Origin of the sequence: Sphingobium sp. V4 (genome assembly GCF_029590555.1) — a bacterium.
Lineage (GTDB): Bacteria > Pseudomonadota > Alphaproteobacteria > Sphingomonadales > Sphingomonadaceae > Sphingobium.
Genome location: NZ_CP081001.1, coordinates 442296 through 663346 on the forward strand (window position 1 = coordinate 442296; position 221051 = coordinate 663346).

At 64.8% G+C, this 221051-nt stretch carries 224 protein-coding genes, 1 tRNA gene and 4 pseudogenes (2 of these 229 cut by a window edge); 97 read left to right on the forward strand and 132 right to left on the reverse strand.

The genetic code is table 11. The annotated features are described in order from the left end of the window. The 5 genes in view from K3M67_RS02290 to K3M67_RS02310 are tightly spaced (at most 22 nt apart) and all read left to right on the forward strand, a layout consistent with a single transcriptional unit that may run on beyond the window. Positions 1-281, forward strand: the 3' portion of a protein-coding gene (locus tag K3M67_RS02290) for a VOC family protein (RefSeq protein ID WP_066860112.1). The gene continues 160 nt to the left of window position 1, outside the view; the window shows 281 of its 441 coding nt (coding positions 161-441); the start codon falls outside the window, past its left edge; the stop codon is at positions 279-281. A 22-nt stretch (positions 282-303) separates the two neighbouring features. Further along, the gene (locus K3M67_RS02295) at positions 304-666 is read left to right on the forward strand and encodes a DUF1428 domain-containing protein (protein WP_066860110.1); all 363 of its coding nucleotides are present in this window, start codon (positions 304-306) and stop codon (positions 664-666) included. A 22-nt stretch (positions 667-688) separates the two neighbouring features. After that, the gene (locus K3M67_RS02300) at positions 689-1495 is read left to right on the forward strand and encodes a VOC family protein (RefSeq protein ID WP_285832145.1); all 807 of its coding nucleotides are present in this window, start codon (positions 689-691) and stop codon (positions 1493-1495) included. Then, on the forward strand, positions 1495-1986 hold the full coding sequence (locus tag K3M67_RS02305; protein ID WP_285832146.1) for a VOC family protein: 492 nt from the start codon (positions 1495-1497) through the stop codon (positions 1984-1986). The genes K3M67_RS02300 and K3M67_RS02305 overlap by 1 nt, the downstream gene beginning before the upstream one ends. Further along, positions 1983-2450: an SRPBCC domain-containing protein gene (locus K3M67_RS02310; RefSeq protein WP_285832147.1), complete on the forward strand. Its 468-nt coding sequence runs from the start codon at positions 1983-1985 to the stop codon at positions 2448-2450. Before K3M67_RS02305 ends, K3M67_RS02310 begins: the two co-directional genes overlap by 4 nt. 94 nt (positions 2451-2544) lie before the next feature. Here the strand turns inward: K3M67_RS02310 and K3M67_RS02315 are convergent, their stop codons facing one another. After that, positions 2545-3828, reverse strand: coding sequence for an oligogalacturonate lyase family protein (locus K3M67_RS02315; RefSeq protein WP_285832148.1), 1284 nt, complete (start codon positions 3826-3828; stop codon positions 2545-2547). Between the two features lie 375 nt (positions 3829-4203). On the opposite strand from K3M67_RS02315, the gene K3M67_RS02320 reads away from it, so the two are divergent. After that, positions 4204-4725, forward strand: coding sequence for an energy transducer TonB family protein (locus K3M67_RS02320; RefSeq protein WP_285832149.1), 522 nt, complete (start codon positions 4204-4206; stop codon positions 4723-4725). 79 nt (positions 4726-4804) lie between these two features. Here K3M67_RS02320 and K3M67_RS02325 read toward each other — a convergent pair whose 3' ends face one another. Together K3M67_RS02325 and K3M67_RS02330 are read right to left on the reverse strand one after the other, a co-directional pair. Beyond that, the gene (locus tag K3M67_RS02325) at positions 4805-5971 is read right to left on the reverse strand and encodes a pyridoxal phosphate-dependent aminotransferase (RefSeq protein WP_066860543.1); all 1167 of its coding nucleotides are present in this window, start codon (positions 5969-5971) and stop codon (positions 4805-4807) included. A 154-nt stretch (positions 5972-6125) separates the two neighbouring features. After that, complete coding sequence (locus tag K3M67_RS02330; protein WP_285832150.1) at positions 6126-7283, reverse strand: pyridoxal phosphate-dependent aminotransferase; 1158 nt, start codon at positions 7281-7283, stop codon at positions 6126-6128. Positions 7284-7454: 171 nt separating this feature from the next. On the opposite strand from K3M67_RS02330, the gene ptsP reads away from it, so the two are divergent. From ptsP to K3M67_RS02375, 9 genes are all read left to right on the forward strand, one after another. Continuing rightward, on the forward strand, positions 7455-9731 hold the full coding sequence (gene ptsP, locus K3M67_RS02335) for a phosphoenolpyruvate--protein phosphotransferase (RefSeq protein WP_066860094.1): 2277 nt from the start codon (positions 7455-7457) through the stop codon (positions 9729-9731). A 73-nt stretch (positions 9732-9804) separates the two neighbouring features. Then, the gene (locus K3M67_RS02340; RefSeq protein ID WP_285832151.1) at positions 9805-10707 is read left to right on the forward strand and encodes a helix-turn-helix domain-containing protein; all 903 of its coding nucleotides are present in this window, start codon (positions 9805-9807) and stop codon (positions 10705-10707) included. Between the two features lie 100 nt (positions 10708-10807). Then, positions 10808-11728, forward strand: coding sequence for a tol-pal system YbgF family protein (locus K3M67_RS02345; protein ID WP_285832152.1), 921 nt, complete (start codon positions 10808-10810; stop codon positions 11726-11728). Further along, positions 11725-12675, forward strand: coding sequence for a tRNA lysidine(34) synthetase TilS (tilS, locus tag K3M67_RS02350; RefSeq protein ID WP_502958899.1), 951 nt, complete (start codon positions 11725-11727; stop codon positions 12673-12675). The genes K3M67_RS02345 and tilS overlap by 4 nt, the downstream gene beginning before the upstream one ends. 130 nt (positions 12676-12805) lie before the next feature. Next, the gene (locus tag K3M67_RS02355) at positions 12806-12997 is read left to right on the forward strand and encodes a hypothetical protein (protein ID WP_066860085.1); all 192 of its coding nucleotides are present in this window, start codon (positions 12806-12808) and stop codon (positions 12995-12997) included. A gap of 66 nt (positions 12998-13063) precedes the next feature. After that, entirely contained in the window at positions 13064-15010 is a 1947-nt protein-coding gene (ftsH, locus tag K3M67_RS02360) for an ATP-dependent zinc metalloprotease FtsH (protein ID WP_066860538.1), read from the forward strand. Between the two features lie 206 nt (positions 15011-15216). After that, complete coding sequence (gene guaB / locus K3M67_RS02365) at positions 15217-16674, forward strand: IMP dehydrogenase (protein ID WP_066860082.1); 1458 nt, start codon at positions 15217-15219, stop codon at positions 16672-16674. Positions 16675-16720: 46 nt separating this feature from the next. Next, positions 16721-17896 (forward strand): RsmB/NOP family class I SAM-dependent RNA methyltransferase, encoded by a 1176-nt coding sequence (locus K3M67_RS02370; RefSeq protein WP_285832154.1) that lies wholly within the window; start codon positions 16721-16723, stop codon positions 17894-17896. 78 nt (positions 17897-17974) lie between these two features. Beyond that, entirely contained in the window at positions 17975-18493 is a 519-nt protein-coding gene (locus K3M67_RS02375; protein WP_066860535.1) for a tetratricopeptide repeat protein, read from the forward strand. A gap of 143 nt (positions 18494-18636) precedes the next feature. On the opposite strand, the gene hemW is transcribed toward K3M67_RS02375, so the two are convergent. Beyond that, positions 18637-19812, reverse strand: a complete 1176-nt coding sequence (gene hemW, locus K3M67_RS02380; protein ID WP_084439111.1) for a radical SAM family heme chaperone HemW — start codon at positions 19810-19812, stop codon at positions 18637-18639. Positions 19813-19873: 61 nt separating this feature from the next. Between hemW and K3M67_RS02385 the strand changes: the two genes are divergently transcribed. Continuing rightward, positions 19874-20437, forward strand: a complete 564-nt coding sequence (locus K3M67_RS02385; RefSeq protein ID WP_232313788.1) for a CAP domain-containing protein — start codon at positions 19874-19876, stop codon at positions 20435-20437. Between the two features lie 11 nt (positions 20438-20448). On the opposite strand, the gene rdgB is transcribed toward K3M67_RS02385, so the two are convergent. Both rdgB and rph read right to left on the reverse strand, forming a co-directional pair. Further along, positions 20449-21078 carry an RdgB/HAM1 family non-canonical purine NTP pyrophosphatase gene (gene rdgB / locus K3M67_RS02390; RefSeq protein ID WP_066860073.1) on the reverse strand — a complete coding sequence of 210 codons (630 nt, stop codon included), beginning with the start codon at positions 21076-21078 and terminating at the stop codon, positions 20449-20451. Positions 21079-21210: 132 nt separating this feature from the next. Continuing rightward, positions 21211-21927 (reverse strand): ribonuclease PH, encoded by a 717-nt coding sequence (gene rph / locus K3M67_RS02395; protein ID WP_066860070.1) that lies wholly within the window; start codon positions 21925-21927, stop codon positions 21211-21213. Positions 21928-22021: 94 nt separating this feature from the next. Here rph and K3M67_RS02400 point away from each other — a divergent pair, with 94 nt between their 5' ends. The 6 genes from K3M67_RS02400 to K3M67_RS02425 all read left to right on the forward strand — a co-directional run bounded on the left by K3M67_RS02400 (position 22022) and on the right by K3M67_RS02425 (position 26593). Next, positions 22022-22531, forward strand: a complete 510-nt coding sequence (locus K3M67_RS02400; RefSeq protein WP_066860067.1) for a DUF6438 domain-containing protein — start codon at positions 22022-22024, stop codon at positions 22529-22531. A gap of 31 nt (positions 22532-22562) precedes the next feature. Beyond that, positions 22563-23606 carry a heat-inducible transcriptional repressor HrcA gene (hrcA, locus tag K3M67_RS02405; RefSeq protein ID WP_285832155.1) on the forward strand — a complete coding sequence of 348 codons (1044 nt, stop codon included), beginning with the start codon at positions 22563-22565 and terminating at the stop codon, positions 23604-23606. Next, on the forward strand, positions 23603-24157 hold the full coding sequence (grpE, locus tag K3M67_RS02410; RefSeq protein WP_066860060.1) for a nucleotide exchange factor GrpE: 555 nt from the start codon (positions 23603-23605) through the stop codon (positions 24155-24157). Before hrcA ends, grpE begins: the two co-directional genes overlap by 4 nt. A 171-nt stretch (positions 24158-24328) precedes the next feature. Further along, positions 24329-25570: a threonine synthase gene (locus tag K3M67_RS02415; protein WP_285832156.1), complete on the forward strand. Its 1242-nt coding sequence runs from the start codon at positions 24329-24331 to the stop codon at positions 25568-25570. Positions 25571-25663: 93 nt separating this feature from the next. Then, positions 25664-26311, forward strand: coding sequence for a PadR family transcriptional regulator (locus K3M67_RS02420; protein WP_285832157.1), 648 nt, complete (start codon positions 25664-25666; stop codon positions 26309-26311). Between the two features lie 3 nt (positions 26312-26314). Beyond that, positions 26315-26593: a DUF2218 domain-containing protein gene (locus tag K3M67_RS02425; RefSeq protein WP_066860054.1), complete on the forward strand. Its 279-nt coding sequence runs from the start codon at positions 26315-26317 to the stop codon at positions 26591-26593. A 48-nt stretch (positions 26594-26641) separates the two neighbouring features. Here K3M67_RS02425 and ruvC read toward each other — a convergent pair whose 3' ends face one another. The 5 genes from ruvC to K3M67_RS02450 form a co-directional block, all read right to left on the reverse strand. Beyond that, the gene (ruvC, locus tag K3M67_RS02430) at positions 26642-27133 is read right to left on the reverse strand and encodes a crossover junction endodeoxyribonuclease RuvC (RefSeq protein WP_066860527.1); all 492 of its coding nucleotides are present in this window, start codon (positions 27131-27133) and stop codon (positions 26642-26644) included. 106 nt (positions 27134-27239) lie between these two features. Beyond that, entirely contained in the window at positions 27240-27983 is a 744-nt protein-coding gene (locus K3M67_RS02435; RefSeq protein ID WP_066860051.1) for a YebC/PmpR family DNA-binding transcriptional regulator, read from the reverse strand. A gap of 74 nt (positions 27984-28057) precedes the next feature. After that, positions 28058-28384, reverse strand: a complete 327-nt coding sequence (locus tag K3M67_RS02440) for a heavy metal-binding domain-containing protein (RefSeq protein ID WP_285832158.1) — start codon at positions 28382-28384, stop codon at positions 28058-28060. 24 nt (positions 28385-28408) lie between these two features. Next, the gene (locus K3M67_RS02445) at positions 28409-28651 is read right to left on the reverse strand and encodes a DUF2312 domain-containing protein (protein WP_066860048.1); all 243 of its coding nucleotides are present in this window, start codon (positions 28649-28651) and stop codon (positions 28409-28411) included. A gap of 49 nt (positions 28652-28700) precedes the next feature. Next, positions 28701-29000, reverse strand: coding sequence for a DUF1244 domain-containing protein (locus K3M67_RS02450; protein ID WP_066860045.1), 300 nt, complete (start codon positions 28998-29000; stop codon positions 28701-28703). Positions 29001-29104: 104 nt separating this feature from the next. Between K3M67_RS02450 and pyk the strand changes: the two genes are divergently transcribed. Further along, on the forward strand, positions 29105-30562 hold the full coding sequence (gene pyk, locus K3M67_RS02455) for a pyruvate kinase (protein WP_084439109.1): 1458 nt from the start codon (positions 29105-29107) through the stop codon (positions 30560-30562). Positions 30563-30758: 196 nt separating this feature from the next. On the opposite strand, the gene ykgO is transcribed toward pyk, so the two are convergent. After that, positions 30759-30884, reverse strand: coding sequence for a type B 50S ribosomal protein L36 (ykgO, locus tag K3M67_RS02460; RefSeq protein ID WP_004210176.1), 126 nt, complete (start codon positions 30882-30884; stop codon positions 30759-30761). A gap of 211 nt (positions 30885-31095) precedes the next feature. On the opposite strand from ykgO, the gene K3M67_RS02465 reads away from it, so the two are divergent. Both K3M67_RS02465 and K3M67_RS02470 read left to right on the forward strand, forming a co-directional pair. Continuing rightward, on the forward strand, positions 31096-31692 hold the full coding sequence (locus K3M67_RS02465; RefSeq protein ID WP_285832159.1) for a hypothetical protein: 597 nt from the start codon (positions 31096-31098) through the stop codon (positions 31690-31692). Beyond that, on the forward strand, positions 31689-32819 hold the full coding sequence (locus tag K3M67_RS02470; protein WP_066860039.1) for a M14 family metallopeptidase: 1131 nt from the start codon (positions 31689-31691) through the stop codon (positions 32817-32819). Before K3M67_RS02465 ends, K3M67_RS02470 begins: the two co-directional genes overlap by 4 nt. A 33-nt stretch (positions 32820-32852) precedes the next feature. Here the strand turns inward: K3M67_RS02470 and K3M67_RS02475 are convergent, their stop codons facing one another. The 3 genes from K3M67_RS02475 to K3M67_RS02485 form a co-directional block, all read right to left on the reverse strand. Then, a complete protein-coding gene (locus K3M67_RS02475; protein ID WP_285832160.1) occupies positions 32853-33572 on the reverse strand; it encodes a dienelactone hydrolase family protein in 720 nt (239 codons plus the stop codon). Positions 33573-33590: 18 nt separating this feature from the next. After that, on the reverse strand, positions 33591-34586 hold the full coding sequence (locus K3M67_RS02480; RefSeq protein WP_066860033.1) for a 50S ribosomal protein L11 methyltransferase: 996 nt from the start codon (positions 34584-34586) through the stop codon (positions 33591-33593). Positions 34587-34690: 104 nt separating this feature from the next. Then, positions 34691-36025 carry a methyl-accepting chemotaxis protein gene (locus K3M67_RS02485; RefSeq protein WP_066860030.1) on the reverse strand — a complete coding sequence of 445 codons (1335 nt, stop codon included), beginning with the start codon at positions 36023-36025 and terminating at the stop codon, positions 34691-34693. 187 nt (positions 36026-36212) lie between these two features. Between K3M67_RS02485 and sdhC the strand changes: the two genes are divergently transcribed. From sdhC to sdhA, 3 genes are read left to right on the forward strand one after another with little or no spacing between them, the layout of a single operon-like run. Further along, positions 36213-36608: a succinate dehydrogenase, cytochrome b556 subunit gene (sdhC, locus tag K3M67_RS02490; protein ID WP_066860027.1), complete on the forward strand. Its 396-nt coding sequence runs from the start codon at positions 36213-36215 to the stop codon at positions 36606-36608. Then, positions 36608-36997 (forward strand): succinate dehydrogenase, hydrophobic membrane anchor protein, encoded by a 390-nt coding sequence (gene sdhD, locus K3M67_RS02495; RefSeq protein ID WP_066860024.1) that lies wholly within the window; start codon positions 36608-36610, stop codon positions 36995-36997. Before sdhC ends, sdhD begins: the two co-directional genes overlap by 1 nt. Then, positions 36997-38799 (forward strand): succinate dehydrogenase flavoprotein subunit, encoded by a 1803-nt coding sequence (gene sdhA, locus K3M67_RS02500; RefSeq protein ID WP_066860021.1) that lies wholly within the window; start codon positions 36997-36999, stop codon positions 38797-38799. The genes sdhD and sdhA overlap by 1 nt, the downstream gene beginning before the upstream one ends. Positions 38800-39228: 429 nt before the next feature. On the opposite strand, the gene K3M67_RS02505 is transcribed toward sdhA, so the two are convergent. Then, entirely contained in the window at positions 39229-39690 is a 462-nt protein-coding gene (locus tag K3M67_RS02505) for a vgr related protein (RefSeq protein WP_066860018.1), read from the reverse strand. Then, entirely contained in the window at positions 39687-40172 is a 486-nt protein-coding gene (locus K3M67_RS02510; protein ID WP_066860015.1) for a copper chaperone PCu(A)C, read from the reverse strand. The genes K3M67_RS02505 and K3M67_RS02510 overlap by 4 nt, the downstream gene beginning before the upstream one ends. A 271-nt stretch (positions 40173-40443) precedes the next feature. Between K3M67_RS02510 and dnaK the strand changes: the two genes are divergently transcribed. After that, positions 40444-42342, forward strand: coding sequence for a molecular chaperone DnaK (gene dnaK, locus K3M67_RS02515; RefSeq protein ID WP_066860012.1), 1899 nt, complete (start codon positions 40444-40446; stop codon positions 42340-42342). Positions 42343-42445: 103 nt separating this feature from the next. After that, on the forward strand, positions 42446-43588 hold the full coding sequence (gene dnaJ / locus K3M67_RS02520; protein WP_066860010.1) for a molecular chaperone DnaJ: 1143 nt from the start codon (positions 42446-42448) through the stop codon (positions 43586-43588). Positions 43589-43740: 152 nt separating this feature from the next. On the opposite strand, the gene K3M67_RS02525 is transcribed toward dnaJ, so the two are convergent. Beyond that, positions 43741-45033, reverse strand: coding sequence for an amino acid permease (locus tag K3M67_RS02525; protein ID WP_285832161.1), 1293 nt, complete (start codon positions 45031-45033; stop codon positions 43741-43743). A 177-nt stretch (positions 45034-45210) separates the two neighbouring features. Between K3M67_RS02525 and K3M67_RS02530 the strand changes: the two genes are divergently transcribed. Both K3M67_RS02530 and K3M67_RS02535 read left to right on the forward strand, forming a co-directional pair. Then, positions 45211-45360 (forward strand): hypothetical protein, encoded by a 150-nt coding sequence (locus K3M67_RS02530; protein ID WP_198162933.1) that lies wholly within the window; start codon positions 45211-45213, stop codon positions 45358-45360. 138 nt (positions 45361-45498) lie between these two features. Beyond that, positions 45499-45789, forward strand: coding sequence for a hypothetical protein (locus K3M67_RS02535; RefSeq protein ID WP_066860004.1), 291 nt, complete (start codon positions 45499-45501; stop codon positions 45787-45789). A 179-nt stretch (positions 45790-45968) separates the two neighbouring features. Here K3M67_RS02535 and K3M67_RS02540 read toward each other — a convergent pair whose 3' ends face one another. Further along, positions 45969-47771 (reverse strand): acyl-CoA dehydrogenase C-terminal domain-containing protein, encoded by a 1803-nt coding sequence (locus K3M67_RS02540; protein WP_285832162.1) that lies wholly within the window; start codon positions 47769-47771, stop codon positions 45969-45971. A 47-nt stretch (positions 47772-47818) separates the two neighbouring features. Further along, positions 47819-48229: a MerR family transcriptional regulator gene (locus K3M67_RS02545; RefSeq protein WP_066859999.1), complete on the reverse strand. Its 411-nt coding sequence runs from the start codon at positions 48227-48229 to the stop codon at positions 47819-47821. Positions 48230-48348: 119 nt separating this feature from the next. On the opposite strand from K3M67_RS02545, the gene K3M67_RS02550 reads away from it, so the two are divergent. The 8 genes from K3M67_RS02550 (at position 48349) to K3M67_RS02585 (ending at position 57941) form a co-directional block, all read left to right on the forward strand. Then, on the forward strand, positions 48349-48756 hold the full coding sequence (locus K3M67_RS02550; protein WP_285832163.1) for a DUF2946 family protein: 408 nt from the start codon (positions 48349-48351) through the stop codon (positions 48754-48756). Between the two features lie 70 nt (positions 48757-48826). Continuing rightward, positions 48827-50857, forward strand: coding sequence for a TonB-dependent receptor family protein (locus tag K3M67_RS02555; protein ID WP_285832164.1), 2031 nt, complete (start codon positions 48827-48829; stop codon positions 50855-50857). Positions 50858-50869: 12 nt separating this feature from the next. After that, complete coding sequence (locus K3M67_RS02560) at positions 50870-52168, forward strand: PepSY-associated TM helix domain-containing protein (RefSeq protein WP_285832165.1); 1299 nt, start codon at positions 50870-50872, stop codon at positions 52166-52168. Continuing rightward, a complete protein-coding gene (locus K3M67_RS02565) occupies positions 52165-53787 on the forward strand; it encodes an NAD(P)/FAD-dependent oxidoreductase (protein WP_285832166.1) in 1623 nt (540 codons plus the stop codon). The genes K3M67_RS02560 and K3M67_RS02565 overlap by 4 nt, the downstream gene beginning before the upstream one ends. 103 nt (positions 53788-53890) lie before the next feature. Continuing rightward, entirely contained in the window at positions 53891-54922 is a 1032-nt protein-coding gene (locus K3M67_RS02570; RefSeq protein ID WP_285832167.1) for a D-alanine--D-alanine ligase family protein, read from the forward strand. Continuing rightward, on the forward strand, positions 54922-55743 hold the full coding sequence (locus tag K3M67_RS02575; protein ID WP_285832168.1) for a nucleotidyltransferase family protein: 822 nt from the start codon (positions 54922-54924) through the stop codon (positions 55741-55743). Before K3M67_RS02570 ends, K3M67_RS02575 begins: the two co-directional genes overlap by 1 nt. Positions 55744-55746: 3 nt before the next feature. Then, positions 55747-56832 (forward strand): sugar-transfer associated ATP-grasp domain-containing protein, encoded by a 1086-nt coding sequence (locus K3M67_RS02580; RefSeq protein ID WP_285832169.1) that lies wholly within the window; start codon positions 55747-55749, stop codon positions 56830-56832. Further along, entirely contained in the window at positions 56811-57941 is a 1131-nt protein-coding gene (locus K3M67_RS02585) for a glycosyltransferase (RefSeq protein ID WP_285832170.1), read from the forward strand. The genes K3M67_RS02580 and K3M67_RS02585 overlap by 22 nt, the downstream gene beginning before the upstream one ends. 25 nt (positions 57942-57966) lie before the next feature. Here K3M67_RS02585 and K3M67_RS02590 read toward each other — a convergent pair whose 3' ends face one another. From K3M67_RS02590 to K3M67_RS02620, 7 genes are all read right to left on the reverse strand, one after another. Next, positions 57967-58716 (reverse strand): 3'(2'),5'-bisphosphate nucleotidase CysQ, encoded by a 750-nt coding sequence (locus K3M67_RS02590; protein ID WP_066860516.1) that lies wholly within the window; start codon positions 58714-58716, stop codon positions 57967-57969. A 26-nt stretch (positions 58717-58742) separates the two neighbouring features. Beyond that, positions 58743-60653 carry a sulfate adenylyltransferase subunit CysN gene (gene cysN / locus K3M67_RS02595; RefSeq protein ID WP_285832171.1) on the reverse strand — a complete coding sequence of 637 codons (1911 nt, stop codon included), beginning with the start codon at positions 60651-60653 and terminating at the stop codon, positions 58743-58745. A 133-nt stretch (positions 60654-60786) separates the two neighbouring features. Further along, positions 60787-61728, reverse strand: coding sequence for a sulfate adenylyltransferase subunit CysD (gene cysD, locus K3M67_RS02600; RefSeq protein WP_066859976.1), 942 nt, complete (start codon positions 61726-61728; stop codon positions 60787-60789). Between the two features lie 86 nt (positions 61729-61814). Then, a complete protein-coding gene (locus tag K3M67_RS02605) occupies positions 61815-62606 on the reverse strand; it encodes a sulfite exporter TauE/SafE family protein (RefSeq protein WP_066859973.1) in 792 nt (263 codons plus the stop codon). A 315-nt stretch (positions 62607-62921) separates the two neighbouring features. Beyond that, positions 62922-67178: a DNA-directed RNA polymerase subunit beta' gene (gene rpoC, locus K3M67_RS02610; RefSeq protein WP_066859970.1), complete on the reverse strand. Its 4257-nt coding sequence runs from the start codon at positions 67176-67178 to the stop codon at positions 62922-62924. Positions 67179-67259: 81 nt separating this feature from the next. After that, positions 67260-71420, reverse strand: coding sequence for a DNA-directed RNA polymerase subunit beta (rpoB, locus tag K3M67_RS02615; protein ID WP_285832172.1), 4161 nt, complete (start codon positions 71418-71420; stop codon positions 67260-67262). A gap of 473 nt (positions 71421-71893) precedes the next feature. Next, on the reverse strand, positions 71894-72346 hold the full coding sequence (locus K3M67_RS02620; protein WP_285832173.1) for a monooxygenase family protein: 453 nt from the start codon (positions 72344-72346) through the stop codon (positions 71894-71896). 62 nt (positions 72347-72408) lie between these two features. Between K3M67_RS02620 and K3M67_RS02625 the strand changes: the two genes are divergently transcribed. Next, complete coding sequence (locus tag K3M67_RS02625) at positions 72409-72957, forward strand: TetR/AcrR family transcriptional regulator (protein ID WP_285832174.1); 549 nt, start codon at positions 72409-72411, stop codon at positions 72955-72957. Here the strand turns inward: K3M67_RS02625 and K3M67_RS02630 are convergent, their stop codons facing one another. Beyond that, complete coding sequence (locus K3M67_RS02630; RefSeq protein ID WP_066859956.1) at positions 72958-73638, reverse strand: YiaD family glycine zipper/OmpA-like lipoprotein; 681 nt, start codon at positions 73636-73638, stop codon at positions 72958-72960. 150 nt (positions 73639-73788) lie between these two features. Between K3M67_RS02630 and K3M67_RS02635 the strand changes: the two genes are divergently transcribed. Both K3M67_RS02635 and K3M67_RS02640 read left to right on the forward strand, forming a co-directional pair. Then, positions 73789-75105 carry a hemolysin family protein gene (locus K3M67_RS02635; protein ID WP_066859952.1) on the forward strand — a complete coding sequence of 439 codons (1317 nt, stop codon included), beginning with the start codon at positions 73789-73791 and terminating at the stop codon, positions 75103-75105. A 38-nt stretch (positions 75106-75143) separates the two neighbouring features. Then, positions 75144-75924: pseudogene (locus K3M67_RS02640) on the forward strand (kinase). Positions 75925-75962: 38 nt separating this feature from the next. Here the strand turns inward: K3M67_RS02640 and K3M67_RS02645 are convergent. From K3M67_RS02645 to K3M67_RS02660, 4 genes are all read right to left on the reverse strand, one after another. Continuing rightward, a complete protein-coding gene (locus K3M67_RS02645) occupies positions 75963-76829 on the reverse strand; it encodes an FAD:protein FMN transferase (RefSeq protein ID WP_285832175.1) in 867 nt (288 codons plus the stop codon). Between the two features lie 110 nt (positions 76830-76939). Further along, positions 76940-77830: a DUF4198 domain-containing protein gene (locus K3M67_RS02650; RefSeq protein WP_285832176.1), complete on the reverse strand. Its 891-nt coding sequence runs from the start codon at positions 77828-77830 to the stop codon at positions 76940-76942. Between the two features lie 13 nt (positions 77831-77843). Then, on the reverse strand, positions 77844-78368 hold the full coding sequence (locus K3M67_RS02655) for a DUF2271 domain-containing protein (protein WP_285832177.1): 525 nt from the start codon (positions 78366-78368) through the stop codon (positions 77844-77846). A 12-nt stretch (positions 78369-78380) separates the two neighbouring features. After that, positions 78381-79025 carry a PepSY-associated TM helix domain-containing protein gene (locus K3M67_RS02660; protein WP_285832178.1) on the reverse strand — a complete coding sequence of 215 codons (645 nt, stop codon included), beginning with the start codon at positions 79023-79025 and terminating at the stop codon, positions 78381-78383. A gap of 294 nt (positions 79026-79319) precedes the next feature. Here K3M67_RS02660 and K3M67_RS02665 point away from each other — a divergent pair, with 294 nt between their 5' ends. Next, the gene (locus K3M67_RS02665) at positions 79320-80297 is read left to right on the forward strand and encodes an MlaA family lipoprotein (RefSeq protein WP_285832179.1); all 978 of its coding nucleotides are present in this window, start codon (positions 79320-79322) and stop codon (positions 80295-80297) included. 101 nt (positions 80298-80398) lie between these two features. Here K3M67_RS02665 and K3M67_RS02670 read toward each other — a convergent pair whose 3' ends face one another. Both K3M67_RS02670 and K3M67_RS02675 read right to left on the reverse strand, forming a co-directional pair. Continuing rightward, the gene (locus tag K3M67_RS02670; protein WP_285832180.1) at positions 80399-85063 is read right to left on the reverse strand and encodes an NAD-glutamate dehydrogenase; all 4665 of its coding nucleotides are present in this window, start codon (positions 85061-85063) and stop codon (positions 80399-80401) included. Between the two features lie 323 nt (positions 85064-85386). Further along, a complete protein-coding gene (locus K3M67_RS02675) occupies positions 85387-86688 on the reverse strand; it encodes a PAS domain-containing protein (RefSeq protein WP_285832181.1) in 1302 nt (433 codons plus the stop codon). 160 nt (positions 86689-86848) lie between these two features. On the opposite strand from K3M67_RS02675, the gene K3M67_RS02680 reads away from it, so the two are divergent. The 6 genes and pseudogenes from K3M67_RS02680 to K3M67_RS02700 all read left to right on the forward strand — a co-directional run bounded on the left by K3M67_RS02680 (position 86849) and on the right by K3M67_RS02700 (position 93982). Next, a tRNA-Thr gene (locus tag K3M67_RS02680) sits at positions 86849-86924 on the forward strand. 164 nt (positions 86925-87088) lie between these two features. Further along, a complete protein-coding gene (locus K3M67_RS21920) occupies positions 87089-87268 on the forward strand; it encodes an Arm DNA-binding domain-containing protein (protein WP_353051162.1) in 180 nt (59 codons plus the stop codon). Between the two features lie 72 nt (positions 87269-87340). Further along, positions 87341-88856, forward strand: a pseudogene (gene istA / locus K3M67_RS02685) (IS21 family transposase). Beyond that, the gene (gene istB / locus K3M67_RS02690; protein WP_062734565.1) at positions 88843-89571 is read left to right on the forward strand and encodes an IS21-like element helper ATPase IstB; all 729 of its coding nucleotides are present in this window, start codon (positions 88843-88845) and stop codon (positions 89569-89571) included. The pseudogene istA and the gene istB overlap by 14 nt, the downstream one beginning before the upstream one ends. Positions 89572-90161: 590 nt before the next feature. Continuing rightward, positions 90162-91427 carry a family 43 glycosylhydrolase gene (locus K3M67_RS02695; RefSeq protein ID WP_285832182.1) on the forward strand — a complete coding sequence of 422 codons (1266 nt, stop codon included), beginning with the start codon at positions 90162-90164 and terminating at the stop codon, positions 91425-91427. A gap of 194 nt (positions 91428-91621) precedes the next feature. Next, positions 91622-93982, forward strand: a complete 2361-nt coding sequence (locus K3M67_RS02700; protein ID WP_285832183.1) for a glycoside hydrolase family 2 TIM barrel-domain containing protein — start codon at positions 91622-91624, stop codon at positions 93980-93982. A gap of 581 nt (positions 93983-94563) precedes the next feature. On the opposite strand, the gene K3M67_RS02705 is transcribed toward K3M67_RS02700, so the two are convergent. Both K3M67_RS02705 and K3M67_RS02710 read right to left on the reverse strand, forming a co-directional pair. Next, positions 94564-95808, reverse strand: a complete 1245-nt coding sequence (locus K3M67_RS02705) for an MgtC/SapB family protein (RefSeq protein WP_285832184.1) — start codon at positions 95806-95808, stop codon at positions 94564-94566. A 71-nt stretch (positions 95809-95879) separates the two neighbouring features. Further along, positions 95880-96752 carry an MBL fold metallo-hydrolase gene (locus K3M67_RS02710; RefSeq protein ID WP_066861709.1) on the reverse strand — a complete coding sequence of 291 codons (873 nt, stop codon included), beginning with the start codon at positions 96750-96752 and terminating at the stop codon, positions 95880-95882. Between the two features lie 70 nt (positions 96753-96822). Between K3M67_RS02710 and K3M67_RS02715 the strand changes: the two genes are divergently transcribed. The 3 genes from K3M67_RS02715 to K3M67_RS02725 are packed head-to-tail and all read left to right on the forward strand — an operon-like array spanning position 96823 to position 98451. Then, positions 96823-97137, forward strand: coding sequence for an ArsR/SmtB family transcription factor (locus tag K3M67_RS02715; RefSeq protein WP_066861706.1), 315 nt, complete (start codon positions 96823-96825; stop codon positions 97135-97137). A gap of 5 nt (positions 97138-97142) precedes the next feature. Then, complete coding sequence (locus K3M67_RS02720; protein WP_285832185.1) at positions 97143-97664, forward strand: rhodanese family protein; 522 nt, start codon at positions 97143-97145, stop codon at positions 97662-97664. A 7-nt stretch (positions 97665-97671) separates the two neighbouring features. Then, positions 97672-98451 (forward strand): sulfite exporter TauE/SafE family protein, encoded by a 780-nt coding sequence (locus tag K3M67_RS02725; RefSeq protein ID WP_285832880.1) that lies wholly within the window; start codon positions 97672-97674, stop codon positions 98449-98451. A gap of 9 nt (positions 98452-98460) precedes the next feature. On the opposite strand, the gene K3M67_RS02730 is transcribed toward K3M67_RS02725, so the two are convergent. From K3M67_RS02730 to K3M67_RS02740, 3 genes are read right to left on the reverse strand one after another with little or no spacing between them, the layout of a single operon-like run. Next, the gene (locus K3M67_RS02730; RefSeq protein WP_285832186.1) at positions 98461-99153 is read right to left on the reverse strand and encodes an ABC transporter ATP-binding protein; all 693 of its coding nucleotides are present in this window, start codon (positions 99151-99153) and stop codon (positions 98461-98463) included. Further along, positions 99150-100400 (reverse strand): ABC transporter permease, encoded by a 1251-nt coding sequence (locus K3M67_RS02735; RefSeq protein WP_285832187.1) that lies wholly within the window; start codon positions 100398-100400, stop codon positions 99150-99152. The genes K3M67_RS02730 and K3M67_RS02735 overlap by 4 nt, the downstream gene beginning before the upstream one ends. Then, positions 100397-101395, reverse strand: coding sequence for an efflux RND transporter periplasmic adaptor subunit (locus K3M67_RS02740; RefSeq protein WP_285832188.1), 999 nt, complete (start codon positions 101393-101395; stop codon positions 100397-100399). Before K3M67_RS02740 ends, K3M67_RS02735 begins: the two co-directional genes overlap by 4 nt. Positions 101396-101666: 271 nt before the next feature. On the opposite strand from K3M67_RS02740, the gene K3M67_RS02745 reads away from it, so the two are divergent. Further along, complete coding sequence (locus K3M67_RS02745; protein ID WP_285832189.1) at positions 101667-102656, forward strand: threonine ammonia-lyase; 990 nt, start codon at positions 101667-101669, stop codon at positions 102654-102656. A gap of 40 nt (positions 102657-102696) precedes the next feature. On the opposite strand, the gene K3M67_RS02750 is transcribed toward K3M67_RS02745, so the two are convergent. The 10 genes from K3M67_RS02750 to K3M67_RS02795 form a co-directional block, all read right to left on the reverse strand. Continuing rightward, complete coding sequence (locus K3M67_RS02750) at positions 102697-103617, reverse strand: DNA-binding response regulator (RefSeq protein WP_285832190.1); 921 nt, start codon at positions 103615-103617, stop codon at positions 102697-102699. Continuing rightward, positions 103614-106982 carry a hybrid sensor histidine kinase/response regulator gene (locus K3M67_RS02755; RefSeq protein WP_285832191.1) on the reverse strand — a complete coding sequence of 1123 codons (3369 nt, stop codon included), beginning with the start codon at positions 106980-106982 and terminating at the stop codon, positions 103614-103616. Before K3M67_RS02755 ends, K3M67_RS02750 begins: the two co-directional genes overlap by 4 nt. Then, positions 106982-107623, reverse strand: coding sequence for an urease accessory protein UreG (ureG, locus tag K3M67_RS02760; RefSeq protein WP_285832192.1), 642 nt, complete (start codon positions 107621-107623; stop codon positions 106982-106984). Before ureG ends, K3M67_RS02755 begins: the two co-directional genes overlap by 1 nt. Then, complete coding sequence (locus tag K3M67_RS02765; RefSeq protein ID WP_285832193.1) at positions 107620-108333, reverse strand: urease accessory protein UreF; 714 nt, start codon at positions 108331-108333, stop codon at positions 107620-107622. The genes ureG and K3M67_RS02765 overlap by 4 nt, the downstream gene beginning before the upstream one ends. Continuing rightward, positions 108290-108784, reverse strand: a complete 495-nt coding sequence (gene ureE / locus K3M67_RS02770) for an urease accessory protein UreE (RefSeq protein ID WP_285832194.1) — start codon at positions 108782-108784, stop codon at positions 108290-108292. The genes K3M67_RS02765 and ureE overlap by 44 nt, the downstream gene beginning before the upstream one ends. A gap of 217 nt (positions 108785-109001) precedes the next feature. Continuing rightward, entirely contained in the window at positions 109002-110714 is a 1713-nt protein-coding gene (gene ureC, locus K3M67_RS02775) for an urease subunit alpha (RefSeq protein WP_285832195.1), read from the reverse strand. A 1-nt stretch (position 110715) separates the two neighbouring features. Continuing rightward, positions 110716-111021, reverse strand: a complete 306-nt coding sequence (locus K3M67_RS02780; RefSeq protein ID WP_066861735.1) for an urease subunit beta — start codon at positions 111019-111021, stop codon at positions 110716-110718. Between the two features lie 115 nt (positions 111022-111136). Further along, a complete protein-coding gene (locus K3M67_RS02785; protein ID WP_066861669.1) occupies positions 111137-111439 on the reverse strand; it encodes an urease subunit gamma in 303 nt (100 codons plus the stop codon). 7 nt (positions 111440-111446) lie between these two features. Then, the gene (locus tag K3M67_RS02790) at positions 111447-112295 is read right to left on the reverse strand and encodes an urease accessory protein UreD (protein WP_285832196.1); all 849 of its coding nucleotides are present in this window, start codon (positions 112293-112295) and stop codon (positions 111447-111449) included. Between the two features lie 119 nt (positions 112296-112414). After that, positions 112415-113908 (reverse strand): agmatinase family protein, encoded by a 1494-nt coding sequence (locus tag K3M67_RS02795; RefSeq protein WP_285832197.1) that lies wholly within the window; start codon positions 113906-113908, stop codon positions 112415-112417. 327 nt (positions 113909-114235) lie between these two features. Between K3M67_RS02795 and K3M67_RS02800 the strand changes: the two genes are divergently transcribed. The 6 genes from K3M67_RS02800 to K3M67_RS02825 all read left to right on the forward strand — a co-directional run bounded on the left by K3M67_RS02800 (position 114236) and on the right by K3M67_RS02825 (position 121841). Continuing rightward, positions 114236-114808 (forward strand): thioredoxin domain-containing protein, encoded by a 573-nt coding sequence (locus K3M67_RS02800; protein WP_285832198.1) that lies wholly within the window; start codon positions 114236-114238, stop codon positions 114806-114808. Between the two features lie 62 nt (positions 114809-114870). Then, positions 114871-115341 carry a (2Fe-2S)-binding protein gene (locus K3M67_RS02805; RefSeq protein ID WP_066861658.1) on the forward strand — a complete coding sequence of 157 codons (471 nt, stop codon included), beginning with the start codon at positions 114871-114873 and terminating at the stop codon, positions 115339-115341. Continuing rightward, positions 115338-117521 (forward strand): xanthine dehydrogenase family protein molybdopterin-binding subunit, encoded by a 2184-nt coding sequence (locus K3M67_RS02810; protein ID WP_285832199.1) that lies wholly within the window; start codon positions 115338-115340, stop codon positions 117519-117521. Before K3M67_RS02805 ends, K3M67_RS02810 begins: the two co-directional genes overlap by 4 nt. Positions 117522-118472: 951 nt before the next feature. Further along, entirely contained in the window at positions 118473-119264 is a 792-nt protein-coding gene (locus K3M67_RS02815) for a peptidylprolyl isomerase (protein WP_157102578.1), read from the forward strand. A gap of 1 nt (position 119265) precedes the next feature. Next, positions 119266-120279 (forward strand): HupE/UreJ family protein, encoded by a 1014-nt coding sequence (locus K3M67_RS02820; RefSeq protein WP_066861648.1) that lies wholly within the window; start codon positions 119266-119268, stop codon positions 120277-120279. Further along, complete coding sequence (locus K3M67_RS02825) at positions 120276-121841, forward strand: tetratricopeptide repeat-containing sulfotransferase family protein (protein ID WP_285832200.1); 1566 nt, start codon at positions 120276-120278, stop codon at positions 121839-121841. Before K3M67_RS02820 ends, K3M67_RS02825 begins: the two co-directional genes overlap by 4 nt. Here the strand turns inward: K3M67_RS02825 and K3M67_RS02830 are convergent. From K3M67_RS02830 to K3M67_RS02845, 4 genes and pseudogenes are all read right to left on the reverse strand, one after another. Beyond that, positions 121838-122593, reverse strand: coding sequence for a TIGR02186 family protein (locus tag K3M67_RS02830; RefSeq protein ID WP_066861640.1), 756 nt, complete (start codon positions 122591-122593; stop codon positions 121838-121840). The two genes, K3M67_RS02825 and K3M67_RS02830, sit on opposite strands and share 4 nt — an antisense overlap. Positions 122594-122595: 2 nt before the next feature. Continuing rightward, positions 122596-123510 (reverse strand): sulfite exporter TauE/SafE family protein, encoded by a 915-nt coding sequence (locus tag K3M67_RS02835; protein WP_285832201.1) that lies wholly within the window; start codon positions 123508-123510, stop codon positions 122596-122598. Between the two features lie 59 nt (positions 123511-123569). Beyond that, positions 123570-124646, reverse strand: coding sequence for a hypothetical protein (locus K3M67_RS02840; protein ID WP_285832202.1), 1077 nt, complete (start codon positions 124644-124646; stop codon positions 123570-123572). Continuing rightward, positions 124643-125359: pseudogene (locus K3M67_RS02845) on the reverse strand (glycosyltransferase family 2 protein); the annotation flags it as partial. The pseudogene K3M67_RS02845 and the gene K3M67_RS02840, both read right to left, overlap by 4 nt. Positions 125360-125436: 77 nt before the next feature. On the opposite strand from K3M67_RS02845, the gene tnpA reads away from it, so the two are divergent. From tnpA to tnpC, 3 genes are all read left to right on the forward strand, one after another. Further along, a complete protein-coding gene (tnpA, locus tag K3M67_RS02850; protein ID WP_285832881.1) occupies positions 125437-125898 on the forward strand; it encodes an IS66-like element accessory protein TnpA in 462 nt (153 codons plus the stop codon). Continuing rightward, on the forward strand, positions 125895-126248 hold the full coding sequence (gene tnpB / locus K3M67_RS02855; protein WP_285832203.1) for an IS66 family insertion sequence element accessory protein TnpB: 354 nt from the start codon (positions 125895-125897) through the stop codon (positions 126246-126248). The genes tnpA and tnpB overlap by 4 nt, the downstream gene beginning before the upstream one ends. A 154-nt stretch (positions 126249-126402) precedes the next feature. After that, positions 126403-127929, forward strand: a complete 1527-nt coding sequence (tnpC, locus tag K3M67_RS02860) for an IS66 family transposase (protein WP_285832882.1) — start codon at positions 126403-126405, stop codon at positions 127927-127929. Positions 127930-128581: 652 nt separating this feature from the next. Here the strand turns inward: tnpC and K3M67_RS02865 are convergent. Together K3M67_RS02865 and K3M67_RS02870 are read right to left on the reverse strand one after the other, a co-directional pair. Beyond that, positions 128582-128992: a hypothetical protein gene (locus K3M67_RS02865; protein WP_285832204.1), complete on the reverse strand. Its 411-nt coding sequence runs from the start codon at positions 128990-128992 to the stop codon at positions 128582-128584. Between the two features lie 116 nt (positions 128993-129108). Continuing rightward, positions 129109-129924, reverse strand: coding sequence for a TIGR04255 family protein (locus K3M67_RS02870; protein WP_285832205.1), 816 nt, complete (start codon positions 129922-129924; stop codon positions 129109-129111). A gap of 263 nt (positions 129925-130187) precedes the next feature. Between K3M67_RS02870 and K3M67_RS02875 the strand changes: the two genes are divergently transcribed. From K3M67_RS02875 to K3M67_RS02885, 3 genes are all read left to right on the forward strand, one after another. Continuing rightward, positions 130188-130721, forward strand: a complete 534-nt coding sequence (locus K3M67_RS02875) for an HNH endonuclease (RefSeq protein WP_285832206.1) — start codon at positions 130188-130190, stop codon at positions 130719-130721. Positions 130722-130897: 176 nt separating this feature from the next. Next, entirely contained in the window at positions 130898-131404 is a 507-nt protein-coding gene (locus tag K3M67_RS02880; protein WP_285832207.1) for a thermonuclease family protein, read from the forward strand. A 168-nt stretch (positions 131405-131572) separates the two neighbouring features. After that, the gene (locus K3M67_RS02885; RefSeq protein ID WP_285832208.1) at positions 131573-131725 is read left to right on the forward strand and encodes a hypothetical protein; all 153 of its coding nucleotides are present in this window, start codon (positions 131573-131575) and stop codon (positions 131723-131725) included. Here the strand turns inward: K3M67_RS02885 and K3M67_RS02890 are convergent. Then, complete coding sequence (locus K3M67_RS02890; protein WP_285832209.1) at positions 131722-132375, reverse strand: SOS response-associated peptidase; 654 nt, start codon at positions 132373-132375, stop codon at positions 131722-131724. The genes K3M67_RS02885 and K3M67_RS02890 overlap by 4 nt on opposite strands. Before the next feature lie 75 nt (positions 132376-132450). Here K3M67_RS02890 and K3M67_RS02895 point away from each other — a divergent pair, with 75 nt between their 5' ends. After that, positions 132451-132627 (forward strand): hypothetical protein, encoded by a 177-nt coding sequence (locus K3M67_RS02895; RefSeq protein WP_285832210.1) that lies wholly within the window; start codon positions 132451-132453, stop codon positions 132625-132627. Positions 132628-132636: 9 nt separating this feature from the next. On the opposite strand, the gene K3M67_RS02900 is transcribed toward K3M67_RS02895, so the two are convergent. Genes K3M67_RS02900 through K3M67_RS02930 form a run of 7 tightly spaced genes read right to left on the reverse strand, consistent with a single transcriptional unit; the run spans position 132637 to position 134951 of the window. Then, positions 132637-132777: a hypothetical protein gene (locus K3M67_RS02900; protein ID WP_285832211.1), complete on the reverse strand. Its 141-nt coding sequence runs from the start codon at positions 132775-132777 to the stop codon at positions 132637-132639. Then, positions 132774-133460: an N-acetylmuramidase domain-containing protein gene (locus K3M67_RS02905; RefSeq protein WP_285832212.1), complete on the reverse strand. Its 687-nt coding sequence runs from the start codon at positions 133458-133460 to the stop codon at positions 132774-132776. Before K3M67_RS02905 ends, K3M67_RS02900 begins: the two co-directional genes overlap by 4 nt. A gap of 29 nt (positions 133461-133489) precedes the next feature. Further along, positions 133490-133858, reverse strand: coding sequence for a hypothetical protein (locus tag K3M67_RS02910; RefSeq protein ID WP_285832213.1), 369 nt, complete (start codon positions 133856-133858; stop codon positions 133490-133492). After that, entirely contained in the window at positions 133855-134166 is a 312-nt protein-coding gene (locus K3M67_RS02915; RefSeq protein WP_285832214.1) for a hypothetical protein, read from the reverse strand. The genes K3M67_RS02910 and K3M67_RS02915 overlap by 4 nt, the downstream gene beginning before the upstream one ends. Before the next feature lie 53 nt (positions 134167-134219). Next, positions 134220-134507 carry a hypothetical protein gene (locus K3M67_RS02920; RefSeq protein WP_285832215.1) on the reverse strand — a complete coding sequence of 96 codons (288 nt, stop codon included), beginning with the start codon at positions 134505-134507 and terminating at the stop codon, positions 134220-134222. Beyond that, a complete protein-coding gene (locus K3M67_RS02925) occupies positions 134470-134685 on the reverse strand; it encodes a hypothetical protein (RefSeq protein ID WP_285832216.1) in 216 nt (71 codons plus the stop codon). The genes K3M67_RS02920 and K3M67_RS02925 overlap by 38 nt, the downstream gene beginning before the upstream one ends. A gap of 2 nt (positions 134686-134687) precedes the next feature. After that, positions 134688-134951 (reverse strand): hypothetical protein, encoded by a 264-nt coding sequence (locus K3M67_RS02930; RefSeq protein ID WP_285832217.1) that lies wholly within the window; start codon positions 134949-134951, stop codon positions 134688-134690. 121 nt (positions 134952-135072) lie between these two features. Here K3M67_RS02930 and K3M67_RS02935 point away from each other — a divergent pair, with 121 nt between their 5' ends. Next, positions 135073-136023 carry a class I SAM-dependent methyltransferase gene (locus K3M67_RS02935; protein ID WP_285832218.1) on the forward strand — a complete coding sequence of 317 codons (951 nt, stop codon included), beginning with the start codon at positions 135073-135075 and terminating at the stop codon, positions 136021-136023. 1445 nt (positions 136024-137468) lie between these two features. Here K3M67_RS02935 and K3M67_RS02940 read toward each other — a convergent pair. Genes K3M67_RS02940 through K3M67_RS02965 form a run of 6 tightly spaced genes read right to left on the reverse strand, consistent with a single transcriptional unit; the run spans position 137469 to position 143966 of the window. Continuing rightward, positions 137469-137876, reverse strand: a complete 408-nt coding sequence (locus K3M67_RS02940; protein ID WP_285832219.1) for a hypothetical protein — start codon at positions 137874-137876, stop codon at positions 137469-137471. Between the two features lie 22 nt (positions 137877-137898). Then, a complete protein-coding gene (locus tag K3M67_RS02945; RefSeq protein WP_285832220.1) occupies positions 137899-140193 on the reverse strand; it encodes a phage tail protein in 2295 nt (764 codons plus the stop codon). Between the two features lie 3 nt (positions 140194-140196). Further along, positions 140197-140604: a DUF6950 family protein gene (locus K3M67_RS02950; RefSeq protein ID WP_502958890.1), complete on the reverse strand. Its 408-nt coding sequence runs from the start codon at positions 140602-140604 to the stop codon at positions 140197-140199. Next, positions 140591-141241 carry a hypothetical protein gene (locus tag K3M67_RS02955; protein WP_285832222.1) on the reverse strand — a complete coding sequence of 217 codons (651 nt, stop codon included), beginning with the start codon at positions 141239-141241 and terminating at the stop codon, positions 140591-140593. The genes K3M67_RS02950 and K3M67_RS02955 overlap by 14 nt, the downstream gene beginning before the upstream one ends. Then, positions 141238-141837 carry a hypothetical protein gene (locus K3M67_RS02960; RefSeq protein ID WP_285832223.1) on the reverse strand — a complete coding sequence of 200 codons (600 nt, stop codon included), beginning with the start codon at positions 141835-141837 and terminating at the stop codon, positions 141238-141240. The genes K3M67_RS02955 and K3M67_RS02960 overlap by 4 nt, the downstream gene beginning before the upstream one ends. Further along, positions 141837-143966: a phage tail length tape measure family protein gene (locus K3M67_RS02965; protein WP_285832224.1), complete on the reverse strand. Its 2130-nt coding sequence runs from the start codon at positions 143964-143966 to the stop codon at positions 141837-141839. The genes K3M67_RS02960 and K3M67_RS02965 overlap by 1 nt, the downstream gene beginning before the upstream one ends. A gap of 94 nt (positions 143967-144060) precedes the next feature. Here K3M67_RS02965 and K3M67_RS02970 point away from each other — a divergent pair, with 94 nt between their 5' ends. Further along, entirely contained in the window at positions 144061-144396 is a 336-nt protein-coding gene (locus K3M67_RS02970; protein ID WP_285832225.1) for a hypothetical protein, read from the forward strand. 15 nt (positions 144397-144411) lie between these two features. On the opposite strand, the gene K3M67_RS02975 is transcribed toward K3M67_RS02970, so the two are convergent. Genes K3M67_RS02975 through K3M67_RS02995 form a run of 5 tightly spaced genes read right to left on the reverse strand, consistent with a single transcriptional unit; the run spans position 144412 to position 146341 of the window. Further along, entirely contained in the window at positions 144412-144609 is a 198-nt protein-coding gene (locus tag K3M67_RS02975; protein ID WP_285832226.1) for a hypothetical protein, read from the reverse strand. 47 nt (positions 144610-144656) lie between these two features. Continuing rightward, positions 144657-145067 carry a hypothetical protein gene (locus K3M67_RS02980; RefSeq protein ID WP_285832227.1) on the reverse strand — a complete coding sequence of 137 codons (411 nt, stop codon included), beginning with the start codon at positions 145065-145067 and terminating at the stop codon, positions 144657-144659. After that, positions 145067-145522 carry a phage tail protein gene (locus K3M67_RS02985; protein ID WP_285832228.1) on the reverse strand — a complete coding sequence of 152 codons (456 nt, stop codon included), beginning with the start codon at positions 145520-145522 and terminating at the stop codon, positions 145067-145069. Before K3M67_RS02985 ends, K3M67_RS02980 begins: the two co-directional genes overlap by 1 nt. A gap of 1 nt (position 145523) precedes the next feature. Continuing rightward, entirely contained in the window at positions 145524-145922 is a 399-nt protein-coding gene (gene gp17 / locus K3M67_RS02990) for a tail completion protein gp17 (RefSeq protein WP_285832229.1), read from the reverse strand. 2 nt (positions 145923-145924) lie between these two features. Further along, positions 145925-146341, reverse strand: a complete 417-nt coding sequence (locus K3M67_RS02995; protein WP_285832230.1) for an HK97-gp10 family putative phage morphogenesis protein — start codon at positions 146339-146341, stop codon at positions 145925-145927. Between the two features lie 29 nt (positions 146342-146370). On the opposite strand from K3M67_RS02995, the gene K3M67_RS03000 reads away from it, so the two are divergent. Then, positions 146371-146538, forward strand: coding sequence for a hypothetical protein (locus tag K3M67_RS03000; RefSeq protein ID WP_285832231.1), 168 nt, complete (start codon positions 146371-146373; stop codon positions 146536-146538). Between the two features lie 47 nt (positions 146539-146585). Here K3M67_RS03000 and K3M67_RS03005 read toward each other — a convergent pair whose 3' ends face one another. The 22 genes from K3M67_RS03005 to K3M67_RS03110 form a co-directional block, all read right to left on the reverse strand. Then, a complete protein-coding gene (locus K3M67_RS03005; protein WP_285832232.1) occupies positions 146586-146921 on the reverse strand; it encodes a head-tail adaptor protein in 336 nt (111 codons plus the stop codon). Then, positions 146921-147517, reverse strand: a complete 597-nt coding sequence (locus K3M67_RS03010) for a head-tail connector protein (protein WP_285832233.1) — start codon at positions 147515-147517, stop codon at positions 146921-146923. Before K3M67_RS03010 ends, K3M67_RS03005 begins: the two co-directional genes overlap by 1 nt. Before the next feature lie 3 nt (positions 147518-147520). Next, the gene (locus K3M67_RS03015) at positions 147521-149095 is read right to left on the reverse strand and encodes an SGNH/GDSL hydrolase family protein (protein WP_285832234.1); all 1575 of its coding nucleotides are present in this window, start codon (positions 149093-149095) and stop codon (positions 147521-147523) included. 1 nt (position 149096) lies between these two features. Continuing rightward, positions 149097-149363, reverse strand: a complete 267-nt coding sequence (locus K3M67_RS03020; protein WP_285832235.1) for a hypothetical protein — start codon at positions 149361-149363, stop codon at positions 149097-149099. A gap of 46 nt (positions 149364-149409) precedes the next feature. Next, complete coding sequence (locus K3M67_RS03025; protein ID WP_285832236.1) at positions 149410-150702, reverse strand: phage major capsid protein; 1293 nt, start codon at positions 150700-150702, stop codon at positions 149410-149412. Between the two features lie 22 nt (positions 150703-150724). Further along, the gene (locus tag K3M67_RS03030; RefSeq protein WP_285832237.1) at positions 150725-151408 is read right to left on the reverse strand and encodes an HK97 family phage prohead protease; all 684 of its coding nucleotides are present in this window, start codon (positions 151406-151408) and stop codon (positions 150725-150727) included. After that, complete coding sequence (locus K3M67_RS03035; protein ID WP_285832238.1) at positions 151389-152648, reverse strand: phage portal protein; 1260 nt, start codon at positions 152646-152648, stop codon at positions 151389-151391. The genes K3M67_RS03030 and K3M67_RS03035 overlap by 20 nt, the downstream gene beginning before the upstream one ends. Continuing rightward, the gene (locus K3M67_RS03040) at positions 152645-154411 is read right to left on the reverse strand and encodes a terminase large subunit (protein ID WP_285832239.1); all 1767 of its coding nucleotides are present in this window, start codon (positions 154409-154411) and stop codon (positions 152645-152647) included. The genes K3M67_RS03035 and K3M67_RS03040 overlap by 4 nt, the downstream gene beginning before the upstream one ends. Next, a complete protein-coding gene (locus tag K3M67_RS03045; RefSeq protein WP_285832240.1) occupies positions 154387-154842 on the reverse strand; it encodes a hypothetical protein in 456 nt (151 codons plus the stop codon). The genes K3M67_RS03040 and K3M67_RS03045 overlap by 25 nt, the downstream gene beginning before the upstream one ends. Before the next feature lie 50 nt (positions 154843-154892). Next, the gene (locus tag K3M67_RS03050; RefSeq protein ID WP_285832241.1) at positions 154893-155228 is read right to left on the reverse strand and encodes an HNH endonuclease signature motif containing protein; all 336 of its coding nucleotides are present in this window, start codon (positions 155226-155228) and stop codon (positions 154893-154895) included. 167 nt (positions 155229-155395) lie between these two features. After that, on the reverse strand, positions 155396-155854 hold the full coding sequence (locus K3M67_RS03055) for a DUF6362 family protein (RefSeq protein ID WP_285832242.1): 459 nt from the start codon (positions 155852-155854) through the stop codon (positions 155396-155398). Between the two features lie 446 nt (positions 155855-156300). Continuing rightward, on the reverse strand, positions 156301-159327 hold the full coding sequence (locus tag K3M67_RS03060; protein WP_285832243.1) for a phage/plasmid primase, P4 family: 3027 nt from the start codon (positions 159325-159327) through the stop codon (positions 156301-156303). Positions 159328-159431: 104 nt separating this feature from the next. Beyond that, positions 159432-159866, reverse strand: coding sequence for a single-stranded DNA-binding protein (locus tag K3M67_RS03065; protein ID WP_285832244.1), 435 nt, complete (start codon positions 159864-159866; stop codon positions 159432-159434). Next, the gene (locus K3M67_RS03070; protein ID WP_285832245.1) at positions 159863-160600 is read right to left on the reverse strand and encodes a Rha family transcriptional regulator; all 738 of its coding nucleotides are present in this window, start codon (positions 160598-160600) and stop codon (positions 159863-159865) included. The genes K3M67_RS03065 and K3M67_RS03070 overlap by 4 nt, the downstream gene beginning before the upstream one ends. Next, positions 160594-160785: a hypothetical protein gene (locus tag K3M67_RS03075; RefSeq protein ID WP_285832246.1), complete on the reverse strand. Its 192-nt coding sequence runs from the start codon at positions 160783-160785 to the stop codon at positions 160594-160596. Before K3M67_RS03075 ends, K3M67_RS03070 begins: the two co-directional genes overlap by 7 nt. Then, a complete protein-coding gene (locus tag K3M67_RS03080; protein WP_285832247.1) occupies positions 160782-161531 on the reverse strand; it encodes a hypothetical protein in 750 nt (249 codons plus the stop codon). Before K3M67_RS03080 ends, K3M67_RS03075 begins: the two co-directional genes overlap by 4 nt. Further along, complete coding sequence (locus tag K3M67_RS03085) at positions 161528-161899, reverse strand: hypothetical protein (RefSeq protein ID WP_285832248.1); 372 nt, start codon at positions 161897-161899, stop codon at positions 161528-161530. The genes K3M67_RS03080 and K3M67_RS03085 overlap by 4 nt, the downstream gene beginning before the upstream one ends. 3 nt (positions 161900-161902) lie before the next feature. Then, positions 161903-162337: a hypothetical protein gene (locus K3M67_RS03090; RefSeq protein ID WP_285832249.1), complete on the reverse strand. Its 435-nt coding sequence runs from the start codon at positions 162335-162337 to the stop codon at positions 161903-161905. Next, a complete protein-coding gene (locus K3M67_RS03095) occupies positions 162334-162915 on the reverse strand; it encodes a hypothetical protein (RefSeq protein WP_285832250.1) in 582 nt (193 codons plus the stop codon). The genes K3M67_RS03090 and K3M67_RS03095 overlap by 4 nt, the downstream gene beginning before the upstream one ends. Then, complete coding sequence (locus K3M67_RS03100) at positions 162912-163355, reverse strand: hypothetical protein (RefSeq protein WP_285832251.1); 444 nt, start codon at positions 163353-163355, stop codon at positions 162912-162914. Before K3M67_RS03100 ends, K3M67_RS03095 begins: the two co-directional genes overlap by 4 nt. Beyond that, complete coding sequence (locus K3M67_RS03105) at positions 163352-164062, reverse strand: hypothetical protein (protein ID WP_285832252.1); 711 nt, start codon at positions 164060-164062, stop codon at positions 163352-163354. The genes K3M67_RS03100 and K3M67_RS03105 overlap by 4 nt, the downstream gene beginning before the upstream one ends. 2 nt (positions 164063-164064) lie before the next feature. Then, positions 164065-164562, reverse strand: a complete 498-nt coding sequence (locus K3M67_RS03110; protein WP_285832253.1) for a phage regulatory CII family protein — start codon at positions 164560-164562, stop codon at positions 164065-164067. A gap of 107 nt (positions 164563-164669) precedes the next feature. On the opposite strand from K3M67_RS03110, the gene K3M67_RS03115 reads away from it, so the two are divergent. Next, positions 164670-164894, forward strand: coding sequence for a hypothetical protein (locus K3M67_RS03115; RefSeq protein WP_285832254.1), 225 nt, complete (start codon positions 164670-164672; stop codon positions 164892-164894). Positions 164895-164977: 83 nt separating this feature from the next. On the opposite strand, the gene K3M67_RS03120 is transcribed toward K3M67_RS03115, so the two are convergent. Further along, the gene (locus tag K3M67_RS03120; protein WP_285832255.1) at positions 164978-165226 is read right to left on the reverse strand and encodes a hypothetical protein; all 249 of its coding nucleotides are present in this window, start codon (positions 165224-165226) and stop codon (positions 164978-164980) included. Between the two features lie 24 nt (positions 165227-165250). Here K3M67_RS03120 and K3M67_RS03125 point away from each other — a divergent pair, with 24 nt between their 5' ends. The 8 genes from K3M67_RS03125 to K3M67_RS03160 all read left to right on the forward strand — a co-directional run bounded on the left by K3M67_RS03125 (position 165251) and on the right by K3M67_RS03160 (position 171287). After that, the gene (locus K3M67_RS03125; RefSeq protein ID WP_285832256.1) at positions 165251-165880 is read left to right on the forward strand and encodes a LexA family protein; all 630 of its coding nucleotides are present in this window, start codon (positions 165251-165253) and stop codon (positions 165878-165880) included. Positions 165881-166255: 375 nt separating this feature from the next. Further along, the gene (locus K3M67_RS03130; protein ID WP_285832257.1) at positions 166256-166402 is read left to right on the forward strand and encodes a hypothetical protein; all 147 of its coding nucleotides are present in this window, start codon (positions 166256-166258) and stop codon (positions 166400-166402) included. Beyond that, positions 166399-166668 (forward strand): hypothetical protein, encoded by a 270-nt coding sequence (locus K3M67_RS03135; protein WP_285832258.1) that lies wholly within the window; start codon positions 166399-166401, stop codon positions 166666-166668. Before K3M67_RS03130 ends, K3M67_RS03135 begins: the two co-directional genes overlap by 4 nt. Next, complete coding sequence (locus K3M67_RS03140; protein ID WP_285832259.1) at positions 166665-166955, forward strand: hypothetical protein; 291 nt, start codon at positions 166665-166667, stop codon at positions 166953-166955. Before K3M67_RS03135 ends, K3M67_RS03140 begins: the two co-directional genes overlap by 4 nt. After that, positions 166952-167335, forward strand: coding sequence for a hypothetical protein (locus tag K3M67_RS03145; protein WP_285832260.1), 384 nt, complete (start codon positions 166952-166954; stop codon positions 167333-167335). The genes K3M67_RS03140 and K3M67_RS03145 overlap by 4 nt, the downstream gene beginning before the upstream one ends. Next, on the forward strand, positions 167332-169047 hold the full coding sequence (locus K3M67_RS03150; protein WP_285832261.1) for a DNA cytosine methyltransferase: 1716 nt from the start codon (positions 167332-167334) through the stop codon (positions 169045-169047). Before K3M67_RS03145 ends, K3M67_RS03150 begins: the two co-directional genes overlap by 4 nt. Then, positions 169044-169553, forward strand: coding sequence for a hypothetical protein (locus K3M67_RS03155; protein ID WP_285832262.1), 510 nt, complete (start codon positions 169044-169046; stop codon positions 169551-169553). The genes K3M67_RS03150 and K3M67_RS03155 overlap by 4 nt, the downstream gene beginning before the upstream one ends. Before the next feature lie 147 nt (positions 169554-169700). Beyond that, positions 169701-171287 (forward strand): recombinase family protein, encoded by a 1587-nt coding sequence (locus K3M67_RS03160; RefSeq protein ID WP_285832263.1) that lies wholly within the window; start codon positions 169701-169703, stop codon positions 171285-171287. Positions 171288-171290: 3 nt separating this feature from the next. On the opposite strand, the pseudogene K3M67_RS03165 reads toward K3M67_RS03160, so the two are convergent. Then, positions 171291-171932: pseudogene (locus K3M67_RS03165) on the reverse strand (glycosyltransferase); the annotation flags it as partial. A 126-nt stretch (positions 171933-172058) separates the two neighbouring features. Here K3M67_RS03165 and nhaA point away from each other — a divergent pair. Together nhaA and K3M67_RS03175 are read left to right on the forward strand one after the other, a co-directional pair. Further along, complete coding sequence (gene nhaA, locus K3M67_RS03170) at positions 172059-173276, forward strand: Na+/H+ antiporter NhaA (RefSeq protein ID WP_066861627.1); 1218 nt, start codon at positions 172059-172061, stop codon at positions 173274-173276. Between the two features lie 109 nt (positions 173277-173385). Next, on the forward strand, positions 173386-173565 hold the full coding sequence (locus K3M67_RS03175; protein WP_157102577.1) for a hypothetical protein: 180 nt from the start codon (positions 173386-173388) through the stop codon (positions 173563-173565). Positions 173566-173576: 11 nt separating this feature from the next. Here K3M67_RS03175 and K3M67_RS03180 read toward each other — a convergent pair whose 3' ends face one another. Further along, a complete protein-coding gene (locus K3M67_RS03180; protein WP_066861624.1) occupies positions 173577-173975 on the reverse strand; it encodes a low affinity iron permease family protein in 399 nt (132 codons plus the stop codon). A 63-nt stretch (positions 173976-174038) separates the two neighbouring features. Here K3M67_RS03180 and K3M67_RS03185 point away from each other — a divergent pair, with 63 nt between their 5' ends. The 4 genes from K3M67_RS03185 to K3M67_RS03200 all read left to right on the forward strand — a co-directional run bounded on the left by K3M67_RS03185 (position 174039) and on the right by K3M67_RS03200 (position 177494). After that, complete coding sequence (locus K3M67_RS03185; protein ID WP_066861621.1) at positions 174039-174365, forward strand: hypothetical protein; 327 nt, start codon at positions 174039-174041, stop codon at positions 174363-174365. Between the two features lie 144 nt (positions 174366-174509). Next, positions 174510-175709 carry an ADP-forming succinate--CoA ligase subunit beta gene (gene sucC, locus K3M67_RS03190; RefSeq protein WP_066861617.1) on the forward strand — a complete coding sequence of 400 codons (1200 nt, stop codon included), beginning with the start codon at positions 174510-174512 and terminating at the stop codon, positions 175707-175709. A gap of 109 nt (positions 175710-175818) precedes the next feature. Further along, positions 175819-176568: an electron transfer flavoprotein subunit beta/FixA family protein gene (locus K3M67_RS03195; RefSeq protein WP_285832264.1), complete on the forward strand. Its 750-nt coding sequence runs from the start codon at positions 175819-175821 to the stop codon at positions 176566-176568. Then, entirely contained in the window at positions 176565-177494 is a 930-nt protein-coding gene (locus K3M67_RS03200; protein ID WP_285832265.1) for an electron transfer flavoprotein subunit alpha/FixB family protein, read from the forward strand. Before K3M67_RS03195 ends, K3M67_RS03200 begins: the two co-directional genes overlap by 4 nt. A 117-nt stretch (positions 177495-177611) precedes the next feature. On the opposite strand, the gene K3M67_RS03205 is transcribed toward K3M67_RS03200, so the two are convergent. The 11 genes from K3M67_RS03205 to uvrA all read right to left on the reverse strand — a co-directional run bounded on the left by K3M67_RS03205 (position 177612) and on the right by uvrA (position 185356). After that, entirely contained in the window at positions 177612-177968 is a 357-nt protein-coding gene (locus K3M67_RS03205) for a glycine zipper 2TM domain-containing protein (protein WP_285832266.1), read from the reverse strand. A gap of 188 nt (positions 177969-178156) precedes the next feature. After that, positions 178157-178366, reverse strand: a complete 210-nt coding sequence (locus K3M67_RS03210) for a hypothetical protein (protein ID WP_066858122.1) — start codon at positions 178364-178366, stop codon at positions 178157-178159. 88 nt (positions 178367-178454) lie between these two features. Further along, the gene (locus K3M67_RS03215; protein ID WP_066858125.1) at positions 178455-178649 is read right to left on the reverse strand and encodes a hypothetical protein; all 195 of its coding nucleotides are present in this window, start codon (positions 178647-178649) and stop codon (positions 178455-178457) included. An 88-nt stretch (positions 178650-178737) separates the two neighbouring features. Continuing rightward, positions 178738-178950, reverse strand: coding sequence for a cold-shock protein (locus K3M67_RS03220; protein ID WP_066858127.1), 213 nt, complete (start codon positions 178948-178950; stop codon positions 178738-178740). Between the two features lie 229 nt (positions 178951-179179). Then, positions 179180-180223, reverse strand: a complete 1044-nt coding sequence (locus tag K3M67_RS03225; protein ID WP_285832267.1) for a hypothetical protein — start codon at positions 180221-180223, stop codon at positions 179180-179182. 98 nt (positions 180224-180321) lie between these two features. Next, positions 180322-180507 carry a hypothetical protein gene (locus tag K3M67_RS03230; protein WP_285832268.1) on the reverse strand — a complete coding sequence of 62 codons (186 nt, stop codon included), beginning with the start codon at positions 180505-180507 and terminating at the stop codon, positions 180322-180324. Next, on the reverse strand, positions 180482-180751 hold the full coding sequence (locus K3M67_RS21925; RefSeq protein WP_353051163.1) for a hypothetical protein: 270 nt from the start codon (positions 180749-180751) through the stop codon (positions 180482-180484). The genes K3M67_RS03230 and K3M67_RS21925 overlap by 26 nt, the downstream gene beginning before the upstream one ends. Next, the gene (locus K3M67_RS21930; RefSeq protein WP_353051164.1) at positions 180752-181027 is read right to left on the reverse strand and encodes a hypothetical protein; all 276 of its coding nucleotides are present in this window, start codon (positions 181025-181027) and stop codon (positions 180752-180754) included. It abuts the gene before it with no gap. A 9-nt stretch (positions 181028-181036) separates the two neighbouring features. Continuing rightward, positions 181037-181213 carry a type II toxin-antitoxin system RelB family antitoxin gene (gene relB / locus K3M67_RS03240; RefSeq protein WP_285832269.1) on the reverse strand — a complete coding sequence of 59 codons (177 nt, stop codon included), beginning with the start codon at positions 181211-181213 and terminating at the stop codon, positions 181037-181039. Positions 181214-181284: 71 nt separating this feature from the next. Beyond that, positions 181285-182358 carry a hypothetical protein gene (locus tag K3M67_RS03245; protein WP_285832270.1) on the reverse strand — a complete coding sequence of 358 codons (1074 nt, stop codon included), beginning with the start codon at positions 182356-182358 and terminating at the stop codon, positions 181285-181287. 79 nt (positions 182359-182437) lie between these two features. Then, entirely contained in the window at positions 182438-185356 is a 2919-nt protein-coding gene (uvrA, locus tag K3M67_RS03250) for an excinuclease ABC subunit UvrA (protein ID WP_285832271.1), read from the reverse strand. A gap of 794 nt (positions 185357-186150) precedes the next feature. Here uvrA and K3M67_RS03255 point away from each other — a divergent pair. Continuing rightward, complete coding sequence (locus tag K3M67_RS03255) at positions 186151-186495, forward strand: UrcA family protein (protein WP_285832272.1); 345 nt, start codon at positions 186151-186153, stop codon at positions 186493-186495. Positions 186496-186583: 88 nt separating this feature from the next. On the opposite strand, the gene K3M67_RS03260 is transcribed toward K3M67_RS03255, so the two are convergent. The 7 genes from K3M67_RS03260 to K3M67_RS03290 all read right to left on the reverse strand — a co-directional run bounded on the left by K3M67_RS03260 (position 186584) and on the right by K3M67_RS03290 (position 193244). After that, positions 186584-186817, reverse strand: coding sequence for a hypothetical protein (locus K3M67_RS03260; RefSeq protein ID WP_066858146.1), 234 nt, complete (start codon positions 186815-186817; stop codon positions 186584-186586). A gap of 16 nt (positions 186818-186833) precedes the next feature. Then, entirely contained in the window at positions 186834-187529 is a 696-nt protein-coding gene (gene trmB / locus K3M67_RS03265) for a tRNA (guanine(46)-N(7))-methyltransferase TrmB (protein WP_066858149.1), read from the reverse strand. A gap of 48 nt (positions 187530-187577) precedes the next feature. Beyond that, on the reverse strand, positions 187578-187973 hold the full coding sequence (locus K3M67_RS03270) for an MAPEG family protein (protein ID WP_066858152.1): 396 nt from the start codon (positions 187971-187973) through the stop codon (positions 187578-187580). 112 nt (positions 187974-188085) lie between these two features. Further along, positions 188086-188823 carry a TorF family putative porin gene (locus K3M67_RS03275; RefSeq protein WP_285832273.1) on the reverse strand — a complete coding sequence of 246 codons (738 nt, stop codon included), beginning with the start codon at positions 188821-188823 and terminating at the stop codon, positions 188086-188088. Beyond that, complete coding sequence (locus K3M67_RS03280; RefSeq protein ID WP_066858158.1) at positions 188810-189217, reverse strand: hypothetical protein; 408 nt, start codon at positions 189215-189217, stop codon at positions 188810-188812. Before K3M67_RS03280 ends, K3M67_RS03275 begins: the two co-directional genes overlap by 14 nt. A gap of 188 nt (positions 189218-189405) precedes the next feature. Next, a complete protein-coding gene (mfd, locus tag K3M67_RS03285; protein ID WP_285832274.1) occupies positions 189406-192879 on the reverse strand; it encodes a transcription-repair coupling factor in 3474 nt (1157 codons plus the stop codon). Positions 192880-192980: 101 nt separating this feature from the next. Beyond that, a complete protein-coding gene (locus K3M67_RS03290; RefSeq protein ID WP_285832275.1) occupies positions 192981-193244 on the reverse strand; it encodes an FAD assembly factor SdhE in 264 nt (87 codons plus the stop codon). A gap of 170 nt (positions 193245-193414) precedes the next feature. Here K3M67_RS03290 and recG point away from each other — a divergent pair, with 170 nt between their 5' ends. From recG to K3M67_RS03310, 4 genes are all read left to right on the forward strand, one after another. After that, the gene (recG, locus tag K3M67_RS03295) at positions 193415-195478 is read left to right on the forward strand and encodes an ATP-dependent DNA helicase RecG (protein WP_285832276.1); all 2064 of its coding nucleotides are present in this window, start codon (positions 193415-193417) and stop codon (positions 195476-195478) included. A 95-nt stretch (positions 195479-195573) separates the two neighbouring features. After that, positions 195574-195777 (forward strand): hypothetical protein, encoded by a 204-nt coding sequence (locus K3M67_RS03300; RefSeq protein WP_285832277.1) that lies wholly within the window; start codon positions 195574-195576, stop codon positions 195775-195777. Positions 195778-195871: 94 nt separating this feature from the next. Then, on the forward strand, positions 195872-196348 hold the full coding sequence (locus K3M67_RS03305) for a hypothetical protein (protein WP_285832278.1): 477 nt from the start codon (positions 195872-195874) through the stop codon (positions 196346-196348). A gap of 272 nt (positions 196349-196620) precedes the next feature. Further along, on the forward strand, positions 196621-197712 hold the full coding sequence (locus tag K3M67_RS03310; RefSeq protein WP_285832279.1) for a mechanosensitive ion channel family protein: 1092 nt from the start codon (positions 196621-196623) through the stop codon (positions 197710-197712). Here K3M67_RS03310 and K3M67_RS03315 read toward each other — a convergent pair. Then, positions 197684-198040 carry a PilZ domain-containing protein gene (locus K3M67_RS03315; RefSeq protein ID WP_066858175.1) on the reverse strand — a complete coding sequence of 119 codons (357 nt, stop codon included), beginning with the start codon at positions 198038-198040 and terminating at the stop codon, positions 197684-197686. The two genes, K3M67_RS03310 and K3M67_RS03315, sit on opposite strands and share 29 nt — an antisense overlap. A gap of 77 nt (positions 198041-198117) precedes the next feature. Further along, a complete protein-coding gene (gene tyrS / locus K3M67_RS03320; RefSeq protein WP_066858377.1) occupies positions 198118-199335 on the reverse strand; it encodes a tyrosine--tRNA ligase in 1218 nt (405 codons plus the stop codon). Between the two features lie 55 nt (positions 199336-199390). Between tyrS and K3M67_RS03325 the strand changes: the two genes are divergently transcribed. After that, positions 199391-200476 carry an anhydro-N-acetylmuramic acid kinase gene (locus K3M67_RS03325; RefSeq protein WP_285832280.1) on the forward strand — a complete coding sequence of 362 codons (1086 nt, stop codon included), beginning with the start codon at positions 199391-199393 and terminating at the stop codon, positions 200474-200476. A 1-nt stretch (position 200477) separates the two neighbouring features. Here the strand turns inward: K3M67_RS03325 and K3M67_RS03330 are convergent, their stop codons facing one another. Then, a complete protein-coding gene (locus K3M67_RS03330; RefSeq protein WP_285832281.1) occupies positions 200478-201470 on the reverse strand; it encodes a 2OG-Fe(II) oxygenase in 993 nt (330 codons plus the stop codon). Continuing rightward, positions 201470-202645, reverse strand: a complete 1176-nt coding sequence (locus K3M67_RS03335; RefSeq protein WP_285832282.1) for a vWA domain-containing protein — start codon at positions 202643-202645, stop codon at positions 201470-201472. The genes K3M67_RS03330 and K3M67_RS03335 overlap by 1 nt, the downstream gene beginning before the upstream one ends. Positions 202646-202803: 158 nt before the next feature. Here K3M67_RS03335 and K3M67_RS03340 point away from each other — a divergent pair, with 158 nt between their 5' ends. Further along, positions 202804-204168, forward strand: coding sequence for a methyl-accepting chemotaxis protein (locus K3M67_RS03340; protein WP_232313700.1), 1365 nt, complete (start codon positions 202804-202806; stop codon positions 204166-204168). Here K3M67_RS03340 and K3M67_RS03345 read toward each other — a convergent pair. From K3M67_RS03345 to K3M67_RS03385, 9 genes are all read right to left on the reverse strand, one after another. Further along, positions 204156-205013: a DUF817 domain-containing protein gene (locus tag K3M67_RS03345; RefSeq protein WP_285832283.1), complete on the reverse strand. Its 858-nt coding sequence runs from the start codon at positions 205011-205013 to the stop codon at positions 204156-204158. The two genes, K3M67_RS03340 and K3M67_RS03345, sit on opposite strands and share 13 nt — an antisense overlap. A gap of 143 nt (positions 205014-205156) precedes the next feature. Then, positions 205157-206194, reverse strand: coding sequence for a hypothetical protein (locus tag K3M67_RS03350; protein WP_066858380.1), 1038 nt, complete (start codon positions 206192-206194; stop codon positions 205157-205159). 92 nt (positions 206195-206286) lie between these two features. Further along, positions 206287-206712 carry a GFA family protein gene (locus K3M67_RS03355; protein WP_066858192.1) on the reverse strand — a complete coding sequence of 142 codons (426 nt, stop codon included), beginning with the start codon at positions 206710-206712 and terminating at the stop codon, positions 206287-206289. Positions 206713-206818: 106 nt separating this feature from the next. Next, positions 206819-207664 carry an AAA family ATPase gene (locus K3M67_RS03360; protein ID WP_066858383.1) on the reverse strand — a complete coding sequence of 282 codons (846 nt, stop codon included), beginning with the start codon at positions 207662-207664 and terminating at the stop codon, positions 206819-206821. Positions 207665-207774: 110 nt separating this feature from the next. Beyond that, positions 207775-208455, reverse strand: coding sequence for a DUF6975 family protein (locus K3M67_RS03365; RefSeq protein WP_066858194.1), 681 nt, complete (start codon positions 208453-208455; stop codon positions 207775-207777). A gap of 158 nt (positions 208456-208613) precedes the next feature. Beyond that, complete coding sequence (gene rpoD / locus K3M67_RS03370; protein WP_285832284.1) at positions 208614-210659, reverse strand: RNA polymerase sigma factor RpoD; 2046 nt, start codon at positions 210657-210659, stop codon at positions 208614-208616. A 43-nt stretch (positions 210660-210702) separates the two neighbouring features. After that, on the reverse strand, positions 210703-212613 hold the full coding sequence (dnaG, locus tag K3M67_RS03375) for a DNA primase (protein WP_285832285.1): 1911 nt from the start codon (positions 212611-212613) through the stop codon (positions 210703-210705). Beyond that, on the reverse strand, positions 212610-212993 hold the full coding sequence (locus tag K3M67_RS03380; protein WP_285832286.1) for an endonuclease domain-containing protein: 384 nt from the start codon (positions 212991-212993) through the stop codon (positions 212610-212612). The genes dnaG and K3M67_RS03380 overlap by 4 nt, the downstream gene beginning before the upstream one ends. Before the next feature lie 63 nt (positions 212994-213056). After that, positions 213057-213509: a GatB/YqeY domain-containing protein gene (locus K3M67_RS03385; protein ID WP_066858207.1), complete on the reverse strand. Its 453-nt coding sequence runs from the start codon at positions 213507-213509 to the stop codon at positions 213057-213059. A gap of 154 nt (positions 213510-213663) precedes the next feature. Between K3M67_RS03385 and carA the strand changes: the two genes are divergently transcribed. The 5 genes from carA to K3M67_RS03410 all read left to right on the forward strand — a co-directional run bounded on the left by carA (position 213664) and on the right by K3M67_RS03410 (position 220091). Beyond that, positions 213664-214842, forward strand: a complete 1179-nt coding sequence (gene carA / locus K3M67_RS03390; RefSeq protein WP_285832287.1) for a glutamine-hydrolyzing carbamoyl-phosphate synthase small subunit — start codon at positions 213664-213666, stop codon at positions 214840-214842. After that, the gene (locus K3M67_RS03395) at positions 214839-215207 is read left to right on the forward strand and encodes a ribonuclease E inhibitor RraB (RefSeq protein WP_285832288.1); all 369 of its coding nucleotides are present in this window, start codon (positions 214839-214841) and stop codon (positions 215205-215207) included. The genes carA and K3M67_RS03395 overlap by 4 nt, the downstream gene beginning before the upstream one ends. Before the next feature lie 325 nt (positions 215208-215532). Then, the gene (gene carB, locus K3M67_RS03400; protein WP_285832289.1) at positions 215533-218868 is read left to right on the forward strand and encodes a carbamoyl-phosphate synthase large subunit; all 3336 of its coding nucleotides are present in this window, start codon (positions 215533-215535) and stop codon (positions 218866-218868) included. An 81-nt stretch (positions 218869-218949) separates the two neighbouring features. Beyond that, positions 218950-219426, forward strand: coding sequence for a transcription elongation factor GreA (greA, locus tag K3M67_RS03405; protein WP_066858219.1), 477 nt, complete (start codon positions 218950-218952; stop codon positions 219424-219426). A 26-nt stretch (positions 219427-219452) separates the two neighbouring features. Then, the gene (locus K3M67_RS03410) at positions 219453-220091 is read left to right on the forward strand and encodes a rhomboid family intramembrane serine protease (RefSeq protein ID WP_066858222.1); all 639 of its coding nucleotides are present in this window, start codon (positions 219453-219455) and stop codon (positions 220089-220091) included. A gap of 126 nt (positions 220092-220217) precedes the next feature. Here K3M67_RS03410 and K3M67_RS03415 read toward each other — a convergent pair whose 3' ends face one another. Together K3M67_RS03415 and K3M67_RS03420 are read right to left on the reverse strand one after the other, a co-directional pair. Then, the gene (locus K3M67_RS03415; protein ID WP_066858225.1) at positions 220218-220439 is read right to left on the reverse strand and encodes a DUF4170 domain-containing protein; all 222 of its coding nucleotides are present in this window, start codon (positions 220437-220439) and stop codon (positions 220218-220220) included. Positions 220440-220544: 105 nt separating this feature from the next. Beyond that, positions 220545-221051, reverse strand: the 3' portion of a protein-coding gene (locus tag K3M67_RS03420) for a DUF883 family protein (RefSeq protein WP_066858386.1). The gene runs 69 nt beyond the window's last position; 507 of the gene's 576 nt are visible here — the last part of the coding sequence; its start codon lies off the right edge, out of view — the gene reads right to left on this strand; the stop codon is at positions 220545-220547.

Sequence of the window (221051 nt, forward strand, 5' to 3'; positions counted from 1 at the left end):
TGCTGCTGACGCGGGAGCGCTTCCAGGGCTTCACGCCGCGCAAGATTCCCGACGCGCATGAAACCGCACAGGTGCTGCTCGCATTGAGCGAGACGAGCCGCGAGGCGGTGGATGCGACCGTGGAAAGCGCGCTTGCGGCTGGCGGCACCGAACCGAACCCACGGCAGGATCATGGCTTCATGTACGGCCGTAGTTTCGCGGACCTGGACGGCCATATCTGGGAAGTGGCGTGGATGGACATGGCGGCGGCGCTGGCCTCGGGACGGTCCGCCGAAATGTGAAACAAGAATGAGGAGAGAGACGATGGCCTATATGGACGGTTTCGTGATTCCGGTGCCCAAGGGTAACAAGGAACGCTATCGGGAGGTGGCGGCCTACGCCGCGCCGATCTTCATCGAGCATGGCGCGACGCGCGTGGTGGAATGCTGGGCCGACGACATCAAGCCCGGCAAGGTCAATGATTTCCGCACCGCCGTGATTGCCGAGGCGGATGAGGAAGTTGTCTTTTCTTGGGTCGAATGGCCCGACAAGGCGACCCGCGACGCGGGCGCGGAAAAGGTCATGAACGATCCCCGGATGCAGCCCAAGGAGGGCGAAGACATGCCCTTTTCCGGCGCGCGGCTCATCTATGGCGGCTTCGAGGTGCTGCTCGACGCGAAAGCCTGACACCTGTTGCAGGAGAAAGACGATGACCGACTTTTCCGGCAAATTCTTCTGGTATGAGTTGATGACCAGCGACCCGCAGGCCGCGCTGGCCTTTTATGGCGATGTGCTGGGCTGGACCAGCGCGCCCTTCGGCGGCGATCTGGCCGAACCCTATCATGTCGTTTCCGGCAGCGCCGGGCAACTGGGCGGGGTGATGGCGATTCCGGCCGAAGCGAAGGACTGCGGCATGACGCCCTGGTGGGGTGGCTATGTCGGGTCTGCCGACGTGGATGGCGACGTCGCGCGGCTGAGCGCGGCGGGGGGCAGCGTGAAGAGGCCGCCTGAGGACATATCGGGCGTCGGGCGCTTCGCGGTGATGAGCGATCCCGGCGGAGCGGTGTTCATGCTGCTCAAGGGCGCCAGCCCGGATGGCATGGATGCGCCGCCGCCGATGGCGTCCGGCCATGTCGGCTGGCATGAACTCTACAGCGGCGATTTCGATGCGGACATGACCTTCTACACCGGCCAGTTCGGCTGGACGAGGGGCGAAGCCATGGATATGGGCGAAATGGGCAGCTATCAGCTCATTTCCCAGACCGGCGGCAGCGATTTCCAGAGCATGACCGGCGGCGTCATGCCCGTGCCGCCGATGATGCCCGTGCCGCTCTGGCTCTTCTATTTCGTCGTGAACGACATCGATGCGGCGGTCGAGCGGGTAACGGCGGGCGGCGGCCAGGTTCTGAACGGCCCTATGGAAGTGCCCGGCGGTGCGTGGATCATCCAGGCGACCGACCCGCAAGGCGCGATGTTCGCGCTGGTCGGGATGCGTCAGGATCAGGGAGAGGCGTGATGGACAGGATTTCTCCTTGTCTGTGGTTCGACGGCCAGGCCGAGGAGGCGGCGCGTTTCTATGTGTCCGTCTTCGGCGGGTCGGTGGACCATGTCAGCCATTATCCCGAACACAATCCCTCTCCATCGCCGTTGCCGGGCGGCAGCGTGCTGCTGGTCGAGTTCACCCTGTTCGGGCAAAGCTATCAGGCGCTGAACGGCGGGCCTCAATTCAGCTTCGACGAAGCGATATCGCTGTCGGTGGCGTGCGAGGATCAGGCGGAGCTGGACCGCTATTTCGATGCCCTGACCGCCGATGGCGGCAAGGACGGCCCGTGCGGCTGGGTGACGGACAAATATGGACTGTGCTGGCAGTTGGTGACGCGGCAGATCATGGCCAATTACCGGACGGACGACAAGGCAGGCATTGCGCGGATGATGCAGGTGATGATGACGATGCGGAAGCTGGACACCGCCGCGATGCAGGCCGCATTCGAGGGGAGGGCCGCATGAGCAGCACAGAGCATGAACTATCCGTCACCTGCCATGTCGCCGCCCCGCGCGCGATCTGCTGGAAGGTGTGGACGGACCTGAAGGACGAATGGTTCTGTCCCAAGCCGTGGCGCGCCGAGGTGATCGAGGAGGATCTGCGCCCCGGCGGGCGCAGCGCGGTGCAGATGTTCGGCCCGGATGGCGAGGAGACCGGGCCGATGGAGGGCGTCTTCCTGGAGGTCTTGCCGGGCGAAAGGGTCGTCACGACGGACGCCTATGCGGCGGGCTGGGTGCCCCAGACCCCGTTCATGACCGCGATCTGGAGCTTTGCCGACGAAGGGGAAGGAACGCGCTTCACCGCCACCGCACGCCACTGGGACGCGGAGGCCAGGGCGCGGCATGAGAAGATGGGATTCCATCCCGGCTGGGACCAGATGATGGCGCAGTTCAAGGCGCTCAGCGAGACGTCGGCGGCGAGCGCCTAGCTGGACCAGTTCCGTTCGTTTCGGGCGTAGTCGAGCAACGGCCGGCGTGGCTAATCGCTTCTCGACTGCGCTCGCTGCGGCCGGAAGCCGGCTGTCACCGCGCCTTCGCCACCTCCACCGCGTAGATGGCGGGTTTGCCCTCGATATTGCTGCGATAGACCAGCCATTTGCCGTCGGGCGTGAAATGCTGGTTGGGTTCTAGCGTGTAATCATGCCTCGACAGGTCGGCGAGGCGTTCGGTTTCCAGAGTGCCGGTTGCGATCAGTCGATCCGCCTCGAGCGTGGTGCGGGCGCGGGGGCTGTCATCGGGACGGGGATGGAAGAGGCTGATATATTTGCCATCATTGCCGCCGTCGCCGGAAAAGCTGCGGCCATCGGGCGCGGAGCTGAAATGATAGCTCCCCTGATCCGGGCGGAGCGCATACCAGCGGCGTGCGCCGCTGACCACATCATGGCCGGCGAGCCAGCGCACCCCTTGCGGCTGGATCAGGTCGTACCAGATGGTGCGGCCGTTGGGCGCCCAATATTCGTGTCCGGCAATCTCGCCCTGGAAGCTGCGCTGGTGGACCCTGGTCTTCTGGCTACCGTCTGTGCGGATGGTCCAGATGCGGTCGACCTGTTGCCACGGTCCTTCATGGCAATACATGAGCAGCGAGGGGTCGGTCGGCGAGAACTGGACATGGTTGAGCCAGTCCTTCGATCGGGTGACGCTGCGCCGCACGCCGGTGCGGATGTCGATGGTGAAGATTTCCATCGGCACGCCCGCTGCGAGGCGGGCGTCCATCCATCGCGCCTTGGCTTCAGCGAAGGAGAGGGGGCGGCCGTCCGTCCCGGTGCCGCTATAGCCGGGCGATCCGGTCCTGGGATCGCGCTTGCCCTGCGCGGCGATGGCGGGCGGGGGTGGTGCCAGTTCATAATGGCCGGCGAGCAGGTTGTCGTCCGCATTGATCGCCTCGATCCGGCCACCGGGCAGATCGGCGATGCGACGGCGCTTGCCGGTGTCGAGATCGACCGACCAGACCACCGACGGGCCTTCATTGTCGGTGCCACCGGTCGGGTTGGTGGTATAATAGGCGACCGGCGCGCGGTTGCCGACGAAGAGCAGGCGGTCGACCTTCTCCCGGAGGAGCAGCCGGGTGGTCCAGTCGCTGGTGTCCGCGACGCGGATGCCCTCCGGCGTCAGATAGACCATGCGCTTCCCGTCGGGGGTGAAGGGATTATAGTTGAAATAGAGGGCGTAATTGCCGGGGCGGTCATCGATCCGGACGATGCGGTGGCCGGTTGTGGCATCGATCCAGCGCGGCGGCGCAGCATCGGGCGATTGCGCCGCCGCCAGCATCGGGAAGATCGCCGCCAGCCAGATGCCCTTGCCCCTCAATGTCCATCCCTTCCACTTTGTAGATCGCCATTCCATATATGGGGTCGATGTCATTTACCAGCTGCCTCTCCGCCTTTGCTCCGGTTGCGCGATCGGACGATGAGGAGGGTGAGTCGGCGCATATTCATTGCGATGAAGAAACGGAAACAGTGTATTACAACTGTAAAACATTAAAATAATATTTTATAAATTATGCGTTTCAAGAATTTAAGATTATGCGAAATATTATACCTTTGTCATATTCGCTCAGTTTTGGTAGCCCAACCTCACATGGAGTGGCACCCATGCCATCGACCGCAAGCGGGCCGACTAGACGCCATTCATCGCGCCAGCCCTCACGCAACCGGCCGATCATCCTCAGGCAGGAGATCGATCATGAAACCGTTAACGCTTATGCTGATGTCACCCATATTGGCGATGGCGCCGATCCATGGGGTGGCAGGAGCCGATCCACATAGCGACATCAACGTCACCGCCCAGCAGCAGACGCTGGAAAAATGGACGCAGCGTACCGGGCATATGCTGTCCCGGAACCTGACCTATCCCGATATCGCGAGCGGTCCGCAGGAAGGGGTCGTCGCGGTGAAATTCGTGTGCAGCGACAAGGGGACGCCGGCGGGCGTCACGCTGCTCCGATCATCCGGGTCGCGCCAGCTCGACAATGCCGCGTTGAAGGGCGTCGCCAGGATCAGTTCGCTGCATCCCCTGCCGGCCGGCCTGGGCCCGAGCCAGAAATATGTCGCAACCGTCCTCTTCGCGAAGGATCAGGGCAGCTATTTCCGGCAGATCCGCAAGCTGGAGACGGCGGCGCAGGACAATAACCGGCTGTTCAACGGTCGCAACCAGACGCTGGCCCTCGGGATCGGGCTGCTTACCGAGGAGGAAGCCCTGAATTGACGATGGTGCATTCCCCTGGACATGGAAGGGGCGCCCGGTTGCCCGGACGCCCCTTCTGCCTGGGATGAGGATGCGGGATTTACGCCTTGTAGACCTTGTCCACGGCGGCGCGGAATTTGGCCATGTCGTCGGCCGAACCCACCGTCACGCGTGACACGGTGGGCCAGATGGCCCAGCTGCGGCCGATCTGCACCTTTTCCGGTGCAGCGAGCAGGGCGGCCTGCATGTCCTTTGCGGGCTTCTTCCAGTCGACCATGAACATATTGGCCTGGCTGCCGGGCTGAACCTCGATGCCCTTCTTGGCGAGATAGGCGATGGTTTCGTCGCGGTTGGCGATCATTTCCTCGCGGCGCGCCTTGATGAGCGCGGCTTCCTTGTAGACCGCGTTGCCGCAATGCATCGCGGTGATGGCGAGACCGCCGGCCGCCGGGCCGAACAGCATGATGCGCTTCTGCACTTCGGGATCGGCGAAGGTGAGGCCGAGGCGCACGCCCGCCATGCCGAACAGCTTGGAGAAGGTCCGCATGACGATAATGTCCTTGCGGTTGCCGATCAGCGTGGCGGCGCTGGGCGCTTCAGAGAAGTGGATATAGGCTTCGTCGACCAGCAGCATCGCATCGGCCGGCTTGTTGTCCAGCAACCACTTGATGTCCGCCAGCGGGGTGATGGTGCCGGTCGGGTTGTTGGGCGTGCAGATATAATAGAGGCCCGCGTTCGGATTGGCGGCCAGCATGGCCTTCACGTCGTGGCCCTTGCCGATCGCCTGGGGCGCCTTGGCGATGGGAGCCTTCATATAGTCGGCGGTGCGCCATGCGGACTCGAAGGTCGGGTCGGCGGTCACCAGCCCCTTGGTCGGCGAGCAATAGGCTGCGACGATGCTGACCAGCGGACCGCCCGAGCCGGGCCAGGGCATGACCTGCGCCTCGGGAATGCCCTCGACCGCGGCGACGGTCTTGATGAGGTCGCCCCGATAATTGTCGGGATCATACCAGTTGCCGAAAGAGGCCGCTTCGGCGGCGGCCTGCACGCCCGAGGGGAAGGGACCGGTCCAGCATTCGTTGGCGCCGATGCGTACCGCGCCCTTGATTCCGCGCCCGGCCTGCTGCTGTGCCAGCGCGGCGGCGGGGAGCAGCGTGCTGGCGGCGACGCCCGCGCCCACCAGCGCGGTGATTTCCGCAAGCTGGCGGCGGGAATAGCCGCGTTCGATCAGGTCGTCCCTGGCATCCTTGTTCAGCATCATGGTCATGTCGTCCGTCCCCTGTCCTGCGATGGCGTCAGTCATTGGGAGAAACGAAGCGGCGGCACATTTCCGCAATGCGCCGCCTGCTTTTTGGTAATTTTCCTTGGGAAAATCGCGCCGTCAAAAATGCGATCTTCCGCGCATTTTCAAAACAAGGCGATCAGGCCTTCCAGACCTTGTCCACCGCCGCGTTGAAGGCCTCCATTTCCTCCATCGAGCCGACCGAGACGCGCGAGACATTGGGCCAGATCGGCCAGCTGCGGCCGATCTGCACGTTGGCGGCGAGGATGGCTTCCAGCATCGGCTTGGCGGGCTTGCCCCAGTCGACCATGAACATATTGGCCTGGCTACCGGGGATGACCTTGATCCCCTTCGCCTTGAGGTGGCTGACGGCCTTGTCGCGCGCGGCCACCATCTCGGCGCGGCGCGCCTTGATGAGATCGGCCTGCGCGACCGACACGGTGCCGCAGGCGACGGCGGTCATCGGCAGCATTGCCGTCACCTGACCGCCATCATAGCGCATCATCTTTTCCATCAGCGTCGGCGACGCGAAGGTGAGGCCAAGGCGCATCCCGGCCATGCCGAACAGCTTGGAAAAAGTGCGCAGGATCATCACGTCATCGCGCGTCGCCGCCAGCTTCGCGGCGTTGGGGCCGTCATACCAGTGGATATAGGCTTCATCGACCACCAGGATCGAATCCTTGGGCTTGTTGTTGGCCAGCCATTCGATGTCCGCCAGCGGGGTGATGGTCCCGGTCGGGTTGTTGGGCGAGCAGATATAATAGACGCCCGCATTGGGGTCGGCCGCCAGCATCGCCTTCACGTCATGGGCGTAATCCTTGGTCAGCGGCACTTTCGTCACCTTGGCGCCGATCCAGGCGCCGGTGCGCCAGATGGCTTCGTAGGTGGGGTCGGCAGTCACGATGCCGCGCGTGGGCGAGGCGTAGGCGACGGCGACGCGGCTGAGCGGATCGGACGAGCCGGGCCAGGCGACCACGCGGTCGGCGGGAATGCCCTCGGCCGCCGAAACGGCGTCGAACAGCTTCTGATGCTCATTGTCCGGTTCGTAGCGATTGCCCTCCGTCACCAGCTTGAACGCGGCTTCGGCGGCCACGGGGAAGGGGCCGGTCCAGCATTCGTTGGCACCGATGCGGACGGCGCCGGCGACGGGCTTGGCCGCCTGCTGGGCGGCGGCGCCGCCGACCCGGATGGTGGCGGTGGCTGCGCCGATCAGCGCGGCTGCCTTCGCCAGCTGGCGGCGCGAATAGCCGCGGTCGAGAAGATCCTGTTCAAATGCGGTATCGGGTTGCGTCGCCATGGTCCCTGTCTCCCTGCGAGCCTCTGCAAAAGACTCTTCACGCTGCTGGACGAATGTACAGAATGTTTCCGCCATGGAAATGCCCGGCAAAGGCCAAATGGCGGCAATTCCGCGCAACTTTTTTGCGCCCCGACCTTGGAAAGCGACCCTTGTATCTGATAGCGCAGCGATATGCCCAGCACCCCCGCCGCCGCCGCCCGCCAGATCCTCATCCGCCTGCAGGAAGTGATGGCGTCGCGCACCAGCGCGCAGGCGAAGCTGAACAAGGTGGTGGAGATCATCGGCCAGTCGCTGTCGAGCGAGGTCTGCTCCATCTATCTTGTGCGCGAGGGCGTACTGGAGCTGTTCGCGACGCGCGGCCTCAAGCAGGAGGCGGTCCATGTCACCCGCATGGCGATGGGCGAGGGTCTGGTCGGTCTGATCGCCACCAATGTCGAGACGCTGAACCTGGACGAGGCGGCGTCGCACCCCGACTATAGCTACCGCCCCGAAACGGGCGAGGAGCTGTTCCACAGCTTCGCGGGCGTACCGATCGTTCGCCGCGAGCGCGCCATCGGCGTCCTGTGCGTGCAGCATGTCGAGCCGCGTCGTTATGAAGAGGTCGAGATCGAGGCGTTGCAGACGGTCGCCATGGTGCTGTCGGAACTGATCGCCAATGCCGAACTGGCCGATGACGGCCCGGCCGATTCTCGCGTGGCGGAAACGGGAACCACCATGCTGCACGGGTTGCAACTGGTGATGGGCATGGCGCGCGGCCATGCGGTGTTCCACCAGCCGCGCGTCCATATCGAACATACCGTGGCGGAGGATACGGAGGCGGAGCGGGCGCGGGTCATTTCCGCCTTCACCAAGATGCGCGAGCAGATCGACCGCATGACCGGCGCGGCCGAGTTCGGTACCGAGGGCGAGCATCAGGAGGTGCTCGAAACCTACAAGATGTTCGCCTATGACGAGGGGTGGATCCGGCGGATCAACGAGGCGATCGACAGCGGTCTGACCGCCGAGGCGGCGATCGAACGCGTGCAGCAGCGCACGCGGATGCGGATGCGCCAGATCGACGACCCCCTGCTGAGCGACCGGATGCACGATCTGGAGGACATGGCGAACCGCCTGCTGCGGATCGTGTCGGGCCAGCTGGGCACGGCGGCGCAGATGGGCCTGCGGCAGGACGCCATTCTCATCGCGCGTAACCTGGGGCCGGCGGAGCTGCTGGAATATGACCGGCGGCGGCTGAAGGGCGTAATCCTGGAGGAAGGATCGTTGACTGCGCATGTCACCATCGTCGCGCGCGCCATGGGCGTGCCGGTTCTGGGGCGGGTGCGCGACGTGCGCCACCAGTTGAACGAGGGCGACCTCATCCTGATGGACGTGGCGGAAAATACGCTGCTGATCCGGCCCAGCGCCGACATGGACGAGGCGTTCGAGAACAAGCTGCACGTGACGCAGAAGCGCCGTGCCGAATTTGCCGCGATGCGCGACCTGCCCTCTGTCACGACCGATGGGCAGCGGGTGGAACTCATGGTCAATGCCGGGCTGCGCGAAGATGCGCAGGCGCTGGACCTGGTCGGGGCGGACGGCATTGGCCTGTTCCGCACCGAATTCCAGTTCCTGGTGTCGGCTACCCTGCCGCAGCGGGAAAAGCAGCAGCGGCTCTACAAGGATGTGCTGGATGCGGCGGGCGACCGCCCGGTCATCTTCCGTACCGTCGACATCGGCGGCGACAAGGCGCTGCCCTACATGACGCGCGACGGCGACGAGGAACTGGAGGACAACCCGGCGATGGGCTGGCGCGCGCTGCGGCTGGCGCTCGACCGGGACGGGCTGATGAAGGCCCAGGCCCGCGCGTTGCTGGAGGCGAGCGCGGGCAAGGTGTTGAACGTCATGTTCCCGATGGTGTCGGAGCCATGGGAATATGAGGAGGCGCGCGCGCTGGTCGAGCATCAGCGCGAATGGCTGCACGCGCAGAAGAAGAAGCTGCCGATCGCGGTCCGCTATGGCGCGATGCTGGAAGTGCCGGCGCTGGCCGAGGTGCTCGACATATTGCTGCCGCGCGTCGATTTCCTTTCGATCGGCACCAACGACCTGACACAGTTCCTGTTCGCCGCCGACCGCGCCCATCCCAAGCTGGCGGAGCGCTACGACTGGCTGAGCATCGCCATATTGCGCTTCCTCGATCGGGTCGTGCGGACCTGTGTGGAATATAAGGTGCCGGTGGGCGTGTGCGGCGAGATGGGCGGGCGGACGCTCGAAGCCATGGCGCTCGTCGGTCTCGGCATCCGCCGCCTGTCGATCACCCCCGCGTCGGTCGGGCCGGTCAAGGCGATGATCCGCGCGGTCGACGCCAGCGAGGTGCAGGCGCTGATGCGCGAGCTGCTGGACAGCGGCGCACGGGACATTCGCGAAAGGCTGACCGGATGGGCGGTCGAACGGGGCATCGAACTGAACTGAGGCGGCGGGAGCGGCGTTGACAACGCACGTCCCGCAATGAGACAAGGCCGACCATCACAGGTCGCGGAGCAGCATGGCAGAAGATCCAGAAGTCGAAACCGGCGCGGTGCAGGCGCAGGATGTGCAACCCGCGACCCCGGGCGCGAAGCTGCGCGCGGCGCGCGATGTGCAGGGTCTCTCGATCCAGGATGTGGCGACGCGCACCCGGATCGCGCAGCGTCAGCTGGAGGCTGTCGAGCGGGACGATTATGCGGCGCTGCCCGGCATTCCCTATGCCGTCGGATTCGCCCGCGCCTATGCCCGCGCGGTGGGCGTGGACGAAGTGATGATCGCGGCGGAGGTCCGCAACGCCGTGCATGGATCGGATCTGGGCGCCAATCGCTATGAGGCGTTCGAGCCGCTCGATCCGGCGCGCGTTCCTTCCCGTGCGCTGGCCTGGACGGCGGCGGCCATCGTCGTCCTGCTGATCGCCGGTTTCATGATCTGGCGCACCCAGATGTTCACGCCGCCGATCAGCGAGGAAATCGCCGCGCAGGAACAGGCCAAGCCCGTCGCCGCCCGTCCGGCGGGCGCGGCGCCGGCGGCGCCGGTGGCGCAGACCGTCGTCTTCACCGCCGTCGATGACGTGTGGCTGCGCATTTATGACGAAGCGGGCGAACGCCTGAAGGACGGGCTGATGAAAAAAGGTGAGAGCTTCACCCTGCCGGCCGCTGCGCGCAACCCGATGATCCTGACAGGACGGCCGCAGGCATTGGGCGTCACGGTCGGCGGCAAGCCTGTGCCGCCGCTGGGTCAGGCGGACCGCACCATCGCCGACGTGCCGGTGAGCGCCGAGGCGCTGCTGGCGCGGGCCGCTGGCGCAGGGGCAGTGGCGGCCCAGCCCACCGCGACGCGCCCCGTCGGCGGCGCGCCGGTGCCGGCCCCGGCGCAGCCCGCGCCCGCCGTGCCGCAGCCGGGCGCCACTGCGGCCAACTGAGCCGGTCGTCGCCGGCCCACCGCCGGCCTGCCCGAATGTCGCGCTTTACGGCGCGGAATAACGGCTTATGGTTATTGCGAATTCATTGTCGGGGATCATCATGCGTCACGCCTTTTTCGCGACCTCAGCATTGCTAGGGGGCGCGCTGCTTTCGATCGCGGTGCCCGCGACCGCCCAGAGTGGCGCGGTGGAGGTGCGGGTCGATCGGCTGGAGAAGGAAATGCGGGCGGTCCAGCGCAAGGTCTTTCCCGCCGGTGCGCCGCTGGAGGCGGAAATCACCCGCCCGGCGACGCCCATGGTCACGCCGGGGACGCCGGCCAGCACGCCGATCGCCGACCTGACCGCCCGCGTGGGCGCGCTGGAATCGCAGCTTGCCGCGATCACGGGCCAGGTCGAGGAAAACAGCTTCAAGCTGCGCCAGCTGGAAGAGGCGTTCAACAAATATAAGGCCGAGACGGACAGTCGCCTGACGGCGCCGGAAGCGCCGCCCGCGATGCGTCCGACCGTGGCGGCGCCCGCACCGTCCGAGCCGGTCGCGGCAAGGCCCGCAACGCGGCCGGCGGCGGCACCCGCCGCCGCAAGCGAGGAGCGCAAGGCCGCCGTCGCGGCGATCGAGCGGCCCAATAGCGGCGATGCGGCAGGCGATGCCTATAGCTATGGCTTCCGTCTCTGGGACGCGAAATTCTATCCCGAAGCGCAGGCGCAGCTGAAGGCTACGGTGGACAAATATGGCGACACGTCGGTCGGCAGCCGCGCCGCCAACCTGCTGGGCCGCGCCTATCTGGATGACGGCAAGCCCGCGCTGGCCTCAGTTGCCTTTTACGAAAATTACCAGAAGCGTCCGCGCGGTGACCGTGCCGCCGACAGCCTGGCCTATCTGGGCGAGGCGCTGATCCAGCTCAAGAAGCCGGCCGACGCCTGCAAGGTCTATCAGGAACTGGAGCAGGTCTATGGGTCGAGCCTGTCGGCCAGCCAGCGCGGCATGATGGACAAGGGCCGCGTCAAGGCGAAGTGCAGCTGAACAGGCGCCACGGCCGGGCGGCGCTGGAAGCCCGGCTGATCGCGGCGGTCGAGGCGCTGGGCGTGGCCGATCCGGCGGCGCTATACGGCATCGCCGTATCCGGCGGGCCGGACAGCATGGCGCTGCTGTTTCTCGCCGCCTGCGCCTTTCCAGGGCGGGTCGCGGCGGTGACGCTGGACCATGGGCTGCGCGTGGACTCGGCGGCGGAGGCGGCGATGGTCGGGCGATGGTGTGCCGCCCAGGGCATCGATCACAGCATCTTGGCGCCTGATGCGCCCGTGGCGGGCAATGTGCAGGCCTGGGCGCGAGGGCAGCGTTACGCGCGCATCGAGGCGTGGCGCCAGGAGCGGGGCATCGACTGGGTCATGACCGCCCATCATGCCGACGACCAGTTGGAAACCATGGTCATGCGGCTGAATCGGGGGTCGGGGGTCGGCGGGCTGGCGGGCGTGCGGGGACGGGCCGGACGCGTGATCCGGCCGCTGCTTGGCGTGCGCAAGGCGGCGTTGCAGGCGCTGGTGGAGGCGGAGAATGTCCCCCATGTCCATGACCCGTCCAATGCAGATCCGCGTTTCGACCGGGCGGTGATCCGGTCCGCGCTGGCGGGGGCGGACTGGTTGGACGCGGAGGCCGTAGCCCGCAGTGCCGCGGCGCTGGCGGAGGCGGAGGCGGCGCTCGAATGGTCGCTTGCTGATCTCGCCCGGTGCCATGTGCGTGCCGAGGGAGCGGGTTATCGGCTGGACCGGACCGACCTGCCGCGCGAATATCTGCGGCGACTGGTGCTGCTGATGCTGGAGCGGGCCGCGCCGGACGCGCCGCCGCCGCGCGGCGACGCGCTGGACCGGGCGATCGCGGCCGCGACGGGCGGGGGGCAGGCGAGTCTCGGGGCATGGCTGCTCAAGGGCGAGAACGGCTGGATGTTGACGCCCGCGCCGCCGCGTCGCTGATCGTTACGGAAAGGTTCCACGGCCGGGCGCGCGACTCTCACGGCTGACCGCTTTGTTGCAGTGCAATGATGTTTTCTTAACGCCCGCCATGGTTAATCGGAGCCCTGTTCATGCGGGGATTTTCGGACGAATGATGGAATTTGCGGCTCTCACCTACGGTCTGCTGGCGAGTGTGATCCTTTCGGCAGCGCAACGGAACCACCGGTTGAGGCAGCCGCATCCGCCGCTGCTGCTCTACATGGGCTATCTGCTGTGCGGCCTGTCGGCCGGGGCGGCGATCGCCCTGGGCTATATTGCGACGTCCGCCATATTGGGCGGCTGACCCCCGCGCGCATCCGCTTGCGCTTTTGCGGGCGCTCCCTATCTTGGCGGGTGAAAGAGAGTGATGATGAACGACGATAAAGACCCGCAGGGCAACCCCTGGATCAAGAGCGCGATGATTTGGGCCGGCGTGATCGTCGCCCTGTTGCTGTTCGTGTCCATGTTCGACCGCCCGGTGGGCGCGGCCGGCAGCGAGATCGCCTATTCCGAATTCCGCGCCAAGGTGCAGGAAGGGCAGGTCAAGGACGTCGCTATCGCGGCGGATAAGATTTCCGGCACATTGTCGAGCGGCCAGAAGTTCACGACCCTGCCCGTCAGCGATCCGGGCCTGACCGGCCTGCTCGACGACTATAACGTCAAATATTCGGGCCAGGCCGAGCAGGGGCCGAGCTTCTGGCAGATCATCCTCTATCAATCGCTGCCGTTCCTGCTGATCCTGGGCATCGCCTTCTTCGTGCTGCGCCAGATGCAGAAGGGCGGCGGCGCGGGCGGCGCGATGGGCTTCGGCAAGTCGAAGGCCAAGCTGCTTACCGAGAAACATGGCAAGGTGACGTTCGACGACGTCGCCGGCATCGACGAGGCGCGCGAGGAATTGCAGGAAATCGTCGAGTTCCTGAAGGACCCGACCAAGTTTGCGCGGCTGGGCGGCAAGATTCCCAAGGGCGCGCTGCTGGTCGGTTCGCCCGGTACCGGCAAGACGCTGCTGGCCCGCGCGATCGCGGGGGAGGCGGGCGTTCCCTTCTTCACTATTTCGGGTTCGGATTTCGTCGAGATGTTCGTGGGCGTCGGCGCCAGCCGTGTCCGCGACATGTTCGAGCAGGCGAAGAAGAACGCGCCCTGCATCGTTTTCATCGACGAAATCGACGCGGTTGGCCGTCATCGCGGCGCTGGCCTGGGCAACGGCAATGACGAGCGCGAGCAGACGCTGAACCAGCTACTGGTCGAAATGGATGGCTTCGAGGCGAATGAGGGCATCATCATCGTCGCGGCGACCAACCGCCCCGACGTGCTGGATCCCGCGCTGCTGCGTCCGGGCCGCTTCGACCGCCAGGTGGTGGTGCCGCGCCCCGACATCGAGGGCCGCGAGAAGATCCTGGCCGTCCACATGAAGAAGGTGCCGCTGGCGCCGGACGTCAATCCGCGCACCATCGCGCGCGGTACGCCCGGCTTCTCGGGTGCCGACCTCGCCAACCTGGTCAACGAAGCCGCGCTGATGGCCGCCCGCCGCGGCAAGCGTCTGGTCGCCATGGACGAGTTCGAGGCGGCCAAGGACAAGGTGATGATGGGCAGCGAGCGTCGCTCCATGGTCATGACCGACGATGAGAAGAAGATGACCGCCTATCATGAGGCGGGCCATGCCATCGTCGCGGTCCATGAACCGGCGTCCGACCCGATCCACAAGGCTACGATCATCCCGCGTGGTCGCGCGCTGGGCATGGTAATGCGCCTGCCGGAACGGGACAGCTACAGCTATCACCGCGACAAGATGCACGCGAACATGGCCGTCGCCATGGGCGGGCGCGTCGCCGAGGAGATCATCTTCGGCTATGACAAGGTGTCGAGCGGCGCTTCGGGCGACATCCAGTATGCCACCAAGCTGGCGCGCGACATGGTCACGCAATGGGGCATGTCCGACAAGCTGGGTCCGCTGCAATATGAGGAGCAGCAGGGTGAGACGTTCCTGGGCTATTCGCAGAGCCAGCGCGTCCATATGTCGGACGAAACGGCGAAGCTGATCGACAAGGAAATTCGCGGCCTGGTGGAGCAGGGCTATGCCCGTGCGCAGGAAGTGCTGAAGGGTCATGAGGATCAGCTGCACCTGCTGGCCAATGCGATGCTGGAATATGAGACGCTGTCGGGCGAGGAGATCAAGACGCTGCTCGACAAGGGCGAGATCACCCGCGATGACGGCACGACGATCAAGCCTTCGGTGATCCCGGCGGCGGGTTCCTCCATCCCCCGCACGCGCAAGCGCAAGGGGCCGTTCGGCGATCCTTCCCCCGCCGGGGCGTAAGGAGCGCAAGAGTTGAGCGAAGAAGGGCGTGGCCGATGGCTGCGCCCTTCTTTCGTCGGGGCGAAATCGAGTTCGCGATCCAGCGCAAGAAAATCCCGCTTGGGGTCTGGCCGTTCCGACACGAAGTGGTTACATGGGCCGCCACAAATCCCCCAGCGGCCCGGTTTCCCTCAGTTCGGCCCGCGTAGCAGAAAGTGGCTTTTTCCATGGATATCCGCCTCGGCCTCACCTTTGACGACGTGCTGTTGCAGCCCGCCGAATCCGATGTGCTGCCCAGCCAGGCGGACACATCGACCCATGTGACCAAGGCGATCAAGCTGAATATCCCGATCCTGTCGTCGGCGATGGACACGGTGACGGAGGCCGACATGGCGATCGTCATGGCGCAGCTGGGCGGGATCGGCGTGCTGCATCGCAACCTGACGGTTGAGGAACAGGCGGACGCGGTACGCGCGGTCAAGCGGTTCGAGAGCGGCATGGTGGTGAACCCCATCACCATTTTGCCGAGCGCCACGCTGGCCGACGCGCAGATGCTGATGCAGCGCCACAAGATCAGCGGCATCCCGGTGGTGGAGGCGAACGGCAAGCTGGTCGGCATCCTGACCCATCGCGACACCCGCTTCGCCGAAAATCCGTCCCAGCCGGTCAGCGAGCTGATGACCAAGGATAACCTCGCCACGGTCAAGGTCGGCGTCGATCAGGAAGAGGCGCAGCGGCTGCTGCACCAGCGCCGAATCGAAAAGCTGCTGGTGGTGGACGATGCCTATCACTGCGTCGGCCTGATCACCGTCAAGGATATCGAGAAGGCCGTCACCTATCCGCAGGCGACCAAGGATGTTTCCGGCCGGCTGCGCGTCGCCGCCGCCTCCACCGTGGGCGAAAAGGGGCTGGAGCGCAGCAAGGCGTTGATCGACGCGGAATGCGACCTGATCGTCATCGACACCGCCCATGGCCACAGCAGGCAGGTGGCGGTCGCGGTCGAAGCGGTCAAGAAACTGTCCAACCATGTTCAGGTGGTCGCCGGCAATGTCGCCACCGCCGAGGCGACCAAGGCGCTGATCGACGCGGGCGCGGACTGCGTGAAGGTCGGCATCGGTCCCGGCTCCATCTGCACCACCCGCGTCGTCGCGGGCGTTGGCGTGCCGCAGCTCACCGCCGTCATGGATTCCGCCAATGAAGCCGCGAAGCATGGCGTGCCGGTGATCGCCGATGGCGGCCTGCGCACGTCGGGCGACGTGGCGAAGGCGCTGGCGGCGGGCGCAGGCTGCGTCATGGTCGGATCGTTGCTGGCGGGAACGGCCGAAGCGCCGGGCGAAACCTTCCTCTACCAGGGGCGCGCCTACAAGAGCTATCGTGGCATGGGCAGCGTCGGAGCGATGGCGCGCGGTTCGGCCGACCGCTATTTCCAGGCCGACATCAAGGACCAGATGAAGCTGGTGCCCGAAGGGATCGAAGGCCAGGTGCCGTTCAAGGGGCCGGCCAAGGATGTCATCCACCAGCTGGTGGGTGGCGTGAAGGCGGCGATGGGTTATACCGGCAGCCGCACGATCAAGGATCTCCAGGAGCGCGCCCGCTTCGTCCAGATCACCAATGCCGGCCTGTCCGAAAGCCATGTGCATGACGTGACGATCACGCGGGAAGCGCCCAACTATCCGACGCGGTAAAGCGCTTCTCCATTCCCTTCCCTTCCAGGGAGGGGGGAAGGTATAGATGACCCCATCCGCCCGCATCCAGGCCGCGATCGACCTGCTCGACGCCATCATCGCGTCGGCGCGCGATGGCGGTCCGGCGGCCGACACGCTGATCGCCCGCTATTTCAAGGAACGGCGCTATGCCGGCTCGCGCGACCGGCGGGCGGTGCGCGACCATGTCTATGATGCCATCCGCCGGGTCGCGGAACGGCCGGAGACGGGGCGCGAAGCGATGATCGGGCTGGCGCAGGAGCGGCCGCAGATCGCCGCGCTGTTCGATGGCTCCGCCCATGCGCCGCTGCCGATCGAGCCGGGCGAGGTCGGCGTGTCGGCGGGTGCGGTGCCTGGCTGGCTCCGACCGCTGCTGGCCGCGCCCGTGGAGCAGGACGCGCTGCTGGGCCGCGCCCCGGTCGATCTGCGCGTCAATCGGTTGAAGGCGGCGCCGGCCGATGCCGCGCCCATGCTGCCCGAAGCCGCGCCGATTGCGGGTCTGGCTGATGGGCTGCGCCTGCCGGAAGGCTGGCCGGTCGAGCAGAGTGCGGCGTGGAAGGACGGTCTGGTCGAGGTGCAGGACGCCGGTAGCCAGTGGATCGCGGCGGCCTGTGGCGCGCGGCCGGGTATGACGGTCGTCGACATGTGCGCGGGGGCGGGCGGCAAGACGCTGGCGCTCGCCGCCGCGATGGAGGGGCAGGGGCGGTTGCTGGCTGCTGACACCATCCGTTCGCGCCTCGCCCGGCTGGAGCCGCGTGCCGAGCGAGCGGGTGCGACCTTCATCGAGACGCTGCTGCTGGATCAGAGTCATGAGGCGCGCGGTCTGGAAACGCTGCAAGGCCGGGCGGATGTCGTGCTGGTCGATGCGCCCTGTTCGGGCACCGGCACCTGGCGGCGCAATCCCGAAGCGCGCTGGCGCCTGACACCCGCGCGCCTGAACCGGCTGGTTGCCGAGCAGGCTCGGATTCTCGATTTTGCCGCGCCCTTGCTCGCGCCGGGGGGCGTGCTAGTCTATGCCACCTGTGCGCTGACCGACCGGGAAGGGCGCGATCAGGTGAACGCCTTCCTCAGCCGCCATGCCGGTTGGGAGGCGGAACCGATAGACCTGCCGGTCGGGCGGCGCCATGGTGCGGGGCTGCTGCTGACGCCCGGACATGACGGCAGCGACGGCTTCTATTTCGCGCGGCTCAAGCGGGGGGCTTGAAAACAGAGCATGGACAAGGCCGCGCAAAATCGCGACACTTGGTCGGAATCAGCGCCTGAAACATGGCTGGAGATCATAATGCGTTTCACCCCTGCCTCGATTGCCCTTGCTGCCGTCCTGACCACCGTTTCCAGCATGGGGTTGAGCCAGAAGCCGGATAGCCAGATCAGTCCGCAGTCGATCGAATGGCAGAAGGCGGGTGAGGCGGCGCGCAAGGCGGGCAATCTCCAGGGTGCTACCGACGCGCTGGAAAGCGCGCTGGCGGTCGATCCCCGCAACCGGACGGCCTATGTCGAACTGGCCGAAGTCGCCCGGGCGCAAGGGCTTCAGGGCAAGGCGATCCGCCTCTACAAGGAAGCGCTGCTGCTCGATCCGACCGACGTCACGGCGCTCGCCGGGCAGGGCGAGGCTATGATGGAAAAGGGTGCGGTCGCGCGGGCGAAGGAAGTGCTGGCGCAGGCGCAGAAGCTGTGCAAGGCCGATTGCGCTCCGGTCGGCAAGCTGGCCGCCGCGATCCAGAAGGGGCCGCCGGCGGTCGCGCTGACCAGCAAGGACGCAGTGCCCACGCCGCAGGCGAAGGCGACCGAGCAGCCCTGATCCGGGCTTTTGCCTGGAACTGGAGGATCTGCTTCGATCCGTCCGCTTCGAGCATTCGGCTTTCCGGGTCTCGGTTTGGCCCGGTTTCTCGACAAGCGCGAAGCGAACGGCTGTAGGTTGAGACTATCCGGTTTCAGCTGGCCCTAAACCGTGACAATTTCCGGCAGGATGGCGTCGAGCAACAGCATCCCCGCCGCCGAGACCTGGAGCCGGGCATCCCGGCGGTGGAGCAGGCCGATGTCGATCAGCTGGTCGATCGTGCGTTCGTCCACCAGATGCGGAACGCTGATGCCGGACAGGGCGGAGATGCGGTCCAGATCCACGCCTTCGGTCAGGCGCAGGCCCATCAGCAGCGCTTCGCGCGCGCGATCCTCGCCCGTCAGCGGCTGCTCGCTCTGGGTGCCATGGCGATTGCGGGTCACGGCGCTCATCCAGTTTTCGGGCTTCTTGTGGCGCAGAGTGGCCTTGCCCGTGCGGCGGCCATGGGCACCGGGGCCGATGCCGATATAATCGCCATAGCGCCAGTAGGTGAGGTTGTGGCGGCTCTCCTGACCCGCGCGGGCGTGGTTGCTGATCTCATAGGCGGGGATGCCCGCTTTGCCCGTCATCGCCTGGGTGAGTTCGTAGAGGGTCGCGCCATGATCGGGATCGGCGGGGGTGAGCTTGCCCTGCGCAACCAGCGTGGCGAAGCGGGTGCCCGGCTCGATCGTCAGCTGGTAGAGCGAGAGATGATCGGTGCCGAAGGCGAGAGCGCGGGCGAGTTCGGCCTGCCAGTCGGCCTCGCTCTGGCCCGGGCGGGCGTAGATGAGGTCGAAGCTGATCCGGTCGAACACCTGTTGCGCCGTGTCGAGCGCCGCCAGTCCTTCGTCCACGTCATGGGCGCGGCCGAGGAAATGCAGGGCCTCATTGTCGAGCGCCTGGAGGCCGAGCGACACGCGGTTGACGCCAGCGGCGGCAAGGTCGGCGAAGCGGGCGGCCTCGACCGAATTGGGGTTGGCCTCCAGCGTGATTTCCACGCCCGGCGCAAGGCCCCAGTGGCCGTCGGCTGCCGCGATCAGGTCCGCGACCAGCGCGGGCGGCATCAGAGAGGGCGTGCCGCCGCCGAAGAAGATGGAAGAGAGCGGCCGTCCGGCAGTCAGCGTCGCCTCATGTGCCATGTCCGCCAGCAGCGCGGCGCGCCAGGCATCTGTGTCGATCCGGTCACGCACATGGCTGTTAAAATCGCAGTAGGGACATTTGGATACACAAAAGGGCCAATGCACATATAAGGCGAGGGGAGCGGCAGAAGCCGACGGGTTGCGGGGATCATTGATCGACATGGACGGGGCGGGCCTTAGACGCATTTGTCGCGCGGTGCTACGGGCGGGTGTTGCGGCGCTGATGATGACGGCGGGAGCTGCGGTCGCGCAATCACGCACGGCGGCCTATTATGGCATGGAGGAGGCGGAGCGCGACGACGGTTTGCTGCGCGACGTCATGCTCGACATGCATAATGAGGAGCGCGATTCGCTGGGACTGGCGCCGCTGGAATGGGACGATGCGCTGGCGGCGGATGCGCGCGCCTATGCGCGGACGATGGCGCGGACCGGGGTCTTCGCCCATTCGAACCGGGCAAGCCGGTCGGTTCCCAGCGGCGAGAATCTGTGGATGGGGACGCGTGGCCTTTATGACTATGAGGTGATGGTCGGCGGCTTCCTGGACGAAAAGCGGCTGTTCCGCCGTGGCGGCCGGCTGCCGAACATCAGCACCACAGGCCGCTGGCAGGATGTCGCCCATTATACCCAGATCATCTGGCGGACGACCCGCAAGCTGGGCTGCGCGCTGGGCGAAGGGGCCGGTAACGACTATCTGGTCTGCCGCTATTTCCCTGCGGGGAACGCCTTCGGCCAGGGGCCGCTGGATGCCGATTCGGGGCCAAGGGTGCTGGCCAGCGGAGGGCGGTAGGACGCAGCGCTTTAGAAAACCGCTTTCACCAGCTGCGCGAATGCGTCGGCGCGGTGGCTCATGGCGTGCTTCTTGTCCGGGTCCATCTCGCCGAAACTGATGTCGTGGCCGTGGGGCATGAACATCGGGTCGTAGCCGAAGCCCCTGTCACCGCGCGGCGGCCAGACCAGCGTGCCGTCGACCCGTCCCTCGAACGCCTCGACATGGCCGTCGGGCCAGGCGAGGGCGAGGGCGCAGATGAAATGGGCGTCATGGCCCGCATCCGGCCCCTTCGCCTGGATACCGTCCCACACCAGCCGCATGGCCAGGCCGAAATCCTTGTCCGGGCCAGCCCAGCGGGCGGAAAAGAGGCCGGGATCGCCGCCCAGCGCCTCGACGCACAAACCGCTGTCGTCGGCGAGCGCGGGCAGGCCGCTGAGATCGGCGGCCTGCATCGCCTTCAGCTCGGCGTTCGCGATGAAGGTGGTGCCGGTTTCGTCCGGTTCGGGCAGGTCGAGCGACGCGGCGGAAATCGGCTCTATGCCATAGGGACCGAGCAGCGCGGCGATTTCCCGCACCTTGCCGGGATTGTGACTGGCGATCACCAGCTTGCCGGGCGCCAGCTTGCGGATCGCCTGTTCCTGTCCGAATTCGTCGCTCATCGCCTTGCCCTTGCCTTCTTTTTCGCGTCATTCCGGCCTTCAGCCGGAACCCCGCGTCTTCTTCGACCCAGTCAAAGGAAAGCGGGATGCCGGGTCAAGCCCGGCATGACGGCAATAAGGGATTATGGTCGCTTACCGTCCCGTCGCCGCGTCCTGCGCTGCGAAGATCTTCGCGCAGCCGATGCGGGCGAGGCGGAGCAGGCGGAGCAGTTCCTCCTCGTCATAGGCCGCGCCTTCGGCCGTCGCCTGCACTTCGGCGAACTTGCCGTCGCCGGTCAGGATCAGGTTGGCGTCGGTTTCCGCATTGCTGTCCTCGGCATAATCGAGGTCGAGCACCGGCGTGCCTTCATAGATGCCGCAGCTGATCGCTGCGACCTTCTGGATGATCGGGTCTTCGGTGAGCGCGCCGCTCGCCAGCAGCTTGTCGACCGCGATGCGCAGCGCGACCCAGCTGCCCGAAATGGCGGCGGTGCGGGTGCCGCCATCGGCCTGGATCACGTCGCAGTCGATCACGATCTGGCGCTCGCCCAGTTTCTTGAGGTCCACGATCGTGCGCAGCGAGCGGCCGATCAGGCGCTGGATTTCCTGGGTGCGGCCGGACTGCTTGCCCTTGGCTGCCTCGCGGCTGCCGCGGGTGTGGGTGGCGCGGGGCAGCATCCCATATTCGGCCGTGACCCAGCCCGATCCCTTGCCGCGCAGGAAGGGCGGCACCTTTTCCTCGATCGATGCGGTGCACAGGACGCGCGTGTCGCCGAAGCTGACGAGGCAGCTGCCTTCGGCATGGATGGTGAAGCCGGGCTCCATGGTGATGTCGCGCATCTGGTCGGGCGCGCGGCCGGAAGGACGCATAAATTTCTTCTCCGAAGCGGTCAGGTGACGGCGCTTAGCGTCCGAAGACGCTTCTTGCCAGTGCCATGCGGGCGATTTGGCGATAAGAGGGGGTATGAGAGTGAAAATCTTGATCGCGGCCGGCCTGTTCGCGCTGGCGGGATGCGCCGTGAAGGAAGAAGGGCTGGAGCCGCCACGGGCGCCGGGCGACGTGATCCGCTTCACGGCGGGACGCTGCTTCGGCGCGTGCCCGGCCTACAGCGTGCAGGTGTCGCCTGACGGGTCGGGCCTGCTGGAGCCGGAGCGGTTCACCTCCGTACCCGGCCCGACGCGCTTCACCGTGACGGCGGCGCAATATCGTCGGCTGATCGCGACGCTGGCGCCGCATCGCCCGGCCGCGGGTGCGACCGAAAGGATCGCCCATGGCAGCAATTGCGAGCGCTTCGCCACCGACATGCCCAGCTATGTCGTGGAATGGAGCAGGCCGGGCCAGGCATCGACGCGCCTGGAATATCAGTCGGGCTGCATGGATGCGCGCTATGGCAGGCTGCGCGTCGCGATCGCGTCGGTGCCCAAGATACTGGACGTCCAGCATATGCTCAATCCCAAGGCGGTCACGCCTTGAGCGCGCGCTTCCTCTTGCCTAGATAGGAGCCATGTCGGCCATTCCGATCTCCGAACTGAACGATCGCGCCCGCGACGTTTTCCGCCTGGTGGTCGAAAGCTATCTCGGCACCGGTCTGCCCGTGGGATCGCGCACCATCAGCAAGATGGCCTCGCTCAGCCTGTCGCCGGCTTCGATTCGCAATGTCATGCAGGATCTGGAGGAGTTGGGCCTGCTTGCCGCGCCGCACACGTCGGCGGGGCGGATGCCGACCGAGACGGGATTGCGCCTGTTCGTCGACGGGATGATGCAGGCCGCCGAACCTTCGGCCGAGGAACGGCGAGCGATCGAGGCGGGGATCGTCGAAAGCGGACCGATCGAGGAGGCGCTGTCCGCCGCCACGGCGACGCTTTCGGGCCTCTCCGCCTGCGCCGGCATCGTCATGGTCCCCAAGCGCGAGCCGGTGCTGCGCCAGTTCGGTTTCGTCCCCCTGAATGCGCGGCAGGCGCTCGCCGTTCTGGTGGGGCAGGACGGGTCGGTCGAAAATCGCGTGCTCGACCTGCCCGACGGCGTCACCCCGGTGATGCTGAACGAGGCGGCCAATTTCATGTCGGCGCGCTTTGGCGGCATGACCCTGCGCGAGGCCGGCGAGGCGTTGGCGCGCGAGATGGAAATGGAGCGCAGCGCGCTCGACCATAGCGCGCGCAACCTGGTCGCCCGTGGCCTCGCCATCTGGTCGCACGACGCTGACGACCGGCCGGTGCTGATCGTGCGCGGCCAGTCGCACCTGCTGGATGATGGCGCGGCGGCCGACCTGGAGCGGGCGCGGCAATTGCTGGAGCAGCTGGAGGGCAAGCAGGAAATTTTGGACCTGCTGCGCGGCGCGCTGGCCGGCAGCGCGACCAAAATCTTCATCGGCTCGGAAAACAAGCTCTTTTCCCTGTCGGGTTCTTCGGTCATAGCCGCTCCCTACCGTGGCGCGGACGGCCGGGTCGTCGGCGTGGTCGGCGTGATCGGGCCCACGCGCTTGAACTATGCGCGGGTGATCCCCATGGTGGATTTCACTGCACAGACGCTGTCGAGATTGATGAGATGAGCGAAGACAATCAGAATCTGGAAAATACCGAAGTCGTGGATGCGCTGCCCGAGGACGCGGCGCCTGCCGGAGATGCGGCGGCCGAGCGGATCGCCGCGCTGGAGGCGGAACTCGCCACCGCGAAGCAGGATATTCTCTACGCCCATGCCGACACGCAGAATGTGCGCCGCCGGCTGGAAAAGGAACTGGCCGACGCGCGCGCCTATGCCGCGACCGCCTTTGCCCGCGACATGCTGTCGGTCGCCGACAATCTGAGCCGGGCGCTGGCCGCGATTCCCGCCGACCTGCGCGAGGACGACAAGTTCAAGAGCCTGGTCGTCGGTCTGGAAGCGACCGGCCGCGAGCTGGAAAGCGTGTTCGGGCGCAACGGCATAGCCAGGCTGGAGTCGGTCGGCCAGCCGCTCGACCCCAACAAGCATCAGGCGATGATGGAAGTCCCGTCGGCCGACGCCGAGCCGGGCACCATCCTGGTCGAGATGCAGGCCGGCTACATGATCAAGGACCGCCTGCTGCGGCCGGCGATGGTCAGCGTGGCGAAGAAGCCGGAATAACCTATATTCTCCCTCCCTGCTTGCGGGAGGGGCCGGGTGTGGGCGGCTCGTGGCGAAGCCATGGATCTTGCCCACACCTTTGCGACTAACCTCGCCTTCGGCTCGGCAGTTCTCGCGCCCCGCCCGCCTGCGCGAGGGGGAGTCAGGAGGTTCAGCCTGACGGAGACGATCTTGCGCCACGACCTCAACCTCACCACCGATCGCCCGACCTTCGTCACCCATCTCGAATGTTCGCTGACCGGCGAGCGCTATGAGGCGGATCGGCTGCATGGGCTTTCGGTGGCCGGGAAGCCGCTGCTCGTTCGCTACGACCTCGACGGCGTGCGTGCCACGCTGACCAGGGACGCGCTGGCGCAGCGGCCGATGGACTTGTGGCGCTGGCGTGAATTGCTGCCGGTGCGGCAGACGTCGAACATCGTCAGCCTCGGCGAGAATGCGACGCCGCTCATTCCGCTGCCGCGCACGGCCAGGCGGCTGGGTGGGGCGCATCTGCTTGCCAAGGATGAGGGGCGTTTGCCCACCGCCTCCTTCAAGGCGCGCGGCCTCGTCATGGCGGTGTCGATGGCGAAGGAACTGGGCGTGACCCAGGTCGCCATGCCCACCAACGGCAATGCCGGCGCGGCGCTGGCCGCCTATGCCGCCGTCGCGGGCATGGAGGCGGTGATCTTCTGCCCGGCCGACACGCCCGAAGTGAATGTGCGCGAGATCGCGGCGCAGGGCGCGCGGGTCTATCGCGTCAACGGCTATATCGACGATTGCGGCGCGATCGTGGGGCAGGGCGTCAAGGAGCGCGGCTGGTTCGACTTCTCGACGCTCAAGGAGCCCTATCGGATCGAGGGCAAGAAGACGATGGGCCTCGAACTGGCCGAGCAGCTGGGTTGGGACCTCCCCGATGCGATCTTCTATCCGACCGGCGGCGGCACCGGCCTTATCGGTATGTGGAAGGCGTTCGACGAACTGGAGAAGATCGGCTTCATCGGCTCCAAAAGGCCCAGGATGTTCGCGGTGCAGGCCGAAGGCTGCGCGCCGATGGTCCGCGCGTTCGAGCAGGGCGTGGAATTTGCCGAGCGTTGGGAGGATGCCCAGACCATCGCGATGGGCATCCGTGTGCCCAAGGCGGTCGGCGATTTCCTGATCCTGCGCGCAGTGCGCGAGAGCGGGGGCGCGGCGCTGGCCGTGTCGGACGCGGCGATCGCGGCGGCAGTGCGCGATGTGGCGCGCGACGATGGCCTGCTGCTTTGCCCGGAGGGCGGGGCAACGCTCGCCGCCTATCAAAGGGCGCTGGACGAGGGGCTGATCGGCCGCGACGAGCAGGCAGTGCTGTTCAACTGCGCCAGCGGCCTCAAATATCCGCTGGAGGACCAGAGCCGGACCCTGGACCGCCACGCGCCGATCGACTTCACGAAACTCTAAGACATTTTGATACATTTAAGATGCATCGTAAGCCTTGACGGTCTCGATCTATAAGATATATCGCAAAGCATCATGACATATATGAAAGAGCAAATGATGCGATTCTCCCATAACCTCCACGGTCGCCATGGCGGTCATCATGGACATCGAGGTCCGCTGCACGATCACGGCCGCTTTGCTTCCCCCGACGGCTTCGGCCGCGGCCGGGGTGGTCCGTTCGGCGGCGATCCTTTCGGCGAGGACGGGCTGCGGGGTGGCGGTCGGGGTGGGCGCGGTGGCCGCCGCCGGCTGTTCGACAATGACGCGCTGCGCCTTATCCTGCTGAAGCTGATCGCCGACGCGCCGCGCCACGGCTATGAACTGATCCGCGCGATCGAGGCGCTGTCGGGCGAAGCCTATGCGCCCAGTCCCGGCGTCGTCTACCCGACCTTGACGCTACTGGCGGAAATGGACCTGATCGTCGAGCAGCCGGGCGAAGGCAGTCGCAAGCGCTTCGCCATCACCGATGCAGGCCACGCGCAGATCGCGGAGCGCAAGGATGCGCTGGACATGGCGCTGGAGCGGTTGGCGTCGCTGGCCCGCAAGGCCGAACGGGTCGATGGCGGCCCGGTGCGCCGCGCGATGCACAATCTGCGCTTCGCCATTCAGCAGCGGCTTGAAAAGGAAGGGGCGGATAACCAGACCATGTTCGACGTCGCGTCCCTGATCGACGAGGCGGCCAGCAAGATCGAAAGGCTATAAGCGATGACCCTGACTGCGACCGTCCCGACCACCAGCGCCAGCCGCTATCTCCAGCAACTCTGCAAGCATTGGAGCCACAAGTTCGAGGTGAATTTCGACGCCAGCCAGGGCGAGATCGCCTTTCCGATGGGACCGATCCGCATGGCGGCGACCCCCGACGCGCTGGTGGTGACGCTCGAACCGACGCCGGACGCCGACGTCGAACGGTTCAAGCAGGTGGTCGCCGACCATCTCGATCGCTTCGCCTTCCGCGAGGCGCCGCTGCCTTTCGACTGGAAATAACCGGGCGACGGCCATGAGAAAAAGAGGGGCGGGCTGATCCGCCCCTTTTCATTTGCCGGGGATTCGCCGCGCGCTGGCCAGATGATGGGCGTGGGTGATGGCGACGGCCAAGGCGTCGGCCGCATCCGGCCCGGCGATCTTCGCTCCCGGCAGCAGGCGCGACACCATGGCATGGACCTGCTCCTTCGACGCATTGCCGACGCCGACGACCGATTTCTTGACGAGGCGGGCCGCATATTCGCCCACCTCCATGCCCGATCGCGACGCGGCGAGCAGCACGACGCCGCGCGCCTGACCCAGTTTCAGCGTGGATTGCGGGTTCACATTGACGAACACCTCCTCCACCGCCGCGCCATCGGGCCGATGTTCGAGGATGAGGTCGGTCAGCGCCAGGTCGAGGGCGAGCAGCCGCGTCGCCAGCGACATGGCGCTGTCGGTCTTGATCTGGCCGTTGCCGACATGGGTCAGCCGGTTGCCGTCGGCGGCGATGACGCCCCAGCCGGTGGTGCCGAGGCCCGGGTCGAGACCGAGGAGGATCAAATCGCCCTCCCGCGCGCGGCAGGGCTTGGGGAAGGGGATATGCATGGGGCCCGAGGTGGAACAGGCCCTCCCCCGGCCCCTCCCGCAAGCGGGAGGGGAGGATGGATCAACCCAGCTTCTCCATCACCTCGTCGGAGACTTCGTAATTGCCCCAGACGGTCTGGACGTCGTCATCATCTTCCAGCACGTCGACCAGCTTGAGCAGGGTCGCGGCATTGGCTTCGTCGACTTCGACGGTGGTCTGCGGCTTCCAGGCGAGCTTCGCCCCGTCGGCCGCGCCCAGCTTGGCTTCCAGCGCCTTGGCGACTTCATGGAGGGCGTCCATCGCCGTCCAGATTTCATGCTCGTCTTCGTTCGAGGACACGTCGTCCGCGCCCGCTTCCAGCGCCGCTTCGAACACCGCATCGGCGTCGCCCGCGCTAGCGGGATAGGTAATGAGGCCAAGCCGGTCGAAGCCATGGCTCACCGCGCCGGACGCGCCCAAATTGCCGCCATTCTTGGAGAAGGCGGTGCGGATATTGGTCGCCGTGCGATTGCGATTGTCGGTCAGCGCCTCGACGATGATCGCGACGCCGCCGGGACCATAGCCCTCGTAGCGGATTTCCTCGTAATTTTCGGTATCGCCGCCGATCGCCTTGTCGATCGCCCGCTGGATATTGTCCTTGGGCATGGACTGGGCCTTGGCGGCGTTGATTGCCAGGCGCAGGCGCGGGTTCATGTCCGGGTCGGGCATCCCCATCTTGGCGGCGACGGTGATTTCGCGGCTGAGCTTGGAGAACATCGACGAGCGCTTCTTGTCCTGCGCGCCCTTGCGATGCATGATGTTCTTGAATTTGGAATGGCCGGCCACGGCCTGTCTCCTGACATTTTTCTGTGAAACCGAAGCGCGCTCTCTAGCGAGCGCGCCCCGATCCCGCAATCTTCTTAGAAGAGGATCGCCGTGCCGGAAGCCGACACCATCAGCATGGAGCCGATGGCGCCGATCACTTCATAGTCGAGGTCGACACCGACCACGGCATTGGCCCCCTTCGCCGCCGCGCGGCCGCGCATCTCGTCGATCGCTTGCTCGCGGGCGCTCTGAAGCACATCTTCATAGGCGCCCGACCGGCCGCCGACGATATCGCGGACGCTGGCGAACAGGTCGCGGAACAGGTTGGCGCCCACGATCACCTCGCCGGTGACGATGCCGAGATACTCCTTCGCGGGCTTTCCCTCCAGGCGGCTGGTGGTGCTGACGATGATCTCGGACATGGGCGCTTCTCCTTTTAGATCGGTTTATTCCATCCCCAGCGCGGCGAGATAGGTCTGGAGAATGGCTTCCATTTCCTGCCGGTCATGCGGCTGCATCTTCCGCAGGCGCACGATCTGTCGCATGATCTTGCCGTCATAGCCGTTGGCCTTGGCTTCCAGATAGACGTCCTTGATGTCGTCGCCAATGCCCTTCTTTTCTTCTTCCAGGCGCTCGATGCGCTCGATGAAGAGGCGTAGCTGGTCGGCGGCGACATTGGGTTCGCTCATGGGAATCTCCGTGCAAGTTTGAAAATGGGAATCAGGCTGGCGGACGCCTCTAATGATTGTCGGCGTTCTTCGCCACACTCTCCTGCATCTTTGCGATCTGCTGCGGCGTCGCCTCGCCCTGATGCCGGGCTTTCCATTCGGCAAAGGGCATTCCGTGGATGATCTCGCGCGCCTGGTCCTTCGTCAGTTGGCCGTCGGCCTCTGCGATCCAGTCGGCCAGGCAATTGCGGCAAAAGCCCGCGCTCCCCATCAGGTCGATATTCTGGACGTCGGTCCGGTGCTGCAAATGCGCAACCAGACGGCGGAAGGCGGTTGCAGCAACCGCATCTGTGAGTATGGTGTCGGCCATCGGCGATCCTTTCGCTGATCTACATCATCCTGTCGTGCAGCACGGATAACCCATAACGACGCCCTGGCAAGGTTCAGGAGCGATCATGACGGTCAGGAGAAGACATGACGAAGTTACCGCCCCGCTCGCGCAAGGTCCGCATCCTTGCGACCCTTGGCCCTGCGAGCGATACGCCCGAGATGATCCGGGCGCTGTTCGTCGCCGGGGCCGACGCCTTCCGCATCAACATGAGCCATGGCGCGCATGAAGATCATGCCGCGCGCATCGCGTCCATCCGCGCGCTGGAAAAGGAGTTCAACCGGCCGACGACCATATTGGGCGACCTGCAAGGCCCCAAGCTGCGTGTCGGTACGTTCGAGAAGGGGCTGGCCATATTGGAGACCGGTGCGCCCTTCATTCTCGACCGGGACGAAACCCCCGGCGACGCGCGCCGCGTCAACCTGCCCCATCCCGAAATCTACGCGGCGCTGGTGCCCGAAACCCGGCTGCTGCTGGATGACGGCAAGCTGGTGCTGCGCGTGAAGGCAGTGAGCGAGGACCGGATCGAGACCATGGTCGAGGTCGGCGGGACATTGTCCAACCGCAAGGGCGTGAACGTGCCCGACGTGGTGGTGCCTGTGCCGGCGCTGACCGACAAGGACCGGCGTGACCTCAGTTTCGCGATCGAGCAGGGTTGCGACTGGATCGCCCTGAGCTTCGTGCAGCGGCCCGAGGATCTGGCCGAAGCGCGCAAGCTGATGGGCGGCTATGGGTCGCTGATGGCCAAGATCGAGAAGCCGTCGGCGGTGCAGCGGCTGGAGGAGATCGTCGAACTGGCCGATGGCGTGATGGTCGCGCGCGGCGACCTGGGCGTCGAGCTGCCGCCGCAGGCCGTGCCCCCGCTCCAGAAGCAGATCGTCGCCACCGCGCGGCGCATGGGCCGCCCCGTGGTGGTCGCGACGCAGATGCTCGAATCGATGATCAAGTCGCCTTCGCCGACTCGCGCCGAAGTGTCGGACGTGGCGACGGCGGTCTATGACGGCGCCGACGCGATCATGCTGTCGGCCGAAACGGCCGCCGGCGACTGGCCGGTCGAGGCGGTCGCCATGATGGACAGCATCGCCCACAGCGTCGAGCGCGATCCGGGCTATTTCGGCCGGCTCCACTATACCGAGACGCGCCCCGACCCGACCACCGCCGACGCGCTGGCCGAGGGTGCTGGCGGCATTGTCGAGGTGGTGGGCGCCAGCTGCATCACCTGCTTCACCTCGTCGGGCAGCACGGTGCGTCGGGTGGCGCGCGAGCGGCCCTCCGCGCCGATCCTGGCCCTGACGCCGCGCACCGATACCGCGCGCAAGCTGGGCCTTACGTGGGGCGTCCATGCGGTCCGCACCAAGGATATCGGGACGTTCGAGGAGATGATCGGCAAGGCCCGCCGCATGGCGCTGCGCCACGGGATGGTCGAGAAGGGCGGCAAGATCGTCGTGCTGGCGGGCGTGCCCTTTGGTACGCCGGGATCGACCAACGTGCTCCATGTCGCGTCGATTCGCGGCGACGAACTCAAGGGACGCGACGAGGGCTGAGGTCCGGCCCTCATTGCGAGCGGCGCGAAGCAATCCACTGCCATTCCCCTGGATTGCTTCGCTGCGCTCGCAAGGGCGGGGATAGTTGATTCGGCGCCATCCTGCGCCAACACGGAAAGGCGCCCGATCATAGACCGGGCGCCTGCCACATGTTCATCAGGAACGACCGCCTCCCGAAGGAGGCGTCGTCCGTCGCTTAGCCCTGGCGGGCCTTGAAGCGGCGGTTGGTCTTGTTGATGACGTAGGTGCGGCCGCGACGACGGATCACGCGGTTGTCCCGGTGGCGGCCCTTGAGCGACTTGAGCGAGTTGCGGATCTTCATGGCAATCGGCCTTTGATGAATCTGGTTTGATCGGAAAATCGAAGCGCAGCCCCTATGGGCGCGGCGGTCCAAAGTCAAGGGCGGCGAGCCGGTTTTTGCCCCTATATGCTCCGCCGTTCATCCTCCATGCAGCAAGCCGATGGCTTCACGCGTTGGAGGGGATTATGTCCTCCGCGCCGTGTATTGCGCAAATGCCCGTTGGAGTGAACCCATGTCGAAGCGCCTCTTCCTTGCCGCCAGCCTTGTCCTGCCCCTTGCCGCCTGCGCGACGGCCGTGCCGCCGGTGGAGGTAACGCGCTTTCATGTCGGCGATCCGGCCCGCTCGGGGACGATCGCGGTCGAGGAAATGCTCGGCAATCCGGATGTCAGCCTGGAATTCCGCACCTATGCCATGGCGGTACAGCAGGAATGGCAGCGTATCGGCTTCACGGCCGCGCCGGCCGGGGCCAGCAGCGACTATGTCGCTCTGGTGAGCTTCCGCCGCAGCTTCCGCCCGACCGGCGTCGATCGCAGCGGCAAGCCGGTCAGCGTCGGCGTAGGCGGCGGCATCGGCAGCGGCGGCTTTTCCGGGCTGGGCGTGGGCGTCGGCATCAACCTGTCGGGCAAGCCCAAGGATATCGTGACGACCGAATTGCAGGTGCAGCTGCGCCGCCGGTCCGATTCGGCCACCATCTGGGAAGGGCGTGCCTCCACTGCCGCGCGGCAGGGAACGCCGGCCGCCCAGCCGGGCCTCGCCGCGCAAAAGCTCGCCGCCGCGCTGATCGGGGGCTATCCGGGTGAATCGGGGCGCACTATAACCGTCAAATGACCATCAGCATTTCCAGCGGCTTCGACAGCGGCAATATTCGCGTTCTTTCCATCACCGATAGCCCGGCCGGCGTCCGTGCCGAGCTGGAGATCGTGACCGATCACCAGAGCGACTTCTATCAGTGGTTCCACTTCCGCCTGGCCAATGCGGCGGGGCGCGAGGTGGAGTTGGCAATCGTCAACGGCGCGGGGTCGGCCTATCCCGACGGCTGGCCCGGTTACAGCGCGCGGGTGAGCGAGGATCGCGAAAACTGGTATCTCGCCGATACCGGCTATGCCGACGGGACGCTGACCATCCGTCTGACGCCGGACAGCAACGCCGTATGGATCGCCTATTTTGCTCCCTATTCGATGGAGCGGCACCACGACCTTATCGCCTGGGCGGCAACCCAGCCGGGCGTCGTCCATCGCGAACTGGGGCTGACGCTCGACGGCCAGCCGCTCGACCTGCTGACGCTGGGCGACGGGCCGAAGCAGCTGTGGCTCTATGCCCGCCAGCATCCGGGCGAATCGATGGCGCAATGGTGGATGGAAGGCGCGCTGGAGCGGCTGTGCGACGAGGAAGACGCGGTCGCCCGCCTGCTCCGGCACAAGGCGACGATCCACCTCGTCCCCAACATGAACCCGGACGGCAGCCGTCGGGGCCATCTGCGCACCAATGCGGCGGGCGTGAACCTGAACCGCGAATGGCATGAGCCGTCGATGGAGCGCAGCCCGGAAGTGCTGCTGGTCCGCAATGCGATGGACGAGACGGGCGTCCATTTCGCGATGGACGTGCATGGCGACGAGGCGATTGCCGCCGTCTTCATTGCAGGCTTCGAAGGCATCCCGTCGATTAGCGCGAAGCAGACGGCGCTCTATCACCGCTATCGCGACACGCTGGCGGCCCGCACCCCCGATTTCCAGACACGGCTCGGCTATCCGGTCGCGGCGGCGGGAAAGGCCAATCTGTCCATGTCGACCAACCAGGTTGCCGAGCGTTTCGGCGCGGTGGCGATGACGCTGGAAATGCCGTTCAAGGATAATGACGACCTGCCCGACGCCGATCATGGCTGGTCGCCCGCGCGGTCGATCCAGTTGGCGAAGGATTGCCTGGCCGTGCTGGCGGAAATGATCGACGAGCTTTGAATCTTCTCTCCCGACGAGAGAGGAGATGAGGGTTCAGCCGAACAATTCGGCCAGGAAATCCGCCATCGCCCCGAAGCTGCGCCGGTCCGCGTCGGCGCTGTAGGCCAGGCCCTTGTCCGGCATGTTCACGCTTTCGTCGGTGAAGGCGTGGCCGGTTCCGCCATAGGCATGGATCTGCCAGTCGCAGCCGGCCTGCGTCAGTTCCTGGGCCAGCGCCACGGTGGCGTCCGGCGGGGCGATCGGATCGTCCCAGCCGTGACAGATGAGCAGCTTCGCGGTGATCTCGGCATTGGGGAAGGGAGGTGCCTGGTAGACGCCGTGGAAGCTGACGCCGCCGGCAATGTCGGCGCCGCTGCGGGCGAGGTCCAGGACGCACAGGCCGCCGAAGCAGAAGCCGATCGCGGCCGTGCGCGCCGGATCGACCCCGTCCAGCCCCTTGAGCAGCGCATGGGCCGCGTTCAGCCGGTCGCGCAGCAGCGCGCGATCGTCCTTCAGCGCGTTCATGTAGCGGGCCGGATCGGCATCGGCGCGGGTGGCGCGCTTGCCCTGTCCGAATAGATCGACAACGAACACGACATATCCCAGCGCCGCGACCTTTTCCGCCCGGATAAAATCCGCCTCCTTGGCGCCCAGCACATTGGGAAAGAGCAGGATGCCGGGTCGGCGCGCGGCATCGGTGGAATCGGAAACCGCCATATGTTCAAAGGGTTGACCGGCGATGTCCTGGAGGATGATGGTGCGGATGATGCTCATGACTGTCCAACTCGCTGTCTAGATGCTGCCGAAACCTGGCGCTTCGCCGCGCGCCGCGGCATTGAGGCGGCGGGGGCGCCTCCAGCCGATTCGGGGACGCTTGCGCAGGCGCAGCGTGGGCCAGTCGCCACGGTCGCTGCGTTCGGCGAGGCGCATACCTTCCGCGCGATAGGCGGCGAGCACGGCGTCGGCCTGTTCCTTCAATAGCCCTGCTAGGATGATCGTCCCGCCATCCTCGACCAGCGCGCACAGGGCCGGCGCCAGTTCGATCAATGGCCCGGCGAGGATATTGGCGATCAGCAGGTCGTAGGGCGCTCGGCCGAACAGCGCCGGATGGTCCGCGCCGGCGGCGGTGACGAGGGCAAGCTGACCGGCCCCGTGGCCCAGCGCCACCCCATTGGCGCGGGCATTGTCGGCGCTGATCTCCACAGCGACCGGATCGATGTCTGACGCGATAGCATGGGCATGGGGCCAAAGATGCAGCGCGGCGAAGGCCAGCAGCCCGGTGCCCGTACCGATGTCGGCAACGTTGCGCGCGCGCATCCCCACATGGCGCATCCGGTCGAGCATCATCAGGCAGCCGGCGGTGGTTTCATGCTGGCCGGTGCCGAAGGCGCGGCTCGCTTCGATCAGCAGGTTTGCATGGCCGGGGCGTTCCGGGTCGCTTGCAAGGTTGCGGACATGGAAACGTCCGGCAGTTACGGGCTCCAGACCCTGCTGGCTCAGCGTCACCCAATCCTCGTCGGGCAAAGGCTCGACCATCGGCTTCACCCCGGCGGCGCTGGGCACCAGCGTCCGCAGCAGCTTGATCGCGGCGGGGCCGGGCTTGCCCTCGAAATAGGCGTCGAGCTGCCACTTGTCCTCGTCGTCCGGCTCCGCCTCGCTGGTCATCAGGACCGGAGGGCGATCCATCAGGGCGAAGGCGGCGATATCGCCGTCCAGCGCCTCGGCTTCGGCGCGGGTGCAGGGCAGGGTGACTTTCCAGCTTTGCGCCGGTCTTGCGACATCGTTCATCCCGCCGCCTTTAGACCAGCGACGGGAGGAGGGGAAGCATCCGGGCGTCGCCGCTCAGGTCTGTCCTTCGTTTCGAGCGGGGACGACGCTTCAGGCCGCCTGTGTCAGGCGACCTGGCGGCCGAAGTCGGACGACGCATGGCGCAGGCTGGCAAGCTTGTCCTCTACGCTCTTGAAGCCGCGTTCCAACTGGTCGATTTCCGACGCCACGACCTCTGTATCCTGGCGGATGGCCGAGATGGTGGTCGACATGGAGTCGGCGGCGAGCGCTGTTTCGTCGACGGCGGCGGTGATCATGGTGACGGTCTGGGCCTGCGCGTCCATGGCGTGGCGGATGCGTTCGGCGCTCGCCTGCACTTCGCCCACCGTGTCGCGGATGCGCTCGTTGGTTTCGACCGACTGGCGCGTCGACATCTGGATGTCGGCGATCTTGCCGGCAATCTCGTCGGTGGCGCGGGCGGTCTGGTTGGCCAGGCTCTTCACCTCCTGCGCGACCACCGCGAAGCCGCGACCCGCATCGCCCGCACGGGCGGCCTCGATCGTGGCGTTGAGCGCGAGCAGGTTGGTCTGGCCCGCAATGTCGCGGATCAGGCCCAGGATCGATTCGATCGACTTGGCATGTTCGGACAGGGTGGCGGACATGGTGACGGCGTCGCCCGACTGGCGCGCGGCGCGCTGGGCGACATCGGCAGCGCCCTCCACCTCGGTGCGGGCATCTTCGATCGCGCGGATCAGGCCGGCGGAGGTGCGGGCGGCTTCGCGCATCGCCAGCGCCGATTGTTCGGCGGCGGCGGCGACTTCTGACGCCTTGCCCAGCATCCCGCGCGTGGCGGCGGAGGCGTCCTTCGCCTGTTCGCGCAGCGATTCGCCCAGCTTCGACGCGCCGTCGATCTCGCCGACGATGCGTTGTTCGAACAGCGAGCCGTAGCGTTGCCGTTCGGCGCGCTGGGACTCGGCCAGATCCTGTGCCAGCACATTGCTCATGATGCCGATGTCCATGGAGGACAGGCGGTTGATCGCCTGCAACAGGCGCTGGCAGCGCGGCCTGTCGTCCCAGCAGCGGTCGCAGACCAGTTCGGCGATCTTTTCGTTGGATCGGGACACCGCGGTCAGCACCGCCTGCACCGGGAAGCCGTGCTTGCTGGCGTGGCGCACGCAATCGGTTGCCGTGGCGATCCATTCGCCCGCCGAGAAATTGGCGAGCTTCTGTTCAATATAACGGGCGGTTTCGGCCTCGATCTTGCGCAGCGCGCTTTCGCTCAGATGCCGGCGCAGTTGCGCGTCGGCGGCGTAGCTTTCGAAGAAGGTCTGCGCGACTAGCGGCAGCGAGTCCCGGATCATCGCATGGATTTCCAGCGCGTCGGGTGCGATGCTGTCGGTCAGGTCGAGATTGGCCAGATTATTGGCGTTCACGATCCGGAATGTCTCGGCGGACTTCATGTTAATCGGGTGCCCTTCGAAAATGCGCGAACCTTTGGTCGGAAGGAATAGCGCCCTTTGGTTAATTGATCCTTATTCCAACCATCGCCAGCACTTTTCCTGCGCGGCGCCTACGCGGCTTGCCCTCTCGCCTCTTCGCTCTTAAGGGGACGGGACTCAGGGACAAGCTTCAGGGACTAGGGTAGACATGGCGCGATCCACCAGCCGGCCACTCTCGCCGCATTTGACGATCTGGAAATGGGGGCCGGCCATGGCCGTCTCCATCATGCACCGCGTGACGGGCAACGGCCTGGCGACTGCGGGCGCGCTCGGCCTCATCTGGTGGCTGATGGCCGCCGCGACCGGGCCGGAAGCCTATGCGACCTTCGTCAAGTGCGCGACGTCGCCGGTCGGCTATCTGGTCATGATCGGTCTGACCTGGTTCTTTTTCCAACATCTCTTTTCGGGCCTCCGGCACTTCGTGCTCGACATGGGCGCGGGCTATGAACTCAAGAGCAACAAGAGCTGGTCGATCGCGACCTTCGTCGCCTCGCTGCTCGTGACCGGCCTCGTCTGGCTCTATATCTTCGGAAAGGCATTCTGATGGGCAACGGTACTGGTATCGGCCGCGTCCGTGGCCTTGGCTCCGCGCGGCACGGCGCGCACCACTGGCTGGCGCAGCGCTACACCGCCGTCGGCAACCTGCTGCTGGTGCTGTGGCTGATCTTCAGCCTGATCGCGCTGCCCGGCCTCGATTATGAGAGCGTCGTTGGCTGGATCGCCAAGCCGCTGGTCGCGGTGCCACTGATGCTGATGGTGGTCAGCATCTTCCTGCACCTGCGGCTGGGGATGCAGGTGATGCTGGAGGATTATGTCCATGACAAGGGTCTGGCCTTCTTCTCCATGCTGCTGCTGAACTTCTATGCCTTTGGCGGCGCGGCCGCGGGCGTCTTCGCGATCGCCAAGATCGCCTTCACGGGGGTCGCCGAATAATGACCGAAGCCTACAAGATCATCGACCATACATATGACACCGTCGTCGTGGGCGCGGGCGGCTCCGGCCTGCGCGCGACCATGGGCAGCGCCGAAGCGGGCCTCAAGACCGCCTGCATCACCAAGCTGTTTCCGACCCGGTCGCACACCGTCGCGGCGCAGGGCGGCATCGCGGCGTCGCTCGGCAACAATTCGCCCGATCACTGGACCTGGCACATGTACGACACCGTCAAGGGGTCCGACTGGCTGGGCGACCAGGACGCGATCGAATATATGGTGCGCGAAGCGCCGGCGGCCGTGATCGAGCTGGAACATGCCGGCGTGCCGTTCAGCCGCAACGAGAACGGGACCATCTACCAGCGTCCCTTCGGCGGCCATATGCAGAATATGGGCGCCGGCCCGCCGGTGCAGCGTACCTGCGCCGCCGCCGACCGCACCGGCCACGCCATGCTGCACGCGCTCTACCAGCAGTCGCTGAAGTATGACGCGGACTTCTACATCGAATATTTCGCCATCGACCTCATCATGGAAAATGGCGAGTGCCGTGGCGTCATCGCCATCTGCATGGAGGATGGCTCGATCCATCGCTTCCGCAGCCATGCCGTCGTGCTGGCGACGGGCGGCTATGGCCGCGCCTATTTCTCCGCAACCTCGGCGCACAGCTGCACCGGCGACGGCGGCGGCATGGTGCTGCGCGCGGGCCTGCCGCTCCAGGATCTGGAGTTCGTGCAGTTCCACCCGACCGGCATCTACGGCGCGGGCGTGCTCATCACCGAAGGCGCGCGCGGCGAGGGCGGCTACCTCACCAACTCCGAAGGCGAGCGCTTCATGGAGCGCTATGCCCCCTCGGCCAAGGATCTGGCATCGCGTGACGTCGTGTCCCGTTCGATGGCGATGGAAATGCGCGAAGGGCGCGGCGTGGGTCCGAACAAGGATCATATCTTCCTGCACCTCGACCATATCGATCCCAAGGTGCTGGCGGAGCGCCTTCCGGGCATCACCGAAAGCGGCAAGATCTTCGCGGGCGTCGACCTGACCCGTCAGCCGCTGCCCGTGACCCCGACCGTCCATTACAATATGGGCGGCATCCCCTGTAACTATCATGGCCAGGTGGTGACCAAGGTCGGCGACGATCCGGAAGTCGTGGTGCCGGGCCTCTATGCGGTCGGCGAAGCGGCCTGCGTGTCGGTTCATGGCGCGAACCGCCTCGGCTCCAACTCGCTGATCGACCTTGTCGTGTTCGGCCGCGCGACCGGTCTGCACCTCAAGGAAACGCTCAAGCCAAACGCGCCGCACAAGCCGCTTCCGGCCGATGCCGCCGATCTGGCGCTGTCGCGCCTCGACAAATATCGCAATGCCAAGGGCGGCACGCCCACGGCGCAGATCCGTCTGGAAATGCAGCACACCATGCAGAAGCACGCGGCCGTGTTCCGCGACAGCGCGCTGCTGGCCGAGGGCGTCACCAAGATGGCGCAGGTCAATGCCCGGATGCAGGATGTCGGCGTATCCGACCGCTCGCTGATCTGGAACACCGACCTCATCGAGACGCTGGAGCTGGACAATCTCATGTCGCAGGCGGTCTGCACCATGGTCAGCGCCGAGAACCGCAAGGAATCGCGCGGCGCCCATGCCCATGAGGATTTCCCGAACCGCGACGACGACAACTGGATGAAGCACACCGTCAGCTGGTTCGAAGGCTGGGGCGGATCGGGCGGCAAGGTGACGCTCGATTATCGTCCGGTCCACGACTATACGCTCACGGACGAAGCCGAATATATCAAGCCCAAGGCGCGCGTTTACTAAGAGCGCGCCGACCGGTGGAAATGCGATGGGGCGGGCCGCAGGGTCCGCCCTTTTTCGTGGGCGGAGGGGCGGGCGAAGTTCACGATGTCGCCGGGCTTTTCGGCCCGGACGCGCTCCCGACGCGCCTGCGATGCCTCCCTTCCTTCATCGTGCGGATGGGACGGCGCGCACGGCAAGGCGGCAGGAAAGGCAGTGGGACCATCGGCGAGGATAGAAACAGCGACAATAGGAAAAGGCATGGGGGGCAGCGACATACGGTTAAGCGCGGCGCGACGCCGCTCGAAAGCGGCCATGCATATGACCGTTGCGCCAGCGACCCGGAGGGCGGCCGCAGGCTAACGCTGGGGCTTCAGGCGACGGCGCGATACGCTCGGGGCAAGCGCCAGTCCAACTGCGCCGCGCCGTCTCTCCTCCGCCCGTTCCTCGGTTTCACCGGCCAAAGGGCAACAGCGCCTCATAGATGTCCAGCCCCGGCTTGCCTTCCACGCGACCGCCCTGCCGCAGCAGGAATGCGTGCTTCACGATCTCGGCCTGCTGCTCGATGCCGTAGCGGTGGAAGGGTTTGCCGGGCAGGATGGCATAATCATAGCGGCAGAAGGGGTGGCGCATCAGCGGAAGCCACCAGCGGCCCGATCGCTGCGCCTGCCAGACATGGGTCATCTCATGAATGAAATGGCCCTGGACATGCAGTGGACTGGCGCAGAAGTCGGCGCAGAACAGATCGCTGTCGGGATGGAACCACAGGTCGCCGTCAGGCGCCATGGTCACGCCTCTGGGCTGGAAGGGCCACCATTTGCGATGATGCACCCGCACCCGCGCATAGTCGATCGCCTGCCCGAAGACCGAGCCGGCCAGCGCCGCTTCCTGCGGGGTGAGCGGGCGGCTGGTCAAGGGGCGGGGGCGTTGCCGGCCTTTGGAACGGGCGCGGCGGCGGCCTCCGGCTTGCGGATGACCGCGTCGACCAGCAGCCGGTCGCCATTGGCCATCAGGAAGGTGAACTGCATCTTGCCCCGGCTGATCGCGGTGTCGTTGACGCCGAAGATCATCAGATGCTTGCCGCCCGGCGCGAAGGCGACCTTGCCCTTGGCGGGGATGTCGACGCTTTCGATCCGCTCCATCGTCGTCATGCCGTCCCTGGTCAGGCTTTCATGCATTTCGACCTTGAGCGCATAGTCGGTGATGACGCCGCGCAACTGCGTGCCCATGTCACCGCCATGCGCCACGAAATAGCCGGCCGAGGGCATGTCCTTGTTCGGCGACAGCCGCACCCAGGCCTGGTCGACATAGGTCGGCGCCGGATCGCCGCAGGCGGCAAGGGCGAGGGGCAGCAGCAGCGGCGCGGCAAGGGTGAAAAGGGCAAGGGGCGCGCGCATCCTATACTCCGTGACTGTCTCGTTTCCGGTCGATCCGCCGGCGGCAGCCGATCCGATTGCTCCGGCGACCGCCCTGTTTTCGTTTGTTTTCCGCGTTCTGCGAGTCGCCGGCCGGGCCGGTCGGCGTCAGAACGCTCTAGGTAATCGCCGCAGCTTCTTGTGCCAAGCGAAAGCGCGCCTATATCCCTCGTGCAAACGGCCTTGCCTTGGCGCTTTTGTGAGGTATGGGGCCGTCAACCGCTGAGTATATTTGGGGTTACAAGAGGAAGAGATGGCAAAAGTTATCGGGATCGACCTGGGCACCACCAACAGCTGTGTCGCTGTGATGGACGGCGGAAAGCCCAAGGTCATCGAAAATGCGGAAGGGGCGCGCACCACCCCCTCGATCGTCGCCTTCGCCAAGGATGGCGAACGCCTGATCGGCCAGCCGGCCAAGCGTCAGGCTGTCACCAACCCGGACAACACGATCTTCGCGGTGAAGCGCCTGATCGGCCGCCGCTTCGATGATCCCATGACCAAGAAGGACATGGAACTCGTCCCCTATTCGATCGCCAAGGGCGGCAATGGCGACGCCTGGGTCAAGGCCGGCGGCCAGGACTACAGCCCGTCGCAGATCAGCGCGTTCATCCTGCAGAAGATGAAGGAAACCGCCGAGAGCTACCTCGGCGAAACGGTAACGCAGGCGGTCATCACCGTTCCCGCCTATTTCAACGACGCCCAGCGTCAGGCGACCAAGGACGCCGGCCAGATCGCCGGCCTGGAAGTGCTGCGCATCATCAACGAGCCGACCGCGGCCGCGCTGGCCTATGGTCTCGACAAGCAGGACGGCAAGACGATCGCGGTCTATGACCTTGGCGGCGGCACGTTCGACATCTCCATCCTGGAGATTGGCGACGGCGTGTTCGAGGTGAAGTCGACCAACGGCGATACCTTCCTGGGCGGCGAGGATTTCGACGCCAAGCTGGTGGAATATCTGGCGGCCGACTTCCAGAAGGCCGAGGGCATCGACCTCACCAAGGACAAGCTGGCGCTCCAGCGCCTGAAGGAATCGGCGGAAAAGGCGAAGATCGAGCTGTCCTCGGCGCAGACGACCGAAGTCAACCTGCCCTTCATCACCGCCGACCAGAATGGTCCCAAGCATCTGGTGAAGACCGTGACCCGCGCCGATCTGGAGCGTCTGGTCGCCGACCTCATCAAGCGCACGATGGAACCCTGCAAGAAGGCGATGGCCGACGCCGGCGTTTCGGCGAGCGAGATCAGCGAAGTGGTGCTGGTGGGCGGCATGACCCGTATGCCCAAGGTGCGCGAGGCCGTGAAGGAATTTTTCGGCAAGGAACCGCATACCGGCGTGAACCCGGATGAAGTCGTCGCCATGGGCGCGGCGATCCAGGCGGGCGTGCTGCAGGGCGACGTCAAGGACGTGCTGCTGCTCGACGTTACCCCGCTGTCGCTGGGTATCGAGACGCTGGGTGGCGTGTTCACCCGCATGATCGACCGCAACACCACCATCCCCGCGAAAAAGTCGCAGGTCTATTCGACCGCCGACGATAATCAGCAGGCGGTCACGATCCGCGTGTTCCAGGGCGAGCGTGAAATGGCGGCCGACAACAAGCTGCTCGGCCAGTTCGACCTGGTCGGCATTCCGCCCGCGCCGCGCGGCGTGCCGCAGATCGAAGTCACCTTCGACATCGACGCCAACGGCCTGGTCAACGTGTCGGCCAAGGACAAGGGCACCGGCAAGGAGCAGCAGATCCGCATCCAGGCATCGGGCGGCCTCAGCGACGCCGACATCGACCAGATGGTCAAGGATGCCGAGCGCTTCGCCGAAGAGGACAAGAAGCGGCGTGAGGCGGCCGAGGCGAAGAACAATGCCGAAAGCCTGGTCCACACCACCGAAGGCCAGCTGGCCGAACATGGCGACAAGGTCGACGCGTCGCTGAAGGGTGAGATCGAGACCGCGATCGCTGCGACCAAGAGCGCGATCGAGGGCGGCGATGCCGAGGCGATGAAGGCTAAGGCGCAGGAACTCGCCACGGTCGCGATGAAGCTCGGCCAGGCGATCTACGAGAAGGAGCAGGCTTCGGCCGCCGCTCCGGGCGCCGACGCGCCCAAGGCCGACGATGATGTCGTCGATGCCGAATTCTCGGAAGTGGACGACAACAAGGCGTAAGCCCGATGAAACGCTCCTCGACTTTGCTTCGGGCGGACGTCATGGTCTCTGACCAGCGCGACCGTCCGGGGCGGAGCCGGGGACCGTGCGCGCCGGGGGCGATATGACTACCGAAGTTGATTATTACGAGCTGCTCGAAGTCGAGCGCACGGCGGACAGCGCCACGATCAAGAGCGCCTATCGCAAGATGGCGATGAAATATCACCCGGACAAGACCGGGGGCTGCACCGACAGCGAAGCCCGGTTCAAGGCCGTGTCGGAAGCCTATGAGTGTCTGAAGGACCCGCAGAAGCGCGCGGCCTATGACCGTTATGGCCATGCGGCGTATACCAACGCCCAGAATGGTGGCGGTGGCGGCGGTGGATTCCGGGGCGGCGCGGGCGGTTTTTCCGATCTGGGCGATATTTTCGAGACGATTTTCGGCCAGGCCGGTTTCGGCGGCCAGGGCGGCGGGCGCCAGCAGCAGCGCCGCGGCGCGGACCTCCGCTACGACATGGAAATCTCGCTCGACGAAGCCTATCATGGCAAGCAGACCGAGATCCAGATCGAGGTGTCGGCCGCCTGCGACAGTTGCGACGGATCGGGCGCGCAGCCCGGCACCGGGGTCAAGAGCTGCGGCACCTGCGGCGGCCATGGCCAGGTGCGCGCGCAGCAGGGCTTTTTCGTGGTCGAGAGGACCTGTCCGTCCTGCCATGGCGCGGGCCAGGTGATCGAAAGCCCCTGCCGGTCCTGCCGGGGCGAAGGGCGGGTGGACAAGCCCAAGACGCTGTCGGTCAATATCCCGGCCGGCGTCGATGAAGGCACCCGCATCCGGTTGTCCGGCGAGGGCGAGGCCGGGGCGCGGGGCGCGCCTTCGGGCGACCTCTATATCTTCCTGCATGTGAAGCGTCATTCGATCTTCGAACGCGACGGCACGACCCTGTTCTGCCGCGCGCCCGTCAGCTTCACCACGGCGGCCTTGGGTGGCGTGATCGAAGTGCCGGGCCTCGACGGCATCCGGCATGAGATCAAGATCCCGAGCGGCATCCAGTCGGGCAAGCAGATCCGCCAGCGCGGCGCCGGTATGCCGGTGCTGAACGGCCGAGGGCAGGGCGATCTCGTCGTCCAGGTCGATGTCGAGACGCCGACCAAGCTGACGGCCAAGCAAAAGGAACTGCTCGAAGCCTTTCGCGAGACGGAGACGGGTGAGGAATGCCCGCAATCGACGGGTTTCTTCTCCAAGCTCAAGGAAATGTGGGGGGATTGAATTCAATCTCCCCTGAGATCCGCTATTGATCCCATGCATGTTCGTCATTCCCGCGCAGGCGGCCATCTATCTCCAACGCTCTCCTCCGAAATGAGGTCAGGAGATGGATTCCCGCCTGCGGGGGGATGACGGTCCTCTTTTAGCGGAAGGGGTCAGTTGCTCTGCGCCCTGCCTAGCCCTCGCCGCGCCCACCAGTGGAAGGGCAGGCCCGCCGCCATCAGCAGGACGCTCGACCCGCTGGCGACCACGCCCGCGCCCCAGAGCGTCCAGAGTGCATAGCCCAATCCGATCAGGGCGGCAGGCACCACCAGCCTGAAGCGCAGGCTCGCCAAGGCGCAGCCGACATAGAGCCACAGGGTCGCGGAGGTGGCGAGCAGCGCCATCGCCGTGAACAGCGCCACCAGTCCTTGCAGACTGTTCGCGACCAGCATCAGGCTGGCCAGCACGGTCGACAGGATCAGTCCGCGCACCGGCGTCCCCCTCGCATCGGTGCCCGCCAGCCAGCGCGGCAATTCCCCGGCGCGCGCCATCGCAAGCGGCACCTCACCCTGCAACAGGGTCCAGCCGTTGAGCGCGCCGAGGCAGCTCACGACCACGAACAGCGCGACAAAGCCGGCCGGGCCGGGCGACCAATAATGGCTGACGAACGCGCCGAAAGGCGATCCGGTCTGGGTTTCCGCGGCCGGAAGGGTAAGCGCGATGCCCGAGCAGACCAGCAGATAGATGAGGCCGGTCGCGGCCGTGCCGATCAACGTCGCGCGCGGGATGGTGCGGGCGGGATCGCGCACCTTGTCGGCAGCGACGCTCGCGGACTCGAAGCCGAGCAAGGCCCATAATGTCAGCGCGGCGGATGCGGTGATGCCCGCGCCGGTCAGCCCTTGCGCGGGGAAGGGCGTCACCTCCGCCCGGCCGCTGCCCAGGATCAGGATGAGCAGGACCAGCACGACGGCGATCGGCACGAGCTTGAGCAGCGTCGTGGCGATCTGCGTCACGCCCGCGGCGCGCGCGCCGATCAGGTTGATGCCGGTCATCGCCCAGAGAAAGCCGATCGAACAGAGCGCCCCGACGCCGGGTTTCGCCAATGCAGGCAGGATGCTGCTCAGGTTCGCGGTCGCGGCGACGGCGATGGTGACATTGGTGATGATGATCGACAGCCAGTAGATCCAGCCGATCGCGAAGCCGGCCAGCGGGCCATAGGCGCGCGCGATCATCTGCGCCGCATTGGCGTCGGGCATGGCGACGGTCAGCCGCGCGATGACGAAGGCCAGCACCAGCGACCCGGCAATGGTGAAGGCCCATCCCGCCACTGCGTCCCAACCGAAGGGCGCCAGGCTGGCGGGCAGCAGGAAGACGCCCGATCCGATCATGTTGCCCATGACCAGCGCGATGCAGGCGGCAAAGCCCAAAGTGCGGGATGCGCCCGCGGCGGTGTCGGTGGCTTGCATGAGCGGATGCTAACGGCGGCCGGGGCCGCTGGCTAGGCCAAGTCCGCTTCCGCCCCGGAACGGAGGATACATTAACTGCAATCGCCTTCGCCCGCATTGCATTTGCGAAAACGGGCGCTGAAGTCCAGATGGGCTGCGATGCTGCAATGCAGCAAAGTTTTTCAACCGAGGTTTCCGATGTTCTCCCTGCTCTCGCTCTATTTTGCCTATCGTCGCGACGTCCTGACCGCCGAACGCTATATCGCGGGCCTGGCCAAGGGGCAGGCGCCGGTTGCGGACGACGTGACGCCGGTTCCGATGGAAGAAGAACTGCCGCTCGCCGCCTGATTTTTGCGCATTGCCGATCATCGCCCGTCCCGGCATGCCACGCCTGCATCGCAAGGCTTCCGGTCGCCGTGCAAAATGGACAGGAACCAAAATCATCGCCCGTCCGTTCTGGCGTCATAATGATGTGAGGATGATGTGATGGTTGATATGCGCAATGACGGCTATGATGACCGGACGGTGATTGTCGAAAAGCGCGGTCCAGGTCGAACAATCGCCATAGTCCTGATCGCCATTCTGGCAATTGTCGGCATTTTGTTCGCTACCGGTTTCTGGAAGGCGGACGTCAGTGGCGGCGATATGCCTGAAGTGAGCGTCCAGGGTGGCGATCTTCCGAAGGTCGACGTTGATTCGAAGGAAGTCGTCGTCGGGACCAAGGAAGCGACCGTGGATGTGCCGACGGTTGGCGTGAAGGATAATGGCGAAGAATAATCGCCACGTGCGCTGGGTTCATTCCGGCGCAGGGCGCGCGACCTGGCTTGTGATAATCGCATCCTGTTTGCGCGAATTGATGTCCCCCGCTCGCGCACGATGCTCTGGCCTTTCCGGCTCATGAAAATGGCTCCCCATGGCGACATGGGGAGCCATTTTCATGAGCGGCAATGCGGGGATCAGGCGGCTAGGAACAGGTCCGGATCGAGCGCCATCAGCGTGTCGGCCCCGCCTTCGATCTTGCGACGCAGCGATCCGGCATCGGGCATGATCCGTTCGGCGAAGAAGCGCGCCGTTACCAGCTTTGCGCCCAGATATTGGGCGTCGCCCTGTCCCGCCGCGATCAGCGTGGTCGCGGCCTTCGCCATGCGCAGCCACATCAGGCCGGTCGCGACGATTCCCAATATGTGCATATAGTGATGCGCGCCGGCCCCGGCATGTTCGGGGTTCTTCATGGCGTTCTGCATCAGCCACATGGTCGCCGCCCCAAGCTGTCCGCTGGCCTTTTCCAGCGCGTCGGCGATGGGGGCGAGCACCTCGTCAGCCTTGGCCGTCGTCACTTCCTCCCCCACCATCTTGAGGAAGGATTGCAGCGCGCGGCCGCCGTTCATCGGCAGCTTGCGGCCGACCAGGTCCATCGCCTGCACGCCGTTGGTGCCTTCGTAGATCTGGGCGATGCGGGCGTCGCGGACATACTGCTCGACGCCATTTTCCCAGATATAGCCATGGCCGCCGAACACCTGCTGGCAGGCGACCGCCACGTCGAAGCCCCGGTCGGTGCCATAGCCCTTGACCACCGGGGTCAGCAGTTGGAGCAGGTCATCCGCCGCCTGGCGTTCTTCCTCGGTCCCGGCATGGTACGACAGGTCGACCTGGAGCGCGGTCCACAGGATGAGCGCGCGCAGCCCTTCGGTCATCGCCTTCGCCTCCATCAGCATCCGGCGCACATCGGGATGGACGAACAGCGTGTCGGCCTTCTCGCCCGGTTCCTTCGGCCCGGTCAGCGCGCGGCCCTGACGGCGGTCCTTCGCGTAATGGACCGCATTCTGGAAGGCGATCTCCGCCTGGCCCAGCCCCTGGAGGCCCACGCCCAGCCGCGCCGCGTTCATCATGATGAACATGGCGGCCAGCCCCTTATTCTCTTCGCCCACGATCCAGCCGGTCGCGCCGTCATAGTTCATGACGCAGGTGGCGTTGCCGTGAATCCCCATCTTGTGCTCGATCGAGCCACAGGACACGGCGTTGCGTTCGCCGAGCGACCCGTCTTCGCCGACGAAGAATTTGGGGACGACGAACAGCGAGATGCCCTTGCTGCCTTCGGGCGCGTCGGGCGTCTTGGCGAGGACGAGATGGATGATGTTTTCCGACAGGTCATGCTCGCCCGCCGAAATGAAGATCTTGGTGCCGGTGATCGCATAGCTGCCATCGGCCTGCGGCAGCGCCCTGGTCTTGATGAGGCCCAGGTCCGTGCCGCAATGCGGTTCGGTCAGGTTCATCGTGCCGGTCCATTTGCCCGACACCATGTTGGGAATGTAGCGCTGTTGCAGTTCGTCGCTGCCCTTGGCGATCAGCGCCGCGACCGCGCCCGCGGTCAGCCCATGATACATTTCGAACGCCTGGTTGGCCGACAGCACATATTCGTCGACTGCGGTCGCCAGCACGGTGGGCAGCCCCTGGCCGCCAAATTCGACGGGGCCGTGGATCGTCGTCCAGCCGCCCTCGACAAACTGGTCGAACGCCGCCTTGAACCCGGTCGGCGTCGTCACGCTGCCGTCCGGATGACGGGTGCAGCCTTCCTTGTCGCCCACCGCGTTCAGGGGGAAGAGGACTTCGGCCGCCATCTTGCCGCCTTCGGTCAGGATCGCCTCCACCAGGTCGGGCGTGGCATTTTCGAAACCGGGGAGGTTGGCGTAGCGGTCCAGCCCGACGACATGATCGAGCACGAAGCGGGTATCACGGACAGGGGCGGCATAGCTGGGCATGATCTTCTCCTGATTATTCTTTGGTTCCCCGCACGCGGGGTAGGGGACTATCTGTCTTCGATGGTGGCCACGAAGGCGGACAGCTCGGCGATCGCTGCGTCGATGTCATCCTTCTGGCGGGTCAGCAGGTCGATCCGCGCCTTGCACTTGTCGACGGTGACGCGGCGCTGCGCCTCATGCGCTTCGTCGGCATCATACAGGTCGATCATCTCGCGAATCTCGGTGAGGCTGAAGCCCACCCGTTTGCCGCGCAATATCCAGGCGAGCCGGGCGCGGTCGCGGCGCGAATAGATGCGGGCCAGACCCTGCCGTTCCGGCGAGATCAGCCCTTCATCCTCATAGAAGCGCAGCGCCCGGGCGGTCACGCCGAATTCCTCCGAAAGGTCGGTGATGCTGTAGCTCTGCCGTTCGCTGTGGTCTGGCAGTTCGATGCCGGCGATGCTGCTGCGCTTGTCCATGATGCCGATGTAGCCCTGCTTTACGTTTACGTCAAGGTTAGTGAGGTGAGAGGCCCAGCGCGCTCTCCCGGTCCTTTTGCCTTAGTGACAGGCAGCGGCCAAGCCGCTACGGCGACGGAATGATGGGGGCGGTCAGACAGAGCGAAAGCGCGCGCGGCTTGCTGGCCGCACTCGCGCTGCTCGTGCTGGCGATCCAGCTGGTCGCGCCATCGGGCTTCATGCCGGTGCGTACCGAGAAGGGCGTCGTCGTGACGCTCTGCACCGGGCAGGGCGCGGTCAATGTCGTCGTGCCGCGCGGCGATGCGCCGGGCAAACATGGCCAGCCCGACGATGGCATGGCGGGCCAGCAACATTGCCCCTTCGGCGCGTCGGTCCAGCCGCTGGTGCCGCCTCTGGTGGCCGCCGACCTGCCGCTCCCAGCCTGGCAACTGGCCTTCGGGCCGATCGCCTTCGCGCTCAAGACCGGGGTCATCGCGCACCTTGCCGCGCCGCCGCCGCCATCATCGGGGCCGCCGGCCACTTTCTGAAATCCCTTGTCCGGTCGCGCCGCCAGCCGGCGCGCGCCGCCTTACGCCTTTTTCAGAAAGTCCTATCCTTATGCGTCCCATCCATGTCGCGCGCAGCCTGCCGCTGTGCGCTCTCATCCTGTCCGCCACCCCGGCCTTCGCCGACGAAGCCGAACAGGGTGGCATCATCGTCACCGCCAGCCCGATCGTAGAAGCGGCGGCCGCCCGCGTCCAAAAGACCCCTGGTGGCGTCGATATCGTCGCGGCGGAAGCGTTTGAAATCCGGCTCGCCGTTTCCCTGCGCGACGCGCTGGCCTTCTCGCCTGGCGTCTATACCCAGCCGCGCTTCGGGCAGGAGGTCCGCATCTCGATTCGCGGATCGGGCCTGTCGCGCGGCTATCATATGCGCGGCCTCACCTTGTTGCAGGACGGCATCCCGATCAACGCCGCCGACGACAATGGCGATTTCCAGGAGCTGGACCCGCAGGTCTTCCAGCATCTGGAGGTTTATCGCGGCGCCAATGCGTTGCGGTTCGGGGGATCGACGCTGGGCGGCGCAATCAACGCGGTGACGCTGACCGGGCGCAGCGCGCCGGGCGCGGAAGTCCGCATCGATGGCGGCAGTTTCGACACGGTCCGCGGCAAGATCGCCTATGGTTATGCCGATGACCATGGCGACGCCTGGGCCGCGCTGACCGCCGACCGTTCCGACAGCGATCGCGCCCATGGGGATCGCAAAGCGCTGCGCTTCAACGGCAATGTCGGGCTGAAGCTCTCGGACAGCGTCGAGATGCGCTTCTATGCCAGCGCGCAGACGATCCGCCAGAAACTGGCCGGAGCGCTGAGCGAGAAGGATGTGTTGGCCAATCCCGCCAAAGGAAACTTCGTCCTCGACCAGGCGCGTGACATTGATTCCATCCGCCTCCAGAACCGCACCACCATCGACCTGGAAAAGGGGCAGCTGGCGTTCGGTGCCTTCTTCAACGCCAAGGCGCTCGACCATCCCATCTATCAGGTGATTGACCAGAAGTCGCAGGTCTGGGGTCTGTTCTCCAGTCTCGACCTGGCCGGCGACCTGGCTGGCCTGCCGGTGGAACTGACCCTGGGCAGCCAGGCGCGCTTCGGCAGCGGCACGTCCCGGCAGTTCGTCAATCTCGGCGGCCGGTCTGGAGCGCTCACCGCCCATCAGCAGGTCCGGGCGCAGACGATCAACAGCTATGGCGAAGCGCGCATCGCCCCCTTGCCCGGCCTCTGGCTGATCGCGGGCGGCCTCTACACCCAAGGCGAGCGCCGGATCGACAATCGCCTTGTCCCCGCGCGCAGCGGCGACGCGCGCTTCGACGCCTTCGCGCCCAAGCTGGGCCTGCTCTACCAGCCCGTGGAGGCGGCGCAATTCTATGCCAATTACAGCCGTTCGGTCGAACTGCCGGGCTTTGGCGAACTCAGCCAGACGCCGGCGGGCGGCGCGCCGGGCTTCACCCCCGTCGGCGCGCAACGGGCATGGACGGCGGAGATCGGCACGCGCGGCCGGATCGGCATCGTCGGCTGGGACGTCAGCCTCTATCGCGCCGACATCCAGGGGGAGATGTTGCAATATAGCGTGGTCGCGGGCGTCATTCCGGCCGCGACCTTCAATGCCGATCGGACCCGCCACCAAGGCGTGGAAGCCGGACTGGACCTGACCCTGACGCCATGGGCGATGCTGCGACAGGTCTATGGCTATAGCGACTTTCGCTTCCGTGACGATGTGCAGTTCGGCGACAACCGCCTGCCGGTCGTGCCGCGCCATTTCTACCGGGCGGAGCTGAAACTGGGCACCGAGCGGCTGAGTCTCGCCCCGGCGGTGGAGTGGCTGCCGCAGGGTGCATGGGTCGATTATGCCAACACGAAGCGGGTGGACGGCTATGCGCTGCTTAATATCACGGCGCAGGCGCAGGTGCGCGATGGCCTCACCCTGTTCCTCGACGCGCGCAACCTGACCAACGAGCGCGCGGTCGGCGACATCAGCGCGCTGGTCCGCTATACGCGCGACACCCCCGCCACCGCCGCCGACGAAGGCAGCGTCGCTTTCTATCCCGTCGAACGCCGCGCCGTCTACGCGGGCGTCCGCGCGCGCTTCTGACGGGGGCCGGTGATGACGCAAGGGAATGTCTATCGGGCGATCTGGCGCTGGCATTTCTATGCCGGGCTGATCGTCCTGCCCGTGCTGGCGCTGATGGCAGTGACGGGCGCGCTTTATCTCTACAAGCCTCAGATCGAGGCCATGCTCTATCCGGTGCAGACGCCCGCGCATAGCGGACAGGCGATGTTGCCCGCTTCGCAGATCATCGCGAATGTGGAACGACATGCCGGCGGCAAGGCCAGCCAACTGCTCCGCCCGGCCGACGGCACGCAAAGCTGGCGCGTCACGACAGGGTCGGCGAACGGCGATTCAGTCGTGAATTTCGTTGATGCATTTGACGGCCGTGTCCTAGGCCAGATGCATGACGGCGGCGCGATGCAGGTGATCCGCGACCTGCACAGCCTGGCGTTGACCGGCCCGGTCGGCAACCGACTGGTGGAGGTGGTGGCGGGCTGGGCGATCCTGCTTTGCATTACCGGCCTATATCTGCGCTGGCCCCGGCGCGGACAGCCCGCGCTGACGATCCGGGGCAGGCCCGCAACGCGGCTGTTCTGGCGGAACGTTCACGGTACGCTGGGCTTTACGTCGGCGGCGATCATCCTGTTCCTGGCGGTGACGGGAATGCCCTGGACCCAGGTCTGGGGCGGCGGGCTGCGTGCGATCATCGCCGCCAATGGGGCGGGGCGTCCGCAGATGAAGGTCAATCCCTGGGCGCCGCAGGCGAAAGCGGTATTGCCCTGGACCCTGCGCGAGCGCGGCGGCCCGGCCGGCACGCCGGGGGACATCGGCGTCGATGCGGTGGCCGGCGTCGCCGCGCGACGCGGCCTGGTATCGGGCTATCAGTTGTTTCTGCCTGCCAGTCCCGGCGCGCCCTATCTGGTCAGCGCGATCACCATCCGCGCCGATGACGCCCGCGTCCTCACCATCGCCGCCGCTGACGGGGCGGTGGTGCAGGATGTCGACTGGCGGCAGTTCGGGGCTGGGGCGAGGATGGTGGAATGGGGAGTCTCCACCCATATGGGCCAGCAATATGGCGAGCCAAATCGCCTGCTGATGCTGGCGGGCTGCCTGTGTCTGCTGCTGCTCTGCCTGACCGCGCCGATCCTCTGGTGGAAGCGCGGCCTGTCCACGCCGCCGCCGGCCAGCCCCGGCGCGCTGCGGGCGGTGGCGGGGGTGATGCTGGCGCTGGGTCTGCTGTTTCCGCTCACCGGTCTCAGCATGATCGCCGCGCTTCTGGGCGAAGCCCTGGCGCGGTGGATGCGGCCGGCCTGGTTTCCTTTCGATCCGGGAAGGACTATGGGGCGACCATGATCCGTCTTTCCGGCCTGAAACTGCCCCTCGACCATCCGGCCGAGGCGATGCCCGTCGCCATTTGCGAACGCCTCGGACTCGAACCGCAGGACTTGCGCGGCCACAGCGTCGTGCGGCGCGGCAATGACGCCCGGCGCAGGACCGCTATTCAGCTGGTCTATACGGTCGACCTGGATCTGACCGACGAGGCCGGGGTGCTGGAGCGGTTCGCGAACGACCATGACGTCCGTCCCACCCCCGACACGCGCTACAGGTTCGTCGCCCATGTCCCCGAAGGCTGGCAGGGCAAGCGGCCGGTGGTGATCGGTGCCGGGCCATGCGGCCTGTTCGCGGGCCTCATCCTGGCGCAGATGGGTTTCCGGCCTATCATCCTCGATCGCGGCAAAGTGGTGCGCGAGCGGACCAAGGATACGTGGGGGCTGTGGCGCCGCGCGGAGCTGAACCCGGACAGCAATGTCCAGTTCGGCGAGGGCGGGGCGGGCACCTTTTCCGACGGCAAGCTCTATTGCCGGGTGAAGGATCCGCGCTTCCTGGGCCGCAAGGTGCTGGAGGAATTCGTCGCGGCGGGCGCGCCCGACGACATTCTCTGGGAAGCGCATCCCCATATCGGCACCTTCCGCCTCGTTTCGATGGTCGAATCGATGCGGCGCCAGATCGAATCGCTGGGCGGCGAATATCGCTGGCAGCACCGTGTCGACGATCTGGTGCTGGAGCGGCAGGGCGACGGCACGCAGCAGTTGCGCGGCCTTGTCCTCCACGACGGCAGCGTGATCGAGGCCGACCATGTCGTCCTGGCGGTCGGCCACAGCGCACGGCCGACCTTCGAGATGCTGCACCGCCGGGCCGTCCATATGGAGGCCAAGCCCTTTTCGATCGGCGTTCGCATCGAGCATCCGCAAAGCTGGATCGACCGCGCCCGATATGGCAATTGCGCGGGCCATCCGGACCTGGGCGCGGCGGCCTACAGCCTGGCCCATCATTGCGCCAATGGCCGCACCGTCTACAGCTTCTGCATGTGTCCGGGCGGGCGGGTGGTGGCCGCGACCTCGGAGGAAGGCCGCGTCGTCACCAACGGCATGAGCCAGTATAGCCGCGCCGAGTTCAACGCCAATAGCGGGCTGGTGGTCGGGATCGACTCGGCGCGCGACTATCCCGGCGGGCCACTGGCAGGCATCGATTTCCAGCGCCACTGGGAAAGCCTGGCCTATGTCGCGGGCGGTTCCTCCTACTGGGCGCCGGGGCAGACGGTGGGCGACTTCCTGGCCGGGCGGCCGTCGACCGCGCTGGGATCGGTCACGCCGTCATATAAACCGGGCGTCACGCCGACCGACTTGTCCCAATGCCTGCCCGGCTTCGTGATCGAAGCGTTCCGCGAGGCGCTGCCGGTCTTTGGCCGCCAGCTCGCCAACTACGATCATCCCGATGCGGTGATGACGGGCGTCGAAACCCGCACATCCTCCCCATTGCGCATCACGCGCGGCAAGGATTTCCAGAGCCTCAACGTCGCCGGCCTCTACCCGGCGGGTGAGGGCGCCGGCTATGCCGGGGGCATACTTTCAGCCGCGATCGACGGCATCAAGGTAGCGGAGGGCGTGGCGCTGGCGATCACCGCCGGCTGACTTTATCCCGTAATATCGCCGTAACGGGCGTGCCGCCGTCCCGTCGCTGCGGCGTCATCGCGCGGTCAAGCCCATGTCATGCAGGTCGGGCAAAAGCGCCTTCATGCTGACCCATATCGACCGTTGCGTGCGCATTTCCCCGGCCGACAAGGCCCGGCTGCGCGTCCTCTTCCTCGCCAAACATGCGCGGGCCACCGGCGCGCCCGACGCGGTGGACGGCAACCATGCCATCTATCATCATGAGATGCGCATGACGCTGGAGGAGATCGGCCTCCATATCCGGGTCGCCAACAGTTACGAGGCGCTGTTCGAGCGGCCCGATGTCGATTTCGTCGTCACCCTGCTCAATCGCGGGGGCTTCCAGAACAGCGAGATGATGGCGCCGCTGCTGCTCAGCTGGCGCGATGTGCCCCATATGGGCGCCAGCCCGATCCTGCGCGGCGTGTCCGACGACAAATATCTGAGCAAGCTCATCGCCCGCGCCCATGGCGTGCCGACCATGCCGGCGCAGATATTCCGCCGGGGCGGCCTGCCCGCCGAACCCGCCTTCCGCGCCGAGCGGCTGGTGGTCAAACCGAATGCCTCCTCCGCGTCCTGGGGCCTTGCCATGGTCGACAGCTGGGCGCAGGCGCAGGCGCAGATCGACTATCTCCATGGTGAAGGGCATGACGTGCTGGTCGAGGCCTGGGCGCCGCTGCTCGACGTTGCCGTGCCCGTGGTCGGCGGCAGCGGCGGCCAGCCCTGGATATTGCCGCCGATGATGTATGTGCCCGCCGATCCCCACCGTGCGCGCAGCCATGAGGAAAAGCGCGGCATGATCGATGCAGGCGACGATCCGTTGGTGCTGGTCGAGGATCGCGCGCTGCTGGGGCAGCTGGAGGACATGACCCGGCTGCTGCTGCCCGAACTCTGGCCGTTCGACTATGGCCGGTTCGAGTTTCGCTATGATCCGGTCAGCGGCGCGGTGCAGTTCATGGAAGTCAACCTGTCCTGCAATCTCTGGTCGAAGAAGACGATTTCCCGTTCGGCCCGGTCGATCGGGGTGGACCACCAGACGCTGGTTGAAACGATCATCGGCCACAGCCTGGAGCGGCAGGGGCTGCTGACTGAGGCGCCGCTGCGGGTCGCGGCCTGATGGGCGGCCGCAAGGACGGGCGCGCGACGGCGCTGGTGCTGGCCGGAAAGCGTGACGGGGCGACCGACCCGCTGGCGCTGGAGGCGGGCGTTACCCATAAATGCCTGGTCCCGGTGGCGGGCCAGCCGATGCTGATACACGTCATCGACGCGCTGGCGGCGAGTGACCGGATCGGCGAGATCCGCGTCGCGATCGAGGACCCGGCGGTGCTGGAAGGACTGGCGCAACTGCGCGGGCTGATCGCCACCGGGCGGCTGGTGGCGGTCGCGGCGCGGCCCAATCTGGTGGATTCGGTGCTGGCGGCGGCGGATGGCGCGGCCTTCCCGTTGCTGATCACGACCGCCGACAATGTGCTGCTGACCCCGCCCGCCGTCGCGGAGATGCTGGAAGGCTGCAAGGCGCAGGGTGCGGACGCGGCGGTTGCGTTCACGCGGCGCGAGTCGGTGCTGGCCGCGCATCCAGAGGGCCAGCGGAAATTCTACCGTTTCGCCGAGGACAGCTATTCCAACTGCAACACCTATTGGCTGAAGGATCGCGCGGCGCTGGCGGCGGCGGAGACTTTCCGGTCGGGCGGGCAGTTCGTGAAACATCCGCTGCGCATCGTCGGTGCGTTCGGCCTGCTGAACCTCATCCGCTTCCGCTTCGGCCTTGGCACATTGGCGGCGACCTTCGCACGGTTCTCGCGACGCTTCCGCATGACGATCGCGCCGGTGATCCTGTCGGACGGCGCGGTGGCGATCGACGTCGACAATGCGCGCACGCGTAGCGTCGCGGCAGACGTGCTGGAGCAGCGCGCGGTCATGATGCAGGCTGCGGAGTAGATTTTGTTCACCATCCGCGCGGTCCCGCGCCGGGACGAGAACAGCCTGCTGGCCGCCTATCATGGCGGGCTGCGGCGGCACTGGCTACCGGGCGCGCGCGCCCTGGCGCATCTGTTGGCGCGGACCGGCCGGGGCGGCTGGTCATCGGCGGAACGACTATTGCTGCCCGATGCCGTTCGGCGGGCGGGCCTGTCGATGCGCGATCGCAAGGGGCTGCACCGGCTGCTCAATCCGGCCGCCTTTCCGGTGGCGGCCAACCCGCTCAAGAACAAGCAGCTGTTCGCGCAGAGGGCGGAGCAGGCCGGGCTGCCGGTCGCGTCCGGCTGGAACCCGACGCGCGAAGCGCTGGGCAGCTGGCTGGCGCGAGAAACGGACATCATCGCCAAGCCCAGCTTCCGGTCCAAGGGGCAGGGGGTGGCGCGGTTCCGGAGGATCGGGGGCGACTGGCACGGGGCGGAAGGCGCGATCGCCGATGCGGCCTTGCAGGCCCGGCTGGGCGCGATGTGGCAGGCAGGCGGGGTGATCCAGCGGCGATTGCCTACCCATGCCGCGCTGGCGGAGCTGTCGCCCTGCGCGCTGCCGACCCTGCGCGTCGTCACCTGTCTGGACGAGACGGGCGCGCCCGAAGTCTGCGGGCTGGCGCTGCGGCTGTCGGCGGGGGGCGCGCGGCCGGTCGACAATTTCAACGCCGGCAATCTGGTGCTGGGGATCGACGATCAGGGGCGATGCGGGACGGCGTGGCTGGGCGGGGGCGATCAGCGCCTGTCGCTTGACCGGCATCCCCTGACCGGCGCGGCGATCGCCGGGACGACCGTTCCCGATCTGGCCGAGGCGCTGGCGCTGGCCCGCCGCGCCCATCCGGCGTTCCCAGGCTTCACCGTGATCGGCTGGGACGTGGGGCTGACCAGTGACGGGCCGGTGCTGATCGAGGGGAACTGGAACCCCGGTACCGACATCCTTCAACTGGTGAGCGGGCAGGGTCTGGCCGAAACACGGCTGGGGGCGCTCTATCGGCATCATCTGGACCGGCTGTCTGTGGCGTGCTGGCGCGGTGCGCGGGTGGTCGAATGGGACCGGCGCGGTCGGTGATCTGCGTCTATGTCCATGCGCTGGTCGCCACGGGCGTGGTGCGCAACGCGCGCCTGATCGCCGCCGATCTCGCCGGGCGGGGTCATAGCGTCCAGTTGGTGACCGCGCTGCCGGGCGGCGAGGCAGTGCCGGGCGTCGCGCATCACGCGCTTTTGCCGCAGGCGCATCCGTCGCGCTTGCGGGAAAAGGCGCAGGCGGCGCTGGCGCTGCGCCGGCATCTGCTGCGCGAACGGCCGGCCATGCTGATCTCGGCGGGCAATCACGGCCATGGCACCGCCTGGGCCGGGAGCCGCGGCGTGCCCGGCCTGAAGCGGGTCTATCGCATCAGCAACGACATCATGCGCGCCGTCCCCGGCGCCCCGTCCGGCGGGCTGAAGCGTTTGGGGCGCAGCGCCACGGCGCGGCTGATCGCAGTGGATGCGGCCCATCTGGTGCTGGTGTCGCCGACCTTGGCGGATACGCCCGCCTTCGTTGGCGCGGCGCGCGGGGGACGGCTGACGGTGATCGCCAATGGCATCGATGCGGGCGCGGCGCGGCGGAAAGCGGAGGGGGAGAATCCCCATCCCTGGCTGGGCGGAGACGCGCCCGTGCTGCTCGCCATCGGCCGGCTGGCGCCGCAGAAGAATTTTGCCACCCTGCTCCGCGCCTTCGCGCTGCTACGCCGCCAGCGGCCCGCGCGGCTCATCATACTGGGCGAAAGCCGCGACGATGCGCGCGAGACGCTGACGGCGCAGGCGCGGCAACTGGGCGTCGCGGATGATCTGGCGCTGCCCGGAACGGTCGATAATGTCTTTCCCTGGCTGGCGCGCTGCGACGGCTTCGTCCTGCCGTCCTGGTGGGAGGGGTCGGCCAATGTGCTGCTGGAGGCGATGGCCGTGGATGCGCCCTGTGTCGCGTCGATCAGCGCGGGCAATGCGGCGCAGCTGCTGGACGATGGGCGTTACGGCCTGCTGGTCGATCCGGCCGACGCGCACGCGATGGCCACGGCCATGGATCGGCAGCTTGATCCCGCCACCCGCATCCGGCCGGGCGAGCGCATCGCGCATTTCGGCATGGCAAGCGTGTCGGCGGGCTGGGTCGACCTGGCCGGGCGACTATTGGCCGGGTGATCGCAATCCCCCGGCCATGGCGTCGTCAGGCGGCGTCCTTCGCCAGCGCGGCGATATGGCCCAGCACCGCGTCGGCATGGTCCTTCCGGCAGATCAGCAGGTCGGGCAGGTAGACATCGCTCTGGTTGTAGACGAGCGGGCTGCCGTCGATGCGGCTGGCGTGGAGGCCATGGGCGAGGGCGACGGCGGCCGGTGCCATGCTGTCCCATTCATATTGGCCGCCGGAATGGAGATAGATGTCGGCTTGGCCCAGGATCACCGCCATGGCCTTGGCCCCAGCGCTGCCCATGGGGACGAGCTCTGCATCCAGAGCCGCCGCCACCGCTACCGCCTCCGCAGCGGGGCGGGTGCGGCTGACGACCATGCGCAGCGTGTCGGGCGCGGGCGGAACCGGACGCGGCTGGTCGGAACGCAGCAACGTGCCGCCCTCCAGCCCCGGCAGGGCGACCGCGCCGACGGCCGGCACGCCGTCGATCGCCATGCCGACATGCACCGCCCAGTCGGACCGTTCCTCGCCATATTCGCGCGTGCCGTCGACCGGATCGACGATCCACACCCGGCTCTTGTCGAGCCGCGCCGCATTGTCCTTCTCCTCCTCCGACAGCAGCCCGTCGTCGGGCCGCACTTCGCGCAGCGCGTGGACCAGGAACTGGTTGGCGGTCTGGTCGCCGGCCTTGCCCAGCGCCTTGGCGCTGAACAGGCCGGACGAGCGGACCTCTACCAGGATGCGGCCAGCCACCTCGGCGAGATGGGCGGCGAGACCGGCGTCGGTCATCGCCGCGATGTCGATCTGGGTTTCGCTCATGGGATGATCCTCGCGACGATGGCGTCTGCCGCTTCTTCGGCGGTCAGGCTGGTCGTGTCGATGTGGATTTCGGGGTCGTGCGGCGCCTCATAAGGGCTATCGATGCCGGTGAAGTTCTTGAGTTCACCCGATCGCGCCTTCTTGTAGAGGCCCTTCACGTCGCGCGCCTCCGCATCGGCCAGCGGCGTGTCGATATGCACTTCGATGAACTCGCCCGGCTGCATCATCTGCCGCACCATGTCGCGCTCCGAGCGGAACGGCGAGATGAAGGCGGTGATGACGATCAGGCCCGCATCGGTCATCAGCTTGGCGACCTCGCCCACGCGGCGGATATTTTCCACCCGGTCGGCATCGGTGAAGCCCAGATCCTTGTTCAGGCCGTGCCGCACATTGTCGCCGTCGAGCAGGAAGGTATGGCGGTTCATCCGCGCCAGCTTCTTTTCGACCAGATTGGCGATTGTCGATTTGCCCGCGCCCGACAGGCCGGTGAACCACAGCACTGCGGGCTTCTGGTTTTTTAGACCCGCATGGAATTCCCGGCTGACGTCGGTCGCCTGCCAATGGACATTCTGCGCGCGCCGCAGGCTGAAGTGCAGCATTCCCGCCGCGACGGTGGCGTTGCTGATCTTGTCGATCAGGATGAAGCCACCCAGCGTCCGATTGTCGGCGTAGGGTTCGAACACGATCTGCTTGTCGGTCGACAGGTTGGCGACACCGATGGCGTTCAGTTCCAGCGTCCGGGCCGCCAGATGTTCCATCGTGTTGACGTTGACCTGGTATTTGGGCTGCTGGATCGTGGCGGTCACGGTCTGGGTGCCGATTTTGAGCCAATAGGAGCGGCCCGGCAGCATTTCTTCATCCGCCATCCAGACGATCGTCGCCTCGAACTGGTCGGCGGCTTGGGGAGGATTGTCGGCCAGCGCGATCACGTCGCCGCGCGAACAGTCGATCTCGTCGGCGAAGCAGAGCGTCACCGACTGGCCGGCCACCGCCTGCTCCAGATCGCCATCGAGCGTCACGATGCGGGTGACGGTGCTGGTCTTGCCCGACGGCAGCACGCGGACCGCATCGCCCGGCTTCACCATGCCGGTCGCGATCAGGCCGGAAAAGCCGCGGAAATCGAGGTTCGGGCGGTTGACCCACTGGACCGGCATACGGAAGGGCTTTTCCGCATCGGTCGCGCTGTTCACCTCGACCGTTTCCAGATGCTCGATCAGAGCCGGCCCTTTGTACCAGGGCGTGTTGCCTGAGGGGCCGGTGATATTGTCGCCCTTGAAGCCGGAAATCGGCATTGGCGTGAACGCCTTGATGCCGATCGACTTGGCGAATTCGGCATAATCCTTGACGATGCTGTCGAACACCGCCTGATCATAATCGACCAGGTCCATCTTGTTGACCGCCAGCACGATGTTGCGGATACCGATCAGGTGGGCGAGGTAGCTGTGGCGACGCGTCTGGGTGAGGATACCCTTGCGCGCGTCGATCAGGATGACGGCGAGGTCGGCAGTCGAGGCGCCGGTGACCATGTTGCGCGTATATTGTTCATGGCCGGGGGTGTCGGCGACGATGAACTTGCGCTTTTCCGTGGCGAAGAAGCGATAGGCGACGTCGATGGTGATGCCCTGCTCACGCTCGGCGGCGAGGCCATCGACGAGGAGCGCGAAGTCGATCTCCTGTCCCTGCGTGCCGACCTTCCTGCTGTCGGCCTCCAGCGCGGCGAGCTGATCCTCGAAGATCATCTTGCTGTCATAGAGGAGGCGGCCGATGAGCGTGGATTTGCCGTCGTCGACGCTGCCGCAGGTGATGAAGCGGAGCATTGTCTTGTGCTCATGCACCTTCAGATACTGGTCGATATCCTGCGCGATCAGGGCGTCGGTCTTGTAGATGGGTTCAGCAATATCGGTCATGTTGTCTGTCCCGTCATCCCGGCGAAGACCGGGATCGTTGTGATCTGGGGAAGGGGGTTTGCCTGGAGGCAGGCGACCCCAGCCTTCGCTGGGGTTGACGCTTCGTCACCCGCTGCGCGGATGACGTGGCGCGTCAGAAATACCCTTCCTGTTTCTTCTTCTCCATGCCGGCGCCGCCGGCATCCTTGTCGATGGCGCGTCCCTGGCGTTCTGATGTCGTGGTGAGCAGGGTTTCCTGGATCACCTCGGGCAGCGTCCTGGCCTCGCTCTCGACCGCGCCGGTTAGCGGATAGCAGCCGAGCGTGCGGAAGCGGATCGAGCGCATCACCGGCTCTTCGCCGGGCTTGAGCGGGAAGCGGTCGTCATCAACCATCAGCAACATGCCGTCGCGCTCCACGGTTGGACGCTTGTCCGCGAAATAGAGTGGCACGATCGGAACATTGTTGAGGTGGATATATTGCCAGATGTCCAGCTCCGTCCAATTGCTGATCGGGAAGACGCGGATGCTCTCGCCCTTGTTCTTCTTGGCGTTGTAGAGGTTCCACAGTTCCGGGCGCTGGTTCTTGGGATCCCAGCCATGGCTGGCGGTGCGGAAGGAGAAGATGCGCTCCTTCGCCCGGCTCTTTTCCTCGTCGCGGCGCGCGCCGCCGAAGGCCGCGTCGAAACCATAGAGGTTGAGCGCCTGCTTCAACCCTTCGGTCTTCCACATGTCGGTGTGGAGCGGGCCATGGTCGAACGGGTTGATGCCGCGTTCCTGCGCTTCGGGATTCTGGTAGACGAGCAGGTCCATGCCACTTTCCTGCGCCATGCGGTCACGCAATTCGTACATGGCCTGGAATTTCCAGGTCGTGTCGACATGCAGCAGGGGGAAGGGCGGCGGCGAGGGATAGAAGGCCTTGCGCGCCAGGTGCAGCATCACGGCGCTGTCCTTGCCGACGGAATAGAGCATCACCGGCTTCTCGGCTTCCGACACCACTTCCCGCAGGATGTGGATGCTCTCGGCTTCGAGTCGCTCCAAATGGGTCAGAGTCTTTGCGTCCACCAATCTATCCTCGCAATTTTCGTGCGCAGACATATGCCAGCGAGTCATGATTGGCGTACCTCCCATATGGGAGGATGGTCGCCAATCGCCGGCGCGATGCGGTGGCGTTACTGGTCGGTTCAGCCGATCAGCCGCCAACCGGCGACAATCAGGACCAGCGCGAGCAGCGGTTGCAGGATACGTTCGGGCACCTTGGAGGCCAGCATCGACCCCAGGATGATGCCGGGGATCGAACCGGCCAGCAGATTGACCAGCAGCATCAGGTTGAAATTGCCGATCCACAAATGGCCGATGCCCGCAACCAGCGTCAGCGGCACGGCGTGGACGATGTCGGTGGCAATCAGCTTCTGCAATCGCATCCGCAGCGGATATAGCGCGAGCAGCAGCGTCGCGCCCAGCGCGCCCGCGCCGACCGATGTCAGCGTAACCATGACGCCCAGCAGCGCGCCGGCCGCCACCGTCAGACCCGTCTGATAGCGCAGGAAGCTGCTGGCCGTGTCGGTGCGGGCATGGAACGCCCAATGATGGAAGCGCGTGCGGAAGAGCGTGGCGATGGCGGTCAGGATCAGGACCACGCCGAGCGCGCTCATGATGACGCCGCTCTTGATCTGGTGCGCGTCGATCTGGCCCAGGAGGATCAGCACGATGATCGCGGCGGGCAGGCTGCCGATGCAAAGGCGACGGATCACCTCATAGTCCGGTCCGCCATGCGTGCCGCCATGATGATGATGCACGAAGCCGCCGACGGACTTGGTGATCGCGGCGAACCAGAGGTCCGTGCCGACCGCAGTGGTCGGCGACACGCCGAACAGCAGGATCAGGATCGGCGCCATCAGCGATCCGCCGCCCACACCGGTCATACCCACCATGACGCCGACGAAGAGCCCTGCAATCGCGTGCAACCAATCCATTCACACCCCCCGGTCCGCCTTGTCGTGCATTTCCCGACTGCGTGCAGGGGCATATCGGCAGCGGTCAGCGGCGAACAGACCCTTTCGTCGACCAGATAGGCTTTCGCCTTGTTCCCATCGCGAAAATAGGGGCGAGCGTCTGAACGACGTGACGGTCAACGCTAATGGTCGGAAACGCCCCGCCTTCAAAGCGTCAAAAAAAAGCCCGCCGATGCGCGATCACGCATCCGGCGGGCATTTTTCGGGCCGTCGACGGCAACGAAGGCTTGGGAGCCGCTTCCGATATAGGAAGCGGCTCCCGCTGTTTCAAAGGCCTTATTCCATGTCCTCGGTGGTGAAATCCTCACCTTGGACGGCACCGAGCGGATCGTCGCCGATCGCCGCTTCCGGACCCTGGCGCAGTTCGGCGGCGTGCTCGGCGGCAGCCGTCTTGGGCGCGATCAGGTCGACCTGGCTGGACGCGCGGAGCGCGGCCCGCATCGCCGCGTCACGCGACGAGGCGGCAACGCGCATCCGGTTCATGCCCGCGCCGGTACCCGCCGGGATGAGGCGGCCGACGATGACATTTTCCTTGAGGCCGACCAGCGTGTCCTTCTTGCCCTGGACCGCCGCTTCCGTGAGGACGCGGGTGGTCTCCTGGAAGGAGGCCGCCGAGATGAAGCTGCGGGTCTGGAGCGAGGCCTTGGTGATGCCGAGCAGCACCGGCTTGCCCGCGGCGGGCTGGAAGCCCGGCTGGAGCTTGCTGTTGATCTCGTCCATTTCCTCGCGATCGACCTGTTCGCCCACCAGCAACGTGGTGTCGCCGGACTCGATGATCTCGACCTTCTGCAGCATCTGACGAACGATCGTCTCGATATGCTTGTCGTTGATCTTCACGCCCTGCAAACGATAGACTTCCTGGATTTCGGCGACCAGATATTCGGCCAGCGGCTCGATGCCGAGCACCTCCAGAATGTCATGCGGATCGGGCGAACCACCGATCAGGTTGTCGCCGCGCTTCACGAAGTCGCCTTCCTGAACGTCGATCACCTTGCTTTTGGGGATCAGATATTCGACCGGTTCGCCGCCATCCTCGGGATTGATGGCGATCTTGCGCTTCGCCTTGTAATCCTTGAGGAACTGGACGCGGCCCGACACCTTGGCAATGATCGCATTGTCCTTGGGCTTGCGGGCTTCGAACAGCTCGGCAACGCGCGGCAGACCGCCGGTGATGTCGCGGGTCTTGGCCGCTTCGCGGCTGACACGCGCCAGCACGTCACCGGCCTGCACCTGGGCACCGTCATCGACCGACAGGGTCGCACCCACCGCCAGCATGTAGCGGGCGGCTTCACCCGACTGGTCGTCGAGCAGGGTGAGGCGGGGACGCAGATCCTCCTTGGTACGGGCGGAACCGCGATGCTCGGTGACGACGCGCTGGGCGATGCCGGTCGCTTCGTCGGTCTGCTCGGTCAGCGTCTTGCCGTCGATCAGGTCCTGATACTTCACGATACCCGGCTTTTCGGTGATCACCGGCATGGTGAACGGATCCCACTCGGCGAAGCGGTCGCCCTTCTTCACGGTGTCGCCATCCGCGAAAAGGATGGTGGCGCCGTAAGGCAGGCGGTGCGTTTCGCGCTCGCGGCCTTCATTGTCGATGATCGCGATCTCGCCGTTACGCGCCAGCGACAGGCGACGGCCATTCTTGTCCATGATCGTCGGCATGTCGCGCAGCTCGATCGTGCCGTCCGACATGGATTCGAGGTTCGACGTTTCGTTGAAGTTGGCCGCGCCGCCGATGTGGAAGGTACGCATGGTCAGCTGCGTACCCGGTTCACCGATGGACTGCGCCGCGATGACGCCGACCGCTTCACCGATATTGACCGGCGTACCACGAGCGAGGTCACGGCCGTAGCATTTGCCGCACACCCCCATCTTGCTTTCACAGATCAGCGGCGAGCGGATCTTCACGGCCTGCGTGCCGATCGCCTCGATCTGCGCCACCAGCGCTTCGTCGAGCAGCGTGCCGATCGGAACGATGACGGTGCCGTCCTTGCTGTCGACGATGTCCTGCGCCGTGGTGCGGCCCAGGATGCGCTCGCCCAGCGAGGCGATGACCGAACCACCCTGGACGATGGCCTTCATCTCCAACGCCTTTTCGGTGCCGCAATCTTCCTCGACCACGGTGCAATCCTGCGACACGTCGACCAGACGGCGGGTCAGGTAGCCCGAGTTCGCCGTCTTGAGCGCAGTGTCGGCCAGACCCTTACGGGCGCCGTGCGTGGAGTTGAAATATTCGAGGACGGTCAGGCCTTCCTTGAAGTTCGAGATGATCGGCGTTTCGATGATCTCGCCCGAAGGCTTGGCCATCAGGCCGCGCATACCCGCAAGCTGCTTCATCTGCGCCTGCGAACCACGGGCGCCGGAGTGGGCCATCATGTAGATCGAGTTGATCGGGGCCATGCGGCCCGTCGCCGGATCCTTGGGCTGGGCGCGGATCTCGTCCATCATGGCGTTCGCGACCTGGTCGCCGCAACGGCTCCAGGCGTCGATCACCTTGTTGTACTTTTCCTGCTGGGTGATCAGGCCGTCCTGATACTGCTGCTCATAGTCGGCCACCAGCGCCTTGGTTTCGTCGACGAACGTCACCTTGCTGTCGGGGATGACCATGTCGTCCTTGCCGAAGCTGATGCCGGCCTGGAACGCGTGGCGGAAGCCCAGCGCCATGATGGCGTCGGCGAACAACACCGTGTCCTTCTGGCCGGTGTGACGATAGACCTGGTCGATGACGTCACCGATTTCCTTCTTGGTGAGAAGGCGGTTGACGACGTCGAAGGGCACCTTGTGAGACTTGGGCAGACATTCGCCCAGCAACATGCGGCCCGGCGTGGTCTCGAAGCGCTTCATATACTGGTTGCCGGCTTCGTCGGTCTGCGGCACGCGGCTGATGATCTTCGAGTGCAGCGTCACGGCCTTGGCATAGAGGGCCTGGTGGACCTCCTGCATGTCGGACAGCAGCATCCCCTCGCCCGGCTCGCCTTCGCGTTCCATGGACAGATAATAGATACCCAGGACCATGTCCTGCGAGGGAACGATGATCGGCTTGCCGTTCGCCGGGCTGAGGATGTTGTTGGTCGACATCATCAGCACGCGCGCTTCCAGCTGGGCTTCCAGCGAGAGCGGAACGTGGACCGCCATCTGGTCGCCGTCGAAGTCGGCATTGAAGGCCGAGCAGACGAGCGGGTGCAACTGGATCGCCTTGCCCTCGATCAGGACTGGCTCGAACGCCTGGATGCCCAGACGGTGGAGCGTCGGAGCGCGGTTCAGCATGACCGGGTGCTCGCGGATCACCTCGTCCAGGATGTCCCAGACTTCCTTGCGCTCCTTCTCGACCCACTTCTTGGCCTGCTTCAGGGTCATGGACAGACCCTTGGCGTCGAGGCGGGCGTAGATGAAGGGCTTGAACAGTTCGAGCGCCATCTTCTTGGGCAGGCCGCACTGATGCAGCTTCAGCTCAGGACCGGTCACGATGACCGAACGACCCGAATAGTCGACGCGCTTGCCGAGCAGGTTCTGGCGGAAGCGGCCCTGCTTGCCCTTGAGCATGTCGGACAGCGACTTCAAAGGACGCTTGTTGGCACCAGTGATGACGCGACCGCGACGGCCGTTGTCGAACAGGGCGTCGACGGCTTCCTGCAACATGCGCTTTTCGTTGCGGACGATGATGTCCGGCGCGCGCAGTTCCATCAGCCGCTTCAGGCGGTTGTTGCGGTTGATGACGCGACGGTAGAGGTCATTGAGGTCCGAAGTCGCGAAGCGGCCACCGTCCAGCGGCACCAGCGGGCGCAGTTCGGGCGGGATGACCGGCACGACGTCCAGGATCATCCATTCGGGGCGGTTGCCCGATTCCAGGAAGCTCTCGACGACCTTCAGTCGCTTGATGATCTTCTTGGGCTTGAGTTCGGACTTGGTGGTCGCCAGCTCGTCGAGCAGCGCCAGCTTCTCGCCTTCCAGGTCGAGGTCCATCAGCATCTGCTTGACGGCCTCGGCGCCAATGCCGGCCGAGAAGGCGTCTTCGCCATATTCGTCCTGCGCGTCGAGCAGTTCGTCCTCGGTCAGCAGCTGGAACTTCTCCAGCGGCGTCAGGCCCGGCTCAGTGACGATATAGGATTCGAAGTAGAGGACGCGCTCAAGCTGCTTGAGCTGCATGTCGAGCAGCAGGCCGATGCGCGAGGGCAGCGACTTGAGGAACCAGATGTGCGCGACCGGCGCGGCCAGCTCGATATGGCCCATGCGCTCGCGGCGGACCTTGCTCACCGTGACTTCGACACCGCACTTCTCGCAGACGATGCCCTTGTACTTCATGCGCTTATACTTGCCGCACAGGCACTCATAGTCCTTGATCGGACCGAAGATGCGCGCGCAGAACAGCCCGTCACGTTCCGGCTTGAACGTGCGATAGTTGATGGTTTCCGGCTTCTTGATCTCGCCGAAGGACCAGCTGCGGATGCGCTCGGGAGAGGCGAGGCCGATCTGGATCTGGTCGAAGGTTTCCGGCTTCTGGATCGGATTCGCGAAATTGGTCAGTTCGTTCATATTTCAAGTCCCTCTAGAGGGTGTATTTTTCCGGGCGAAGGAGGGAAGGGGCGCCACCGGCAGGCAGCGCCCGGCAACCCTTTACTCCGCCGCTGCCGCGAAGCCGTCGTCGTCCTCGACTTCGTCCATCGACGCGAGTTCGACATTGAGGCCCAGCGAGCGCATTTCCTTGACCAGCACGTTGAAGCTTTCGGGAATGCCGGCCTCGAACGTGTCGTCGCCCTTGACGATCGCTTCGTAGACCTTGGTGCGGCCGACCACGTCGTCCGACTTCACCGTCAGCATTTCCTGCAGCGTATAGGCGGCGCCATAGGCCTGGAGCGCCCACACCTCCATTTCACCGAAGCGCTGGCCGCCGAACTGCGCCTTACCGCCCAGCGGCTGCTGGGTGACGAGGCTGTAGGGGCCGATCGAACGGGCGTGGATCTTGTCGTCGACCAGGTGGTGCAGCTTGAGGACGTACTTGTAGCCGACAGTCACCTTGCGGTCGAAGCTGTCGCCGGTGCGGCCGTCGAACAGGGTCACCTGACCCGATTCATCCAGACCCGCCAGCTTCAGCATCGCCGACACGTCGGCTTCGACCGCGCCGTCGAACACCGGCGTCGCCATCGGCACGCCGCCGCGGACATTCTGCGCCAGCTCGACGATATCATCGGCGCTGCGCTGCTCGATCTCGGCGGTGTAGTTGCTGCCGTAAATGGTCTTGAGCAGGTCCTTGACCGCCTCGGGGGGCTGGCCCGCCTCGGGGTTCGGATTGGCTTCGCGCCAATCGTCCAGCGCCTTGCCGATCTGGGCGCCCAGGCCGCGAGCGGCCCAGCCCAGATGCGTCTCGAAGATCTGACCGACGTTCATACGCGAGGGCACGCCCAGCGGGTTCAGCACGAAGTCGACCGGCGTGCCGTCCTCCAGGAAGGGCATGTCTTCCTGCGGCAGGATGCGGCTGATGATGCCCTTGTTGCCGTGACGGCCGGCCATCTTGTCGCCCGGTTGCAGCTTGCGCTTCACCGCGACGAAGACCTTGACCATCTTGAGCACGCCCGGCGGCAGCTCGTCGCCGCGCTGCAGCTTGTCGACGCGATCCTCGAACTTCTCGACGATCAGCTTCACGGCTTCGTCATACTGCGCCTTGACGGCCTCGATCGCGGTCTGGCGGGCATCGTCCTCGACGGCGAACTTCCACCATTCATGACGCTCGACTTCGCCCAGCAGGGCCTCGTCGATCACCACGCCCTTCTTGACGCCCTTGGGCGCGGCCGTGGCGGTCTGGCCCAGCAGCATTTCCTGGAGGCGGTTGAAGGTCGCACGGTTGAGGATGCCGCGCTCGTCCTCACGGTCCTTGGCGAGGCGGTCGATTTCCTCCCGCTCGATCGCCATGGCGCGCTCGTCCTTGTCGATGCCGTGGCGGTTGAAGACACGCACCTCGACGACAGTGCCGGCGACGCCCGGGGGCAGGCGGAGCGAGGTGTCGCGCACGTCGCTCGCCTTTTCGCCGAAGATGGCGCGCAGCAGCTTTTCTTCCGGGGTCATCGGCGATTCACCCTTGGGGGTGATCTTGCCGACCAGGATGTCGCCCGGCTCCACTTCGGCGCCGATATAGACGATGCCAGCCTCGTCGAGGTTGCGCAGCGCTTCCTCGCCGACGTTCGGGATGTCGCGGGTGATGTCTTCCGGCCCGAGCTTGGTGTCGCGGGCCATGACCTCGAACTCCTCGATATGGATCGAGGTGAAGACGTCATCCTTCACGATCCGCTCGGAGATCAGGATGGAGTCTTCATAATTGTAGCCGTTCCAGGGCATGAACGCGACGAGCACGTTGCGGCCCAGCGCCAGCTCGCCGAACTCGGTCGACGGGCCGTCGGCGATGACTTCGCCGGCCTGGATCAGTTCGCCCACCTTCACCAGCGGGCGCTGGTTGATGCAGGTGTCCTGGTTCGAACGCTGGAACTTCTGGAGGGTGTAGATGTCGACGCCCGACTGGCCGGGTTCGACATCGCCGGTGGCGCGGATGACGATACGGGTCGCATCGACCTGGTCGACGATGCCCGCGCGGCGGGCCGCGATGGCGGCGCCGGAGTCGCGCGCGACGGTGCCTTCCATGCCGGTGCCGACGAACGGCGCCTCGGCACGGACCAGCGGCACCGCCTGGCGCTGCATGTTCGATCCCATCAGCGCGCGGTTGGCGTCGTCATTTTCCAGGAAGGGAATGAGCGAGGCCGCCACCGACACCAGCTGCTTGGGGCTGACGTCCATCAGGGTGATGTTGTCCTTGGGCGCCATCAGGAATTCGCCCGCTTCACGCGCGGAGATCAGATCCTCGGTGAAGCTGTGGTCGGCGTTCAGTTCCGCGTTCGCCTGGGCGATCGTGTGCTTGGCCTCTTCCATCGCCGACAGGTATACGACGTCGTTGGTCACCTTGCCGTCGATCACCTTGCGGTAGGGCGTCTCGATGAACCCGTACTTGTTCACGCGGCTGAAGGTCGCGAGGCTGTTGATCAGACCGATGTTCGGGCCTTCGGGCGTTTCGATCGGGCAGATACGGCCATAGTGGGTCGGGTGAACGTCGCGGACTTCGAAGCCTGCGCGCTCGCGGGTCAGGCCGCCCGGCCCGAGCGCCGACACGCGGCGCTTGTGGGTGACTTCCGACAGCGGGTTGGTCTGGTCCATGAACTGCGAGAGCTGCGACGAACCGAAAAACTCGCGCACCGCGGCGACGGCGGGCTTCGCGTTGATGAGGTCGTTCGGCATCACGGTCGACACGTCAACGGACGACATGCGTTCCTTGACGGCGCGCTCCATGCGCAGCAGGCCGACGCGATACTGGTTTTCCAGCAGCTCGCCCACCGAACGGACGCGACGGTTGCCGAGATTGTCGATGTCGTCGATCTCGCCCTTGCCGTCCTTCAGGTTCACCAGTTCCTTGACCACGGCGAGGATGTCCTCGACGCGCAGGGTGGTGACGGTGTCCTCGGCGTCCAGGTCGAGACGCATGTTGAGCTTGACGCGGCCGACGGCCGACAGGTCATAGCGCTCGGGATCGAAGAAGAGGCCGGCGAACAGCGCTTCGGCGGTTTCCTTCGTCGGCGGTTCGCCGGGGCGCATGACGCGATAGATGTCGGAAAGAGCCTGGTCGCGATCCTCGGCCTTGTCGGCCTTCAGCGTATTGCGGATCCAGGGGCCGGTGCCGACATGGTCGATGTCGAGCAGTTCGAGACGGTCGATGCCCGCCTTGTCCAGCTTCTCCAGATTTTCCGGCGAAACCTCGTCGCCCGCTTCGATGTAGATCTCGCCGGTCGACTCGTTGATCAGGTCATAGGCGCTGTAGCGGCCATAGACTTCCTCGGTCGGGATCAGCAGGGTTTCGAGACCGTCCTTTTCCGCCTTGTTGGCGGCGCGCGGCGAAATCTTCTGGCCTGCGGCGAAGACGACTTCACCCGACTTGGCGTCGACGATGTCGAAGGCAGGCTTCAGGCCGCGCCACGCTTCGGCGACGAACGGAATCTGCCAGCCGCCTTCGCCGCGCAGGAAGGTCACCTTGTTGTAGAAATAGCCCAGGATCTCCTCAGCATTGAGGCCCAGGGCATAGAGCAGCGCCGTCACCGGCAGCTTGCGCTTGCGGTCGATGCGGACGTTGACGATGTCCTTCGCATCGAATTCGAAATCGAGCCACGAACCGCGATAGGGGATGACGCGCGCGGCGAACAGGTACTTGCCCGACGAGTGGGTCTTGCCCCGGTCATGGTCGAACAGGACGCCCGGCGAACGGTGCATCTGCGACACGATGACGCGCTCGGTGCCGTTGACGATGAAGGTGCCGTTCTGCGTCATGAGCGGCATGTCGCCCATATACACGTCCTGCTCCTTGATATCGAGCACGGAACGGGTTTCGGTGTCCTGGTCCACTTCGAACACGATCAGGCGCAGCGTGACGCGCATCGGCGCTGCATAGGTGATGCCGCGCTGACGGCATTCCTCGACGTCGTACTTCGGGTCTTCCAACTCGTAATGGACGAAGTCCATCTCGGCGGTGCCGGCGAAGTCGCGGATCGGGAAGACGCTGCGCAGGGTCTTTTCCAGGCCCGACACATAGCCGATCGACGGATCGGAGCGCAGGAACTGTTCGTAGCTCTCCCTTTGCACTTCGATCAGGTTCGGCATCTGCACCACTTCGTGGATGTCGCCGAACACCTTGCGGATGCGCTTCTTAGCGCCGGTGTTGATCGTTGGGAGAGCCTTGGTCGCCATGCGTTGTCCTTGCCTTCATTCGTCGCGTTTTTTCGCATCACAGCGAAAATTCAGCCTGGCGTGGGCGATAAAAGGGGTGATTCGCCCTTTCGCCGCCACGCAAAAAAGTGCGGGCCGGGACTGTCCGATCCGCACTGTCAGCGTCTTGTGATCCGAGGATTTCCGCCCATTCTACCCGAAACCGTGCGCAACGCGGTCCGGAACCCGGCAAAAATCCAAGGCCGATCCATAAGCGCACGAGGCGCCGTCTGGACCGGAGTTCGATGACCCATATAGGCCGATGCGGAGGATTTGTGAAGGGGCGAGGGGGCGATCTTTGGCGCCGCACAAGGGTTCGAGGCTGAAGTTGACGGTGTCGCCGTCCCAGCAGGCGACAGAAAGATGTTACGGGCACTTCAACGACTGCAGGTTGCCTGGATGGTCGGACTGGTCAACCGGCTCCATGCATCGCAGCCAATTGGAACTGGCGGCTGTTACGCCCGGCCAAGCGTCAGGCGCTGGCGGGCGGTGAGGAAGGGGCCGTCGGGAGCGAGAAGCGGGGCGAATGTTGCGAAGCCCATGGCGCCGGGCATGTTGGCGTAGAGCGCCTCCATCGCGCCGCTGCGCGCATAGGTTTCGTGCCAGAAGCCGGCGCCCCGGCCGAGTTTCGCGAAATCGCGCCACCAGTGCGAATGGGGCGCCGAACGGGTGAAGCTTTCCAGGCTTTCGAGGTCGCGCCAATATTGGCGGATGCCGAAATGGTTGAGCGCGAACAGGCATTGCTCATGCGCCAGCAGCCCCTCGGGCGGATTCTCCACGATTGAGCGCAGCCCCTTGCCGATGCCGATCAGCGAGACGAGGCCGCGCAGGCTAGACACGCGAAAGCCCAGCATGATGACGATGAGGTCGGGATAGGCGGACAGGTCGACCGACTGGCGGGATTGCATCGACTCGCTCCTTGACGTTTATGGTGTAAACATGACTTATCCGGATTACAGTGTAAACATCCATGTCCGATCCCACAGTGCCTTCGCTCCATGACCGTCTGGTGGATTGCGCGCTGGCGCTGATCGAGGCGGGCGACGCGGAAGTCAGCCTGCGCGCAGTGGCGCGGGCGGCGCAGGTGTCGGCCATGGCCCCATATCGCCACTTCGCGGACAAGAGGGCGTTGATGGCGGCGGTGGCGCTGCGCGGATTTGCGATGCTGGAGGCGGAGGCGAAGGCGGCAGATGACGCCATCGAGGCGGCCGACGCGCTCACGGCGCAGGGCCTGTCCTATATCGCCTTCGCCCGCGCGCATCCAGCGCTGTTCCGGCTGATGTTCGCCGATGATGCGGGCATGACCCTGCCGCACGACCAGTGCCGGGGCGCTTACGCGCTGATGGCGGCGCGCGTGGCGCACATGTCGCCCGACCAGGCCGAGGCGGGCGCGCTGGCCTGCTGGGGGCTGGTCCATGGCCTCGCCAAGCTGGCGCTGGACGGCCGCTTGCCGCCCGATCCGGTGGCGGAACGGGCGGCGCTGGAACTGATGGCGCGGGCGCTGGTTGCCCGGTCCTGATTAGCCCTTCACGTCGGCTTCGGTCACGGGTGCGATCTTGATTTCGACGCGGCGGTTCGCGGCCTTGCCTTCCTCGGTCGCGTTGGAGGCGATCGGCTGGGTCTCTCCATAGCCGCGCGTGCCGATGCGGGCGGACTGGACGCCGCGGCCGATCAGATAATCGGCGACGGAGCGGGCGCGGCGTTCCGACAGCGTCTGGTTATAGGCGTCCGCGCCGTCGCTGTCGGTATGGCCATATACGTCGATATAGGTTTTGGGATATTGCGCCAGGACCGACGCGACATCGTTCAGCGTCGGCTGGAACTGGGGCTGCACGTCGGCCCGGTCATAGCCGAAGGTGATGCCCGAGGGCATCCGCAGCAGCAGATTGTCGCCGTCGCGGATCACGTCCACGCCGGTGCCGGCGGTTTCCTCGCGCAGCTTGCGCTCCTGCGCGTCCATATAGGCGCCGATGCCCGCGCCGGCGACCGCGCCGATCCCCGCTCCCAGGATCTTTTCCGTGCGGTCGTTGCGCCCGCCGACCAGATCGCCCAGCAGATAACCGCCCAGCGCGCCGCCGATGCCGCCGATCGCCGCCTTGGAAATGCTGCGCTGCCCGGTCTGCGGATCGGTGGTGCAGGCGGTGGTGGCAAGCATCGCGGCCAGACCCGCGGCGCCGATGATCCGGTGAGAAATCCTCATTATTCTGTTCCCTTGTCTATTCGCCCCGTGGAGCGGATGCCCCCCTCAATGGCCGAGCCAAGCGCTTTGTTCCACAAGCGAACTGAACTGTGGATGATGCCGATGTTGTGAAATTGAAAGATTAGCGTCTATAGGGGGTCACTGACCGCCATGGCCACGATCCCCCCTCCCCATCCCACGCCCTTTCCCTGGGCAGACCTTGTCATCATCCTGGCGCTGGTGGCGCTGAACGGTGTCTTCGCCATGTCGGAACTGGCGATCGTGTCGGCGCGCAAGCCCCGGCTCCAGGCGATGGAGAAGGCCGGGCGCAAGGGCGCGCGGGCGGCGCTGGCTCTGGCGGCGGACCCCGGCAAGTTCCTGTCCACCGTCCAGATCGGCATCACCCTGATCGGCATCGTCGCGGGCGCCTATTCGGGCGCGAGCCTGGGCGGGCCGGTGGGCGAGCGGTTGCAGGCGCTGGGCCTGTCGCCCAACCTGGCCGAAAATGCGGGCTTCGCACTGGTCATCGGCCTTACTACCTATGCCTCGCTGATCGTCGGCGAGCTGGTGCCCAAGCAGTTCGCGTTGCGCGCGCCCGAGCCGATCGCGGTCTTCGTCGCCCGGCCGATGCAGTGGCTGGCGAAACTGACCGCGCCGATCGTGTGGGTGCTGGACGGGTCGAGCAGCCTGATCTTCAAGCTGCTGCGGCTGGACCGCGAATCGGAACATCATGTCACCGCCGAGGAATTGCACCTGATCGTCGCGGAAGCGAGCCGGTCGGGCATCATCGAGGAAAGCGAGCGGGCGATCATATCCGGCGTGGTGCGGCTGGCCGACCGGCCGGTGCGCGAGGTGATGACCCAGCGCATGGATGTCGACTGGATCGACATCGGCGCCGACGAGGAGACGATCCGCGCCAAGCTGCTCGACACGCCGCACACCCGCCTGCCGGTGGGGCGCGGGTCGGTGGAGGATATTATCGGCATCGTCCAGGCGCGCGACATCATGACCGCGCTGTTCCGGGGCGAGCCGCTGAACGTCGAGACGCTGATGCGCCGGGCGGAGATCGTGCCCGACCAGGTGGATGCGATGGACGCGCTGGAGGTGCTGCGCCGGTCCGACGTGCCGATGGTGATGGTGCATGACGAATATGGGCATTTCGAGGGGATCGTGACCCCGGCCGACCTGCTGTCCGCCATCGCGGGCCATTTCGCGTCGGACCGCGACGTGTTCGACGATCCGGACGTGGTCGAGCGCGAAGATGGCAGCCTGCTGGTATCCGGCCAGATGCCGATCGACCAGCTGGCCGAGCGGATCGGCATCGACCTGTCGGAGGATCGCGACTACGCCACCGTGGCGGGCCATGCGTTGTGGCTGCTCAAGCGCCTGCCCGAAGTGGGCGACTATGCCGAGGACCAGGGCTGGCGCTTCGAGATCGTCGACATGGACGGGCGCAAGATCGACAAGCTGCTGGTGGCGATGGGGTAGGGCCGGGCGTGGCGGATGCGCTGGATGCGGCGAGCGCGCTGGCCGCGCAGGCGCTGGCCGCGCGGGCCGATGGCCTGGTGGTGGGGCATCGCCGGCGCGCAGGGCAGCGGCAAGTCCACGCTGGCGGTGGCGCTGAAGGCCCGGCTGGCGGCGCAGGGCGTGGCCTGTGCGCTGCTGTCGATCGACGATCTCTACCGCACCGCGGCGGAACGCGCGGCGCTGGCGCGGACGGTCCATCCCCTGCTGCGGACGCGCGGGGTGCCGGGGACGCATGATGTCGCGCTGGGGCTGGCACTGATCGCCGCGCTGGAGCGGGGGGAGGCGGCGGGCCTGCCCCGGTTCGACAAGGCGATGGACGATCGCCTGCCCGAAAGCGCATGGGATCTCGCGCCCGCTGCCACCCGGCTGCTGATCCTGGAGGGCTGGTGCGTCGGCGCGCGGCCGCAGGAGCGGGCGGCGCTGGCCGTGCCCGTCAACCCGCTGGAGGCGCGCGAGGATGCGGACGGCCGCTGGCGCTGCTTCGTCAATGCGGCATTGGCGGGGGTGTATCAGCGGCTGTTCGCCCGTATCGACCGGCTCGCGCTGCTGGCCGCGCCCGATTTCGCGGTGGTGGAGCGCTGGCGGAACCAGCAGGAGGAGGCGCTGCGCACGCGGGGCGGCGCGGGCGTGATGGACGCGGCGCAGGTGGCGCGCTTCATCCAGCATTATGAACGGATCACGCGCCATATGCTGGCCGAGATGCCGGGACGCGCCGACCTGCTGATCGCGCTGGACGCCAACCGTCGGGTGACGGAGGTGCGGAGGCGGCCGGGTGGTTGAACGCGGTCACGGCGCGGCTGCGTCTGCAACGCCGCCTCTCAGTCCAGCATCGCCGCAAGCCTGGGCGTCATATATTCCTGCGCGCCCGCATCCGTGCGCAGGACGAGGCGGGCGGCGAGGGCGTGGCTGGTGGCCAGGGCCATGCCCCGGTCAGGGCCGAGAATGGTGATGGCTGTGGCCAAGGCGTCGGCCAGCATGGCGCTGTCGTGCAGCACGGTGACGGAGGCGACGCCCTCCGCTATCGGTGCGCCAGTCGCCGGGTCGATGCTGTGCGAAAGGCGGCGGTCGCGGTCCATGCGATACCGGCGATAATCGCCCGAGGTGGCGACGGCGAGGCCGGAGAGGGCGATGCGCAATGTCGGCACGGGCAGGCCCGGCGGTGCTTCGACATCGACCCACCAGGGCTGGATGTCGGGCTTGATCCCGTCGCCGCGCAACTCGCCGCCGATCTCGACCAGGAAATTGGCGACGCCCATCGCCCGCAAGGCTGCGGCGATGGCATCCACCGCGAAGCCCTTGGCAATGCCGGAGAAATCGAGCGAGACGTCGACCGTGCGACGGGCGCGGGTTCCATCCACTTCGATCCGCCTCCAGGGGGAGGGGATGACGGCGGCGTCGAAGCTTTGCGCGTCGGGGCCGAAGCCCCAGCGGTCGACGAGCCGGCCGATCGCGGGGTCGAAGGCGCCGTCCGAGAGGCGGGCGATGTCGAGGCCGGCGCGCAAGACCGTCAGCAGGTCCGCCGGCAGCGGCATCCATTCGCCCACCGCCAGGCGGTTGAAGCGGCTGATGGCGGAGTTCGCCTCCCAGTTGCTCATCTGGTCGATGATGCCCGTCAGCACCTTTTCGATCTCGGCCGCGCAGCCTTCGGGCGGATCGACGATCTGCGCCGACCAGCTCGTCCCCATGGTGGGGCCGCCCAATGCGACGATCGCGCCCTGACGCTGTCGCCCGAGGAATTGCTCGGGCGAAAGGTCGGGCGCGATCGCGATGCGCAGGCCGTGCGGGTGGCCGGCGTTCAGGGCGCCAGCACCTCCAGCGTCGTGATGTAGGAGGCGCGGCGCTGCGGCGGGCCGGCCGGCGCCTGCGGCCGCGGCGCGGGCGATGCGCCCGCACCGGGACCGGCCTGGCCCGGACCGCCGGGGCCGCCTTCGCCACCTTCGCGTCCGCCACCGATGCTGGCGTTGAGCCAGTACATGCCCGGCTGCGGCCATGTCACCGACAGCTTGCCGTCCTTGTCGGCAATGAGGTCCATCTGGCCCAGCGCATCCCGATAGCGGATGCCGCCGGGAATGACCGTGACCTTGAGGCCGGCGGCGGGCTTGCCGTCGAGCAGGAACTGGAAGGTCGCCGCCTCACCCGAAACGAGGTCGTTGGGGTGGGTGACGGGGACCAGTTCGATGCCTTCGCCGGTCGGCTTGAAGATGGTCGTGGTGGGCGCGCCCAGCGTCACGAAAATTTCGTTGCGGTTGGAAGCTTCGGCGACCTGCACATCGGTGGCGCCGGTGGGCAGTGCGCTGGCCAGCTTGTCCTTGGTAGTGCCGCGCGGCAGCCGCTCGCGCTTGCCGTTCAGCATGTAGCTGCCCATGATGCCGGTCGAGGCATTGGCGATCCGATAGGTGCCGGGCTTGGTCAGGTGGACGTCGAAGGTCGAACGATAGCGCCCCTTGGCCGCATTCTCGATCTTGCCGGCCGCGCCGTCGGGTTCGGTGACGCTGATATTGTCCGTAGCCATCGGGAAATGTTCGAAATAGAAAAGATCGTTGGAAACGGCGGCGTCGACCGTCACCCAGCTTTCATTGCCCGACAGGGTGGTGGAGGACGGCATCATCCATTGGCGATGCGCCTGCGCCGCGCCCGAGAGCAACAGGGCGGCAAGCGCCCCCGCGATCAGAAACCTGGTTTTCATGGCTTTCTTCCCCTTATTTGCCGAAGGTGAGGGTGATGGCGCCCAGTTCGCTGCCGCCCTGCGCCTTGACGGTGGCGCCCGGTTTCGGTGGCCAGGCGAAGGGCAGGCGGACGACTTCGCGACCGCCTACCTCGCGCGCGGCCTCAACCAGCAGCGTGTAATTGCCGGGCGCCAGCAGCCCCAGCGGCCCCTTGCCGGCGGTGAAGGCGATTTTCTGGTCGCCCGGCGCGCGGGTTGCGCCGGTCACGCCATCGGCCGGAAACTTCATTGCCCGACCCGAAGCGCGCCACCACTGGCGCACGTCGCGCAGCCACTTGGTGCCCTCTCCATTGCGCATGTCATAATCATACCAGGCCGACAGGCTGCGGGGAGCTACGCCCTCCTTCTCGATCCAGATCGCGACATAGGGGCGGTGATATTCGGCGACCGACAGGCGCGGGATGGTGACGCTGAGGTTCAGCGTCTGGGCGCTGGCGGGCGCGGCGAGCGCGCCGAGCGCCGCCGTGCCGGTCAGGGCCAAGCTGTGGCGGATCTGCATGGATGGTCCCCCTTAATGGATGAAGATGATGGCGAGGATCGCCGGGATGACGAGGCCGCCCGCGACCAGCGGCCAGGTGGTCGGGCGCCTCTTCGCGTGCAACTGGAGCAGCAGCAGGCCGGTGAGGGCGAAGAGGAAGCAGGCGACCGAGAAGATGTCGATGAACCATTTCCACGCGGTGCCTGCGTTGCGGCCCTTGTGCAGGTCGTTGAGGTAGCTGATCCAGCCGCGGCTGGTACTTTCACTGGTCACGTCGCCGCTCACCCGGTCGATCGCGATCCAGCCGTCGCCGCCGGGGCGCGGCAGGGCAAGATAGACTTCGTCGGCGGACCATTCCGCCACGCCCGCGCCGCTCTGTCCGATCGCCTTTTCCACCCAGGCGGCGACCGGGGCGGGCAGCGGCTTCTTCGCGTCGGGCGCATCATCGGAAGCGAGCTGTTTCAGAAGGTCTGCGGGCAGGGTGGCGTTTTTCTCCACGGTCTGCGGCGCGCCCTCGACATCGGCGGCGTGGTTGAGCGTGATGCCGGTGAAGGCGAAGAGCAGCAGGCCGATGAGGCTGATCGCCGAACTGACCCAATGCCAGGTGTGGAGCTGCTTCAGCCAGAAGGCCTTGGCGCTCTTCTTCTTGGGCGGGTGGATGCGGGCGGTTCCGTGCATCGGGAAGGGACTGGTCCTGCAAAAAACGAGGCCGACCGCATAACGCGAACGCCTCGCAATTGCAAACGAGTCGCAGTCGCCAAATTGTATCAAAATGTATGACGGACTTTTTGTGCGGCGGACGCAGCGCCGGGGGCGACAGGCGCCCTTGCGCCGCTATTGACGGGCAGGTCCATCCCAACTAGCCGAAATATTTGCCGGATGTAAGACAGGCGGAATAACGCCGGGATGTCGGGGCTGTGGATCGGGCCGCTCTTCAGGAGAGCAAGCGGTGGCCGCTATTGGGATGACACTATGCTGCTGCCGGCCGTTGCTGCGGGAATGATGATGATGGGTGCGCAGGCGGAAGCCGAGACACCGCGACTGGCCATGGCCGCCGTTGCCGAGGGGGCGGCGTTGCAGGACACCGCGCCCGCTGCCGGAACGCCGCCACCCCCCGTCGTGCCGACCGTTCCGCCGGCCGCGAATGGGGCCGGCGCCACGCAGGACATCGTCGTTACCGGGGAGAAGGGCGCGCCCAAGGGCGATCCGCTGGAACAGCTGAACGCCAAGAGCTTCGAAGCGGTGCAGTCGGTCGACAAGGCGGTCGTCGAGCCGGTGGCCAAGGCCTATAACAAGGGTCTGCCGCGTCCGGTGCGCAAGGGGTTGCGCAACTTCTTCTCCAATCTGGGCGAGCCAGTGGTCGCCGCCGCCTATCTGTTGCAGTTCAAGCCGGGCAAGGCAGCGGAGACGGTCGGCCGCTTCGGCGTCAATTCGACGCTGGGTTTCTTGGGCCTCTTCGATGTCGCCAAGCGCAAGCCCTTCCACCTGCCCCACCGGAATAACGGCCTTGCAAACACGCTGGGCTATTATGGCGTGAAGCCCGGTCCCTATATGTATCTGCCTATCGTCGGCCCGACCACGCTGCGCGACATCATTGGCGATACGGTGGACAAGATGGTGCTGCCCTTCATCGCCGGCGATCCCTTTACCCGGCCGGCCTATGTCCTCCCGACGACGATCCTCAACCAGCTGGGCGAGCGCGCTGCTTTCGACGAGACGATCCAGGCGATCCGCAAGGAGGATGACCCCTATACGGTCTATCGCGAGCTGTATCTGAAGCAGCGGCAGGCGGAGATCGACGCGCTGCATGGGCGCGCGCCGGCCGAGCCGATCGTGCCCATCTATGGCGAGGATATGCCGACGCCGGGCAAGAAGAACGCGCCCAAGGTGACGATCCCGGATCGGGACGGACCGGACATGAATGAGCCGGAGACGGACCAGCCGCAATAAGCGCGCGGATTGGAAACGACGGAACGACGTAAAGTCATCCGACTCCACAAAAAAGGGGCGCCATCCTCATGGAGGGCGCCCCTTTTTTCATGACCGGGAGATTAGCGCCCCAGCAGTCCGCGCGCCTGACCCGCGATTTCGGCCAACATCGCGACATTGGGCGTCGCGGCCGCCTTGGCGCGCTGGACGAGCGTGCGGAACTGGCGGACGCGCGCGCCCTTGGCCTGGAGCCACTGCTCGACATGGGTGGCGATGTCCTGGCCCTTCCCCTGGGCGAGGAAGTCGAGCCGTACCTGCTGCATGTCGCGGGCGACGCCGGAGATGAGCAGGCGTTCCCAGGGATCGGTCGGCTCCATCCGCGCGGCGGCGGACTGGACCCAGTCGATGCCGACCGCTTCGCCCAGATGGGTGAAGGCGCGGGTGAGTGCGATTTCGTCCACGTCCATGCGCGCGGCGAGCGCGGCGATGCCCACCGCGCCGTCGAGCTTGAACAGCCCGGCGGTGCGCAGCGCCAGCGCTTCGGGCGCGCCGAGACCGAGCAGGCGGTCGGTGACGGCATTGGTGCGCCGCTGCGCCTCGCTGGTCAGCAGGTCGTCGACCTGGGCGGCGAGCTTGCCGACGCCCGCGGCCAGTCGCTCATGGCCCTGCGCCGGCAGCGTGCCGGTGGGCAGGGCGCGCAATATGTCGGCGATCTGCGCGCGCATCCCCCCGGCAATATCGCTGAACAGGGCAAGGCGCGCCCCTTCGGACATCTCGGCCGCGTCGATGTCCGCCCACAGCGTGCCGATGTCGTAGAGACGTTCGGCGATCAGGAAGGCGCTGGCGAGATCGGCGAGCGAGCAGCCCTCCTCTTCCGCCAGTTCGAAGGGATGGATGAGGCCGAGGCGGTTGACGATGCGGTTCGCGACCTTGGTGGCGATGATCTCCTTCCTCAGCGCATGGGCGGCGATCGCGTCGGCTTCCTTCTGCTGCATGGCAGGGGGGAAGGCGGCGGCGAGTTCGCTGCCCATGGTCACGTCGGTGGCGAGGTCGCCCTGTTCGATCGCATCCTGAAGCGCCAGCTTGGCCGTGGACAGCAGCACGGCGAGTTCGGGGCGCGTCAGCCCCTGGCCGTCCTGGCCACGCCGCAGCAACTGGTCGTTGGCGGCCAGCCCCTCCACCTGCCGGTCGAGCCGGCCGCTTTCCTCGAACGTCTCGATCAGGCGGACATAGGAGGCGAGGTCGGCGGCGCCACCGGCTTCGGCGATGGACAGGCCCAGCGCCTGGAGGCGGTTATCCTCCAGCACGATGTCGGCCACCGCGTCGGTCATGCTTTCCAGCAGCCGGTTGCGCTCCTCGAAGGGCAGGCGGCCTTCGGCCATTTCCTTGTTGAGCGCGATCTTGATGTTGACCTCATTGTCCGAGCAGTCGACGCCGGCCGAATTGTCGATGAAGTCGGTGTTGATGCGGCCGCCCTGCAACGAGAAGGCGATGCGGCCGGCCTGGGTGACGCCCAGGTTCGCGCCTTCGCCGACCACCTTTACGCGCAGCTGTTCGGCATTGATGCGCAACCGGTCGTTGGCCGGATCGCCGACATCGCCGTGGCTTTGCGCGGCGGCCTTCACATAGGTGCCGATGCCGCCGAACCAGAGAAGGTCGGCCGGAGCCTTCAGGATGGCGGAGATGAGCGCCGTCGGTTCCATTTCCGTTTCGGTCACGCCCAGGATTGCCTGGACTTCCGGGGTCAGGGGCACGCTTTTCAGGCTGCGCGAAAAGACGCCGCCGCCAGCGGAAATGAGCGACTTGTCATAATCCTCCCAGCTGGAACGGGGCAGCTGGAACAGCCGGTTGCGTTCGTCCCAGCTCCTGGCCGGATCGGGTGCGGGGTCGAAGAAGATGTGACGATGGTCGAAGGCAGCGACCAGCTTGATCGACTTGCTGAGCAGCATCCCGTTGCCGAACACGTCGCCCGACATGTCGCCGCAACCCACGACCTGCACCGGTTCGTTCTGCACGTCGACGCCCATTTCGGCGAAGTGGCGCTGGACGCTGATCCACGCGCCGCGCGCGGTGATGCCCATCGCCTTGTGGTCATAGCCGTTGGAGCCGCCGCTGGCGAAGGCGTCGCCCAGCCAGAATTTGCGGTCGAGCGCGATGGCGTTGGCGACGTCGCTGAAGGTCGCCGTGCCCTTGTCGGCGGCGACCACGAAATAGGGGTCTTCGCCGTCGTGAATGACCACCTGCGGCGGGTGCTTCACCTTGTCGTTGACGATATTGTCCGTGACCGACAGCAGGGCGCGGATGAAGATGCGGTAGCTTTCGGTGCCTTCCGCCAGCCAGGCGTCGCGGTCGATCTGCGGATTGGGCAATTGCTTGGGATAGAAGCCGCCCTTCGCGCCGGTCGGCACGATGACGGCATTCTTCACCCGCTGCGCCTTCATCAGGCCCAATATTTCGGTGCGGAAGTCGTCGCGCCGGTCGGACCAGCGCAAGCCGCCGCGGGCCACCGGGCCGGCGCGCAGATGGATGCCCTCGACGCGCGGGGAATAGACCCAGATTTCGCGCCACGGAAGCGGGGCGGGCAGGCCCGGGATCTGCGCGCTGTCCAGCTTGAAGGCGATGGCCTCTGCCGCTGCCTTGCTGAAGAAATTGGTGCGCAGCGTGGCGGTGACGACCGCGCGCAGCAGGCGCAGCACGCGATCCTCGTCGATCGCGGTCACATGGTCGAGGCCGGCGTCGATCGCCGCCTGCGCCTGCGCTATCCTCTCGTTTGCGCCGTCGCGCGCGGCGGGATCATGCAGCGCCTCGAACAGGGTGACGAGGCTGGCAGCGACATCCTGTGCGCGGCGCAGCGTTTCGGCGACGGTCGCCATGCCATAGGCCATTCCGGTCTGGCGCAGATAGCGGTAGAGCGAGCGGAACAGCACCACCGAACGGGGCGTCAGGCCGGCGGTCACGATCAGTTCGTTCAGCCGGTCATTTTCGGCATGGCCCTCCAGCACCTGGGCGATGGCTTCGGTCACGATTTCGGCGCGGTCCACCACCGCCTGCGCGTTGCCACCGGCGGGCAGTTCCAACACGAAGCGCTGGACATGGCCCAGTCCGCCATTTTCGAGTGCCGTCGTCATCTCCTCGATCACGCGGAAGCCGAAATTCTCGAAGGCGGGCACGACTTCGGATAGGGCCGTGGTGTGGTGGCTGTAGAGCTTGAGGCGCAGCCGTTCGGCGCTGTCCTCCGGATTGCGGTAGATGCGAATCGACTTGTCGCCCGCGCCCGACAGGCCGTGGAGCAAGCGGATGTCGATCGCGGCCTCGACCGGGCCGGCGCCGTTGCGATAGGCGAGGGGAAAGCCCGGCGCGAAGCGCTGCGCCAGCGCAGCGGCGCGGCCCGCTTCCTCGGTCGCGGCCAGCGCTTCCTCCACGGCGGGCACCCAGCCGCGCACCATCTGCTTGAGCTGCTGGTCGAGCGCGGCGTCATCCGGCACGACGCCGCCATCGCGCAGGTCGAGCGTGATGCGCAGCAGGGCGAGGCCGCCTTCCTCCAGCGCGATCGACCAGCTGAGCACCGGACCGTTCGCCGCCCGGGCCAGCATGTCCTGAATGGCGGTGCGGCGCGCGGTCGACAATTCGTCGCGCGGCAGCCAGACGAAGGCGTAGAGGTGGCGTGCGAGCGCGCTGGTGGCGAGCGCCAGCTGCGGGCGCGGCCGGTCGCTGAGCGACATAAAGGTCAGCGCCAGCCGCTCCAGCGTTTCGCGATCGAAACCGATGGTGATGTCATGGGGCAGGGCGGTCAGCGCATGAGCCAGAGTCTTGCCGGCATGGCCGGCCGGATCGAAACCGAACTTGTCCATCAGCGTGGACAGGGCCGACCGGAGCAGCGGCACTTTGTCCGGGGTCGCCGACAGGCCGGAACTGGTCCACATGCCGGCATGGATCGACAGTGCCGTCACCTCCCTGCCTTCGCGCAGGGGCACGATGACGAGGTCGAGCAGGACATGGCGATGCACGCGCGAGAGGCGGCTCGACTTGACGATCAGCGGCGTGCGCTTGCCCTCCTCGAACCAGACGAAGGCGGCCTCCAGCGAAGCAGGTGCGATCAGCGGCTTGTCATGACGGGTGCAGATGCCCAGCCGGGCCACGCTGCTGCCGTCGCGGCGGATGATTTCATGGCCGACCTGGGTGAAGTGGCGGGCGAGGAACCAGCGCAGCAGCGCGGCGCCTTCCTCATCGGGCACTGCATCGGCATCATTGGCCATGGCGGTCTGCATCGGCGCCCAGTCGGCGACGGTCGCGCGCACGTCGGCGAGCGTGTCCTCCAGCGCCTTTTCCAGCGCCCGGCGCGCCTTGGCGTCGGCCCGGTCGGCCTCGATATAGATCATCGATTCCCGGCGCGCGCCCGGCGCGTCGTCATCCAGAATCGCCGACAATGCGCCCGCGCCGTCGCGCGCGACGGAAAGCACCGGATGCAGCAGGCGGTGGATGGTGATGTCGGCGGCCGCCAGCGTGTTGGCGATCGAATCCACCAGGAAGGGCATGTCGTCATTGACGAGGGCGATACGCATGAAGCGGCCGGTCGCGCCTTCGCCCAGCGTTTCGACGGCAATCGCCGGCACACCGGGCTTGCGGCCATTGGCCGTGCGGCCCAGGAACGCCGCCGCCGCGGCGACGGCCGCGCTGTCGAACCCTTCCCGTTCGCCGGGCAGGGCGCTGCGCGCCAGCGCTTCTTCCAGCGCCTCGCGGATGAATGTGTCGACTTCCTTGATCTTCGTATCTGCCAGCGCCGTCATTCGCTCACCTCTCAGCGCGGGTGGGCCCCGCTTGCCTGTCGAAACGGAGGAGACGCTGGATGGCCGCCATGCGACTCCCCGGTATTGGAGCGCCTATATGCGCCCGAGTGGCGGACGGCTCAAGTCGAGAGTGAAACAAAATTTCCAGCGCGTGAAATAATATGATGCATCGCACAAACGGCCCTGCGCCTCGCGGCGGGGCTGTGTGGATGGTCGCGACTATGAATCCGGAGCGCGGGCCTGTCGAGCGCCGATCCGGACGGCGGGAAAGCATTTCGCGGCGAATGACGGCGGCGCGACGGCCAGAGATGCCGGGGCGATCGTCAATGGGCGGCGGCGGCGATTACGCGCTGGCCAAGGTCTGAATCTTCGGGCAGGGCGCCGACCAGCGACAGGGAGCCGTCGACTTCGCGGCGGGCCACCACCACCGCGAACCCGTCCGCATCGGTCGTGATCGCCAGCGGATCGAGCGGGGCGGCCGCCTTCATTGCCGTCCGGGCCAGTTGGCGCTTGTCGGGACGTGCAGGCTGGGCGGAGCGGCGCAGCGCGCGCTCGTCGCGGACCACAGCCTTCAGCCCGCCGACATAGGTGGCGAGATATTCGGCGAATTTTCCGACGCCCAGGCCATTAGCGAACGCATGTTCGAGCGCGGTGGCATATTCGGTGATGCGCGTCTTGTCATAGGTCGCGCCGAAGACCAGCTTGATGACAGCGGTCATCGGGCTGCGGGCCTGCCCCTTGATGCCATAGTCGGCCAGCAGTTCGGCATAATCGTCGGGCCGGGCGCGCGCGACCAGCGAGAAATCATAGGCCAGGCTGACGGCGCGGTAGAGGGCGGCATGGCTGCGCGCCTCGCTGATCCGAACCCGCGCGGCGCCGTCGCGCGCCAGCGCCAGCCAGTCGGCCAGCGAGGCGTCGTCGCCCGGACACTCCATGCCGGCCAGGTCCAGCGTGTCGTCATCCTCCTCGTCCGCATCGAAGGTCGAAGCGGGCGCGCTGGCCGGGCCGTCGGCCCAGACCGGCGTCACGGGGACGGGCGCGGGCGCGGTGCGCAGCGCTTCGCCGACTTCCTGCTCCAGCGACTGGAGCACGTCGTCGGTCGCTACTTCCTTCCAGTTGATGACGCCGAACACGAAGTCGATCGTGTCGCCATCGGACGAAAAGGGCATCAATATGCCGCGATAGAGGATTTCCGCGCCGCGCTGGTTGATGAATTCGGCTTCGAACCCGATCGGCGCGGCATTGGCGATGATCTGCAGATAATGGTCGGTCAGTCGCGACAGCAGCGAACGCGCCGGCACGTCGTTGATGAAGCCGATCGCACCCTCGATCTCGCATTCCTGGCGCAATGCCGAGCCGAGATAGGCGACCGCGGGATTTTCCATCCCCGTGCTGAAGTCGAGCAGGACGCTGTAGGGACCGAAATCCTCCAGTTGCTCGGGCGAGAGATCCTCGATCGAGGGCAGCGCGCGATCACCCAGCAGCGACGCCCAATAATTATAGGCGCGCACCTGCATCCGCCGTTCGTCCGAACCGACGGCCGGCGGTGTCTCGATCGCCGCATCATCGGCATGATCGAAATCATCCTGGTCGTTGGCGACGTCGCGCCCCCGCAGAGTGTCCATCCGGTCGGTCCCTAACACAGGTCAAAATCGTTCCTCAGGACTCGACATTGGCACGGGATGGTAAAGGGGGGGTAAATGCGGCGGCGCCATAAAAGGATGCGACCGATGCAATTTGCCGGCTTGTGCGTCGCCCCAACCGCTGTTATCAGCCCGCCCCGACGCCGCTTTAGCTCAGTTGGTAGAGCACATCATTCGTAATGATGGGGTCACGTGTTCGAGTCACGTAAGCGGCACCAGATCTGCCCTTTTCGAGGGGCCTGAAACCTCGAAAAACCCCTGAAAAACTGGTATAATTGGGCATCGGCTTTCCGGTGTCGTCTGCTCCTATCCACCCCTATCCGGGTGATTTGGGGGCCTCGAATTGGGGGCCTTTTTGACATTTTTGAGTCGAGGCCCCCAGATGCTTACAACGGTTCAGATCAATGCCCTCAAACCCAGGGAGAAGCCTTACAAGGTCGCTGACGAGAAGGGTCTGTACCTACTTGTCTCGCCCTCTGGCTCCTATCTGTGGCGGGTGAAGTTCCGGTTTCACGGTATTGATGTGGATCGGCGTGCAAAAAGGACCCCGTTAGCGGGGTGATCGGCGTCTAAAAGGGACCCCTCATTTCGATAGCTTACACAGTCGCGTGGAAGTTCATGCGGCGAGATCGGGATGTTGGTTTTGGAGACAGTGGTTCGTATCCGGCGTGAGTATGCCGGCGGGAAGGCGATCAAGGCGATCGCGCGTGATCTGCATGTGTCGCGGAAGGTGATCCGCAAGGCGATCCGGGCGCCGGAAGGCGCATTTGATTATCGACGCAAGGTTCAGCCGCTACCGCGGATTGGTCCATTTCATGATCGTCTTGATGTGCTGCTGGAAGAGAATGAGTTGCTGGGCCGACGTGACCGGCTTCGGATGACCCGTATCCACGACCTTTTGGTGCGTGAGGGTTTCGAAGGCTCCTACGATGCCGTGCGTCGCTATGCGGCACGGTGGAAGGTCGAGCGGCGCAGGAATGTCGGCGATGGGACGACTGCCTTTATTCCGATGCTGTTCCAGCCCGGCGAGGCCTACCAGTTCGACTGGAGCCACGAGGATGTCGAGATCGACGGCAAGCCGATGCGGGTAAAGGTCGCGCATATGCGGCTGTGCGCATCGCGGGCGGTGTATGTCCGGGCCTATCCCCGCGAGAGCCAGGAGATGCTGTTTGACGCGCATGCGCGCGGCTTTGCCTTTTTCGGTGGCGTGCCCAAGCGCGGCATCTACGATAATATGAAGACGGCGGTGACGAGCGTGTTCACCGGCAAGGAGCGGGTGTTCAACCGGCGGTTCCTGATCATGGCCGACCATTATATGGTCGAGCCCACGGCCTGCTCGCCGGCGGCGGGCTGGGAGAAGGGCCAGGTCGAGAACCAGGTGCAGACGATCCGAGGGCGCTTCTTCCAGCCCCGTTTGCGGTTCGCCAGCCTTGAGGAGCTCAATGGCTGGCTGGAAAGCCGAGTGCCGGCGCTGGGCCGAACGGCAGGCGCATCCTGAGCAGGGCGAACAGACCGTGGCGCAGATGCTGGAGATGGAACGCCCTGCATTGCAACCGATGCTGGGGCCGTTCGACGGCTTCAACGAGAGCGAGCATGGCGTGTCGGGCACCTGCCTGATCAGCTACGATCGCAACCGATACTCGGTTCTCTCAACGGTGGCACGACGCACGGTGCAGGTCCGGGCCTATGCCGACCGCATTGTCGTGCGATGCGATGATGAGGTCGTTGCCGAGCATCCCCGCTTCTTCGGGCGGAACCGCACGATCTATGATCCCTGGCACTATCTGCCGGTGCTGGCCCGCAAGCCCGGCGCTTTGCGCAACGGCGCCCCCTTCCAGGACTGGGAGCTGCCGCCAGCACTGGCTCGGTTACGCCGCAAGCTGGGCAACAGCGATGATGCTGACCGGCGGTTCGTGCGCGTGCTGGCGGCCGTGCTGACCGACGGTCTGGAACTCGTCGAGGCCGCCGTGCGGGAGGCGCTGGCGACCGGCACGGCAAGCGACGATCTGATCCTCAACATCCTGGCACGGCGCCGCGAACCGCCGCGACCGCTGACGATCGTCACTTCGGAGGACAATGCCCTGCGGCATCCGCCGATCGCCGACTGTGCCCGTTACGACCAACTGAGGAACTTCCATGCAGCGGCATGACATGATCGACGCGATGCGCGGGCTTGGACTCAAGGGGATGGCTGGCGCGTTCGATGAGGCCGTTACCACCGGCCTTCAGCGGCAGCGCACGACGATGGAGATACTGACCGATCTGCTGCGCGCGGAGGCAACCCACCGCCACGCAGCCTCGATCCGATACCGGATGGCAGCCGCCAAGCTGCCGGTGGTGAAGGACCTTGATGCCTTCCACTTCGAGGGGACGCCGATCAACGAGGCGCTGGTCCGTTCGCTACACAGCGGCGCGTTCCTGCCTGCACGGCGCAATGTCGTCCTTGTCGGCGGCACAGGCACCGGCAAGACCCATCTGGCCATCGCCATCACCGCCAATGTCGTCCGCGCCGGAGCGCGGGGGCGCTACTTCAACACCGTGGATCTGGTGACCCGTCTCGAAGAGGAAGCCCGGATCGGCAAAAGCGGCGCGCTTGCCGCCCAGCTCTCCCGGCTTGATCTCGTCGTTCTGGACGAGCTTGGCTATCTGCCGTTCGCCCGCTCAGGCGGGCAGTTGCTGTTCCATCTGGTCAGCAAGCTTTATGAGCAAACCAGCGTCATCATCACGACCAACCTGGCGTTCGGGGAATGGCCGACCGTGTTCGGCGATCCCAAGATGACCACCGCTCTTCTCGATCGTGTCACCCATCATTGCGACATCATCGAGACCGGCAATGACAGCTGGCGCTTCAAGAACCGAAACTGATCCTCGCCGCAGGTCGGGATGAAGATGCTTTGCGCTGCGCGCGCCTCCGGTCGGGCTCCGCCCTCCCTACGCCGCGCGCAGCGCAAGGAGCATTCCTCGACCGTCGTACCATCTTTGAAAGGGGGTCCCTTTTGCGCGCCGATTGGGGGTCCCGTTTGGACGCCGATTGACACACTGAGGCCTTCCATTCTCAAATAGGAGCTGCCGGGCAACTCCACTTCCTTCTCGGTCAAGATCGCAAGTAGAAATCCGACTTAGCAACAGGCTTCAGATTCATGTCACATTGTGAACTACAAAACCAAATGGCGGAACATTTTTGTTGATTGTTGGCCTGAGGCCTGGATAAAAGCCATCATGGATAGGGGAATCAGCGTTGCGCACAGCCGCCAGAACCGATGATCTGCAGTTTCAAGCCTTGCTGAAGGTTGCGCAATCTATTGTCGAGATTGCAGCAAATCAGCCAATTTATCCGTACTTTCGGTCTGCACGGGCTGCAACGCGCAGGCGATTTCAACGTCATTGTCGAATGGGCCCGGCATGAGTGCCTGAATACGGCGCGGGTTGGGTGCAAATGAAAATAGGGAGAGGCTATGCGTTATAAACTGAGCCGGCGTGCACTGCTTGCAGGCTGTGCTGCGAGCGCGGCCACCATAGCCATTCCTGCAGGAGCACTGGAAAGGAAGTTCGTCTACAGTCGCTATCCAAAACCTGGCGCCCCTAAGCGTGACGATGTCGATAATAGCCGACGCGTTGTGCCTGCACCGGCTAAGGATTATTGGCCCTACTCCGGTATCAGCGGTCCTGGAAAAGCTGTCACTGACACTACAGCGCGGGGCGGTTGGGTATCGGGCTTAAGCGACGTCAAATATAAGGGGCCGGTACCGCGCTCTTACCCGACTGCGCCGTGGGCCAATGACGATAGTGGTTCAGCGGTCGCTAAGGGCTTGATGCCTCCTCTGCGGCCGATTTGGGACGTCCACATCCGCGACACAGTCATCTGCATTGGCGGAGACGGCACCTATTATATGACTGGGACGACCGGCGACAACTGCTGGGCGTTGAACGATGGTATAGAGTTATACTCCTCGACTGACCTGAAGGCATGGCGTTATCTCGGCCTAGTATGGAGCATTGATCGCGACGGCACTTGGGAGAAAAACTGGACAATGCGAGAGGGCGTGCCCTTCCGCACGATCTGGGCGCCGGAGATCCATTTCATTGGCGGAACCTACTATCTATGCCACTGCATCAGTGGCGTCGGCATGGCAATTCTCAAGAGCACGAGCGGCAAGCCCGACGGCCCCTATGTCCATGTGGTTCAGGACACCCCCATCAAGGGTGGCATCGATCCAACGCTGTTCGAGGACGAGGACGGACGCATCTACCTGACTTATGGCGCCGCCGCGCAGATCCGCGAGGTGAAGCGCGACTTCAGCGCGTTCGTCGGGGACTGGCAGCAGATCGTGTACGACATGCCAGCGGCGTCGATCGATCATGCGAAACCCGAACTGCCGCCCAAAGCGCGCGTCGGCTTCGAGGGAGCAACGATTTTCAAGTCGGGTGGCCGCTACTATCTAGGCTGCTGCGACTTTTTCGAAGGCCGCTATTCTTTCATGTTCGCCACGTCCGACAAGCTGCTCGGTCCCTATCGCGGGCGGCACGAAGGACCATCGGGCGGCGGAGGTGGCAACGTCTTTCGCGATAGTAGCGGGCAATGGTGGCAGACCTATTTCGGCAACGACAGTCAAATGCCGTTCCGTGAGAAACCTGGCTTGGCAGCCATCGCATTTGACGCCGACGGAAGAGTCGTTTTGTCAAAGAAACAACCCTTCGCAAGCAAGTCATGGAATGCGTAAGCAAAGCGATTTCATGGCGTCATGGGCAGGACTCTCGCCCAATTTCGATTCTGCAGGCGCGCAATACCTGCTGGCTAAATAAAAGGCGAATGATGAAGCAACTATTCCTCGCTCCGCTCTTGTGGGCCAGCCTGCTATCACATCCAGCATTGGCCCAGTCGACCGTTTCCCGAGATGGAAGCGGAACTGCGACCATGCATTCCGCCGGGGCCAAGGACACTACCAGAACCAGGCAACCTTTCAATTTTGGCTGGACCTTCCGACAGGGCGACATCAACGGTGCGGAGGCCCCCACCTTCGATGACAGGGGCTGGCGCAAGCTGGATCTGCCGCACGATTTCCAGATTGAGCAGCCTTGGGACAAAACGGCAAACCGCGGTCGCGGCTTCAAGGCGCCCGACGTCGGCTGGTACCGCAAGACTTTCAGGGGCGATGCCGACTGGAAGGGCAAGCAGATCCTGCTCGATTTCGAAGGCATCATGCTGTCGGGCGAGGTCTGGGTAAATGGAAAGAAGGTCGGCGGCACAGCCTATGGCTATCTGGGCTTCGAGGCCGACATTGCCGATGTCATCCGCTACGATGCCGACAATGTCGTGGCCGTGCGCGCTTCGACGAAGGACGGCAATTCGCGCTGGTACACTGGTGGCGGGCTGTTCCGCGACGTGCACCTTGTAGTCAGGAACCCGGTCTCAATAGCGCGGCACGGCATTTTCGTGACGACGCCAGACATCACCCCGCACGACGCCAAGATCGCGGTGCAGGTCGAGGTGGCTGGCCTGAAAGGCAAGGCCGATGCCGTCGAAATCAGGTCGAAGATTTTCTCGCCGCAGGGCCAACTGGTGGGCACATCCAATGCTCTCGTGCCAGCGCCGCGCAATCTACCCACCGTCGAAGTACCACTGCCAGGGCTCTCGGTGGCAGACCCGCAACTGTGGTCGATCGAGACTCCCAGGCTGTACACCGCCGAAGTTGAGTTGGTGGCCGACGGCAAAGTGATCGACAGGCTGACCAAGCGCTTTGGCATCCGGACGGTCGAGTTTTCCAAGGAATTCGGCCTGCGCCTCAACGGCAAGAAGGTCTTCCTGAAGGGCGTGGCCAATCATGATGACCTGGGTGCCGTCGGTGTCGCTGCCTATCGGACATCGATTGCCCGAATGATGGATCGCCTTAAGGCGTTCGGCTTCAACCATATCCGCACCTCGCATAACCCCTATTCGGAATCCTTCCTCGACCTCGCGGATGAAAAAGGCCTGCTGATTGTCGATGAACTCTACGACAAATGGGGCAGCACCACGGCCTGGGCGGGCAGCAAGCCCTGGAACGATGTGTGGTTCGACAACGAGAAGGAGTGGATCAAGCGCGACCGCAATCATCCGTCAGTAATCCTGTGGAGTTTCGGCAACGAACTGCAGTTTCAGGAGACGCGCTGGAACTGGCCGACTGGCGACTGGGGAAAGACCACCTATCGCATCATGGATGTCGTGGCGAAACGCTACGACCCAACCCGCAAGACGACGGTAGCGATGTATCCGGCGCGCGCCAATGGTATCATCAAGGCAGACCCTGCTTTCAAGTTGAAAGAAAACATCGTCCCGCCTGAACTTGCGACGGTTACGGACGTGGCCTCGTTCAACTATGTCTGGGACGATTATCAAGAGTATCTGAAGCACGCGCCGGAAATGATCGTCTACCAGAGCGAGGCAGTTACCAACGAACTGGCCGCACCCTATTTTGGCATGGATCGCGAAAAGATGGTCGGCTTGGCCTATTGGGGTGCCATCGAATATTGGGGCGAGTCCGATGGTTGGCCGAAAAAGGGTTGGGCCTATTCCTTCTTCAACCATGCGCTGGAGCCTTTCCCACAGGCTTGGCTCACCAAAAGCATCTTTGCCGATGAACCGATAGTCAAGATTGGCGTCGTCGACAATGAAGGCGAATCGAAGATGTGGAATGATGTCATGGTCGGGCAAAAGATCATATCGGCCAACTGGAACCGCCAAGTAGGCAAAACTTACAACATCTATACCTATACCAATGCCGAAGAAGTCGAACTGTTGGTCAATGGCAAGTCTATCGGCGTGCAAAGGAATTCCACCGAAGTCCGGCAGCGCAATACGATCTACTGGAAGGACGTCCCCTATGCGGCGGGTCGAGTTACCGCGGTGGGGCGTACCGGCGGCAAGGTCGTCGCCCGGGATCAGATTGAGACGACCGGCGAGGCAGTGGCGTTGCAGATCGAGGCGGAAAATCCGGCCTGGAAGGCCGACGGAATGGATCTACAATATGTGAAGGTTTACGCCATGGACAGCAAGGGACGCAGGGTGCCCACGGCCACCAACGAGATCACCTTCAATGTCAGTGGCGCTGGGCGCTTGATCGCCGTGGATAATGGAGATCATTGGAGCGACGATCTGTTCGCGGGGAACAAAAAGGTCCTGCACAACGGCTTTGCTCTGGCGATCCTACGTTCGGGGCAAACTCCTGGCAGCGTGAAATTTAGTGTGACGGGTGGTGTTGGTATTAAGGGGGCTGTTAGAAGCTTTCGGGCGCGATGAGATACCATTTTGTCGGTCCGCAGTAGGGCTGACTAACGCTTCAGTTAGGGGATCTGTCTTTTCGTTAGACCGCCAGCTGATATGATCGGCACAGTTCAGATGGCTATCACCCGCCCACGACAGTTATCCCGCGTAGCCGACCGGGCGTGTTCGACTGGCGAAGGACCGGTTTCAGTGTCACCCGACGTTCCAGCGGCTGCACTGGAACGGCCTGAGTTGGTCGCGACCAGCCGGAAAAGCGGACCGACCGCAGCTGGGAAGCGAGAATCTGGCGCTGAGAGTCCAAGAAGGGTCGAGGTCAGCGATGAATTGGCGATCAAATTCCCTTGGATTGTTTGTGAGAATGACTGCTGAAATGGGTCTGCGGGAATCGAATTCCTGCCGAATTGGCTCGAAATTTTTTTGGGGGCTTAAGCGAGGGCCTTTGTCATCCAAACGTCAAAATTATCCAACTAATCAAAGATGATAGTGTCGTTTTATGAGTCCCGTAAGCGCACCATTCCCAAGCTCCAAGAGACGCGCCGCGCCAGTCGATGATCCGGCGAGGCGTCTCCTTGTCCGGACGGCGACGTCCCGGTCGTCTATATCGTCGCCCAGGCGGCGAGGCTGACGGCTGCCGCCGCCAGGGCGGCGAGCAGCGGCAGGGCCGCCCGGATGCCGCCATGCCCCCAGCCGATGACCATCGTCATCACCGCCTTGGCACCGGTATTGGCGAGTACGGCCGCGCCCAGGATGAGGCCGGCGACATGATCGTCGAGCAGATCGGATGGCAGTCCGGCCATGGTCATGACCGCTGCATCCACGTCCGTTATGCCGGTCAGGGTCAGGACCACTGCCATGCCCTCCTGACCGAAATGCTCCAGCGCCCAGCGCGCGGCGAGCGACAGGCCCGCCACCAGCGCCGCCAGCAGGAGCGCAGGCCCGAAGCCGAGAGGATTGGAAATCGACACGCCATCGCCACCGGCGCCGTGCCGACGCCAGGCGATCAGGGCGAAGGCGACGGCCACCAGCGTCGCGGGGGCCATCGTCAGCGCCAGGGTCGGAACCGCGCGCGGGATCAGGGCGAACGCCACGAGTTGGACTCGCACGAACATGACGATGGACGCGACCGCAATGCCCGCCGACAATATCCCGCGCGCCTCCGGCTCGTCGCGCAGGCGTCGCGCATAATCGGCGGTCACGGCGGTGGAGGAGACGATGGCGCCGGTCAGCGCCACCAGCAATATGCCTCGGTCACGCCCGAAACGGCGCGCGATGGCATAGCCCGCAAAGGACAGGCCCATCACGAACACCACCACCATCCAGATCTTGCGGGGATTCCAGGCGTCATAGGGGCCATAGGCGGCATCGGGCAGCAGCGGCAGGATGATGAGCGCGACCAGCAGGAAGCGAGACACGCCCTCGATCTCGCTTTCGTCCATGCCCCGCAGCAGGGCGTGCATCGATTGTCGCGCGCTCAGGATCGCGAAGGTCGCCGCGCCCGTCGCGAGGCCGAGCGCGGGGGAAAGCCGCGTCGCGCAGAAGCTGGCGCCGAAGGTTACGAGAGCAGCGAGCGTCGTGGTCGCTGACAGATGGTCGGTGTCGGCGCTCCGGGCATAGCCGATGGCGAGGATGGCCGCGACGCCGATGCCGATCGCGGCGGCCATGCCGTCGGGGGCCAGCCCGCCGATGCCGCCCAGCAGACCGATCAGGCCGAAGGTCCGGAAGCCCGCCACCCGACGGCCCTTGCCCAGGTCGCGCTGCGCCCAGCCGCGTTCCAGCCCCACGAGCAATCCGACCGCGATCGCGGCGATCATCGACAGATAGGGCTGGGCGATGTCGGACATGGAGCCTTCTTGCACGAAAGCGGCGAAATCTGGAAACGCGGGCGGGATGCGCCCATGGACATGTGCCGCGATCAGCCCTGCTTCATCGTCACCGGAATCTTCAGATAGCGCACGCCATTGTCCTCCGCCTCCGGGAAGCGGCCGGCATGGATATTGACCTGGATCGCGGGCAGGAGCAGCCTGGGCACCGCCAGCGTGGCGTCGCGCGCCTCGCGCATCGCGACGAAGCTGTCCTCATCCACCCCGTCATGCACATGGACGCTGGCTTGCCGTTCTTCGGCGACCGTCGTTTCCCAGCGATATTCACTGCGGCCCGGCGCCTTATAGTCATGGCAAAGGAACAGGCGCGTGTCGCCGGGCAGGCTGAGCAGCCTGCGGATCGAGCGATAGAGGGTGCGGGCGTCGCCGCCGGGAAAATCGGCGCGGGCCGTGCCATAGTCCGGCATGAACAGCGTATCGCCGACAAAGGCGGCGTCGCCGACCAGATAGGCGATGTCGGCCGGCGTATGGCCGGGAACATGCAGCACCGTGAAGCGCAGCGCGCCGACCGAAAACTGCTCGCCATCGCGGAACAGCCGGTCGAAATCCGCGCCGTCGCCCTGCGCGCCCTCCTGTCCGAAGATCGGGCGGAAGATCTTCTGCACGTCGCGGATATGCTCGCCGATGCCGATTGGCGCGCCGGTCCTGGCCTTGATGAAGGGCGCGGCCGACAGATGATCGGCATGGGCGTGGGTTTCCAGCACCATGGCGATCCGCCAGCCCCGGTCCTGGGCAAAGGCCAGCATCCGTTCGGCCGATCGGCTATCCGCCTCTCCGCTGGCGATGTCGAAGTCCATCACCGGGTCGATCACGGCGGCCTCGCGCGTCTGGGGATCGGCGACCAGATAGCTGACCGTGAAGGTCGCTTCGTCGAAAAAGGCTTCGATCAGGGGTTGCGGTTCCATGCTCTTCTCCTGTGATGCTTGACAACATATTATTATTTACTAAATTAGCAATACCTAATGGAGTAGCGCAATGATCCGGCCGCCGATGGACCTTTCCACTTTCGAGAAGAAGGCGGGGGAGGTGTCGACCCTGTTGAAAGCGATGGGCAATGTCCGGCGCCTGATGGTGCTGTGCAAGCTGGTTGAACATGGCGAGATGACCGTGACCGACCTCGCGCGCGACGTGGGCTTGTCGCAATCCGCCCTGTCGCAGCATCTCGCCCGGATGCGCGAGGAGGGGCTGGTCGCCTTTCGGCGGGAAAGCCAGACGCTCTGGTACCGCATTGCCGATCCCCGGACGGAGGAATTGCTCGCCAGTCTTTATACCATCTTCTGCAAGGAATGACCCCAATGTCGATCAGGACCATCACGCCGCAGGATGCGGCCCAGGCCGTGGCGGCGGGCGCGACGCTCGTCGACATCCGCGACGCCGACGAACATGCGCGCGAAAGCATCGCGGGCGCAGTCCATGTGCCGCTGGCGCGCCTTGGCGATCTGCCCCGTGTCGCCGGGCCGATCATCTTCCATTGCAAGTCGGGGATGCGGACGCAGGCCAACGCTGCGGCGCTTGCAGCGGCGGCGGGCGTCACGCCCTGCCGGATATTGGCGGGCGGGCTCGACGGCTGGCGCGCGGCGGGCCTGCCGACCAGGGTCGATCGCCGCCAGCCGATCGAGGTGATGCGGCAGGTGCAACTGGTGGCCGGCGGGCTGGTGCTGCTTGGCGTGGTGCTGGGCTTTCTGGTCGCTCCGGCCTTTTTCGGCCTGTCCGCCTTTGTCGGCGCGGGGCTGATTATGGCAGGTGCGACGGGCTGGTGCGGCATGGCCAGGCTGCTGCGGCTGATGCCCTGGAACCGCCGCGCGCTCGGCGCCTGACGCGATGATGCCCCCGGCCATGATCGCCGCCGCGCTGGCATCGGGCGGGGTGGTCGGCCTCGTCCTGGGCCTGGTCGGCGGGGGCGGGTCGATCCTCGCCGTGCCGCTGCTGGTCTATGTGGTCGGTGTTGGCTCGGCCCATGCCGCCATCGGAACGGCGGCGGTCGCGGTGGCCGCCAATGCCGCCGCCAGCCTGATCGGCCATGCCCGCGCAGGCACGGTGAAATGGCCCTGCGCCTCGGTTTTCGCGGCGGCGGGTGTCGTCGGAGCCGCGATCGGCGCGGAAATCGGCAAGGCGGTGGACGGCCGGAAGCTGCTGATGCTGTTCGGCCTGCTGATGATCGGCGTGGGGCTTTCCATGATGGGGAAGAGGCGCGGCATGGAGGCGCCCGATGTTCGCCTGTCGCGCGCGACGGCCGCCACCCTGTTGCCCCGGCTTGTGCCCATTGGCCTCGGCGTCGGGCTGGCGGCGGGATTTTTCGGGATTGGCGGAGGCTTCCTGATCGTGCCCGGACTGATGTTGGCTACCGCCATGCCGCTCAGGAATGCGGTTGGAACATCGCTGGTGGTCGTCACCGCGCTCGGGCTGACCACGGCGGCCTCCTATGCGCTGTCGGGCTATGTCGACTGGCGGCTAGTGGGCGTGATGGTCGCGGGCGGGGTGGTCGGCTCGGCAATTGGCATGGCTATGGGTCGACGCCTCGCCGCGCGCAAGGGGCTGCTGGAGCGGCTTTTCGCGCTCATCGTGATGGTCGTCGGCGTCTATGTCGCGATGCGCGCTGGGTGAGGCCCGCTGTCAGCGCGTTCTGACGCTGGTTTCGTTGATCCGCCCGTCCAGCATGGAAATTTGCACGTCGGCGGCGGCCGCGACATCGGCATCATGGGTCACGCACACCAGCGCGCGCCCCTGATCATGGGCGAGGCTGCGGAACAGGTCCACCACGCGGGCGCTGTTCTGGCTGTCGAGATTGCCGGTGGGTTCGTCGCACAGCACCAGCACCGGATCGTTGGCAATGGCGCGGGCGATGGCGACGCGCTGCCGCTCGCCGCCGGACAGCCGGTCGGGCGTCTTGCCGGACTTGGCGCCCAGGCCCATCTGGTCCAGCAGGCCCAGCGCCTTGTCGCGCGCCTGCGCCTGCGGCAACCGTCCCAGCCGGCGCATCGGCAGCATCACATTTTCCAGTGCGGTGAATTCAGGCAGCAGGAAATGGAACTGGAACACGAAGCCGAAGCTGGCCAGCCGTATCTGCGCGCGGGCATCCCCGTCGAGCGGGTTCATGTCGCGCCCCTGGAACAGCAAGGTTCCGCTCGTCGGTCGGTCCAGCAGGCCCAGCAGGTAGAGCAGCGAGGACTTGCCGCAGCCCGAAGGCCCGACGATGGCGGTGAAGCTGGCCGGCTCGATGGCGATCGCCACGTCGCTCACCAGCGTCACCGGCGGTGTCCCCGCCAGGCTGCGCGACAGTCCCTCCGCCTGCATGACCGCGCTCATACCGCGCCTCGCAGGATGTCGACGGGGTCGACTCGCGCCGCCTTGCGCGCCGGGAGCCAGGCGGCGATCACGCCGGCGAACAGTGAGGCAGCGGCGGCGATCGCATATTGGCGGGGCGACCGGTCGAGCGGCAGATATTGGTCGTCGCCCGCGATCGGAAATTTCAGCGACCCCAATATCGCCATCAGCCCATAGCCCAGCAGCCATCCCGCCATGATGCCGATCACCGCCAGCGCCAGTCCTTCGAACACGAAGATCAGTTGCAGGTCGCGCTCGGAAAACCCCATGGAGCGCATGATCGCGATGTCGCGGCGCTTGTCGGTAACGCTGTTCGACACGACGGAATAGATGCCGAAGCTGGCGACCAGCAGGATCGCCGACACGACGCTGTACATGATGACGTTGCGGGTCACGAGCAAGGAGAGGAAATCGGCCGACCGTTCCTGCCAGCTTTCCGCCTTGTAGGAAAAACGCTGTTCCAGCCGCAGGCCGACCGGCTGCGCGCCATAGGGATCGGCGAGGCGCACGCCGATGCGGTTGATGATGAAGGGGCGGCCGAGCAGCGACTGGGCCTCTCGCAACAGCACATAGCCGGCCGATGGGCCAAGCTGGCTCTGGCCGCGCTTGAACAGGCCGACGATGCGCAGCGACCGGCTCTTGCCTGATGCCGATGTCGCGCCGACCATGTCCCCCATGCCGATGCCCAGGCGCTCGGCCATTTCCTCCCCGATGATGATGCCGCCCTGCGTGCTTTCCAGGTCGCGCAGACGGCCCGTGCGCAACTGATCGCTGATCGTGCTCACTTTCTCCTCGATGGCGGGATCGACGCCGATGACGGTCAGCGCTTCCTCCCGCCCGCCGCTGCGCAGGGTGATGGCGCCGGTCAGGCTGGGCGATCCGATGGCGCCCGGCTCGGCGTTGACGGCGCGCAATATTTCGGGCCAGCCCTTGAGCCCGCGCACTTCGCTGCGGACCCTGTAGTGGCGCAGGTCGATCGCGGCGCCCGGATAGGCCCGCACACCCGGCTGCGCCGGCGGGCTGCGCCGTTCGTCGGAAATGATGATGTGCGGGGCCGCGTCGATCAGCGTCTCGACAAAATCATTCTGGCTGCCGATCATCATCGCCGACACCGCCAGGAAAAAGCCGACGCCCACGGCAACGCCGCTCACCGCTACCAGCGTCTGGCGCCGGCGCCCCGCCAGGTGCCGGGCGGCGATCCCCGCCAGCAGCCGCAACTGCCCGCTCATCGTGTCGCCCGCACGCGCATATTCTCGGTTATCTTGCCCTCCGGCCGGGCGACGACCTTCTCCCCTTGCGACAGGCCGGACAGGATCTGGATCTCGCTCGATCCGGCGATGCCGGGACGCACCACCCTGGCATGGGCGCGGCCGTCGCGCACGATCCAGACATGGTCGTTCTCGACCGCATCAGCCGGGACGAGCAGTGTCCGGGCCACATGGCGGGTCACGATATTGACTTCCAGCGTCAGGCCGAGCGGCAGGGGCATGGCGCCGTCGGTCACGATCCGGGCGCGGAATGCCCGCTGCTCGGGATCGCCGCCTGGCGTGACGTCCCGCACATGGCCGCGCAGCACACGCCCCGGCCAGGCGTCGCTCGACATCAGCGCGGACTGGCCGGGATGGAGGCGTGGGACGTCGCGCTCGTCCACCGTGGCGGTGATGCGGATGCGCGCAGGATCGCCCAGGGTCATCAGCGTCCGGCTGGGCACGGCCAGATCGCCCGGCTCCACATCCCGGCGCAGGACGATGCCGTCGATGCCCGAGCGCACCACCATCTGGTCCAGCCGCGCGGCGGCGCTCTGCTCGGCCGCCCTTGCGCCGTCGGCCACGGCCATAGCCGAATCGCGGGCTGCCCGCGTGACCCAGCCCCTGGCGAAGAGGGTCAGCGTCCTGCTTTCGTCCTGAAGGGCGACGCGCCGCTGAGCCTTGGCCTGTTGCAGCACATGGCGCTGTTCCTCGTCATCCAGCAGGATCAGGGGCTGGCCGCGCCGGACGCGGTCGCCTTCATCGACCAGCACCTGCCGCACGGGGGCGGTCAGGCGCGCGGCGACGGTAGCCGGATGCTCGGCCTCGACAAAACCGGTGGCGTAGACCAGTTCGACCGCGTCACCGATACGCGCCGGGGCGAGCGTCACGTCCTGGGTCTGTACTGCAAACAGCCATCCGGCCGCTGCCGCCGCCAGCAGCGCCACCGCCAACAGCCAGGGCGCGATGCGTTTCATAACTCCGTCATAGCATCATGTGACGATCATTGCCTGCCCGTATCGAATTTCCGCCTGCGGCCTTTGGCGATGCTATCGCAGCGTCACTTCCGAACTGCCGCGCGCGACGATCATCCCCGCCCCCCGCGTCGTCTGCAAACGGTGATCTACGTCTCGAGGAGCGGGCCGAACAGGGAATGTGGCCGGTCGTGCGGGCCATTCTTTGGCTGTCACATCGCTCTTGGCGCGGGGCGGGTTCCCAATCCGGCGATTCATATTCTAAGGATGGGGCATGATCCGGGATTTTGCCATCAGCCTCGAAGATGTCGTCGACGCCGCGCGCGTGATCGCGACGGCGGCGATAGGTACGCCGCTGCTCGAAAATGCACAATTGAACGAACGCTGCGGCCGGCGCGTGCTGCTGAAGTTCGAGGGCGCGCAGCATACCGGCTCGTTCAAGTTTCGTGGCGCCTATAACCGGCTGGCGCGGCTGACGGTGGCCGAGCGGGCGGCGGGTGTCGTCGCCTGGTCGTCGGGCAATCATGCGCAGGGCGTGGCGGCGGCGGCGCGGATGCTGGACATGCCCGCGACCATCGTGATGCCCGCCGATGCGCCCGCCATCAAGATCGCCAATACGCGCGCGCTCGGGGCGCAGGTCGTGCCCTATGACCGGCTTCGCGAGAGCCGCGAGGAGATTGCTACGGAGCTGGCCCGGACGCGCGGGGCGACGCTGGTGCCGTCCTTCGACGATCCGTTCATCATCGCGGGCCAGGGCACGGCCGGGCTGGAAATCCTCGATCAGGCCGCGGACGCGGGCGCCGAGCTTTCGCAACTGCTGGTCTGTTGCGGCGGGGGCGGGCTGACCGCCGGGATCGCGACGGCGGTCAAGTCGCTTGCCGCCCATGTCGATATTCACACGGTCGAGCCTGTCGGGTTCGACGATACGGCCCGGTCGTTGCGCAGCGGGCAGCGCGAGACGGTCGCGCCTGAAGCGCGGTCCATCTGCGACGCGCTGTTGTCGCCCAGCCCTGGCGCGCTGACCTTTCCGATCAACCGGGCGCTGGTGACGAGCGGCCTCGCCGTGACCGACGATCAGGTGCGCGACGCGATGCGCTTCGCCTTTTCGACGCTCAAGCTGGTGGTCGAGCCGGGCGGGGCGGTGGCGCTGGCCGCGCTGCTCGCAGGACTGGTTCCGGCGCGCGAGGGGGCGATCGCGGTCGTCCTGTCGGGGAGCAATGTCGATCCCGCCGATTATGCGGCCATTCTGAACGGCCTGGCCTGACGGCGCCGCGCTCGCGATTTCCGGGGAGCGCGGACTGGCTTTATTGCGCGATCACGCGCACGGCGAAGGCGGCTGCGGCGGCGCGCGTCTCGACTCCCAGCTTCTCGAAAATCTGCTCCAGATGCTTGTTCACGGTGCGCGGGCTGATCGCCAATATCTCGCTGATGACGCGGTTGGGCTTGCCATAGCTGATCCACAGCAGCACCTCCGCTTCGCGCTGGGTCAGGCCGAAATGGCTTTGCAGCCGACCGATATCGGCCAGCGGGTCGAGATGATTGAGGCGGATCAATATCTCTTCGCGGCGCGGGCGGCCTACGATGATCAGTTCCACCGTGTCGCCGCCGCCGCTGTCCGCCTTCGCGGTCGCGCCGGCGGGAAGGTCGTCGCCCAGCAGCCGCGAGATCGCCGCGCGGAGCAGGGCGGGCGGCGCGGCGTCGCCGCGTGACCAGCCCGGCTCCAGCGCCTCCATCAGCTTTTCCGCGCCGGGCGTGCTCCAACTCAGTTGTCCCCCGGTCGTTACCGCGATCAGGTTGCGGCCGGTGGCGTCCAGCGCGAACTGGCCGCCCTGGGTCTGGCGCGCGTTGGCCATGTGGACGCGCACGCGGGCCAGCAATTCCTCGACCACGATGGGCTTGCGCACATAATCCACGCCGCCAGCTTCCAGCGCATGGACGACATGCTCGCTTTCCGTCAGGCCGGTCATGAAGATGATCGGGATCGGCGCCCCCGCCGGCATCTGCTTGATCGCGCGCGTCGTTTCGAAGCCGTCCAGCCCCGGCATCACCGCGTCCATCAGGATCAGGTCGGGGGCGACATGCTCCAGTAATTCCAGCGCCGCGTCGCCGCTGGTGGCGATCAGGACGGAAATATGCGCGGCTTCCAGCGTGTCGGTCAGGAAGCGGAGCGACTCGGGGGTGTCGTCGACGACCAGTACGGTGTCGCCGGGGGAAGTCTTGGTCATTGAGCGGCCCTTATGGTTCTGATCAGCGCCTTGAGGTCGAAGCGGTCGAGATGGAGGAGGAGAGCGCGGGTCAGTGGCTGGGCGTCGGGCACGGTTTCCTCCAGGGCGCGGATGCTGGCCTCGATCCCACGAACATGGCCGATGATCGCCTTCTGTTCGATATCGGCGAGGATGGGGGCGGCTTCTTCGGGCAGGGGCGGCATTGCGGCGTCGGCTTCGGTCGGGAGGGGCGGGGCGTCGCCGGTCCAGCGGATATGGAGCTGGTCGGCGATCGCGTCCAGCAGGGCGTCCAGATCGACGGGCTTCATCAGGAACATGTCGTGCGCCGCCTGGCCGTCGCCGCCGCGATGAAATTCATGCGCGTTGGCCGAAACCATGACGATGCGGACCCGGCCGCCCAGTCGTTCGCGCAGGATGCGGCAAATGTCCCAGCCGGATTCTCCGGGCATCGAGATATCGAGGAGAATGATGTCGGGCTGTTCCCGCGCCGCGATCTCCAGTCCGGCCCGGCCGCTGAGCGCTTCGAACACGGTGAAGTCGAGCGGTTCGAGCAGGCCGCGCAAGACCGCGACCTGCGCGGCGTCGTCGTCGATCAGCAGCACCTTGCGCCGTTCGCCTTCATAGCCCCTGATCCGGTCGACCGGCTGGCTGTCCGCCGCCTGTCCGGCGACATGGCCCAGCATCAGGCGCACCGTGAACTGGGTTCCCCTGCGGGTCGAATCGCTGCCCGCATCACTGATGACGGACAGGTCGCCGCCCAATATCTGCACCAGCGCCTGGGTGATGGCGAGGCCGAGGCCGATGCCCTTCTGTTTCTGTGCGTCCGGATTGGAGCCGCGCTCGAACGGATCGAAGATGCGCTTCAGGTCGTCGGCCGCAATGCCCAGCCCTGTGTCGATGATGTCGAACGTCGCCATCTGGCTGCGATACTGGACGCGGAAGGTGACGGACCCGGACCGGGTGAACTTGATCGCGTTAGACAGCAGGTTGATCAGGATCTGGCGCAGTCTTTTCTGGTCGGTGCGCACGAAGTCGGGCAGATTTTCGGGCCGTTCGTAGAGAAATTCGATGCCCTTGGCCTGCGCCTGGGGTCGGAACATGTTGGCGATCTGGTCGACGAAGGGAGACAGGCGGACGGTTTCGCTGCTGATGCGCAGTACGCCGCTTTCGACCTGGCTGATGTCCATCAGCCCCTCGACCAGATTGGTCAGATGTTCCGCGCTGCGGCGGATGATCTTGGCGGCTTCGACCGGCGCGATCTCATGGCCGCGTTCCATCAACTGGGCATAGCCGTAGATGCTGTTGAGCGGCGAGCGGATTTCATGGCTGACACTGACGAGATAGCGGCTCTTGGCCGCATTGGCGGCCTCCGCCGCCTCCTTGGCGCGTTGCAGTTCCGCGCCGGTCACGTCATGCGCGATCACCTCTTCCATCAGTTTCTGCACATGATGCTCGCTTTCCTGCATCGCGCTGCGGCGGCTCTGATGCGCCAGCACGATCATCCAGGCGATGACCCCGCCGAACAGCGAGAAAAGGAGGAAAAGACCCAGCATCAGGCTGCTGGTCTGGGCGGCGATGGAGGGCGCGCGCCGCGCGACCTGCCAGCCGATCCCGCCCAGCACCGCGCCATTGGCGAGTGTGATGATCGTCATCACCGCGATGAAATGGCCCACCGGGGTATGGACATGCGTCGCCACGGCGCGGGGCAGCAGGCGCTCCAGCCACCGCGCGGCCTGCTGCGTCGCCCGGCTGTCGGTCTTGCACCGGTCGTGGCAGCGCGCCTCCAGCGTGCAGCAGAGCGAGCAGATGGGGGCGGCATACATGGGGCAATGCGCCATATCGACATGCTGGAACGCATTTTCGCAGATGATGCACGTCTTTGTCTGGCCGCCCTCCGGCCAGTGCGACCGGCGGGCGATATAATAGCGGCCATGGGTCAGCAGCGCGATGACCGGGGCGCTGGTGAAGGCGACCGCCATGCCGATGACCGGGGCGAAGGCGCGGGCGATCTCTCCCAGCAGGCCGACATGGGCGATGCCCGACACCGAAATGGACAGCAGCATCGCGCCGATGCCGACCGGGTTGATGTCGAACAGATGCGCCCGCTTGAACTCGATCCCCGCCGGCGACAGCCGCAGCGGCTTGGAGATCATGAGGTCCGCCGCCAGCGCCCCGATCCAGCCCGCCGCGACCGTGGCGTACAGGATCAGGATCGCCTCGATCGCGTCGAAGATGCCGACTTCCATCAGCAGCAGCGCCAGCAGCACGTTGAAGATCAGCCACACGACGCGGCCGGGATGGCTGTGGGTCAGTCGGGCGAAGAAATTGGACCAGGCGATCGAGCCGGCATAGGCGTTGGTGACATTGATCTTGAGCTGGCAGATGATGACGAACAGGCCCGTCAGCACCAGCGACAGGCCGGCATGGCCAGACATGGCGGTGTAGATCGCCTGAAACATCGCGGTCGGGCTGGACGCTTCGCTCTGCAAGGCGGCGCTCTGGACCAGGAAATGCGCCAGCCAGGAGCCGAGTAGCAGCTTCATGCCGCCGATCAGGGTCCAGCCGGGGCCGCCCGCCAGCATCGCGGTCCACCATTTGCCCCGGCCGATCTTCGCCTTGGCGGGCAGGAAGCGCAGATAGTCCGCCTGCTCCCCGATCTGGGGCAGCAGCGACAGGAGGGTGGAGAGGGCAAAGCCGAAATAGAGCAGGCTGACGCTGCCGTCGGGCGCGCCCAGTTGTCCGGTGAAACGGCTCCATTGCGCCAGCGCGTCCGGGCCGGACCAGAGGATATAGGCGATCGGCGCGACCTGGAGGACGATCCAGAAGGCCTGGGTCGCATTCTGGAACCGGGTGATGGCGCTCATGCCGTAGAGGGCGATCGGGATGACCATCAGTGCGCTCACCAGATAGGCGACGCTCATCGGCATCCCGGTCATCGCCGTCAGCGCGACCGCCATGATCGTCGCTTCGACCGAGAAGAGCAGGAAGGTGAAGCTGGCGTAGATCAGCGAGGTGAGGGTGGACCCCAGATAGCCGAAGCCGGCGCCGCGCGTCAGAAGGTCGATGTCCAGGCCATGCTTGGCGGCATGATAGGCGATTGGCAGGCCGATGACGAACATCAGCGCCACGGCGGCGGCGATGGCGGCGACGCTGTTGGCGAAACCATAGGTCAGGGTGATGGACGCTCCGATCGCCTCGCAGGCGAGGAAGGCGGTCGCCCCGATCGCGGTGTTGGCGACCTGTCCCGCCGTCCAGCGCCGGGCGCTGTCTGCGGTGTAGCGCAGGGCATAATCCTCCAATGTCTGGCTGGCGACCCACTTGTTGTAGAGCCGCTTTTCGCGCAGGACATAGGCGGCGCGGTCCATCAGCCGGCGGTTTCGAGCGCGGGCCGGGGCCGTAGCCCGCCGGTCGCGACGATGAAGTCGATGATCGCGTCCAGGCCGATCATGTCCTTCAGGTTGGTGAAGAGGAAGGGGCGCGTCCCGCGCATCTTCTTCGCGTCCCGGTCCATGACATTGAGGTCGGCCCCGACCAGCGGGGCGAGGTCGATCTTGTTGATGACCAGCAGGTCGGACCGGGTGATGCCGGGGCCGCCCTTGCGCGGGATCTTGTCGCCCGCCGACACGTCGATGACATAGATGGTGATGTCGGCCAGTTCGGGGCTGAAGGTGGCGGCGAGATTGTCGCCGCCGCTTTCGATGAAGATGAGTTCGAGGCCGGGGAATTTCCGGCTCATTTCGTCCACGGCGGCGAGGTTGATGCTGGCGTCCTCGCGGATCGCCGTATGGGGGCAACCGCCCGTTTCCACGCCCATGATCCGTTCAGGAACGAGCGCGCCCGAACGGGTCAGGAACTCGGCATCCTCGCGGGTGTAGATGTCGTTGGTGATGGCGGCGATGTTGTAATGGTCGCGCATCGCCTTGCACAGCCGGTCGGTCAGCGCGGTCTTGCCGGAACCGACCGGGCCGCCGATGCCGACACGCAGGGGACCGTTACGAGAGGTCATGATCTGAAAAGCCTTGTGTAGAGGGTTTCATGGGCGAGCGACGCCAGTTCCAGTTCGGGCGCCGCGGTACCGAGGTCGTCGAGCGATGTCATCAGGGCACGCTCGGCAATCGGGGGAATCGCGTGCGACAGGGCGGCAAGGGCAAGCTGGCCATCGGTCTGGCCGAGCGGGACGAGGCGCACGCCGGCCGACACCAGATTGGCCGCGGTGGCGTGCAGCCAGCCATGGAGCGCGGCTTCGCGCGGTATGTCGTGCGCCGCGCAGGCCAGCGCCATGACCGCGACATGGGCGATGGGATGCTCGCCCCAGCGCTCTGCGAAGGCATCGAGCGCGCGATGCGGCCAGGCCTTGCGCGTCACCGACAGGAAGGAGCCGCCCTGCTGGCGGCTTTCAAGAGCGGTTTCGCTACTGCCGCGAAACGCAGCGGCCAGTTCCGCTATGGCATCGAACGCATCGGCGTCCCCCGCCGCGTCATAGGCATGGACGAACAGCACCGCGTCGATCCAGCCACCGCCGCGCGCGAGCACCGCCTCGACATAGTCGGCGACATTGGCGGCGGTGCGGACGCGGCCATCCTCCACCGCAGTTTCCAGCCCATGGCTGTAGGTGAAGCTGCCCACCGGATAGGAGGGCGAAGTCCAGGCCAGCAGGCGATGGAGCGCGGCGTCAGCCAGCATGGTCGTGATGATGATGGTCGGGGCTATGGCCATGATCGTGGTGATGATGCCCGCCCCCCGAATAGGCGCCGCCCTCCGGCGTGAAGGGCGCCTCGATCTTCGTCACCGTCGCGCCCAGCCCCTCCAGCATCGCGTTGATGACATGATCGTCGCGCAGGCGGATGGCATGGGGGTGGAGTTCGGCGGGCAGGTGGCGATTGCCGATATGCCAGGCCAGCCGGATCATCGTCGCCGGGCTGTCGGCGGTGACTTCGACCAGCGCTTCGGGCGCGGCCAGTATCTCGACCAGCCGCCCGTCGGACAGTATCAGCGCGTCGCCATGGCCCAGCACCGTCGCGCGGGCGAGGTCGAGCAGAAACATCGTGCCATGGTCGGCGGTATAGACCCAGCGGCGGCGATGACGCGCGTCATGGTCCAGCATGATATGGTCGGCGGCGGGGCCGGACCAGTGGCCGGCGGGGAGGACGTCATGGGCGGTCAACATGGGGAAGTTCCTGTCATTCCTCCCCTGGAAGGGGAGGGAGACCGGCGAAGCCGGTGGTGGGGTTCGATCAGGTTCAACTGCCCCCGGCAGTTGAAGGTCATGCCGGGGGCATGACCGACCTGATCGACGCTATCGAGATCGGGACACCCCTCCATCACCGCCTTCGGCGGCGGTCCCCCCGCCCCTATGGGGGAGGAATTGGGCCTGACCTCAACCATCAGAACAGGAAATAGCGCTGCGCGAAGGGCAGCACGCTGGCCGGTTCGCAGGTAAGCAGTTCGCCGTCGGCCCGCACCTCATAGGTCTCGGGATCGACCTCGATATGCGGCATCGCGTCATTGAGGATCATCGACGCCTTGCCGATCCCGCCGCGCGTGTTGCGCACCGCCTCCAGCGGGCGCGCCAGTTGCAGCCGCTCGCGGATGCCCTCCGCGATACCCGCTGCCGACACGAAATGCACCGCAGACAAGGCGCCGGCCCGGCCCAGCGCGCCGAACATCGGGCGGTAATGGACCGGCTGGGGCGTCGGGATGCTGGCATTGGGATCGCCCATCGGCGCGGTGGCGATGCTGCCGCCCTTGATGACCATGTCGGGCTTCACCGCGAAGAAAGCGGGCGACCAGAGCACCAGATCGGCCAGCTTCCCGACCGCGATCGACCCGACAATGTGCGAAATGCCATGGGCGATCGCCGGGTTGATCGTATATTTGGCGATGTAGCGCTTCGCGCGGAAATTGTCGCTGTCGGCGTCGTCCGACTCCAGGCTCCCACGCTGCTGCTTCATCTTGTCCGCCGTCTGCCAGCAGCGGATGATCGTTTCGCCCACCCGGCCCATCGCCTGGCTGTCCGACGACATCATGGAGAAGGCGCCCAGGTCGTGGAGAATATCCTCCGCCGCGATCGTCTCCTTGCGGATGCGGCTGTCGGCGAAGGCGACATCCTCGGCGATGCGCGGGTCGAGATGATGGCACACCATCAGCATGTCGAGATGTTCCTCGATCGTGTTGACGGTGTAGGGCCGCGTGGGATTGGTGGAGGAGGGCAGGACATTGGGCAGCCCCGCCAGCTTGATGATGTCGGGCGCATGGCCGCCGCCCGCCCCTTCGGTATGGAAGGCGTGGATGGTGCGGCCCTTGAACGCGCCGATCGTGCTTTCGACGAAGCCTGCTTCATTCAGCGTGTCGGTATGGATCGCGACCTGGATATCATACTCGTCGGCGACCGACAGGCAGCAGTCGATCGCGGCGGGCGTCGTCCCCCAATCCTCGTGCAGTTTGAGGCCGCATACGCCCGCGCGGGCCATCTCCTCCAGCGCGTGCGGCTGGCTGGCATTGCCCTTGCCCATCAGGCCGAAATTCATCGGCATGGTTTCGAGTGCCTGGAACATCCGCCCGATATGCCAAGTCCCCGGCGTGCAGGTCGTGGCCAGCGTGCCATGCGCCGGGCCGGTGCCGCCGCCCAGCATGGTGGTGATGCCGGCGTTGAGCGCCTCCTCCACCTGCTGAGGGCAGATGAAGTGGATATGCGCGTCGATGCCGCCGGCGGTCAGGATGCGCCCTTCGCCCGCGATGATCTCCGTGCCTGGGCCGATCGGGATGGTGACGCCGGGCTGGACATCGGGATTGCCCGCCTTGCCGATCGCGGCGATCAGGCCGTCGCGGATCGCCACGTCCGCCTTGATGATCCCCCAATGGTCCAGGATCAGCGCGTTGGTGATGACCGTGTCGGGCGCGCCATCCCCACGGCTCATCTGGCTCTGGCCCATGCCGTCGCGGATCACCTTGCCGCCGCCGAACTTCACCTCCTCGCCATAGATGGTGCGGTCTTCCTCGACCCGGATGAGCAGCGAAGAGTCGCCCAGCCGCACCCGGTCCCCCACGGTCGGCCCGAACATGCCGGCATAGGCGCGGCGGCTCATGGTTACGGGCATGTCAGAGCGCCCCCATCACATCGCCGCGAAAGCCGATCACCACCCGATCGCCCGCATAGGGGATGACTTGCACGTCGCGGCTCTGCCCCGGCTCGAAGCGGACGGCGGTGCCCGATGGAATGTCCAGCCGATACCCCCGCGCCGCGTCGCGATCGAAGACCAGCGCGGGGTTCGTCTCGGCAAAATGATAATGGCTGCCCACCTGGATCGGCCGGTCGCCGCTGTTGGCGACGGTCAGCGTGATGGGCTCTCGCCCTGCGTTCAGCACGATGTCGCCGGGGACGGGGATGATTTCGCCGGGGATCATCATGCTGACCTCCCGACCCGTTCGGGCTGAGCTTGTCCAAGCCCCGCTCTTTCCGGAAGAGAAGAACGGCCCTTCGACAGGATGAGGGCGAACGGATTGAGGGGCAAGATACTGTTCACCGGATCGGCCTGTGCACGGTGACGAGCTTGGTGCCGTCCGGAAAGGTCGCCTCCACCTGAATGTCGTGGATCATCTCGGCTACGCCCTCCATCACCTGGTCGCGAGTCAATATATGGCCGCCGCTCGCCATCAGCGCGGCCACGGTCTGGCCGTCGCGCGCGCCCTCCACCACATGGTCGGTGATGAGCGCGATCGCTTCGGGGTGGTTGAGCTTCACCCCGCGCTCCAGCCTGCGCCGCGCGACGATCGCCGCCATGGCGATCAACAGCTTGTCCTTTTCGCGCCCCGTCAGATTCATGATGGTCCTAACAGTAACAGATGGTCGGCATGGTTGGCGACAGGCCGAAGATCGCCGCGCGCAGCACGCCGGCCGCGCGCATCACATCCTTGCGCAGCGCCTGCGGATCGGCGGCGGTCAGGCGCAGGATCAGCAGGCCGTCGAAGCTGGTCGCGCCCGCGCCCGGCCCCGCGAACAGGCTGCGCGCCAGGTCGAGATAGTCTGCGGCGTCCGGTCCGGCATAGACCAGAGTGGCGATGGCGGTGGCATCGCCGAAGCCGAACGGCGCGCGACCCTGGGCGGCGAAATCGCCCTCGACGTGCAGCGTGTCGGCCCAGACCAGCCGGCCGTTACGGCGGATGCGCCAGGCGTCGTGGATCAGGCCGCTGGCATAGGTTTCGCCCATCGCGCCGCGCCCCAGCACCAGCATCTCCATCGCCAGCATCCGCGCGTCGAGGGCGAGGTTCGCGTCCAGCGTGCGGCGCATCCGGCTGCGGTCGAACAGGATCGCCTCCTGCGCCAGCCATTCGCAGGTCGCGCCCGCGCCGATCGTGATGCGCGTGTCGATCCGCGTCGGCTCGTCCTCGTCCAGCGCGCGGTAGAGCTTCTCCGCCGCCTGCGGGACGATCGTCGCGGCCGCCGTCGGATCGACGATGATGTCGAGCGCCAGCCGGTCTCCGCCGGTGAGGCCACCGCTGGTGGTGACGGTGACGGCCAGCGGGAAGTCGCCATCGCGCCCGTCGGGAAACAGCAGCCGGGCCGGCGCCACCTGCATCATGTCGCGGATGCCGCGCGGGGAGAAGGCGACCATCGCGCGTCCATCGACCCGCTGGTGCCGGGAGCGGGGCGGCGGGACGATGGCGCGTTGGACGGTCATGGGCACCATCTGGTCAGGCCCGGCGGGTCACGACATGGGGCATATGACGTATGGGACGAGAGGGCGGCCGGCTCTGCCGGCACGCCCTGGCTCATTCCTCCCCGTGCGCGGGAGGGAAATTACGTCGTCGGCCGACGGCCGCCCCGCGCGAAATTGGGATCGACCTTCTCGGCCTTGCCCTCCTTCGCGGCCTTCTCGCCATGGAAGGGCTGGCCATGCTCGGTGGTCAGGTCTGACAGGAAGCCGGGCTGCCTGATGCCCTTCTTGCGCATGGCGACGCCGGTCAGGCAGGCGTGCATGATGAAATTGGCGTTCAATGCGCTGCGATAGGTCGGGTCCAGCACCGGCGCCAGTTCCACGATCTCGAAACCGACCAGCTCGTTTTCCGCGCACAGGCGCCGCACGATCGGGATCGCCTCGCGCATGGTCAGGCCACCGGGAACCGGGGTGCCGGTGCCGGGGATGAAGGCGGGGTCCAGCACGTCCACGTCGAAAGAGACATAGAGCTTCTTGCCGCTCTCCCGCGCCTCCTTGAGCGCGCGCTCCATCGTGGCGGCCCAGCCATTTTTCTCGACTTCCGGCATCGCATGGTAACGCACGCCATTGTCGCGCATCCATTCGAAGCCTTCCTTTTCCGGCCACGGCCCGCGCAGGCCGACCTGGATATAGTTCTTGCCCAGCACATGGCCTTCCTTGACCGCGCGATAGACCGGGGCGCCATGGGTGATGAAATGGACGCCGCCCTTGCCCGCATCATAGTGGGAATCGAAATGGACGACGCCGAAGCTGCCCTTGCCATGGACATCGGCGATGCCGGCGACGTCGCTATATTCCAGGCTGTGGTCGCCCCCGACGATGAAGGGGATGGCACCGGTGCGGGCGATCTCCGCCACGCGCTCGCGGACATGGGCGACGGTCCGTTCGGTCGACATATTGTCGACGGCGATGTCGCCATAATCCACGATCTTCAGTTCCTTGGACGGATCGACCATCGTGTACATGTCGATCCCGCCCGCGCCATATTGGGTCCGCATGGCCGACGGGCCGCCCTTCGCGCCGCGGTAGCCCGATCCCATGTCGAGCGGCGCGCCCACGATCGCGACATCGACCTTGCCCGCGACCAGATCCTCGGGGAAAATCGCGACCGGCGCGCCGGCGAAGGTCGCGATGCCGCCGCCATAGACGCCACCCCCACGGCCATTGGCGTAATAGCTGAGTTCGAACGGACCCGGCTCACGCTTGGGGTCCAGGCCATCGGGCCGGCGCAGCTTCCAGCCGTTGAAATTCTCGTTCCCAGTATCGAGCGGGATCGCCGCCATGTCGGCCTTGGGGTTGAACTTCGACGCTTCCACCGCGTCCATCATCGCCTCGACATAGGCGTCGATTTCCTGCGGACTCTTGGTCGCCAGCCGTTCGAACAGCTTGTCATAGGAGCCGGCGAACATTTCCGCCGGGTCGGAGGTCAGGAAGTCCCGCTTTTCCTTGGACAGCCTCTTGATCTTGGCTTCCAGCGCGGGCGGGATGGCCGGCTTGTCATTCTGCGCGACCACGGCCGCCGACGAGATGACCGTGGCGGCGAGCAAGGCGCCCAGCAGCCCATATTTCATCCTCATGCCTTCTGTTCCCCTAAATTCGGACATTCGTCCCGAAAGCTAGAGGCGGAGGACAATGCGGCACATGGGGCGATTGACGTAGCTCCCGGCAACGGCCCGGACTCACCGGGGAGTCCGGGCCGGAGCAAGCGCCATGGGAGAGGTGTTTTGCGCGCTTGCTGCGGGGCGGCCTGCGCCGCCCGAGAGGATCCTGCGAACGACCCTGGTTCCGACATAGCGGCCGGGGCGCGCGGCGCCCTACGTCAAACGCCCTATCGAGCGGGATCGCCGGGCGGGTTAGCGCGATGGTCGGGCATCTGGATCCCCTGTCAAAGGCTTTGGCCATACGTGCTGATCGCATCGCTTTTCCTTCTCTGGATCATCGTCATCCTGCTGGCCGTTGCGGTGGTCGCGCTGGCGCGGCAGGTGCGCCTGTTGCAGGATCGCGGCGGAGCTGCGGCCGCGCGCGGCCTCCCCATGACGGCAGGCGCGGCCCCGGTGGTCAGTGCGCCGACGCTGGCTGGAGACATGCTGACGATCGGCGGGCCGAGCGCCGACGGGCGGGCGATGCTGCTGCTGTTCATCCGCCCCGGTTGCGCGGCAAGTCGGTCCGCCATCCGCGACGCGCTGGCGCTGACCGATCGCAAGCAGCTGCGACTGCTGTTCCTTGGCGAAGGGCGGGCCGAGGATTATGGCGATCTGCTGCGCCAGCATCGCATCCGTGACACCGACATCATCCTGAACGCGGACGTGCTCGGCGATTATCGCGCGGGGGACCGTCCGTCCGCCGCGCTGATCGACGCGCGGGGGCGGCTGCTCGCGCGCGGGGTGGTGGAGGCGCGCGAGCAGCTCGATGCGCTGCTGGTCCATGTCCAGCCGCAGGAGAGCGAGGCGGACGACAAGATTCCGATCCTGTCCTGAACCTGCTGGACAGGAGGATGCGGATCGGCATCTAATGAAGGCATCAGTAACGGGGTAGCGACATGAGCGTCAGCTTTACGGTGAATGGCGAGAGGCGGCAGGTCGAGGGGGATCCGGCCAAGCCGTTGCTGTGGGTGCTGCGCGAGGATCTCGCCATGGTCGGCACCAAGTTCGGCTGCGGCGCGGGCCTGTGCGGCGCCTGCACCGTGCATGTCGGCGGGGAAGCGGTGCGATCCTGCCAGACGCCGCTGGGCGATGTCGCGGGCAAGGCGATCACCACGATCGAGGGCGTGCAGACGGGGGACGCGGGCAAGCGCATCGCCGCCGCCTGGATCAGGCATGACGTGCCGCAATGCGGCTATTGCCAGGCCGGCCAGATCATGAGCGCCACTGCGCTGCTCGCCACCACGCCAAAGCCCAGCGACGAGGAGATCGACGCGGCGATGATGGGCAATCTGTGCCGTTGCTCCACCTATGTCCGCATCCGCGCGGCGATCAAGGACGCTGCCGGCATCGTGGAGGCAAAAGCATGAGCGCCGCCACTCTGTCCCGCCGGGGCTTCATCTCCGCCTCGCTGCTGGCCGGGGGCGGGCTGCTGTTCGACCTCAATTTGGCCGTAGCGCAGGCGGCCGACGGCACGCCCGTCATCCTCACCGCCTTCATCCGCATCCTTCCCGACAATCGCGTCATCATCGGCGCGAAGAATGCGGAGATCGGGCAGGGGGCCAAGACCATGCTGCCCATGATGATCGCCGAGGAACTGGACGTCGACTGGAGCCAGGTGACGATCGAGCAGACCCATGCCGATGCAAAGATTTTCGGCGGCCAGAGCGCGGGCGGCAGCCGCACCACACCGCGCGAATGGCTGCCCACGCGGCAGGCGGGTGCGGCGGCGCGCGCGATGCTGGTCGCCGCCGCCGCGCAAGGCTGGGGCGTCGCGCCCGACACGCTCAGGACCGGCGGCGGCAAGGTGACGGACCCCGCATCGGGCAAGTCGGCGACCTATGCCTCGCTCGCGGCGGCAGCGGCGAAGCTGCCCGCGCCCGATCCGGCGACGCTGAAGCTCAAGGACCCCGCCGCCTTCCGCATCATCGGCCAGTCGGTCGGCGGCGTCGACACCCCGGCCATCGTCGCGGGCAAGCCGCTGTTCGGCATCGACTTCACGCTGCCGGACATGCTCTGCGCCGTGCTGGAAACCTGCCCGGCCCATGGCGGCACGTTCAAGTCCGCCAATCTGGACGAAGTGAAGGCGCTCCCCGGCATCGCCCATGTGCTGACGATCAAGGGCGACGGCACGCCGGAGTCCGGCCATGACGGCGTCGCCATCCTCTCGAAAAGCTGGTGGAGCGCCAACCAGGCGCGCGAAACGCTCAAGGTCGATTGGGACATGAGCGCCGTCAGCGGCTTTTCGACCGAAAGCTATGCCGCGCAGGCCGCCGAACGGCGCAAGGGCAAGGCCGACGGCGACATCGTCCGCACCGGCGACATCGCGACCGCCTTTGCCGCCGCCGCCAAGACGGTGACGGCCGATTATGCCTATCCCTTCCTCGCCCATGGCACGCTGGAGCCGCAGAACTGCACGGCGTTGTTCAAGGACGGCGCGATCGAAATCTGGGCGCCGACGCAAAACCCCGAAAGCGGCCGCGCGCTCGTGGCCAAGGCGCTGAACCTGCCGCCGGAGAAGATCCGCATCAACTTCACCCGCATCGGCGGCGGCTTCGGCCGGCGCCTGATGAACGACTATATGGTGCAGGCCGCCGTGATCGCGGCGCAGGTGCCGGGCGTGCCGGTGAAGCTGCTCTGGACCCGGCAGCAGGACATCCAGCGCGATTTCTACCGCCCCGCCGGGTGGCACGGCTTGCGCGCCGGACTCGACAAGGGCGGCAATCTGACCGCCTTCCACGATCATTTCATCACCTTCGGCAAGGACGGCAAGCCGCTCCGATCGGCGGAAATGCCCGCCAGCGAACTGCCCGCCGGGCTGATCGACCATGTGCTGCTGGAACAGAGTTTCCTTGCCACCAACATGCCGACCGGCTGGCTGCGCGCGCCCGGCTCCAACGCGCTCGCCTTCGTCACGCAGGCTTTCCTGGACGAAGTCGCGCAGGCGGCGGGCAAGGACTTGCCGACTTTGATGCTGGACCTGCTCGGCGATCCGAAGGAACTGCCGCGCGGCCCCAACGCCCCGCCCTTCGTCACCGTCCGCGCAAAGGGCGTGATCGAGAAGGCCGTCGCCATGAGCGGCTGGGCGAACCGCAAGGCGCTGCCCAAGGGGACCGGCAAGGGTTTCGCCTTCTACTACAGCCATATGGGCTATTTCGCCGAAGTGGTGGAGGTCGCGATTGTGGACGGCAGCCCCAGGGTCAAGACCGTCTGGGTCGCGGGCGATGTCGGCAGCCAGATCATCAACCCCATCAACGCCCTGCACCAGGCGCAGGGTTCGGTGATCGAGGGGCTGGGCCAGGCGCTGGCCGGGCAGCAGATCACCCAGGTCGGCGGCGCGGTGGAACAGGCCAATTACGACACCCATCCCTATCTGCGCATCAACGACGCGCCGCAGATCATCGTCGAGTTCGTGAAGACCGCCTATCCGCCCACCGGCCTTGGCGAACCCGCTCTGCCGCCGGTCATCCCCGCCCTGGTCAACGCCATCCACGCCGCCACCGGAAAACGCATCCGCACCCTGCCGATCACCGCGGACATGTTGGCGTAGGCGGGCTGGGGAGAAGCGACCATTTGTGGTCATTAAGCCCGGGCATGGACTTACCTCAAAGCCCGTCATTTGCAAATCCATTGGGAAATGCCTTATGGCTTGGTCATGAGCATCTTCGCCCTCATCCGAAAGATAATTGACCGTGAATGGATCAAAGTTGATTGGACTGGCAGTCAAACGCTAACTCATCGACTTATAGCATTTCTACCTTTGCTGATTTCTTGCGGGCTGGCATCAATCCCGGCACCCACTTGGCTTCAAACCACCATTATTGTGGTTGGCTGCTTGGCATTTTTTTGCGCGACAATGTGGATCGAAGGGCGGCGGCTAAGGGGAACAGGCGCATTCTCGACAAAGAGGTCAGAAAAAATAGCGCAACGCAGTCGTCTGCGACAGAAACAACCGCACAGTGGAAAAGGTGATAGCTGAAATAATCTGGCGGCTATCATGAGGTCTATCCTCGAAAGCTGCCTATCCGCTTTCCACCCCTTTCCGTCATCGCGAGCGTAGCGAAGCAATGACGGTGAGGATAGTTTGAGAGCCGACAGGTTCCGGACCACCCCTGCCAGCTACCGCCGTTGACCGATCTCCCCTTCAAATCCCGCCCTTCCAATGTAGGATTTTCTCTGGTCTATCCTCTCCGATGGACCCGTCCGCCGCCCTGCCTCCGCTCGCGCCTGTCGCCGCCTTGTCGCGCCAGTGGCGCGTGATCGGTGCGTCGGTGGTGCGTCAGTGCCGCGTCACAGACGCGTCGCAGGCGCGTCGCTGTGACCTTGCGTCCGGAAAATGGCGGAAATGCGTCGGCGTAACGCCCTGCGACGGTGTGAACTTCGGGTCGTCGCCCCATGCGTCATTTGACGTAGAGGGGGGTGCCGGGAGGATCGTCATAACCGCCAGAAGGCCCGCCTGTGTGGCAGCTGTGAAAGGAAGCAAGCGTTGATGCGCCGTTTGATGACTCCGCTCCGCGGATTGGCGAACCGCGATCCGTTTCTGGTGTTTCTCGCCGTGGCGGCGGCGATCTTCGCGCTCTACTGGGCCGTGACCGCCCGGCGCGAGACGATCGACGTGCCGCTCTCGGTCCAGAAGAGCCTGTCCGACGATTATGAGATGATGGCGGGCAGGAAGCCCGATGCACAGGCAAAGGCCAAGCTGATCCACGATTATGTCGCCGACGAGCTGCTGTTCCGCGAAGCGGTGGAGCGGGGGATGCACATGACCGACAAGACCACGAAGCAGCGGCTCATCGACCGTGTCCGCTTCATGATCGCGGGCGCGCCCGCCGATCCCAGCGAGGACCAGCTGATGGGCTATTACGCCACCCATCGCGAGCTGTACCGCGCCGAACCGCGTCTGTCGGTCGATCATGTCTTTTTCGAGCAGCGGCCGGGCAATGAATCCGCGTTGCTGGCGACGCTGCGGTCGGGCGGCACCGTGAAGGGCGACGATTTCTGGATGGGGCATGATCTGCCCGACTATGGCGAATCCATGCTGCGCGGCATGTTCGGCCAGTCCTTTCTCGATGTGCTGAGGAAGACGCCGACCGGCCAATGGGTCGGCCCGCTCAAATCGACGCGCGGCTGGCATTTCGCCCGCGTGCGCAATCGCGGTGCGTCCGCCATGCTGCCCTATACCGACGTGCGCGACCAGGTGAAGCAGGATTATCTGGCGGCCGAAACCGGAGCGCTGGTCGAACAGGAAGTGAAGCGGCTGGAAGCGGGCTATGCCGTCCGGGTGGAACAATAGAATGGTGCGGCCCGTCCTGCTGAATATGCTGCTGGTGCTGGCGGCGTTGGTCGGCTTCGCCGCGCCGGCGCAGGCGGACGTGTTCCGTGTCGGCGACTTCAGCATTCAGCCGGGCATCGATCCGGGCAGTTTCGACCTCAGCGCCTCCATCCCGTCGGTCCTGGCCAGCGACAAGCCGCTCGGCTTGCCCGATGGCTGTCGCGAGACGAGCCGGGAAAAGCTGACCGAAGCCGTGATGACGCGCTATGCGATCGGCATCGCCTGCGACCGGGCGCTGGCGGCCGACGATGCGATCGTGACGCCCTGGGCAGTCGATGGCGGCACCTTCCTTTCCACCGCGACCGGCGCGCGCGTGCAGCAGGCGTTGCAGCCCGATGGCGACACGCTGTCGCTGCCGATCGGCGAGACGGCCGCGCGGACGCGGGCGCTGCCGGAGATCGCCGTCGAATATACGGCGCAGGGTATCGTCCATATATTGGGCGGCTGGGATCATCTCGCCTTCGTCCTGTGTCTCTGCCTGCTGGCGCGCGGGCGCCTCCTGCTGGCGCTGGTGACGACCTTCACCATCGGCCATTCGCTCAGCCTGGCGCTCGCCTTTTTCGACATCGTCAAGGTGCCGGTTCCCCCGGTCGAGGCCGTCATCGCCCTCTCCATCGCCTTCATGGCGCGGGAAGCGATCGCCGCGCAGCCGGGTGACATGGCCGATCCGCACAAGCGCCGCCGCCAGCTGGCGGTCGTCGCGGGCTTCGGCCTGCTCCATGGCCTGGGCTTTGCGACGGTGCTGCGGGAACTGGGCGTGGCGCCGCAGGAGCGGCTGTCGGGACTGCTGTTCTTCAACGGCGGCGTGGAGCTGGGGCAGTTGATCTTCGTGGCGCTGGTGCTGTCGGCGATGAAGCTGGCCGCGATTTTCGACCGCGACCAATGGGTGCGGCAGGCCGCGCTCTACGGGGCCGGGATCATCGGCTGTTTCTGGGTGATCGAGCGGGTGGCGGGCTTCACCCTGCAAACCGCATGAGCCTGGAGGTGACGGCGCGCGCCGCACTGGCGCGGGGCGATCTGCCCGCCGCCGCGCAGGCGGCGCAACGGCTGGCCATGACGCAGCCGGGCAAGCCCGCCGGCTTCTTCCTGCTGGGCATGGCCGCCGCCGAGGCGGGACAGGTGGCAAAGGCGCTGCCGATGCTGGAGCAGGCCGTGGCGTTGGGCGGGGAGGCGGAACATCTGGCCCAATATGCGAAGCTGCTGATCCTGCTGCGCCGCGATGGCGAGGCGGGAAAGGCCGCGCGCGCGGCGCTTGTCGCGGCGCCGGTGGACGCGCTGACGCTCGACACGATCGGTTGCGTGCTGGCCCGGCTGGGCGATCATGAGGCATCGGTCACGCCCTTCGAGGGGGCGGTGGCTGCCGACCCGGACAATCTCGGCTATCGCTACAATCTTGCCGCCGCCTATGGCTTCACCGGGCGGGTCGCGGCGGCGCGGGATCATTATGAGACGATCCTTCGGGTAGATCCGGGCGACGCGCGGGTCCATTATGCGCTGGCGATCCTGGCGAAGCAGACGGCGGAGGCGAACCATGTCCCGCGCCTCGAAGCCGCGCTTGCCGCAGCGACCAAACCGGAAGACCGGCTGCGCATCCGCTATGCACTGGCCAAGAGTCATGAGGATCTGGGCAACGGCGCCGAAGCCTTCGCCAGCCTGTCTGCCGCCAATGCCGCGCACAAGCAGGCGATCGGCTATGATTTCGCGCAGGACGCGGCGATTTTCGACGCTATCGAGCGGCTATATGCTAACGGTGCGTCTGCGGCCGGAGGAGTGGGGCTGGACGAGCCGGCGCCGATCTTCATCGTCGGAATGCCGCGCACCGGCACCACCCTGGTCGACCGCATCCTGTCCTCGCACCCGCAGGTCGGGTCGGCCGGCGAGTTGCAGGCCATGCCGCTTGCCGTGAAGCAACTCGCGGGCACACGGTCCCGGCTGGTCATCGACCCGGAGACGATCGCGGCCAGCGCGGGGATCGATCCGCGCGCCGTGGGTCAGGCCTATATGGCGCGGGCCAGCCATCACCGGCCGGAAGGCAAGGCGCGCTTCATCGACAAGCTGCCGGCCAATTTCCTGTATGTCGGGCATATCGCAAGCGCGCTGCCCAAGGCGACGATCCTCTGCCTGCGCCGGCATCCGATGGACACGGTCTGGAGCAACTACAAGAATCTCTTCGCCAGCCAGTCCGCTTACTATGCCTACAGCTATGACCTGATGGACATAGCGCGCTACTATGCGCGCTTCGATAGGCTGATGGCGATGTGGGAGCGGCTGTTTCCGGGGCGGGTGCTGCAACTATCCTATGAAGCGCTGGTGGCGGAGCAGGAGACCCAGACGCGGCTCTTGCTGGCGCATTGCGGCCTCGACTGGAACCCGGCCTGTCTGTCCTTCCATGAAAACAGGGCGGCGGTGGCGACCCCGAGCGCCGCGCAGGTGCGTCGCCCGCTCAACGCCGACGCCATCGGTCGCTGGAGGCGGCACGAAGCCGCGCTCGCACCGGTCCGCAACTGGCTGGAGGGGCAGCGGATCGCGCTTGATTAGAGGCGGCGGGCGATCGCGCCCGCCGTCCAGCCCATGCCGACCGCCAGGGCGATGGCGGCGAGGCCGTATAGAAAGGACCAGCTTTCAGCCGCCACCGCCATGAACTGTTCGAAACCGGACTTCCGCACGGTGATATCGCGCACCGCCGCCGCGACGACCCGGCCGTCCTGCACCAGGAAGGTCTCGGCGGTGTAATCGCCGACGATGACGCGGGCGGACAGAGGCAGGCGGGCGCGGTAAAGCACGCCGTCGCTGATCTCGATCGTGCCGGGGCGCTCGACGAACAGCCCGGCGCGCTGGCGCAGATCGACGAGGCCCGCCTGGAACCGGTCCAGTTCCGCGCTGTCGTTGAGCGAGGAGGGGGACAGTTGCAGCTTGTCGACGCCCAGTTCGTAGATGGCGGCGGTGCGTTCATCGACGATCTGGTTGATCGGGCGCGACGATGCCATTGCGTAGAAACTCGGCGCGGATTCGAAACGGGCGCGGTCGACATTGACCCAGATTCCGGCGACCTTCTGTTTTTCACGCATCTGGATCGATTGGTCCGGCCCCTTGAGCACGACCACGACATCGGCCGGCTTTTCCGGCCGTACCCCGCCCGGATAGACGATCGCGCCGAACAGCAGCAGGTCTGCGCCGGTGAAGCTGTACTGGATTTCGACCTCGCGCTGCGAGACATCGGGCACCAGTTGCGGTTCGTCCGCCGCGCCCAGCAACAGCGATGCCGCGAACAGGGCCAGGCGGCGGCGCATTGTCAGCGCACCTCTATCGTGTAGATTTCGTCCGGCCGGAACCCCAGGCCCAGCGCCATGCGCGCGGCGACCAGCAGCACGATGGCGGCGAGCAGGATGCGCAGATATTCGGGCCGGATCGTCATGGAAATTCGAGTCCCGACTTGCGCTCCGGTCACGCTGCCGATCAGCAGCAGCATCGCCAGGACCAGGTCGACCGCCTTGGTCGTCATGGCGTGCATCATCGTCGTTGCGATGGTCACGAACAATATCTGGAACAGGGACGTGCCGACCACCGACTGCGTCGTCATGCCGAGCAGATAGAGCATCGCGGGGACCAGGATGAAGCCGCCGCCGACACCCAGCAACATGGTGAGAATGCCCGTCGCCATGCCGAGCAGCAGCGGCGCCAGCGGCGATATGTAAAGGCCCGAACGATAGAAGCGCCAGCGCATCGGCAGCGCGGCGACCAGCGGATGGTGCCGCCGCTTGCGTGCTGGAGGCTTGCGGCCGGTCTTGAGTGCGATCAGCGCCTGGATCGATTCCTTGGCCATCAGCCCGCCGATGCCACCCAGCATGAGGACGTAGAGGATGCCGATGACGGTATCGATCTGTCCCAGATACTGGAGCAGGCGGAAGATGAGGACACCGAGCCCCGCGCCAACGACGCCCCCGGCGATCAGTACGCCGCCCATGCGGAAATCGACAGTGCCGCGAGACATGTGCGTGACCACGCCCGAAACGCTGGCGCCCGTGACCTGCGAGGCTGCGGACGCGGCGGCCACCGTCGGCGGGATGCCGTAGAAGATGAGCAAAGGGGTCGTCAGGAAACCACCGCCCACCCCGAACATGCCCGACAGCAGGCCTACGACACCACCCAGGCCGATGATGACCAGCGCGTTCACCGACAAATTGGCGATGGGCAGGTAAAGATCCATGGCTTCTCAACGCCTAGTCGTAAAGCGCGGCGATATAAAGGCGGCTTGGGCGATGTCGGTCAAAAATCCGCCGCGAGCGTCACGGCCAGGCCGGAGGCGGGCGCGGCCTTGCCGGCGATCCTCTCCCGCCATTCGATGGAGAGGCGCGCGGCATTGTCGAGAATGGGAAGGCGGACCTGAATTTCCGGGCCGATGTCGAGCCGTTCCACGCCAGGTTGCGCGCCCCCGGAAAGCGCCGCGCCGATCCGCAGCGGTGTCTTTGCGATAGGCGAGAGGAGCGACATCTTGCCATCGACGAAAGCGTCGCGGCGATGAAAGCCGACCAGCCCGGCCTGGACATAGGCTTCGGCATCGACGCCTGGAGCGACACGGACAGAACCAAAGCCGCCGGCGGCGAGAATGGCCATGGCGTTGCGCGATCCGTCGCCCAGCGCAACGCGTCGCTCGATCGCGAAGCTGACGGGAAGGGCGCGGAATGGCTGGACCGCAAGGCCGATGGCACCTTCCTGTGCCGCGGGGCTTTCGAGCGCGCTCGTGAGCCGTGCATAGGCCGCGGGCCGGCTGGGCGCGCCGGGGGGCAGCAGATAGTCGACGCGCAGGCCTGCTTGCGATCCGCCAAGCCGGCCTACCGTGGCGACGTCCGCACGGCTGATGCTGCCCGGCCGCCAGAGAAGCCAGCCGCTGCCGCGCCAGCGATCGGCTGATTTCATTGGAGTTGGACGGGCAGCGGGCACTGGTACCGCTGTGGGCTCGCCGGTCATCGCATCGGAGGCATGACGGCGGTTGGCAAATGCTGTGGTGAAGCGGATGAATTCCAGGAAATCCACCAATGCTCCATCGTTTTTGGTCGAGGACAGGGAAGCGACCGGCAGCGCTGGCCGGATGGCCGGCGCGAGCGGAGGTCGGGTTGTCGCGATGATCCAGCGTCTATGGGCCGGGAAGTGATGCAAATCGTTCGATCGCCTCTCTGCATAGCGATCCGGCGCGAAGCGGGCGGCCAGGGCAGGCGGCTGTGGCGGGATGTCGGGACCTGGCGCATCCGGTGGCCCGAGATGCGCGATCAGACGGGTCGTGACCCAGCCGATCATCAGCAGGGCGAAGAAGCGCAAGGGGCGACCGCCTCTGGTCGCCGTCATGGATCGGTCCGCAGGTCGGGGAAATGATGCTGGGTCTTGTCCCAGGTCAGCGGCGTGCCCAGCAGTGAGCGGATATAGAGGTAGATAGCGCGGCGGGCCGCGAGGATCGCGATATAGTTGGCGATCAAGGTGCGCGGGATGGCGCCCAGCCCATAGCGCCAGCCATAGGTGCGGGCGACGAACAGCACGCGCATCACGCCACGCCACAGCATCAGGCCGACATTCAGCCAGAGCAGGCTGGTCAGGTAAGGGGAGACGTTTTGGGGCGGGAGGGTATGGAACTGGCCTATCACCCACAGGATCGCCCAGAGCAGCAGCGTCACATAGGCTGCGAACAGCATCAGGGCCGCGAGTGCGGACCTTCGGTCCCGCAGCCGCATCCACCATTCCGCAGGACCGCCGCGCCAGCCCATCCGATCCCAGCCGGCCAGCGATATGCCGATCATCCAGCGCGCCTTCTGCTTCACCGCGGCATCGATGCTGTCGGGGAAATATTCGCGGGTCGCAACCAGCTCTCCGGTCGCGTCGCGCATCCGGATGAAGACGCTGCGTCCGCCCATGTCGCGGATGCGCAGGCCCGCCTCATAGTCCTCAGTCAGCGAGGAAGGGTCGAACGGGCCATAAGCAGGGTCATGCGCCAGCGCCTCCAGTGCATCCCGTTCGAAGGCGCAGGCGACGCCGGCCGAGGGAACGGAGGCGCCCAGCGCCTCACGGTAAGCGGTCAAAATCCCCCACATTTTCATGATTTGGCGATTTGGTAGGTGTTGAGCCTTGCATATGCGAGGTGGCGATGAGTGGTGATTTCGAAACCAATTTCGAAACTGAAAGGGGTGGGAGGGCAGGCAAGGCCGAGCGTCTTGATGTCATTCCCTTGTCGAATGGCAACCGTGGATGGACGCCGGCGGCGAAGGCGCGGATCATAGAGGAGAGTTTCAAGCAGGGAGCGAATGTGGCCGAAGTGGCGCGGCGTCATGGCATGCTCCCGCAACAGCTTTATAACTGGCGAGGGCGTTTCCGAGAGCGGGCCGAGGGGATGGGCTTTGTTCCCGCAGTGATCGAAGGCCCGCCGGCACCTCCCGTACCGTCGCTATCTTCTGGGCCACCGGCGCCTGCAGTGCCATCGTTGCCCGCGAGCCCGAGGAGTGGCGGTGAGATCGTCATCGAGACCCGCGGGCTGTCGATCCGCATCCCGTCGCACGTCGATGCCGACCATATCGAGCGGGTGCTTCTGGCCGCGCGGGTGACCACATGATCATCCCGCCCGGGCCGTTGAAGGTGCTTGTCGCGACGCAACCTGTGGACTTCAGGAAGGGCATGGTAGGCCTCGCATCACTGGTGCAGCAGGAACTGCAGCTCGACCCATTCTCTGGCATGCTTTTTGTCTTCCGGGCACGCCGAGCAGACAGGATAAAACTCCTGCTATGGGATGGCACCGGGCTCGTACTCGTGACGAAGCGGTTGCAGGATGGGAAGTTCCGCTGGCCCCGACCGGGAGACGGCGTGATGAAGCTGTCGGCGGCCCAGGCTTCGGCGTTGTTCGAGGGGCTGGACTGGTCGCGCATGCATGTGCCGCGCGTGCCAAAACCACTTCATGCACAGTAGATCGCACACCTGATTCTGTCTGGCGCAGGGGTGTTCCCAGCCGTGCGAAACCGGCTAGAATACGGGCGTGGCGGCGCATCCCGAACCCCCTCTCGAGACCAGCCCGGAGGTTGGATATGACGAGCTTCCCGATAATGTGGAGCAGCTCAAGGCGATGGTGCTGGCCGAGCGCGCTCGCGCGGCGCGGCTCGAACATATCCTCAAGCTGATCAACCGCTCGACCTTCGGCAAGCGTTCGGAAAAGCTCCCGGTCGATCAACTGGCATTGACGCTGGAAGATCAGGGCGTCGCCCTTGGCGAAGCCGATGGCTTGCAGGACAAGGCCGCCGAGGAGGCCGAACGTTATGGCCTCAGGCCGCGTCGTCGACGGGCTCCGGATGCCGAGCGCGCATCACTGCCAGCGCATCTGCCGCGCTTCGAGACAGTGATCGAGCCCGAAAGCCTGGAATGTGCCTGTGGCGGGGCGCTACACAAGATCGGTGAGGACCGGTCCGAAAGGCTCGACATCATCCCGGCCCAGCATCGTGTGATGGTGACGATCCGACCCCGCTATGCCTGCCGCTGCTGCAGCGACGGCGTTCGCCAGGCGTCGGCCCCGGCGCATGTAGTGCCGGGCGGCTTGCCGACCGAAGCGCTGATCGCCGATGTTCTGATCAATAAATATTGCGATCACCTGCCGCTCTATCGGCAATCGAAGATCTTCGCCCGGCAAGGCATCGAGATCAGCCGCGCCACTATGGCGAACTGGGTTGGTCGTGGCATCGCTGCGCTGATGCCCATCACCGACAGGATGCGCGCCGATGCGCTTGCCCGTGCCCGCCTGTTCGTCGACGAAACTACGGTCAAGGTGCTGGCGCCGGGAACGGGCAAGACGAAAACCGGCTACATGTGGGTCATAGTGTGCGACGATCGCGCTCATGGCGGCGTGGATCCGCCTCTGGCGCTCTATACCTATATGCCGGGACGCGGAAAAATGTGGGCCAGGCAGTTGCTGGGGTCATACCAGGGCATCCTACAGGTCGATGCCTGGCAGGCTTATGACCAGTTCGGCAAGGACGATGGCGCCGACGCCGGCGTCACGAAGTCCTTTTGTTGGGCTCACCTGCGACGCGGCTTCGTCGATGCAGGCAGCGATGCCCCGGTCGCGCAGGACGCCTTGCAGCGCATTGCCGAAATCTATCGCATCGAGAAGGAAATCCGGGGGCGCACGGCCGATGAACGCCTTGCCGTCAGGCAGGAGCAAACCCGTCCACTGGTCGACAAGCTCCATGCCTGGTTCGCCGCCACCGCACCGCGCATGATGGCTGGATCGGCAACGAGCGATGCGATGAAATATGCGCTCAAGCGCTGGGCGGGCTTTACCCGGTTCCTCGACGACGGCAGGATCGAGATCGACAATAACGCCGCCGAACGGGCCGTCAGGCCGGTGACTCTCCAAAGAAAAAATGCACTCTTCACCGGCCACCAACTCGGCGCTGAAAACTGGGCAGCGATCTCCTCGCTGGTCGAAACCTGCAAGATGCTGGACATCAACCCCTACGCCTATCTCTGCGATGTCCTTACCCGGATCATCACCCGCGCGGATACCGATCCGATCGACGATCTGTTGCCCTACTGCTGGACCAATACCAACGCCGCGAACACCTCGTTCGAACTCAGCAGCATCGCAAGCGCCGCCTGATCGTTCAAATTACAGCCCCGCTCTCAAGGTCATGTGGGGGATTTTGACCGCTTACGCCTCACGCACGGTCAGGAGCTTGCCATGACTCTCCAATCATCGGCCGTTGGCGCAATTGTTTATCCCTGCACGAAGCAAATACGCCGCAGAACAGCGGCCTGCATCAAGTGCTAGCGTCGGCAGTTCAGTTAAACAGCTGGGGAGGTGAGAGCCGAGTAAATGATAGCTGATTTCCGGTAGATGGCACGAGCTTGGCCGCCCGTCACTGGCACGATAATTTCCCCGTGATACGGATTGGCCGCAGCGCTTAGCCCTAGACCTTCTTCTTGCGGTTTGGGCGTCCAAGCTACACCCTTGCTGTTCTCGCGAGCATCCCCCGCCCGAACGGCAAGTAAGGCGAACGTGTTTGGCAGCGAGCCAAACCGATCGATGGGCTTCAGGCCGTCTTTTTTTAGGAGGCAATCTAAGTCAACGGATATGCCAGCCTCGCCCCGCTTCCCTTTGAAAGCTTGATCAGAAATTTTTTGCCCGTTCACCGCACAAGGTACTATCTGCACTGGCGTTCGACAGTGCCGAACAAGAAGGTGATCGTCCGCGATACCACGATCATCTTCTCGGCTAGTCCCGAAATAGTCCTGAGGTGCCGGATCGCACATTAGGCCAAGGAGAAATCGGCGATCATTTTGAAGAGGCTAATCGCATCCCAGCCAAACTTCTCAGTTTCCGTGTCAGAGACGTTGTCGTGGACCCAACAGCTGATAGTCTCATCGGCATCGATCAGAAGGCCAATCGATATTTTCGGAAGATGCCATTCCGCCTGCACCGACCCATCGGCGCCAGGTACGAGTGAACCACGCTTCGAGTGCTTTGGCAGACATTGGCCTAGGAGCCCTGTGATGCGGTCAACCACCTCGTCATCGATTGGCTCGGCCCCGTAGCCGTCCCAATCGTAGGACAGGCCCTTGATCCTAAGAGATTGCTGTTCAATCCAAGTGGGATCACCATCGCCTTTGCTGACGCGTATCTCCTTCGAAGGCCGTAACCATACGGCATTCGGCGTGACCATCTCCATGTTCCAGGAAGACGCAGAGCCCTGAGATGGTCCCCATGGATGAGACAAGTCCCATCCCAAGGAAGAAGGCGCGCCCAGCGGCTTCGTGGCTGACGTTGAAGCAGTCGAGATCATAATCCTTGAAAACCTGCTTTCGCTTGCTCCGTCAACAATTCATCAAAACGCACACGAACATGCGCATGCGCCTTTTCGAAGAACTGCCACAGATTCTCCCAGTTAGTTTTGCCACTTGTCAAATGGAACTGGATGTTCAACGCTGACAGTGGGGCTGGATCGCCTTCCCGCATCAAGCCCGCCAAGCGCATTACGACGCTCATAGCTTCTTTTGCATCAGGGCCGCCATCACCGATGGGCTCAAGCCAATTGACCTGCCATGCCGCAGTTGGCCGTTTCCACGTCGAGCGCCAGTTGCTCAATACCTCGTCGATTCGGCGCGGTTCCTCCACCGACGATTCGAACGGGATGATATTATCGTAAAAGAGATTGCAGCCTACAATCTCAGGGTTTTCCAAGCCATGGCTCTTACGCCATTCGTTAATTAGTTCGAAATATGATGCAGCCGCTTGCGAGCACTCATCATACCCGGGGTAGGTGCTCAACGAGTTGAGATCGCCGCGTCTACGCCAATTCCATCCGGCAAAACGCTCCTGGAGCTGCACTAATCGCGTCTCGTCTTCGGAGACGAACCACCATCGGGGAGGAACGCCATTGTCGGAGGGGTCAAGGACGGGCGGAATGCCGAGGAATGGCCCTAGCTCTAAACCGCCGACCGGAGCTTGCCGCTCTACATTCGGATAAGTTTGCTCAAGGCTACGATGAATTTCTGCAGCGCCAAACGGATCGACAAGGGAATCCTTCGTTGCGATGAAAAAGCCCACCTCGTTGATGGGGGCACGAGCGAAGGATGCTGCAGCAACGGAACTCATATCGTCTCCCTTAGCGCGTGATCTATTCGTTTGCATCGGAATTGCAACGATTCTGCGAAGGGCTCGTTCTGTGCCAGGCGAGAAGATTGCGATTTGCCGGGGAAAGCTATTCAGTTGAACTGACATATCGGCGATGAAGGCGCCAAGGCCACGCTTTAGCCGTGGAAGCATTTTCCGCTACAATTTCAATAGGCCTTCCCCCATTTTGGTGCCATGACGACCCACGCGTTTTCGCGGGCTAGCGGGCAGTGGGGGAACCATAAATGACAGCAGACTTCGAAAAACGGCCGCCAATTCCGGCAGAGGTCAAGCGTCGCGTGCTGGTAGAAGCCGGACATCGCTGTGCGATTCCAACATGTCGCCATATCGAAACGGAGATCCACCACATTGTGCCATGGCACTTGTGCAAAGCGCATGAGTACGAGAACCTAATCGCCCTGTGCGCAAACTGCCATCGACGGGCTGATCGCGGAGAGATTGATCGCAAGGCGCTTCGCCTTTACAAATTTAATCTGCGGTTCGCGCACGACAAATTTTCTCAGATCGAAATGGATATGCTCTTTCATCTCGCAGCGCTTCCCACAGGGCGCGGTGAGCCTTGGGCGCCATTCATGCTGATCTTTTTTAAACGCTTGTTTGATATGAAATACGTGTCCGTTGTTCGGTCTGAAACAAGTATGATGGTCGTCCACGGAGTGAGATCAGATCCCGCGTTTTTGCTGGTAACTGACGCTGGGCGCCAGTTCATCGGAGAGTTAGGATTTCATGAGATAGACGATACCGATGACGGCAATTAATCTCGAGCTAACAAGCCTTCCAAGCTCTGCATAATTCAGCATTTCCGCAGCCTTCTCTGTAAAACGGAGAAAATGCCTCCTGTTTTAGATCAATAGGTTGTTTGGCGGATGTAAACCTAAACGCCTTGCCGACTCCGCTCGTTGCGCGTCTGCCGCGAAATCGGATAGGATGGGCCATGGGGCGGAACAACGAATGGAAAAGGGCGAGCGACGCCCGTCGGCGCAGGCAGCAAAAACAGCGCCTGTCGAATATCGGCCTGGTGGCAATCGGTCTTGCGCTGGGCGCGACGATCGGCGGCGGGATCATCCTCTGTCCGCAGGTGGCCGACGCCATCGGACCGGCGCGGTTCGGTTCCTGCCACGTCGGGGGCGGGACCAACTGTGTGGTTGATGGCGACACCTTCTGGATGGACGGGGAAAAGGTCAGGGTCGCCGATATCGACGCGCCCGAAACGCACCCGTCGCGATGCCCCATTGAGGAGCAACTCGGCAGCCAGGCCACGAAGCGTCTGCGTGAGCTGTTGAACTCCGGGCCGATCGAGCTGGCCGCAGCAGATCGCGACACCGATCGCTATGGCCGGAAACTCCACATCGTCTACCTGAAGGGGCAGAGCGTCGGCGGCATCCTTGTCAGCGAGGGGCTGGCGCGGACGTGGACGGGCAGGCGGGAGCCGTGGTGCTGATGATATACCGTTGGAAGGATCGACAAGACGATTTGACTAATCGGCCGAACCCATGGCCAGCGCGGATCGAGTTTGCGCTAGTCGCCCTACTTTCGCTGCTCGCGGTCGGAAGCAGCTTGGCGAAGCTCCTCTCTTGACCGAATCGCGATGCCGCGAGATTCTGCGTGAATGGAAGACCACCTGAAGGCAGCGGCGGAAATTTCCAAGCTCACCGACGCCCAGCTCGTCGCGCGATGGAATGCGATCGAGGATCCGGATAACCTGACCGTCGAGCAGCAGGCCATCATCGATGAGATGGCGCGGCGAGAGATCGACTTCTAGAGCAAAGCCGGCCCAAGGGGCGCGCTGCCCTTCTTTCGGAACCACGGCGCATCGGTCGCCTCGATCACCATGCGGTCGGCAGGATAGGGCCGGTCGAACTGATACAGCTCCTCCAGCGGCGCGCGCAACCAGGTGTCCCAATCTTCCGGATCGAGGATCACCGGAGACCGATCGTGAATGTCGATCAGCTCAGGCGCATTGTCCGTCATGACGCCGGTAAAGACAGCGCCCCATTCATCGCTGTTCGACCATAGGCCCGCCCAGGCAAAGATCGGCTGATCACGCACAGAAAGCCACGTCTCTGTCATGCGCCCCGGCTCGCCTACGGCTTCCGCATAGCGCGCGGTCGGGATCAGGCAGCGGTTGCGCGGATCGATCGCCCAGCGCTTCCAGTAGGTACCGAGCTTGTCGAACCGTGCATTGTTCACCGGCTTCGGCTTCAGCGGCTTGCCGGTCTTCTTGCTGGTCTGCGCCAGTGGGAAGCCCCAGGTCATTTGCTCCAGCACACGCTCGCCATCGTCCAGCCGGATCACGGTGCCCGGCTGGGCGGGATGCGTCTCCAGCGGTCCCTCGTTGAACCGGACGCCGGGCCGCGCCTTGAACAGGTTCAGCACCTTCTGCGTATCGCCGCGCTCTGCCCGATTGCACATGCGCCCAGCCTGTAGCGCGACGACCGGAGAGTCAAATCGCTTGACCGAAGCCAGAACATTACGGGAACATTGAGCATGCATCGCCCTCTCCCCGAATCCGATCCTCTCGCCCGCGAGTTCACCGAGATCATGAAGCAGATCGAGGCCGGCCAGCCCATGCACCCGATGGAGATATGGGAGCTGGTCGTTCAACTGCGCGAGGCTGGCGCGATCGGTTGGGCGAACAGGCTGGCGGAGCATCTGCCGGATTAGAGAGCGTGGCTAGGGGATCGGGCAAAGGCGATCTGCCGCGCGCTGGGCGAGGAGCAGCGCCGCGCGCGCATTGTCGCAGGTCGCATAGCCCTGGACGGTGGCGCAGCCGGTGAGCAGCAAGACCGCTGCGGCGAGGGCGGCGCGGGTCATGCGGCGCGCCGCTTCGCATAGGCATTGGCCAGCTTTTCGTCATAGCGATTCTCGCGGTACGCCGTGCCGTTATAGCCGCGCGCAAAGCCCGCCCAGTCGCCCCGCTGGAGCGCAGCCTTCAGCCCACGCCCTTCCACGAACCGGACGAATGCCTCCAGCTGGTCGCCCTCTGTCTGCGCCTGCCGCCAGGCGAAGGCCCAGGGGTCATAGGCGCCGCAGACCGCATAGTTTTCGCCGAGGATCTGGAAGGCCCCATAGCTGGCCGACATGAAGCCCGCGTCCACGTCGAGCGCCACGGCGTCGAGCAGCTGCTGCCACCGGCCGTCCTGCGATCGCGGGTAAAGGGCACGGTTCCAGGTCCGCGACGACAGCCTGGGGTGCGACCGGTCGAAGCGATGGCCGGTCGAGCGGCTGAACCGGTGCGGCTCGAAGAGGATCGTGGGCCGCCCGTCAATGAAAGCGTCGCCTGCCGCCTCGACGTCATAGACCGCCCAGATCTTCGCCTCCTCGACCGCCAGCAGCGCGGCGGCCTGGGCGATGTCGGTCGCGGTGATGGGATAGTCCGGCCCCTCGGTCATGCACGCGAGGAGCGCGGCCTTGCTGATCGGCCCGAACTTTCCATCGATCGCGCCGGAATAAAGGCCGAGCGCGTGCAGCCGCCGCTGAAGATCAGCGTGGTTCATGATTGATGCTCCTGATTGATGGGCCGTTTTCAGGCCTTGTCGGATGACTTCCGGGACTGACGACGATCGCGCCGCGCGGACAGTTCGGCCTCCATCTGCCGCACATGCGCGGCATTGTTGGCGCGGTGCCTGATATGCCGGCTCATCCGGCCGAACAGCAGCAGGATGATGCCGATCGTCATGATGGTGACCGCCCAGCCGTCAAAGACGCCCTGGCCGGGCTGGTAGGCCCAGATCGGCGGCACAGTCAGGAACGAGCCAGACCCCATCATGCCCAGCCCCGCGCGCTCGGTCGGCTTGTAGTCGTCATAGAACTCGACCAGCTTGAAGGCGACGATCAGGGTGACCGCAACGCGCAGGCAGGTGTTGAGCAGGTCGAAAACGAAGAAATCGTTCATTGCCCGTCTCCTTTCGTGCCGAGGAGACGCTCGATCAGCTGAATGAGCCTGGGCAATAGGATATTCGAGCCTGCTCCCATGATGTAGGTGATGAAGGATGCGGCGCGTGGCTCGGCGGCCGGCACCTTGATGATCGAATGTGCGACCCACGGACTGACGAAGATCGCGAAGGAGAAGCCGACGAACAGCGTCAGCCCGATCTCCATCCCGGTCATCTTCTTCCAAGGCCGGAAGGCGAGCGCGGTCACTGCGCCCGCCAGCGCCGCCATGATCGTATAGGCGATGGCGCTGAATGGTTCTGTGTTCATGATTGGGCGCACCTCCTCGGCGCTTCGCCTTCCAAGCAGATAGGGCGGACGCGTCAGACCTGCTGCGCGTCCACCATGGCCTGGACCCGCGCCACTTCGCCCTCGTAGAACGCGGTGACCTGACGGACCACGTTGATGACGTTGCCGATCTGGCTGTAGGGCCAACCCATTTCGGGCGCCGGGGCCAGCTGCGGGACCAGCGCCTCAAGATCGGTAGCCAGGGTGCCGGCCTTGCCATTCTTGAGCGCGGCGAGGATGGCCTTCAGCCCTTCGAGGTTAGCGACGGAAATTTGCCGGTCGATTTCATTGCGCTGGGCAATCAGTTCTGCGGGGGTTGGCATGGTGAAAGTCCTTTCTGGTTGGTGAGCGGGTGCGAAGCGTCGAGACATTTCCGCTGAGTGTCGTGATTGCGCAGGACTGCGTGGACACGGTGCTCTCCAGCTTCCTCACGCGGCGTTGCAGGAGCAGGCCGTTGATGCCGGCGAGCAGCATGGCGACCGTTAGGATGTCGATCGCCATGGTCATTCCCCCTTTTGCACGATGGGCTTCGCGATGACCTGAGGAGCAGCCTTCGCGGGCGCTTCTTCCGGATCGAGGCCGTCGATCTCGTCGAGCGTGTCGGCGACATTGATCGGCGTCGTCTTGCCAGGCTGATTGAACAGCGCGAAGCCATAGCTCCACGGGTTGCCTTCGAACGACGGGGGAAAGCGGGCTAGCGTAGCCATTACTGCGCCGTCCTGTTCTGGCGGTTCATCGGCATCGCAACCTGTTTTTTGGGTGGGCATTTCAGAAACAGCGGCCTTGTCGCGTTCACATCCATTTTTCGCTTCCTTGATTGTGGGCTTTCCGCACGGTTGACCGCCGCCCGCGCCGGGTTCAATCTAAGTGGGCCCGAAGGAGATCCTAATGTCCGGCAACACTTTCGACTCGTGGATGCGCCTCACGAGAGATGAACTGGCCGCTCGATGTGTGTTGTTCGAGCTTGAGAACGCCCAACTTAAGACGGCGCGCGGCGGCAGCGAGATACAAGGTGTGAGGTTCGCCCTGGCATCGCAGTATTGCAAAGGTCGTGGCATAGAGGTTGGAGCGGGCGATCGCCCTTTTCCGCTGCCCGACGGCGCAACGGCTCTATACGGAGACTGTCGCGATCAGGAGGAGTTGTCGCGTTATTTTGGGTCTCAGGTCCAGAGCCCGCACGGAATTATTGATGCGGAGACATTCTTGGGGGTGGAGCGTGGCAGCGCGGACTTCGTCATTTCCGCCCATGTCATCGAACATCTTTTCAACCCCCTCGGATCGCTTGAAGCGATCGCCCGAGTTCTTAGAAACGGGGGGCATGCGATCATTGCTGCACCTGAGATGAAGCAAACTTTTGACCGGGACCGTCCGGTCACCTCCCTTGAGCACATCCTTCGCGACTACCTTGACGGTGGCCATGGAACTAAGCTGGAGGCATTCGCTGAACATGTCCGCTACGTTCACCCATTGAGCGCAGAAGCAATTCCAACTGATCGGGTAGCCGATGAAGCCTGGGCGCTTATGGAGCGAGGCATGGACATTCATGTCCATGCGTGGACCCGCGATGCGTTCCTGGAGATGATCCAATATGCCTGCGGCCTGTTCGGTTTCGAACTCGTCGCCTCCGTCAGCCTCTGGAACGAAAATATAGTCGTCCTGAGGAGAGTTAGAGCGAAATCATCGGGTGACGTCTACCTGCCATGCGACCGGCGCTCCGCCGCTGCCAGGAGCGTTTCGGCAGCGGATCATCGCGGTCGCTTCGTTGATCGTGTCGACGTAAATCTCGCCGATCGGGTTTGGCGCCAGAGCAATGGGTTGCACGCGGAAATAGGCCGATGACGGTGTGTAGGTGAGTCCATGCTCAAGCTGGACCTCTTTTGTTGACCCGTTGATCACTGCCAAGCCAGTGTTGCGTAGAACCATGCCGCGCAACTGCTCTCCGTACCGCAACCCAGATAGCACTCCAGCACTCGGCAGGGCGGTCCCGGCAAAATCGCATAGGTCGACACGTCCCACCACGCCTGCACCTTCGACAATCGAAGCAATGCCGCTGAACATCTCACTCATAATCTGGACACCGTCGACATAGTCCATCTGAATATCGCGAGCGGCGCGGTCGGCACTGCGATGCATATTCTTCATGATGCGGATGCTCGTCATAACATCATGAGCAGAACCATTCAGGCGAATGTTCGCCTCCCGAAACCCAGAGAAGGTGTTCGAACTTATGTCCACCTCGTCAATGTTTCCATATCCGTAGATGCCATAATCGGCGCCCTCGGCTGCAGCTTGCCGCCCGAGCCAATTAAGAGTGATCGTAAAAGATGATAGAGGGTTTATCACTCCATCAAGGGTGATGGCAATGCCGTTCACAACTTGGTCAACGACGTTGCCCTGCACGTCGATGTGGAGACCGCACTGAAAATTCAGGCCATATTGCCCCGCCGGGCCTAGCAAGATCCAATTATCATTAAACTCGGATCCTTCACAGCCTTGGGTTGTCTTCTGAACAGAAACGCCATTACCTCCCAAAACATAGTTCCCATTGAAAGAACTGTTCATAAACTCATTCGTAATGAGTAGCATCAGTTCATTTGATACGCCGGTATTTTTCTCAACATAGATACAGTCGCCAGCAGAGACCTCAATAGCAGTCGTGAATTGCGAATAATATCCTCTGGTGACGTCTACCCGATGATTGTCAAAGCCCTTGTCAATCACCAGCGCTCGTTCGGCCAGTCCAGCCGGATTGAGCCAATAGCCTCCAGTCACCGAGGTGAAACCGCTGACGCACCTGAAAAGGCAGTCTGTTGAGGAGAGCGCCCTAATTCCGGCATGTCCCGCATTGATGTGAACCCCGCGGGGGATTTCGCGCTCCGTGATCTCGAAGAGGCGGTTATGTGGAAGGTGAACCACAGCGCCCTCGCTGTAGCTCGCAGCTTTACTGATGGCTTGATCAATTGCGATGCTGTCCGACGCAGTATTGATATACGGCACATCGCCAAGCGAGATCATTTCTGCAAGCCGGCTGCCGGCAGTTCCCGGTTCATACTCCGCTTCTTGTGAGAATGCTGCCAAGCCGGCCCCCTTGAAGCTGGCATGTGAGGCTAGGTGAGTTGCCCTGAGAAGATCCAGCAACTCCCGGATTGCAGGTAAGTCAGCCGTTTTAAGCTCAGCGGCTCCGACACTCTCTTCCGCCAACGGACCAGACGCCGGGCCCCGAGGGCCGCGTGCGCCCGCGCTAGTAAGCACAAACTGCTTCTGCTCCGTCGTCAGTATCAACGTCATGCGATGGTGACCCCCGGCTTTAGGTTGAACGCGCCCTGCCGCAGCGCGTCGGCATCGCCGTCTGGCGCAATCAGCAGGAGGTCGTGGAAAAAGATCGCATCATCACCGCCCGTGACGGCGTCGGACGACGTGCCGCCTGGCAGAGCTGCCAGCGTCGCCTGCTCGATGCGAGGCGCAATCGTTAAAACGTGGTTCGGCCCAACGGTCAGCACCAGGCCTTGACCCGACATGACGGTGGCGAGCGATATCAGGGCGCTACCGGGCTGCGCGCCGTAATGGCGCACTTCCATGCGCGCGGTGTAGCCCGTCCAGTCGTCCACCCCTTCCTCGCCCGTTAAGGTAAGGGTCTCGGAATAGACGCGGTTCCGGTACGCCGTCAGCGCCTGCTGAGCGGGGTTGATCATGGCGATGTCCTGCGGTTTGGGTCTAGGATGCCTGCACAGTGGCAAGGCCGTAGAAGGTTACGTTGCGGCCGCTGGCGTTTAGCAACGCCACCAGGCGGACGTCATAGCTACCCGCAGCAAGGCCAGTCGCGGAGCGATCGATATCGATATGCCCCACCTCCGGTTCGCCGGCGTCAGAGGATCGTGATGTCGTCCCCGTGGCGCTCGCCCCGATGTCGGTCCAGGTGTCCGCGCCTGCGGGCGAATATTGCCATTTCATCGTTGCAGTGCGAATCGCGGCGGTCGCGCCAATATAGGCGGGTTGATAATCCAGGGAGGCAGCGGTGTTGATAATTTCGCCAGCAGCCAGAGTGATCATCAAAGGCGAGATGATCGGCGCGAAGGAGGTTCCAGATGCTGTAGAGAAACTGTCGGTCGATTGAAATTTACTGCTCAGCCCCGGAGCCTGACCTATGTTTTTCACGATAACAATGCGCTTGGATGGGAATTCGAGGCCGCCCACTGTTACGGCAAGGTCGATCGTCGCATTATACCCGCTGATGTCCGTTAGCGTGACATCCCCTTTGGTTGGGCTGCCATTCGAATTATCGACCGTTGCAGTGCACCCTACACAAGCGATGGCGTAGGATGTGGCGCCGTCCAGCTTGATCGACACGCCGTCCGACACGACTTGCGGTGAAAAGGTGTCAGGCAGCAATCCCGTGGTTACGTTCCCGGCAAAGTCCGCCGCATAGGTGCGCGTTGGCGTCACCTCAATTGACACTTGCCCCCTAACGGTGCTGGCCGCCGCGTCGTCATTCTCTTCAGGGGTCTTGAGCGAGGGAGAAGGCGGCGGCGTCCCCGTCTGCCCCAACGCATAAGGGTGCTTGCCGCTCGTCTCTGTGAATAGCGTCAGTTCGAGAATTCCGGTCGCCGGGTCCAGCTTGCGTTTCTTGATGACGCAGAGCTGGCCATCAAGGCCCTGATCAGGCAAGTTGATTGTCACTGCATCGCCTGCCTTGTAGTTGAGCATGTGCGGCTTGCAGGGCAGGACGATCGGGCCGATCTCCCTTGCGTTCATAATCTCGTAAGCGCCAAAACATGCGCCCTGGTCGCCATTCTGCACCAGGCGGAAAGTGACTTCCTTGGTCCGCTCCCCGCCGTCTGCCGTCACATATGCGCCGACCCGAACCACATTGAGCGGTACGATTTCCCACTGATTGCCCTCCAGCCGAACTCGCGGGATGACGCCGTTGATGCGCTGACGGCGCGACTGCATCGCCGGTATGCTGATTTTGCCGTCCGCCAGATCGTCGGCCCCGATGGTCCCGACCGCAACCTTGGGAGCCGTAATGGTGCAGGAAAGCCGCGCACCGTTCCAGCTGACCTCGCCGCCCCCCGCCTGTGCGATCAGCTTAAGGACGTTGAACTTGTCCTCGGTGCTCTCGATCACCCCGCCGATTTTCCATGCGTTCGCGTCCGCTATGTTGGCTGCTTCCACGATAGAGGCGAAGTCGATGCCCTCCTTGGGAAGGCCAACGCCCATGACCCGCTTGCCATTTTGCCACCGGCCCGCCGCATAGGTCAGGTAGTGGCACCACGGATTTTCCGCCGCTGCGCCGCCGACATAGGTTGATTCGTCCTGATAACGGCAGGCACCCGAACCTCCGGGATATGTGCTGTCCTGGCGCGGGTCATAGACCTTGACGCCATTTACGATCGTGCCGAGCTTGGGCGTTCCACTGGCGAAGCGCTTGGCATCCTTGTCGAGGCGCATGGACCAGATGCCCGCCGCCTTGCCGCTGATAGCGTGCGTCGATATCGACCAGTCGGGCAGGCCGTCATAATAGGGCCCCATGCCGGTTTCCGGGCAGTTACCCAGCTGGCGAACGACATGGAGATAGCCCGCATAATATCCGGTTGCGCTATTCCCGCTCAAGGGGATCGGATCGAAATCCGCCTGGAAACTTTCATAGCTCTGGATCGGGCCGAGCGACCAAACCGTGACGATCGACTGATAAGGGTTCTTTGGCTTGTCGCCAGCACCATAGGCGTCGATGTGAACAATGTTGCCCGCGGTATAGGTGCGCCCCATCGCATATGGGATGCCCGCCGTCGGATCGAGCATGAACTCTGTTTGCGAGCCGGTGAAGCCGGATCCCGGTTTCTTCTGCAATAGCGATCCGGCCAATCCAGCCGCTACACTGAACCCCATAGCAATAGCGGATGCCGCTGCGGTGCCGACGCCAAGGCCGACGCCCAGAAGCGAGGTGCCACCAGTCGGTATCGCCGCAGCGACCGAAACAACAATCGCTGCGATCCTCAGTGCCTTGGCCATATGTTACAGCCTCCAAGCCGCGACAGGCAGAAGCGGCTGCAAGATGGCCGCGCCCTCGGTATCTTCATGGTAGGCCAGCACCCGCCCATTGCCGACCGCCACGCCAAGCGAACCGAAAGGCGCTTCCCCCGGAAGCATGATCAGGTCTCCCGCCCACGTCTGGGCAGGGGCAATTCGTGGAAAGATTCCGTCAAGCAATTCCGTGAGATTGGAAGCGCCGCGTTCGCCAAGCGCGATCTTCGCGGTGATGGCGCTGTGATATTGTGTGGGCGCTGGTGGTCGCTTACCCATACCGCGGGCGTGGTAATAGGCCATGCGCAAACAGTCATATCTCCCCCACGCAAAGGGCTTTCCTTCAAAACGGTCGACGGTCTTTTGCGCAGCCGCCACTCTGCGGTCATACGAACGCACTGTTCGCCCTCAACTCGCTTAACATGTTCCCCACATACCAGGCAGCGCCTCTGTTGATCCCACTCTGCGGCGCCTCGCCGCCCCAATAGACCTTTTTCTTGATGCCGGTGATGTTCGCTAAACCCCGCTCTCCCGGCCATATTTCCTGGTGGAATGCGTCTGACAGGCGCGCGCCTTCCTGCACCTCGAATAGCCGCTCCGCGGAGGAGACGAACTCCATGTCGAGCGACCGTTCGCCAAGCCCCTCGTTGAATACTGTCACGTCCAGCTCGCCGTCGAACAACAGGTCAGGATCGGGGATGACGGCGTTGGTCATCGGGTCGAGCACTGCCAGCCAAAGACGAAATCTTGCCCCCTGAAACTCAGGCGACGACAGCTGTACTGCTGCCGATGACGACGCCGGAAAGAAGGTCAGGCGACCGCCCGGCGCGTCGTCGCTGACGCCATCTTCGAGGCTGTCGATGCTGTCGATCGTTCCGAAAATTGGATCTACGCACTCAAACCTTTCGCCACTCCAATCGACAAAGCCACCGTCGCACAGCCTAATCGTGTGATCGGGCAGTTCGATCTTGACTAGCCCGGTCATGCGAACATGCGACTGCTGGAGCGCCGTCATCATTGAAGGGGTCAGGGTCATCGGGCCTCCGTCACGGTGAAGCTGATTCCGACATGTCGGTTGATGTTCGTCGTCCAGCGCTTGGCGTCGTCCGAAAGGATGCCCTCTATCTTGGGCGATCCGAACTCGCAGACATCGCCATTTGCCGGCGATGCGCGCAGCATGGGCGATACGGAAACGGTGATCTTCCCATCGGGGCCCGCGCGTTTCGTCTCATCGGAAAAATGCAGGTAACGCCGGCCGCCGATGATGATGCTGAAGGCCTGCCCTTCGCGCGCCTGGTAGTAGGGCGTAAATCCGCGCAGGCTCAGCACCTTGCCTGCCTGTCCGTCGCCGTCGATGACCGGGGCACCCGGCGATCCGATATGGAAGTCGGGTTGAAGGAACTCAGCCACAGCGCCCAGCTGCACGCCGAGGCGCAGCCGGTTGATCCAGATCCGCCCGTGCGGTTCCAGCACCAGCGGCGGCATCGAGAAGACGACGGCATGTCGATCGCCGGGCCGATTGATCCGCTGCGCCGCGCCGCCCAGCGCCGGGGTCAACACTCCGCCGAACTCGACATAGTTCAACTCCATCCCGTTCGGCCCGGGATCGGTCGGCAACATAATACTGGCCATCAGGCGAGCCGGCGGCTTCCGCTGCGGCGCAGGCGATCCATGGTCATGACGTGCCCTCCCATGGCTCCACGCTGTGCCGCGCCGTTCGCAAGGTCGTTCATCTGGGCGAGCAGATCCTCGGTCATGACCGCGCCGCGCAGGTCGAAGCTTACTGAGCCGCGTCGTCCAGCGTCAGAACCGTTGGCATGGACATAGCCCGATCGAGATGCGGTAAAGAGTTCTGGGCCGCGTTCGCCCACGACATAGGATCGGCCAGCCGTCACGGGCCCGCCGTTGGCCCGGAATCCTGAGATAGGTACGAAGTTCGAAAAGCTGGTCTGGAGCTGCTTGCCGAATGCGCCCGCCCCGGCAATCGTCCCGAAGGCATTGAAGGCCGACGAAAGGATATCGAGGATACCGCCGCCCCGGATCGCCGAGGCGAGGTTGGACAGGGCGTTGAGCGACTTGTTCGCCATGTCGACGAACGCCTGCCCGGTGGCGGCGGTGCTGGCCTGTAGGCTGGTCGCTGCCTGGGCGGCCGTGCTCTTCACCGCCTCCCATGCATCGTTGAGCGCGCCGGGAGCCAGCTCCACCGCCGGCAGCATTTCGTCGTTTGCCGCCTGCCGCGCATCGCCAACGCGAGCGGATTGGCGCGCTATGGCGACCGTCCGCACATCAGGCGACAGCGTCTTGTCAGCCTCCAGCGCGGCGAGCTTCGCCAGTTCCTCGCGCAGCGCAGCCGCCTTGGGGAACAGTTCGTCAATGATGCCGCCCACACGCTGGGCCATCTCGCGGAACTTGTCGCCGGTGGACTGGGTCGCCTTCTGTGCGGGATCGACCATCAGCTTCTGAAGCCGGGCCATGTTCTCGCCGATCTCGTCCACCATATCGGGCACATAGGAATGGCCGACAACGGCATCATACAGGTTGAAGAACCACTGGCCGACCGCCTCGATTTTGCCCTTCAGCCAATCCCAGACCTTGCCCAGACGATCAACAAGCCACGTTTTCACGCCGTTGTAGAGCTTCTGTACAATCGGGCCGATCGTGTCCCAGTTCTTCCAGACCACTACGGTCGCCGCCACCGCCGCCGCGATCAGCGTCAGCGGGCCACCGGCTATCGCAAGCCCGACCAAGGCGCGGGCGATGGTGGCGATCACCGGCACGACCGTTCCCGAAATCACCCCAGCCAGGGCGCTGAATGCGGGGCCGACCTTGAGCAGCAGCGGCAGCACTGCCCCGAAGCCCGAAACCAGACCACTGACGCCGAGGGCCACCGGCCCGAGCGCCGTGGCCGCTGCCCCGATGATCAGCACCCATTTTTGCGTTTCCGGCGACAGCGACGTGAATATGTCGAGAACGCTCGACAGCGCATCGGCCATGACCGGGATCAGCGGCAGCAGCTTTTCGCCGATCGCATCACCCGCTTGGCCGAGCTTCACCATGACCTGCCGCATTGGCTCCGCTTTGGCCGCCGCCTCGGCCGCGCCGCCGAACTGGCGGTTCAGCTCGCCCAGCATGATCGCCTGCGCGCCGGCAATGTTGCCTGCGGCCTGCATCGTCTTGATCTGCTCTTTCTGCTGATCTGTGAACTGGATGCCCGCCTTCGACAGCGCGGCGAGACCCTTCGCCGGGTCATTCAGTGCCTTGCCGACCATGATGGTCGCGGACTGGACATCGGTCCCCATGCGGGCCGCCATGTCCACGGCCGCCTGCTGCGCCTTCAGAAAGGTGTCGCCGGCGATGTTGCCGAAGGTCAGGAGATTCGCCGTTGACTTGCGCAGGATCTCGTCGGCATCGACAAGGCTGTTCATCTCCAGCTTGTCGGCGAATTTCGACAACTGGTCGGACGAAAGGCCCGCGGCATTGCCCATCGACTTGATCGCGGCATCTACCTGGGCGACGGCTGCCGCCTGATCCTTGGCACCCTGCACGGCCTTCGCGGCGGTGGCGATCAGTGGTCCAGAAACACCAACCGTCAGTGCCGCGCCGATCGTCTTGAACTTGTCCGCTGTCTTGCTCAACGACTTTTGCGCTGCCTTCAGGCGCTTGTCAGCATCGCCGAGACCCTCCTGGAAGGCGAGGCTGTCCAAGCCCAGCACATAGCGGAGATAGCCAAGGACGACGCCCTTGCCCTGACTTTCTGCCATTCCTAATCTCCGTTAGCCCGTTAAAATATGGAAATTCCAAGTCGGTATTTTCATAAACCCCGCGCCGCACTCTCGCGGCGAAATGGGGGTTCATATGAAGTTTGCTGTTACGGCCATGCTGGCCGGTTCCATTCTCCTGTCCGGCTGCGCATCGACGCAGAAGGTCTTGAGCAAGGAACCAACCGAAGTCTTCCACACTGCGCGCAGCGCCGATGAGGTGGCATTCTGCCTCGCCAACAAGAACAACACCGCGCCCATGCCGCGCGATGACGGCTCCCGTGTGGTGCTGATCAAGAACGGCTACGGCGGCGTCTCGCTGGCCTTTTCCGTGTTCCCTGAGGGCTCGGGAAGCAGGATCGAATATCGAAAGCAGTTCGGCACCGTGGGCGGCATCTGGAAGCAGTGCGTCGGCCTCAAAGAACCAGCATAATGACACAGGGCGGCGCTAACCCGCCGCCCTGTCCTGCTTTTCCTTCATCGCCTGCAGCATAGCCAGAACGGTCATGGCCCCGTCAGCCTTCTTCTGCTGACCTTTCTGCAAATAGTGCCGAAGAGGACGGAGCCGATCCTGCCGGGCCATGCTCTCCATCTGGTGGGCGAGGATGATGATGCGCTCCTGGTTGCCGGCGGCGCGGCCCTGCATGACGTTGCGATAGGAGCGGAACGTCTGCCGCCAGAAGCAGTCTGGATCTAGGCCTTCTGCCGCCCAGTCCTTTTGGGCTTCGTCCCAGTCCCAGCTGCGCCCCGATCCTTTCCCTCCGCACTCGGCTCGGCCTTGGCCATCACGCCCTCCAGCGCCCGGGCGATCGCCTCGCCCACATCTTCGCTGTCCCCCATCATATTGACGGCTTCCTTGAAGCTGGTGCCGGGATGCCGGGCTTGGAGGCCGCCATACAGGATCGCGCCGAGATGCTTGATGCGCGGCTTCTTCGTCACCTCGCCGCTGACCGGATCGAACTCCGGCGCCAGCTCCCGCATGAGATCGGCCACCGACATGCCGGCAGCCTCCTCCGCCTCCGCGAAGGCGTTGAAATCAAGCACCAGATGAAAGGTGCCTGCCGAGGTTTTGAAGGAAGCCTCACCCTTCTGAATGTTGGGCATTACGGCGCCGGCGCCACGTAGGATTCGATCTCTTCAATCGTCACGACGCGGAAGGTCGCGGTTGCTTCCATCACGCCGTCCACCGAAACCTCACCGCGATTATAGTTCACGCACTTCGCCGTCAGGCTGATCTGCGCCACTGGCTCGCCATTCTCCGGCAGCACGACCAGCATTTCTCGCGCATCGCCGGCAGCGCGCGCCGCTTCCAGCAGCGTGTCGGTCGTCGATAGAGGGCGGCTGTTCAGCGTTACCTCAAAATCGCTGTCAGCGTAAAAGGTGCTGACATATTCGCGGCGCCAGTTGGGCGACTTCAGGTGAGTGGTTTCGGTCTGGTCGCGCTCGCCACCGCCGGGGATCTGGAACCCCTTGACCTGGTTCAGCTCGTACAGGGCGGTGCCGTTATTCAGCCAGACCTCTCCCATGTAGCCAACGCTGGCCTCTTGCGTTTCCGCCATTTCAATCTCCTACGTGCCAGAGGATAAGATCCACCGACTGCCGGTGGACAAGGGTGCCGTCAGCGACGGTTTCCGAAAGGTCGCGCTGCCCATCGACCCGCGCATTGCCGAACCGCTTGCCCGACACGGTGGCGGGATCGAGCAGCGCGGCGATGGCAGCGCGGGCGAGCGCTAGCGCTGCGCCATAGGACAGCGCCCAGCAATCGAGCTGGACCCGCGTCCCGCGCGCGCCGTCGAGCCCTTTCAGGTGCGCCGGTCGCGGATCGCTGATGACCTGAATCGTAATGGCGGGCAGATCGGAGCCCTTCGCCCGCTCCACCCAATAGACGCGCGCGGCGACGATCGCGGCGACCGCGCCGTCGGCGATCAGCCGCGCCCTGACGGCGGTCTGAAAATCCATGACTATCCCTTCGCCGCCTTGCGCGCGTCGCTGGCGGCCTTCTTGATAACGGCCGTGTCCACCTCGATCACGAGCGCGTCCGCGAACGCCTGGTTGCGCCGATCGAACCCCGCATCGACAGCGGGGCGGAAGAAGGGCGTCGCGGCCTGATCGCTGTTCCCGAACTCCAGCTGGACGGCGGCGATATGCGCAGCAACCACCTGGAGCGCGACGCCGCCCTTCTGCTTGGCGGCCGTTACGTCGACGCTCTCATAAGTTTCGCCGGTCAGCACCGGCACATTGGCCCGAACGTCACGCGCGAGCATTTCCGCCGGCACCGTCAGCGCCTTGCGCCCAACACCGCGAGCCATCGCCTTGCTCATCTCGTTCATCTGCCGGGATGCTTCGCGGAACCCCTCGAATTTACCAGAGCGCGCCATCAGGAGGCCGTCCTAACGGCAGCAGACACATGTCCGCGCAGTCGGACAATCTTGAGACGGTCGCCCTCGACAACCAACCCTCCGTCACCATCGTGACCGTGAGCGTCGATCCATCCTTCAATCATGTCGTACGCGACGACCCGATCGACCCTCACGCCCTCAAAGAACACATCGACTCGGCCAACCAAGTCGGCTGACATGATGTCCACAGACAATGTTTCAGGAGCCTTCATGGCCTTCTCCTTCATGGCGCTGCCCGGATCGCGGTTACGCGAATGCCCTCGTTTGCCTCCAGCTCCTGCTTGGCGGTGATATTCCAGATGCCGCCATCGAACAGGATGCGGTGATCGGTCGGGTTGATGTCGCGCGTCCGGCTATCTCGCGGAAATTCGAAAGAGGCGATCTGGGAAGCGCCTTGCTGCGCTGCCGCTCGCTGCTCTGCTCCAGCCCCGTAGATGACATCAGCCCAAGGTTTTGCGGCTTCCGACCAAGTCTCGACCTCGCCGCCATAATCGTCGGTTTCCACAGATCTGATCTCGACGACAATTCTCTTGTCGCGACGCCCTGCATCCAGCGACATCAGCGGTAGACCCTATAGGGCTGGAGCAACGCCGCCACCGTGGTCGACATCGGCACCGCATATGTGTTGGACACGGCAACCGTCGCGCGATTCCGATACAAGTCGCCCACCATCAGCAGGATCGCCGCGCGGATCGGGGCGGGGATATTCGACACGACAGGATCAGCGTCGGGATTGACGGCATACCCGGCCCGGTAGCGGATGCGAACGGGCTCCCCATCGCAGCCGTGCCACTGCGCAGACGGCCACGAGCGCGGCCAGGTGGGGCGAAGGAGGCTGCCGCTCAGTTCGAAATCTTCGGCCTCCAGGATCGCCGTTTCGCCATTGCCGTCGACATATTCGACCGACACCACGTCCACCGCTGGCAGGACCGGGAAGGCGATCGACATCACTCCGAACGACGGCAGGAACATTTCCAGCGTCTGAAGACCCAGCGCGCGACCGAGATAGCCGGATGGACCGTCCAGATGCTCGGTTGCCGCCGCGATCATCGCCTCGACAATCACCTTCTCATCGTCACTGTCCAGGCGCAGATGTTCCTTTGCTTCGGCCCAAGTCACCACGGGTTGAGGAGGGATGACGACGGTGACGCGCATCGATCAGATGACCTTCCGGACGGACATCGCGCCCACACGATAGGTGCAGGCCACAGCCTGTCCATTGATGGAACGGCCTTTCATGCCAGCGCGCAGCGTGGTGGAACTGAGCGTCAGGCGCGGCGTGCGCATGACGCCCTGCACCGGCTCGGGCAGCACGAACGGCATGGCGTTGATGTCGGTGCTGTCCACGAGGAAACCGACGATGTTGGAAAAATTGCCGGTATCGACCAAGGTGAGGCCGTGCGAAGTCAGGCCCGACAGGCTGTCATATTCGACCTCGGCGAAGGCTTCGACCACATCGCCCACGGCAAGGTTGCCCGCGCTGATCGTCTGGTAGAAATCGAACACGTCGCCCGCTGCCGAGCCGGTACCGCCCAGCACGATCTGCTGAATATCGGTGCGTCCGCTGGGCGGGCTGGCTTTGGAGCCGGTCGCCGTGACACCCGATCCGCCGCCGACGGTATAGCCGGTTGCAGCGGTCGTGCCGCCCTGCATCATCGGGTTGGAGTTGACGCAGCCTCGCGGGTAGGAGGCATTGAACACGTCGCTGTTCTGGCCCGGCAGCACGTCGCGGAACGGGAACAGGCCATGTCCCCGGCCGGTGCCGAGCAGTTCGGCCAGCGCCTTACCGCCCCAATAGCCACCCAACACGCCAGGATGCAGGCCGTCATAACTGAAGTTTGCGCGCATCGCTCCGTTAGCGCTGGCGGGATCGGCGAGATACCGCCACATGTCGACGGCATAGATGCCAGCGCCAGGGTTATGCAGGCCCAGCACGAAATCGCGGCGCGCCAGATGATCGCGATACTGCGTGGCCGTCATGGTCAGGCTCGACGCGGTGATGTCGCGCGGGCGCGGCGTGATGCAAATGCAGACTTTGCCCGATTCCAGTATTTTTGCGATCAGCAGCTGATAATTCGTCTTCGACTGGGCAAGGCTGATTCCATTGGGGCCATCGTTCGTCAAGCAGTCCAGAACGACGGTTCCTGCCGTCGTGGCGGCGAGAGCTGCGTCGATGCGGAGAATGACGTCGTTCGTGTTGTCGCCGGAACCGCCGAAATTATCCTGATTACGGAACGACCAGCGCTGCCGGCCGAGGAAGGATGCCCAATTGAGATAGCCCTTGGCATAGAGCTTCACGTTCGTTGCGCTGGCCGAGAAGCTGTTGCCGTATGCAATGCTGTCACCGATCACGGCGATGCGCTCATTGCGCGGGCGAATGCCGCGGCCGATTGCGCCATCGATGGCAGAGGCGAGGGCGGTAGCAGAGGGGGCAGCGTCGGCAACAAACAGGCCGAGCGCGGTCGTCTTCGGCGAGTTGGCCTTGCCCGCCAGCGTCTCGGTGATTGAAAATGCGATGCTGCCCCGCTTGTTCGGCGTGCCGGAAATCGTCCGGGCGGCGCTGTTGAGCGTCCATCCCATGGGCAGATCGGATGACGACAATGCCGAACCGGCCGTCGCGCCGACAATATTCAGCGTGACGGCGGTACCGAAAGCAAGCTCGGCCGAGGATAGCGACAGGGGGGACAGGGCGCCGCCTTTGCTGGCGGCCCAGATGGCGGCGCTACTGCTCATGTCAGGCTTCCTTGCTCTTCGTGCCGACAGCCTTCTTGTTGGCTGGCTTCGGCGCGGCCTTGTTCGACGGAGATTCCTCCATCTTGTCTTCTGGGGCGTCTTCCGCCTTTTCTTCCGCCGGCTCATCCTCGGCGTCGCCGATCAGCTCCAGCGTTCCGAGGTCGACAAGATGCTTGGCGTCGGAGGCAAGCATGGTGCGCTTGTCGCCTTCCCAATATTGCTTGTCGCCATCATGCTGGCGCTTCACGAGATAGACTTTCTTGGTCATGCAGACCTCCTATGGCCGGGACGGCGGACCGCCCCGGCGTCAGTGGTTAGGCGATGCGGCCGAAGTCGCCGTAGATGAAGGCTTCCGGGCGATAGACCGCCAGAGCGCCGCGCTCTTCGTTGAGGATGGTGATCATGTTCTTGATGAAATCATCCTCGTTCTCGGTGGCGATTTCGATGCGGGCGAGCCAGCGGTCGAAATACTGCGCGCCGAGCTTGAAGGCGCCGGTCAGGAACTTGTCCTGCGCGATCGCCTGCGTCGCGACGACAGGGTTACCCCACAGCACGGGGCCGGTGAGCTGGGCCGGGTTGGCGAAGATGTAGCCGCCGGCCGCATCCTTCGTCAGTTCGATCACCGTCCAGTCGATCGGGTGCATGACCGTGCCGCTGGCCGGATATTCCGCCAGGGCAGCCTGAAGCATGGCGAGGCGGACATTGTCGATCGAGGTCGCCCCGGCGATCGTGACCGGCGCGCTGTAGGCGGTTGCCTGCGGGATGATGCCCAGCAGGTTCTGGCCGGTGCCGTCACCGTTCAGGATCTGCAACTCTTCCCGATATGCCAGGCCATAGTTGAGGCGGCCGTTGATGTAGGATTCGAGCTGCGAGACGTCATCCATGATCTGGCGCGAGGCCTTTGCGTAGTGCGCGATCACCTTGGCGGTGGTCGACACGAGGTCGAACGTGATGTCCGACTGCGGCTTGGCGGCGCCCTCTGCGACGGGCGCGGCGTTGTTCGTGAAGCCGGTTTCCTTCACATATTCCAGCGTGTTGCCGTCCATCCGGCCGGGCGTGATCAGGTCGCGAACGGTCATGCGACGGTCGGGCGGGGCGATGATGCCCGGCAGGCGGGTCTGGTTGACGGCGTCGCCCAGGCCGCCAGCACCGGTGGTCGCGGAGGTCAGGTTGGCCTTCGTCGTGAAATCGACCTTGCCGCGCTTACCTTCGCCGCTGAGAAACGCCTTCACGCGCTCGTCGGCAACGAACTGCGAACCGATCGAGGTCGGAGCCTTGTCCCCGTCGCCCTTCTGCCGATCAAGCTTCTGCTCCATATCGTCCAGGCGGTGCTTCACCTCGTTCATGCCGGTGATGGCTTCGTCGGCGAGTTCCTTGGCGGCCTTGGTCAGGTCTTCCCCGGTCTTCGCCTTGCCGACCGCGTCTTCCGCGATCTCCTTCACCTTGTCGAACTTGGCGTCGAAATCCTTCTTGATCTTCTCAGCCAGCGACTTGACGTCGGTGGGGTGGCCGTCGCCGTCGCGCAGGTACCGACCGAGACGGCGTTCGTTGCGCGTCATCGCGCCCAGCGCGCCACGCAGCGCGCCGACAAAAAACAGCTTCTTCATGACAATTCTCCGAAAGGGCGCCTTACGGCTCACCCGTGAGGTCTTCGATCGGCGCAGACCGGAGCATTTCCAGAAAGGCCATCATGGGGTCCGCTTCGACCTCGGGTTCCCCCCGAAGATGCGGTGCGCAGGCCGACGCCAGGGCAGCAGCCTTGCTTTTCGAGAAACCAAGCTCCCGCAGGGTTTCCTGAAATTCACGAACGGTCGGCATGGTGCCGCCGGTCAACATGGACTTGACCACCTCGACGCGCGCCCGTTCATTGGCGGCGAAGGTGACGATGCTGTTTTCGATCAGGTCCAGCTTCAGCAAGGACAGGACGCCCGGCTTACCGTCCTTGGGCTTGGCCTCGATGGTGCGGTATCCGATCGACAGGCCGTCGAGCGCTTTCTCCTGAAGCAGGCCGTGCACCTCAGCGGCCTTGGGCACGCGGTCGATCAGGAGGCGCCCCTTGACCCACAGCCCCTTGCTGTCCTCGGCCAGGTCGTCCCAGACACCGATCACCTGCGACGGGTCGTGCTGATACAGCATTTTCACGCGACGGCCCGTGCGCTGGCTCTTCACCAGGCTGTCCACGAACGCGCCCGGCTCCACGACCTCGCTATAGCTGTCCACGACGCCGAACACGCTGGCATAGCCCTCGATGACGCCGGTGTCCGAGATGGCCTTCGTGTCGAGGCAGATGGAGCTATTCTTCGTCAGTATCATCGTCTTCCTCCAGGGTCGGCCCACCATTGTGGTCAATGCCTGCCGCCTCGGTGATCGGGACATTCTGCATCTGCATCCGGGGGACATTGCCACCGGCGACCGGCGGCATATTCTCCAGCCGGCGCACTTCGTTGATGGTCATCCAGCCGTTTTGCAGGGCGATCTGGTAGAAGGTGGCCCGCGCGCCGCTGTCGCCGCGCAGGATGCCTTCCATGTTGAATTCGCAGCGGATGCCTGCCGCGCGATCGGCGGCAGTGAGCAGGCTCTTTTCGAGGCGCTGTTCGATGCGCTTTAGGCGCCGACGGAACGTGAACTTCTGGAGGATCAGGCCTTGCTGCTCGGTGCTGCTCGGCCAGCTGGACGTTTTCGACGTGTGGCCGATCATCACCGGCGGAACGCCGAACATTCGGCAAATCTCTTCAACAGAGAATGTGCGGCTTTCAAGAAACTGCGCATCAGCAGGATCGATGGTGAGCTGCGACCATTCCATGTCGCGGTCTAACACCAGCGGCGTGCCGGCTCGTATCGCCCCCTGATACTTTTCCAGCAGCAGCTGCTCCACCTGCTGCCGCTGTTCTGGCTTGAGCGTGTCCTTGACCTTCAGCACGCCGGAAGGGCGGATGCCATTGGCGAACGTCGTCGCGGCAGTGCGCTCCAGCGCTTGGGCCAGCCCGAAGACCTGACGCCCGAAGGTCAGGGTAGATAGGCCGCCGAGCGGACTGCCACCGAAGCCGCGCAGGTGGAGCATATGCTCTTCGGTTACGGTGTGCGTCTCGCCTTCCTCGGTCCAGCTATATTCCAGCTTGCCATATGGAAGGCGGCGCACCGTCATCCATTCGGCGGGTATAGGCGGCGAGAGGGAAGTGATGCGACCATCGCCGGCACGATTGATCCGACTATACGCATTGCCTTGCAGCTCAAGGCTGGCACACATGAACTCCCAGAATTCCAGCGAAGTCTGATCAGCGTTCGGGCTGTCGTGCAGAAGCTTGTATAGCGGGTGATCGGTTGCGACCACGCGCTGATCCCCCGACCCGCGGTAGACCATCAGTGGCAGCGAGGCCAACGTGCCTGCGATCAGGTTCACACAAGCCCATGTTGTGGAAAGCGCCATCGCGGACGACGCCGTCACACTCTCCCCAGTGTAGCTCTCAGGGCCGGAGAAATAGCGCGCCAGCCGCGCGTCGGTCAGCCCGATCGCGCGAGCGACGTAGATGATCGACTTCTTGAACCAGTTCATGCGGCCAGTCCCGCGATCCATTCGTCTAGGTTTCCGCTGCCCGCTTCCGGATTTGCTTCCAGCAATTTGGTGGCGTTCAATGCCGCCATGAACAGGTCGATCTTCGCTTTGCCGGCGGCCTGCTTAGTGATGATCACAGCATTGCCCCTTTGCTCGGCTTTCGCGTTTCCGACGCACCAGTTGATGATCGGCGCACCCGAATGGGCCGCCATGCGATGTTTCAGTTTCCGTTCGAGAGACCAGACGGCTGACGCGAGACGGTAGCCCTGCGTGATGCCGACGACTTGCGGTTGCACCAGGCCGATTTCGGCCAGCGCATCCACCAGAGCACCGATCCCTTCGGGATCGAGACCGATCGCACCTTTCTCTGGCAGTAACCCACTATCTTTTACCTGCTCAATGATCGCGACGATCTCACGTACATCCTGCTCGTCGCAGAACAGCTCGGATGGCGGCGTCTCATCATCCAAGTCATCATCTAATGGCGGACCGCCATTATGGCCGATGATGACCAAGTCGCCATTCTTCTCAAAGTCCAGCAGTCGCGGGGCAATTTCCTGCCGCAGCCCTAACACCTCGGCGTAGACCCAGCCCTTGAACCAGTAGAGCCAGCGTTTCGTGCCTCTCTCCCGGCCTGCAACGCACAACCCGTAAAGGTCATCTAGGCCGCCGCCGTCGACACCTACGACCGCCACCTCGCACCGGGCCAATAGCTCCGACAATGTCAGCGTCGTGTCGGCCGCAGCTTCCCAATAATCGGCGCCCCGCCAGCGATCGGTATGCAGCGCCATGCCGATCTGGATGTTGAGGTGCTGGGAAGCCCAACGCCTCTCTTCCTCCGGACCCTTGTCGACGGCCGCCTGATACTCTTCCACCAGGCGCGCGATAGAAATGGACCGTCCCAGATTGGGCAAAACCATGTGCCAGTGACGCGGATCCTGCCAGGGCTTAGCCTGGTCGGTCTGCATCGCCTCCGGAAATTCGTAGAGCAGCGGCAGCATCTTGCCGTTTGCAATCCGACCGTCGCGGACGCCGCGCGCATAATCCAGTTCCGTCTTGAACGCGCCCGCCGGAGCTTCGTCGCTCTGCGTCGTGATGATGACCAGAAACGCTTCCGGGTTCGCGATCATACCACCGCGCAGCTGGCCGATCACGCGTGACGCGTAGCTGATCGCCCCCATGAGGTGCAACTCATCGATCAGCACCATCACAGGCTTGGAGCCGGTGGCTACCTTCATATCGAAGGTCTTGATCTTGAGCGTGGCCTTCAGGACGCGGTCCCAGATCGCCTTGCGGTGATCCGCGACATGAAAGCGCTGCTTCAAGTATGGATCGGCGTCGATCATGCCTGACGCCTGCTGGAAAGCAGTGTCGGCAATCTCCTGTGTCGGCCCGACCAGCACAAATTCCGCACGCGGCCGCTCGTTCATGAGCAGTGCCGTCACGCCGATCGCCGCGCCGTTGGTGGTCTTCGCGTTCTTCTTCGGCACCAGCGCCATGACTTCGCGCACCTGGCGCTCGCCATCGACCATGGAGCCGAAGATAGCCCGGACGATATCGCGCCCCCATTCCCCCGCAGCGTCCGCCATCAAAGGCTGCCCAGGCACGTCAGGAAGCCTCAGATTGTTGAAGATCGCGATGGCCCGGTCGGCCTCATTATCGTTCAACGGCAATGGCGGCAGAAGGGATTTACCCGCCTTCAGTCGCTCTACCCAATCCGGGCAGGCGAAATTCCAGCTCAGTGCTTCAGCAGGTTGGCCCACGGGCTACCCTCATGCGCACTGTGTGCCTGCTCGATCGCGCTCTCCTTCTTGCCCTTCTTCGCGGGCTTGGTTTCCTTGGCCCGCTGCATGCCCGCGCCGGTGGCGAGGTCGTGCCGGTCCAACCGCTTGAACAACTTGTCGATCGCCGAGACGTTGCCGGCATCGACTTCCTTGACCAAGGCTGAGAGGAGCTTGCCCTCCAGCCGATGGCGCGCTTCGAGCCGCGAACGCAGCTCACGAAAATAATGTTTCCGCAAAGTGGGCGGCGTGATGGAAAGCGCCGCTGCGATTTGCTCCTCGTTCTTGTCGAACGCGGCTAACAGCATGACTTTCCTACGGTTTTCGTCGGTCGGCATATGGGCGGGCCGGCCACGGCGACCGTGCCCCTCCGGGATCGGGTCACCCAACAGGTCAAAATCCCAATCCGACACGAAAAAAATCTCCACGTGAGAGGGACGGCGGTGCAGGGGCGACCGACCTCCTAGACTTTTGACCCACCCCCCCACGTCTCGCCGCGCGACCTCGCCGCCCGCGCCGCCGCCGTCTTCGCCTGATGCTCCGAGTTGGTCAGCCATTGCGTGTTGGCAGGGTCGAGGTCCGCGCCGCCATCCTTGCGCTCGACGATGTGGTCGAGGATCAGACGCTCACCCGGCTTGGCCCGCTGGCGCGCCAGCTGATAGTCTGGGTCGCGGCGACGATCGCGGACCAGCTCGCGCCACGCCGACGACGAGTAGAACCCTTCGGCTTGCTTCGGAGCAGCCCTGACCTTGGCGGGCATCGACCCGACGCGGGAGCCTAGCGCTTTGAGCCGTCCCATGTCGCGCACCCGGAAATGATGACGCCCCGCTAGGCAAGGGCCAAGCGGGGCGTCATCGAGTTTAAGGAGAGGATGCCTTGAACCGACCCGCAGGCCTGCCCCAAGCGTAGATAGCTATATGCTCAAACGGGCCGAGAAGTGGACAAACATTATTGCAGCGCCACAACTTATAGCGTTTGACACGCCAACTCCGCGCATTTCTGCGCGTTTGCGGCCTTTGTCACCAGATGCATCGCCCGCTCATATCGCTTCCGCAGGCCGTGCGCGCCGAGCTTGATCCCCATCGGCTTGCGCAACTGCATCCACGGCACCCGCTTCGCACCGCGCGCCAGCGCCCCGATGGCCAGCGCGATCAGCCGCCGATCGTCCGGCTTGGCCGCCAGCACCCACCCGAATGCCTGCTCCATCTGGTCGACGTCGCGCCGGGTGGCGGGCAGCGGCTTGATCGGGATGTCGCTGCTGTTGCCCAGGTATCCGCGCGCGTCATAGTCGCCGGCCTCCCGTTCGCGGACGATATCCGGCCAGCTGGCCTTGACCCGCAGCCATCCCGCTTCCCGGTCCGACAGGCGCGACATGACCAGCATGGCCTCTATCAGGCGCTCTTCCACATCGGCAAAGCTATACATCCTCCCTTCCTCCCTCTCTTGGGAGGGAGATATGGGAGGAAGAGTATTAGATAAATCAGTAGGATAGCTATCGTGTGGGAGCATGGGAGGAATATCCTGATAAGTCCGCGCGCGTGCGCGCATGTGTGTATACGCGCGTGCGTGCGCGCCCGTGGGATTTGGTGATTTTCCCTCCCAAGCTCCCACAAGCTCCCAAACCTGCGGAAATCTGCGGAAAATGAGGATATGCAATCCTCCCGCAGTTGGGAGTGTGGGAGGATCAGGGCGGCATGTCGGTCATTTCCCTACTCATCACAGAGGCACCTTTGCGGAGGCGGGAACACGTCCCTGTTTTCTCCAGATAAAGTTTGCGCAAATTCCCTCCCAAGGCTCCCATGCTCCCAAAACGGCGGAAAACTGCGGCTCCCATGGTCGGCATCCTCCCAATGGCGGGAGCGTGGGAGGGATCACGGCGGCAAATCGTCATCGTCGAAACTCGGCGGCGGTAGAGCCGAGGGGGGTACGGGGGGACTATCCAGCGCGCTCGCCTGCGCAGGTGCCCCTGCGGGCGCTCCAGCGGACGGCAGGTCGCCATAGCGGGGCGGAGGCAGGTCGCGCTCGACCGGCTTGCCATCCTCTACGAAATCGAGCGGGTCGTACCGCAGGATGATGTCCTGCCATTTCATCGTGCTGGACTTGTTGATGCGGAAGCTCTTGCGCTCCATTTCGGCGCGCAGCTTCTTCGCGGACCAGGCCTTGCCCGTCTGGGGCAGGTTTTCCGACCATGTCTGCCAGGCGACGAACAGGTCATGCAGCGCTGTCGAACCGACCGTGCTGCCGGCCTCGCGCGCGACGCACTTGGTCAGGAACTGGCCCAGCAGGTCGTTATCCTCATGATAGGCCTGCGTCGCCTCGATCATGGCTTCCGGCATCGTCAGCCCGTCTGTCAGATAGGCCAGCGCGCCCCGGATCATCTTGTTGAGGATGCCAGACATTTCGGCGCGCAACTTGTCCTTCAGCCGCTTGTCCTGTTGATCCTTGGGAATGATGATGTTCCATGGCACCACCTGCATACGCCGCCGGATGCCGAAGTCGGTGCCGATGCGGGGCAGGTTGTTCGCCATCACCGTGTTGGTGAAGGTGATCAGCAATTCGAACGCGGGGCCGTACAGCTCACGCACGCCGCCGATCGGCTCGTCGGACGTCAGCGACTTGACCAGACCGTCGGAGAATTTCGAATTATCCTCCGGTTCGTTGGCGTAAACCATGCGACGGCCGGCAAGCGCGGCGAGGTGCGGCGACGGACCGCCGCCATTGCGCTTGAAGCCGGAATCCATGAAGGTTTCGATGCCGGTCGCCCATGCATAGTCGCCAAGGATATGGGCATGCGTCTGGACCCAGACGCCCTTCCCGTTCGATCCCTCGCCGTAGAATAGGGCCATGACCTGCGCGTCGGCGATGCCGAGGCCGTTATAGCCTGACCAGCGCCCCAGCCATTCCCGCATGTCCTCGGCAGGTTGGACCTGCTCGATGAAAGCGTCGAACTGGGGACAATCCGCACCCTCCTCATAGGATGCCCGCGCGATCTTCGTGATCTTGTCTTCCCGGCGATGCTCGCGCAGCTCGACGAAGGCCGCACGATCGCCATCGGGCCGGTGGAACACCAATGTGCCGTTCTGAACGTTCAGCGCCAGCGGATCCGCGTCGAACTCCTCCGGACGGGCGGACAGGCGGGGCGGCGCCAGCTTGCGCAGACATTCGATATGCCCGCTGCTCTCCGACGTGCGGCCCCAAGCGGCCAGCTTGTCGGAAAACAGCACGATGTCGCCATTGCTCTTCACTTGGAAGATGAAGTCGTAACGGGGGCCGTCATGGCGGGACTTCCGCGCCAGATGCCGTTGCAGATACCACATGGCACTGCGGCGGGCTTCGCGCTTTTCTTCCGCTTTGATGAACTGCTTTTCCTGCCAACCCGGTTCCTGCGGATCGTCGGTGTCGCCGGCGTCCTCTTCAGCTTCCTTGCCCTCATCAGGATCGGCCAAGTCGCCTTCCTCTGGCGGGAACGGCACGCCGCTCGAGCGGATGAAATCGGCCTCTTCCTGTATCAGCCGCATGGTTTCCTGCGCGGCACGGCCGAACAACGCGTCGGCCATGCTGCGATTCCACCGCGTCTTGTCCCAGGCGATATAGCCGGGCGAGCTGGAGCTTTCCGCCCACGCGGCCACGCACTGGAAATCATGGCCATAACGGGCAAGGAAGCGCTCAAGGTTGCCGAGGTCCGTCATCGGGTAGCGCGCGCATTCCAGCGTCAGCTTGGGGTCTATGGCGCCCCCTTCACCCTCTTTGCCTGTCTGGACCCCTTGCCCTCCCGCTTGGGAGCTTGGCTCGCTATTATCAGTCGACGGGGGAGGTGCGGAGGCGGAGGCAGAGCGGGAGGAACGATGCGGCCGCTCCGCGCGCTGCCGCGCGCGCGTCGCGACGTCAGTCAGGTTACGGGGAGTTGCCTCCCCGGCGGTCCAGCCGCTGTTGATCGTGGCGATGAGCTGCTGATCGTCGTCATCGCCGGGATTGTCGCGCGCGGCCGCCTCGATCGCCGCACGCGCGAACCGGGCGTCGAGCGCGGGGAACGGCGTCGACCCGACCAGCGTGCCGATATTGAACGCGCTTTCGTTCAGCTGGGCGTTGCGTGCGCCGGACGCGGCGCGGCGGATCAGCTCGCATTCCTTGTCCAGGGCGGAAAGCCCATATTTGCGCACCGCCTCATATTCCGCCTTGGTTGCGTCGGCCGGACGGGCAGCAGGCGCATCCGCGGGCGAGCTGGCGGCCGACGCGCCCGCGCGCGGCCGCTCGGCATCGTCGCGAACCTTCTTCCCCTTCTTGCGCAATATGTCGACCAGCGGTGACGGCGCATCGACCGGATCGTCATGCCGGTTCGACAGCCAGCTATACCGGCCCTCGCTGCCATCCTCATGGTAGAGGATAGAGGGCGGAGCGATGACATAGCCGCCCTGGCCGCGCACATCGACATGCCGGGGCAGGTTTCCACGGTTGCGGATCGGCTCGCCGCCATCACGAGGCTGGAGGAGGTAGACATGGACGCCGCCACTCTGCGTCATGGCGGTCAGGCTCTGGGGCAGGTCGCAACCCATCTGGTCGACCAGCGCCGCCTTCAGACTTTCGAGCGTGAAGACTTCGCCCGTGTCCTCATCGAAGCGCGGATCGAAATCGAGTGCGAACAGGCCGTTATCGCCCATCGGCAGTCCGATCATTGCATCAGGCCAACGCCGCCACCATCCCTTGATCACCTCTTCGTCGCGGGTGGCATCCTTGAAGCCGCTGCCGACATAGGGTGCCTTGGCCTTCAGCGTCATCTTGTCGCCATTGCCCTTGACGATCTCCAAGTCGCGCTCGCGGCACGGAAACACCGGCCATCCCCGGCGCGCGTAACTCAGCGCTGCCTGTCCGAGCGGTGAAAGGGGTGCGATATGGTTCACGGTCAAAAAATCCCCCCGGCGAAAGCGCAAGGCTTCCCGGTCAATCAATCATCGGTGCTGGCGTCGGAACGGGCGCGCCAGGGTCTGGGCGCCCCGCGCTGGCGTCAGAAGGGCACTTCATCGTCCAGTGGCGGCGCATCGCCTGCGGCGCGGTCCTTCCCCGATTCCTCGCGGCGCGACGCTTCGTCCTGGCGCTTGTCCATCAGCTTTAGCTCGCCGCGCCCCTTGGGCAGCACGACCTCCGCGACCCAGCGTTCCACGCCCTGGCGATCGGTATATTTGCGATAGCGAAGCTGCCCCTCGACATAGACGGCGCTGCCCTTGCGCAGATAGGACATGGCGATCTTGCCCAGCGCCTCGTTGTAGATCGCGATAGTGTGCCATTCGGTGGCCGACTTGCGCTGATTGTCGGCCGTCTTCCAATATTCGGTGGTGGCGAGACGCAGAGTCACCACCGCTCCGCCGTTGGCAAATTCGGCGCTGCGCGGATCTTCGCCCAGGAAGCCGAGCAGGCTGGTCTTGTTGATGCAGGCGGTCATTTAGTCTCTCCCCGAAGGCGCAGGCCCGGATACAGGCTGACGCTCGACTTCCGGCTGTGGTGGCCATGGCCGTGCAATTGCGCGGAAAATTGTTTCATCGGCAGCGGCGACAGCCCGTCGCGCGTGCACCAGCGCTGATAATCGGCATAGAGGACCGACGCCTGCGTGCGCCCGTCGAAGCGCTCGGTCCGCTCGGCCAGCCACTGCGTCACGCCTTCGTCCAGAGCGGCCGAACCGGGCAGCATCGCCGGTTCCTCGCCGGTAAAGACATCGGGCAGGCCCGCCAGCGTCCACGCACGGCGACCGGCGGCCCGCCCGCCCAGCGTCCGCGCCTCGCGCACGAACAGCAGCTTTTCCCGGATATCCAGGAAGGGCGACGGGTCCGGCGGTGCCAGGTCGTTCGCCGCGCCGTCGGACAGCATCTGTTCCATCCGGTCGAACGCGTCGATCCACGCAATCTTAAGCGCCAGCGCCTTTTCGCCGGTGAAGCCCATGACCAGCAGCATGAAGCCCTTCCGGTCCATGTCGAAGCGGCGGACATGACGGGTCGCGCCTTTGGCCGTCGCGACCGGAAACATCTTGGGCTGAAAATTCAGCCCAAGATCGGGTTCATCCTGCAAAAGCCGATCGACCGACTGAATCAGGTTCTTATGCTGCTTCCCGAAGGCGCTGGCGACATCGCGGCTGTCGGCGACGACGCGATCCTCCATGATGCGGACAAGCGCGCTCACCATTCCCTCCCCTTGCCATTGTTCCAGTTGGCGACGGCGGCGGCATCGTTGCGCGCGCTGTCGATCGCTTCCGCGCCGGTACGGCGGCAGCCTTGGCACTCGACCCATGTTAAAACGTCATCGTCTAGCACCTTGCTGCGGATGACGGGCATGCGGCCACAGCCACAGCGATTGGCGCGATCCGTCACGCGGCCTCTCCCAATATGTCAGCGATATCGATCTGGCCGTCATCGGGACGATCGGCGGCGACGGCCGCATAGTCCGGATAATCGCCGGGCCGCTCCAGGCGTTGGCGACATGGCGCGATCCAGCGCAGACGCGTATCACGCCATTCGAAGCCGCCGCCCAGCCAGACGAACCAGCAATAGCTGGTCGCGCTGGACGCTTTCGTGCCGCCCTTTTCCGCGAACGGGTCGACCTCGCCAGCCCGGATCAGCCGACCCTCCAGCATCACCACTCGTTCGGTGAATTGAAGGACATAGTCCGGCGGCGTCCGCTCGAATAAATGGGCGTAGCGATCCTGCCCTTCGAGGAAGGCTCCTCGCAGCAGCATCGCTACGCCGCCCTTTGCGACCGTCAGGGCTGTCTGGATGAAATGTTCGGCCAGCACGAACGGCGGATTGGTGATGATCCAGTCCGTCTCCGGTTCGCGGCCGCCGAAGAACAGGAAATCCATGACTTCATGGTCGCCATAACGATGCACATCGCTGGAGCGGACATCGCCGAAATATTCGCCAAGCGCCCGCGCCATATGCAGCTCGCCGCACGCCGGTTCCCAAACCCGCATGTCGGCCAGCGGCAGGCTGGGGGCGCCGCGCGACAGAAACTCGCACAGCGCGCGCGTGGCGAAGGGCGGCGTGGGGAAATAGTCAAGGCTGTCAGGCGCGACGCGACGACGCTGCATGACGGCGGCGCTGCGGTTCTGGCCGGTCATGCCGCCACCTGTGGCAGCTCGTTCGGCATGGTCGGACGGCCGACACGAATCCTGGGACTGAAAACGGTGAAGCCGGACGCCCGGACGACAGCCAGCGTGTCGGCAAAATCTTCGACCCGCCCCATGTCGGTGAAGGACCAGTCCCCTAGGGAACGAAGCAAGTCGACCAGTTGGACGACATCTGCGATGCCATGGTCGACCGCCATCAGATTATATCCCGTGGGCAAATGATGGACGATCCACACCGGGAGTCGAGTTTCGGAATCGATGCCCCAGTCGAGCCCGAATGGTTCCGATATCCAGCCGGGCAAGGGCGTCCGCCCGTGCTCCGTGGCGATCATGATGACGCCGGGTTTCCAGCCAGTCATAATCTATTCCGCCTCCAGCATTTCGGCGCTGGCGCGGAAAGCCGCCATGGGCGGCTTGTCACGCTCGGGCGGCAGCATCTCGGCCACGGCCCCGAAGGAAGGAAAATCGAGGCTGAACAGCCCGGCGGCGCTGGCCGCGTTGATGGTCAGGAAATATCCGCCGTCCTTGACCTTTTTCGCCATGAAGTTGCCGTTGCTGGCGTCGACCGACAGCGCGATCTTGCCCGCGTGCGGACCGCTGCCCAGCGCTAGGCGGAGGCCGATCTTGTCGGTCCGCAGGCAGAGCTTCGCGGCTAGGGCAGGCGCGATCGTGATACGGATATAGCGGACTTCGCCACGCTTCCGCGTGCCCAGCTTCCGACATGCGACACCGACGCCCATCGGCGGGATGGCAGCAGCTTTGGCCGGAGCGATATTGGTGATGGTTTCCCAGCTCATGCTGCCACCGCCTTGATCACGTCGGCAGCATCACCACGCTTTAATGCGTCAACCACGACAGCCCACAACGCGGCGGCATCCAGCTGGAACCGGTCGAACCCCTGATCGAATTCATGCCCGCGCTCGATAAGCGAGGAGGCATGAACATCGCCTTCATGAAGCTTCTGCATGATCGTGACGACGATGCCGCTATTGGGCGTCTCATGATATTCCAGCGGCTGCATCAGATAGCTGGCGCCGGGACCATAATGCTCATCGGGGCTGGCCCAGACATTGACCTGATCCGCCACATAGGAAAGGCGGCCGCCTCGCTCGCTACGCGGGCCGTCATGCGAAATCCGGTCGTGCGACCCATCGGGGGTCGGAACGACCACATAGCGACGGTTCACCTGTTCCCCGATCATCACCGTCGAAAGGAAACTGAACCGGTGATTGTGGATGGCCGATCGCGCATAACAGGAACGGCGCGGCAGATCGGGGTGCCAGACGTGCATGCGGCGATTGGCGGGCAGCTTCACCTGAATGAAGCCCAGCCCATGGAGGCTGATCTGCTCAGCCGTGGGAGTGAAGTCCTTCATGCGGCCAGCCTCCGCATCACATCGTAGACAGGATGGGGGCTGTAGATCCCCAGCTCGCGCGCGATCGCCGCGCCGTTGCGGACGCCTTCGGCCATCAGCGCGCGCACCTGCGGCGCGATCTCGCTCTGTAGGGAGGCGCTTGCGCCGATCCGCTTGTCCTGCGGCTTGCGGGCGGGCAGCGGCTTCACCCCTTTGACGATGATCGTCTGCCCCGGCAGCGGCTTGGCCGTGCGCTTGGCGACATAACGGAAATTCTCGTCGCCCGGCCCGTGCGTTCGCCGCTCGCGATACAGCACGACATGCCCGTCTTCTTCCGCCTTGCGCAGGATCTTCGCGACCTCCGATCCATGCGGCAGGAAGGTGGCCCGCGCATAGACCAGCGTCTCGCCGGTCACGGCCGTTTTCAGCCAGTTGGTGATGACGCTTTTTTGCACGATCATGCCGCCGCCCTCCGGACAGGAGCGCGAACCGCCCGCAGATGCTCGATTCCCTTGGCTAACGCCTCGCGCATCGCGGTGGCTGTGCTTTCGTCCAGATTCAGCGAAATGCCGCACCCGGTGAGCACGAAGCCCTCGGGATAGCGGCTGTCCGCGATCGGGTGGAACAGGCGGCCCGGCGGCAGCGCCGATCCCAGGCCGCCCATCGGGGGTAATTCGTTCGACAATGCCGAACCGCTCGACAACGAAGGCGCTGAAGCCGAAAGCGGATGGGGGGGATTACCCGCTTCCTGCTCCGACGCCTTCTCGCCCGCGACGGCTGTCGGGGGGGGATTCCCCGTCGCGGACGGATCTTGGTCGCTGGACGCGGGCAGGCCGAACATGTCGGGCAGCACCGCGCCATCGGTCATTTCCGCAAGGGAAACGGCGAAACTCTCTTCGGGCAGGATATCGCCTGCCAGCACGCGCTCGATCGCGGTGCCGCTGCTGAGCGGGCTGCTGCCCGGCTGCGGCTTGGCGATGAAATCGACATGACGCACAAGCCAGTCCGCCAGCGCACGCACGCCAGCGCTGGGCGGCCGCCCGTCGATGAAGCCCAGATGCTTCACCTGGCACGCGTGGATCAGCTGCTCGGACGCATAGATGCCGGGCGTGATGCGCCCCGCAAGCGGCTCCAGACTGAACGGACGAAAACCGGACAGGTCCATCATGGTCACTCTCCCTTCACCTTGGCGATAAGTTTGAGGCGCAGCTGCGCCGACGTGCGATCGAGGCCGTCCAGCTCGGCCAGCGCGGCATGGGCTTCGGCGACCGTGATGTTGCGGCCGCCGTCGCCGGAGGCGCTGACGGCATCGGAAATGGAACGGGACACGTCGCCCAGCTCGCCGGCCAGTTCGGCGACCGTCAGCATCATGCCGTCGGCATCGTGCTCGCCCTGCGGCAGCGGCACGAACACGCCGCCGCGCCGCCGGCACAGCCAGTTGGTGACATGCGGCCATCCGGGCAGGCCGACCGTGCGATCCTCAAGGCTGTCGATCAGGTCCAGCGTCGGAAATTCGGCGACATTGGGCAGGCCCATGTCGCTGATCTTCTGGCGACGCACGCCCGTCTCGCTCGACGCGGCATCCTGCCCGCCGAAACTTTTGACCAGCGACTTGAAGGCCGCCTTGCCCGACTGCTGGTCGGGCGACAGGGTGATGGACCGGCCCATCAGTTCGGCCCTCCGGTGGTGCGGCGACGGTTATTCAGAACCGGACTGGTCACCGCACCACCTTCGGCTATCGTGGCCTGTGCAGAATCACCACGAAAGGCACTGACTTGGCTGAAATCGTCATTACCCCGACCGGCACCGACGCGCTCGAGGTCGGCGCCTTCATCGACAATGATGGTCGGCGCTTCGTCGGCCTGTCCTTCAAGATGGACAATGGCGACTATACTGTCGTCACCCTGACCGTCCCGCTGTTCAACGCCTATAGCGAACACCTTGCGAAGGCGTCCGCGCAGTTCGCCAGCGAGGATTACTGGCGAACGGTTCCCCGCTAAGTCCAGCCCGACTTCGATCGGTTTCATGCGATGGATTAAAGCAGGGTCGATCCGCTTGCTCGGCCAGGGTTCCCGCGCGTCCATCACGCCGCCTCGCTTTGCGGGGCGGCAAAGTCGTCGGTTTTGCCGGGCGACACGCGATCGCCTGTTGGATTATCGAGAGGCCATGCAAGCCCTTCGGCCGCAACCACCAATCTCAAATGCGCCATGCGCGAAGGGGGAATGCCATTCTTCCGCCAGCTATGAACTGTGGAGATGGGCGCGCTCATCATCTTCGCGACAGCGGTTGTGCCGCCCAAGCCGTCGATGATCGTGTCAGCTTCGTTGCTCATGACGCGAGCTATGCGATAATCGCAATGCTTGGTCAAGATGGGTTATGCGATAATGGCAATTGCGACTATCGCAACGTTTCGCAATCTCGCGTTATGGACCCAGAAGAAATCCTCCAGCTGCTCAACGCGCAAGACATTAGCCAAGCGGAATTGGCGCGCCGCATTGGTTTGGATCAGGATAAAATGAATAAGGCGCTGAAGGGGCGCCGCCGCATATCGGCTTCTGAGATGGATAGGATTCGTACAGTTTTGTTCCAGGGGAGGGCTGTCGCGGTTGGCCGCTCGATCCCCGTGATTGGTCAGGTAGCGGCGGGAAATTGGAAGGCGGCGATACAGCATCCGCTCGAAGCTCTGCCCGCTCCGGATGCATCTATACCGCCTTCAGCGTTTGCGTTGCGAGTTGTCGGTGATTCGATGGACCTTCTGGTAGACGACGGCGCGACCGTAATCGTAGATCCAGATGACCGCGTACTGTTCAATAATCGCTATTACGTTGTTTTAAATGATGATGGCGAAGCCACCTTCAAGCAATTCAAATCCGACCCGGCGCGGCTCGTGCCCTGCTCCTCGAACGCATCCCATCAGGAGATCGTTCTTGGTGGCGCGCCCTTTGATGTTGTCGGACGGATAATTTGGCGCGCCGCTCGGATGTGATGAGATCGTCTATTTGATCGTCATTCAGCCCGAGCATTTGGGGCCGGACATGCTTGCACTCAATAGCCCCTGGCACGATGTCGTAGTAAGCTCCCCATTCGTCATAGCAGCCTAGGCCGCTGTCGATCGCGTCGCGCCTTGCAGCGGTCAGGCGCAATCTCCAAGGCCCAACGGCATTGCCAAAACTGACCACGCGAAAGGTCGGAATGGTCACCCACATCTACGATTCTCCCTCTGTTCATCCAAGCCGGATAAGAACAAAAGCTGAACATTTATCAACATCAGATGATTGAATTGCGATAATCGCATAGTTCGTTGTTGACAGGTGTATTGCGATTATCGCATAGGTGGCCCGTAACCAAACGGGAGGCACCAATGCCCTATTCCGATTTTTCGCCCGAACAGCAGGCGGCCATGGACCGATCGCTCCAGGCTGAGGCGACCGCCTTTCTCTACATGCTGGTCTCGATCGCGGCGCTACTGCTGTCGGTCGCCCTCTTTGCCTGGGCGATCTGGGCGTGAGCGCGCTCGACCTGCGGCCGCGCGGCCAGTCCGCGCACCTGTCATCGCTCGGCCTTGCCGGGCTGCACCTCGAAATGGTGTCGAGCCACGTCAACAGCATCGCCGGCCGCCTCGGCGGCAACCGCGACCGCTCCGAACCCAGCCTGATCGCGCAATATGATGAGGAGCTGGAAAAACAGTCCATCGCCCGCGACGCCTTCCGCGCCGAACTGGAGCGCATGACCGGCCTGCCCGCCGACCTGATCGAGCGGAGGCTGTCGCTATGATCACGATCATCCACGGCCCGATGAGGTCGGGCAAAACCTTCCACAAGCAGGCGTTCGCCAAGAAGTTCGACTGCACCCACATCGTGGATGACTGGCAGCCGACCATTCACGAGGTGCCGGAAGATCGCCGACTAGCGCTCACCTATCACAGCGAAAAGGAAATCCATCGCGCAATCCGCAAGGATCGGCCGAGCGCTGACGTTCGCATCATCGACATCACGACTGCACGTATGCTGATCGGTGTCGAGCCCTACGCACCATACTGGAGCGGAGGTGCCGCCCAATGACCCCATTCGAACAATCGGTCGCCGACGCGATCGAGGACGCCACCGCCGCGCTGGATCACAAGGTCGGACTGGGCACGATCCGCCAGGTCGAACGCGACACGCTGGCGATGCTGATCGCCGCGGCGATCGGTCCGGGCGGAGAGGAGCGCTCCAAGGCCACCGCCGCCGCGTCCCTCGCGGCCGAGGCCGTCAACGAGCTGCTCAACTTCGCGCGCGAAGGCAACCAGCTCGACAACACCGCCTATTCCGTCTCCGTCGGCGAAAATCTGGCTGACGCCTTCCGCCTCGCGATCGATGCGCAGGGCGGGCCGGAAGACGAGCAAGAGGCGCAATTCTACGCAGCCGCGCTTCGCTATCTTGGCCGTGGGGTGGCGGCATGAAGCACGCCCTCCTCATCGACGCCGAACGCACCGTCGCAACGCGCGACTGGAACGATGGCATCATCGTCGACAATTTCGCTGGCGGCGGCGGCGCCTCGACCGGGATCGAGCTGGCGCTGCGCCGTCAGGTCGACGTCGCCGTCAACCATGATCCGGAGGCCGTGGCAATGCACGCGGCGAACCATCCGGGCACGCGGCATTTTTGCCAGAGCGTATGGGCCGTGGATCCGCTGGAGGCCGTGACGATCGACGGCAAGCCGCGTCCCGTGCGCCTCGCCTGGTACTCGCCCGACTGCAAGCATTTCAGCAAGGCGAAGGGTGGCAAGCCCGTCGCGAAGAACATCCGCGACCTTGCATGGGTCGTGCATCACTGGATCGACCGGCTCGGCCCGATGCTGCGCCCGGCGATCATCATGCTGGAAAATGTCGAGGAGTTCCTGACATGGGGACCGCTGCTGGATGACGGCCGCCCTTGCCCGGTCGGAAAGGGGAAGGAGTTCGACCGCTTCGTCGCGAAATTCCGTCGCGCCGGCTATCGCGTGGAATGGAAGGTCATGTCCGCCTGCGACTATGGTGCGCCGACATCGCGCAAGCGCCTCTTCATGATCGCGCGATGCGACGGTCAGAAGATCGCCTGGCCCAAGCCCACGCACGGCAAGCCCGGCACGCCGAAGGTCTCCAGCGGCCAGCTGCTGCCATGGCGCACAGCGGCTGACATTATCGACTGGTCAATTCCCTGCCCGTCGATCTTCGAGCGAGCGCGGCCGCTGAAGGACGCCACTTGCCGCCGCATCGCCGCTGGCATCATGCGCTATGTCATCAATGCGCCCCATCCATTCATCGTGCCCGTTTGCAATGGCAACTGGGGAGCCGAGCGCGTCTATCCGGGGAGCGACCCACTGCGCACCATCACCACGGCGAAGGGCGGCGAATTCGCCGTTGTTGCCCCAACGCTGATCCAGACTGGCTATGGTGAGCGGAAAGGGCAGGCGCCGCGCGTGCCCGGCTTGGACAAGCCGCTGGGCGTGGCCGTCGCCAGCGGCATCAAACATGCGCTGGTCACTGCGCACGTCATGACGATGCGCAACAGCGGCAAGCCCCACACGGCGGCGGATGAACCGACGCACACAATCACCGCAGGCGGCGCGCATCAATATCTGGTCGCCGCCTTCATGGCCCAGCACAATGGCGGCATGATCGGTCGCGATGCCACGGCGCCCCTGTCGACGATCGTCCATCGCGGCACCCAGCAGAACCTTGTGGCCAGCCACATCGTCAAACTGCGGGGCACATCGAAAGACGGCCAGCCCAGCGACATGCCGCTGCACACCATAAGCGCGGGCGGGCTGCACCATGCCGAGGTCCGCGCCTTCTTGGTCAAATATTACGGCAATGAGCAGGACGGCCATGGACTGGGCGGCCCACTGGGCGCGGTCACGACAAAGGATCGGTTCGGTCTGGTGACGGTAACGATCGAGGGCGAGGAATATGCCATCGTCGATATCGGCATGCGCATGCTCTCCCCGCGCGAGCTGTTCAATGCGCAAGGCTTCCCGCCGGAATACATCATCGAACTGGACGTGAACGGCCGCCCGCTCACCAAGACGGCGCAGGTCCGCATGTGCGGCAACAGCGTCTCCCCCGTCATGGCCGAAGCGCTCGCCCGCGCGAACGTCGCCAACGACGACGAAGCGGAAAGGATCGCGGCATGAGCGGGCTCGATCGCTACACCGAACTGGCCGACGAGGCCGCCGCCGCCGTCGCGCGTCGCGAGGCCCAATATCCCGCGCTGGTGAAAGCTGGCAAGCTGTCGGCCGACCAGGCCGCGCAGGAGACGCGCGTGTGGCGGGCCATAGCAGCCGACTGGCACTGGGTTGTGACGCTTGAGAGGCGCGCCGCCGAGCCGGTGACGCTGGCGGAGAAAGTCGGGGCGCTGGAGGAAAGCGTGCGCCGTGCCGAACGCGCGATGCGCAAGGCCTTCGCCGCCGCCGACAGCAGCGTGCGGGAGGCATGGCGCCGGGACATGCCCATGGCTGAGATCGCGACCCGCTATGGCGAGGCGGCTATGCCATTCTTCGCCGAGTGGGATCGCTATTGGTGCTTCGCGGATCTGCTCAAATGGTATCTACGCGACCTGCCCGGCAGCGATCTGCCCGGCATCGCCCATTATGTCGAAAGGCATATCGGCGCCCAGCGTCGGGCGAGGGTGGCGGCATGAACGCCCCGGTCCGCATCACCAGAGCGGCCGACCCAGCCATGATCGCCTTCGCTGAAGCCCTTGCGCGTGTGCAGGTTGCGAGAGACATTGCCGCCCTTCGTGCCGCGCGCCAACAGCCGGCCGCGCGCGGCCTGAATGGAGATAGCAATGCGGACGGTCATCTACGCCCGGTTCAGTCACGAAAACCAGAACCCCCGGTCCACGGCTGACCAGATAGCGCTCTGCCGCGAGCGTGCCGACCGGGAAGGCTGGCAGATCGTAGGCACATTCGAGGACGCCGCCATTTCCGGCGCCGCCGGCATCGGTGAGGATCAGCGCCCCGGCCTGAACGCCATGATGCGCATGGTCGAGTCGGGCGGCGTCGACCAGGTGCTGGCGGAATCGACCGACCGCATCGCCCGCCATGTCGCCGACGCGCACAATCTGCGCGAGCGCATGGAATTTGCCGGTGCCCGCCTGTTCACCCTCTTCGACGGTACCGTTACCCCGATGATCGGGCTGGTGAAGGGCTTCATGGATGCCCAGTTCCGCACCGATCTGGCCAAGAGGGTCAGGCGCGGTCAGGTCGGAACGGTGAAGCAAGGCCGCGCCAGTGGCGGCATCCCCTACGGCTATGTCCAGGCGAACAGGCTGGACGACAAGGGCGGGGTGATCCGTGGCCTCCGCGAAATCGATCCTGACAAGGCCGCGATCGTCGTCCGCATCTTCACCGAATATGCGCGGGGCAAGAGCCCCTTCGCCATCGCCACCGACCTCAACGCGGATGGCGTGCCCGGTCCGCGCGGCAAACTATGGTACAGCACCGCTCTCTATGGCGAGAAGAACCACAAGCGGGGCATCTTGCGGAATGAAATCTACATCGGCGTGCTGACCTATGGCCGCAGCCGGCAGGTGGTAAATCCGCAGACCCGTCGCCGCCTGATGCGCCACAATAGCGAAGAGGATGTGCTGCGCGTCCCGGTGCCAGATATGCGCATCATCGATGACGACCTGTGGCAGAAGGTGCAGGATCAGCTGGAGGCCAACAGCACCACAACGCCGCACCGGGCGCGCCGGCCGAAGCATATACTGTCAGGTATCGCCGTTTGCGGCGTCTGCGGTGCCAATTATGTACTGAAGTCGGGCACGCACTGGGGTTGCAGCGTCAAGAAATATGGCGGCGCCTGCACCAATGGCCGGCTCATCAGCACCGAGGATTTTGAAAGGCGCGTCCTCGCCGATCTGAAATCCGGGATGCTCGCGCCGGACGTCGTCAGCGCCTATGTGCGCGAGTATCACCGCGACTTCGCCCGCGCTGCCGCCGACCTGGGCCGCGATCGAGGCAAGATCGAGCGAAAGCTGGAGGATGCGAAGCGCCGCAAGGAGCGCCTGCTGACAGCTTTTGCCGAAGGGGGCAGTGAGTTTGCGGAGATCCGCGACCTGCTCACCAAGGCGCGAGCCGACTTCGACCAGCTAACGCGCGAGTTGGCGAACATGGACGCGGTGCCGACCGTCCTGACACTCCATCCGCACATGGAGGAAGTCTACCGCCGACAGGTCGAGGAACTGGAACAGGCCCTGTCCGCGCCGGAGGCAAAGCTGGAGGCTGTCCCGCGCTTGCGCGCCATGCTCGCCCGCGTCGTGGTGCATCCCAACCTCGAAAAGAAGCGTGGCGTCATCGTCGAAGTCGTGCGCCAGATGGACGAAATCCTGTCGCTCGCAACCGGAACAGTCCGCCTTTCACAATTACGCTAATGCACCGTGTCTTTCCGCAAACTCGTCTCCATAATGATTGGCAACCGCGCGGGAGAACCAGCCGCCCCGCCCGGGCAACGGCAGGACCGGCAATTGCACCAGGTCGAAGCGGTCGATCATGAAATCATAAAGGCGGATTTCGTCAGCGTGCACGACGTCCTCGGCATCATGCAGCACGACCGCCTTGTAGCGGAATCGACTCGCTGCTTCCTCCGCCAGCATGGCGCGCCAGAGCAGGTTGAGGCAGTCCGCCTTGGTCGTGGGGCCGGGCCTGTCGTTAATCGCGAGCATCAGGCGCGGATCGTCCTGCGCCAGCGCGGCGACCGCGTCGATCGTCGCCGGGTCGTTAGGATAGGCGCCGATGAAGATGCGATATGGCGCATCGCCCCAGCGGCTCAGCGCATGGCGCAGCATCGGGGCGATCACCCCCGATTCCTGCCATGCGGGGACGAAGACGGCGATCCTGCCCGGACGGGAGGATGCGGGCAGGGTGGTCGTGGTCATCCGTGAATGACGCGCATAGACGGTCAGGTCGCGCCACGTCTTTCGCAGGAGAAAGAGGATGTCGACGAGGAGATCGTCCAGCCCGCCGAGCGCAAAGCCGGCGGCCGCGAACAGCAGCAACTCATGGTGCAGCGCGGCCATGACGGCAACAAACACATCCCCCAAAGGCTTGACCCCCAATGCCTTGTCGGGGACAGGATGGCATTATTGCATGGCGCTTCCAAGTCTTAGGCTTGAGCGAGGCGCGCCGAAGGAGGAATTTTCCGCATGTCAGGTCGCCCCCAGTCGGCGCTTCGCGATTTTCTGACGGGTGAGACCGGCGGCGCGGTCCTGCTGATCCTGGCGGCGGCCGCAGCGCTGCTGCTCGCCAATCTGCCGGGGCCGTCCGGTCATTTCTATCATGATCTGATCCATGCGGAACTCGGCCCCACCTTGTCGCCGAAATTGGGGCCGATGACGGTTCATCTGTGGATCAATGACGGGCTGATGGCGATCTTCTTTCTGGTCGTCGGTCTGGAGATCAAGCGGGAGTTTCTGGATGGCGGGCTTTCGACATGGGACCGACGCCGACTGCCGATCGTGGCGGCGGTTGCCGGCATGGCCGGTCCGGCACTGATCTATCTGGCGCTTACGATGGCGCGTCCGCAACTGGTCAATGGATGGGCCATTCCCGCCGCCACGGACATCGCTTTTGCCATCGGCGTGCTGGCACTGCTCGGCAGTCGCGTCCCTGCTTCGCTCAAATTGTTCCTGACGGCGGTGGCGATCGTCGACGACATGGGCGCGGTCGCGATCATCGCCCTATTCTATACCAAGGGCCTGGACCTGGCGGCGCTCGCAGGCGCGGCTGGCATTCTGGCCGCCCTATATTGTCTCAATCGCGCCGGCGTGCGGTCGCTTGCGCCCTATCTCCTCGGCTTTGCCTGCCTCTGGTATCTGACTCTTCTGTCGGGTGTTCATGCCACGGTCGCGGGCGTTCTGGCCGCGATGACGGTGCCGATCCGTTGTACGCCCGGAGCGCCGGACGCGCCCGACAGTCCGCTGCACCGACTGGAACATGCCGTCCATCCGTGGAGCGCCTACGCCATCATTCCCCTGTTCGGGTTCGTGAACAGCGGACTGGCGTTGAACCGTGAGATGTTGGTCGCCCTGACTACTCCTTTGCCGCTGGGTGTGGGGCTTGGCCTGTTCCTGGGCAAGCAATTCGGTGTGTTCGGTGCTATCTGGGTATCGACGCGCCTCGGCATTGCCGAGCGGCCAGCCGGCGCGAGTTGGGGGCAGGTCTATGGCATGGCCGTGTTGTGCGGGATCGGCTTCACCATGAGCCTGTTTATCGGCGCGCTCGCCTTTCCCGACGACCCGTTGCTCGTGGAAGAGGCGAAGGGCGGTGTCCTGATGGGGTCGCTGCTCTCGGCCCTTGCCGGCTTCGCCATTCTGCGCTGGATCGCCCCGGTGGCGCGACGTGCTGTCCAGAACCCCGATTAACGCGTTCGCGAGCGGCTGCGGCCATGCTATAATTCGAAAGTCGACTTGCGTGTGACTCGCATTGTCGGCCCATCGACCAATCTCACGAAAACAAGCGAGGAGGGCGAGGATGAGGATGGAGACGGATGTCAATTATCTGCTGCATCGCCAGCAGATGTCGTTGATCCGCGCACAGGCCAGCTCGTCGCGAGAGGGACGCGTAGCCTATGAAAGTCTGGCGCGCAGTTACTCGGATCAGATCGACGCTTATCGCAGGGAAAATGAACGGCTGATCGTCCACGCCCATTGAGGGCGTGGCGATCACCGCCGCCGGATCAGGCGCTCGATCGCATGGCGGTGGGTTTCGTCGCTGCCGCATTCCCTTTCGAGTATGTGTTTGATCTTCTCCAGTTCGGCTTCGGTCAGATGCTCGATGCCGATGAAGTCGTTGCGCGCACCATCCATCGCCCGGATCAACTCGTCCAGTTTCGCCTGGATGGCCGAGCTGTCGCGGTTTTGTGCATTCTGGATGAGGAACACCATCAGGAAGGTGACGATGGTGGTCCCGGTGTTGATGATCAGTTGCCATGTATCCGAATAGCGGAAGATGGGGCCCGTGAGCAGCCACAATAGGATGACGATGCCGGCCAGGATGAAGGACAGGGGCTGCCCCGCCCAGCCGGCTACGCGATGCGAGAACGCGGCGAAAATCCTGTCCATGCCAAGTCTCCTGGGTGCAGGGCGTTTATCCCGCGTTAAGCGGCGTGTTGCCATGACGCCGGCATGATGGCTACTCCTTTCCGTTCGTTGTGCCTGCTCCTCGCGGCAGGCTCCATGGTCGCATCCTGCGCCAGCCTTTCGCCCGAATCACGGCTGCGTTCCGGCCTGTTAGATGCGGGCCTGTCGCCGAGAACGGCTGGTTGCATGGCGGCGCGCATGGCTGACCGGCTCAGCATCGTCCAGTTGCGGCGGCTGCAGTCGCTCGCCTCGCTCCGCAAGTCTCACAGGCAGGAAATGACGCTCGACCAATTCCTTCATAAGGTCCACGCTTTGCAGGATGCGGAGATCATCGCGGTAACTGGCAAGGCAGCTCTGATATGCGCTTTCTAGGCTGAATTTCGCAATAAACAGGCAGGGTATCGGCGGGCGGTTTTGCAATTTTGCAAAGTGGTTTTGCAAAATCCGCTGGCGCTCCTTTGCCGGCTGTGCTTAGCCGCTGGACATCAGGTTCAACGCAAAAGGACGGGCCAGCCCATGAACATTCACGAATATCAGGCCAAGGAACTGCTGGCCAAGTACGGCGCGCCGATCGCCGCTGGCTATGCCGCTTTCTCGGTCGATGAAGCCGTCGAAGCCGCCAAGAAGCTGCCTGGACCGCTCTATGTCGTGAAGTCGCAGATCCACGCCGGTGGGCGTGGCAAGGGCAAGTTCAAGGAACTCGCCCCCGAAGCGAAGGGCGGCGTCCGCCTGGCCTTCAATCTCGACGAAGTTAAGGCCCACGCCACCGACATGCTCGGCAATACGCTGGTCACTATCCAGACCGGCGAAGCGGGCAAGCAGGTCAACCGCCTCTACATCACCGATGGCGCCGACATCGCCAAGGAATTCTACCTGGCGCTGCTCGTCGATCGCGCCACCAGCCGCATTGCGTTCGTCGTGTCGACCGAAGGCGGCATGGACATTGAAGAAGTCGCCCACTCGACCCCGGAAAAGATCCACAGCTTCTCCGTCGATCCCGCTTCGGGCTTCCAGCCGCACCACGGCCGCGCCGTCGCTGCAGCCCTGGGTCTGACCGGAGACCAGGCGAAGCAGGCCGCCAAGGTGGCGTCTTCGCTCTACGCCGCCTTCCTCGACACCGACGCCGAGCAGATCGAAGTCAATCCGCTGGCGCTGACCGAGCAGGGCAATCTGCTGGTGCTCGACGCCAAGGTCGGGTTCGACGGCAACGCCATGTTCCGCCACAAGGACATTGCCGAACTGCGCGACCTGACCGAGGAAGATCCGGCGGAAGTCGAGGCCAGCGAGTATGACCTGGCCTATATCAAGCTGGACGGCAACATCGGCTGCATGGTGAACGGCGCGGGCCTGGCCATGGCAACCATGGACATCATCAAGCTGAACGGCGAATTCCCCGCCAACTTCCTGGATGTCGGTGGTGGCGCCTCGAAGGAGAAGGTGACAGCAGCCTTCAAGATCATCCTGAAGGATCCGGCGGTGAAGGGCATTCTGGTCAACATCTTCGGCGGCATCATGAAATGCGACATCATTGCCGAGGGCATCGTCGCTGCCGCCAAGGATGTGAACCTGTCGGTTCCGCTGGTCGTTCGCCTGGAAGGCACGAACGTCCAGCAGGGCAAGGACATTCTGGCGCAGTCTGGCTTGGCCATCGTCCCGGCGGACGATCTGGGCGACGCGGCCAAGAAGATCGTGGCGGAAGTGAGGAAGGCAGCCTGATCGGCTCTTTCGCCTGAACGATACACCAAAGGGTGCGGGTGGTCCGGAAACGGGCTGCCCGCGCCCATGTTCCCATTTGGGGATCTGGCGTTGATAAGGAGGATGTAAGATGAAGATCCTTGTGCCCGTGAAGCGGGTTATCGATTACAATGTGAAGCCACGAGTGAAGGCGGATGGGACGGGCGTCGACCTGGCGAACGTCAAGATGAGCATGAACCCGTTCGACGAGATCGCGGTTGAGGAAGCGATCCGCCTGAAGGAAAAGGGCGTGGCGACCGAGGTCGTGGCGGTGTCGATCGGGGTGGCCAAGGCGCAGGAGACGCTGCGTACCGCGCTGGCGATGGGTGCGGACCGGGCCATCCTGATCCAGACCGACGACGAGGTCGAACCGCTGGGCGTCGCAAAGTTGCTTGCCAAGGTTCAGGAAGAGGAAGGCGCTGGCCTCATCATTCTGGGCAAGCAGGCGATCGATGATGACAGCAACCAGACCGGCCAGATGCTCGCCGCGCTGCTGAACCTGCCGCAGGGCACCTTCGCATCCAAGGTCGAGGTCGAGGGCGACAAGGTCAGCGTCACGCGCGAAGTCGATGGCGGTCTGGAGACGGTGAAGCTCAACGTTCCGGCGATCGTCACCACCGACCTGCGCCTCAACGAACCGCGCTATGCCTCGCTGCCCAACATCATGAAGGCGAAGAGCAAGCCGCTCGCGACCAAGACCCCTGCCGATTATGGCGTGGACATCGGCGCCCGGCTGGAAACGCTCAAGGTCACCGAACCGCCCAAGCGCACCGCCGGCGTCAAGGTTGCCGATGTCGATGAACTGGTCGCGAAGCTCAAGGCTCTGGGAGTTGCCGCATGAAGACGCTTGTCTGGGTTGAACATGAGGGCGGCGCCGTCAAGGACGCGACCCTTTCCGCCGTCACCGCTGCCGCGAAGCTGGGTGAAGTGCATCTGCTGGTTGCCGGTTCGGGCGTTGCCGCCGTCGCAGACGACGCCGCCAAGATCGCGGGCGTGGGCAAGGTCCATGTCGCCGATGACGCGGCCTTCGGCCATGCGCTGCCGGAGAATGTCGCGCCGCTGATCGTCGCGTTGATGGATAGCCATGATGCGTTCGTCGCCCCGGCCACCAGCAACGGCAAGAATATCGCGCCGCGCGTCGCGGCTCTGCTCGACGTGATGCAGATCAGCGACATCCTGTCGGTGGAGAGCGAGGACACGTTCACCCGTCCCATCTATGCCGGCAACGCGATCGCGACGGTCAAAAGCAAGGATGCCAAGAAGGTCATCACCGTGCGCGGCACGGCCTTCGAGAAGGCGGCCAGGGACGGCGGTTCGGGCGCGGTGGAAGCCGTGGCTTCGACCGGGGACAAGGGCCTTTCCGCCTTTGTCGGCGCTGAAATCGCCAAGCTGGAGCGCCCGGAACTGACCTCGGCGAAGATCATCGTATCGGGCGGCCGCGCGCTCAAGGACGGCGAGACGTTCGAGGCGACCATCTTCCCGCTCGCCGACAAGCTGGGCGCGGCCGTGGGTGCGTCGCGTGCCGCTGTCGACGCGGGCTATGTCCCCAATGATTATCAGGTCGGCCAGACCGGCAAGATCGTCGCACCGGAAGTCTATATCGCGGTCGGCATTTCCGGCGCTATCCAGCATCTGGCCGGGATGAAGGACAGCAAGACCATCATCGCCATCAACAAGGACGAGGATGCCCCGATCTTCCAGGTGGCCGACATCGGCCTGGTCGGCGATCTGTTCAAGATCGTGCCGGAGCTTACCGAGAAGCTGTAATCCAGCGCCATGCAGTCGGAAAGGGCGTGGAGAGTGATCTCTCCACGCCCTTTTTCATTGCCTGCTTTCCGCCGCGTCTTTCGGGCGGTCAGATAGTCATCTGACCTGAACATGCTGCTATTCGCAGTTGATGTCGTTCTTGTCGATGGCCCGGCCCGCCAGTGCGCCGCCGCCGGCGCCGAGAATGGTGCCGAGCGTCTTGGAGCCGCCGGGGGCGATGATGTTGCCGAGCACGCCGCCGGCGATGGCGCCGACTATGGTGCCGGTGGTGCCGTCGTCGCGCTTGCAATAATAGCGACCGTCGCGGTCGCGGTAGATGGTGTCGTTGTCGCCGAGGCGGCGACGCTCGTAGCGGGGCGGGCCGCGGCGGTCGCTGGGGCGGTCATAGCCGTAGCCGCCACCATAATTGTCCGAGGTACAGGCGCCGAGCGGCAGCATCGCAAGGATGGCGGCGGCCAATAAGGGCTTGTGCATGATGGTCTCTCCTGTGTCGCCCTGTCGCAGGATCAACCCCGGAACGGAGCGATGGTTGCGTCGGGCGATTGTCGCGGCGGCAGAGGGAATGCCGCCCGCCGAGGCCGTGAGAGGGGGGAAGAGCGGCGTCGGGCGGGCGGCGACCGGCGGCGAGCGGGGGGATGTGCCGCCGGGAGGGGGAAGAGACGTCAGTTGGGCAGGGGACGGGTCGGGCTGGTGGCCGGCGAGACGACCGGGCCGGTCGGCGTCGCGGGGGCGGCGCTCTGGTCGGCGAGATTGGCCCTGGCGTCGTTATAGCGGGTGACGAGATCATTCTTGAACTCGGTCAGCTTGCCTTCGTCATAGAGTTTCTTGCCGACATAGCCGGCGATGGCGCCGAAGATCAGGGTGCGGATCATGGGGGTGCTCCTTGTTTTGGGGTTTGGAGCGATAACCGGCGGGGCGGCGGCGAGTTCCCCGAAATTCGAGCCGCGCGTCGGGACGCCCTCAGGCGTCGGCGACGGGGAGGTGTTCGCCCTGTTCGCGGCGGGCGCGGTTGGCGTCGCCCAGATCCTGGCGGCGGGCCATGGCGAGGAAGGCGGCTTCGGAGCGCAGGCAGCGGTCGCGGACATTGTCCAGCGTGGCGGAGTCGGCTTCGCCGCGGGCCTTGGCGGCGAGGGCGCGATAATCGGGATTGGCCATGGTGCGCTCCTGTAAGGGGAAAGAGGGAGCAGATGGCGCCGGGCCGGGCGACGCGCGATCGCGCCACCCGGCCCGAAACCGGGCCGATTTATTCGGCGTGCGAGATGTTCACGGCCGCCATCTTGCCGCGACGGTCCTGCTCCAGATCATAGGAGACGCGGTCCTTTTCGCGCAGCGTGGCGAGGCCAGCGCGCTCGACGGCGGTGATGTGGACGAACGCGTCCGGGCTGCCGTCATCGGGGGCGATGAAGCCATAGCCCTTGTCGGCGTTGAAGAATTTGACGGTTCCGACGATGCTCATGGAATATTCCTTCTTTCAATGCGACGCATCCCGCGTGGACGCGCCGGGTTGCTAGAGGGGCAGGGAAAGAAGGATATAGGGAGCCGCAAAGCGCCGAAGACCGTCGATTTGCGACTATAGCCCAACCCATATAGGGCATCCCGGCCGAAATAGCAAATCGGCGGCCAGACGGGCGGGCGACAGGCGCATGGCGGGGGCAACAGGCGTGCGGGCCGACGGGGCGGGGCGATCAGCCGGGACGCGCCTGCGCCGCCGCGCCCGTCGCCGCCGCCGTGCCGCCGCCCTGGGCGAAGCCGAAATAGGCGTCGCGGGCGCGGGCCGCGGCCTCCGCATAGGGGCGGTGCTCCTCCTCGTCGCGCAGGGCCAGGGCTTCCTCCTCCTGTGGCGTCAGGTCGCGCTCATAATCGTCGGGATCGTAAAGTTCGTCGCTTTCCTCTCCGTCGAAGCCGGGCGGGGCGGGATAGTCGGTGCGCCAGACCTCCCGATCGTCATCCCACCAGATACCGCGCAGCCGGGCGGCGGCTTCCTCGGGCGGAAGGGTCATGAGCCGGACCGGCGGGGTGCGAAGTTCACACCGTTCCTGCATATCGGAAATCTGCGGTTTCTGGCCCCCGCGCAGGGCGAGGCGGGCGGCGATGAAGAGGGCCACCGAGGCGGCGGGGGAGAGGGCGGTCGCGGCCTCTTCGGCGACCGGATCGGGCGTGTCGGGCATGGCGCCGTCGAGCATCCGGGCGTCGTCCATATGGCGGGCGCTGGGTTCGGCGCCGGGGCGGGGCAGGTCGAGGCGGTCGGCTTCGTCGCGCGCCGCCTCTTCCGGGCAGATCAGGTCGAGAAAGGCGACGAAATCCTGCGCGACGACGCGGGCGAGCGCGGCGTCGGACCCTTCGGGCGGGGAATCCGCCATGCGATCCAGCCGCGACAGCATCGACATGGCGAGCCGGTTGTCGTGGCGGTGGCGGGTGACTTCGAAATTATCCTCGTCGCGGCGGATCGTGTCGGTGCAGCCGGTGATGGCGCGGGCGAGCAGATCATCGGCGAGGCGCGCGCGGGCGATGAGGATGGCCGCGTCCCAGCCGAGGCGAAAGGCCGCGCCGTCGCGGCGGATGCGCAGGGCATAGGCCGAGCGGGCGGTGATGCGGACGGATTCGCAGGCGAGGCGGACGACGCCGCTGGACGCCAGGGTTTCGAGGAAACGGCGCTGGCGCGCGGGCGACCAGCCATCCTCGCGGATCTGCGGCGCGGCGGTGGGGAGGGGCGGGAATTGCACGGTCATGGCAAGGCTCCTGCATGAAGAATGAGGCTTGCCGGGAGGGTAGGCAGATCAGGGGCGTGTAGGACAGCAAATAGGATTTTGGGGAGGAAGGTGGCGGTTTACCAGTTGCCCCCGGCGTCCTTGATGGCTTTCAGCAGCGCCTTTTTGGAGGCGGTGCGGCGCGTTCCGCTGTTGCGGGGCATGATCGCGGCATCGCCCAGCGCCTCGCGGCCGCGCGCGAGGTCGCGCCCAAACTCTTCGAGCGAAATGGCCGGTCGGCTAGATTTGTAGGTCCGAAACGCCAAAATCGTTTCCCGTTTCTTCGCGGATGCGCCTTTCCATATAATGGAGGTCGAGGTCTTTCGAAAGTCCGAAGAGAATACGCGCCTGTTCCAGCATTTCGGGCGCGGAGCCGGAGGCATATTGGCCCATGCGGTCGGCTATCAGGTCTTCGGGAGCGATCGTCAGGAACTGAGCGCCGTTGGCGGCATCGAAAAGGCGTACCCGGTCGAGATCGGCCAAGCCATCGAGCAGGGTCGAGCCGACCACTTAGAAGCCCAATTGCAGGTCCGGGTGTATCCAGCCGCGCGTCAGCGTTCCGGGTCCAGAGGGGCGAACGAAGCCATGAGCGCGGAGGGCGGCCTCAAAGGCGTCCTGTCGAGCAATCACATCGAAATCGCCTGTCGCGAGAGCGCTGCCTGAATAGAGTTCGGCGGCCGCGCCACCTACGAGGATCGGTGGGCGAATGCCTTGCGCGTCCATATGCTCGCTGACTGTGGCGAAGATTTCGAGCGCGGCGGCAAATTCGGGGCGGTAGCCGCTCATGGAAACGAGCTAATTATTTCCGTGCTTCTCTGTAATCGCGCGCAGTTCCGCCATGACCTGATCGTGCGGGATGCTGGGCCGGGGATCGGCCAAGGACGCCTTGATTTCGGAGCGGAGCCAAGCGTCATAAGCCTCGGCTTCCTCGGTCGTCGCGAACTCGGACTCGATGGGGGTGAGTTGGCTCATCTGCGCAAAATTACCAAGAAAAGAGCTCTCTGCAAATAAGAGTTTTCAGGCCATCAAGATAAGCAAAATTTCTATGTGCTCGCGGCGCGCGCTAACCGATCATAGATAATTTTCTGATACAGTCCTTCTGCAAAGGCGATATACCCTGACTTTGCAATTCCGCCATGTATATCTTCAACAAGAAGCCAAGCTCGCACAGATTGACCCCAATAAGTATTGATCAACGCACGATCTTCTTCCGGTAGAGAAGATATTTCTAACGACTCAAAAACAACTATTCTTGTACCACTGGCGGCAATTTCAGATTTATTTTCAAAATCTTTTAAGCTTAACTTGATATCTATATAATTTCCTTCGCCAATCAAAACTCTCAAAAGGGCTGGAACTTTGATTGCGGTGTTGGTTCTGCCAGAATTGATAAGAGATGCCGAGACTGTAAAGAGAGAATTCTTCCGTATCAACTCTTGCTGCACGATTTCAATTCGGCGTTCTGCGATAGGCAGATTTGTCTGAAGATCAGCGTACGACTTTTCAGCAGTTTCAAGACGTTTTTCATAAGCTTTGATCAGATCGCTCGCAACTGTCTCCAAGTTAGAAGGATCGAACTCCACCTCGGGTGATAAGGGGGCATTCCAACTGTCGACCTGATACCTTGTAAGAGCGGTCGGGTTGACAGCTCTAAGCTGCTCAACAGATCTTTTTCGATCCTCGATTTGAGCAGGTAAATCCCTAAGTCTTTGTTTTGCTAACTCAAGAAGATTCTGGAGATTATCAATTGTTTCTCCAGAATTTTTCCCCGTCCGCCCAAATAGCTCTGGTTCTCCAAAGTAAGAGTAATTTCTTCTTTTTTCTCCGTAGAGAACCTTCAATTCCGCATCATCATGAATTGCGATCGTTGTTGAGTCGCTGAGTACGCGCTTGATTGAACTGATTTCTATCGCGAGCTTCGGGGTGTTGATGTAGTAATTTTGCCAGATTGGAACACCGAAAGCGACAAGAAGCCCAATTCCAGCAGAAATTACCGGGACGATTGCCGGATTTAAGCCGCCGACGAACGCTAAAACCCAACCTCCCAACAAGCCAGCAGCAAAAGCAGTAGGATAATAAAGCAGTCGGACGGTCTTTCTGGAAATTCGACGTTGCATTTTCGGCCCCCACCGATTGATTAGGCTGCGGCAATAAGAGGTTTCATCGTTGATATTTAATTAATCGCGTATCTCACTATCACTCCGCCGCCACAGCTTCCAACCCCAGCAACGGCGCGAGATAGCGCCCGGTAAAGCTCCGGGCGTTCTTCGCGACCTTTTCCGGCGTGCCTTCGGCGACGACTTCGCCGCCCTTGACGCCACCCTCTGGGCCCATGTCGATGATCCAATCCGCCGTCTTGATGACGTCCAGATTATGCTCGATCACGACCACGCTGTTGCCCTGGTCGACCAGGGCGTGGAGGACTTCGAGGAGTTTGCGGACGTCCTCGAAGTGGAGGCCGGTGGTGGGCTCGTCCAATATGTAGAGGGTGTTGCCGGTGGCTCTGCGGGAGAGTTCCTTGGCGAGCTTGACGCGCTGGGCTTCGCCGCCGGACAGGGTGGTGGCCTGCTGGCCGACCTTGATATAGCCAAGGCCGACTTCCGCGAGCATCGCCATCTTGTCGCGGATCGGCGGGACGGCCTTGAAGAATTCGACGGCATCCTCGACCGTCATGTCGAGCACGTCGGCGATCGACTTGCCCTTGAACTTCACCTCCAGCGTCTCGCGATTGTAGCGGGCGCCGTGGCAGACATCGCAGGTGACATAGACGTCGGGGAGGAAGTGCATCTCGATCTTGATGAGGCCGTCGCCGGTGCAGGCTTCGCAGCGGCCGCCCTTGACGTTGAAGCTGAAACGGCCGGGCTTGTAGCCGCGCGCCTGGGCTTCGGGCAGGCCCGCGAACCAGTCGCGGATATTGGTGAAGGCGCCGGTATAGGTGGCCGGGTTGGAGCGCGGGGTGCGGCCGATGGGCGACTGGTCGATGTCGATCACCTTGTCGCAATGGTCGAGGCCGGTGATCTTGTCATGCGGGCCGGCAACGATGCGGGCGCCGTTGAGGGCGCGGGCCGACGCGGCGTAGAGCGTGTCGATGGTGAAGCTGGACTTGCCCGATCCCGATACGCCGGTGATGCAGGTGAAGGTGCCGAGCGGGATCGAGGCGGTGACGCCGGTCAGGTTGTTGGCGCGGGCATTGTGGACGGTGAGCTTCTTGCCCGACCCCTTGCGGCGCTTCATCGGCACGTCGATGCGGCGGGTGCCGTTCAGATAGTCGGCGGTCAGGCTGTCCCTGTGGGCGAGCAGTTCGGGCAGGGTGCCCTGCGCGACGATGGTGCCGCCATGGACGCCCGCGCCCGGCCCCATGTCGACGATATAGTCGGCGGCGCGGATCGCATCCTCGTCATGCTCCACGACGATGACGCTGTTGCCGAGGTCGCGCAGGCGCTTGAGGGTCACGAGCAGCCGGTCATTGTCGCGCTGGTGCAGGCCGATCGAGGGTTCGTCGAGGACGTAGAGGACGCCCGACAGGCCGCTGCCGATCTGGGAGGCGAGGCGGATGCGCTGGGACTCGCCGCCCGACAGGGTTCCGCTGGTGCGGTCGAGATTGAGATAGTCGAGGCCGACATTGTTGAGGAAGCCGAGGCGCTCCACGATTTCCTTGAGGATGGCGCGGGCGATCTGGTTCTGCTGGTCGTTGAGATGGTCGGGGAGGGCGGAGAAGAAGGCGAGCGCGTCCACCACCGATCGGCGGGTGGAGAGGCTGATGTCCTCGCCCGCGATCTTGACGGCCAGCGCCTCGGGCTTGAGGCGGGCGCCGTGGCAGGTCTCGCACGGCATGGCGGTCTGGTACTTGGCCAGCTCCTCGCGCATCCAGGCGCTGTCGGTCTGGAGCAGGCGGCGGTTGAGGTTGCCGATGACGCCCTCGAACGCTTTCTTGACCTCGTAGCTTTTCTTGCCGTCCTGGAAGCGCAGGGTGACGGGCTTGCCGCCGGTGCCGTGGAGGATGATGAGCTTCACCTCGCCGGGGAGGTCGGCCCAGGGGGTGTCGAGGGAGAAGCCGAACTCGCGGGCGAGGGAGCCGAGCACCTGCATATAATAGGGGCTGGGCGGGTTGGACTTGGCCCAGGGGACCACGGCGCCCTTCTTGATCGAGAGGGCTTCGTTGGGGACGACGAGTTCGGGGTCGAACTCCTGCCGTTCGCCAAGGCCATCGCAGGCCGGGCAGGCGCCCAAGGGGGCGTTGAAGGAGAAGAGGCGCGGCTCGATCTCGGGGATGGTGAAGCCGCTGACCGGGCAGGCGAATTTTTCGGAGAAGACGATGCGGTTGGCGGGGATGCCGGCGCCCTTCATCTTCTTGTCGGCGGACTGGACTTCATCCTCGCGGCCCGGCACGACGCCGTCGGCGAGGTCGACATAGGCGAGGCCGTCGGCGAGTTTCAGCGCCTGCTCGAAACTGTCGGCGAGACGCGTGCCCATGTCCGGCCCCACGGCGAGGCGGTCGACCACGACTTCGATGTCATGCTTGTATTTCTTGTCGAGGGCGGGGGCGTCCTCGATCAGGACCATCTCGCCGTCGATGCGGACGCGGGTGTAGCCCGCCTTCTGCCACTCGGCCAGTTCCTTGCGATACTCCCCCTTGCGGCCGCGCACGACCGGGGCGAGCAGGTAGAAGCGGGTGCCCTCCGGCAGGAGCATCACGCGGTCGACCATCTGGCTGACGGTCTGGGCGCTGATCGGGAGGCCTGTCGCGGGCGAGTAGGGGATGCCGACGCGCGCCCAGAGGAGGCGCATATAGTCGTAGATCTCCGTGACGGTCGCCACCGTCGAGCGCGGGTTGCGGCTGGTGGTCTTCTGCTCGATGCTGATCGCGGGGGACAGGCCTTCGATATGCTCGACATCGGGCTTCTGCATCATCTCCAGAAACTGGCGCGCATAGGCGGAGAGCGACTCCACATAGCGGCGCTGCCCCTCCGCATAGATGGTGTCGAAGGCGAGGGAGGATTTGCCCGAGCCGGACAGGCCGGTGATGACGATCAGGGAATCGCGGGGCAGGTCGACGTCGACGCCCTTGAGGTTGTGCTCGCGAGCGCCGCGGACGCTGATGTGGGTGAGGCTCATGGGGCGTGTTGTTCCAGATTTGTTCTGATCGGGCAAGCGCTGGCGCGCGGACTGGGGGCAAAATAGGGATTTGGGCGCAGAAGGGAAAGGCGAGGCTGCCAAATGCTTTTTTCGGCGCGCCAAGGAGGGAGCCTGGATGCCGCGGCAGCCCTGACGCCCAGGCAATGGAGCGGCAGGGCGCGCGCGAGGAGGTGGGCGCTGCCGCGCGCCTTCGCCCAGATATGAAGCGACGGCGCGCGCCCGCCTGACTGATGTCGTTCGTCGGCAGCGACCGGCGGTTCGTCCGCCGCTGACGCCGCCCGGCGACCGGCGGATGACGGTCATCGAACCGCGATTTGCCCTTCCTGCCGTAGCGTTATCATGGCGGCGTTAAGGGACGGTTCAGCGCCAGTAGCGTCGTCTCTTCCACATCAGTTCATCCCGATCCGGAGTGCCCGACAGCATCTGGATACGCCCCCGGCCTTCCCTTGCGCCGGGGGCGTTTTCATTCGTCCCCGACCGTTGCGATTCGCTCTTTCCGTTACGGTTCATGTCGTTTGCCGGGCGGCGCATGTCGTTCGTCGCGCCGTTCGTCCCCCGTCCCTGTGTCATTGGTCGAAGCCGGCGTCGTTGGCCGACGATGGTCGCATCCGGTCGAACCGGACGCGCACCGGCGGGGGACTGCGCCTACACAGGATGGGCGAGCGGGACAGGAGCCGACCCCGAAAACCTCCGGCTCCCCCGCTCGCAACACCGGCGCCGCGACGCCCCCCAAGAGGCGGCCCGGTCAAACCAGTTTGTGAGGAGATATGCCCATGTTCCGTTCGTCCAAGATCGCCGCCGCTTTCGCCACCGTCACCCTGATCGCCACCGCCGGTGCGGCTTCCGCCGAACCCTTCGAATCCAATGGCCGCAGCGCCGAAGTCTATCATGGCGACCTGAACCTGGCGAAGGCCGACCACCAGAAGCAGCTGCGCAGCCGGATCTCCCGCGCCGCGTCGCGGGTGTGCGCGACGACGGACCTGGCGGCGATGACCGCCTGCCGCAGCAAGGCGATCGCCCATGTCTCGGTGCCGGTGAACGCCGCCATCGCCCGCGCCGAAACCGGCGAACGCTATGCCGATGCAGGCAAGGAGGTTCGCGCCCTCACCGGCAACTGAGCGCCGGCGCGCGCGCCTGTCGGAAACGAAACGGCCCGGAGATGATCCGGGCCGTTTTCGCATGTGGCGCAGCGGCGGTCGGGCCGGATCAGCGCGGCCCGGTGAGGATGGGATGGGCGAGGCGCAGTTCGTCGCTCAGCCGTTCGATCGTCTCGACCTCCACGGCCGAGCCGATCGGATCGAGGGTCCAGTTGCAATGCGGATGGGTGGCGCGATCATAGAGCCGCACCGGCCCCAGCAATCGGCGCCACTTGTGTTTCTGGCCGCCATGATCGCGCAGCAGCCGGGCGACGAGCAGGTCGGTCATCTGGTCGGCGGTCATGCGCGTGCCTTGCCCTCTATTTGCGGCGGTATCGGAAATACCAGACTTCGTGGCCGATGCGCCGGGCCTTCGCTTCGTAGCGGGTTTCGGGCCAGCCGCCGGGGCGGTTCTGGAAATCCTTCGGCTCGCTGGCCAGCCAGTCGAAATCGGGATGGCCGTTCATCACCATCAGCGCCCAGCGCAGATAGACCGGATGGTCGGTGCCGAAGCGGAATTCGCCGCCGGGCTTGAGCTTGCGGGCGATCATCGCGACCGGGCCGGGGTTCATCATCCGACGCTTGGCGTGGCGCGCCTTGGGCCAGGGATCGGGATGGAGGAGATAGACGAAGCTGAGGGCGCCGTCGGGGATGCGGGCAAGCACGTCGAGCGCATCGCCCATGTGCAGGCGCACATTGCCCAGCGCCTGGTCGCGGACATGGCCGAGCGCCTGGACCACGCCGTTGAGGAAAGGCTCGCACCCGATGAAGCCATGGTCGGGCAGCAGGTCGGCGCGCCAGGCCATATGTTCGCCGCCGCCGAAGCCGATTTCGAAATGGAGCGGGCGGTCATAACCAAACAGGTTCGCGGCGGTCACTTCGCCCTCCGCCGGGACGGACAGGGCGGGGAGCAGCGTGTCGACCAGCTCCTGCTGGCCCTTGCGGAGCTTTGGCCCCGACTGGCGCCCATAGAGGCGGTTGAGGGTCGTGGGGTCGCCGGATTTATGCGCAGTCATGGGGCGCGCGCTTAGCCGGGGGAACGGCGCGGGGCAAGCAGGACGATGTCAGATGCCGAGCAGCGGCCAGAGGATGATGAGCAGCCCGACCAGGCTGGCGAAGAACATGATCGTGCGGACGACCGGGATGCCGAGGCCGTAGAGCGGCAGATAGACGATGCGCGCACCCAGCCAGATCCAGCCGCCCAGCGCGGTCCACTCGCTGGTCCTGCCCGCCACCACGACCCCGATCAAGGCGACGATGGCGATGGGCAGTGTTTCCATATAATTGGCCTGGGCACGGGAGAGGCGGCCGCCGAGGGGATTGAGCTGGGGCAGCCGTTCGTCGCGGGCGCCCATATTCCATTTGGCGCCATATTGCTTCGTCTTCACATGGGCGGCGGCGAAGATGTGGACGAGGAGCAGGATCATGCCCCAGGCCAGGATCGTGAGTTCGACGGGCATGGTGATGTCCTTCCCTTTTTCCGCCTCTTAGCAAATCCGGATCGCGCAGGACAGAGCAAGCCCGCGGTTCGTGAGCATGTCGGGGCTGCGCCCGAAGCGAATGGGGAGGGACTTACAGGGTCAGGCCCACCCGTCCGATCAAGGTTGCCCCGGCATGGGTATTGCCGGTGGCGGCGATGTCCGTGTCGGCGTAGCGCAGGCCCGCGGACCAGCGGCCGCGATACCAGTCGAGCGCGACGCCATGGTCCCAATAGCCGCCATCGGGCCGCAGGCGCGCGGCGCGGAGGGGGCTGCGAACGTCGCCCGATGACCGGCCGAGATGGCCGGACAGGGTAAGCGGGGTGCCCGGGATGCCGATGGCGGCGCTGGTCGAGAGATAGAGATTGTCGCCGCCGATCGCCGATTGGCGCGGGGCATAGCGGGCGCCGAGATCGACGCTGGCCGGGCCGAGGGTGAAGCCAGCGATCGCGCCGACTTCGCCATAGCCCTGGTCGGACGCACCGGGGAAGAGATGGTAGCGCCCCTCGGCCGTCAGGCGGAAGCCCCCCAGTTGCCGGGCATAGCTGGCGCCCAGGTCGATGGCCGCGTCGGCGCCGCCATGACGCGCGCTGCCCCAAAGGCTGGTCGCCGTGCCGTCGAGGCTGAGGCCGTCTGCGACCGGGAGGGACAGGGTGCCGCGCAGCACCGGATCGCCGCCGCTCCAGCCGAGGCCGCGGCGGCGATCTTCGCTGACGACTTCGAGCGTGACGGTCGGGCCGGCGGCATCCTGGGCGGCGGCCGGAACGGCATGGCCGGCGAGCAGCAGCGCCCCCAGCCATGCCTTGCGGCGGATGCGATCAGTTGGAGGCAAGCGCGCGCGCCGAGTCCAGTTCAGCCAGCAGCGGACCGCGATCCGCCTGCGCGACCGCGACCAGATGCGCCCGGATCGCGTCCTGATGCCGGGCGAGGTCGCGCGCGCCCGGCTGGCGGCCCGGCGCGCAGGCGCCGGCTTCGCTGCCCGAGAAGCGCTGGTCGGTGGCAATGGTGCGGGCCAGCGCGGGGCCGTGGTCCAGCCTGCGGTCGACCATGATGGTCGCGGTCCATTGGCAGCGCTGCGCGTCCATGCGGTTGGGGGTGCGGGCGCCGACCGTCTTGCTGTGGATGTCCGCGCGGGCAGTGTAGGTGGCGCCGAGTTGCTGGCCGTGATGCTCCAGGGAAACGCTGTGGGTCGCTGCTGCGGCCACGAGCGCGATAAGCAAACTCATGTCTTTCTCCTGCTGTGACGCCGCACTTTGCCGTGCGGTCGTCGGGGAAGGATCTAGATTTGCCCTGTTGCTGCTTGTTTGCTGCATGATGAGAAAAGGCGACATGCGGGTGGGGACGTGGATCGAGGAAGCGTGACCCTGGGTCAGGCCCAGGGTGACGCGCAGCGGGACGGGATCGGGGCGGTGCCTCAGCCCGCCGCCTTGGCGAGGCCCTTCGACAATTGCAGCGCGCCGTTCAGGCGGGCCTGCGGGTCGGCCCAGGCGCGCTCGACCACGATCTTGCTGTCCGGGCGCAGGCGGGCGACGCCGTTCAGTTTCTGGATATAGGCGACGAGATTTTCGGGCCGGGGGAAGCGGTCTTCGAAGAAGCTGACCAGCGCGCCCTTCGGCCCGACGTCGATCTTGGCGATATTGGCAGTCATGCAATTCTGCTTGATCTCGATGATCTTGAGCAGGTTTTGCGTGGGCAGCGGCAGCTTGCCGAAACGGTCGATCAGTTCGGCGGCGAAGGATTCGAGGCCATTGCGGTCCTCCAGTTCGTTGATGCGGCGATAGAGACCCATGCGCAGGTCGAGGTCGGGCACATAATCGTCAGGGATGAGGATCGGCGCATCGACCGTGATCTGGGGGGAGAAGCTGTCGCGGCGCGTCTCCAGGCCGACGCCGCCGGCCTTGGCGTCCATGATCGCGTCTTCCAGCATCGACTGGTAGAGTTCGAAGCCGACTTCCTTGATATGGCCCGACTGTTCGTCGCCGACGAGATTGCCCGCGCCGCGAATGTCGAGATCATGGCTTGCCAGTTGGAAGCCTGCGCCGAGCGTGTCGAGGTCGGACAGAACCTTCAGGCGCTTTTCCGCCGTCTCCGTGATGATGCGGTTGGCGGGCGTGGTGAAATAGGCATAGGCGCGCGTCTTCGACCGCCCCACGCGGCCGCGCAGCTGGTAAAGCTGGGCCAGGCCGAAGCGGTCGGCGCGGTGGATGATGAGCGTGTTGGCGCTGGGGATGTCGAGGCCGGATTCGACGATAGTGGTCGACAGCAGCACGTCATAGCGCTTGTCGTAGAAGGCGGACATGCGTTCTTCGACGTCGGTCGCGCTCATCTGGCCATGGGCGACGATGGGCTTCACTTCGGGGACTTCCGTGCGGAGGAATTCCTCGATCTCCGTGAGGTCGGAGATGCGGGGGACGACGAAGAAGCTCTGGCCGCCGCGATAATGTTCGCGCAGTAATGCCTCGCGGATGACGACGCCGTCCCAGGGCATGACATAGGTACGGACGGCGAGGCGATCGACCGGCGGGGTCTGGATGACGGAGAGTTCGCGCAGGCCCGACATCGCCATTTGAAGCGTGCGCGGGATCGGCGTGGCGGTGAGCGTCAGGACATGGACGTCGGTCTTGAGGGACTTCAGCCTTTCCTTGTGGGTGACGCCGAAACGCTGTTCCTCGTCCACGATGACGAGGCCGAGGCGCTTGAACTCCAGTCCCTTGGCGAGCAGGGCGTGGGTGCCCACGACGATGTCGATCGTGCCGTCGGCCAGCCCCGCCTTGGTCGCCTTCGCCTCCTTGTCGGGGACGAGGCGGGAGAGGCGGCCGATATTGACGGGGAAGCCGCGGAAACGCTCCTCGAAATTCATATGATGCTGGCGTGCGAGCAGCGTGGTGGGGCAGATGACCACGACCTGCATCCCGGCCATCGCCGCGACGAAGGCGGCGCGCAGGGCAACCTCGGTCTTGCCGAAGCCGACATCGCCGCAGACGAGCCGGTCCATCGGCTTGCCCGCGCCCAGATCCTCCACCACGTCGCTGATCGCGCGGTCCTGATCGTCCGTCTCCTGATAGGGGAAGCGGTCGACGAAGGCGGGGTAGCCGGCGGCATCCGGCTCCGCCACGGTGGCGGCGCGCAGGGCGCGTTCGGCGGCGGTCTTGAGCAATTCACCCGCGATTTCGCGGATGCGCTCCTTCATCTTGGCCTTGCGCCGCTGCCAGGCTTCGCCGCCCAGCTTGTCGAGGCTGACGCCCTCATTCTCGCTGCCATAGCGGGAGAGGACTTCGAGATTTTCGACCGGGACGTAGAGCTTGTCGCCCCCGGCATAGGTCAGCGCGACGCAATCATGCGGGGCTTTGGCCACCGGGATCTGCGTCAGCCCTTCATAGCGGCCGATGCCGTGATCCATATGGACGACGAGGTCGCCTGGCGAGAGGGTGGCCAGTTCCTGGAGGAAGGCGTCGGCGCTCTTCTTGCGCTTGGCGCGGCGGACGAGGCGGTCGCCCAGCATGTCCTGTTCGGTGAGGACGGCGACATCGGGCGCGGTGAAGCCATGGTCGAGGCCCAGGACCATGAGCGTGACGCTGCCATTGGCGGCGATGCCCAGCGCTTCCTGCCAATTGTCGGCGGCGGCGAGGCGGGCGACGCCATGGTCGGCGAGCAGGCCCGACAGGCGCTCGCGCGCGCCGACCGAGTAGCTGGCGATGACGACCTTTTTCTTTTGGCGGCGCAGGCTGTCGATATGCTTGCCGACCGCTTCGTAGATATTCGTGTTCTGCGCGCGTTCGGGGGCGAAATCGCGCGGGCCGTCCACCGCGAAGTCGAGCACGCTCGCGCTTTCCGGCTCATGGAAGGGCGTGGTGCCGTGCATCGGCAGCTTGGCGACGGCGGCGTCCCATTCGGCGGCGTCGAGATAGAGGGCGTCGGGCTTGAGGGGACGGTAGGAGCCGGGGTCGGACGACTTCGCCTGGACCCGGTTGGCGTGATAGTCGCGGATCGCCTCGAACCGGCTTTCCGCCGCGCCGGCGACGCCGGGGTCGCGGATCAGGACCGCATCGTCGCCCAGATGGTCGGCCAGCGGGACCAGCTTTTCCTCGAACAGGGGCAGCCAATGTTCCATGCCCGCCAGGCGGCGGCCGTCGCTGACCGCCTGATAGAGCGGGTCGCCGGTGGCGGTGGCGCCGAAGGTTTCGCGATAGCGGCCGCGGAAGCGCTTGATCGTGTCTTCGTCCAGCAGCGCTTCGGACGCGGGGAGCAGGGTGAAGCCGTCGACATTGTCGATCGTGCGCTGGTCGGACGGATCGAACCGGCGGACCGTCTCGATCTCGTCGCCGAAGAAATCGAGGCGGAGGGGATAGTCCTCGCCGCCGGGGAACAGGTCCACGATGCCGCCGCGAATGGCATATTCACCCCGGTCGTGGACCGTGTCGGTGCGGACATAGCCGTTCGCCTGGAGCATCTCCGCCAGCTTCTGGATCGCGATGCGTTCCTTGGGCGCGAGTTTGGCGACCAGCTGGCGGACGCGGAAGGGGGTGAGGGTGCGCTGGGTCATGGCGGCCAGCGTGGTGACGACCAGTTGCGGCCCTTTGGGCCTGGCTTGCAGCGCGTAGAGGCCCGCGAGGCGGGCGGAGGCGGCGCGCAGCGACGGGCTGGCCCGGTCATAGGGCAGGCAGTCCCAGGCGGGAATTTCGACGATCTCGATCTCCGGCGCGAAATAATGCGCCGTGTCCGCGACCGCGCGCATCAGCTGCTCGTCGGACGCGATGAAGACGGCGCGCCCCCCCGCAGCCCCGGCGGCGCGGGCGATGTCGGCCAGCAGCCAGGGCTGGAACCCGGCGGGGACGCCGGAAAGGGTGAGGGGCGCCTTGGCCTTCAGGATTGTCTGGAGATCGGTCATCGTATTTTCGTCATTCCCGCGAAGGCGGGAGTCGCTCTCCCGGCCTGTCGCCTAATTGATCCGTCAGGAGATGGAGCCCCGCCTGCGCGGGGATGACGCTGCTAGACGATCTTCACGAAATCGAGTTTCAGGAACCTGTCCATCATCGGGCCTTTCCATTCGTCCGGCACGGGGATGGTGCCGAGCGCCCAGCCGATGATGTCCGCGTCCTGCTCCTCCATGAAGCGTTCGAACCAGGCGATTTCCTCCGCATTCCATGTCGCATGATAACGGTCGAAGAAGCCGCCGACAGTATAGTCCGCCTCCCGCGTGCCGCGGTGCCAGGCCCGGAATTGGATGCGGCGCATCTGGGGATTGTCGTTCACAATTTGTTCCTCTAACGGGCATGGCGCAGCCCGCCGATCGGGTGTCGGAAGGACCGTCCCGGCAGACATGGGGTGACTGACCTTCCCCGAAAGGCTTTCGTCATTGCTTCGCTGCGCTCGCAATGACGTTCCCACAGGACCGATCAGGCGTTACAGCCAGCCAGATAGCCATGCGACCCGATATTCTCAATCCGCTCTTTGCCGAAATATCCCTGTTCAAGGGCATCGGCCCCGCGCTGGCCCGCCCGCTGGAGCGGCTGGGGCTTAGCCGCGCCGTCGATGTCGCCTTCCATATTCCGGTCAGCTGGGTGGACCGGCACCTGACCGACGCACTGGACATGGCGGACGCGGGGCGGGTGATCGGGACGATGCTGACCCCGGTCGATTATCGCGCCAGCGGCAGCGCGCGCGCGCCCTTCCGGGTGCAGGCGGTGGACGGTCGGGGCAATGGAGTCTCTCTCGTCTATTTCGGGAAGAACAGCGCCTGGCCGCGCAAGCTGTTGCCGCTCAACGAACCCAAATTCGTGTCGGGCAAGCTGGAGGCCTATGGCGATACGCTCCAGATGGTGCATCCCGACTATGTGTTGCCGCCCGAGGAGGCGGACACCGTGCCTGCGCGCGAATCGGTCTATGGGTTGTCGGAGGGGCTGACCAACAACCGGATGCGGGACATTGCGGCGCAGGCGCTGGCGCGGGCGCCCGACCTGCCCGAATGGATCGAGCCGAGCCTGCTGGCGCGCAAGGGCTGGCCGGCCTGGCGCGAGGCGCTGGGGCGGGTCCATGCCGATCCGTCGGACGCCAAGGCGCGCGAGCGGTTGGCCTATGACGAGATATTCGCGGGGCAGCTGGCGCTGATGCTGGTGCGGCAATCGTCGCGGCGGCGGCGCGGCGTGCCCATCGAGGGCGACGGGCGGCTGCGCGCGATGCTGAAGCTGCCCTTCGCGCCCACGGGCGCGCAGCGACGGGCGATCGGCGAGATCGAGGGCGACATGGCGCAGGCGACGCCGATGCTGCGGCTGCTGCAAGGCGATGTCGGGTCGGGCAAGACCTTGGTGGCGCTGATGGCGCTGCTGAACGCCGTCGAGGCCGGGATGCAGGGCGCGATGCTGGCCCCGACCGAAATATTGGCGCGGCAGCATTATGAGACGTTGCGGAAAATGGCGTCGGGCCTGCCCATCGAGATTGCGATCCTGACCGGGCGCGAGAAGGGCAAGGTGCGCGAGGCGACTTTGATGGGGCTGGCGGACGGGAGCATCGACATATTGGTCGGCACCCACGCCATCTTTCAGGAGGCGGTGCAATATAAGGCGCTGGGTCTGGCAGTGATCGACGAGCAGCATCGCTTCGGCGTTGCGCAGCGGATGATGCTGGCGAGCAAGGCGGAACGGTCGCCGCATTTGCTGGTGATGACGGCGACGCCGATTCCGCGCACGCTGACGCTGACCTATTATGGCGAAATGGACGTGTCGCGGCTGGACGAGATGCCGCCAGGGCGCCAGCCGATCCAGACATTGGTGATGGCCGCAAGCCGGCTGGACGAGGTGGTCGATGCGCTTGCACGCCATGTGGACGGCGGCGGGCAGGCCTATTGGGTGTGCCCGCTGGTCGAGGAAAGCGAGACGAGCGACCAGGCAGCGGCCGAGGCGAGGGCGGAGTCGCTGAAGCTGCGCTTTGGCGACCGGGTGGGGCTGGTCCATGGCAGGATGAAAGGGCCGGACAAGGATGCGGCGATGGAGGCCTTCGCGGCCAATCGCACGCAGATACTGGTCGCGACCACGGTGATCGAGGTCGGCGTGGACGTGCCCAACAGCAGCCTCATCATCATCGAGGGGGCGGATCGCTTTGGCCTCGCGCAGTTGCACCAGCTGCGCGGCCGGGTGGGACGCGGCGACAAGCCATCGGTCTGCCTGTTGCTGCGCGGCAATGGCCTGGGCGAGACGTCGCGCGCGCGGCTGGCGCTGATGCGCGAGACGAATGACGGCTTCCGCATCGCCGAGGAGGATCTGAAGCTGCGCGGCGCGGGCGAGGTGCTGGGCACGCGCCAGTCGGGCGAGGCGGAACTGAAGGTCGCGACGCCCGAGCATGTCGCGGCGCTGGTGGACAGCGCGCGGGACGACGCGCATCTGCTGATCGAGCGCGACGGCGGGCTGGACAGCGCGCGGGGACAGGGCGCGCGGATTTGTCTGTATCTGTTCGAGAAGGACGCGGCTGTGGGGTTGCTGAGGGGGGGGTGACCGACAGCGACCATTTGTTGCCGGTCGATAGGCTTCAATGGCTTCCTGATAGCGGACATCAAGCGATAAGGCTAAAACGGCGGAAGGAGACCACCATGCCGAACGTCGAAGTGTTTGAAAAAGATGAGATGACGCCGCTCTTTCAAGGCGATTTCTCTTTTTTGCCCCGGATAGGGGAATACATCTCCAAGGACGCGGGAGGGTATTTCAACTACTACAATGTGGTTGAGGTGTGGCACCGTGAAGAGGGCGAAACTGGCGTCTTTCGAGCGTGCATTCGTGTCGAAATAAACGACTAGGCCATAACCGAGGAGAGGCAGCAGACGACCAAAATCCGACGGTCCTCCGCGCTCCTCGCTTGCCCAGAAGCGGATCATCAGCCATGTTCGGGTCGTGGTTAAGCGCGCGATTTTCTTGGCTCCGATTTGCTTGTTTGCCGCGTCAGCATTGGCCGCGTGCAGCAATCACGAATTCCAAGACATCCCTGATGGGAATACCTCTGTTAAGGTCGATCTGAATTTCGGTGGCGATCAATGGACGGTTACCGTAAAAAACAAATATGGCAGCGCGTCGGATACTATGTTTTCTGTAAATGACAGCCAGAGATCAAATATTTACCTGACGCCATCAAGTCAACTGGTTGTCGTTGAAAAAGGTGGCGAAGACGTCTTCTTTCGTGTGCCAAATAACAGTGCACCGGTCGCCCTCAACGGTCCGCAGGTAAAATTCAGAGATCAAAATTCAAATTCATGGCAATATGTTGGCGTTATTAAGCACGGAGTCCTGACCCATGATGCCGAGTGCATCCCATTAATGGGTGAGGGGAAATCGCCTTATCGCAAGCGATTTCAGAGCCAACATTCTTGCTGATTTGGGTTGGAGCGTCTGCTTTCCACGCCCTATCATCGTAACTTGACCGTCCGCAATCCACCCCTTTCGTCATTCCCGCCACCCGAAGGCGGCCAAAGGCCAACGCGGGAACCCACTCCTGACCCGGCGTCAAGTGCAACGCCGAGGAGGTGGACCCCTTCCTCCGCGGGGATGACGGTGAGAATAGGGGCGGCTTAGTGCGCTTCTGGTCCCTCCCCAAAAACATCTCGCATCTGCGAAACAAAATCGGGTGTGGTCGCGTTGCCCTGTCCATGACCGATATCAGCTTGACCCACATCACGCCGATGGCGGTGATGTCGATCGTCATTTCGGTGGGCGTCGCCTTCCTGATCCACTGGGCGCTGTACTGGATCGCGTTGCGGGTCGCGAGACATTCCCGGATCGAGCCGGTGCTGTTGCCCGCCATCTTCCAGCCAACGCGCTGGCTGGTGGTGTTGCTGGCGCTGGGCGCGGGCCTCAAGTCCATCGAGCTGGGCGATCGGGTCGAGGATATATGGGCGATCGGGGCGCGAATGATCTTCGCGCTGTTGGTCGGCTGGCTGATTTTCCGCCTGATGCGCGCGGGCAAGGCGATGCTGGAGGCGCGCGCGGACATCAGTGTCGAGGATAATCTGAAGGCGCGGCGGCAGCGGACCAGGGTCGGCATCCTCTATCGCATCGCCCAGTGCATCGTCGGCTTCCTGGTGATCGCGATGATGTTGATCGCCATACCGGGCGTGCGGACCATCGGCGTCTCGCTGATGGCGTCGGCCGGCTTGGCGGCGCTGGCGGTGGGCGCGGCGGCGCAACCCGCGCTCAAGAACCTGATCGCGGGCATCCAGATGGCCTTTTCCGAACCGATCCGGCTGGACGATGTCGTCATCGTCGAAGGCGAATGGGGGCGGGTCGAGGAGATCAGGCTGACCTATGTCATCATCCGCATCTGGGATGACCGGCGGATGGTGGTGCCGGTGTCCTATTTCCTGGAAAAGCCCTTCCAGAACTGGACGACGAAGACATCCGACCTGCTGGGCACCGTGTTCCTCCATGTCGATTCGACCGCCGATGTCGAGCGTATCCGCGCGCGCTTCGTAGCGGCGGTGCAGGCCAACAGCCGCTGGGACGGGCGGGTCGCCATCTTGCAGGTGACGGACCATCGCGCCGATGCGCTGGAGTTGCGCGGGCTGCTGTCCGCGCGCAACGCGGGGATCGCCTTCGACCTGCGCTGCGAGGTGCGGGAGGCGATGCTGGCCTTTCTGCGCGACGAGATGCCCGAGGCGCTGGTGCGCGGCCGTCAGCGGGTGGAAGCGGGCGAGGGGCTGGCGGGCCTGGGCCTTACCAGGCCGTCTGACGCGGCGGGATGAGCGCCATCATCGTGTCGTAGAGGCGCGGCTTGACCGGCTCCAGAAATTCCATGCCGGCGCGGCCATCCTCCGCCCAGCGGATTTCGGCGGGATAGTCCTTGAGTACCGGCAGCCAGATCGTCACCCGTTCGCCGGTCAGCAATTCCCCGTCGCTGCGACACATCAGGCCATGTGCGGAAATATTGATGATGCGGACGCCATGGGTGCGGCCGCGCGCCGTGACGTGGCTTACCATGTCGACCAGGTCACGCTGCGCCCGACGCTGTTCCACCGAAGGATCGCGCGAGCGCAGGACATGGCCGAGATTGGCGAAGACCGAAGAGGACATGATGCCAGACTAGGCCTTCGGACATGGACGAGTTGCTACGAAAGAGCGTTAACGGCCGGGTAACGCCCTTCGTTTCGTCAGGCGACGACCAGCCCGTGCTTCTTTGCGCCGAAGCTCAATTTGTCGCCCGGCTTGAGAGTGATGGCCGGGTCGGTGACGACTTCGCCATTCACCTTGATTGCGCCCTCGGTCAGCTTGCGGCGCACTTCCTTGTTGGAGGTCGCGAAGCCGAGGCCAGTGGTGGCCTGCACCACGGTCAGCCCTTCTGCGCCGAGACTGACGGTCGGCAGGTTGGCGTCCGACGCGCCTTCCTCAAAGGTGCGGCGGGCGGTTTCGGCCGAAGCCGTCGCCGCGTCGAGGCCACGGCAGAGCGCCGTCGCTTCGTTCGCGAGGATCTTCTTCGCCTCGTTGATCTCCGCGCCTTCCAGTGCGGCGAGGCGGTTCACCTCGTCCATCGGCAGGTCGGTGAACAGGCGCAGGCGGTTGGCGACGTCGGCATCGGCGGTGTTCCGCCAGAATTGCCAATAGTCGTAATGCGACAACTGATCCTCGTTCAGCCAGACGGCGCCGCCCACGGTCTTGCCCATTTTCGTGCCGTCCGCATTGGTGAGCAGCGGCGTGGTGAGGCCGAACACCTGCGTGCCATCGACGCGGCGGGCGAGTTCGACGCCGTTGACGATATTGCCCCACTGGTCGGAACCGCCCATCTGGAGACGGCAAGCCGAGCGGCGCGACAATTCCAGGAAGTCATAGGCCTGGAGGATCATGTAATTGAATTCGAGGAAGCTGAGCGACTGTTCGCGGTCGAGGCGCAGCTTCACCGAATCGAAGCTCAGCATCCGGTTGACCGAGAAATGCTGGCCGATGTCGCGCAGGAAGGGGATATATTCCAACTTGTCGAGCCATTCGGCATTGTCGAGCATGATCGCGTCGCTGGGGCCATCGCCGAAGGTCAGGAAGCGTTCGAACACGCGCTTGATGCTGGCGACATTCTCCGCAATCAGCTCGTTCGTCAGCAGCTTGCGCGCTTCGTCCTTGAAGCTGGGATCGCCGATCTTGCCGGTGCCGCCGCCCATCAGCACGATCGGCTTGTGGCCCGCCTTCTGCAACTGGCGCAGCATCATGATCGACACGAGATGGCCGACATGGAGCGACGGCGCGGTCGGATCGAAGCCGATATAGCCCGGCACCACCTGCTTGGCGGCGAGAGCATCGAGGCCCTCCGCATCGGTCAGCTGATGGATGAAGCCGCGCGCTTCGAGCAGGCGCAGGAGATCGGACTGATAGTTGCTCATGGCGCGCGCCTGTAGCATTGCGGGTGCGACTGTTAAAGAGGCGGAGTTTTCGATCATGTTGGCAATCGGCCTGATGTCCGGCACATCGCGCGACGGAATCGACGCGGCGCTGATCGATACGGACGGCGAGGGGCAGGTCCAGGCGGTCGAGTTCCACGTCATGGCCTATGATGAGGGTTTCCGCCTGCGGCTGGCCGAAGCGTGCCAGCGGGCGATGGCGATGGAGAAGCCGGGCTTCGAGCCGCTGATTGCATCAGTCGAGGCGGAACTGACCGAGTTGCATGTGCAGGCGGTCGCGGACCTGCTGGGGCGCAGCGGACATATCGCGGAGGATATCGGCGTGATCGGCTTTCACGGGCATACCGTCGCGCATCGGCCCGACCGGGGCTGGACCTGGCAGATCGGCGACGGCGGGAGCCTTGCCGGGGCGTTCGGGATTGCGGTGGTCGCGGACCTGCGCAGCGCCGACGTGGCGGCGGGCGGGCAGGGCGCGCCGTTGATGCCGGTTTATCATCGCGCCCTGGCGCAGGGGCTGGAGAAGCCGGCGGCGGTGCTGAACCTGGGCGGCGTGGCGAATATCACGTTCATCGGGTCGGACGGGACGCTGATCGCGTTCGACACGGGCATGGCGAGTGGGCTGATCGACAACTGGATGCAGACGCATGGGCAAGCCGCCTATGATGCGGGCGGGGCGTGCGCCGCGCGGGGCGAGGTGGACGAAGCGCGGCTGGCGGCGATGATGGCCGATCCCTGGTTCGACCTGCCGCCGCCCAAGAGCATCGACCGGGAAGCGTTCAGCATCGAAGCGGTGCGGGGGCTTTCACTGGAGGATGGCGCGGCGACCCTGACGGCCTTCACGGCGGCGGCGGTGGCGCGCGGCTTGGATCAACTGCCCGAGCGCCCGACCCGCATCTACGCGGCCGGGGGCGGGCGGCACAATGATACGCTGATGGCGATGCTGGCGCAGCGGACGGGGGCGGAGATGCTGTCGGTCGATGGCCTCGGCTGGGACGGCGACGCGCTGGAGGCGCAGGGCTTCGCCTATATGGCGGTGCGCCACCTCAAGGGGTTGCCGATCAGCCTTCCGGGGACGACCGGAGTGCCGGCGCCGATGACGGGCGGCGTGCTGTTCCGGGCGTGATTCAGGCCCGCACCGCTTCATGCTGGCCGAAACCGTCCGGTCCTTCCGCCGGATATTGCCTGATCCAGCGGCTGGCGAGCCATTTGGTGCCCGACCGGATCGGCATACCGGCATGTTCGCTCATCGGATCGGGACGCCCGTCGGCCAGGCAGTTGGCGAACAGCAGCCCGTCCCCCTTGCGCCCGCGATGGGCCAGGTCGAGCCGGGTGAAGCGGGTTTCGCCGCCGCCATAATCATCGTTGAGATAGACGAGCAGGGTCAGGCCGCGCTGGTTGGCAAGGCCTGGCACCGCGTCGAGATGGGGGCGATATTGCTGGCCGGGGCGGTAGCGCAGGACTTGCAGCGTTTCGCCCTGTTCGATCCGGGTGCCGCTGGCCGCGGCCAGCCGCCGGTTGATTGCGTGGATGGCGGGCCATTCGGAGACGATGGGAAAACCGGCGGCGTCGGAATCGCGGACGGGATCGGCGACAAAGCGCTTCTGCCCTTCGTGGAAGATCAGCGCCGGGCGCTGTCGCCGTTCGGACAGAGCGATCAGCAGGTCGCATTCGGCGGCGGTGAGCAGGCCCGGAATGGCGCTTATGAGCGGCTGGTCCGCCACGGGATGATGGCGCGCGCGATGGATCGGATCGCCCGCCGGGTCGAGCGCCATCGCGGCGATCAGCGTCCGCTGCTGCGCGGCGACCGGATCGCGATCGGTCCAGGTGTCGAGCAGGGCCAGTGCTCCGGCCCAGTCACGCGTGCCGCCGACCCCGCTCGCCAGAAAGCCCGCGAACATCCGGGCGGCAGCGACATTGCCCGCAGCGCTGGCAGCGCCCATGTCGGCGCGGGCGGCGGGCAGGTCGCGGGGCATCACCCGGCCCTCGACCCGCCAGAGGGCGCGCATGGCGAGGGCTTCGCTATCGTCCTGCGCGCACGCCGCATCGACCAGCGCGCGGGCCGCAGCGGCATCGCCCTGGCGCAGCAGCGCCAGCGCCCGTTCGCCGACGCCCGCCATCAGCGCTTGCGCGTCAATTCGCGCATCGCCCCGTCGATGCCCTCGATCGTCAGCGGATACATGCGGTCGTTCATCAGGTCGCGGATGAGGCGGGTCGACTGGCTGTAGCCCCAATGCGCTTGCGGCGTGGGGTTGAGCCAGACCGTGGCGGGATAGGTGTGCGCGACGCGGCCGAGCCAGACGGCGCCCGCTTCCTCGTTCATATGTTCGACCGATCCGCCGGGATGGCTGATCTCATAGGGACTCATCGCCGCGTCGCCGACGAAGATGACCTTATAGTCATGGCCATATTTGTGGAGAATGTCCCAGGTCGGGGTGCGCTCCGAAAAGCGGCGGCGATTATCCTTCCACACGCCTTCATAAAGGCAGTTGTGGAAGTAGAAGAACTCCATATTCTTGAATTCGCCGGTCGCGGCGGAGAAGAGTTCCTCGCAGAGCGAGACGAACGGGTCCATCGAGCCGCCCACGTCGAGAAAGAGCAGCAGCTTCACCGCATTATGCCGTTCGGGCCGCATCCGGATGTCGAGCCAGCCCTGCCGCGCTGTGCCGCGGATCGTCCCTTCCAGGTCCAGTTCCTCGGCGGCGCCTTCGCGGGCGAAGCGGCGCAGGCGGCGCAGCGCGACCTTGATGTTGCGGGTGCCCAGTTCCTTCTTGTTGTCGAGATTGGCGAATTCGCGCTTTTCCCAGACCTTGATGGCGCGCTTGTGCCGGCTTTCCCCGCCGATCCGCACGCCTTCGGGGTTGTAGCCTCCATGGCCGAAGGGGGAGGTGCCGCCGGTGCCGATCCATTTGTTGCCGCCCTGGTGCCGGCCCTTCTGCTCCTCCAGCCGTTCCTTCAGTGTCTTCATGATCTCGTCCCAGTCGCCCAGCGACTGGATCTTCTCCATCTCCTCGGGCGAGAGGAATTTTTCCGCGACGAGGCGCAGCCATTCCTCCGGGATTTCAGCCTCGACCCCGTCCTGACCCAGAACGCCCTTGAATATCTTGGCGAATACCTGGTCGAAACGGTCGAGCAGCCCTTCGTCCTTCACATAGGTGGCGCGGGCGAGATAGTAGAAGTCCTCCGGCCGCCGGGCGATGACGTCCCGGTCGAGCGCTTCCAGCAGGAGCAGATGCTCCTTGATGCTGGCGGGGATGCCGGCGGCGCGGAGCGCGTCGAGAAAGTTGAGCAGCATGGTTGCCCCTTGTCGGACAGGGCAGGCGGGGATGCAAGCCGCGAGGGCGATCCGGACAGCGATCTCTATTGTTCGAATATTAAGTGTTGCAGTGCATGGTTAATACGTCACTATCCAGATACAGAGAAAGTTGCGGGGCGCTCTTGGAAAACAGGGACTTGTTGGCCGACCTGGGAGAAAGGTCGGGCGACATAGCATTGCAGTGCAGCGAGACGGCCGGCTTCCTGGGCGAAGTGAACCGCCGTATCCAGGGCGATGCGGCGCGTCTGGCCGACCTGGAGCGCAACATGGACCGGCTGGCCGCCAGCCAGGGTGAAAGCGTCGCCGCCGCGCGCGAATTGAGCCTGACCGCGCGTCGCGCCGGGGGGATCATCGCCGACGGGCATGAAGTGATAACCCTGTCGCTGGGCGAGGTGGCGGGGCTGGTCGAGCATGTCACCGGGCTGGAAGGCAGTCTGCGCCAGTTCCTGTCGGTGATCGAGGCGGTCGGCTCCATTTCCGAGGAACTCGGCGCGATCGCGCGGCAGACGCGGCTACTGGGCATCAATGCGGCGATCGAGGCGGCGCGTGGCGGCGAGGCGACGCAGGGCTTCGCCGTGGTCGCGGAGGAAATCCGGCGGCTGGCGGGACAGGCGGGGGAGTCGGCCGCGTCGGTCGGCGACAAGCTGGGCCTGCTGGATCGCGACGCCCGGCGGCTGATCGGCGGCGTGGAGGCCAATATCGTGCGGGGCCGGGAAGCGGGCACCCATATCGACCGGCTGCGCCTTGGCATGGCGGAAATCGCCTCGCTCGTCACCCAGTTCGGCGAACGGTCAGAGACGATCGTCGCCTGCACCGACGCCGCCGACGGCGATGTCGCCGCGCTGCGCCATGGCCTGGCCGATTTCAGCCGTTCGGCGAGCGACAGCGCGAGCCGGGTCGATGCGGCGCGCGAGCAACTCGACGCGCTGGAAGGGATGGCCAACGCCATGCTCAACACCACGGCGCACGGCCCGCAAAAGACCCGCAACAGCCGCTATATCGCGCTGGCCGAGGATGGCGCGGAGGAGGTGCGCGCGCTGATCGAGGCGGCGCTGCGCGATGGGGAACTGAGCGTCGAAGGGCTGTTCGACACGGATTACCGGGCGGTCGCCGGGTCGGACCCGGTGCAATATGAAAACGGCTTCACGGCGTTCGCCGACGCGGCGCTGCGGCCGATGCTCGATCGCCATACGGCGCAGGACAGCGCGCTGGTTGGCTGCTGCCTGATCGACATGAACGGCTATCTGCCCACCCATATCAGCGCGCGCAGCCAGCCGCAGCGGCCGGGTGCGCGGGCGTGGAACATGGAACATGCCCGCAACCGCCAGATATTCATGGACAACCAGACCCGCCGGGCGCTGGACGGGGCGGGCGACTTCTTCCTGTTCACCTATCGGCAGGATCTGGGCGACAGCCGTTATCGCGCGTTGCGCAGCGTGTTCGTGCCTCTGGTCTTCGCCGGGCGGCGATGGGGGCTGTACGAGGTCGGCTACCTGATCTGATCCCCCCTCGCGCCGATGCCGTGGATCTGCGACACGAGGACGAAGGAAATGATCATCAGCAGATACCAGCTGCCCAGCTTTGCAAGGCCGACCATCTGCCAGCCATGACGCTGGTCGGGATAGGTCCAGGCATGGGCGAAGGTGCCGATATTCTCCGCAAACCAGATGAACAGGGCGACGAGGAAGAAGCCGACGAGAAGCGGCATCCGGCGCGGCGTGCGCCACGGGGTGAACCATATCCATGTCCGCCCGAACAGCAGGATCGCGACCGCGAACAGGGCGAGGCGGATGTCGGGGAGCCAGTGATGGGCGAAGAAATTGACATAGATGGCGACGGCCAGCAGCACCGTCGTCCAGACCGGCGGATAGCGGGTGAAGCGGAAGCGGAAGATGCGCCAGACGCGCGCGATATAGCTGCCGACCGCGGCATACATGAAGCCCGAGAAGAGCGGGACCGGGCCGACATGGAGCAGGCTCGCCTCCGGATAGATCCAGGAGCCGGCGGCCGTCTTGAACAATTCCATGACCGTGCCGATGCCGTGGAAAGCGAAGATCACCTTCGCCTCCCCCCAGCTTTCGAGGCGAAAGGCAAGCATGGCCGCCTGAAGGGCGAGGGCGGCCAGGGTCAGGGCATCATAGCGGTGGAGCGGCGCGTCGGCGGGGTAGAACAGGTGGGTGGCGAGCAGCAGCGCCAGCATCAGCCCACCGAACAGGCAGGCCCAGCCCTGCTTGAAGCCGAAGAGGAGAAATTCGAACGCCCATGCCCGAGGGCCGGGGGCGATGCGGACGCCCTCCAGCCGGGAGCGGATGCGGGCGAAGCGCGTCGCCCCCCAGATGCGTGTCATGCCAGTGGTTTAGAGCATCGCGCGCAAAAGCGGGAACCTCTTTTGCACGAAACTGATGCGATCACAAAAGACCGGAGCGGGCGGCCTGTATCGGGTTTGACGCAGCGCCCTCCGCAATGTCACCTGACACAAGGGGAGGGCGGTCAGCGGCCGGCGGCCGACAGCCGGCTGACCGTCACGTCGCCATTGGCGGCATAGGCGGCGGTGGCGTGGGCCTTGGCGGTCTGCGGATCCTTGCCATCCAGGATCGCGGCGATCTGGCGCGGGCTGGGCACCTTGTCGTAGACGCCGTAGAGATCGGTCTGGCCGACCATGTGGATCGAGAGCTTGTAGCCCTTTGCGTCCGTCGCCGGGTCGAACGCCAGCACGGTGCCGCTGTCGTCCACCGGCACGATGATCGCGCCATCGTTCCGGCCGGCCTGTTGCAGCATGTCAAAGCGGCCCTCGGCCGTGGTCACCGTGCCCCGCACGCACAGCGTATCCTTGCCGTCACGCGGGATGCGGACATCCTGGGGCACGGCCTGCCGGGCTTCGTCCGCGCGATCGAGCCGGGCGTCGCCCGCATCGGCGCTGGGGCATTGGGTGAAACGGGCGGGAGCGGTCGCGTGGAGCGCGGCGGCGTCGTCGAAGGCAAGGCCCGCGAGCATGGCGTCGAGGCCGGCAAGCACATCGGCGCGGCGTTCCGTCGGCCCGGTGACGCGGATCTTGACCATCCAGCGGCCGGCATGGACGAAGCCCGCCGCCGTCGTGAGCGCGCCGTCGGCGGCATCGTCATAGACGGCGCGGATCGCCCGGTCCGCCTGGCCGGCCGCCGGGGCGCTGGCATAGGCGGTGCGGCGGGTCTGGCTGCCGAAGCGCTCCATGATCGCCTTGTCGGTCATGTAGGCGGCGAGCGAAGCGTCGGCATAGGTGGGCATATAGACATAAAGGGTCGCCTGGACCGCGCCGTCCTCAGACAGATATTGCGCGTAATTGTCGACCGCGCGTCCTCCATTGGAGGCTTCGCCGCTCTTGGCCAGCGACAGGCCGGCAAGGCTCTGCGGCAGGCTGATGCCGGGACCGTTGGCGCGGATCGCGGTTTCCATGGGCGTCCAGGCCTCGGCATCGTCCGCGGCCTGTGCCAGCGCAGGCACCGCCAGCGACAAAACGGCGGACAACAGGAACAACGCGCGCTTGGGCATCAGCATCCCTCTCCAGATCCAGACCGTCTTGGCGCGGCCTTGAACTATGACAGCGAGGCTACAGACTATCCCGCGGCGCGCAAGCGCCTAAATCACGCCACCGGCGGGATTTGCGCCGGATAATGCGGCAATGCGGGGTCATGATGCGCCCAGCAGGGGGCGGCGTCGGTCCAGATCACCGCCTGCGGGCCGATCAGCGAGGGATCGTCCAGCGCCCCGGCGCGGATGAAGGTCAGATGCGGGCGCGATTCGGCAAGACTGAAGAGGGGGGTGCCACAGGTCGGGCAGAAGCCGCGCTTCATGGCATTGCCACTGTCCGCGACGCTGTCATGCCAGCGTATCTCGCCGGTGGTCGTCACATGCTCGCTGGGGAAGCAGACATTCACCGTGGCCGATCCCCCGCCCAGATATTGGCACAGGCGGCACCAGCACATGCGGGCGGCCAGGGGCTCGGCGTCGATCGCGATGCGGACGGCGCCGCAGAGGCAGCCTGCGCCATGGGGGGTGGTGTGGGGCATGGGAAAGTCCTTCGGCTGGTGCGGAGGGCGTGCCGACCGCGCTGCGATCAACTCGCTTGGCTCTTATGTCTCGCTGCCCCTCCCGCGGGCGGGAGGGGGTTGTTTCCTACCGCCCCTGTCGGCGCGCCATGAAGGCTAGGCGCTCGAACATCATGATGTCCTGTTCATTCTTGAGCAGGGCGCCGTGCAGCGGGGGAATCGCCTTGGTCGGATCGCTGTTCTGGAGGACGTCGAGCGGCATGTCCTCGTTCAGCAGCAGTTTCAGCCAGTCGAGCAGTTCGGAGGTCGAGGGCTTTTTCTTGAGGCCGGGCACGTCGCGGATGTCGTAGAAAATCTCCATCGCCTTGGTGACCAGTATCTTCTGGATACCAGGGAAATGGACGTCGACGATGGCCTGCATCGTGTCGCGGTCGGGGAATTTGATATAGTGGAAGAAGCAGCGGCGCAGGAAGGCGTCGGGCAGTTCCTTCTCGTTGTTCGAGGTGATGACCACCACCGGGCGTTCGGCCGCCGCGATCGTCTCGCCCGTTTCATAGACATGGAAGGCCATGCGGTCGAGTTCCTGCAACAGGTCGTTGGGGAATTCGATGTCGGCCTTGTCGATCTCGTCGATCAGCAGCACGGGCAGGCGGGGGGAGGTGAAGGCCTCCCACAGCTTGCCCTTGCGGATATAATTGGAAATCTCATGCACGCGCGGGTCGCCGAGCTGGCCGTCGCGCAGGCGGGCGACCGCATCATATTCATAAAGGCCCTGATGCGCCTTGGTCGTTGACTTGACGTTCCATTCGATCAGCGGAGCGTCGAGCGCCTTGGCGATTTCCTGCGCCAGCACCGTCTTGCCGGTGCCCGGCTCTCCCTTCACCAGCAGCGGGCGGCGCAGCAGCACGGCGGCGTTGACCGCGACCTTCAGATCGTCGGTGGCGACATACTCCTGCGTGCCTTCAAAGCGCATCATCATTCTTCCGCTATCCTGTCCGCCATCGGACCTAGGGCATAGCGCGCGTCCGGCGCAATCTGTTTGTGCGGTGCGGTGCGGCGGGGCGGGATCGGCGGTGCGCTGGATCAGCCAGCCTTGGCGCGCAGGTCCGCGCGGGCGCCGAGCAGATCCCACAGGCCGCGATGCTGGGCGAGGAGCTGGCGCGCGCCGAACTGGATCGCGCGGTCGATGACGTCGTCGCCGCCGATGGCGCGAGCCACGTCCAGGGTCGAGGCGCGATCGGGGAGGGCGCAGGGCTGCGGCTCCAGCCCGGCCCGGATCGCCACCATGTCAAGCACATGTCGCATCGCGCGCCAGTCGAGCACGAGCGCGATCGCCGCGCCCATGGCGCAGCCGCGCCGGTCCGACTGGGCAAGCGTGTCGAGTGCGTGACGCTGCTGGCTGACGACGGCTTCGCAATCGGCCTGCCCGGCGGTGCTAGGGGCCGGCCCTGCGGCCACCGTGACCTGGGTCATGTAGGCGCGCTCCACGGCGAAGGCGTCGGCGGCCTCGATCAGCCAGCGGCGCGCGCCATTGTCCGCCGAGCGGGTTGCGGCGTGGTCGATCACGCCGGGATGGCGGCCATGGAGAAGGCAGATGTAAGAGGCCGCGTCGGCCAGATCGGGGAGGGACAGCAGCCCTTCGCGCACGACCCCCATGCCCGCGCGATTGGCATAGGCGTGGGCGGCGGTGCCATCGGCGGCGACCAGCGCCTCCAGCACGCGCGAAATGTCGCCAAATTGATAGCGGGGGGCCGCTTCGCTCATGCTCCAGATCCCTGTGATGGCCCCGCACATGCAGGGGTGAACAGCAGGAATAGGAGAGCCGGGTAAACACTCGGTTTACGGAATCAGAAAGGGCGACCGTGAAAGCCGCCCTTTTCCGTCAAGCATGGTTAATTTATCTTTACCGAACCATTTTAATTTTACTGGTCGAGGAAGGACCGCATCTTGCGCGAGCGCGAGGGGTGCTTGAGCTTGCGGAGCGCCTTCGCCTCGATCTGGCGGATGCGCTCACGGGTCACGCTGAACTGCTGGCCCACTTCCTCCAGCGTATGATCGGTGTTCATGCCGATGCCGAAGCGCATCCGCAGCACGCGTTCCTCGCGCGGGGTTAGGCTGGCCAGCACCCGAGTGACGGTTTCCTTGAGGTTCGCCTGGATCGCCGCGTCCACCGGGATGATCGCGTTCTTGTCCTCGATGAAGTCGCCCAGATGGCTGTCCTCCTCATCGCCGATCGGCGTTTCGAGGGAGATCGGCTCCTTGGCGATCTTCATCACCTTGCGCACCTTCTCCAGCGGCATCGACAGGCGCTCGGCCATCTCTTCCGGAGTCGGCTCGCGGCCCTGCTCGTGCAGGAACTGGCGGCTGGTGCGGACCAGCTTGTTGATCGTTTCGATCATGTGGACCGGGATGCGGATCGTGCGCGCCTGGTCTGCGATAGAGCGGGTGATCGCCTGCCTAATCCACCAGGTGGCGTAGGTGCTGAACTTGTAGCCGCGGCGATACTCGAACTTGTCCACCGCCTTCATCAGGCCGATATTGCCTTCCTGAATAAGATCAAGGAATTGCAGGCCGCGGTTCGTATATTTCTTCGCGATGGAGATGACGAGACGCAGATTGGCCTCCACCATTTCCTTCTTCGCGATGCGCGCTTCGCGCTCGCCCTTCTGCACCATGTTGACGATGCGGCGGAATTCGGAAAGCGACATGCCGGTCGCCTGGGCGATTTCGCTCACCTCGTTGCGGATACGCTCGACCGAGCGTCCTTCGGCGGCGGCAAAGGCGGTCCATTTCTTGTCGAGGCCCTGCACCTTGTCCAGCCAGGCGTCGTCCAGCTCGTTGCCGACATAGCGGTCGAGGAAATCCTTGCGGCTGACCTTGTGACGCTCGGCCAGACGCAGCATCTGGCCGCCCAGCGCGGTCAGGCGCCGGTTATAGGCATAGAGCTGGTCGACCAGATATTCGATCTTCTGCTGGTGGAACTGGACGCTTTCGACTTCGGCGGTCAGACTTTCACGCAGCGCCTGATAATCATCCTCGGCCTTCTGGCTCAGCGTCTCGCCATTGGCCATGGCGACCATGCGCGCTTCCTGCGCGGCGGAGAAGGCGCGGAAGATGTCGGTGATGGTCGCGAACTTCTCCAGCGCCATGGGCTTGAGAGTCTCTTCCATCTGGGCGAGGGAGAGGGTGTTGTCCTCTTCCTCTTCCTCTTCGTTGCGGCGGGCGCGCGGCGCGCCGTCCTCATCCTCGTCGCCGTCGGCCGATTCCTCCTCCGGCTCCTCCTCTTCCTTGAAGCTGGGGCCGGCGGTCTTCTCGCTGATCTCGCCGTCGTCGTCCTCGGCGCCCTCCTCCAGATTTTCCGGGGCAGGATCCTTGGACAGCATCGCGTCAAGATCGAGGATCTCGCGCAGCTGCATTTCGCCATTGTTGAGGGCGGTCGACCATTCGATGATCGCGTTGAAGGTGGTCGGGCTTTCGCACAGACCCAGGATCATGGTGTCGCGGCCGGCCTCGATCCGCTTGGCGATGGCGATTTCGCCCTCGCGGCTGAGCAACTCCACCGCGCCCATCTCGCGCAGATACATCCGCACCGGATCGTCGGTGCGATCGACCGTTTCCTTCTTCTTCTCGGTGACGAGCTTCGGGCCGTCATCGTCGCTCGAATCATCCTCGGCGTCCTCGGCATCCTCGCGCTCGCGCTGCTCGTCGCCGTCCTCGCTCGCTTCTTCATTCTCGACGATGTTGACGCCCATTTCGTTGAGCGCCGCCATGATGTCCTCGATCTGCTCGGAGGACATCTGGTCCTGCGGCAGGGCATCGTTCAGTTCGTCATAGGTGATGTAGCCGCGCTTCTTCGCGCGGGCGATCAGCTTCTTGACCGAGGCTTCGTTGAGGTCGAGCAGGGGGGCGTCGCCGCCATCCTCTCCATCGCTCACGCCGCCATTCTTGCTGTTCGCCTTGGTCGCCATCTATTCGCCTTACTTCGTCACCCTTGAGAAAGGGCTAACCTGATCAAATACTGTCTTCGGACTGCGCAAGTTCCGCCAAGCGACGATCGTGATCGGCCTTCAGCACGCGAATGCGTTGCTGTTCAGCGAAATTTTCGTCGCTGACGTCGTTCTCGAACCGCCTCGTGGCCTCTACCAGTGCCGTCTCCAACTCCGGTCCCTGCGCCATCACCCGAACGGCCTCCTCCAGATCGCGTGCGAGGCGGTCAGGGTCGGCGGCCATCCTGTCGGGAGTGAGTGTGAACGCATCGGCCCGGAGCATCCCCTTGGCCATATTATACAACTCACCTTGCCCCAATATGGTAAGGAGGGCCTGCGTTTCAACTGTTTCTTTGCGGAACGACAGGCTGATCATCGCGTCGAGCAACCGGGCGAGCAGCGGATCGCCGATTTGCAGGGCGGAGAGCATCTCGCGATGGGGCGCGATCTGTTCGGGATGGCGCAGCAACGCGGCCAGGATCGCGCGCAGCAGGCGCTGCTCCAGGCCGCTGGCGCCGATCGCGCGAACCTCTGTTCCGGCCGGGGGGATGGGCGGCTTCCAGTTCCCGCGACGGTCGCGTTGCCAGCGGCCGGCGTTGCTGGCGCCGCCGCCCTGAAAGCGCTGCTGCGCCGGGGGCGATTCGCGGCGGGCGAAGAAGAGGGCGTCGTAGCGTTCGCGAAATTCATGGGCGTAATGGGCGCGCACGTCGGGATGGGCGATCGCGTCCGAAATGGCGCGCAGCCGCTGCTTGAGCGCAGCCTTCTTTTCGGGCGTGTCGAGCGGGGCCGACGAGATTTCGTGCTTCCAGAGCCGCTCGATCAGGGGTTCGGCACCGTCCAGCACCGCTTCCATCGCCTGTCGGCCGCTGGCGCGGATCAGGTCGTCGGGGTCCTGCCCCGCCGGCAATGTCGCGAAGGCGAGGCTGTGGCCGGGGCGCAGCAGGGGCAGGGCGCGGGTGGCGGCGCGGATCGCCGCCTTCTGCCCGGCCGAATCGCCGTCGAAGCAGAGGAGCGGCACGTCCACCATCTTCCACAAGCGCTCGATCTGATGCTCGGTGAGCGCGGTGCCGAGCGGGGCGACCGCTTCGACAAAGCCGGCCTGGGCGAGCGCGATCACGTCCATATAGCCTTCGACCACGATCACGCGGCCGGTGCCGCGGCTGGCGGGCGAGGCGCGGTCGATATTGTATAGGGTGCGCCCCTTGTCGAAGAGCGGGGTGTCGGGCGAGTTCAGATATTTGGGCTCGCCCGCGCCGATGATGCGGCCGCCGAACGCGATCACCCGGCCGCGAATGTCGCGGATGGGGAGCATCAGGCGGCCCCGGAAGCGATCATAGCTGTCGCGCTTCTTGCCATTTCCGCCGTTCGGTTCGGCCCCGTCCGGGTCGATCAGCAATCCGGCCTCGACCAGCATCGGCTCGCCGAAATCCTTGAGCGCGGTCTTGAGGCGGCCGCGCCCGTCGGGGGAATAGCCGAAGCCGAAGGCGCGGCGGGTGGCATCGCTGATGCCGCGCTTTTGCAGATAGGCGCGCGCCTCGCCGCCGTCGATGCCGCCCAACTGGTCCTCGAAGAAGCTCTGCGCGGCGGCCATGGCGTCGTGCAGCCCCTTGGCCTGTTCGGCGCGTCTGGCGGCGCGCGGATCGGCGGCGGGCACGTCCATGCCGGCGCTGGCGGCCAGTTCCTTGACGGCTTCCATGAAGGGCAGGCCGCGCTGATCGGTCATCCAGCGGATCGCATCGCCATGCGCGCCGCAGCCGAAACAATGGTAGAAGCCCTTTTCGTCGTTGATCGTGAAACTGGGCGTCTTTTCGTTATGGAAGGGGCAGCAGGCCTTATATTCGCGGCCGGCCTTCTGCACCTTCACCGTCTTGCCGATGAGGGTGGAGAGAGACGTGCGCGCGCGCAGTTCGTCCAGCCATTGCGGTGTGAGGGTCAAAAACGCCCCTCCCGCGTGCGGGAGGCGGCGGGGGAGGGCATGTTCGCAATCACCCGTTCGATTTCCTCAGTCACGCCTTCGACATTATTTAGAGCATCATTGTTCCATAAGCGGATCACGCGAAAGCCCTGTGTTTCGATATGGCGCGTCCGTTGGGCATCGACTTCTTCATTATGCTGGCCGCCATCGACCTCGATCACGAGGCAGATCGACCGCGCCACCAAATCGCAGATGAAAGGGCCGATCGGCACTTGCCGGTTGAAGCGGATACGCGAGATTTTCCTGGCGCTGATGGCGCGCCACAGGATGCGTTCGGCTTCCGTGGCATTGTTGCGCAGTGCGCGGGCTGTTGCGGTGGGGCGGGCGTAGCCTTTGTCCATCGGGTTTGAACATGCCCTCCCCAGGCCCCTCCCGCAAGCGGGAGGGGAAATATCAAGGGAAGGTTACGACAAAGCCGCCTTCACCAGCCCGCTGGCCTTGCTCATGTCGATGACGCTGCCATGGCGTTCCTTCAGTACGGCCATGACGCGCCCCATGTCCTTCACGCTCTCCGCGCCGACCTCCGCCTTGATCGCCTCGATCGCGGCCTTCGTCTCGTCCTCGCCCAGTTGCGCGGGGAGGAAGCTTTCGATCACGTCCAGTTCGGCCTGTTCCTTCGCGGCCAGTTCGTCGCGGCCGCCGCTCTTGAACATGTCGATCGATTCGCGGCGCTGCTTCACCATCTTCTGGAGCACGTCGACCACCACGGCGTCGTCGTCCGGCACCGTCTTGGCGGTGCGCAGTTCGATGTCGCGGTCCTTGAGCTTAGCCAGGATCAGGCGCACGGCGGCCAGCCGTTCCTTGTCGCCGGCCTTCATCGATTCCACCTGGGCGCTCTTTACCTGCTCGCGAATCATGGGCGATAGAATCCTGTTTATCGGGAAAGGAGCAGTTATAATGCGAAAAGAGATTTTTAACAGACGTTGACCTTCCGGCGTTGCGGGCATAGGTGACCGGCCGTTTAACCCGCTGCAGACGGGTTCCCGCAAAAGCATAAAGGACCATAAGACCATGGCTGACGCCAAGACCCTCATTGTGCCCAAAGGAGCGACAGGGGTCGTGGTTTTTGCCGACGGCAGCGCCGTGTTCGGCCGCGGCTTCGGCGCGCAAGGCGAAGCGGTGGGCGAACTCTGCTTCAACACCTCCATCACCGGCTATCAGGAGATCATGACCGATCCATCCTATGCCGGGCAGATCATCAATTTCACCTTTCCGCATATCGGCAATGTCGGCACCAATCTGGACGATGTGGAGGCGGACAGCCCCTATGCGCTGGGCTGCATCGTGCGGCAGGACGTCACCGCGCCGAGCAATTTCCGCAACGTCGAACCCTTCGACCAGTGGATGCGCGAAAAGGGGCGCATCGGCCTTGCCGGCGTGGACACCCGCGCGCTGACCCGCCTGATCCGCGTGCACGGCGCGCCCAATGTCGTGATCGCCCATGATCCCGACGGCGCGTTCGACATCGCGGCGCTTGCCGCCAAGGCCGCTTCGTGGCCGGGGCTGGAGGGCATGGACCTCGCCATCGAGGTGACGGGCAAGGAAAGCCGCCTGTGGAAGGACGGCGTGTGGAAGCTGGGCTTTGGCTATGGCCTGAATGAGGCCGGTGAAGAACGCCCCCATGTCGTCGCGATCGATTATGGCGCGAAGAACAATATCTTCCGCAATCTGGTGCAGGCCGGCGCGCGCGTCACCGTGCTGCCCGCCACCGCGACCTATGAACAGGTGATGGAACAGAAGCCAGACGGCGTGTTCCTCTCCAACGGTCCGGGCGATCCGGCGGCGACGGGGGAATATGCGGTGCCGGTGATCCGGCAGGTGCTGGAGCGCGACATTCCGGTGTTCGGCATCTGCCTTGGCCACCAGCTGCTGGGCCTCGCCGTGGGCGCCAGGACGATCAAGATGCACCAGGGGCATCGCGGCGCGAACCATCCGGTCAAGCGCCTGTCGGATGGTCTGGTCGAGATCACGTCGATGAACCATGGTTTCGCCGTGGACGCCGAGACGCTGCCCGCCAATGTCCGTTCGACCCATGTGTCGCTGTTCGACGGCAGCAATTGCGGCATCGAACTGACGGACAGGAACGCCTTTTCGGTGCAGTACCACCCCGAAGCCTCCCCCGGCCCGCAGGACAGCTTCTACCTGTTCAAGCGGTTCGTGGACGGCCTGAAAAAGCCGGTCGCGGCGTGAGCCAGAACCTCCCCCCCGTCGATGAAGCGCGCCTCGCCGCCGAGTGGGAGGCGGACAAGGACGTCCTCGCCAATCTCGCCGCCAATGGCGACGTGGCGCGGATCGCGCGGCCGGTGGACGTATCTTTTCGGGGCAGCGAAAAGGATTTCGAGCGCGTCCTGACCATCGCCAGCCAGTTCGGCTTCGTCGAACTGGACCGCGAGGAGGATGAGGAGGGCGACCTGTTCCTGTTCCTGGAATGCGTGCAGCCGGTCGACGAAGCCTCGATCCGCGCGTTGACCAGGAAGTGCCTCCAGATCGAAATCCTCTGCGGCGTCGAATATGACGGCTGGGGCTGCGAAGCGCAGGCGGGGGGCGTCCATTGATGGGGCGGGCAATCCCATTCGCAGTGGCTTTGCCTTTCATAGCTTCTGGTTGTGCTCCTGCCGCAAAGCCGATCGAATATAGGATTGAGGCATTTGCGAGCGCGGGTGTCCAGCCAGAAGCTGAAGGGGCGATAGTCCCGGATGCTGCCACAAGATTACCTGCTCTCCTTAAAGAGTGCGGCGTGTCGGAATATGAGCCTGTGAAAGCTTCCGATAGCTTCGTTGGTTTTACATTTCGACTTTCTTCGTCCGACGCGCGGACGCTCGACTGTATCAAGGCCGCTTCACCAGCGGGCATCACACTGACCGAAAACAGGCTGAACTAATGCCCAAACGCACCGACATCTCCTCCATCCTCATCATCGGCGCTGGTCCGATCATCATCGGCCAGGCGTGCGAGTTCGATTATTCGGGCACGCAGGCGGTGAAGGCGCTGAAAGAGGAGGGCTATCGCATCATCCTGGTCAATTCCAACCCGGCCACGATCATGACCGACCCGGAATTTGCCGACGCGACCTATGTCGAGCCGATCACGCCCGAAATCGTGGCGAAGATCATCGAGAAGGAGCGGCCCGATGCGGTGCTGCCGACCATGGGCGGGCAGACGGCGCTGAACACGGCGCTGGCGCTGTTCAATGACGGCACGCTGGAGAAATATGGCGTCAAGATGATCGGCGCCGACGCCGAGGCGATCGACAAGGCGGAGGACCGCCTGAAGTTCCGCGACGCGATGGACAAGATCGGGCTGGAATCGGCGCGCTCGCGCATCGCGCACAGCATGGAGGAGGCGCTCGACGCGCTGGAGTTCACGGGCCTGCCCTCGATCATCCGCCCCAGCTTCACGCTGGGCGGCACGGGCGGCGGCGTCGCCTATAATCGCGAAGAGTTCAAGCGGATCGTCAGCGAAGGGCTGGATGCGTCGCCGACCACCGAGGTGCTGATCGAGGAATCGCTGCTCGGCTGGAAGGAATATGAGATGGAGGTCGTTCGGGACAGGAACGACAACTGCATCATCATCTGCTCGATCGAGAATGTCGATCCGATGGGCGTTCACACCGGGGACTCCATCACCGTCGCGCCGGCGCTGACGCTGACCGACAAGGAATATCAGATCATGCGCAACGCGAGCATCGCGGTGCTGCGTGAAATCGGCGTCGAAACAGGCGGTTCCAACGTGCAGTTCGCGGTCAATCCGAAGGATGGCCGCCTGATCGTGATCGAGATGAACCCGCGCGTGTCGCGCTCCTCGGCGCTGGCGTCGAAGGCGACCGGCTTCCCGATCGCCAAGGTCGCGGCCAAGCTGGCCGTGGGCTACACGCTGGACGAGATCGAGAATGACATTACCGGCGCCACCCCGGCCTCGTTCGAGCCGACGATCGACTATGTCGTGACCAAGATCCCGCGCTTCGCCTTCGAGAAGTTCAAGGGGTCCGAGCCACTGCTCGGAACCGCCATGAAGTCCGTCGGCGAAGTCATGGCGATAGGGCGCAATATTCATGAATCGATGCAGAAGGCGCTGCGCGGCCTGGAAACCGGCCTCAGCGGCTTCAACCAGGTCGACCATCTGGTCGGCGCGCCCAAGGACGATATCATCGCGGCGCTCGCCCAGCCGACGCCTGACCGGTTGCTGGTCGCCGCGCAGGCGCTGCGCGAGGGGCTGAGCGTCGCGGAAATCCATAGCATCGCGAAGTTCGACCCCTGGTTCCTGGAGCGGATCAAGGAAATCGTCGACGCCGAAAGCGATGTCCTGGAAAACGGCCTGCCGCAGGATGCCGACGCGATGCGTCGCCTCAAGTCGATGGGCTTTTCCGACAAGCGCCTCGCCTGGCTGGCCTTGAAGTCCGCCAATCTGCGCGGCATGGAGCGCGGCATCGCGCGCGGGTCGGGCCTGATCCACGAAGCGGTCAAGGCGATGACCGGCGGCGTGACCGAGGACGAGGTGCGCAAGCTGCGCCACAAGCTGGGCGTGCGCCCGGTGTTCAAGCGGATCGACACCTGCGCCGCCGAGTTCGAGGCGAAGACGCCCTATATGTATTCCACCTATGAAGCGCCGATCTTCGGTGTGGCGGAAAATGAGGCACAGCCCAGCGACCGGAAGAAGGTCGTCATCCTGGGCGGCGGCCCCAACCGGATCGGCCAGGGCATCGAGTTCGACTATTGCTGCGTCCATGCCTGCTTCGCGCTGGCGGACGTCGGCTATGAGACGATCATGGTCAACTGCAACCCGGAAACGGTCTCGACCGACTATGACACGTCCGACCGCCTCTATTTCGAGCCGCTGACGGCCGAGGACGTGCTGGAAATCCTGCACGTCGAAATGTCGAACGGTACGCTGGCCGGCGTCATCGTCCAGTTCGGCGGCCAGACCCCGCTCAAGCTGGCGCAGGCGCTGGAGGATGCGGGTATCCCGATCCTGGGCACATCGCCCGATGCCATCGACCTGGCCGAGGATCGCGAGCGTTTCGCGGCGCTGATCGACAAGCTGAAATTGAAGCAGCCTGCCAACGGCATCGCGCGCAGCCGCGAGGAGGCGATCGCGGTCGCCAACCGGATCGGCTATCCGGTGCTGATGCGTCCGAGCTATGTGCTGGGCGGCCGGGCGATGGAGATTGTCGACGGGCAGGCGCAACTGGAGGAATATATCGCCACCGCCGTGCAGGTTTCGGGCGACTCGCCGGTGCTGATCGACCAGTATCTGCGCGACGCTGTCGAGGTGGACGTGGACGCGCTGTGCGACGGCGACGATGTGGTCGTCGCGGGCGTGCTCCAGCATATCGAGGAGGCCGGCGTCCATTCGGGCGACAGCGCCTGCTCGCTGCCGCCCTACAGCCTGTCGGATGAGATCATCGCCGAAATCGAACGGCAGACCGAGGTTCTGGCCCGCGCGCTGAGCGTCCGTGGCCTGATGAACATCCAGTTCGCGGTCAAGGACGGCCTGGTCTATCTGATCGAGGTGAACCCGCGCGCCAGCCGCACCGTGCCCTTCGTCGCCAAGGCGATCGGCACGCCCATCGCCAAGATCGCGGCGCGCGTGATGGCGGGCGAGAAGCTGAAGGATCTGCCGAAGATCGATCGCAACGCGATTTCGCACATCGCGGTCAAGGAAGCGGTCTTCCCCTTCGCGCGCTTCCCTGGCGTCGATCCCGTGCTGTCGCCGGAAATGAAGAGCACCGGCGAAGTCATGGGGATCGACAGCAATTTCGCCACGGCCTTCGCCAAGGCGCAGCTCGGCGCGGGCACCGTGTTGCCGACCAGCGGCACCGTGTTCGTGTCTGTCAAGGACAGCGACAAGCCGGTGATCCTGCCGGCGGTGCAGAAGATGGCGGCGATGGGCTTCACCATCATCGCGACCGGCGGCACCGCAGCCTATCTGGAAGCCAACGGCATCGCGGTCAGCCATGTCAACAAGGTGGCCGAAGGGCGCCCGCACATCGTCGACAAGATCACCGACGGCGACGTGCAGCTGATCTTCAACACCACCGAAGGGTGGCAGTCCCTGAAGGACAGCAAGGCGATCCGCACGTCGGCGCTGCGAGCGAAGATCGCCAGCTTCACCACGGCGGCCGCCAGCGTCGCCGCGGCAGACGCGATCGAGGCGCTTCGTGGTCATGCCCTTGAAGTACGATCGCTCCAGTCCTATTATCCTCTGTCGCACGCCTGATCCCCTGCACCAGGAACCACGCTGCGGGCGGCCCCATGGTCGGGGCCGCCAAAGGGAAGTTTTGACGAAGGATTTGCAATAATGGCGACCGTCGAGAAGATGCCGATGCTGCAGATGGGCTATGACAAGCTCAACGCGCAGCTCCGCGAGCTGAAGGCCGAGCGCCCTCTGATCGTGGACGCCATCGAAGAAGCGCGCGCGCACGGCGATTTGTCCGAAAACGCCGAATATCATGCCGCCAAGGAGCGGCAGGGCCAGGTCGAGGCGACAATCAACGATCTGGAAGACAAGCTGTCGCGCGCGCAGATCATCGATCCGACAACCCTGTCGGGCGACAAGATCGTGTTCGGCGCGACCGTGACGCTGCTGGACGAGGACGACAAGCCGATCCAGTATCAGATCGTCGGCCAGGCCGAGGCCGACGCCAAGGCGGGCATGATAAGCTATAACAGCCCGCTGGGCCGTGCGCTGATCGGCCGCGAGGTCGGCGACGAGGTCGAAGTGTCGGTTCCGTCGGGCGACAAATTCTACCTGGTCGACAAAATCCAGTTCATCTGAACGCCGTGCGATTGCCCGCAGGCCGGATGACCAACGGGATCGCGGCGACCAGCGTCGCCGCCTTCCTGCTGCTGCTGCTGACGGACCGCGTCGGCGACGCCGCGATCATCGGCGGCTTCATCCCCGCGCGGGTCGATGATTCGGCACTGTTGGCGGGCATGGCGGCGGTGCCCGTCTGGCTGACTCCGCTCAGTTGCACGCTGCTTCATGCGGGCTGGCTCCACATCGGCTTCAACATGCTGATGCTGCTCTTTTGCGGACGGCAGGTTGAGCATGTGCTGGGCTGGGGCGGGACATTGGCGCTTTATGTCGTGGGCGCCTATGCCGCCTGCCTTGTCCAATGGGCGGTGGACCCGGCCTCGACCAATCCGATGATCGGTGCAAGCGGTGCGATCTCCGCGATCCTCGCCACCTATTCGCTGCTCTACAGCCAGCAGCAGGTGCGCCGGGTGGGGCCGATTTCGGCCAATCTGGTGCGGGTGCTGTGGCTGGCGGCCGGCTGGATCGCGATCCAGCTGATGATCGGCGTGGCGACGTCCGGGGGCTTTGGCGATCTGGGTCAGATCGCGATCGCCGCGCATATTGGCGGCTTCCTCGCTGGACTGGCGATGACCCGCCCGCTGCTGCGCTGGCGCTTCCGGAAAAAGCCGCGCGTGGTGAATTGACGGACCGCTTTGTCTTTGCTCGTCCGGGCTGAGCCTGTCGAAGCCTCGATCTGCTTCGAACGAGGTACGTCATGCGTTTGACGCTTCGACAAGCTCAGGCGGACGGAATGTGAATACCCCTGTGGATCAGGCGCCCGGCAGTTCCGGCTCCAGCAGGCGGTGCAGGTGCACGATCACATAGCGCATTTCCGCGTCGTCCACGGTGCGCTGGGCGGCCCCGCGCCAGGCCTTTTCGGCCGAGGCATAATCGGGAAACACGCCGACCAGATCGACCGTGCTCAGATCCTGAAATTCAAGCGTCTGCGGGTCGGTGACGCGACCACCCATCACCAGATGCATCTTGCTCATGGTTTTATATTTTCTCCTTTGGCTGATAGCGGGGCTTTAGCATCGCGTCCGCAATCAGCCAAGGAGGGCAGGGCTGCGCTTCGATTGCGTTTGCCGCAATCGCGATTAGTTTTTCGGCAATCGTGCCTTGATCGCGCTGCTGATCGCATCCACCCTCGCGGCGACCAGCGCCGCGACATCATCGGCGAGCCTGGACGCCTTGGCCGGCAGTTCGGACGCGGCGACGCTGTCCTTCGCGGTCGACGCGGCGTCGCCGGCGGCGTGCAGCGCCGTGCTTGCGCCGTGCCGGACCGTTTCGGCGCCTTCCGCCGCAGCGGCGCGTGCGGCGACGGCAGCCTCGACGACCTTTGCTCCGGCCGTAGCGGCAAGGCCCGGCAGCGCCTTCATCGCGCGGCGGCTCTTGGGGAACATCCAGGCGATCAGAGCGCCAGCGGCGACTGCGCCCGCCACCGCGATGACCGGATGGTCCTGCACGATCTGGTTGGCGCGGGTGGCGGCACGCTGCGTCTTGTCGCGCGCGTCGGCATAGGCGTCGGTCGCCTTGTCACGGCCGGTCTGGATCAGTTCGCCGGCGCCCTCGCGCGCCTTTTCGGTGGTGTCCCTGATCCGGTC

What these genes read in the sequence shown, in the direction of transcription:
- K3M67_RS02295 (WP_066860110.1), top strand. Translation starts at nt 304, where the DNA reads ATGGCCTATATGGACGGTTTCGTGATTCCGGTGCCCAAGGGTAACAAG.
- K3M67_RS02300 (WP_285832145.1), top strand. Translation starts at nt 689, where the DNA reads ATGACCGACTTTTCCGGCAAATTCTTCTGGTATGAGTTGATGACCAGC.
- K3M67_RS02305 (WP_285832146.1), top strand. Translation starts at nt 1,495, where the DNA reads ATGGACAGGATTTCTCCTTGTCTGTGGTTCGACGGCCAGGCCGAGGAG.
- K3M67_RS02310 (WP_285832147.1), top strand. Translation starts at nt 1,983, where the DNA reads ATGAGCAGCACAGAGCATGAACTATCCGTCACCTGCCATGTCGCCGCC.
- K3M67_RS02320 (WP_285832149.1), top strand. Translation starts at nt 4,204, where the DNA reads ATGAAACCGTTAACGCTTATGCTGATGTCACCCATATTGGCGATGGCG.
- K3M67_RS02325 (WP_066860543.1), bottom strand. Translation starts at nt 5,971, where the DNA reads ATGACCATGATGCTGAACAAGGATGCCAGGGACGACCTGATCGAACGC.
- K3M67_RS02330 (WP_285832150.1), bottom strand. Translation starts at nt 7,283, where the DNA reads ATGGCGACGCAACCCGATACCGCATTTGAACAGGATCTTCTCGACCGC.
- ptsP (WP_066860094.1), top strand. Translation starts at nt 7,455, where the DNA reads ATGCCCAGCACCCCCGCCGCCGCCGCCCGCCAGATCCTCATCCGCCTG.
- K3M67_RS02340 (WP_285832151.1), top strand. Translation starts at nt 9,805, where the DNA reads ATGGCAGAAGATCCAGAAGTCGAAACCGGCGCGGTGCAGGCGCAGGAT.
- K3M67_RS02345 (WP_285832152.1), top strand. Translation starts at nt 10,808, where the DNA reads ATGCGTCACGCCTTTTTCGCGACCTCAGCATTGCTAGGGGGCGCGCTG.
- K3M67_RS02355 (WP_066860085.1), top strand. Translation starts at nt 12,806, where the DNA reads ATGATGGAATTTGCGGCTCTCACCTACGGTCTGCTGGCGAGTGTGATC.
- ftsH (WP_066860538.1), top strand. Translation starts at nt 13,064, where the DNA reads ATGAACGACGATAAAGACCCGCAGGGCAACCCCTGGATCAAGAGCGCG.
- guaB (WP_066860082.1), top strand. Translation starts at nt 15,217, where the DNA reads ATGGATATCCGCCTCGGCCTCACCTTTGACGACGTGCTGTTGCAGCCC.
- K3M67_RS02370 (WP_285832154.1), top strand. Translation starts at nt 16,721, where the DNA reads ATGACCCCATCCGCCCGCATCCAGGCCGCGATCGACCTGCTCGACGCC.
- K3M67_RS02375 (WP_066860535.1), top strand. Translation starts at nt 17,975, where the DNA reads ATGCGTTTCACCCCTGCCTCGATTGCCCTTGCTGCCGTCCTGACCACC.
- hemW (WP_084439111.1), bottom strand. Translation starts at nt 19,812, where the DNA reads ATGTCGATCAATGATCCCCGCAACCCGTCGGCTTCTGCCGCTCCCCTC.
- K3M67_RS02385 (WP_232313788.1), top strand. Translation starts at nt 19,874, where the DNA reads ATGATGACGGCGGGAGCTGCGGTCGCGCAATCACGCACGGCGGCCTAT.
- rdgB (WP_066860073.1), bottom strand. Translation starts at nt 21,078, where the DNA reads ATGAGCGACGAATTCGGACAGGAACAGGCGATCCGCAAGCTGGCGCCC.
- rph (WP_066860070.1), bottom strand. Translation starts at nt 21,927, where the DNA reads ATGCGTCCTTCCGGCCGCGCGCCCGACCAGATGCGCGACATCACCATG.
- K3M67_RS02400 (WP_066860067.1), top strand. Translation starts at nt 22,022, where the DNA reads ATGAGAGTGAAAATCTTGATCGCGGCCGGCCTGTTCGCGCTGGCGGGA.
- hrcA (WP_285832155.1), top strand. Translation starts at nt 22,563, where the DNA reads ATGTCGGCCATTCCGATCTCCGAACTGAACGATCGCGCCCGCGACGTT.
- grpE (WP_066860060.1), top strand. Translation starts at nt 23,603, where the DNA reads ATGAGCGAAGACAATCAGAATCTGGAAAATACCGAAGTCGTGGATGCG.
- K3M67_RS02420 (WP_285832157.1), top strand. Translation starts at nt 25,664, where the DNA reads ATGATGCGATTCTCCCATAACCTCCACGGTCGCCATGGCGGTCATCAT.
- K3M67_RS02425 (WP_066860054.1), top strand. Translation starts at nt 26,315, where the DNA reads ATGACCCTGACTGCGACCGTCCCGACCACCAGCGCCAGCCGCTATCTC.
- K3M67_RS02440 (WP_285832158.1), bottom strand. Translation starts at nt 28,384, where the DNA reads ATGTCCGAGATCATCGTCAGCACCACCAGCCGCCTGGAGGGAAAGCCC.
- K3M67_RS02445 (WP_066860048.1), bottom strand. Translation starts at nt 28,651, where the DNA reads ATGAGCGAACCCAATGTCGCCGCCGACCAGCTACGCCTCTTCATCGAG.
- K3M67_RS02450 (WP_066860045.1), bottom strand. Translation starts at nt 29,000, where the DNA reads ATGGCCGACACCATACTCACAGATGCGGTTGCTGCAACCGCCTTCCGC.
- pyk (WP_084439109.1), top strand. Translation starts at nt 29,105, where the DNA reads ATGACGAAGTTACCGCCCCGCTCGCGCAAGGTCCGCATCCTTGCGACC.
- ykgO (WP_004210176.1), bottom strand. Translation starts at nt 30,884, where the DNA reads ATGAAGATCCGCAACTCGCTCAAGTCGCTCAAGGGCCGCCACCGGGAC.
- K3M67_RS02465 (WP_285832159.1), top strand. Translation starts at nt 31,096, where the DNA reads ATGTCGAAGCGCCTCTTCCTTGCCGCCAGCCTTGTCCTGCCCCTTGCC.
- K3M67_RS02470 (WP_066860039.1), top strand. Translation starts at nt 31,689, where the DNA reads ATGACCATCAGCATTTCCAGCGGCTTCGACAGCGGCAATATTCGCGTT.
- K3M67_RS02475 (WP_285832160.1), bottom strand. Translation starts at nt 33,572, where the DNA reads ATGAGCATCATCCGCACCATCATCCTCCAGGACATCGCCGGTCAACCC.
- K3M67_RS02480 (WP_066860033.1), bottom strand. Translation starts at nt 34,586, where the DNA reads ATGAACGATGTCGCAAGACCGGCGCAAAGCTGGAAAGTCACCCTGCCC.
- K3M67_RS02485 (WP_066860030.1), bottom strand. Translation starts at nt 36,025, where the DNA reads ATGAAGTCCGCCGAGACATTCCGGATCGTGAACGCCAATAATCTGGCC.
- sdhC (WP_066860027.1), top strand. Translation starts at nt 36,213, where the DNA reads ATGGCGCGATCCACCAGCCGGCCACTCTCGCCGCATTTGACGATCTGG.
- sdhD (WP_066860024.1), top strand. Translation starts at nt 36,608, where the DNA reads ATGGGCAACGGTACTGGTATCGGCCGCGTCCGTGGCCTTGGCTCCGCG.
- sdhA (WP_066860021.1), top strand. Translation starts at nt 36,997, where the DNA reads ATGACCGAAGCCTACAAGATCATCGACCATACATATGACACCGTCGTC.
- K3M67_RS02510 (WP_066860015.1), bottom strand. Translation starts at nt 40,172, where the DNA reads ATGCGCGCGCCCCTTGCCCTTTTCACCCTTGCCGCGCCGCTGCTGCTG.
- dnaK (WP_066860012.1), top strand. Translation starts at nt 40,444, where the DNA reads ATGGCAAAAGTTATCGGGATCGACCTGGGCACCACCAACAGCTGTGTC.
- dnaJ (WP_066860010.1), top strand. Translation starts at nt 42,446, where the DNA reads ATGACTACCGAAGTTGATTATTACGAGCTGCTCGAAGTCGAGCGCACG.
- K3M67_RS02525 (WP_285832161.1), bottom strand. Translation starts at nt 45,033, where the DNA reads ATGCAAGCCACCGACACCGCCGCGGGCGCATCCCGCACTTTGGGCTTT.
- K3M67_RS02530 (WP_198162933.1), top strand. Translation starts at nt 45,211, where the DNA reads ATGTTCTCCCTGCTCTCGCTCTATTTTGCCTATCGTCGCGACGTCCTG.
- K3M67_RS02535 (WP_066860004.1), top strand. Translation starts at nt 45,499, where the DNA reads ATGGTTGATATGCGCAATGACGGCTATGATGACCGGACGGTGATTGTC.
- K3M67_RS02540 (WP_285832162.1), bottom strand. Translation starts at nt 47,771, where the DNA reads ATGCCCAGCTATGCCGCCCCTGTCCGTGATACCCGCTTCGTGCTCGAT.
- K3M67_RS02545 (WP_066859999.1), bottom strand. Translation starts at nt 48,229, where the DNA reads ATGGACAAGCGCAGCAGCATCGCCGGCATCGAACTGCCAGACCACAGC.
- K3M67_RS02550 (WP_285832163.1), top strand. Translation starts at nt 48,349, where the DNA reads ATGATGGGGGCGGTCAGACAGAGCGAAAGCGCGCGCGGCTTGCTGGCC.
- K3M67_RS02555 (WP_285832164.1), top strand. Translation starts at nt 48,827, where the DNA reads ATGCGTCCCATCCATGTCGCGCGCAGCCTGCCGCTGTGCGCTCTCATC.
- K3M67_RS02560 (WP_285832165.1), top strand. Translation starts at nt 50,870, where the DNA reads ATGACGCAAGGGAATGTCTATCGGGCGATCTGGCGCTGGCATTTCTAT.
- K3M67_RS02565 (WP_285832166.1), top strand. Translation starts at nt 52,165, where the DNA reads ATGATCCGTCTTTCCGGCCTGAAACTGCCCCTCGACCATCCGGCCGAG.
- K3M67_RS02570 (WP_285832167.1), top strand. Translation starts at nt 53,891, where the DNA reads ATGCTGACCCATATCGACCGTTGCGTGCGCATTTCCCCGGCCGACAAG.
- K3M67_RS02575 (WP_285832168.1), top strand. Translation starts at nt 54,922, where the DNA reads ATGGGCGGCCGCAAGGACGGGCGCGCGACGGCGCTGGTGCTGGCCGGA.
- K3M67_RS02585 (WP_285832170.1), top strand. Translation starts at nt 56,811, where the DNA reads ATGGGACCGGCGCGGTCGGTGATCTGCGTCTATGTCCATGCGCTGGTC.
- K3M67_RS02590 (WP_066860516.1), bottom strand. Translation starts at nt 58,716, where the DNA reads ATGACCGACGCCGGTCTCGCCGCCCATCTCGCCGAGGTGGCTGGCCGC.
- cysN (WP_285832171.1), bottom strand. Translation starts at nt 60,653, where the DNA reads ATGACCGATATTGCTGAACCCATCTACAAGACCGACGCCCTGATCGCG.
- cysD (WP_066859976.1), bottom strand. Translation starts at nt 61,728, where the DNA reads ATGTCTGCGCACGAAAATTGCGAGGATAGATTGGTGGACGCAAAGACT.
- K3M67_RS02605 (WP_066859973.1), bottom strand. Translation starts at nt 62,606, where the DNA reads ATGGATTGGTTGCACGCGATTGCAGGGCTCTTCGTCGGCGTCATGGTG.
- rpoC (WP_066859970.1), bottom strand. Translation starts at nt 67,178, where the DNA reads ATGAACGAACTGACCAATTTCGCGAATCCGATCCAGAAGCCGGAAACC.
- rpoB (WP_285832172.1), bottom strand. Translation starts at nt 71,420, where the DNA reads ATGGCGACCAAGGCTCTCCCAACGATCAACACCGGCGCTAAGAAGCGC.
- K3M67_RS02620 (WP_285832173.1), bottom strand. Translation starts at nt 72,346, where the DNA reads ATGCAATCCCGCCAGTCGGTCGACCTGTCCGCCTATCCCGACCTCATC.
- K3M67_RS02625 (WP_285832174.1), top strand. Translation starts at nt 72,409, where the DNA reads ATGTCCGATCCCACAGTGCCTTCGCTCCATGACCGTCTGGTGGATTGC.
- K3M67_RS02630 (WP_066859956.1), bottom strand. Translation starts at nt 73,638, where the DNA reads ATGAGGATTTCTCACCGGATCATCGGCGCCGCGGGTCTGGCCGCGATG.
- K3M67_RS02635 (WP_066859952.1), top strand. Translation starts at nt 73,789, where the DNA reads ATGGCCACGATCCCCCCTCCCCATCCCACGCCCTTTCCCTGGGCAGAC.
- K3M67_RS02645 (WP_285832175.1), bottom strand. Translation starts at nt 76,829, where the DNA reads ATGGGGACGAGCTGGTCGGCGCAGATCGTCGATCCGCCCGAAGGCTGC.
- K3M67_RS02650 (WP_285832176.1), bottom strand. Translation starts at nt 77,830, where the DNA reads ATGAAAACCAGGTTTCTGATCGCGGGGGCGCTTGCCGCCCTGTTGCTC.
- K3M67_RS02655 (WP_285832177.1), bottom strand. Translation starts at nt 78,368, where the DNA reads ATGCAGATCCGCCACAGCTTGGCCCTGACCGGCACGGCGGCGCTCGGC.
- K3M67_RS02660 (WP_285832178.1), bottom strand. Translation starts at nt 79,025, where the DNA reads ATGCACGGAACCGCCCGCATCCACCCGCCCAAGAAGAAGAGCGCCAAG.
- K3M67_RS02665 (WP_285832179.1), top strand. Translation starts at nt 79,320, where the DNA reads ATGCTGCTGCCGGCCGTTGCTGCGGGAATGATGATGATGGGTGCGCAG.
- K3M67_RS02670 (WP_285832180.1), bottom strand. Translation starts at nt 85,063, where the DNA reads ATGACGGCGCTGGCAGATACGAAGATCAAGGAAGTCGACACATTCATC.
- K3M67_RS02675 (WP_285832181.1), bottom strand. Translation starts at nt 86,688, where the DNA reads ATGGACACTCTGCGGGGGCGCGACGTCGCCAACGACCAGGATGATTTC.
- K3M67_RS21920 (WP_353051162.1), top strand. Translation starts at nt 87,089, where the DNA reads ATGCTTACAACGGTTCAGATCAATGCCCTCAAACCCAGGGAGAAGCCT.
- istB (WP_062734565.1), top strand. Translation starts at nt 88,843, where the DNA reads ATGCAGCGGCATGACATGATCGACGCGATGCGCGGGCTTGGACTCAAG.
- K3M67_RS02695 (WP_285832182.1), top strand. Translation starts at nt 90,162, where the DNA reads ATGCGTTATAAACTGAGCCGGCGTGCACTGCTTGCAGGCTGTGCTGCG.
- K3M67_RS02700 (WP_285832183.1), top strand. Translation starts at nt 91,622, where the DNA reads ATGCATTCCGCCGGGGCCAAGGACACTACCAGAACCAGGCAACCTTTC.
- K3M67_RS02705 (WP_285832184.1), bottom strand. Translation starts at nt 95,808, where the DNA reads ATGTCCGACATCGCCCAGCCCTATCTGTCGATGATCGCCGCGATCGCG.
- K3M67_RS02710 (WP_066861709.1), bottom strand. Translation starts at nt 96,752, where the DNA reads ATGGAACCGCAACCCCTGATCGAAGCCTTTTTCGACGAAGCGACCTTC.
- K3M67_RS02715 (WP_066861706.1), top strand. Translation starts at nt 96,823, where the DNA reads ATGATCCGGCCGCCGATGGACCTTTCCACTTTCGAGAAGAAGGCGGGG.
- K3M67_RS02720 (WP_285832185.1), top strand. Translation starts at nt 97,143, where the DNA reads ATGTCGATCAGGACCATCACGCCGCAGGATGCGGCCCAGGCCGTGGCG.
- K3M67_RS02725 (WP_285832880.1), top strand. Translation starts at nt 97,672, where the DNA reads ATGCCCCCGGCCATGATCGCCGCCGCGCTGGCATCGGGCGGGGTGGTC.
- K3M67_RS02730 (WP_285832186.1), bottom strand. Translation starts at nt 99,153, where the DNA reads ATGAGCGCGGTCATGCAGGCGGAGGGACTGTCGCGCAGCCTGGCGGGG.
- K3M67_RS02735 (WP_285832187.1), bottom strand. Translation starts at nt 100,400, where the DNA reads ATGAGCGGGCAGTTGCGGCTGCTGGCGGGGATCGCCGCCCGGCACCTG.
- K3M67_RS02740 (WP_285832188.1), bottom strand. Translation starts at nt 101,395, where the DNA reads ATGAAACGCATCGCGCCCTGGCTGTTGGCGGTGGCGCTGCTGGCGGCG.
- K3M67_RS02745 (WP_285832189.1), top strand. Translation starts at nt 101,667, where the DNA reads ATGATCCGGGATTTTGCCATCAGCCTCGAAGATGTCGTCGACGCCGCG.
- K3M67_RS02750 (WP_285832190.1), bottom strand. Translation starts at nt 103,617, where the DNA reads ATGACCAAGACTTCCCCCGGCGACACCGTACTGGTCGTCGACGACACC.
- K3M67_RS02755 (WP_285832191.1), bottom strand. Translation starts at nt 106,982, where the DNA reads ATGGACCGCGCCGCCTATGTCCTGCGCGAAAAGCGGCTCTACAACAAG.
- ureG (WP_285832192.1), bottom strand. Translation starts at nt 107,623, where the DNA reads ATGACCTCTCGTAACGGTCCCCTGCGTGTCGGCATCGGCGGCCCGGTC.
- K3M67_RS02765 (WP_285832193.1), bottom strand. Translation starts at nt 108,333, where the DNA reads ATGGCCATAGCCCCGACCATCATCATCACGACCATGCTGGCTGACGCC.
- ureE (WP_285832194.1), bottom strand. Translation starts at nt 108,784, where the DNA reads ATGTTGACCGCCCATGACGTCCTCCCCGCCGGCCACTGGTCCGGCCCC.
- ureC (WP_285832195.1), bottom strand. Translation starts at nt 110,714, where the DNA reads ATGCCCGTAACCATGAGCCGCCGCGCCTATGCCGGCATGTTCGGGCCG.
- K3M67_RS02780 (WP_066861735.1), bottom strand. Translation starts at nt 111,021, where the DNA reads ATGATCCCCGGCGAAATCATCCCCGTCCCCGGCGACATCGTGCTGAAC.
- K3M67_RS02785 (WP_066861669.1), bottom strand. Translation starts at nt 111,439, where the DNA reads ATGAATCTGACGGGGCGCGAAAAGGACAAGCTGTTGATCGCCATGGCG.
- K3M67_RS02790 (WP_285832196.1), bottom strand. Translation starts at nt 112,295, where the DNA reads ATGACCGTCCAACGCGCCATCGTCCCGCCGCCCCGCTCCCGGCACCAG.
- K3M67_RS02795 (WP_285832197.1), bottom strand. Translation starts at nt 113,908, where the DNA reads ATGAGGATGAAATATGGGCTGCTGGGCGCCTTGCTCGCCGCCACGGTC.
- K3M67_RS02805 (WP_066861658.1), top strand. Translation starts at nt 114,871, where the DNA reads ATGAGCGTCAGCTTTACGGTGAATGGCGAGAGGCGGCAGGTCGAGGGG.
- K3M67_RS02810 (WP_285832199.1), top strand. Translation starts at nt 115,338, where the DNA reads ATGAGCGCCGCCACTCTGTCCCGCCGGGGCTTCATCTCCGCCTCGCTG.
- K3M67_RS02815 (WP_157102578.1), top strand. Translation starts at nt 118,473, where the DNA reads ATGACTCCGCTCCGCGGATTGGCGAACCGCGATCCGTTTCTGGTGTTT.
- K3M67_RS02820 (WP_066861648.1), top strand. Translation starts at nt 119,266, where the DNA reads ATGGTGCGGCCCGTCCTGCTGAATATGCTGCTGGTGCTGGCGGCGTTG.
- K3M67_RS02825 (WP_285832200.1), top strand. Translation starts at nt 120,276, where the DNA reads ATGAGCCTGGAGGTGACGGCGCGCGCCGCACTGGCGCGGGGCGATCTG.
- K3M67_RS02830 (WP_066861640.1), bottom strand. Translation starts at nt 122,593, where the DNA reads ATGCGCCGCCGCCTGGCCCTGTTCGCGGCATCGCTGTTGCTGGGCGCG.
- K3M67_RS02835 (WP_285832201.1), bottom strand. Translation starts at nt 123,510, where the DNA reads ATGGATCTTTACCTGCCCATCGCCAATTTGTCGGTGAACGCGCTGGTC.
- K3M67_RS02840 (WP_285832202.1), bottom strand. Translation starts at nt 124,646, where the DNA reads ATGACGGCGACCAGAGGCGGTCGCCCCTTGCGCTTCTTCGCCCTGCTG.
- tnpA (WP_285832881.1), top strand. Translation starts at nt 125,437, where the DNA reads ATGAGTGGTGATTTCGAAACCAATTTCGAAACTGAAAGGGGTGGGAGG.
- tnpB (WP_285832203.1), top strand. Translation starts at nt 125,895, where the DNA reads ATGATCATCCCGCCCGGGCCGTTGAAGGTGCTTGTCGCGACGCAACCT.
- tnpC (WP_285832882.1), top strand. Translation starts at nt 126,403, where the DNA reads ATGGTGCTGGCCGAGCGCGCTCGCGCGGCGCGGCTCGAACATATCCTC.
- K3M67_RS02865 (WP_285832204.1), bottom strand. Translation starts at nt 128,992, where the DNA reads ATGGTCACGCCGAATGCCGTATGGTTACGGCCTTCGAAGGAGATACGC.
- K3M67_RS02870 (WP_285832205.1), bottom strand. Translation starts at nt 129,924, where the DNA reads ATGAGTTCCGTTGCTGCAGCATCCTTCGCTCGTGCCCCCATCAACGAG.
- K3M67_RS02875 (WP_285832206.1), top strand. Translation starts at nt 130,188, where the DNA reads ATGACAGCAGACTTCGAAAAACGGCCGCCAATTCCGGCAGAGGTCAAG.
- K3M67_RS02880 (WP_285832207.1), top strand. Translation starts at nt 130,898, where the DNA reads ATGGGGCGGAACAACGAATGGAAAAGGGCGAGCGACGCCCGTCGGCGC.
- K3M67_RS02885 (WP_285832208.1), top strand. Translation starts at nt 131,573, where the DNA reads ATGGAAGACCACCTGAAGGCAGCGGCGGAAATTTCCAAGCTCACCGAC.
- K3M67_RS02890 (WP_285832209.1), bottom strand. Translation starts at nt 132,375, where the DNA reads ATGTGCAATCGGGCAGAGCGCGGCGATACGCAGAAGGTGCTGAACCTG.
- K3M67_RS02895 (WP_285832210.1), top strand. Translation starts at nt 132,451, where the DNA reads ATGCATCGCCCTCTCCCCGAATCCGATCCTCTCGCCCGCGAGTTCACC.
- K3M67_RS02900 (WP_285832211.1), bottom strand. Translation starts at nt 132,777, where the DNA reads ATGACCCGCGCCGCCCTCGCCGCAGCGGTCTTGCTGCTCACCGGCTGC.
- K3M67_RS02905 (WP_285832212.1), bottom strand. Translation starts at nt 133,460, where the DNA reads ATGAACCACGCTGATCTTCAGCGGCGGCTGCACGCGCTCGGCCTTTAT.
- K3M67_RS02910 (WP_285832213.1), bottom strand. Translation starts at nt 133,858, where the DNA reads ATGAACGATTTCTTCGTTTTCGACCTGCTCAACACCTGCCTGCGCGTT.
- K3M67_RS02915 (WP_285832214.1), bottom strand. Translation starts at nt 134,166, where the DNA reads ATGAACACAGAACCATTCAGCGCCATCGCCTATACGATCATGGCGGCG.
- K3M67_RS02920 (WP_285832215.1), bottom strand. Translation starts at nt 134,507, where the DNA reads ATGCCAACCCCCGCAGAACTGATTGCCCAGCGCAATGAAATCGACCGG.
- K3M67_RS02925 (WP_285832216.1), bottom strand. Translation starts at nt 134,685, where the DNA reads ATGGCGATCGACATCCTAACGGTCGCCATGCTGCTCGCCGGCATCAAC.
- K3M67_RS02930 (WP_285832217.1), bottom strand. Translation starts at nt 134,951, where the DNA reads ATGCCCACCCAAAAAACAGGTTGCGATGCCGATGAACCGCCAGAACAG.
- K3M67_RS02935 (WP_285832218.1), top strand. Translation starts at nt 135,073, where the DNA reads ATGTCCGGCAACACTTTCGACTCGTGGATGCGCCTCACGAGAGATGAA.
- K3M67_RS02940 (WP_285832219.1), bottom strand. Translation starts at nt 137,876, where the DNA reads ATGATCAACCCCGCTCAGCAGGCGCTGACGGCGTACCGGAACCGCGTC.
- K3M67_RS02945 (WP_285832220.1), bottom strand. Translation starts at nt 140,193, where the DNA reads ATGGCCAAGGCACTGAGGATCGCAGCGATTGTTGTTTCGGTCGCTGCG.
- K3M67_RS02955 (WP_285832222.1), bottom strand. Translation starts at nt 141,241, where the DNA reads ATGACCCTGACCCCTTCAATGATGACGGCGCTCCAGCAGTCGCATGTT.
- K3M67_RS02960 (WP_285832223.1), bottom strand. Translation starts at nt 141,837, where the DNA reads ATGGCCAGTATTATGTTGCCGACCGATCCCGGGCCGAACGGGATGGAG.
- K3M67_RS02965 (WP_285832224.1), bottom strand. Translation starts at nt 143,966, where the DNA reads ATGGCAGAAAGTCAGGGCAAGGGCGTCGTCCTTGGCTATCTCCGCTAT.
- K3M67_RS02970 (WP_285832225.1), top strand. Translation starts at nt 144,061, where the DNA reads ATGAAGTTTGCTGTTACGGCCATGCTGGCCGGTTCCATTCTCCTGTCC.
- K3M67_RS02975 (WP_285832226.1), bottom strand. Translation starts at nt 144,609, where the DNA reads ATGCAGGGCCGCGCCGCCGGCAACCAGGAGCGCATCATCATCCTCGCC.
- K3M67_RS02980 (WP_285832227.1), bottom strand. Translation starts at nt 145,067, where the DNA reads ATGCCCAACATTCAGAAGGGTGAGGCTTCCTTCAAAACCTCGGCAGGC.
- K3M67_RS02985 (WP_285832228.1), bottom strand. Translation starts at nt 145,522, where the DNA reads ATGGCGGAAACGCAAGAGGCCAGCGTTGGCTACATGGGAGAGGTCTGG.
- gp17 (WP_285832229.1), bottom strand. Translation starts at nt 145,922, where the DNA reads ATGGATTTTCAGACCGCCGTCAGGGCGCGGCTGATCGCCGACGGCGCG.
- K3M67_RS02995 (WP_285832230.1), bottom strand. Translation starts at nt 146,341, where the DNA reads ATGGCGCGCTCTGGTAAATTCGAGGGGTTCCGCGAAGCATCCCGGCAG.
- K3M67_RS03000 (WP_285832231.1), top strand. Translation starts at nt 146,371, where the DNA reads ATGTCCGCGCAGTCGGACAATCTTGAGACGGTCGCCCTCGACAACCAA.
- K3M67_RS03005 (WP_285832232.1), bottom strand. Translation starts at nt 146,921, where the DNA reads ATGTCGCTGGATGCAGGGCGTCGCGACAAGAGAATTGTCGTCGAGATC.
- K3M67_RS03010 (WP_285832233.1), bottom strand. Translation starts at nt 147,517, where the DNA reads ATGCGCGTCACCGTCGTCATCCCTCCTCAACCCGTGGTGACTTGGGCC.
- K3M67_RS03015 (WP_285832234.1), bottom strand. Translation starts at nt 149,095, where the DNA reads ATGAGCAGTAGCGCCGCCATCTGGGCCGCCAGCAAAGGCGGCGCCCTG.
- K3M67_RS03020 (WP_285832235.1), bottom strand. Translation starts at nt 149,363, where the DNA reads ATGACCAAGAAAGTCTATCTCGTGAAGCGCCAGCATGATGGCGACAAG.
- K3M67_RS03025 (WP_285832236.1), bottom strand. Translation starts at nt 150,702, where the DNA reads ATGAAGAAGCTGTTTTTTGTCGGCGCGCTGCGTGGCGCGCTGGGCGCG.
- K3M67_RS03030 (WP_285832237.1), bottom strand. Translation starts at nt 151,408, where the DNA reads ATGATACTGACGAAGAATAGCTCCATCTGCCTCGACACGAAGGCCATC.
- K3M67_RS03035 (WP_285832238.1), bottom strand. Translation starts at nt 152,648, where the DNA reads ATGAACTGGTTCAAGAAGTCGATCATCTACGTCGCTCGCGCGATCGGG.
- K3M67_RS03050 (WP_285832241.1), bottom strand. Translation starts at nt 155,228, where the DNA reads ATGGGACGGCTCAAAGCGCTAGGCTCCCGCGTCGGGTCGATGCCCGCC.
- K3M67_RS03055 (WP_285832242.1), bottom strand. Translation starts at nt 155,854, where the DNA reads ATGTATAGCTTTGCCGATGTGGAAGAGCGCCTGATAGAGGCCATGCTG.
- K3M67_RS03065 (WP_285832244.1), bottom strand. Translation starts at nt 159,866, where the DNA reads ATGACCGCCTGCATCAACAAGACCAGCCTGCTCGGCTTCCTGGGCGAA.
- K3M67_RS03070 (WP_285832245.1), bottom strand. Translation starts at nt 160,600, where the DNA reads ATGGTGAGCGCGCTTGTCCGCATCATGGAGGATCGCGTCGTCGCCGAC.
- K3M67_RS03080 (WP_285832247.1), bottom strand. Translation starts at nt 161,531, where the DNA reads ATGACCGGCCAGAACCGCAGCGCCGCCGTCATGCAGCGTCGTCGCGTC.
- K3M67_RS03085 (WP_285832248.1), bottom strand. Translation starts at nt 161,899, where the DNA reads ATGACTGGCTGGAAACCCGGCGTCATCATGATCGCCACGGAGCACGGG.
- K3M67_RS03090 (WP_285832249.1), bottom strand. Translation starts at nt 162,337, where the DNA reads ATGAGCTGGGAAACCATCACCAATATCGCTCCGGCCAAAGCTGCTGCC.
- K3M67_RS03095 (WP_285832250.1), bottom strand. Translation starts at nt 162,915, where the DNA reads ATGAAGGACTTCACTCCCACGGCTGAGCAGATCAGCCTCCATGGGCTG.
- K3M67_RS03100 (WP_285832251.1), bottom strand. Translation starts at nt 163,355, where the DNA reads ATGATCGTGCAAAAAAGCGTCATCACCAACTGGCTGAAAACGGCCGTG.
- K3M67_RS03105 (WP_285832252.1), bottom strand. Translation starts at nt 164,062, where the DNA reads ATGATGGACCTGTCCGGTTTTCGTCCGTTCAGTCTGGAGCCGCTTGCG.
- K3M67_RS03110 (WP_285832253.1), bottom strand. Translation starts at nt 164,562, where the DNA reads ATGGGCCGGTCCATCACCCTGTCGCCCGACCAGCAGTCGGGCAAGGCG.
- K3M67_RS03120 (WP_285832255.1), bottom strand. Translation starts at nt 165,226, where the DNA reads ATGAGCAACGAAGCTGACACGATCATCGACGGCTTGGGCGGCACAACC.
- K3M67_RS03125 (WP_285832256.1), top strand. Translation starts at nt 165,251, where the DNA reads ATGCTTGGTCAAGATGGGTTATGCGATAATGGCAATTGCGACTATCGC.
- K3M67_RS03130 (WP_285832257.1), top strand. Translation starts at nt 166,256, where the DNA reads ATGCCCTATTCCGATTTTTCGCCCGAACAGCAGGCGGCCATGGACCGA.
- K3M67_RS03140 (WP_285832259.1), top strand. Translation starts at nt 166,665, where the DNA reads ATGATCACGATCATCCACGGCCCGATGAGGTCGGGCAAAACCTTCCAC.
- K3M67_RS03145 (WP_285832260.1), top strand. Translation starts at nt 166,952, where the DNA reads ATGACCCCATTCGAACAATCGGTCGCCGACGCGATCGAGGACGCCACC.
- K3M67_RS03150 (WP_285832261.1), top strand. Translation starts at nt 167,332, where the DNA reads ATGAAGCACGCCCTCCTCATCGACGCCGAACGCACCGTCGCAACGCGC.
- K3M67_RS03155 (WP_285832262.1), top strand. Translation starts at nt 169,044, where the DNA reads ATGAGCGGGCTCGATCGCTACACCGAACTGGCCGACGAGGCCGCCGCC.
- K3M67_RS03160 (WP_285832263.1), top strand. Translation starts at nt 169,701, where the DNA reads ATGCGGACGGTCATCTACGCCCGGTTCAGTCACGAAAACCAGAACCCC.
- nhaA (WP_066861627.1), top strand. Translation starts at nt 172,059, where the DNA reads ATGTCAGGTCGCCCCCAGTCGGCGCTTCGCGATTTTCTGACGGGTGAG.
- K3M67_RS03175 (WP_157102577.1), top strand. Translation starts at nt 173,386, where the DNA reads ATGAGGATGGAGACGGATGTCAATTATCTGCTGCATCGCCAGCAGATG.
- K3M67_RS03180 (WP_066861624.1), bottom strand. Translation starts at nt 173,975, where the DNA reads ATGGACAGGATTTTCGCCGCGTTCTCGCATCGCGTAGCCGGCTGGGCG.
- K3M67_RS03185 (WP_066861621.1), top strand. Translation starts at nt 174,039, where the DNA reads ATGATGGCTACTCCTTTCCGTTCGTTGTGCCTGCTCCTCGCGGCAGGC.
- sucC (WP_066861617.1), top strand. Translation starts at nt 174,510, where the DNA reads ATGAACATTCACGAATATCAGGCCAAGGAACTGCTGGCCAAGTACGGC.
- K3M67_RS03195 (WP_285832264.1), top strand. Translation starts at nt 175,819, where the DNA reads ATGAAGATCCTTGTGCCCGTGAAGCGGGTTATCGATTACAATGTGAAG.
- K3M67_RS03200 (WP_285832265.1), top strand. Translation starts at nt 176,565, where the DNA reads ATGAAGACGCTTGTCTGGGTTGAACATGAGGGCGGCGCCGTCAAGGAC.
- K3M67_RS03205 (WP_285832266.1), bottom strand. Translation starts at nt 177,968, where the DNA reads ATGCACAAGCCCTTATTGGCCGCCGCCATCCTTGCGATGCTGCCGCTC.
- K3M67_RS03210 (WP_066858122.1), bottom strand. Translation starts at nt 178,366, where the DNA reads ATGATCCGCACCCTGATCTTCGGCGCCATCGCCGGCTATGTCGGCAAG.
- K3M67_RS03215 (WP_066858125.1), bottom strand. Translation starts at nt 178,649, where the DNA reads ATGGCCAATCCCGATTATCGCGCCCTCGCCGCCAAGGCCCGCGGCGAA.
- K3M67_RS03220 (WP_066858127.1), bottom strand. Translation starts at nt 178,950, where the DNA reads ATGAGCATCGTCGGAACCGTCAAATTCTTCAACGCCGACAAGGGCTAT.
- K3M67_RS03225 (WP_285832267.1), bottom strand. Translation starts at nt 180,223, where the DNA reads ATGACCGTGCAATTCCCGCCCCTCCCCACCGCCGCGCCGCAGATCCGC.
- K3M67_RS21930 (WP_353051164.1), bottom strand. Translation starts at nt 181,027, where the DNA reads ATGAGCGGCTACCGCCCCGAATTTGCCGCCGCGCTCGAAATCTTCGCC.
- relB (WP_285832269.1), bottom strand. Translation starts at nt 181,213, where the DNA reads ATGAGCCAACTCACCCCCATCGAGTCCGAGTTCGCGACGACCGAGGAA.
- K3M67_RS03245 (WP_285832270.1), bottom strand. Translation starts at nt 182,358, where the DNA reads ATGCAACGTCGAATTTCCAGAAAGACCGTCCGACTGCTTTATTATCCT.
- uvrA (WP_285832271.1), bottom strand. Translation starts at nt 185,356, where the DNA reads ATGAGCCTCACCCACATCAGCGTCCGCGGCGCTCGCGAGCACAACCTC.
- K3M67_RS03255 (WP_285832272.1), top strand. Translation starts at nt 186,151, where the DNA reads ATGTTCCGTTCGTCCAAGATCGCCGCCGCTTTCGCCACCGTCACCCTG.
- K3M67_RS03260 (WP_066858146.1), bottom strand. Translation starts at nt 186,817, where the DNA reads ATGACCGCCGACCAGATGACCGACCTGCTCGTCGCCCGGCTGCTGCGC.
- trmB (WP_066858149.1), bottom strand. Translation starts at nt 187,529, where the DNA reads ATGACTGCGCATAAATCCGGCGACCCCACGACCCTCAACCGCCTCTAT.
- K3M67_RS03270 (WP_066858152.1), bottom strand. Translation starts at nt 187,973, where the DNA reads ATGCCCGTCGAACTCACGATCCTGGCCTGGGGCATGATCCTGCTCCTC.
- K3M67_RS03280 (WP_066858158.1), bottom strand. Translation starts at nt 189,217, where the DNA reads ATGAGTTTGCTTATCGCGCTCGTGGCCGCAGCAGCGACCCACAGCGTT.
- mfd (WP_285832274.1), bottom strand. Translation starts at nt 192,879, where the DNA reads ATGACCGATCTCCAGACAATCCTGAAGGCCAAGGCGCCCCTCACCCTT.
- recG (WP_285832276.1), top strand. Translation starts at nt 193,415, where the DNA reads ATGCGACCCGATATTCTCAATCCGCTCTTTGCCGAAATATCCCTGTTC.
- K3M67_RS03300 (WP_285832277.1), top strand. Translation starts at nt 195,574, where the DNA reads ATGCCGAACGTCGAAGTGTTTGAAAAAGATGAGATGACGCCGCTCTTT.
- K3M67_RS03310 (WP_285832279.1), top strand. Translation starts at nt 196,621, where the DNA reads ATGACCGATATCAGCTTGACCCACATCACGCCGATGGCGGTGATGTCG.
- K3M67_RS03315 (WP_066858175.1), bottom strand. Translation starts at nt 198,040, where the DNA reads ATGTCCTCTTCGGTCTTCGCCAATCTCGGCCATGTCCTGCGCTCGCGC.
- tyrS (WP_066858377.1), bottom strand. Translation starts at nt 199,335, where the DNA reads ATGAGCAACTATCAGTCCGATCTCCTGCGCCTGCTCGAAGCGCGCGGC.
- K3M67_RS03325 (WP_285832280.1), top strand. Translation starts at nt 199,391, where the DNA reads ATGTTGGCAATCGGCCTGATGTCCGGCACATCGCGCGACGGAATCGAC.
- K3M67_RS03330 (WP_285832281.1), bottom strand. Translation starts at nt 201,470, where the DNA reads ATGGCGGGCGTCGGCGAACGGGCGCTGGCGCTGCTGCGCCAGGGCGAT.
- K3M67_RS03335 (WP_285832282.1), bottom strand. Translation starts at nt 202,645, where the DNA reads ATGCTGCTCAACTTTCTCGACGCGCTCCGCGCCGCCGGCATCCCCGCC.
- K3M67_RS03345 (WP_285832283.1), bottom strand. Translation starts at nt 205,013, where the DNA reads ATGACACGCATCTGGGGGGCGACGCGCTTCGCCCGCATCCGCTCCCGG.
- K3M67_RS03350 (WP_066858380.1), bottom strand. Translation starts at nt 206,194, where the DNA reads ATGCCCAAGCGCGCGTTGTTCCTGTTGTCCGCCGTTTTGTCGCTGGCG.
- K3M67_RS03355 (WP_066858192.1), bottom strand. Translation starts at nt 206,712, where the DNA reads ATGCCCCACACCACCCCCCATGGCGCAGGCTGCCTCTGCGGCGCCGTC.
- K3M67_RS03360 (WP_066858383.1), bottom strand. Translation starts at nt 207,664, where the DNA reads ATGCGCTTTGAAGGCACGCAGGAGTATGTCGCCACCGACGATCTGAAG.
- K3M67_RS03365 (WP_066858194.1), bottom strand. Translation starts at nt 208,455, where the DNA reads ATGAGCGAAGCGGCCCCCCGCTATCAATTTGGCGACATTTCGCGCGTG.
- rpoD (WP_285832284.1), bottom strand. Translation starts at nt 210,659, where the DNA reads ATGGCGACCAAGGCGAACAGCAAGAATGGCGGCGTGAGCGATGGAGAG.
- K3M67_RS03380 (WP_285832286.1), bottom strand. Translation starts at nt 212,993, where the DNA reads ATGGACAAAGGCTACGCCCGCCCCACCGCAACAGCCCGCGCACTGCGC.
- K3M67_RS03385 (WP_066858207.1), bottom strand. Translation starts at nt 213,509, where the DNA reads ATGATTCGCGAGCAGGTAAAGAGCGCCCAGGTGGAATCGATGAAGGCC.
- carA (WP_285832287.1), top strand. Translation starts at nt 213,664, where the DNA reads ATGGCTGACGCCAAGACCCTCATTGTGCCCAAAGGAGCGACAGGGGTC.
- carB (WP_285832289.1), top strand. Translation starts at nt 215,533, where the DNA reads ATGCCCAAACGCACCGACATCTCCTCCATCCTCATCATCGGCGCTGGT.
- greA (WP_066858219.1), top strand. Translation starts at nt 218,950, where the DNA reads ATGGCGACCGTCGAGAAGATGCCGATGCTGCAGATGGGCTATGACAAG.
- K3M67_RS03410 (WP_066858222.1), top strand. Translation starts at nt 219,453, where the DNA reads ATGACCAACGGGATCGCGGCGACCAGCGTCGCCGCCTTCCTGCTGCTG.
- K3M67_RS03415 (WP_066858225.1), bottom strand. Translation starts at nt 220,439, where the DNA reads ATGAGCAAGATGCATCTGGTGATGGGTGGTCGCGTCACCGACCCGCAG.